This window comes from Parapedobacter lycopersici (assembly GCF_024643285.1).
GTDB classification, from domain to species: domain Bacteria; phylum Bacteroidota; class Bacteroidia; order Sphingobacteriales; family Sphingobacteriaceae; genus Parapedobacter; species Parapedobacter lycopersici.
Genome location: NZ_JAMSLW010000006.1, coordinates 1 through 230,686, shown reverse-complemented (window position 1 = coordinate 230,686; position 230,686 = coordinate 1). Strand labels below are relative to the sequence as shown.

Annotated in this window: 178 protein-coding genes, 2 tRNA genes and 1 riboswitch (1 of these 181 cut by a window edge); of the genes, 82 read left to right on the top strand and 98 right to left on the bottom strand. The window is 50.2% G+C overall.

Features of this window, described 5'->3' with window-relative positions:
- Nucleotides 1-1,374 carry the 5' portion of a replicative DNA helicase gene (gene dnaB, locus NEV57_RS13740; protein ID WP_257658905.1) on the bottom strand. The gene continues 204 nt to the left of window position 1, outside the view, so 1,374 of the gene's 1,578 nt are visible here — the first part of the coding sequence; it begins with the start codon at nucleotides 1,372-1,374; its stop codon lies off the left edge, out of view.
- A gap of 586 nt (nucleotides 1,375-1,960) precedes the next feature.
- On the opposite strand from dnaB, the gene NEV57_RS13735 reads away from it, so the two are divergent.
- Genes NEV57_RS13735 through NEV57_RS13715 form a run of 5 tightly spaced genes read left to right on the top strand, consistent with a single transcriptional unit; the run spans nucleotide 1,961 to nucleotide 4,942 of the window.
- A complete protein-coding gene (locus NEV57_RS13735; RefSeq protein ID WP_257658904.1) occupies nucleotides 1,961-2,110 on the top strand; it encodes a hypothetical protein in 150 nt (49 codons plus the stop codon).
- 25 nt (nucleotides 2,111-2,135) lie between these two features.
- Entirely contained in the window at nucleotides 2,136-2,873 is a 738-nt protein-coding gene (ubiE, locus tag NEV57_RS13730) for a bifunctional demethylmenaquinone methyltransferase/2-methoxy-6-polyprenyl-1,4-benzoquinol methylase UbiE (RefSeq protein WP_257658903.1), read from the top strand.
- Nucleotides 2,870-3,637: a type IX secretion/gliding motility protein PorT/SprT gene (porT, locus tag NEV57_RS13725; RefSeq protein ID WP_257658902.1), complete on the top strand. Its 768-nt coding sequence runs from the start codon at nucleotides 2,870-2,872 to the stop codon at nucleotides 3,635-3,637. The genes ubiE and porT overlap by 4 nt, the downstream gene beginning before the upstream one ends.
- 36 nt (nucleotides 3,638-3,673) lie before the next feature.
- Nucleotides 3,674-4,447, top strand: coding sequence for an SDR family oxidoreductase (locus NEV57_RS13720; RefSeq protein WP_257658901.1), 774 nt, complete (start codon nucleotides 3,674-3,676; stop codon nucleotides 4,445-4,447).
- 45 nt (nucleotides 4,448-4,492) lie between these two features.
- A complete protein-coding gene (locus tag NEV57_RS13715; RefSeq protein ID WP_257658900.1) occupies nucleotides 4,493-4,942 on the top strand; it encodes a GatB/YqeY domain-containing protein in 450 nt (149 codons plus the stop codon).
- Here the strand turns inward: NEV57_RS13715 and glsB are convergent.
- Complete coding sequence (gene glsB, locus NEV57_RS13710; RefSeq protein WP_257658899.1) at nucleotides 4,939-5,904, bottom strand: glycine N(alpha)-acyltransferase GlsB; 966 nt, start codon at nucleotides 5,902-5,904, stop codon at nucleotides 4,939-4,941. The two genes, NEV57_RS13715 and glsB, sit on opposite strands and share 4 nt — an antisense overlap.
- Nucleotides 5,889-6,734, bottom strand: coding sequence for a lyso-glycine lipid O-acyltransferase GlsA (gene glsA / locus NEV57_RS13705; protein WP_257658898.1), 846 nt, complete (start codon nucleotides 6,732-6,734; stop codon nucleotides 5,889-5,891). The genes glsB and glsA overlap by 16 nt, the downstream gene beginning before the upstream one ends.
- Nucleotides 6,735-6,969: 235 nt before the next feature.
- On the opposite strand from glsA, the gene NEV57_RS13700 reads away from it, so the two are divergent.
- The 9 genes from NEV57_RS13700 to NEV57_RS13660 all read left to right on the top strand — a co-directional run bounded on the left by NEV57_RS13700 (nucleotide 6,970) and on the right by NEV57_RS13660 (nucleotide 16,530).
- On the top strand, nucleotides 6,970-7,632 hold the full coding sequence (locus NEV57_RS13700; RefSeq protein WP_257658897.1) for a CBS domain-containing protein: 663 nt from the start codon (nucleotides 6,970-6,972) through the stop codon (nucleotides 7,630-7,632).
- Nucleotides 7,633-7,682: 50 nt separating this feature from the next.
- Nucleotides 7,683-8,567, top strand: a complete 885-nt coding sequence (locus tag NEV57_RS13695; protein WP_257658896.1) for an NAD kinase — start codon at nucleotides 7,683-7,685, stop codon at nucleotides 8,565-8,567.
- A gap of 38 nt (nucleotides 8,568-8,605) precedes the next feature.
- Nucleotides 8,606-9,448, top strand: a complete 843-nt coding sequence (gene porG, locus NEV57_RS13690) for a type IX secretion system protein PorG (RefSeq protein ID WP_257658895.1) — start codon at nucleotides 8,606-8,608, stop codon at nucleotides 9,446-9,448.
- A 26-nt stretch (nucleotides 9,449-9,474) separates the two neighbouring features.
- Nucleotides 9,475-10,224, top strand: a complete 750-nt coding sequence (gene uppS / locus NEV57_RS13685; RefSeq protein WP_307876451.1) for an undecaprenyl pyrophosphate synthase — start codon at nucleotides 9,475-9,477, stop codon at nucleotides 10,222-10,224.
- Between the two features lie 140 nt (nucleotides 10,225-10,364).
- Nucleotides 10,365-12,920: an outer membrane protein assembly factor BamA gene (gene bamA / locus NEV57_RS13680; RefSeq protein ID WP_257658894.1), complete on the top strand. Its 2,556-nt coding sequence runs from the start codon at nucleotides 10,365-10,367 to the stop codon at nucleotides 12,918-12,920.
- Nucleotides 12,921-12,995: 75 nt separating this feature from the next.
- Nucleotides 12,996-13,547 carry an OmpH/Skp family outer membrane protein gene (locus NEV57_RS13675; protein ID WP_372340081.1) on the top strand — a complete coding sequence of 184 codons (552 nt, stop codon included), beginning with the start codon at nucleotides 12,996-12,998 and terminating at the stop codon, nucleotides 13,545-13,547.
- A gap of 107 nt (nucleotides 13,548-13,654) precedes the next feature.
- Nucleotides 13,655-14,212 carry an OmpH/Skp family outer membrane protein gene (locus NEV57_RS13670; RefSeq protein WP_257658893.1) on the top strand — a complete coding sequence of 186 codons (558 nt, stop codon included), beginning with the start codon at nucleotides 13,655-13,657 and terminating at the stop codon, nucleotides 14,210-14,212.
- Nucleotides 14,213-14,452: 240 nt separating this feature from the next.
- Nucleotides 14,453-15,736 (top strand): 4Fe-4S dicluster domain-containing protein, encoded by a 1,284-nt coding sequence (locus NEV57_RS13665; protein WP_257659011.1) that lies wholly within the window; start codon nucleotides 14,453-14,455, stop codon nucleotides 15,734-15,736.
- Nucleotides 15,737-15,738: 2 nt separating this feature from the next.
- A complete protein-coding gene (locus tag NEV57_RS13660; RefSeq protein ID WP_257659010.1) occupies nucleotides 15,739-16,530 on the top strand; it encodes a (Fe-S)-binding protein in 792 nt (263 codons plus the stop codon).
- Nucleotides 16,531-16,533: 3 nt separating this feature from the next.
- Here NEV57_RS13660 and NEV57_RS13655 read toward each other — a convergent pair whose 3' ends face one another.
- Complete coding sequence (locus NEV57_RS13655) at nucleotides 16,534-17,556, bottom strand: LacI family DNA-binding transcriptional regulator (RefSeq protein WP_257658892.1); 1,023 nt, start codon at nucleotides 17,554-17,556, stop codon at nucleotides 16,534-16,536.
- Between the two features lie 273 nt (nucleotides 17,557-17,829).
- Between NEV57_RS13655 and NEV57_RS13650 the strand changes: the two genes are divergently transcribed.
- The 3 genes from NEV57_RS13650 to NEV57_RS13640 are packed head-to-tail and all read left to right on the top strand — an operon-like array spanning nucleotide 17,830 to nucleotide 21,432.
- Nucleotides 17,830-19,332 carry a xylulokinase gene (locus NEV57_RS13650; protein WP_257658891.1) on the top strand — a complete coding sequence of 501 codons (1,503 nt, stop codon included), beginning with the start codon at nucleotides 17,830-17,832 and terminating at the stop codon, nucleotides 19,330-19,332.
- Between the two features lie 45 nt (nucleotides 19,333-19,377).
- Complete coding sequence (gene xylA, locus NEV57_RS13645) at nucleotides 19,378-20,709, top strand: xylose isomerase (protein WP_257658890.1); 1,332 nt, start codon at nucleotides 19,378-19,380, stop codon at nucleotides 20,707-20,709.
- Between the two features lie 39 nt (nucleotides 20,710-20,748).
- Nucleotides 20,749-21,432 (top strand): HEAT-like fold family protein, encoded by a 684-nt coding sequence (locus NEV57_RS13640; RefSeq protein ID WP_257658889.1) that lies wholly within the window; start codon nucleotides 20,749-20,751, stop codon nucleotides 21,430-21,432.
- On the opposite strand, the gene NEV57_RS13635 is transcribed toward NEV57_RS13640, so the two are convergent.
- From NEV57_RS13635 to NEV57_RS13610, 6 genes are all read right to left on the bottom strand, one after another.
- Nucleotides 21,416-22,153 (bottom strand): hypothetical protein, encoded by a 738-nt coding sequence (locus tag NEV57_RS13635; RefSeq protein WP_257658888.1) that lies wholly within the window; start codon nucleotides 22,151-22,153, stop codon nucleotides 21,416-21,418. The two genes, NEV57_RS13640 and NEV57_RS13635, sit on opposite strands and share 17 nt — an antisense overlap.
- A gap of 22 nt (nucleotides 22,154-22,175) precedes the next feature.
- The gene (gene ruvB, locus NEV57_RS13630; protein WP_257658887.1) at nucleotides 22,176-23,198 is read right to left on the bottom strand and encodes a Holliday junction branch migration DNA helicase RuvB; all 1,023 of its coding nucleotides are present in this window, start codon (nucleotides 23,196-23,198) and stop codon (nucleotides 22,176-22,178) included.
- 210 nt (nucleotides 23,199-23,408) lie between these two features.
- A complete protein-coding gene (locus NEV57_RS13625) occupies nucleotides 23,409-24,140 on the bottom strand; it encodes a polyprenol monophosphomannose synthase (RefSeq protein WP_257658886.1) in 732 nt (243 codons plus the stop codon).
- A gap of 40 nt (nucleotides 24,141-24,180) precedes the next feature.
- On the bottom strand, nucleotides 24,181-25,785 hold the full coding sequence (locus NEV57_RS13620) for a peptide MFS transporter (RefSeq protein WP_257658885.1): 1,605 nt from the start codon (nucleotides 25,783-25,785) through the stop codon (nucleotides 24,181-24,183).
- Between the two features lie 182 nt (nucleotides 25,786-25,967).
- Nucleotides 25,968-26,867, bottom strand: a complete 900-nt coding sequence (locus tag NEV57_RS13615) for a hypothetical protein (RefSeq protein ID WP_257658884.1) — start codon at nucleotides 26,865-26,867, stop codon at nucleotides 25,968-25,970.
- 126 nt (nucleotides 26,868-26,993) lie between these two features.
- Complete coding sequence (locus NEV57_RS13610; RefSeq protein ID WP_257658883.1) at nucleotides 26,994-28,181, bottom strand: acetyl-CoA C-acyltransferase; 1,188 nt, start codon at nucleotides 28,179-28,181, stop codon at nucleotides 26,994-26,996.
- A gap of 275 nt (nucleotides 28,182-28,456) precedes the next feature.
- Here NEV57_RS13610 and NEV57_RS13605 point away from each other — a divergent pair, with 275 nt between their 5' ends.
- The 4 genes from NEV57_RS13605 to NEV57_RS13590 all read left to right on the top strand — a co-directional run bounded on the left by NEV57_RS13605 (nucleotide 28,457) and on the right by NEV57_RS13590 (nucleotide 32,731).
- Nucleotides 28,457-29,386 carry a metal ABC transporter solute-binding protein, Zn/Mn family gene (locus tag NEV57_RS13605; protein WP_257658882.1) on the top strand — a complete coding sequence of 310 codons (930 nt, stop codon included), beginning with the start codon at nucleotides 28,457-28,459 and terminating at the stop codon, nucleotides 29,384-29,386.
- Between the two features lie 117 nt (nucleotides 29,387-29,503).
- The gene (locus NEV57_RS13600) at nucleotides 29,504-30,292 is read left to right on the top strand and encodes a metal ABC transporter ATP-binding protein (RefSeq protein ID WP_257658881.1); all 789 of its coding nucleotides are present in this window, start codon (nucleotides 29,504-29,506) and stop codon (nucleotides 30,290-30,292) included.
- A gap of 4 nt (nucleotides 30,293-30,296) precedes the next feature.
- Nucleotides 30,297-31,586 carry a metal ABC transporter permease gene (locus NEV57_RS13595; RefSeq protein WP_257658880.1) on the top strand — a complete coding sequence of 430 codons (1,290 nt, stop codon included), beginning with the start codon at nucleotides 30,297-30,299 and terminating at the stop codon, nucleotides 31,584-31,586.
- 275 nt (nucleotides 31,587-31,861) lie between these two features.
- Nucleotides 31,862-32,731: a metal ABC transporter permease gene (locus NEV57_RS13590; RefSeq protein WP_257658879.1), complete on the top strand. Its 870-nt coding sequence runs from the start codon at nucleotides 31,862-31,864 to the stop codon at nucleotides 32,729-32,731.
- A 27-nt stretch (nucleotides 32,732-32,758) separates the two neighbouring features.
- Here the strand turns inward: NEV57_RS13590 and NEV57_RS13585 are convergent, their stop codons facing one another.
- From NEV57_RS13585 to NEV57_RS13570, 4 genes are all read right to left on the bottom strand, one after another.
- On the bottom strand, nucleotides 32,759-33,829 hold the full coding sequence (locus NEV57_RS13585) for a phytase (RefSeq protein WP_257658878.1): 1,071 nt from the start codon (nucleotides 33,827-33,829) through the stop codon (nucleotides 32,759-32,761).
- A 20-nt stretch (nucleotides 33,830-33,849) separates the two neighbouring features.
- Nucleotides 33,850-36,702 carry a TonB-dependent receptor gene (locus NEV57_RS13580; protein ID WP_257658877.1) on the bottom strand — a complete coding sequence of 951 codons (2,853 nt, stop codon included), beginning with the start codon at nucleotides 36,700-36,702 and terminating at the stop codon, nucleotides 33,850-33,852.
- A gap of 115 nt (nucleotides 36,703-36,817) precedes the next feature.
- A complete protein-coding gene (locus NEV57_RS13575; protein WP_257658876.1) occupies nucleotides 36,818-39,214 on the bottom strand; it encodes a glycoside hydrolase family 95 protein in 2,397 nt (798 codons plus the stop codon).
- Nucleotides 39,215-39,343: 129 nt separating this feature from the next.
- Nucleotides 39,344-40,006 carry a Pr6Pr family membrane protein gene (locus NEV57_RS13570; protein ID WP_257658875.1) on the bottom strand — a complete coding sequence of 221 codons (663 nt, stop codon included), beginning with the start codon at nucleotides 40,004-40,006 and terminating at the stop codon, nucleotides 39,344-39,346.
- A gap of 227 nt (nucleotides 40,007-40,233) precedes the next feature.
- On the opposite strand from NEV57_RS13570, the gene NEV57_RS13565 reads away from it, so the two are divergent.
- A complete protein-coding gene (locus tag NEV57_RS13565; RefSeq protein ID WP_257658874.1) occupies nucleotides 40,234-41,970 on the top strand; it encodes an amidohydrolase in 1,737 nt (578 codons plus the stop codon).
- A gap of 318 nt (nucleotides 41,971-42,288) precedes the next feature.
- On the opposite strand, the gene msrB is transcribed toward NEV57_RS13565, so the two are convergent.
- On the bottom strand, nucleotides 42,289-43,464 hold the full coding sequence (gene msrB / locus NEV57_RS15855; RefSeq protein ID WP_307876450.1) for a peptide-methionine (R)-S-oxide reductase MsrB: 1,176 nt from the start codon (nucleotides 43,462-43,464) through the stop codon (nucleotides 42,289-42,291).
- A gap of 320 nt (nucleotides 43,465-43,784) precedes the next feature.
- Between msrB and NEV57_RS13550 the strand changes: the two genes are divergently transcribed.
- On the top strand, nucleotides 43,785-44,486 hold the full coding sequence (locus NEV57_RS13550) for a hypothetical protein (protein WP_257658873.1): 702 nt from the start codon (nucleotides 43,785-43,787) through the stop codon (nucleotides 44,484-44,486).
- Between the two features lie 340 nt (nucleotides 44,487-44,826).
- The gene (locus NEV57_RS13545; RefSeq protein WP_257658872.1) at nucleotides 44,827-45,405 is read left to right on the top strand and encodes a YdeI/OmpD-associated family protein; all 579 of its coding nucleotides are present in this window, start codon (nucleotides 44,827-44,829) and stop codon (nucleotides 45,403-45,405) included.
- Between the two features lie 112 nt (nucleotides 45,406-45,517).
- On the opposite strand, the gene NEV57_RS13540 is transcribed toward NEV57_RS13545, so the two are convergent.
- From NEV57_RS13540 to NEV57_RS13530, 3 genes are all read right to left on the bottom strand, one after another.
- Entirely contained in the window at nucleotides 45,518-46,027 is a 510-nt protein-coding gene (locus NEV57_RS13540) for a transposase (RefSeq protein WP_257658871.1), read from the bottom strand.
- Between the two features lies 1 nt (nucleotide 46,028).
- Complete coding sequence (locus tag NEV57_RS13535; protein WP_257658870.1) at nucleotides 46,029-46,505, bottom strand: MarR family winged helix-turn-helix transcriptional regulator; 477 nt, start codon at nucleotides 46,503-46,505, stop codon at nucleotides 46,029-46,031.
- Nucleotides 46,506-46,733: 228 nt separating this feature from the next.
- The gene (locus tag NEV57_RS13530; RefSeq protein WP_257658869.1) at nucleotides 46,734-47,156 is read right to left on the bottom strand and encodes a VOC family protein; all 423 of its coding nucleotides are present in this window, start codon (nucleotides 47,154-47,156) and stop codon (nucleotides 46,734-46,736) included.
- 254 nt (nucleotides 47,157-47,410) lie between these two features.
- Here NEV57_RS13530 and NEV57_RS13525 point away from each other — a divergent pair.
- Nucleotides 47,411-47,492, top strand: a tRNA-Leu gene (locus NEV57_RS13525).
- Between the two features lie 159 nt (nucleotides 47,493-47,651).
- On the opposite strand, the gene NEV57_RS13520 is transcribed toward NEV57_RS13525, so the two are convergent.
- Nucleotides 47,652-48,032, bottom strand: a complete 381-nt coding sequence (locus tag NEV57_RS13520; protein ID WP_257658868.1) for a hypothetical protein — start codon at nucleotides 48,030-48,032, stop codon at nucleotides 47,652-47,654.
- Between the two features lie 412 nt (nucleotides 48,033-48,444).
- On the opposite strand from NEV57_RS13520, the gene NEV57_RS13515 reads away from it, so the two are divergent.
- Nucleotides 48,445-48,918: an Lrp/AsnC ligand binding domain-containing protein gene (locus tag NEV57_RS13515; RefSeq protein WP_257658867.1), complete on the top strand. Its 474-nt coding sequence runs from the start codon at nucleotides 48,445-48,447 to the stop codon at nucleotides 48,916-48,918.
- Nucleotides 48,919-48,927: 9 nt separating this feature from the next.
- Here the strand turns inward: NEV57_RS13515 and NEV57_RS13510 are convergent, their stop codons facing one another.
- A complete protein-coding gene (locus tag NEV57_RS13510) occupies nucleotides 48,928-50,256 on the bottom strand; it encodes an FAD-dependent oxidoreductase (RefSeq protein ID WP_257658866.1) in 1,329 nt (442 codons plus the stop codon).
- A gap of 104 nt (nucleotides 50,257-50,360) precedes the next feature.
- Between NEV57_RS13510 and NEV57_RS13505 the strand changes: the two genes are divergently transcribed.
- Nucleotides 50,361-52,031 (top strand): glutamine--tRNA ligase/YqeY domain fusion protein, encoded by a 1,671-nt coding sequence (locus tag NEV57_RS13505; RefSeq protein WP_257658865.1) that lies wholly within the window; start codon nucleotides 50,361-50,363, stop codon nucleotides 52,029-52,031.
- Nucleotides 52,032-52,040: 9 nt separating this feature from the next.
- Here the strand turns inward: NEV57_RS13505 and metF are convergent, their stop codons facing one another.
- The 4 genes from metF to era all read right to left on the bottom strand — a co-directional run bounded on the left by metF (nucleotide 52,041) and on the right by era (nucleotide 55,400).
- Nucleotides 52,041-52,997, bottom strand: a complete 957-nt coding sequence (gene metF, locus NEV57_RS13500; protein ID WP_257658864.1) for a methylenetetrahydrofolate reductase [NAD(P)H] — start codon at nucleotides 52,995-52,997, stop codon at nucleotides 52,041-52,043.
- 78 nt (nucleotides 52,998-53,075) lie between these two features.
- Nucleotides 53,076-53,183: riboswitch (SAM riboswitch) on the bottom strand.
- 63 nt (nucleotides 53,184-53,246) lie between these two features.
- Nucleotides 53,247-53,795 carry a ribosome maturation factor RimM gene (gene rimM, locus NEV57_RS13495; protein WP_307876449.1) on the bottom strand — a complete coding sequence of 183 codons (549 nt, stop codon included), beginning with the start codon at nucleotides 53,793-53,795 and terminating at the stop codon, nucleotides 53,247-53,249.
- A gap of 63 nt (nucleotides 53,796-53,858) precedes the next feature.
- Nucleotides 53,859-54,440: a 30S ribosomal protein S16 gene (locus NEV57_RS13490; protein WP_257658863.1), complete on the bottom strand. Its 582-nt coding sequence runs from the start codon at nucleotides 54,438-54,440 to the stop codon at nucleotides 53,859-53,861.
- 81 nt (nucleotides 54,441-54,521) lie between these two features.
- Nucleotides 54,522-55,400 (bottom strand): GTPase Era, encoded by an 879-nt coding sequence (era, locus tag NEV57_RS13485; protein ID WP_257658862.1) that lies wholly within the window; start codon nucleotides 55,398-55,400, stop codon nucleotides 54,522-54,524.
- A gap of 110 nt (nucleotides 55,401-55,510) precedes the next feature.
- Here era and NEV57_RS13480 point away from each other — a divergent pair.
- A tRNA-Met gene (locus NEV57_RS13480) sits at nucleotides 55,511-55,583 on the top strand.
- A gap of 363 nt (nucleotides 55,584-55,946) precedes the next feature.
- Here NEV57_RS13480 and NEV57_RS13475 read toward each other — a convergent pair.
- The 9 genes from NEV57_RS13475 to NEV57_RS13440 all read right to left on the bottom strand — a co-directional run bounded on the left by NEV57_RS13475 (nucleotide 55,947) and on the right by NEV57_RS13440 (nucleotide 66,237).
- Nucleotides 55,947-56,846, bottom strand: coding sequence for an acyl-CoA desaturase (locus tag NEV57_RS13475; RefSeq protein ID WP_257658861.1), 900 nt, complete (start codon nucleotides 56,844-56,846; stop codon nucleotides 55,947-55,949).
- A 67-nt stretch (nucleotides 56,847-56,913) separates the two neighbouring features.
- Complete coding sequence (locus NEV57_RS13470; protein ID WP_257658860.1) at nucleotides 56,914-59,142, bottom strand: glycosyltransferase family 4 protein; 2,229 nt, start codon at nucleotides 59,140-59,142, stop codon at nucleotides 56,914-56,916.
- Between the two features lie 411 nt (nucleotides 59,143-59,553).
- A complete protein-coding gene (locus NEV57_RS13465; RefSeq protein WP_257658859.1) occupies nucleotides 59,554-60,414 on the bottom strand; it encodes a sigma-70 family RNA polymerase sigma factor in 861 nt (286 codons plus the stop codon).
- A gap of 304 nt (nucleotides 60,415-60,718) precedes the next feature.
- Nucleotides 60,719-60,910 carry a cold-shock protein gene (locus tag NEV57_RS13460; RefSeq protein ID WP_257658858.1) on the bottom strand — a complete coding sequence of 64 codons (192 nt, stop codon included), beginning with the start codon at nucleotides 60,908-60,910 and terminating at the stop codon, nucleotides 60,719-60,721.
- Between the two features lie 222 nt (nucleotides 60,911-61,132).
- A complete protein-coding gene (locus NEV57_RS13455) occupies nucleotides 61,133-62,221 on the bottom strand; it encodes a 3-oxoacyl-ACP synthase III family protein (protein WP_257658857.1) in 1,089 nt (362 codons plus the stop codon).
- A gap of 18 nt (nucleotides 62,222-62,239) precedes the next feature.
- Nucleotides 62,240-62,590, bottom strand: coding sequence for a fatty acid desaturase family protein (locus NEV57_RS15820; RefSeq protein ID WP_372340080.1), 351 nt, complete (start codon nucleotides 62,588-62,590; stop codon nucleotides 62,240-62,242).
- The gene (locus tag NEV57_RS13450; protein ID WP_257658856.1) at nucleotides 62,496-62,972 is read right to left on the bottom strand and encodes a fatty acid desaturase family protein; all 477 of its coding nucleotides are present in this window, start codon (nucleotides 62,970-62,972) and stop codon (nucleotides 62,496-62,498) included. The genes NEV57_RS15820 and NEV57_RS13450 overlap by 95 nt, the downstream gene beginning before the upstream one ends.
- A gap of 316 nt (nucleotides 62,973-63,288) precedes the next feature.
- On the bottom strand, nucleotides 63,289-63,633 hold the full coding sequence (locus NEV57_RS13445; protein WP_257658855.1) for a hypothetical protein: 345 nt from the start codon (nucleotides 63,631-63,633) through the stop codon (nucleotides 63,289-63,291).
- Between the two features lie 651 nt (nucleotides 63,634-64,284).
- Complete coding sequence (locus NEV57_RS13440; protein WP_257658854.1) at nucleotides 64,285-66,237, bottom strand: sensor histidine kinase; 1,953 nt, start codon at nucleotides 66,235-66,237, stop codon at nucleotides 64,285-64,287.
- A 437-nt stretch (nucleotides 66,238-66,674) separates the two neighbouring features.
- On the opposite strand from NEV57_RS13440, the gene NEV57_RS13435 reads away from it, so the two are divergent.
- The 3 genes from NEV57_RS13435 to NEV57_RS13425 all read left to right on the top strand — a co-directional run bounded on the left by NEV57_RS13435 (nucleotide 66,675) and on the right by NEV57_RS13425 (nucleotide 72,877).
- Nucleotides 66,675-67,865, top strand: a complete 1,191-nt coding sequence (locus NEV57_RS13435; RefSeq protein ID WP_257658853.1) for a beta-helix domain-containing protein — start codon at nucleotides 66,675-66,677, stop codon at nucleotides 67,863-67,865.
- A gap of 352 nt (nucleotides 67,866-68,217) precedes the next feature.
- Nucleotides 68,218-70,719 carry a cation-translocating P-type ATPase gene (locus tag NEV57_RS13430; protein ID WP_257658852.1) on the top strand — a complete coding sequence of 834 codons (2,502 nt, stop codon included), beginning with the start codon at nucleotides 68,218-68,220 and terminating at the stop codon, nucleotides 70,717-70,719.
- A gap of 112 nt (nucleotides 70,720-70,831) precedes the next feature.
- Nucleotides 70,832-72,877, top strand: coding sequence for a tetratricopeptide repeat-containing sensor histidine kinase (locus NEV57_RS13425; protein WP_257658851.1), 2,046 nt, complete (start codon nucleotides 70,832-70,834; stop codon nucleotides 72,875-72,877).
- Here NEV57_RS13425 and NEV57_RS13420 read toward each other — a convergent pair.
- Nucleotides 72,840-73,469: a response regulator gene (locus NEV57_RS13420; protein ID WP_257658850.1), complete on the bottom strand. Its 630-nt coding sequence runs from the start codon at nucleotides 73,467-73,469 to the stop codon at nucleotides 72,840-72,842. The genes NEV57_RS13425 and NEV57_RS13420 overlap by 38 nt on opposite strands.
- 4 nt (nucleotides 73,470-73,473) lie before the next feature.
- Nucleotides 73,474-74,703 carry an RsiV family protein gene (locus NEV57_RS13415; RefSeq protein ID WP_257658849.1) on the bottom strand — a complete coding sequence of 410 codons (1,230 nt, stop codon included), beginning with the start codon at nucleotides 74,701-74,703 and terminating at the stop codon, nucleotides 73,474-73,476.
- A gap of 434 nt (nucleotides 74,704-75,137) precedes the next feature.
- On the opposite strand from NEV57_RS13415, the gene NEV57_RS13410 reads away from it, so the two are divergent.
- A complete protein-coding gene (locus NEV57_RS13410) occupies nucleotides 75,138-77,357 on the top strand; it encodes a sensor histidine kinase (RefSeq protein WP_257658848.1) in 2,220 nt (739 codons plus the stop codon).
- A 75-nt stretch (nucleotides 77,358-77,432) separates the two neighbouring features.
- Here the strand turns inward: NEV57_RS13410 and NEV57_RS13405 are convergent, their stop codons facing one another.
- The 6 genes from NEV57_RS13405 to NEV57_RS13380 form a co-directional block, all read right to left on the bottom strand.
- On the bottom strand, nucleotides 77,433-77,894 hold the full coding sequence (locus tag NEV57_RS13405) for an LIC11966 family surface protein (protein ID WP_257658847.1): 462 nt from the start codon (nucleotides 77,892-77,894) through the stop codon (nucleotides 77,433-77,435).
- Nucleotides 77,895-78,055: 161 nt separating this feature from the next.
- Nucleotides 78,056-78,952: a hypothetical protein gene (locus tag NEV57_RS13400; RefSeq protein WP_257658846.1), complete on the bottom strand. Its 897-nt coding sequence runs from the start codon at nucleotides 78,950-78,952 to the stop codon at nucleotides 78,056-78,058.
- 156 nt (nucleotides 78,953-79,108) lie between these two features.
- Nucleotides 79,109-79,594: a hypothetical protein gene (locus tag NEV57_RS13395; protein ID WP_257658845.1), complete on the bottom strand. Its 486-nt coding sequence runs from the start codon at nucleotides 79,592-79,594 to the stop codon at nucleotides 79,109-79,111.
- Nucleotides 79,595-79,801: 207 nt separating this feature from the next.
- Nucleotides 79,802-80,872, bottom strand: a complete 1,071-nt coding sequence (locus NEV57_RS13390) for a hypothetical protein (protein WP_257658844.1) — start codon at nucleotides 80,870-80,872, stop codon at nucleotides 79,802-79,804.
- 60 nt (nucleotides 80,873-80,932) lie between these two features.
- Nucleotides 80,933-81,664, bottom strand: a complete 732-nt coding sequence (locus NEV57_RS13385; RefSeq protein WP_257658843.1) for a LytR/AlgR family response regulator transcription factor — start codon at nucleotides 81,662-81,664, stop codon at nucleotides 80,933-80,935.
- Nucleotides 81,665-81,676: 12 nt separating this feature from the next.
- The gene (locus tag NEV57_RS13380; RefSeq protein ID WP_257658842.1) at nucleotides 81,677-84,901 is read right to left on the bottom strand and encodes a sensor histidine kinase; all 3,225 of its coding nucleotides are present in this window, start codon (nucleotides 84,899-84,901) and stop codon (nucleotides 81,677-81,679) included.
- 286 nt (nucleotides 84,902-85,187) lie between these two features.
- Between NEV57_RS13380 and NEV57_RS13375 the strand changes: the two genes are divergently transcribed.
- Nucleotides 85,188-87,227, top strand: coding sequence for a tetratricopeptide repeat-containing sensor histidine kinase (locus NEV57_RS13375; protein ID WP_257658841.1), 2,040 nt, complete (start codon nucleotides 85,188-85,190; stop codon nucleotides 87,225-87,227).
- A gap of 191 nt (nucleotides 87,228-87,418) precedes the next feature.
- On the opposite strand, the gene NEV57_RS13370 is transcribed toward NEV57_RS13375, so the two are convergent.
- The 7 genes from NEV57_RS13370 to NEV57_RS13340 all read right to left on the bottom strand — a co-directional run bounded on the left by NEV57_RS13370 (nucleotide 87,419) and on the right by NEV57_RS13340 (nucleotide 102,600).
- Nucleotides 87,419-89,431: a fibronectin type III domain-containing protein gene (locus tag NEV57_RS13370; protein WP_257658840.1), complete on the bottom strand. Its 2,013-nt coding sequence runs from the start codon at nucleotides 89,429-89,431 to the stop codon at nucleotides 87,419-87,421.
- Nucleotides 89,432-89,441: 10 nt separating this feature from the next.
- Nucleotides 89,442-97,490 (bottom strand): hypothetical protein, encoded by an 8,049-nt coding sequence (locus NEV57_RS13365; RefSeq protein WP_257658839.1) that lies wholly within the window; start codon nucleotides 97,488-97,490, stop codon nucleotides 89,442-89,444.
- Between the two features lie 14 nt (nucleotides 97,491-97,504).
- Complete coding sequence (locus tag NEV57_RS13360; protein WP_257658838.1) at nucleotides 97,505-99,214, bottom strand: hypothetical protein; 1,710 nt, start codon at nucleotides 99,212-99,214, stop codon at nucleotides 97,505-97,507.
- A gap of 17 nt (nucleotides 99,215-99,231) precedes the next feature.
- On the bottom strand, nucleotides 99,232-99,957 hold the full coding sequence (locus tag NEV57_RS13355) for a collagen-like domain-containing protein (RefSeq protein WP_257659016.1): 726 nt from the start codon (nucleotides 99,955-99,957) through the stop codon (nucleotides 99,232-99,234).
- A gap of 176 nt (nucleotides 99,958-100,133) precedes the next feature.
- Nucleotides 100,134-101,108, bottom strand: a complete 975-nt coding sequence (locus NEV57_RS13350; RefSeq protein ID WP_257658837.1) for a hypothetical protein — start codon at nucleotides 101,106-101,108, stop codon at nucleotides 100,134-100,136.
- A 199-nt stretch (nucleotides 101,109-101,307) separates the two neighbouring features.
- A complete protein-coding gene (locus NEV57_RS13345) occupies nucleotides 101,308-102,030 on the bottom strand; it encodes a hypothetical protein (RefSeq protein WP_257658836.1) in 723 nt (240 codons plus the stop codon).
- The gene (locus NEV57_RS13340; protein ID WP_257658835.1) at nucleotides 102,031-102,600 is read right to left on the bottom strand and encodes an RNA polymerase sigma factor; all 570 of its coding nucleotides are present in this window, start codon (nucleotides 102,598-102,600) and stop codon (nucleotides 102,031-102,033) included.
- A gap of 80 nt (nucleotides 102,601-102,680) precedes the next feature.
- Between NEV57_RS13340 and NEV57_RS15745 the strand changes: the two genes are divergently transcribed.
- Both NEV57_RS15745 and NEV57_RS13330 read left to right on the top strand, forming a co-directional pair.
- The gene (locus NEV57_RS15745; protein ID WP_307876448.1) at nucleotides 102,681-104,684 is read left to right on the top strand and encodes a DUF7849 domain-containing protein; all 2,004 of its coding nucleotides are present in this window, start codon (nucleotides 102,681-102,683) and stop codon (nucleotides 104,682-104,684) included.
- An 11-nt stretch (nucleotides 104,685-104,695) separates the two neighbouring features.
- A complete protein-coding gene (locus tag NEV57_RS13330; RefSeq protein WP_257658834.1) occupies nucleotides 104,696-107,317 on the top strand; it encodes a CHAT domain-containing protein in 2,622 nt (873 codons plus the stop codon).
- A gap of 215 nt (nucleotides 107,318-107,532) precedes the next feature.
- Here NEV57_RS13330 and NEV57_RS13325 read toward each other — a convergent pair whose 3' ends face one another.
- On the bottom strand, nucleotides 107,533-109,323 hold the full coding sequence (locus tag NEV57_RS13325) for an OmpA family protein (RefSeq protein ID WP_257658833.1): 1,791 nt from the start codon (nucleotides 109,321-109,323) through the stop codon (nucleotides 107,533-107,535).
- Between the two features lie 149 nt (nucleotides 109,324-109,472).
- On the opposite strand from NEV57_RS13325, the gene NEV57_RS13320 reads away from it, so the two are divergent.
- Nucleotides 109,473-110,543, top strand: coding sequence for a branched-chain amino acid aminotransferase (locus tag NEV57_RS13320; RefSeq protein ID WP_257658832.1), 1,071 nt, complete (start codon nucleotides 109,473-109,475; stop codon nucleotides 110,541-110,543).
- A gap of 41 nt (nucleotides 110,544-110,584) precedes the next feature.
- On the opposite strand, the gene miaA is transcribed toward NEV57_RS13320, so the two are convergent.
- The 4 genes from miaA to pdxA all read right to left on the bottom strand — a co-directional run bounded on the left by miaA (nucleotide 110,585) and on the right by pdxA (nucleotide 114,629).
- On the bottom strand, nucleotides 110,585-111,490 hold the full coding sequence (gene miaA, locus NEV57_RS13315; protein WP_257658831.1) for a tRNA (adenosine(37)-N6)-dimethylallyltransferase MiaA: 906 nt from the start codon (nucleotides 111,488-111,490) through the stop codon (nucleotides 110,585-110,587).
- Between the two features lie 7 nt (nucleotides 111,491-111,497).
- Nucleotides 111,498-112,091 (bottom strand): IS1096 element passenger TnpR family protein, encoded by a 594-nt coding sequence (locus tag NEV57_RS13310; protein ID WP_257658830.1) that lies wholly within the window; start codon nucleotides 112,089-112,091, stop codon nucleotides 111,498-111,500.
- Nucleotides 112,092-112,157: 66 nt separating this feature from the next.
- Nucleotides 112,158-113,564 carry a CCA tRNA nucleotidyltransferase gene (locus tag NEV57_RS13305; protein WP_257658829.1) on the bottom strand — a complete coding sequence of 469 codons (1,407 nt, stop codon included), beginning with the start codon at nucleotides 113,562-113,564 and terminating at the stop codon, nucleotides 112,158-112,160.
- 9 nt (nucleotides 113,565-113,573) lie between these two features.
- Complete coding sequence (pdxA, locus tag NEV57_RS13300; protein ID WP_257658828.1) at nucleotides 113,574-114,629, bottom strand: 4-hydroxythreonine-4-phosphate dehydrogenase PdxA; 1,056 nt, start codon at nucleotides 114,627-114,629, stop codon at nucleotides 113,574-113,576.
- Between the two features lie 394 nt (nucleotides 114,630-115,023).
- Here pdxA and rsmA point away from each other — a divergent pair, with 394 nt between their 5' ends.
- Both rsmA and NEV57_RS13290 read left to right on the top strand, forming a co-directional pair.
- Complete coding sequence (gene rsmA, locus NEV57_RS13295; RefSeq protein ID WP_257658827.1) at nucleotides 115,024-115,803, top strand: 16S rRNA (adenine(1518)-N(6)/adenine(1519)-N(6))-dimethyltransferase RsmA; 780 nt, start codon at nucleotides 115,024-115,026, stop codon at nucleotides 115,801-115,803.
- Nucleotides 115,800-116,738: an NAD(P)-dependent oxidoreductase gene (locus tag NEV57_RS13290; RefSeq protein WP_257658826.1), complete on the top strand. Its 939-nt coding sequence runs from the start codon at nucleotides 115,800-115,802 to the stop codon at nucleotides 116,736-116,738. The genes rsmA and NEV57_RS13290 overlap by 4 nt, the downstream gene beginning before the upstream one ends.
- 27 nt (nucleotides 116,739-116,765) lie before the next feature.
- Here the strand turns inward: NEV57_RS13290 and NEV57_RS13285 are convergent, their stop codons facing one another.
- Nucleotides 116,766-117,632: a UbiA family prenyltransferase gene (locus NEV57_RS13285; protein WP_257658825.1), complete on the bottom strand. Its 867-nt coding sequence runs from the start codon at nucleotides 117,630-117,632 to the stop codon at nucleotides 116,766-116,768.
- 209 nt (nucleotides 117,633-117,841) lie between these two features.
- Between NEV57_RS13285 and acs the strand changes: the two genes are divergently transcribed.
- Entirely contained in the window at nucleotides 117,842-119,761 is a 1,920-nt protein-coding gene (gene acs, locus NEV57_RS13280) for an acetate--CoA ligase (protein WP_257658824.1), read from the top strand.
- Nucleotides 119,762-119,894: 133 nt separating this feature from the next.
- Here acs and NEV57_RS13275 read toward each other — a convergent pair whose 3' ends face one another.
- The 7 genes from NEV57_RS13275 to NEV57_RS13245 all read right to left on the bottom strand — a co-directional run bounded on the left by NEV57_RS13275 (nucleotide 119,895) and on the right by NEV57_RS13245 (nucleotide 127,090).
- Nucleotides 119,895-120,983, bottom strand: coding sequence for a metallophosphoesterase (locus NEV57_RS13275; RefSeq protein WP_257658823.1), 1,089 nt, complete (start codon nucleotides 120,981-120,983; stop codon nucleotides 119,895-119,897).
- Nucleotides 120,984-121,099: 116 nt separating this feature from the next.
- Nucleotides 121,100-121,570: a RidA family protein gene (locus NEV57_RS13270; protein ID WP_257658822.1), complete on the bottom strand. Its 471-nt coding sequence runs from the start codon at nucleotides 121,568-121,570 to the stop codon at nucleotides 121,100-121,102.
- Between the two features lie 389 nt (nucleotides 121,571-121,959).
- Nucleotides 121,960-123,225: an MFS transporter gene (locus NEV57_RS13265; RefSeq protein WP_257658821.1), complete on the bottom strand. Its 1,266-nt coding sequence runs from the start codon at nucleotides 123,223-123,225 to the stop codon at nucleotides 121,960-121,962.
- Between the two features lie 32 nt (nucleotides 123,226-123,257).
- Entirely contained in the window at nucleotides 123,258-123,644 is a 387-nt protein-coding gene (locus NEV57_RS13260) for a nuclear transport factor 2 family protein (RefSeq protein WP_257658820.1), read from the bottom strand.
- 227 nt (nucleotides 123,645-123,871) lie between these two features.
- Entirely contained in the window at nucleotides 123,872-125,185 is a 1,314-nt protein-coding gene (locus NEV57_RS13255; RefSeq protein ID WP_257658819.1) for an amidohydrolase/deacetylase family metallohydrolase, read from the bottom strand.
- Between the two features lie 56 nt (nucleotides 125,186-125,241).
- Nucleotides 125,242-126,468, bottom strand: a complete 1,227-nt coding sequence (locus NEV57_RS13250; RefSeq protein WP_257658818.1) for an aminotransferase class V-fold PLP-dependent enzyme — start codon at nucleotides 126,466-126,468, stop codon at nucleotides 125,242-125,244.
- A 109-nt stretch (nucleotides 126,469-126,577) separates the two neighbouring features.
- Nucleotides 126,578-127,090 (bottom strand): STN domain-containing protein, encoded by a 513-nt coding sequence (locus tag NEV57_RS13245; RefSeq protein ID WP_257658817.1) that lies wholly within the window; start codon nucleotides 127,088-127,090, stop codon nucleotides 126,578-126,580.
- Between the two features lie 846 nt (nucleotides 127,091-127,936).
- Between NEV57_RS13245 and NEV57_RS13240 the strand changes: the two genes are divergently transcribed.
- From NEV57_RS13240 to NEV57_RS13225, 4 genes are all read left to right on the top strand, one after another.
- Nucleotides 127,937-130,954: a SusC/RagA family TonB-linked outer membrane protein gene (locus NEV57_RS13240; RefSeq protein ID WP_257658816.1), complete on the top strand. Its 3,018-nt coding sequence runs from the start codon at nucleotides 127,937-127,939 to the stop codon at nucleotides 130,952-130,954.
- Nucleotides 130,955-131,006: 52 nt separating this feature from the next.
- The gene (locus NEV57_RS13235) at nucleotides 131,007-132,578 is read left to right on the top strand and encodes a SusD/RagB family nutrient-binding outer membrane lipoprotein (RefSeq protein ID WP_257658815.1); all 1,572 of its coding nucleotides are present in this window, start codon (nucleotides 131,007-131,009) and stop codon (nucleotides 132,576-132,578) included.
- A gap of 924 nt (nucleotides 132,579-133,502) precedes the next feature.
- The gene (locus NEV57_RS13230) at nucleotides 133,503-136,550 is read left to right on the top strand and encodes a SusC/RagA family TonB-linked outer membrane protein (RefSeq protein WP_257658814.1); all 3,048 of its coding nucleotides are present in this window, start codon (nucleotides 133,503-133,505) and stop codon (nucleotides 136,548-136,550) included.
- 102 nt (nucleotides 136,551-136,652) lie between these two features.
- Entirely contained in the window at nucleotides 136,653-138,281 is a 1,629-nt protein-coding gene (locus tag NEV57_RS13225; protein ID WP_257658813.1) for a SusD/RagB family nutrient-binding outer membrane lipoprotein, read from the top strand.
- Nucleotides 138,282-138,369: 88 nt separating this feature from the next.
- Here NEV57_RS13225 and NEV57_RS13220 read toward each other — a convergent pair whose 3' ends face one another.
- Nucleotides 138,370-139,347 (bottom strand): glycosyl hydrolase family 18 protein, encoded by a 978-nt coding sequence (locus tag NEV57_RS13220; protein WP_257658812.1) that lies wholly within the window; start codon nucleotides 139,345-139,347, stop codon nucleotides 138,370-138,372.
- Nucleotides 139,348-139,565: 218 nt separating this feature from the next.
- Between NEV57_RS13220 and NEV57_RS13215 the strand changes: the two genes are divergently transcribed.
- On the top strand, nucleotides 139,566-142,313 hold the full coding sequence (locus NEV57_RS13215; RefSeq protein WP_257658811.1) for an outer membrane beta-barrel protein: 2,748 nt from the start codon (nucleotides 139,566-139,568) through the stop codon (nucleotides 142,311-142,313).
- 88 nt (nucleotides 142,314-142,401) lie between these two features.
- On the opposite strand, the gene NEV57_RS13210 is transcribed toward NEV57_RS13215, so the two are convergent.
- From NEV57_RS13210 to NEV57_RS13180, 7 genes are all read right to left on the bottom strand, one after another.
- Entirely contained in the window at nucleotides 142,402-143,082 is a 681-nt protein-coding gene (locus NEV57_RS13210) for a response regulator transcription factor (RefSeq protein WP_257658810.1), read from the bottom strand.
- A 10-nt stretch (nucleotides 143,083-143,092) separates the two neighbouring features.
- Nucleotides 143,093-144,418, bottom strand: coding sequence for a sensor histidine kinase (locus tag NEV57_RS13205; protein ID WP_257658809.1), 1,326 nt, complete (start codon nucleotides 144,416-144,418; stop codon nucleotides 143,093-143,095).
- 127 nt (nucleotides 144,419-144,545) lie between these two features.
- Nucleotides 144,546-145,682, bottom strand: a complete 1,137-nt coding sequence (locus NEV57_RS13200; RefSeq protein ID WP_257658808.1) for an efflux RND transporter periplasmic adaptor subunit — start codon at nucleotides 145,680-145,682, stop codon at nucleotides 144,546-144,548.
- On the bottom strand, nucleotides 145,682-150,016 hold the full coding sequence (locus NEV57_RS13195; RefSeq protein WP_257658807.1) for a CusA/CzcA family heavy metal efflux RND transporter: 4,335 nt from the start codon (nucleotides 150,014-150,016) through the stop codon (nucleotides 145,682-145,684). Before NEV57_RS13195 ends, NEV57_RS13200 begins: the two co-directional genes overlap by 1 nt.
- A gap of 79 nt (nucleotides 150,017-150,095) precedes the next feature.
- Nucleotides 150,096-150,476: a hypothetical protein gene (locus NEV57_RS13190; protein ID WP_257658806.1), complete on the bottom strand. Its 381-nt coding sequence runs from the start codon at nucleotides 150,474-150,476 to the stop codon at nucleotides 150,096-150,098.
- Between the two features lie 219 nt (nucleotides 150,477-150,695).
- Nucleotides 150,696-152,372 (bottom strand): serine hydrolase domain-containing protein, encoded by a 1,677-nt coding sequence (locus NEV57_RS13185; RefSeq protein WP_257658805.1) that lies wholly within the window; start codon nucleotides 152,370-152,372, stop codon nucleotides 150,696-150,698.
- Between the two features lie 137 nt (nucleotides 152,373-152,509).
- Entirely contained in the window at nucleotides 152,510-153,022 is a 513-nt protein-coding gene (locus tag NEV57_RS13180; RefSeq protein ID WP_257658804.1) for an anthrone oxygenase family protein, read from the bottom strand.
- 218 nt (nucleotides 153,023-153,240) lie between these two features.
- On the opposite strand from NEV57_RS13180, the gene NEV57_RS13175 reads away from it, so the two are divergent.
- The 4 genes from NEV57_RS13175 (at nucleotide 153,241) to NEV57_RS13160 (ending at nucleotide 157,164) form a co-directional block, all read left to right on the top strand.
- The gene (locus tag NEV57_RS13175) at nucleotides 153,241-155,238 is read left to right on the top strand and encodes a tetratricopeptide repeat-containing sensor histidine kinase (protein ID WP_257658803.1); all 1,998 of its coding nucleotides are present in this window, start codon (nucleotides 153,241-153,243) and stop codon (nucleotides 155,236-155,238) included.
- On the top strand, nucleotides 155,231-155,860 hold the full coding sequence (locus NEV57_RS13170; RefSeq protein WP_257658802.1) for a response regulator transcription factor: 630 nt from the start codon (nucleotides 155,231-155,233) through the stop codon (nucleotides 155,858-155,860). The genes NEV57_RS13175 and NEV57_RS13170 overlap by 8 nt, the downstream gene beginning before the upstream one ends.
- A gap of 118 nt (nucleotides 155,861-155,978) precedes the next feature.
- Nucleotides 155,979-156,476 carry a hypothetical protein gene (locus NEV57_RS13165; RefSeq protein ID WP_257658801.1) on the top strand — a complete coding sequence of 166 codons (498 nt, stop codon included), beginning with the start codon at nucleotides 155,979-155,981 and terminating at the stop codon, nucleotides 156,474-156,476.
- A gap of 10 nt (nucleotides 156,477-156,486) precedes the next feature.
- Nucleotides 156,487-157,164 (top strand): hypothetical protein, encoded by a 678-nt coding sequence (locus NEV57_RS13160; RefSeq protein WP_257658800.1) that lies wholly within the window; start codon nucleotides 156,487-156,489, stop codon nucleotides 157,162-157,164.
- Nucleotides 157,165-157,215: 51 nt separating this feature from the next.
- Here the strand turns inward: NEV57_RS13160 and NEV57_RS13155 are convergent, their stop codons facing one another.
- The 3 genes from NEV57_RS13155 to NEV57_RS13145 form a co-directional block, all read right to left on the bottom strand.
- On the bottom strand, nucleotides 157,216-157,680 hold the full coding sequence (locus NEV57_RS13155; RefSeq protein WP_257658799.1) for a hypothetical protein: 465 nt from the start codon (nucleotides 157,678-157,680) through the stop codon (nucleotides 157,216-157,218).
- Nucleotides 157,681-157,796: 116 nt separating this feature from the next.
- On the bottom strand, nucleotides 157,797-158,687 hold the full coding sequence (locus NEV57_RS13150; RefSeq protein WP_257658798.1) for a PorP/SprF family type IX secretion system membrane protein: 891 nt from the start codon (nucleotides 158,685-158,687) through the stop codon (nucleotides 157,797-157,799).
- Between the two features lie 267 nt (nucleotides 158,688-158,954).
- Nucleotides 158,955-166,094: an Ig-like domain-containing protein gene (locus NEV57_RS13145; protein WP_257658797.1), complete on the bottom strand. Its 7,140-nt coding sequence runs from the start codon at nucleotides 166,092-166,094 to the stop codon at nucleotides 158,955-158,957.
- 464 nt (nucleotides 166,095-166,558) lie between these two features.
- On the opposite strand from NEV57_RS13145, the gene NEV57_RS13140 reads away from it, so the two are divergent.
- The 4 genes from NEV57_RS13140 (at nucleotide 166,559) to NEV57_RS13125 (ending at nucleotide 169,443) form a co-directional block, all read left to right on the top strand.
- Nucleotides 166,559-166,948: a hypothetical protein gene (locus NEV57_RS13140; RefSeq protein ID WP_257658796.1), complete on the top strand. Its 390-nt coding sequence runs from the start codon at nucleotides 166,559-166,561 to the stop codon at nucleotides 166,946-166,948.
- Nucleotides 166,949-167,058: 110 nt separating this feature from the next.
- Entirely contained in the window at nucleotides 167,059-167,661 is a 603-nt protein-coding gene (locus NEV57_RS13135; RefSeq protein WP_257658795.1) for a TlpA family protein disulfide reductase, read from the top strand.
- Nucleotides 167,662-167,684: 23 nt separating this feature from the next.
- Nucleotides 167,685-168,803, top strand: a complete 1,119-nt coding sequence (locus NEV57_RS13130; RefSeq protein ID WP_257658794.1) for a TlpA disulfide reductase family protein — start codon at nucleotides 167,685-167,687, stop codon at nucleotides 168,801-168,803.
- A 166-nt stretch (nucleotides 168,804-168,969) separates the two neighbouring features.
- Nucleotides 168,970-169,443, top strand: a complete 474-nt coding sequence (locus NEV57_RS13125; protein WP_257658793.1) for a DoxX family protein — start codon at nucleotides 168,970-168,972, stop codon at nucleotides 169,441-169,443.
- A gap of 46 nt (nucleotides 169,444-169,489) precedes the next feature.
- Here the strand turns inward: NEV57_RS13125 and NEV57_RS13120 are convergent, their stop codons facing one another.
- Nucleotides 169,490-170,503, bottom strand: a complete 1,014-nt coding sequence (locus tag NEV57_RS13120) for a GlxA family transcriptional regulator (protein ID WP_257658792.1) — start codon at nucleotides 170,501-170,503, stop codon at nucleotides 169,490-169,492.
- Between the two features lie 135 nt (nucleotides 170,504-170,638).
- Between NEV57_RS13120 and NEV57_RS13115 the strand changes: the two genes are divergently transcribed.
- Nucleotides 170,639-171,565 (top strand): SRPBCC family protein, encoded by a 927-nt coding sequence (locus tag NEV57_RS13115; RefSeq protein ID WP_257658791.1) that lies wholly within the window; start codon nucleotides 170,639-170,641, stop codon nucleotides 171,563-171,565.
- Nucleotides 171,566-171,792: 227 nt separating this feature from the next.
- Nucleotides 171,793-172,590 carry a helix-turn-helix transcriptional regulator gene (locus NEV57_RS13110; protein ID WP_257658790.1) on the top strand — a complete coding sequence of 266 codons (798 nt, stop codon included), beginning with the start codon at nucleotides 171,793-171,795 and terminating at the stop codon, nucleotides 172,588-172,590.
- Nucleotides 172,591-172,908: 318 nt separating this feature from the next.
- On the opposite strand, the gene NEV57_RS13105 is transcribed toward NEV57_RS13110, so the two are convergent.
- From NEV57_RS13105 to NEV57_RS13080, 6 genes are all read right to left on the bottom strand, one after another.
- Entirely contained in the window at nucleotides 172,909-173,118 is a 210-nt protein-coding gene (locus tag NEV57_RS13105; protein ID WP_257658789.1) for a hypothetical protein, read from the bottom strand.
- Between the two features lie 160 nt (nucleotides 173,119-173,278).
- On the bottom strand, nucleotides 173,279-173,467 hold the full coding sequence (locus NEV57_RS13100; RefSeq protein ID WP_257658788.1) for a hypothetical protein: 189 nt from the start codon (nucleotides 173,465-173,467) through the stop codon (nucleotides 173,279-173,281).
- Between the two features lie 33 nt (nucleotides 173,468-173,500).
- Nucleotides 173,501-175,492 (bottom strand): OmpA family protein, encoded by a 1,992-nt coding sequence (locus NEV57_RS13095; protein ID WP_257658787.1) that lies wholly within the window; start codon nucleotides 175,490-175,492, stop codon nucleotides 173,501-173,503.
- 47 nt (nucleotides 175,493-175,539) lie between these two features.
- Nucleotides 175,540-176,550: a PorP/SprF family type IX secretion system membrane protein gene (locus tag NEV57_RS13090; protein WP_257658786.1), complete on the bottom strand. Its 1,011-nt coding sequence runs from the start codon at nucleotides 176,548-176,550 to the stop codon at nucleotides 175,540-175,542.
- A gap of 31 nt (nucleotides 176,551-176,581) precedes the next feature.
- Nucleotides 176,582-181,336 (bottom strand): CLIPPER-2 domain-containing protein, encoded by a 4,755-nt coding sequence (locus tag NEV57_RS13085; RefSeq protein ID WP_257658785.1) that lies wholly within the window; start codon nucleotides 181,334-181,336, stop codon nucleotides 176,582-176,584.
- Nucleotides 181,337-181,347: 11 nt separating this feature from the next.
- Nucleotides 181,348-181,770, bottom strand: coding sequence for a hypothetical protein (locus NEV57_RS13080; RefSeq protein ID WP_257658784.1), 423 nt, complete (start codon nucleotides 181,768-181,770; stop codon nucleotides 181,348-181,350).
- A gap of 561 nt (nucleotides 181,771-182,331) precedes the next feature.
- On the opposite strand from NEV57_RS13080, the gene NEV57_RS13075 reads away from it, so the two are divergent.
- From NEV57_RS13075 to NEV57_RS13050, 6 genes are all read left to right on the top strand, one after another.
- Nucleotides 182,332-182,964: a response regulator transcription factor gene (locus tag NEV57_RS13075; protein ID WP_257658783.1), complete on the top strand. Its 633-nt coding sequence runs from the start codon at nucleotides 182,332-182,334 to the stop codon at nucleotides 182,962-182,964.
- Nucleotides 182,965-182,995: 31 nt separating this feature from the next.
- Nucleotides 182,996-184,951: a sensor histidine kinase gene (locus NEV57_RS13070; protein WP_257658782.1), complete on the top strand. Its 1,956-nt coding sequence runs from the start codon at nucleotides 182,996-182,998 to the stop codon at nucleotides 184,949-184,951.
- Between the two features lie 163 nt (nucleotides 184,952-185,114).
- Nucleotides 185,115-187,046, top strand: a complete 1,932-nt coding sequence (locus NEV57_RS13065) for a sensor histidine kinase (protein ID WP_257658781.1) — start codon at nucleotides 185,115-185,117, stop codon at nucleotides 187,044-187,046.
- A gap of 107 nt (nucleotides 187,047-187,153) precedes the next feature.
- Nucleotides 187,154-187,561, top strand: coding sequence for a hypothetical protein (locus tag NEV57_RS13060; RefSeq protein ID WP_257658780.1), 408 nt, complete (start codon nucleotides 187,154-187,156; stop codon nucleotides 187,559-187,561).
- Nucleotides 187,562-187,699: 138 nt separating this feature from the next.
- Nucleotides 187,700-187,981 (top strand): nucleotidyltransferase family protein, encoded by a 282-nt coding sequence (locus NEV57_RS13055; RefSeq protein ID WP_257658779.1) that lies wholly within the window; start codon nucleotides 187,700-187,702, stop codon nucleotides 187,979-187,981.
- Complete coding sequence (locus NEV57_RS13050) at nucleotides 187,981-188,325, top strand: HepT-like ribonuclease domain-containing protein (protein WP_257658778.1); 345 nt, start codon at nucleotides 187,981-187,983, stop codon at nucleotides 188,323-188,325. The genes NEV57_RS13055 and NEV57_RS13050 overlap by 1 nt, the downstream gene beginning before the upstream one ends.
- A 15-nt stretch (nucleotides 188,326-188,340) precedes the next feature.
- Here NEV57_RS13050 and NEV57_RS13045 read toward each other — a convergent pair whose 3' ends face one another.
- The 6 genes from NEV57_RS13045 to NEV57_RS13020 all read right to left on the bottom strand — a co-directional run bounded on the left by NEV57_RS13045 (nucleotide 188,341) and on the right by NEV57_RS13020 (nucleotide 191,162).
- Entirely contained in the window at nucleotides 188,341-188,742 is a 402-nt protein-coding gene (locus NEV57_RS13045) for a cupin domain-containing protein (RefSeq protein ID WP_257658777.1), read from the bottom strand.
- Between the two features lie 6 nt (nucleotides 188,743-188,748).
- Nucleotides 188,749-188,928, bottom strand: a complete 180-nt coding sequence (locus NEV57_RS13040; protein ID WP_257658776.1) for a DUF6496 domain-containing protein — start codon at nucleotides 188,926-188,928, stop codon at nucleotides 188,749-188,751.
- A 160-nt stretch (nucleotides 188,929-189,088) separates the two neighbouring features.
- Entirely contained in the window at nucleotides 189,089-189,730 is a 642-nt protein-coding gene (locus tag NEV57_RS13035) for a hypothetical protein (protein ID WP_257658775.1), read from the bottom strand.
- Between the two features lie 226 nt (nucleotides 189,731-189,956).
- Nucleotides 189,957-190,136, bottom strand: a complete 180-nt coding sequence (locus NEV57_RS13030) for a hypothetical protein (protein ID WP_257658774.1) — start codon at nucleotides 190,134-190,136, stop codon at nucleotides 189,957-189,959.
- Between the two features lies 1 nt (nucleotide 190,137).
- Complete coding sequence (locus NEV57_RS13025) at nucleotides 190,138-190,341, bottom strand: hypothetical protein (protein WP_257658773.1); 204 nt, start codon at nucleotides 190,339-190,341, stop codon at nucleotides 190,138-190,140.
- A 17-nt stretch (nucleotides 190,342-190,358) separates the two neighbouring features.
- On the bottom strand, nucleotides 190,359-191,162 hold the full coding sequence (locus NEV57_RS13020; RefSeq protein ID WP_257658772.1) for a hypothetical protein: 804 nt from the start codon (nucleotides 191,160-191,162) through the stop codon (nucleotides 190,359-190,361).
- 224 nt (nucleotides 191,163-191,386) lie between these two features.
- On the opposite strand from NEV57_RS13020, the gene NEV57_RS13015 reads away from it, so the two are divergent.
- A complete protein-coding gene (locus NEV57_RS13015; RefSeq protein ID WP_257658771.1) occupies nucleotides 191,387-192,295 on the top strand; it encodes a DUF6528 family protein in 909 nt (302 codons plus the stop codon).
- Nucleotides 192,296-192,384: 89 nt separating this feature from the next.
- Here NEV57_RS13015 and NEV57_RS13010 read toward each other — a convergent pair whose 3' ends face one another.
- On the bottom strand, nucleotides 192,385-193,209 hold the full coding sequence (locus tag NEV57_RS13010; RefSeq protein WP_257658770.1) for a PepSY-like domain-containing protein: 825 nt from the start codon (nucleotides 193,207-193,209) through the stop codon (nucleotides 192,385-192,387).
- 127 nt (nucleotides 193,210-193,336) lie between these two features.
- Complete coding sequence (locus NEV57_RS13005) at nucleotides 193,337-194,668, bottom strand: PepSY-associated TM helix domain-containing protein (protein WP_257658769.1); 1,332 nt, start codon at nucleotides 194,666-194,668, stop codon at nucleotides 193,337-193,339.
- A gap of 130 nt (nucleotides 194,669-194,798) precedes the next feature.
- Here NEV57_RS13005 and NEV57_RS13000 point away from each other — a divergent pair, with 130 nt between their 5' ends.
- Both NEV57_RS13000 and NEV57_RS12995 read left to right on the top strand, forming a co-directional pair.
- On the top strand, nucleotides 194,799-197,225 hold the full coding sequence (locus NEV57_RS13000) for a TonB-dependent receptor (RefSeq protein ID WP_257658768.1): 2,427 nt from the start codon (nucleotides 194,799-194,801) through the stop codon (nucleotides 197,223-197,225).
- 19 nt (nucleotides 197,226-197,244) lie between these two features.
- A complete protein-coding gene (locus tag NEV57_RS12995; RefSeq protein WP_257658767.1) occupies nucleotides 197,245-198,612 on the top strand; it encodes a DUF4374 domain-containing protein in 1,368 nt (455 codons plus the stop codon).
- A 100-nt stretch (nucleotides 198,613-198,712) separates the two neighbouring features.
- Here the strand turns inward: NEV57_RS12995 and NEV57_RS12990 are convergent, their stop codons facing one another.
- The 3 genes from NEV57_RS12990 to NEV57_RS15740 all read right to left on the bottom strand — a co-directional run bounded on the left by NEV57_RS12990 (nucleotide 198,713) and on the right by NEV57_RS15740 (nucleotide 203,208).
- Complete coding sequence (locus NEV57_RS12990) at nucleotides 198,713-199,606, bottom strand: PorP/SprF family type IX secretion system membrane protein (protein ID WP_257658766.1); 894 nt, start codon at nucleotides 199,604-199,606, stop codon at nucleotides 198,713-198,715.
- Nucleotides 199,607-199,702: 96 nt separating this feature from the next.
- Nucleotides 199,703-201,787 (bottom strand): T9SS type B sorting domain-containing protein, encoded by a 2,085-nt coding sequence (locus NEV57_RS12985; RefSeq protein ID WP_257658765.1) that lies wholly within the window; start codon nucleotides 201,785-201,787, stop codon nucleotides 199,703-199,705.
- A gap of 11 nt (nucleotides 201,788-201,798) precedes the next feature.
- Nucleotides 201,799-203,208, bottom strand: coding sequence for an exosporium glycoprotein BclB-related protein (locus NEV57_RS15740; RefSeq protein WP_307876447.1), 1,410 nt, complete (start codon nucleotides 203,206-203,208; stop codon nucleotides 201,799-201,801).
- Nucleotides 203,209-203,511: 303 nt separating this feature from the next.
- Between NEV57_RS15740 and NEV57_RS12975 the strand changes: the two genes are divergently transcribed.
- From NEV57_RS12975 to NEV57_RS12960, 5 genes are all read left to right on the top strand, one after another.
- Nucleotides 203,512-204,000: an META domain-containing protein gene (locus tag NEV57_RS12975; protein WP_257658764.1), complete on the top strand. Its 489-nt coding sequence runs from the start codon at nucleotides 203,512-203,514 to the stop codon at nucleotides 203,998-204,000.
- Nucleotides 204,001-204,274: 274 nt separating this feature from the next.
- Complete coding sequence (locus NEV57_RS12970) at nucleotides 204,275-204,595, top strand: ArsR/SmtB family transcription factor (RefSeq protein ID WP_257658763.1); 321 nt, start codon at nucleotides 204,275-204,277, stop codon at nucleotides 204,593-204,595.
- Between the two features lie 3 nt (nucleotides 204,596-204,598).
- Nucleotides 204,599-204,748, top strand: coding sequence for an SRPBCC family protein (locus NEV57_RS15815; protein ID WP_372340079.1), 150 nt, complete (start codon nucleotides 204,599-204,601; stop codon nucleotides 204,746-204,748).
- The gene (locus tag NEV57_RS12965; protein WP_257658762.1) at nucleotides 204,745-205,251 is read left to right on the top strand and encodes an SRPBCC family protein; all 507 of its coding nucleotides are present in this window, start codon (nucleotides 204,745-204,747) and stop codon (nucleotides 205,249-205,251) included. Before NEV57_RS15815 ends, NEV57_RS12965 begins: the two co-directional genes overlap by 4 nt.
- Before the next feature lies 1 nt (nucleotide 205,252).
- Nucleotides 205,253-205,756: an SRPBCC family protein gene (locus tag NEV57_RS12960; RefSeq protein WP_257658761.1), complete on the top strand. Its 504-nt coding sequence runs from the start codon at nucleotides 205,253-205,255 to the stop codon at nucleotides 205,754-205,756.
- Nucleotides 205,757-205,802: 46 nt separating this feature from the next.
- Here the strand turns inward: NEV57_RS12960 and NEV57_RS12955 are convergent, their stop codons facing one another.
- From NEV57_RS12955 to NEV57_RS12945, 3 genes are all read right to left on the bottom strand, one after another.
- Nucleotides 205,803-206,495, bottom strand: coding sequence for a hypothetical protein (locus NEV57_RS12955; RefSeq protein ID WP_257658760.1), 693 nt, complete (start codon nucleotides 206,493-206,495; stop codon nucleotides 205,803-205,805).
- A gap of 78 nt (nucleotides 206,496-206,573) precedes the next feature.
- Nucleotides 206,574-207,686, bottom strand: coding sequence for a helix-turn-helix domain-containing protein (locus NEV57_RS12950; RefSeq protein ID WP_257658759.1), 1,113 nt, complete (start codon nucleotides 207,684-207,686; stop codon nucleotides 206,574-206,576).
- A gap of 84 nt (nucleotides 207,687-207,770) precedes the next feature.
- Complete coding sequence (locus NEV57_RS12945) at nucleotides 207,771-208,628, bottom strand: hypothetical protein (protein WP_257658758.1); 858 nt, start codon at nucleotides 208,626-208,628, stop codon at nucleotides 207,771-207,773.
- 269 nt (nucleotides 208,629-208,897) lie between these two features.
- Between NEV57_RS12945 and NEV57_RS12940 the strand changes: the two genes are divergently transcribed.
- Nucleotides 208,898-209,380, top strand: a complete 483-nt coding sequence (locus NEV57_RS12940; RefSeq protein ID WP_257658757.1) for a MauE/DoxX family redox-associated membrane protein — start codon at nucleotides 208,898-208,900, stop codon at nucleotides 209,378-209,380.
- A 160-nt stretch (nucleotides 209,381-209,540) separates the two neighbouring features.
- Nucleotides 209,541-209,804 (top strand): hypothetical protein, encoded by a 264-nt coding sequence (locus tag NEV57_RS12935; protein WP_257658756.1) that lies wholly within the window; start codon nucleotides 209,541-209,543, stop codon nucleotides 209,802-209,804.
- Nucleotides 209,805-209,859: 55 nt separating this feature from the next.
- Here the strand turns inward: NEV57_RS12935 and NEV57_RS12930 are convergent, their stop codons facing one another.
- Genes NEV57_RS12930 through NEV57_RS12920 form a run of 3 tightly spaced genes read right to left on the bottom strand, consistent with a single transcriptional unit; the run spans nucleotide 209,860 to nucleotide 215,633 of the window.
- Nucleotides 209,860-211,197: a TlpA family protein disulfide reductase gene (locus tag NEV57_RS12930; protein WP_257658755.1), complete on the bottom strand. Its 1,338-nt coding sequence runs from the start codon at nucleotides 211,195-211,197 to the stop codon at nucleotides 209,860-209,862.
- A gap of 10 nt (nucleotides 211,198-211,207) precedes the next feature.
- Nucleotides 211,208-212,596 carry a RagB/SusD family nutrient uptake outer membrane protein gene (locus NEV57_RS12925; RefSeq protein ID WP_257658754.1) on the bottom strand — a complete coding sequence of 463 codons (1,389 nt, stop codon included), beginning with the start codon at nucleotides 212,594-212,596 and terminating at the stop codon, nucleotides 211,208-211,210.
- A gap of 34 nt (nucleotides 212,597-212,630) precedes the next feature.
- A complete protein-coding gene (locus NEV57_RS12920; protein WP_257658753.1) occupies nucleotides 212,631-215,633 on the bottom strand; it encodes a SusC/RagA family TonB-linked outer membrane protein in 3,003 nt (1,000 codons plus the stop codon).
- A gap of 966 nt (nucleotides 215,634-216,599) precedes the next feature.
- Between NEV57_RS12920 and NEV57_RS12915 the strand changes: the two genes are divergently transcribed.
- Nucleotides 216,600-217,076 carry a hypothetical protein gene (locus NEV57_RS12915; protein ID WP_257658752.1) on the top strand — a complete coding sequence of 159 codons (477 nt, stop codon included), beginning with the start codon at nucleotides 216,600-216,602 and terminating at the stop codon, nucleotides 217,074-217,076.
- Between the two features lie 63 nt (nucleotides 217,077-217,139).
- Here NEV57_RS12915 and NEV57_RS12910 read toward each other — a convergent pair whose 3' ends face one another.
- Both NEV57_RS12910 and NEV57_RS12905 read right to left on the bottom strand, forming a co-directional pair.
- The gene (locus NEV57_RS12910) at nucleotides 217,140-218,393 is read right to left on the bottom strand and encodes a Shedu anti-phage system protein SduA domain-containing protein (protein WP_257658751.1); all 1,254 of its coding nucleotides are present in this window, start codon (nucleotides 218,391-218,393) and stop codon (nucleotides 217,140-217,142) included.
- 47 nt (nucleotides 218,394-218,440) lie between these two features.
- Entirely contained in the window at nucleotides 218,441-219,856 is a 1,416-nt protein-coding gene (locus tag NEV57_RS12905; protein WP_257658750.1) for a YopA family protein, read from the bottom strand.
- 103 nt (nucleotides 219,857-219,959) lie between these two features.
- On the opposite strand from NEV57_RS12905, the gene NEV57_RS12900 reads away from it, so the two are divergent.
- The 11 genes from NEV57_RS12900 to NEV57_RS12850 all read left to right on the top strand — a co-directional run.
- Nucleotides 219,960-220,613 (top strand): hypothetical protein, encoded by a 654-nt coding sequence (locus NEV57_RS12900; RefSeq protein ID WP_257658749.1) that lies wholly within the window; start codon nucleotides 219,960-219,962, stop codon nucleotides 220,611-220,613.
- A 688-nt stretch (nucleotides 220,614-221,301) separates the two neighbouring features.
- The gene (locus NEV57_RS12895; RefSeq protein WP_257658748.1) at nucleotides 221,302-221,703 is read left to right on the top strand and encodes a hypothetical protein; all 402 of its coding nucleotides are present in this window, start codon (nucleotides 221,302-221,304) and stop codon (nucleotides 221,701-221,703) included.
- Between the two features lie 608 nt (nucleotides 221,704-222,311).
- Entirely contained in the window at nucleotides 222,312-225,560 is a 3,249-nt protein-coding gene (locus NEV57_RS12890; RefSeq protein ID WP_257658747.1) for a RagB/SusD family nutrient uptake outer membrane protein, read from the top strand.
- A gap of 188 nt (nucleotides 225,561-225,748) precedes the next feature.
- Nucleotides 225,749-226,246, top strand: coding sequence for a DUF695 domain-containing protein (locus NEV57_RS12885; protein ID WP_257658746.1), 498 nt, complete (start codon nucleotides 225,749-225,751; stop codon nucleotides 226,244-226,246).
- A 36-nt stretch (nucleotides 226,247-226,282) separates the two neighbouring features.
- A complete protein-coding gene (locus tag NEV57_RS12880; RefSeq protein WP_257658745.1) occupies nucleotides 226,283-226,690 on the top strand; it encodes a hypothetical protein in 408 nt (135 codons plus the stop codon).
- 24 nt (nucleotides 226,691-226,714) lie between these two features.
- A complete protein-coding gene (locus NEV57_RS12875; RefSeq protein WP_257658744.1) occupies nucleotides 226,715-227,737 on the top strand; it encodes a hypothetical protein in 1,023 nt (340 codons plus the stop codon).
- Between the two features lie 89 nt (nucleotides 227,738-227,826).
- Complete coding sequence (locus tag NEV57_RS12870; protein WP_257658743.1) at nucleotides 227,827-228,144, top strand: low molecular weight protein tyrosine phosphatase family protein; 318 nt, start codon at nucleotides 227,827-227,829, stop codon at nucleotides 228,142-228,144.
- Between the two features lie 123 nt (nucleotides 228,145-228,267).
- Nucleotides 228,268-228,804 carry a hypothetical protein gene (locus tag NEV57_RS12865; protein WP_257658742.1) on the top strand — a complete coding sequence of 179 codons (537 nt, stop codon included), beginning with the start codon at nucleotides 228,268-228,270 and terminating at the stop codon, nucleotides 228,802-228,804.
- Between the two features lie 135 nt (nucleotides 228,805-228,939).
- A complete protein-coding gene (locus tag NEV57_RS12860; protein ID WP_257658741.1) occupies nucleotides 228,940-229,461 on the top strand; it encodes a hypothetical protein in 522 nt (173 codons plus the stop codon).
- A 54-nt stretch (nucleotides 229,462-229,515) separates the two neighbouring features.
- Complete coding sequence (locus tag NEV57_RS12855; RefSeq protein WP_257658740.1) at nucleotides 229,516-230,271, top strand: hypothetical protein; 756 nt, start codon at nucleotides 229,516-229,518, stop codon at nucleotides 230,269-230,271.
- Nucleotides 230,272-230,367: 96 nt separating this feature from the next.
- The coding region (locus NEV57_RS12850) for an ASCH domain-containing protein (protein ID WP_257658739.1) at nucleotides 230,368-230,686 on the top strand (319 nt) is incomplete at its 3' end.

Below are 230,686 nucleotides of genomic sequence, written 5' to 3'. Positions count from 1 at the left end.
ACCGTTCCGGTGCTTGGCGATGATGACCTCTCCCACACCGGCCGTAGACTGGCCGGCTTCGTCTTCCGTGAGGCCATAATATTCGGGACGGTAAAGGAACAGCACCATATCAGCATCCTGTTCGATAGATCCCGATTCACGTAAATCCGACAGCATGGGGCGCTTGCTTCCGCCCGGGCGGCTTTCCACCGCACGACTCAACTGCGAAAGTGCAATCACGGGAATGTTCAACTCCTTGGCCACCGATTTAAGCGACCGCGATATACTGCCGATCTCCTGTTCGCGGTTTCCGCCTTTACCATCGTTCTTGCCATGCATGAGCTGCAGGTAATCCACAATCACCATCTGGATATCGTACTGGGCTTTCAGTCGCCGGCATTTCGCGCGGAACTCAAAGATATTGAGCGCGGGGGTGTCATCGATCAGCAGGGGTGCCTGGGTAAGCCGGCCGATACGCGAGTGGAGTTGTGTCCATTCATGATCGGCCAGGTTGCCTTTGCGCAGCTTCTCCTGCTCGATTTCGGTTTCGCCCGCGATAAGCCGGTTAACCAGCTGCACGGACGACATTTCCAGCGAAAACACCGCCACCGGCTTTCCGTGATCAACCGCCGCATTGCGGGCACAGCTTAAAACGAAAGCCGTTTTACCCATGGCGGGGCGCGCAGCCACAATCACCAGGTCGGAAGGTTGCCAGCCCGAGGTCATCCGGTCCAGCTCGGTAAAACCCGAAGGGACTCCTGTCAGGCCATCGGTACGGTCGCGCAGTGTTTCCAGCGCTTCCACCGCCTCGCGCATGATGTCGTCCATCTTGCGTGTATCACGCCTCAGGTTGTTCTGGGCAATGTCAAACAGGCTCTTTTCCGCATGGTCCAGCAAATCAAAAATATCCGTGGTATCTTCATATGCGTTGTTGATGATTTCGGTGGATACCTTAATCAGTTCACGCTGGATGTATTTCTGCGAAACGATACGCGCATGGTATTCAATGTTGGCGGCAGATACCACGCGGTCGGTCAGCTGGGTAATGTAATATGCCCCCCCTACCAGCTCCAGGGCACCCATCTTCCGCAACTCGGCGGTTACGGTGAGCAGGTCAATGGGAGAAGTTTTCTGGAACAGGTTATAAATTGCCTCAAAAATTTTCTGGTGGGCCTCGGTGTAAAACGTTTCCGGCTTCAGGATGTCAATAACCTCGCTTAGCGCATTCTTTTCCAGCATCAATGCACCCAGCACCGCCTCTTCCAGATCCACCGCCTGCGGAGGGAGCTTGCCCAGCCCGCTGACCAGGTTATTCAACCGTGTACGCCGTTCCGCAAATGTTCCGCGCGAGGGGTTACTGGTCTGTTGGGAGGTGTATTCGTTCTCTTGGCTCATTGTACTTACTAATACGGTAAAAGGATCTGCTAATCGTTAATGGTTACTAACCGGTAGCTGTATTTAAAACAGCCAAACAAATGTATACATTTTGGCACCCATATTTCCGGCAAGTTCTGAACAACCTCTTCACAGCACCCACCGTGTGAAAAATGTTACCGCTTGAAACTGGCTTAGTTAGCCCGCCGGAACGCAAAGGGCCAAATGTTAAAAACATGTGCAAAACAGCAAAAATAAACTGTTTATCAACGAGTTACGTGACGTTAATAATTTACCTTCCTGTGGATTGCTTTAATTTAGAACACAAAAACCGCGCCCTTTTAGGCAAAAATCCGGAACATAATTTCTACGCATTGATAATCAATTTAAAGCAGATCAGTAACCGCCGATGACGGCGGTAACGGGCTGTCATTTTTTCCTGCCCTTTCTTCCGCAGTGTCCCGTAAGCTTCCGTCGGGATGAGGGTCCGGGACGGGGATGCATATGGACCGGGTATTTGTCGGGGCCGGCTTGACGTGAGTCCAGGGTGAGTCCAGGGTGAGTCCATAGTGAGTCCAGGGTGAGTCCACCTTTTTCCGTAAAAAACATGGACGCACCCCGCACGCAGTACCGCCGCAATACGGTTGGGCTACGTATCAGGGCAGACGCACATGCGGTGCGGAACCGACCTATGCGCGATGCCGGGCAACCGTCACGCGGAATCTACGTAAAATCGGCTACGATACACCTGCCGTAGCTATAAAATTGTATCTTTGCGTACCATGGCAACATCCGATACGATAAAGCCTTACCAGGACGACCAAGTAAGCAAAAAACAGCAGGTAGCCGATATGTTCAACAACATTTCGGGCACGTATGATTTCCTCAACCATTTTATGTCGCTTGGCATCGACATCATCTGGCGCAAAAAGGCCATCCGTCTGTTAAAGCCTTCCGCCCCCGGGCACCTGCTGGATGTCGCGACCGGCACCGGCGATTTTGCATTGGAAGCACTCCGCCAGTTAAAGTCCGCAAAAATAATCGGGGTCGACATTTCCCAGGGCATGCTGGATGTAGCCAGGGAAAAAATAGCCAAAAAAGGACTTGGCGACCGGTTTGAAGTGCAGCTGGGCGATTCGGAACACCTGCATTTTGACGATGCCACTTTCGATGCCGTAACAGTGGCTTTCGGCGTACGCAACTTTGAAAACCTCGAAAAGGGGCTCACCGATATCTGCCGGGTGCTTAAACCCGGAGGAAAAGCGATCATTTTGGAATTTTCCAAACCGCGGGTGTTCCCCGTAAAACAACTGTATCGCTTTTATTTTAACCACGTTACCCCGTTCATCGGCCGTTTTTTTTCCAAAGACAAACGCGCATACGGCTACCTTCCCGAATCGGTTGCCGCATTTCCGGACGGGCGGGCGTTCACTGAACTGCTGCAGCGTGTCGGTTTCAGGGAAACACGGTGCCTGCCCCAGACGTTTGGCATCTGTACCATCTACGTAGGCACCAAATGAAACCGGCTTTTTTCGCATATACCTTCATACTGGCATTGCTGGTATCCGCTACCGCAACTGCCCAGCAGCAACGGCGCCCGCAGCGCTGGGGCGGCGGGGTAGATGACGAACGGCTCCATTTTGGCTTTAGCTTCCACTACCTCAGCGCCGATTATAAAATCACGCTGAAACCCGACTGGCAACAACCGTATGAGGAGGGTGGCGTACCGGTGGCCGACTCGCTGTACGGTGTCCGTGCACCTTTCCAGCAGGGCTTGGGCCTGGGGCTGCTGGCCGACCTGAAGCTCTCCGAAAATGCCAACCTCCGGTTTACCCCCAATCTCGTATTCTCCAACAAAACGGTGGATTATCGGTATACACCTAATACCATCGTTAATAGTCACGAGCGCGACCTGTCGGCGCTGGTGCGCGCGACCTATATTGACCTGCCGTTGCTGTTCAAGTTCAAATCGGACCGCAAGGGCAACTACCGGGGCTACCTCATCGGCGGCGGCAAATATTCCCTCAACGTGGTTTCGGGCAAACGGTACAACGATCGCGATAAGGTGCCGCTCGAGAAGCTCTTAAAAACCAAACCGGGATACTTTTCCTATGAAGCCGGTATCGGGTTCGACCTGTACTTCGATTACTTTAAAATGTCGCCTGAAATCCGGTGGGTACAAAGCGTGGGCAACCTGCTTGATGCCCGTGAACCTAATATGTACAATCACCCGATTGAGCGGCTTATGCTGCGCAATTTTCAGGTCAGTTTGTTTTTTGAATAACGCATAACACCAATTTTAACTGTTAAATTCAATTATATGTCATCCACATCCAATAAAATAGCGTTTATCACCGGCGCGAGTGCCGGCATCGGAGCGGCCTGCGCCGAAGTATTTGCCCGCGAGGGGTATAACCTGCTGCTTGCTGCCCGGCGCGTAGATCGCATCGAGGAATTGGCTGCCCGGCTCCACGCCGCATACGGGATAGACACCCACCTGCTTTCACTTGACGTCCGCGATGCCGACGCCGTTTTCTCATCAGTTGAAAACCTGCCGGCCGCCTGGAAAAAAATCGACGTACTGGTTAATAATGCAGGCCTCAGCCAGGGGCTGGATCCAATCCACGAAGGGGATATCGGTGACTGGGACCGCATGATCGACACCAATATCAAAGGGCTGCTGTATGTTACCCGCGCCGTGTCACCCGGTATGGCGGCGCGCCAGAGCGGGCACATCATCAATGTTGGCTCCATTGCCGGCAAACAGGTGTATGCCAACGGCGGTGTGTATTGCGCCACTAAATTTGCGGTGGATGCCCTCAGCCAGGGCATGCGCATCGATTTGCTGGACAAAGGCATTAAGGTTACCGCTATCCATCCGGGCATGGTGGAAACGGAGTTCTCAGAGGTACGCTTCAAAGGCGATAAAACGCGGGCGAAATCCGTTTACCTCAACCTGGAGCCGCTAGTGGCCGAAGATATTGCCGAAGCCGTATGGTTTACCGCCTCCCGGCCGAAGCATGTTAACATCAACGATATGCTGATCATGCCCACCGCCCAGGCCAACGCCACCACGGTGGTCCGCAACAAATAAGAAGCATCGGGGTTTGAAATTACATGTTTACCAAAAAATAACGAAATGGCATTACAGGAACAGATCGACCAGGAAATAAAAACCGCTATGCTGGCCAAGGACAATGCCCGGCTGCGGGGACTGCGGGCCATCAAGGCAGCCATCTTACTGGCCAAAACCGAAAAGGGACCTGCAGAGGCGCTTACCGCGGAAACCGAGATCAAGGTATTGCAGAAACTCGCCAAGCAACGGCGGGAATCGGCCGAAATCTACGAACAGCAGCACCGTAGCGACCTATACCAGATTGAGATGGAGGAGCTGACCGTAATCGAAAGCTTCCTGCCCAAGCAGCTCAGCCAGGCAGAAATCGAACAGGCTGTCCGGCAAATCATCGCCGACACAGGTGCCTCCAGCATGAAAGACATGGGAAAAGTGATGGCCGCCGCCAATCAGCAGCTGGCCGGAAAAGCAGATGGAAAGACCGTCTCGGCGGTCGTAAAGGCACTGCTCGGCTAATCCTCCCGGCCCACTCTCCGGAGGTGTGCATCCCGATCGCGTTCGTAGGTGGAGATATGGCGTTCCTTTTTACTCTCGAAGATATCATCAATAGTAATCAGGATTCCGGTCTCCTCCACCTCGCCGAATTCATCGTTAATGGCCGTACCGAAGGTCTTCATTGTTGATGACAGGTTCATGTAGGTATTGATCAGCGGCGGAATATTCTCTCCCAGTGCCCGCACCCGGCTGTTGAGCACTTTATAACCCTCTTTATAGGGTAATCCCTCAAACAGGCCGTGGAACGTTTCGGTATCGCTATGATAGCCAAGTGGCCGGATAGGCCATACCAGCCGTTCCATATCGGGGAAATAATAATTCATAAAATACAGCAGCAGATCCCGCGCCTCCTTATTGTAATGCGGATACATGGTGACCTTGCCGAACAGGTATTTGACATCGGGGTTGAGTTTCACGACAGCCCCAAGGCCATCCCACAGGTTATCAAGCGAAAACAATCCTTTGCGGTTATCCTTTGCCGGCTGGTAGCGGGGCTGCACAAATGACCGCCCGAGCTCAATGGTATACGGCAGGTAGGCCGTTTTGAATTTTTCGGAAAAATGAAAATAATGCGCGGTAGACAGGTTGATCTCCCCGTGGCTGTTGGCGCCTACATCCCGGCATTTGATCAGCCGGTATCCGGCAATGATCTCTTCGTCTTCCGGATTCCAGGCGATCAGCTGGTCATAAGCGTCCTCACCCATATCGTTGTCATCCACATCGTAGGGCAGGCCCGTTCCGCCGCCCGCTGCCCGGAACGTGACTTCCCTTAACCGGCCGATTTCCAGCACAGTATGGGGTGCACTCCGGTGGTTTACCAGGTAAACCTCATTATTGCCGTTATTGGTATAACGCACAAATGTTTCTTCCGTAAGCTCCTTTTTTATCAGATTCTTATCAACAGGGGCTATAATTTCTTGCATATAGTTTCGTTTTCCGGAGCTAAATTGTAAACCAGTTGTTTGACCGCCGCCGCCCATTCCTTCTCGCTTTTGGAGTCGTCAAAATCGGCATAGGGGATTGTTTTTCCTACGCATATCGTCACCGTCTTGTTTTTCTGTGCAAACATCTCGTCGGGCAGATAAAACATCTCCAGGTTGGCTTTAATGCCCAGTAGTTCCCTGCAACGAGCAAAATTATAAAAAAAGCTTGAATTTTCGCCCTGGATATAAACGGGTACAATATCTTTCTGATATTTTTTTGCTTTGTTGATGAAACTTTTTTTCCATTCCAGGTCTGCCACCCGTCCCTGCCGTTTGCGCGATACCAGGCCGGCGGGAAACACGAGCAGGGCATGGTCCGCTGCATATGCCGCCTCAATCTGTTCCATTCCTTTCCGCCCCTGCGTGCCGTGCTTATTTACGCCCACGAACAGGGGTTCAAGGTTTTTGATGTTCAGCAGGATGTCATTCACAATGAATTTAATGTCTTTACGGTATTTACCAAGTGCGTGCATAAAGGCCACCCCATCGAGCCCGCCCAGCGGATGATTGGAAGCGAAGATGACACCGCCCGAGGGTGGTATATGCTCCGCTCCCCGCAGCTCGACGTTAACGCCCAGCTCGCCGATCAGGGCATCCACGAAAGCCAGTCCGTGCAGGTGCCCGATCCGGGACATGATCCCGTTGATGTCGTCTTCGTGGACCACCCGCTCAATATACCGGAGCACAAACCGGGGGAGCCAACGCAGCAGGGCCGGGTTCTTCCGCCCGATGACATCCCGGATGACAATGTATTTATTTTTATCTTCCAAAACAGTAGCTTAGCCGTTCCTTCTTTTGGCATGGCGCCGCATTTCGGAAACCGTAGCCAAAAGTAACAAAACTTATGGTTGCTCGTGCAAATGAATCGGGAATATCACATTTTTCCCTGATGTGTAAAAAAAACACAAAATAATCGTTCATCTCATCAAAACCCAGTAATTTTGAACAGCAGATTAAACGATTGGCTTTTCGGACTGTTTAATAAGTAGAAGGGAGATCAACGCTATGAACATCGGCCAAATCATCACTGAACAGGACTACGCGGTAGACCCCGCAGACCGGATCGCATCCGTACTGGATAAAATGGCGGAGTTTCGCCTTATCCGGCTGCCCGTGGTAAAAGACGGGATTTTTCTCGGACTGGTATCGGACGAGGCACTGACCGAATACCCGCAGGCCGACCATAGCCTGCAACAGGCCTCCCTCTCCTACCAGCAGGTATATGTCTATGGCACGCAGCACATTTATGATGGCGTGCTCTTTTTCCACATCCACCCCATCTCCCTGATGCCGGTAATTGATAACCAGCACGGTTACCTGGGCGCGGTAACACCACTGCAGTTAGCGGATGCACTGAGCCGGACCATGTCGCTGCAACAGCCGGGCGCAATCATTGTGCTGGAAATGGGACAGCGCGATAATGCCCTTTCACATATTGCGCACATCGTAGAGTCGGACAACGCACAGATACTCAATTCTTATGTACAGTCCTTTTCCGATTCCTCCAGGCTGGAAGTCACCATCAAGGTCAATAAGCTGGAAATATCGTCCATCGTGGCTACGCTGCTGCGGTATGACTACCAGGTAAAGGCGACGTACAATGATGAAAACAGCCGCGACAATACGCACGACCGCTACGAACAGCTGATGAATTACATCAATATGTAATGCGGTATGAAGCCCATGGAGACGAACAGATCATCACCAGCTAACCAACTATGAAAATTGCAATTTACGGTAGGGAGTTCCACCCGTCCGTCATTCCGTATGTCCGGCAGTTGCTGGACCATTTAATATCCAGGCAGGCCGAATTATGGATTTATGACAGTTTCCATCGTTTTCTGACGGAGCAGATTACCTGTCCGCACCAGTTCCGCACGTACCATTCCAGGGAGCAGCTGCCGGAAGATACCGGATTCATGTTAAGTCTGGGTGGCGACGGCACGATGCTGGCGGCAGTGTCTATTGTGGGGCCTTCGGGCATTCCCGTAGCCGGGATCAACTTTGGGCGCCTCGGGTTTCTGGCCAGCATCAATAAGGGGGAGATCGAAGATGCGCTGGATGCGATCCTGGATGGTGCCTATGATATTCAGCAGCGGGCACTGCTTTCCGTGGTGGCAGGTGACACGCCCCTTTTTGACGGTAACCCGTTTGCCCTTAACGACATTACCATTTTCAAATACGACAGTTCGGCCATGATTACGGTACAGGCCCACCTCAACGGTGAGCTGCTCAATGCGTACTGGGCCGACGGCATTATCGTGGCCACCCCTACCGGCTCGACCGCCTATTCGCTGAGTTGCGGCGGACCCATCATTATGCCGGGCAGCGGAAATTTTGTCATTACCCCGATATCACCCCACAACCTTAACGTGCGGCCCGTGGTTATTTCAAACGATTTTGAACTCGACCTGGAAATCGAAAGCCGCACCGGAAAATTTCTCCTTTCGTGTGACTCGAAAACGGAAACGGTTTCCACCGATACACGGCTGAAAATCAAGCGGGCTGCGTTTGACATCAACCTCATCCGGCTGAAGAACCACAGCTTTTTCGCCACCCTGCGCAACAAACTGCTCTGGGGAATCGATGCACGCAATTATTAAACACGATAATTGCGTGATTTCTATTATATTTACCCCCTTTGGAAAAACCAGTAACCATTGTGCATAAGGGTATCGCCGTATTAATTGTCCTGCTGGGCCTGATGGCTAATTCCGCGCGCGCGCAGGAATTCGAAGTGGGTATACAGGGTGGCGCATCGGGTTATATGGGCGACCTGAACCCGGAGAATCCCGTGGCGTATAACGACTGGGCGGCTGGCTTTATGGTTAAATACAATTTCGATCATACCTGGGGGATACGGGCCAATTTTACCTATGCCAATATCTGGGCTGCCGACGGCAACTCGCGTGTGGCGCAACGGCGGGAGCGCGACCTGGACTTCTTCGGAAACATTAAGGAGGCCTCGCTGGTGGCTGATTTCAATTTCTTCAGGTGGTTGCCGCAGCGCGGTCGGGTGGTCTATACCCCATATATCTTCGCCGGTATTGCGGGGATGCAGTTCGAACCGAAAAATTACCTGCCTTCCTCCGGCGAAAAGGTAAAACTTCGGGAAATGCAGACCGAGGTTGATACACTGTTTAACCAAACCGGGTACGGAAAATATGCGCTGGCCATCCCATTTGGGGTGGGCTTCAAATATAACCTGCGCGGCCCGTGGTCCGTGGGGGTGGAGGTCGGCTACCGATTGGCATTGACGGACTACCTCGATGATGTAAGCGGGGTTTATCCAAACCGGGTACCCCCCAGTGATCTGCCATCGGGAGCATCGGCTGTCGACTGGTTTAACCTGACGTACCGCCATACACCTAACGCGGTTCCCGGCAGCCAGCGCGGCGATGGACGACCATACGATTCGTACATGACCGCAGGGATCACCCTATCATACACGATCTTCAAGGGCGGATGCCCGGAATGGCGATAATTTTTTTCTGTTATCTTTGCAGCAAAATGACAATAGATAGTAAAGACACGATAGACCCGTTGCGGTTGCCACAGCATGTGGCCATCATTATGGATGGAAATGGCCGGTGGGCAAAGGAAAAAGGCAAACTGCGCGTATTCGGTCACAAAAACGGAGTAAAGGCGGTGCGTGATACCGTGGAGGGTGCCGTCGAAATCGGCGTTAAGTACCTCACCCTGTACGCTTTTTCAACTGAAAACTGGAACCGTCCCAAACTGGAAGTGTCTGCATTGATGGAGCTGCTGGTCAGCACCCTCAGCAAAGAAACCAAAACGCTTATGAAAAACGGTGTCAGGCTTCAGGCCATCGGTGATCTGGCGCAGCTGCCCGGCAGGTGTTACAAAGGCCTCCAGGAAGTCATTGCACAAACCGGGAACAACACCAACAGCACACTCACACTGGCGTTGAGCTACAGCGCCCGCTGGGAAATTACTGAGGCGGCAAAACAGCTGGCGAAAGCGGCGCTGGAAGGGTCTATCCAACCGGATGAAATTGACGAGAAACTGTTTAGCCAATACCTGTCGACCAGGGACATGCCCGATCCGGAACTGCTGATCCGTACCAGCGGTGAGCAGCGCATCAGCAATTACCTCCTGTGGCAACTGGCCTATTCCGAGTTGTATTTTACGCCCAAAATGTGGCCCGAATTCCGGAAAGCCGACCTATTTGAGGCCATTGCGGCGTACCAGAAACGGGAGCGCCGGTTCGGCATGACCAGCGAGCAACTGAATTCGTAACAGCACAGCCGAGCCATGCACAATCCCTGCAATTTCCGGGCAGCATCCATCAGGCCAAACAGGTGTAATCCGACAAAAAAATGCCTTTTAACAAAAATTAACAACTGTTTAATGTACTTTAGCAGCGATAAACAATATAGATGAAGCGGATAGTATTTATTGCACTTATAACGATATTGGCAGCAGGTGCCGCCCGGGCCCAGCAACGGGGACTCCCCATCGGTGAATCCGATGAGTTCAGTTACCTGAATCCCAAGAATTTTATCATCGGCGGAATTACCGTAAGCGGCACCGAATACCTGGATAACGACGTGCTGATCACCATTTCCAAGCTGGTGGTGGGTACCCGGATCGAGGTACCCAGCGATGCAACGTCCAATGTAGTCAAAAACTTAATGGACCAGGGGCTGTTTGACGATGTGAAGCTATATGCCGATGCCGTAAGGGGTGATTCGATCTTCTTCAACATCCATGTGGTGGAACGCCCCCGGCTTACCCGCATTGACATTGAGGGGCTGAGCAAAACACAGACCGAGGAGGTACGTAAGCAGCTGAATGAAAACACGGGTAAAATCGTCAACGAAAACCTGATGAACACCACGCGCAATACCATTACGCGTTACCTACGGGAAAAGAGCTACCTGTATCCGGAAATCACCATGGCCGCCGTCAAGGATTCCAGCCAGGCGAACAACCAGATTCTGGTTGTTAACGTCGACCGCAATCGGAAGGTCCGGGCCCACCGCATCAACTTCACAGGCAACGAAGCGTTTTCACAGCGTCAGCTCCGCAAATTCTTCAAGGGTGTACGGCAGCGTACCTGGTGGCGGATTACCGGACCGGGAAAATTCAAAGACGAAAAATACAAAGAGGCCAAAGATAACCTCGTTGCCAAGATGCGCGACCGGGGTTACCGCGATGCCACCATCCTGAACGACACGGTGTATAAGTATAACGACCGGAATGTCATTATTGATGTCGATCTTTACGAGGGACCCAAATACTATTTCGGTAACATCACGTGGCAGGGAAATGCCAAATACCCCGACTCGATCCTTAACGTGATTCTGGGTATCGGAAAAGGTGAGGTATTCAGCGAGGAAAAGCTGAACACCAAACTGATGGGGCCAACACGCAACAGCGATGATATTTCTTCCCTTTACCTGAACGACGGGTATCTGACATTCACCGTGGACCCGGTACAGACCCGTATTTACAACGATACGGTCGATCTCGATCTGCGGATTTACGAAGGCGCCCAGTTCACGATTAACAACATCATCCTGAAGGGGAATGACGTTACCAATGACCGGGTGCTGCTGCGGTCGATCTACACCAAGCCCGGACAGAAATTCTCGAAGGACCTGATCATGCGGAGTACGCGTGAAATTGCCCAGCTGGGTAACTTTGATGAGCAAAAGACCAACCCGATACCGACAAACCTGAACCATTCCGAAGGTACCGTGGATATTGAATACAACGTAGCGGAAAAACCCTCTGACCAGGTCGAGCTTTCGGGCGGATTCGGTGCGGGGCAGGTAATCGGCACATTGGGGTTGTCGTTCAACAACTTCTCAACAAGGAACCTTTTTGACAAAAATGCCTGGAAACCCCTCCCCCGCGGCGACGGCCAAAAGCTGAGTATCCGCGGACAGACAAGCGGCAAGCGTTACCAGTCGTATAGCTTTTCGTTCTCCGAACCGTGGCTCGGGGGCAAGAAGCCAATCTATTTTGGTGTAAGTGCCTTTACTTCCTCTTCATCATACGGCGGCTTCGATTACTGGACCGGCCGGCAGACGGTTTCGGACGATAAGCTGAACCGGATCTGGATGAATGGTGTTACGGTGAGCCTGGGTAAACGGCTGCAATGGCCCGACAACTATTTCCAGCTTAATTATTCATTGGGTGTGCAGCAGTACAAACTGCAGAATTACCCCGGCTTCCTGTTCGAGAACGGTACGTCATACAACATCAACCTGACCCAGGAAATTAGCCGTAACTCCGTAGATGCCCCGATTTATCCGACGTCAGGGTCGCACATCCGGTTTACCGTCCAGGTGACACCGCCGTACTCATTAATGAACAACATCAATTACCCGACCGCACCTGATAATGTGCGGTATAAATGGACCGAATACCATAAATGGAAATTTGATTCACAGTGGTTTACCCGGATTACCGGAAAACTGGTACTCAAAGCCCAGGCTCAATTCGGTTTCCTCGGCACATACAGCAACGTAACCGGCCAATCGGCATTTGAACGGTTTAAGCTCGGTGGCGACGGGATGATGGGCTTCGACTTCCTGCAGGGCTCGGAAATTATTGCCATGCGGGGCTACGCCAATGGCATGGTGATTCCTGACGGGGCCAATGTCAATATTGCCCGCAATTCAGGCAGCCCGATTTATAACAAGTATCAGCTGGAGCTGCGGCACCCTGTGATGCTCAACGATCAGGCAACGGTGTTTGTGCTGGCTTTTGCCGAGGGTGGTAATACATGGAACAATTTCCGCGATTTCAATCCATTCAAAGTACGCCGTTCAGTGGGTGTGGGTGCACGGATCTTCCTGCCGATCTTCGGTCTGCTGGGAATCGACTATGGCCATGCGTTCGATCCGATACCCGGGGTACCGAGCAGCCAATGGCGTCAGAACTTCACCTTCAGCATCATGCAACAGATGGGTGGGTTCAATTAGCGTGGAAAAAATGGAATTACTTTTGCAGTACATTTGACAAATAACAGATTTGGAAATATTAACAGTTTTTGAATTATGAAAATCAACAGATATATGGGTTATGCCGGCGTGGTGACGCTGCTCGTCATGACTACCACTACTGCATTTGCGCAACGGTTTGCCTATGTGGATACGGAATATATCCTGAAACATATTCCAGAGTACCTGTCAGCACAGAAACAGCTGGATGCGTTATCGGTACAATGGCAGGAAGAAGTGGACAACCGGTTCGCTGAAATTGAAAAACTCTATCAGTCGTACCAGGAAGACCAGGTGCTGCTCAGCGAAGCCATGCGCCGAAAAAGGGAAGATGAGATTGTCAATAAGGAGCAGGAAGCCCGCGAATTCCAACGGCAAAAATTCGGGTTCGAAGGGGACCTGTTTCAGGAACGGGTAAAGCTGGTTAAACCTATCCAGGATAAGGTAGCTGCCGCCATACAGCGCATTGCAAAGGATCAGGGTCTGGATATTGTACTGGACAAAGGCAGTGAGGTGACTTTCCTCTATGCCAATCCCAATCTGGATAAAAGTGATGCCATAATTACCCAGCTGGGTTATAAACCTGATCCATCACTTGCGGAAAATTAATCCGTTTCGTATCATTGCGAAATTTAAACGATAAACAATAACAAATAACGAAAACAAGGGCATTGCATCTGCATTGCCGCAAACAACAAGAAAACTAAATGGATCGCATGAAAAATTTGTTTAAAGGGATAGGGATAGTAGCGCTACTGTTTTTATCAACCGTAACCGTAAGTGCTCAACAGAAGATCGGCCACATCAATTCAAATGAAATTATACAGGCCATGTCGGAATTCAAAACGGCAAACGCAGAATTTGAAACCCTGCAGAAAGGCAAAGAAGCGGAATTGCAGCAGATGGGTGCTGAATATCAGAAAAAAATAACAACAGCCCAGGATTTGCAACGGAACCGTAGCGCAGCCAATAGTGATTCTACCGATGTTAAATTACAGTCACTTGGCGTAGAAATCCAGGAAATTGAACGGAGAATCCAGGAAGTACAGCAACTGGCGCAGGATGAGCTGGGTAAAAAACAAGAAGAGTTATTTGCTCCTATTTTCCAGAAAGCCAATACAGCTGTACAAGCTGTAGCCAAAGAACAGGGCTATGCTTATGTATTCGATATTGCCAACTCAGCCATTCCGTATTTTCAGGGTGGTGACGACCTGACAGCTGCGGTGAAAACCAAGCTGGGCATTTCGGCTACTGCAGCACCGGCGAATCCGTAACCGGACCGGTAACGAAATTAGCGACGCGGAGTGTATGAAAATACATTCCGCGTTTTTTATTTCTCCGAATATACCGTTCGCAGGGCACCGGCTTGGAGAATCATCGAAATTCCTTAACTTCGTACAATGGCCCCTTCGCCGCAGCTTGCTGCGCACGGAGTGCCCGCAGCTGCTCCGGTGTATCGCAGCCGGTATCGGATTCGCCGCATGGGAGCCATTGGATCGTTAACCCACTATCGGATGATAAGCCAGCTTATTTTTGGTATACTTTTACTGGTCGCCGTCACGTTAGCCGCCTACAATGCCCGGCGCATCATCCGGAACATCCGGATGGGCCGCCCGGAACGTCGGACTGATCAGCCTGCCCGACGGTTCCGGACCATGCTGCTGGTGGCCTTCGGTCAGCGGAAAATGTTTAAAAGGCCATTCGCTGCATTACTGCACGGATTCGTATACCTGGGTTTTTTCATCATTAACATCGAGCTGCTGGAAATCACAATCGATGGGCTGTTTGGCACTCACCGTGCATTTGGTGGGTTGGGGAGTACCTATAATGTACTGATTGCCATATTGGAGTGGATGGCGTTTGCCGTACTCATCGGGTGTGTCATTTTCCTGGCCCGGCGCAACATTGCACACCTTCGCCGTTTTTCCGGCAGGGAAATGACGGCCTGGCCCAAAACGGACGCCAACCTGATTCTGTTTGCTGAAATTTTGCTGATGATCGCTTTCCTTACACTGAATGCAGCCGATCACCAGTTGCAGTTACTGGGTGCAGCCCCTTATTCCACAGCGGGTTCATTCCCCGTCAGCGTATGGATACAGCCGCTGCTACCGGAAAGCATTCCGGCGCTGATCTTCGTGGAGCGTTTCGCGTGGTGGTTCCACATTGCCGGTGTACTGGCTTTTATGAATTACCTCCCCTATTCCAAGCACCTGCATATCGTACTGGCATTTCCAAATACCTACTTTTCAAACCTGGACAGCCCCGGCCGTTTTGCCAATATGTCCCAGGTTACCCGGGAGGTAAAAGCCATGCTCGACCCGGCCGCTGTTTCTGAATCATCGGATGAGGCGCTCCGCTTCGGTGCAAAAGACGTGACTGACCTTACCTGGAAAAACCTGCTCGACGCCTACACCTGCACGGAGTGTGGACGATGCACCGCGGTTTGTCCTGCAAACCTGACGGGCAAACGCCTGTCGCCGCGAAAGATCATGATGGATACGCGCGACCGTATGGTGGAGGCCGGGAACCGCGGTAAGCATACCGAAGCCGGCGATGAGAAATCGCTGCTCGACGACTACATCACCCGCGAAGAACTCTGGGCGTGCACTACCTGCAATGCCTGCGTCGAAGCCTGTCCGGTGCTGATCAATCCATTAGACATCATCATGGCGCTGCGACAATATACCGTTATGGAAGAATCGCAGGCACCGGCTACCTTAAATACGATGTTCAGCAATATTGAAAACAACGGCGCCCCGTGGAAATATGCGCAGGCGGACCGCGCGAATTGGAGGTAAAAATGACCGAACAACACATTCCCACCATGGCCGAACTGGCTGCCCGAAACGAGGTTCCCGATATTCTCTTCTGGGTAGGCTGTGCCGGCAGTTTCGATGCGCGTGCACAACGGATTACACGGGCTATCTGCCGGATACTGCACCATGTCGACCTGCGGTTCGCCATACTGGGCACCGAAGAAGGCTGTACGGGTGACCCGGCCAAACGTGCCGGCAACGAGTTCCTCTTCCAGCTCCAGGCCATCGCCAATATCGATACACTCAATGGGTATGGTATCCGTAAGATCGTTACCGGATGCCCGCACTGCTTCAATACGCTGAAAAATGAGTATCCGGACCTGGGCGGTCATTATGAGGTCATCCACCATACCCAGCTGATCCAACAGCTGATTGACGCGGGCAAGCTCGTTGCTGCCAACGGCGAATCGTTCAGGGGCAAACGCATTACCTACCATGACCCCTGCTATCTGGGCCGCGGAAATGGGGTTTATGAGGCACCGCGTAAAGTACTGGAGCACCTCGATGCGCAGCTGGTCGAAATGAGGCGCTGCCGCAGCAACGGGCTCTGCTGTGGTGCAGGGGGCGCCCAGCTGTTCAAGGAGCCCGAGGCCGGCAATAAGGAAATCAATGTCGAACGTGTCGACGAAGCGCTTGAAACCCGACCGCAGGTTATTGCTGCCGCCTGCCCGTTCTGCATGCTGATGCTGCGCGACGGGATAAAAGCGAGGGAAAAAGAAACGGAAGTGGAAGTGCTGGACATTGCCGAAGTAACGGCACGTGCCAATGGCTTATAACCCTTAAACCCTCCGGTCGGAACTCGCGCGGATGAGCAGTCGGGGCTGCAGCACCAGTTTCTCGGGCTTATGGTGGTAATAATCACCTTGCTTAAGCAGTCGCAGAAACAGCCGGGCAACCGCTTCCCCCATTTCCACCGTCCGCTGGTCTACCGTAGAGATCGCGGGACTAACCAGGCTGGTAAATGCCTCATTTGCAAAACCGACCACACCCACTTCATCGGGTATACGCTTTCCGGCGTGCTGCAGTTCCTGCACCACACCCATGGCTGTAAAATCCTCCAGTGTGAAAACCGCATCGAAAGTCACCCCTTCGGCCAGCAGGTCGCGGACACATTGCCGCCCGAAATCCAGGGAAAAGTCGCCTTTGATGATCAGCCGTTCGTCAACCGGCAATCCATACTGCTTCAGTGCATCGAGGTAACCCCGCAACCGTTCATTAAAGATGTTGATGTCCCGATACTGGCTGATGTGCACAATGTGGCGGTAACCGGCCCGGATCAGGTGTTCGGTGGCCATAAACCCACCACGGTAATCGTCTATCGTTACGGAAGGTACATCCAGCTGCTCCAGTACCCGATCAAAGAAGGCCAGCGGTGTGTTCCGTGCCTTGACTTCCTCGTAACCGGCAGCGATTTCCGTCTCCAGCGAAATGGATGCAATAATGCCATCTACCCGCGACCGCAAAAAGGTTTCGATGCCTTTCTGTTCGTGCCGGACCGATTCCTGCGATTGGTAAAGGAGAATAGCATACCCCTGCTCATTCATTACGCTTTCAATGCCATGTACCACGGAACTGAAAAAACTGACATCCAACCGCGGCACAAGCACCCCGATAATCTTCGTTCGCCCCGAGCGCAGCGAAGATGCCAGCTTGTTAGGCTGATACCCCAGTCGATCGGCGGTTTCGCGCACCGACTGCTTCGTTGCAGCGCTGATCGCGGGATGGTCATTGAGTGCACGGGCTACCGTCGAAAACGTAATACCGAGTTCCTTTGCAATATCTAATATGGTTACTTTTTTCATCTGAATCACGTATTTACCGATGTGCTTCCTGTATTCAGTGACATCGCCAGGATCGCCTCGTTGCGTTTAAAGGCAATGAAACTGGTATAGCCACTGTGTTATCTGTCGGCTTGTAGCGGCAGTTCAAGCAGGTTTCAACTGATCAGGCTTTCTCCATATGCCAATGCCTACGGCGAAAAAACTGTTTCAAAAGTAATGATACGTTTTGAAAAAGGAAAGGAATGCGCTACCTTTATGCCAACGTTAGCATAACGACACTGTACGGAATTAACCATGTTATTACTAGGCATTGATATAGGTACTTCCTCCATCAAAGTTTCCGTGGTCGATGCGGATACCCGACGCTGTATTGCCGCGGTACGTTACCCCGATCACCGGGAGAATGACATCCTCGCCCCCTTTCCGGGCTGGGCAGAGCAATCCCCCGATCTTTGGTGGGAACAGGTCCGGCTGGCCATCCGCCAGCTCACCGCCCCCGGCTCGTTTGACGCGCAGGCTATTGCGGCCATCGGCATCGCCTACCAGATGCATGGGCTGGTTGTGGTCGACCGGAACGGAAATGCGCTCCGCGATTCGATCATCTGGTGCGACAGCCGTGCCGTCGCCATCGGCGAACAGGCGTTTTCAGCCATCGGCAAACAGCACGCATTGGCTCATTTACTAAACTCACCCGGCAATTTCACGGCCGCCAAATGGGCTTGGGTAAAAGCCAATGAACCCGATATTTACCGGAAGGCGCATCACATTATGCTTCCGGGTGATTATATCGCACTGCAATTAACGGGCAGTGCAACCACCACTATTTCCGCCCTTTCCGAAGGCATATTCTGGGATTTTAAAGCAAACAGCATCTCGCCGGACATCGTCAGCCACTTCGGGTTTGACGAGGCGGTATTTCCGGATATTGTGCCCGTATTTGGCGTTCATGGCATGCTTCGACATGACGTCGCCGCTGAACTGGGACTGCCACCGGATATCCCGGTTAGCTATAAGGCGGGTGACCAACCCAATAATGCGTTGTCGCTCCATGTGCTGCGGGCGGGCGAAGTGGCCGCCACGGCAGGTACATCGGGTGTGATCTACGCAGTGAGCGACCAGCTGGTTTACGATCCGGAATCCCGCGTCAACACCTTTGCACATGTGAATTATACACCCGAAGACCCGCGAACCGGCATCCTGCTCTGCATCAACGGAACGGGCATCCTGAACCGCTGGGTGAAATCACAGCTGGGTGCCGGACTGGACTACAACCGGATGAATGCGCTGGCCAGCACGATAGACCCGGGAAGCAATGGCCTGCATATCCTTCCTTTTGGCAATGGTGCTGAACGGATGCTTCACAACCGGATACCGGGTGCAGCATTTCTCGGAATCGATCTTAATACACATGGTCAGGCCCACGTATTCCGGGCAGCTCAGGAGGGCATTGCCTATGCGTTCCGCTATGGCCTGGATGTACTCCGTGAAAACGGGTTAGCGCCCGCGGTAATCCGGGCAGGCAGGTCCAACCTGTTCCTCAGCGATCTGCTGACCACCATTTTCGTCGACGTCACGCAAACCGCTGTGGAATTATATGACAATGACGGCAGTGTAGGGGCCGCACTTGGTGCCGGCATTGGAGCAGGTATCTTTACCTCCCCAGACGATGCATTCGAGGGAATCAAACCGCTGAAAACGGTGGAACCGACACAGGACAGGACGTATGAGTCGCTATACCAGGAATGGAAACAGCTCCTGGACGACCGGCTCAGCAACTTATCAATCCCAACCTCATAAATCCAATTGGCAAAATAATTTACTCATTACATACATCAAATAGCTATGGCAAGCACGTTGATCGGAAACCAGGAATACTTCAAAGGAATTGAAAAAATAGTTTACGAAGGGCCCGAATCGGACAATCCCCTATCGTATCGCTGGTATGATGCCCGGAAAGTGGTGGCAGGAAAAACACTGGAAGAGCACCTGCGGTTCGCCGTCGCCTACTGGCATTCGTTCAATGGCAACGGCAGTGACCCGTTTGGTGGGCCCTCGCTGTATTTCCCGTGGGACGAACATACCGACGTCATCCAACGGGCGAAGGACAAGATGGATGCGGCTTTTGAATTCATCACCAAAATGGGCCTGCCCTACTACTGCTTCCACGATGTGGATCTCGTTGATTATGGCGACAACGTAGCCGAGAACGAACGCAGGCTGCAGACTTTGGTAGCATATGCCGGGGAAAAGCAGGCGGCGAGCGGCGTCAAGCTGCTCTGGGGAACCGCCAACCTGTTCTCCCATCGACGCTACATGAACGGCGCGGCAACCAATCCTGATTTCGCTGTGGTAGCTCATGCCGGTGCGCAGATTAAGGCAGCCCTGGATGCCACCATCGCGCTTGGCGGTGAGAACTACGTCTTCTGGGGCGGGCGCGAAGGCTATATGACGCTGCTTAACACCAACATGAAGCGCGAACAGGAACATCTTGCGCGGATGCTGCACGTGGCCAGGGATTATGCGCGGGCACAGGGATTTACCGGCACCTTCCTGATTGAGCCCAAGCCATGCGAACCCACCAAACACCAGTACGATTACGATGCAGCGACCGTCATCGGCTTCTTACGGCAATACGACCTGCTCGATGATTTCAAGCTGAACCTTGAAGTAAACCATGCGACGCTGGCAGGGCACACGTTCCAGCATGAGTTACAGGTTGCGGCTGACGCTGGATTACTCGGTTCCATGGATGCCAACCGGGGGGATTATCAGAACGGCTGGGATACAGACCAGTTTCCGACAAACATCAATGAACTGACTGAATGCATGCTCATTATTCTCGAAACTGGCGGATTTGCCGGTGGGGGTATCAATTTCGACGCCAAAGTACGTCGGAATTCCACGGACCGGGCCGATCTGTTCCATGCGCATATCGGTGGTGTGGATACATTTGCCCGGGCACTCATCACGGCTGACCGCATCCTGCAGGAATCCGACTACTTAAAAATCCGCACCGAACGCTATGCTTCATTTGATGGAGGCCGTGGAAAGGCTTTCGAACAGGGCGAACTTCGCCTCACCGACCTCCGTGACCTGGCAGCAGCTTCGGGGGAACCGGAAACGATCAGCGGTAAGCAGGAGTTGCTCGAAAACCTGATCAACCGCTTCATTTAGCCGTAAAACCACTATTGGGCATACCTTTCATATAGCCCCATGGATGGATTCTTTTTTATCCGGAATACCATCCATGGGGCATTGTTTTATCCGTATTTTTGTTTGGCGGTAAAACCGGGCCGTCACCGGCTATTTGAGCCTTCGAAAAGCATGGAAGAAAACGAACTTATCAAACGATTATCGGGCGTAATTACTAAACACTACCTTCCGGAACTGGTAGCGTTGGGGGAAACCGGCACCCTTTCCGTTACCACCCTACACCGGTTGTGTTATACCCCGGAGCGCAGTCCGGTGGCTTTCCGAGCAGCCTGGGTACTGGAATACATCGCCACACGTGCTCCCCAACGGTTTCTTCCCGTTTTTGCTGCGTTTATGACTCGATTACCAGACCAGCGAAATCCCAGCTGCCAGCGCCATTTTACCAAGATACTGATGGTTATTACCGGACCAAAAGCACCTCCAGCCTATCAGGATGCTTATGCGACAACCGATAAGGAGCAATTGGTAGAAACCGTTTTCGGATGGCTGATTAATCCGCAGACCCCCGTGGCCGTGCAGGTCAATTGCATGGATATCCTTTTTAACCTCACTGCTGAATTCGGATGGATCGGCGAAGAGTTGCAAAACCAGGTGGAGTTTTTGCTGCGCGACGGATCAGCGGCATTGCAAAGCCGGGGCAGGAAAATAATCGGGAAGCTGAAGAAACTTAAAACCGCAGGTTAATACCCAGAGACAGGAATCCATAGGTGTCGTTCTTGGTATTATTAGCCGGGGATTCACCGCTATAGCCATCCAGTTCGTCATCAAACGCAAAATTCAGCTGCGCATTAACCACCAGGTTCCACACGTACGAATCGAGCAGATTGGGTTTTAAGTTATGGAGCGGTAATTCAATCCCCACGTTGGCATTGGCCAGGTAACTCAGCCCATGGTTTTTGCCGGAGAATTCCGGAAACGCCCGGCCATCTACATCCTGGACCCGCCGCACGTTCCATTGCAAACTATATAGTGCCCCGATACCTGCCCCGATATAAGCGCTGCTCAGCGCGCGCTTTCCCCATGAGTCACGGTATTCAATGCGGCGCAGGTGGTCGTCCTGTAAAAATTTGATCGGCTGGAACTGGAAGCCCAGCGTTGCCGCATGGTAAAAATTGAGGCTCCGGCGCGTCAGTCCCCGCTCCGCCCCATCATCAACTCCGCGCAACAATCCCTCCTGCAGCTCCAGTCCGACACTCAGTCCATGCCGAAGGAAATAATTCCCCCGTAAGTATCCGCCTGGACCAACCTGTGCCTGATCCAGGTCGCTGTACAGTTGGGTAGCGCCGATCCCGGCAGTTACCGAATAACGAAAATAAGGGATAGGTGATTCCTGCTCGGATTGGGCCATTAGCGACACCGGTATTAACAACGCCAGCATCAGCCCTGGTAAATAACGTCTTTGCATACGAATATGATGTATTTTCTGACTAAAACAGTGTATTTCCCTTGGTATAATTGTTTTTTCCCAGATGCCGGTACGCCAATTCGGTACATTCCCTCCCGCGCGATGTCCGCATCAAATAGCCCTCCTGGATGAGGAACGGCTCGTAAACTTCTTCGATGGTACCCTCATCCTCACCCACCGCGGTAGCGATGGTCTTCAGTCCAACCGGCCCGCCCTTAAATTTATCGATAATTGTCAGCAATATCCGGTTGTCCATCTCATCCAGGCCATGCTCGTCTACATTCAAAGCATTCAATGCGTATTGGGCAATGGCCGTATCAATGTTGCCATTCCCCTTAATCTGGGCAAAATCACGCGTCCGGCGAAGCAGCGCATTTGCAATACGTGGCGTTCCCCGGCTGCGGCGGGCAATTTCAAAGGCGCCGTCATCGGTAATTGGCGTACGGAGGATATCGGCGGACCGGAGCACGATGGTGGTAAGCAGTTTCGCGTCGTAATACTGCAGCCGTGCATTGATGCCGAATCGGGCCCTGAGCGGTGCCGTGAGCAAGCCGGAACGGGTGGTGGCCCCCACCAGGGTAAACGGGTTCAGCGTAATCTGTACCGACCGTGCATTAGGCCCCGTTTCCAGCATGATGTCGATCTTAAAGTCCTCCATCGCCGAATAGAGGTATTCCTCGACCAGCGGGCTCAGCCGGTGGATCTCGTCTATAAACAGGATATCACCCTCCTCCAGGTTCGTGAGGAGTCCGGCCAGATCACCGGGCTTGTCCAGCACAGGGCCCGACGTAATTTTGATGCCCACGCCCATTTCGTTGGCAATGATGTGCGAAAGCGTAGTTTTCCCCAGTCCAGGCGGGCCATGCAACAGCACATGATCCAATGCTTCGCCGCGTAACTTTGCCGCCTGCACAAACACCCTGAGGTTATCCAGGATTTTCTGTTGCCCCGTAAAATCGGCAAAAGCCTGCGGGCGCAATACTTTTTCCAGCTCCCGCTCGGTATTTGACATTCTATTCGGATCCGGATCTAAATGCTCGTTCATTTTTTAGTTATCAGTTACCGGGCCTTTAGCAATTACCAGGCCATCAACATGATACGATTTATGCTTATGTTACGCTGCGCGACCAGCTATTGGCACCCATGGCCGCCCCCCGTTTCATTAACCCTACTTTTGTCCTGTCATCATCCGTCTGCCGGCGTTACCCTTCTACGGGCCAATTATTACCGATCAGCCTCGGACCAACGGTAGGCCTTACTGTTCACGCTGGTATTTTCTGAACCAGCTGCTTATTTTCATCTGGATGACCCCAAAAAAGGCTTCCCGGAAAATATGGGTGCTCATTTTAGAGGTTCCCTCCGTCCGGTCGGTGAAAATAATTGGTATCTCCACTACCCGGAAGCCATATTTAACGGCAGTAAATTTCATCTCGATCTGAAACGCATAGCCAACAAACCGGATCTTATCCAAAGGAACGGTTTCCAGCACCTGCCGTCGGTAGCCCACGAAGCCCGCCGTCGTATCTTGCACACCTATTCCGGTAATCCAACGGACATAAGCCGAAGCAAAGTACGACATCAGCACCCGACTCATCGGCCAATTGACCACGTTAACTCCCTTGATGTAGCGCGACCCGATAGCCATATCGGCCGTCAGGCAGGCTTCCCGCAGGCGGGGTAAGTCTTCCGGATTGTGGGAAAAGTCGGCGTCCATTTCAAAAATGTAGGCATAAGGGCGGGCAATGCACCATTGAAAGCCATAGATATACGCCGTTCCCAGTCCCGATTTCCCTGCACGTTCCTCTAGAAACAGGCGGTCAGCAAATTCCGTCTGTAATCGCTTGACAATGGCGCCCGTACCATCAGGGGAGCTGTCGTCAACCACCAGCACATGAAAAGGAACCGCAAGTGAAAACACTTTCCGGATAATCTTTTCGATATTTTCCTTTTCGTTGTATGTAGGGATAATGACGATGCTATCTGACACTGACTGGCAAAATTTATCTGGTAAAGGTAAGGAATATTACTTAATGAATACCATGCATCATCCGCTTCAGCAGCGGTGAAAATGCAATCAATATCAGTCCCGCAATTCCGGGCAATACCGCAAAAATCAGGAAGAATGCCGACATCGAATACGTTTCGCTGATCCGGTCGATTAAACTGCCGGACATGCCGGCCAGCCAATTGGCGATCGCCGAACAGAGGAACCAAAATCCAAAAATCAGCCCGACGAACTTCTTGGGCGATAGTTTGCTCATGTAGGAGAGTCCCACCGGCGAAACACACAGCTCGCCGGATGTATGGAAGAAATACGCCAGCACCAGCCAGATCATGCTTACCTGTGCCGTGGCGGCACCCTGGGGAATATTCCGGCTGCCATAGGCCAGTGCGGCAAAACCGATACCGAGGAGAATAAGTCCCAGCGCAAACTTAATGGGGCCGCTGGGATTGAACACCCGCTCCCAGATCCGGCTGAAGAGCGAGGCCAGGGTGATAATAAAAAAGGAATTGAGAATCTGAAACCAGGAAGCGGCTACCTCTGTTTCCAGTGCCGAAAACTCACGGTTGATCTTCCAGATGCCCAGTCCCCAGATGATCAGGAAACTAAGCGCCGTAAAAAAAATAGACACCGGGTATTCCCTGAAAATCTTCCGTGCCAATGAAACCAGCACCCACGATACAATGACCAGCGGGAAGAGGGTCAGTATCGCATCCACCCATTTAAAAGTAGTGGCAGCATTGCCTTCCAATATCCGCTGGGTATAGTCGCGAGCAAAAATACTCATCGATCCGCCCGCCTGTTCGAAAGCCATCCAAAAGAAAATACTGGAAAGGGAGAGCACTACAATGACTATAATACGGTCACGCACCACGTGCGACGATTTTTCCTCCTCTGCAACGTCCGAAGACGACTGTTTCGTGCGGTCCGTTGCCCCCTCACGCAGCCGTGTCTCTTTCGGTGATTCTCCCAATACCCCAAAAACGCGCTGCGCAAAGTAGAACTGCAGCATACCAAAAAACATGAACACGCCCGCCAGGCCAAAGCCGTAATGCCAGCCGATCCTTTCTCCGATATAACCGCAGAGCAGCATCCCGAGGAATGCTCCCGCGTTGATGCCCATATAAAAAATCGTGTAGGCAGAGTCTTTTTTCTTGCTATTGTCGGGGTACAATTGGCCCACTATGGATGAGATATTCGGTTTAAACAGGCCATTGCCCAGAATCATCAGACCCAAGCCAAGGTAAAAAAAGTTGCTGCCCGCACCCTCAAGGGCCATCGCTGCATGGCCAAGGGTCATAATTAATGCACCCCAGATTACGGCCTTGCGATAGCCCATGATCCGGTCGGCGATCATGCCTCCGATCAGCGGGGTGAGATATACCAGTCCGGTATACCAGCCGTACAACTGCATGGCGTCTTCGCGTGACCAGGCCCAGCCACCGTCCAGCAATTCGGTAACCAGAAAGAGAGTGAGCAGGGCACGCATGCCGTAGTAGCTGAACCGCTCCCACATTTCGGTAAAAAAAAGCACAAATAATCCTACCGGGTGCTGAAACACCGTTTTTGTATTCACCTCATATTTAACCAGGTGATCTTTTAGTTGTTGATCTTCTTGTGATACTTGCATATCCGCTTTGTTGCGTGAAAGAATACGGGTTGATTATGTTTTATCTTCATAAACCATTCAAAATCAGACAAAAAACCGATACTGCATAACGTCTGATCGTTGGGTCGGTAGTTGCAAATAAAATAAACTTTTTGGGAATTTTCCGAAAGTTAGCTAAAATAATTACCCTACCGGGCCGGTATTCATTTTTCCGGAAAACCGCTTTTTGGGTGGGTCGAAGGCTTCATTGGATCGTTGTAAAACGCGTCATTTCCGTCCGGTGCATTGGTGAATTCCACGTCCGGAGACAATACCAGCCGCCCATTGTTCAGCTCCCAGGCATCGTAGGTCATATCCGGTCCGTATTGTGCATAATTATCCGGATCCCGTGGATCTGCCGGCGCGAGGTGATCCAGCACGATGCGCTGCTGCGCAGGCTGGTAGTCCAGGTACATACTGGCCTGCCGGTTATACCGGTAGATTATGCGGGTGTGCCGGTCGCCTTCGCCGCCACTGAAAACCGTGCCGCCCAGTTGCGCACCGCTATCCGAAAACCGGAGCACTTCCATCACCTTCTGGGTAACCTCCGGTGTATACCCCTTCCATCCCAACAGCACGTAGTCGCCACCCAGGGGGATGATCCGGTAATATTGCGCACCATACCAGTCTGCCGCCGAAGTAACCGCTGTTTCCGGTGTGTCAATCTCATAGGTTTTATCCAGGAGCGGAATCATCCGAAGGTTGCCATCGGGGGTATTCAGCTGAATGGTGCCGTAATAGAGGTAAGACCCGTCGTTCAGCGGAAGGTGCCAGGTAAATATGCGGAACCGGTCGTCCGGCGACCGCAACAGCGACACCATATTCAGCGAATCAAACGCAAAGTCATACGAATGTGGGGTTTGCAGTGCCGAAACGAGAGTTTTAATAAAAGTAAAATTAGCCTGTAACCGTTCCGGTTCACTGGGGTTGTTATACATGGTCCGGCCAAGTCCCGCCAGGCTGTCCTGCAGCGCAAGGATCCGGCTGTGGTCGTTTGACTGGGCATAGATTAGCGACCATCCCAATCCGGCCCAGGCAATAAAAAAAAAGAAAAATTTTGTCATTTTTATCCGTTATTGGCTATCAGCCGTGAGGCACTGGCTTTCCTGCTCCTGGCCATCAGTCATCAACGATTTGGTTTTTATTATGGCGCTTCACCGGTCCCCTTCTCGCGAATCACCTACCACCCTTTACAGCGCACCCGCCATCCGTTCCACCACCAGCGCGCTTGCTCCCCCGCCCCCGTTGCAGATGCCTGCTACGCCGATACGCCCATCATATTCAGCCAGTACCGAAAGTAACGTCACCACAATACGCGCACCCGAAGCGCCCAGTGGATGACCCATCGATACTGCGCCGCCATGCACGTTTACCCGGTCGGGAGAAAGATCCAGCAATTGGTTGTTGGCGATTGAAACAACTGAAAACGCCTCGTTGATTTCATAGAAATCCACGGTATCTGCTTCGATCCCGGCCCGCTGCAGCGCACGCGGGATTGCTTTTGCCGGTGCAGTTGTAAACCGTTCGGGTTCCTGCTGACTGTCAGCATAACCCAGAATGCATGCCAAGGGTGTCAGTCCCAACGCCCTGACCCTGGATTCACTGACCAGCACCAACGCCGCCGCACCATCATTGAGTGTTGAAGCATTGGCCGCTGTTACGGTCCCTCCGGACTGGAAAACCGGCTTCAGATCGGGGATTTTTTCAAAATTAACCGCAGCTACTTCTTCATCGTCCTCCACCAGTCGTTCGTCGCCCTTTCGGCCCTTCACCAAAACGGGTACTATCTCCCGTCTGAATTTCCCTGATTGCTGGGCAGCCTGCGCACGCCGGTAGGATGCTATTGCATAGGCATCCTGTTCTTCCCGGCTGATGTTGCATTCCACGGCGCAGTGTTCGGCGGCGATGCCCATATGGAAGTCATTGTACACATCCCACAGCCCATCCTTCACCAGGCCATCGATCACCTCACCATGTCCCAACCGGTACCCCTGCCGCGCGTGGCCGAGGTAGTACGGCACGTTGCTCATGCTTTCCATGCCGCCCGCTACCACAATGTCATTCAGCCCCAGGGCTATGCTCTGCGCGGCCAGCATGATGGCTTTGGCACCCGATGCGCAGACCTTGTTTATTGTGGTTCCCGGAATATCAGGCAATCCAGCCAATTTGGCCGCCTGCGTGGCCGGCGCCTGGCCCAGGTTGGCCGACAACACATTACCCATATATACCTCTTCTACCTTATCGGCCGAAAGGCCCGCCCGTTTTACCGCTTCCGCAATCACAGTTCCACCCAACTGCGTGGCCGTTAGGGATGAAAGTGCACCCCCGAAACTCCCAATGGGTGTCCGTACGGCCGAGACAATGTATACTTTTTCCATGGCACAATGTTCCTTAGCGTTCCAACAAAGCTACGAAAAATCACGGAATGCCTACATCCGGCAGCCACTCGTACAATGGCCATCACCACTTGTCATTAATCGCCTTATACAGCATCGATTTACGGAAAAACGTAAAGCTGTAAAACAACTATTTTCAATGGCTGGGCAACGTTATGCATTTTCTTAAAGCCACAGCACCCACTCCTTAAGCAGTGATAAAAATAACAAAACAAAAAATGTTAGGTTAATCTAATTTTTCATACTTTTGCATTGGTATGCGTCCTATTTTTCATATGCTGCTTTCCCTGGGCATCCTGTTTGGTTGCCTATCCTGTACATCGTCCGGGAATCCCAAAGGCTTCCCTGGGCATCCCCACATCCTGGCCACCACCGGCATGGTTGCTGATATGGTGCAGCATATTGTAGGTGATTCTGCCACCGTGGAGGCACTGATGCGTCCCGGGGTCGACCCACACCTGTATAAAGCAAGCCAGGGGGATCTACGGAAAATTATTGATGCCGATTACCTGTTTTATAACGGCGTGCACCTGGAGGGCAAACTGGCCGGCATCTTTGCCAAGCAGGAGCGGGTGAAACCTGTCTTTCCGGTTGGCGACGGGCTCCCGGGCCTGATCCGCCTTAATGAACACACGTACGATCCCCACATCTGGTTTGATGTCCGACTATGGAAAGCGGCCACCACCAATGCTACGCGGGAGTTAAGCCGGCTGGATACCGCCAACGCATCCTACTACCAGGCAAATGCCGCACGTTACCAGGCACAGCTCGACACCCTGGATCAATGGATTCAGGCCCAGATCAACACGCTTCCACCGTCGAAACGCGTACTGATTACGGCCCACGATGCATTCAGCTATTTCGGTCGGGCGTACGGTGTCGAGGTCAGGGGCCTGCAGGGCATATCCACCATGTCCGAATTTGGGTTACGCGACGTATCCGACCTGGTGACATACATTACGGCGCACCGGATACCGGCGGTATTCGTGGAAAGCTCGGTGTCCGACAAGTCGCTGAAGGCTGTGCTGGCCGGCGTCCGCGAGCGCGGCGGCCATGTACGCATCGGGGGCAACCTATATTCCGATGCCATGGGAGAAGCCGGAACACCGGAGGGCACCTATATCGGTATGGTGAAACATAATGTGCGGACGATTGTCGAAGCATTGGGGGCGGTCAGTGAACAGTGACCGGTCGCCTGTGAACGGGGAAGCGGAATAAAAAATGAGGGCAACAGCGATCGCTGAACTTAAACACTAGCGTTAAGGACTAAGGGCTAATGCGGGTAGCTCACAATTAATAAAGAAATGATTATACAAACACCGGATCCTGTACTGGAGGTTCACGACCTGACGGTAAGCTATGCAAGAAAACCCGTGCTTTGGGGTATCGATTTTACGTTACCCGCGGGTAGCATCACAGGCATCGTTGGTCCGAACGGTGCAGGTAAATCCACATTGCTGAAAGCCATTATGGGGCTCATCCCACTTTCAAGCGGGTATGTGAAACTCTTTGGCGAACCCCTGGATACCGTCAGGAACCGCATCAGTTACGTACCGCAGCGCGAATCCGTCGACTGGGACTTCCCGGTTTCGGTACTGGATGTCGTGCTGATGGGCCGCTATGGAAAAATGGGGCTGCTGGGAAATCCGGGTCGTCACGACCGTGACATGGCACTTCATTGCCTAGAAAAGGTGGGTATGTCGGCCTTTGCGAAGCGGCAGATCTCCCAGCTTTCGGGCGGGCAGCAGCAACGGGTTTTCCTTGCCCGGGCACTGGCACAGGAAGCCGATTTTTATTTTATGGATGAACCCTTTGCGGGTGTGGATGCCGCTACCGAACAGGCCATCATCGACCTGCTCAAGGATATGGCAGCAGCGCATAAAACCATTGTGGTGGTACATCACGACCTCCAGTCGGCCCGCACGTATTTCGATTGGATAGTATTGCTCAACATGCGGCTGGTAGCCGCTGGCCCTACCGAACAGGTTTTTACCGAAGTCCTTGTACAACAGGCATACGGCGGCCGGCTCAATCTGCTGTCGCAGGTGGGCGACCTGATGGAAAAACGGGAATTTCCCGCACGCGAAAATTGATATTATGGAAAACTTCCTCACTTTCTTTTCGTTTTCCGATCCTAACGTACGGTATGTTGTGCTGGGCACCATCCTGCTTTCGGCCAGCGCAGCGATGGTCGGGTCGTTTATCCTGCTGCAGAAGAAAGCACTGGTAGGTGATGCCGTGGCCCATTCCGTATTACCCGGCATCTGTGCAGCTTTCCTGTTCTCGGGCACCAAGAGCATCCCGCTGATGCTGCTGGGGGCATTCACTACCGGATGGCTGGCGCTGGTGGCTATTGATTACCTTACCGCACATTCCAAAATCAAAAAAGACGCAGCCATCGGGCTGGTCCTGTCTGTTTTTTTCGGCACGGGCATCGTGATGATGACCTATATCCAGCAATCAGGCAACGCCGCACAAAGCGGTCTGGATCACTTTATCTTTGGCAAGGCCGCTGCACTGGTTGGCAGCGACCTGCTGGTGTTCAGCATCCTTGCCATGGTCATTTTAATCACCGTCAGCCTGTTTTTCAAGACCTTCGCACTCATTGCATTCGACCGTGCTTTTGCACAAGCGCTTGGGTATCCGGTACGCCGGCTGGACCTGCTGCTTACCAGTCTTACAGTACTGGCTGTGGTCACCGGCATTACTGCAGTAGGTGTTGTTCTCATGGCTGCCATGCTCATTACGCCACCCGCCGCCGCGCGGTACTGGACAGACAACATCCGGCGTATGGTACTGATTGCTGTCCTGTTCGGCACTTTTGCCGGGTTGGCCGGTGCCTATATTTCCTATGTTGCTCCCGCCATGCCCACGGGTCCATGGATGGTGGTAGTTTCCTCCCTCATTGCCTTTTTCTCCTTTTTCTTTGCCCCCAGGCGGGGCATCGTACCCAAGCTTTACCGGCAGCGCAAAAACCAGCGGGTCATTGCCGAGGAAAATGCGATGAAAGTCTTCTATCACCTGGGTGAGCAGGGTGGAAACTTCACGGGCCAACATAATCTTCAGGCTTTGATGGGTCAGCGCGATATGGGTGCGGCTAATCTCCGGGCGGCACTGCACCGGCTGCAGGCCAAGGGATGGGTTACCGTGCAACATGGCCAGTGGAGCCTTACTGACGACGGTGTCGGTAAGGCTGCTAAGGTTGTCCGGCTACACCGTCTTTGGGAATTGTACCTCACCCAGTACATGGCCATCGCCGCCGATCATGTGCACGACGATGCGGAAACCATTGAACATATCCTCACTCCCGAGCTGGAACGGGAACTCGAACACCAGCTGGGCTATCCGGATAAGGATCCGCATGACACTGAAATACCAAAAGGTTAATAAACAGACAGTAAAGGAAGTTATATAATTAATAACATGAGATCAAACGACAGGTATTTGGACTATTAGTAAATAGTAAAAAATTGATTATCATATTATTGTGTTTGCATATAAACACAGTTAATGAAGTTATATTACACAATTACCTCATAAATAATAATAAATAGAAATATCCGGTCATTAACTAATACCGGGAGCCCATGGTCAACGGGAAGTAACCGGTGAACATGCAGCCAGTAAAAACAAAAAAGAACGGCTAATAGCTAATTAAAAATATGATTGCATTCTGGATTATATTAACAGGGGCCCTGGTGGCCATTACATGCGGACTGCTGGGCTGTTTCCTTGTGCTCCGCAAGATGAGCATGGTGGGTGATGCCATCAGTCACGCCGTACTGCCCGGTATTGTTATTGCCTTTCTGCTGAGCGGCAGCCGCGAACCGCTGCCCATGTTGCTGGGAGCGGGCGCTACGGGGTTAGTAGCCACGTTTCTCATTGCGTATTTCCACCGGCGAGCCAAATTGCAAACCGATGCTGCTATCGGCGTCACGTTTACTTTTCTGTTTGCCATCGGCATCATCCTCATCAGCGCATTCGCCGGCCAGGTAGATATCGACCAGGACTGTGTACTCTATGGAGAGATCGCCTACGTACCGATTGACCTGTGGATCACGGCAAGCGGCACGCATCTGGGACCACGCCCGGTATACATTCTTTCTAGTGTATTACTACTGGTAATACTATTTATTACACTGGGATACAAACAACTAAAACTAACTTCATTCGATCCGGAGTTTGCTGCTGCAATCGGTATTTCCACAAGTCTCTGGCATTACCTGCTTATGGGAGCCGTATCACTCACCACGGTCAGCTCTTTTGAGTCAGTCGGCGCCATCCTCGTTATCGCCTTTCTTATCGGGCCGCCAGCCACGGCCTACCTGCTCACCCGGGATCTCCGTCAGATGCTGTGGATTACCACCGGACTGGGTGTGTTCATCGCTTTTACCGGCTACTGGCTGGCCTATTGGCTCAACGCATCCATAGCCGGATGCATGGCTATGGTCGTTGGCGTTTGCTTTTTAGCGGCGTTCGTCCGTTACCGGGTTACAACGGGTGCAAAAACAGTGTTGACGTCCGCCGCATAGCGGCCATCGGCAGCACCTGCTGGCGCCTTACCGGTTGCTTTTATCGATCCACTGCTGGAATACCGCCCAGTCGTAATAATGGAAGACCATACCGTTGCTCATGGCCACAAACACGCCCTCCGGAAATTGGGGACCCAGGTTTACGGCCGTTACATCCGCGCCATCACACTCCACCGTCGACACCGGAATATCGGCCAGCTGCGTATGTTCATGTGGCTTACCGGCAGCACCCTCGCGCGGATATACCATAAACGTATTAGCCTGCTGGTTGGATACCAGCAGATAGCCCGTGCTGTCGCTGCTTTTATAGATGGCTATTCCCTCGTGGTCGTCGGCAAAGCCAGTCAGTGCAAACAGCGCCAACTCCCCGTTATCATTGCGTTCAGGGTCCGCCTGGTATTTGCGCACCCCCACCCCTTCGTCTGAATAATACACATAGCCCAACTCATTGTCCACCGCGATTGCCTCGATTTCCTTTTCACCGCTGTAAGTACCGAATTTCCGTACCAGCTTTGCGTCAACCCGACCGGAAGTGCCCTCCAGGCGATACTGCCAGAGGTAACCCTCCTTTGGACCCGATTTGCGCCCTACGATGGCAAAGATAGCCGAATCAGCAGCACGAGTATACAACGCAATCCCCATGGGAGCGCGCTCCGCCTCATCCACAAATACCGGAATTCCACCGGCGTCTACCGGCGCCAGGTCGGGCAGCCGGAATACGCGCAGCTTATTCGTTTCGCGCTCCGTCAGCACGGCAATATCAATCACCGTATCCCCATAGGCTAATCCGTAGGCCACATCCACATTATTCGGCCGCTGCAGGCCCGTGACCTTGTTTACGATCCGGCCTTCCAGGTCATAGGCATACAACCCGCCGTCCGAATCCTTATCCGTTCCGATGATCAGGCTCTTCGAACTGTCGGCAGCGTTGATCCAGATGGCCGGGTCATCGGTGTCGTGTGGTGTGGGCTCGGTGATCACCGCAGGTGTCAGCGCGTCTTCCCTTACGGGGGCGAGCCCCTCCTGGCAGGCAACGAGCGACAGCGCCGCAAGGGCTGCACCCGTCCACCCGGTTATGGTCTGTTTTACATTCATCATTATACTGTTAGTGGTTAAAATTACAAATCCAGTTTCACGCCCAGGTTATACCGCGGCTGGTAATATTCCATCTGCATGGTCCGCGACGCAAGGCCCTGATAATACCGCAGCGGCTGGTTGGTCAGGTTGTTCGCTTCGGCAAACACCCGCAACCCCTTGGTAATGCGGTAAGCCGCATTCGCATCCAGGAATGTCTGCTGATCGTAGTAGCGGTCCTCAAAATCATTTCCGCCCAGCTCATCGAGGTATGCGGCCGCATAATTCAGCGACAGCCTCGCGCTGAAGCGTGTATTCTCCCACGAAAGCGAAGCGTTAAACATGTGCGGCGCAGTACCCGGCAGGCTCAAGCCTGTCCGCACTTCGCCGTCTTCGTTGGTGATGCCCTTGGCTTCCGACTCGGTAAAAGTATAGTTGACATACACACCAAAGCCTTTCAGGAAATTGCTGGTAAAGAAATCCAATTGCCGCTGTACGGCCACTTCAAAACCATATACCTGCACATTATCGCCGTTCTGTGCCTGCACAAATGTCCAGTTTTCACCTGTCGGTATCGGGTTACTGAGGTTGCCGAAATCCCGAGCAAATTTAGCTGTGGTGTATTGCTCGTCGCGTTGGCTGTAGATGAAATCATTGATGCTTTTGTAGAATGCGCCACCGGATATCAGGCCCACCGACTGGAAGTAATACTCACCCATGAGGTCAAAATTCCAGGCATAGGAGGCCGACAGGTTAGGGTTCCCGGCAAACAGCTCGCCATCGGACGGGCGCGAATCCACGTAGGGCGCCAATGCATAATAATTCGGGCGGGCAATGCCTGTGGTAAATGCGGCGTGCAGCACCAGATCGGATGTCGCGTTGTATTTGAAGCTCAGGTTCGGCAATACATTGACGTAACTGTTTTCCACCTCGCGCGTACCATCCAGTTCTTCCTCATCCTGCAGGATATTACCGGTGTAGCTGATGCCCGTGCGTTCCACGCGGGCACCGACGATCATCGACAGCCGGGTACTCAGATCCTGGTCCCAGCGTAAGTATCCTGCCACAATCCGCTCCTTCGCATGATAGTTTGCCGCCAGGAACTCAGCCGGGTCCGCTTCCTGCTCAAACTGGCTGGCATCGGACAGCGGAAGCCCACCCACGAAGTCGCGCGAGGGCAGGATGCCAATGGCGTATTTATCGCTTGGGTTCCAGTGCATGCCCCTCAGGTCGTTTACCGCAATCTGGTCGAGCCCGAAGTTGATGCCGCCGATAGGCGTATATTCATAAAACACATTATTGCGGTCCTTGGATTTCAGCCGGAGCCGCGCGCCAAAGCGTAGCCGTCCTTTCTGTCCGGACACCACACTGAGCGGCACCCGGAAATTCAGCTTCGCACCAAACTCCTCTTCCACCGTTTTTTCATGCTGTTCCGTTACCTTGTCAAAATCATAGTCGGCCAGGCCAGGCGTGTTGACGAACGTCAGCAGCGGCTGGCGGGAAGGCCCAAAATCGCGGTTGAAGGCCACACCCGGTTCATCGGGTTCATCCGCATCATAGGGAATCTCATATTCAATATACCGTTCATGCGGGCGATATTCACTGGCACGGGCAAAGTTGGCCGACCAGTCCATATCCACTGCGGCTCCGAACAGGTGATTACCGCCGATGCTGTAATTCTGTACCCGCTGCTCTTCGAGGCGGCGCTGCTTCACGCGATTGTTATCAATACCACCTTTGGTTTCCAGCGACATCGCCCCCTGGTAGCCCGTGATGTTATTATTGCCATCATACAGCGGCTCAATGTCCTTGGCGTTCCAGCGGAAGCGGTTCTCCCAGTCGTCGCGCCAGTTATACATGCCATTGAGATAGAGCGAGTGGCTCGGGCTCAGCTGGAAATCGAATGCTGCCGCGATGCTCCGCCGTGCCCGGCGCACGTCATATTTACGGATATCCTGCTCTTCAATGTAAACATTGCCGAAATCGTCTTTCGCCCATACCGCTTCCACGTTGTCCGATCCGTAATCATTATCGTTATACGAGCCGCTCAGCACCATGCCAATGCGATCGCTGGCAAACCGGTTGCCGTATACAAACGCACCGGTATAAGCCGCTTTGCCGCGGATGGGATTATATCCGCCGCCCAGTGTGGCCGATATCCGCTGGCCGTGCGGTGTCGCGCGGGTAATCAGGTTGACGGAACCACCGATGGCATCGGCATCCATATCCGGCGTCAGCGTTTTGTTAACCACAATGGTCTGGATCATATCCGCAGGGATCAGGTCCATCTGCACGTTGCGGTTATCGCCCTCAGCAGATGGGATCCGGTCGCCGTTCAATGTGACCGAGTTCAGCGACGGTGCCAGTCCGCGCACGATAATATTGCGTGCCTCCCCCTGGTCGTTCTGCATGGTAATGCCCGGCACCCGCTTCAACGCATCCCCGATATTGGCATCCGGAAAGCGGCCAACCTGGTCGGAACTGATCACATTGGTAATATTTGCATTGTTCTTCTGCTGGTTCAGCGCACTGGCCTGCCCACGGAGGCGGTCGCCCATCACCACGACTTCGCCCAGTTCAGTACCTCCGGCCTCCAGCGAAAAATCCAGTACGGCATTCTCGCCGGCAGTTAAGGTTACCGTTTTCGTCTGCGGCCCGTAGCCGAGGTAATTAATGGACACTTCGTAGCGGCCCGCAGGCACATTCAGGAATTCAAATTCGCCCGTCTGGGTAGAAACCGTATAGCGGTTGCCCGTATTAAACCGGAGTGTAGCCCCGGGGAGCGAAAGCTGTGTGGATGCATCCACCACCTTGCCGGAGATTACGCCATTTTGCTGGGCAAATGCGCTGGCCGACATGAACGTTAACAACAGGAAAGAGTAAAAGTATTGCTTCATGCGTTTATTTTTTTGCAATACTATTACATGGATATTGCCTTACCGTTAAGTCAGTATGAACAAATGTATCGGTAAACCAACAAAGACGGGGTACACGGAACTATCGGCGACAGCATTAAGCCGCATGCAGGTTCTCACCCAGCACAATGGGCCGGTTTGCCTGCAATACCACCTGTCTTTCCTCGCCGTTAATGATCATAGTCAGTGTTTGGGCGATAGGGCTTTCCAGCCGGACGGCTACTGCCCGGCCATTTTCCCAGCGGATATCAACGGTAATATTACCGCGTGCTTTCAGGCCTTTTACCGTGCCGGCTTTCCATGCTGCGGGCAATGCCGGCAGAATACGGACCACCCGGTTTTCATGCGATTGAATCAGCATCTCAGCCACCCCGGCGGTGTATCCGAAGTTGCCGTCAATCTGAAAGGGCGGATGCAGGTCAAACAAATTGGGACCAATGGATTTCTGAAACAGCAGCTGAATGTTCTCATGTGCCAGTTCGCCGTCGAGCAGGCGGGCCTGGAGGTTTATTAACCATGCCCGGCTCCAGCCGGTATGGCCGCCGCCATGTTCCATCCGGTAATCCATTGATTTCCGTACGGCATCAATCAGCTCCGGCGTTTCATACTGCGTAATTGCGTTACCGGGATGGAATGCATACAAATGCGACATGTGCCGGTGTCCCGGCTCCGGTTCCCGGTAGGCCTTATCCCACTCCAGTATCCGCCCGTCTGCACCGAGCTGGATACCCAACCGCAATCGCGGAAGCTGTGCAGCGATGGTGGCCGTCCACGTATTCGCTACCGACAGCAGTTCAGCAGCCCGGAGGTAGTTCGTAAACAGTTCATGGATCACCTGCTGGTCCTTGGCGCTGCCCAGGCACAGGGCAACCGTATCGCCCTTTTCGTTAATGAACCGGTTTTCGGGGGATGATGAAGGTGCCGAAACCAGCTTGCCGGTATGGGGGTTTTCAATAATCCAACTGCTGTAAAACTTAGCCACCTCCTGCATGGCAGGGAATGCACGGTCTCTCAGGAAAGCCTCATCCTGCGTAAACAGGTAATGATTCCAATAATGCTGCATCATCCAGCCGCCCGCACCAAACGATGCACCCCAGTAGGCCGTGCGCGAACGTAAAAACGACGTTGCCCAAATATCCGTGGCATGGGGCAGGAAACTCCCTTCGCCGCCATAATTCTGTTTTGCGGCCACTTTCCCGTTTTCAACCAGCCGGTCGATGTAATCAAACATCGATTCGTTCAGTTCATCCAGCTGGGTGACATTCGCCAGCCAGTAATTCATCTGCAGGTTGATATTCAGGTGGTAATCGGCATTCCAGGGGGCCTCAATCTGGTTATTCCACAGTCCCTGCAGATTGGCTGGAAGGCTCCCCTTCCGCGATGAGCTGATCAGCAGGTATCGGCCGTAATCAAACAGCAACGTTTCCAGGCCGGCATCCACGGCACCATTTTTCACCCGCTCCAGCCGCTCATCTGTCGGCAGGCTGACCGGCTCATGGTCGATATCCAGCTGCACCCTTGAATAAAGCGCCTGGTAATCCCGTATATGTGCATCACGCAGCGTTTCCGTGTCTTTTCGGACAACCGCTTCCAGTTGTGCCCTGCTTCTTTGCGCATAATCGCGGTGATAAAATGAGGTGTTCACCACCAGGAATACGGTAAATGCCTTTACCCCTGTCAGTTCGATTGTATGCGGGGTATATTCAACCGTACCGCCGGTATGCCTGACTTTCACCCGTGCATCAAATTTCACCCCCGAGGTAATCGGGTCTTTCCCGCCTTTAAACACCGCGTTATACTGCGTCACCTCGCCCTGCATAACCAGGCAGTCCCGTTCGGTAAACCAGCGGGCTGTTTCATGACCCGCATCCATCGGCCGGCCGATCGAAATCGACGCCGTTAATCCCGCTTCGCTTTCCGTCGTATAAGTAATGACTAACGCATCGTCCGGATACGACGCAAATACCTGTTGCTTCACCCTGCTGCCTTGCTCATCTTCAAAGGAGGCGGTGGCCAAGGCATTCCGCAGATCCAGCGTACGGCGGTAGCCGGTATACGTCACGTCCCCGAAATCAATCCACAGGTCGCCCAGTGTCTGGTGCGACCGGATGATGTCCTTAGTCAGGAATTTTTGTTCAAACAGCGCGTCCGCCTTCCGGTTCTCACCGGCAATCAGCAGTTCACGGATAACCTGCAGGTCGGCCGCATTACCCTCGGCCAGGTCCCAGCCATTCTCATCCGGCCACAGGCTATCTTCATTCAGTTGGATATGTTCCTTTTGCGGATTCCCGAACACCATGGCCCCCAGCCTGCCGTTACCCACCGGCAGGGCTTCAAGCCATGTTTCTGCCGGCTGATTAAACATCAGTATATGTGCTCCATCTTCCGGTGGGATGCCGGATGGGAAGTCCTGGAATGCATTGGCGCCACCACCTAACATCACGCTGAAAACTGCTACCAGGAGCAGTCTGCGATTAATCGTGTCCGTTTTCATGTTACGATTTATTGGATCTGGTCCGAAATACGTCTGAAGGTCTATTTCAGGCTGTCCTTTGGGCAAGCCAACACAATTATAGGGAATTCTGCCTGAAATATCGATCGGTCCGGCCCGCTTTATTGCCTTTCAGGCCGATAAAGACTGGCTGGGATCGGATTCGTGGTTCCGGCTTCTGATATTCGAAAAAAGGATGATCAGCAGGGACAGCATGACAAATACACCGGCAATGAGCCCGCTATTTACGATGACCCGGGGCCATCCCAGTTCCGTTACATCGATAAACGGATAGGGATAAAATCCCGAGTATGTACCCCGGATTAGGGTAAATAGGAAATAACCCAGTGGATAAAGCAACCAAAGAAACACATTGTGCCAGCGGAGACGGGTTTTTGGGGCGACAGCAAGCCAGAATACGACGTAGTAAAGCGGGATGAACGTATGCAGTAATTCATCAACCAGTACCTGAACGCCGGTAGGTGTCCATAACGCGCGCAACAGGAGATTGTAAACACTGCCTACAACAATAATATACACCGTGGTGGCCGCAAGGACACCTGGATTATTCAAAAAACTGCGTTGAGTCGATGTACGCCTAACCGCCACTGCCGTAAAACAGCAGGCCACCAGGATATTGGTAAGAATGGTATAATAGCTGAAAAACTGGACAACAACTTCAGGGACGGGACGTATACGATGTTGAAGGCTAAGGCTAAACTGCAAAATTACCGCAGTCCACGTGAGCAGGGCACCGATGATTGCGATAACGCGAGCCGTTCTGTGTTGATCCATTTATCAAATATACAATAAAATCCGGTCTGGTAATGGCCCCACATATGTCCATAAGCAACTATTATCCAGCAATTTAGGATAGCATAAAAACAGGTGAACCGCCGTCCGATTTGGCGGTAAAATCACGTTAAAGCGGAAAAACATGCTGGAAGAAGCCGGTCTGGCATACAAATTCCCATATACCAAAACAAATGACACCCCAACGTGTTTTAAGACAAACCTTTAATATGACACGCATAATCCGTTACCTGTTGCCGGCCGTCCTCCTTGGCAGCCACGGTTGTGCCAACCGTGAAACCGCCGACATTATTTATTCCGGAGGCACCATTTTGACCATGGAGGCGGAGACTCCCGTTGTGCAGGCGGTAGCGGTAGGCGGTGGAAAAATCCTATTTGCCGGCGACAGTTCCGACGCAGCGGCGTATATAGGCGAGAGTACCGTAAGGCACAACCTGGGTGGGAAAACCATGCTGCCGGGCTTCATCGATGCCCACGGCCATCTGACTTCCAGGGCAGGAATGATGCAGGCGGTGGATCTTTCTCCCGAACCCTATGGTACGGTCAACACCATAAGCGACCTGCAACGGGCATTAGCAGCTTATATTGCGGCACATCAGCTTCCCGAAACACTTCCTGTTATCGGGAATGGGTACGATGACGCCATCATGGCGGAACACCGTCACCCTACGAGGGCCGAGCTGGATGTAGTCAGCCAGGTCCGGCCGATCATTGTCATTCATGCTTCCGGTCATGCCAGCGTGGCAAACTCGGCCATGCTCCGCCTTCTCGGGATTGATGAAACAACCCCCGAACCCGAAGGGGGCCATTTCGGCCGCGACAGCTCAACTGGCAGGCTCAACGGAAAACTGGAGGAAAATGCCAGCTTCGGAGCACTGGTAGCCCTGACCGAGCGAATGGCAGGCGAACAAACTGCAGGAGCTAAGCCCGCCGCGGAAACGGCATTGGAAAACCTACTAAAAGCCCAGGAAGAATGGTTAAGCTACGGGCAAACCACCATCTGTGATGGCAGAACCATGGGCGGGAGCGTTGCCCTCCTGAAAGAAGCCGCGGATAAACGGCTATTAAAGGCGGATGTCGTTTATTTTCCCGACTACGAGTACTTCAAAGACAGCCTGGAAGTTTTCCGGCCCGCGTACATGAAATATCATAATCACCTCAAGCTGGGCGGCTTTAAATTCTCGGACGACGGTTCCCCGCAGGGAAAGACCGCCTGGCTTACCGAACCTTACCTTATCCCACCGGAAGGCCAGGGGTCGGACTATAAGGGCTTTCCTATTTTTACGGACTCGGCCCTGTACACCGACCTCAAAACGTTGTTCGAGCATGGCATTGCGGCACAGCTGCACGTAAATGGCGATGCAGCCATCGACCAGGCCATCCGGGTGATTGGCAGACTGAAAGACGAAGGCTACTATAAACCCGAGCTACGGGCCACATTGATCCATGTGCAGAACAGCCGGCCGGACCACATTGCGAAGATCAAGGAAATCGGGGTCATCCCCTCCTATTTTTCCACGCATACCTACCTGTGGGGCGATTGGCATTACGCTAGTGTTTTTGGTCCGGAACGGGCCGCGTTTATCAGTCCCGCCCATTCCGCCTTAACGGCAGGTATCCTGTTTACCATTCACCACGATTCCCCCGTAACACCCCCGGACCTGCTTACTGCCGTATATGCTGCGGTTAACAGGCGCACGCGTTCGGGCCGCATACTGGGCCCGGATGAGCGGATTCCGCCGCTGGAGGCCCTTAAAGCCATTACCATTAATGCTGCCTACCAATACCATGAAGAAGACCGCAAAGGATCGATCAGGGAAGGCAAGCTTGCGGACCTCGTTATTCTGGATCAGGACCCACTGTCGGTAGCACCTGATAAACTAAAGGACATCACTGTGTTGGAAACGATAAAAGCAGGTGTATCCGTATACAAAAGGCCGGAATAGTCAGGAACTGGGTTTTACGGAACACGGTAAGACATGACCAACATATGGAGCGATGAAACCCGTTACACACATACCGCAAAAAATGAGCGATGAAAGTGTTGTTATTTTAAAATTACACCAATGAAAACAATTGCAATCGTCCTGCTGCTGTTCCTATCGCAGATAGGTGTCAATTTTTTGATCCCGGCGGCACATTGACAACCCCACCCCCTTAGCGAGTGCGGTTTATTATGACATTCTTAAACGCAACAGCCGCCCGTTGATGCCTAGTTGTGCAATAACGTGCGGCTGCTGTGTATACCGGCAATGACACCGGTTCTATTTATGGCTGGCCAGGGCGGAATCGCTGGGTTTTACCAATGCCAGGTACCGGCCGTATCCCTCCTGTTCCATCTCTTCTTTGGGAATAAAACGCAATGAAGCGCTGTTGATGCAGTATCGGAGACCGCCCCGGTCTTTGGGGCCGTCGTTAAACACGTGCCCGAGGTGGGCGTCACCGGCCTTGCTGCGGACTTCCGTACGCCGCATACCGAAGGAATTATCACTTTTTTCGTCGATCAATGCTTCATCGATGGGTTTGGAGAAACTGGGCCAGCCGCATCCTGACTCAAATTTATCGGTAGATACAAACAGCGGTTCGCCCGTCGTTACATCCACATAAATCCCCTCGCGGAATTCATTCCAATATTCATTCTCGAATGGCTTTTCCGTTGCATTTTGCTGTGTTACCGCATATTGTTCGCGGGAAAGCACTTTACGCAGCGTAGCATCATCCGGTTTTTCATAGGCTGTTGTTTCCGCCTGCTTTTTCGCTTCGTTCGCCTTTCGGGCGAATTCAAACAGCGCTGGACTGATGTGGCAATATCCGTTCGGGTTCTTCACCAGGTAATCCTGGTGGTATTCTTCCGCGGTGTAGAAATTCTTCAATGGCAGCACCTCCACCACGACGGGTTTATCGTAATAACCCGACACCGTTTTGACGGCAGCCTGTATCCAGGGCAGCTGGTCTTCGTGGGTATAGTAAACGCCTGTGCGGTACTGCGTACCGATATCGTTTCCCTGCCGGTTCAGGCTCGTCGGATCAATCGCCTTAAAATACAGGTCGAGCAGCAGGTTCAGGTCCACCTGCCGGGGATCATATGTAACCTTGACGGTTTCGGCAAAACCGGTGTTATGGCGCACAACCTCTTCATAGGTCGGGTTTTTGGTATTCCCGTTAGCATACCCCACTTCCGTGGCCGAAACACCGCGGACCTGCTGGAAGAAATATTCCGTGCCCCAGAAACACCCCCCCGCAAAATAGATGACGTCTGAAGACCGGCTGATCGGCGGCAGGTTGGCCGTATTGCTATTGGCGGTTAAATCGATGTTGCCCATTGGTTGATTCGCTTCCGTTTCCATAACCTCTTTTTTGTTTAATGTATGATAAAGCACACTGCCCATTACGGCCATGCCCAATACCAATAAGATCGATGTGCTGACTGTTTTTTTCATGGTGTTGCTGTTTAATTAACTCGTTTTACTCCATGCAAAGCCAACTACCGGCCGGTGCCCGGAAGCGGTGGCTTCATATACAAATTTAGGGTATTATCCGCGTAATTCCACAAACAAACACCAAACGGGATATAAGGTGACAAAAAAATGGCCTTCCGGCCTGCCCGGACATGGACGGATGCGACATACCAAAAAGAAAAAATAAATCCATTGAAAAAAAGTTGCTGGAATAAAAACTTAAATGCATCTTTGTGGCATTAATCAAATGCAACTAAGATGCAATATTAAATCCATAAACTATAAATTAAATGTAAATGACAATGAAAAAACGAAACAGACTTGCGGTACTTTCCTTATTTACAATCACGCTTTTTGCGTTGGCATCCTGCAACAAGGATGACGATGGCAGCCCCATTCCCGAAGGTATCCAACGGGCGGAATTAACGTTCACTGAGGTGAGTGGCGAAGCGGTTGAAGCGCATGGCGATCATTTCCATGGCCTGGATGGAGGTACCGAGGGTGAATCCATCCGCATTACATTCGACGAACAGGGAAATGCCACTTCCAATGGCCACCTGCACCTCGAAGCAGACGCCGTTTACAAGATCGGGCTAAAAGCTTGGGATTACGACGGCCGGGAAGTCCAGCCGGATTTTCTAACCGATAAGGCAACGGCCGACCAGTATAAAGCCTTCCTCATTGGCGGAGACTTCACATTGAATCCTGATTCGGATGATGAGAGCGGCGCTATTTTCCAACCCCGTGAACAGACCTATGGAAACGGCACGGCCGTGGACGGGAAATATGAAACAACGGGCATCCTGAGTTACTTCGTCATTGGCCACGACAATAAAGGCGGCACCAAAGCGGTGACGTATGTGCTGCGCAAGCTGGATCCGGGAGTAAAGGGAACGATCGAACGGACCGACTGGAACCGCGGCGATTACGCTGAAACATTCGCCGGCAACAATGTGCTGGAACTGAAATTCGAGATTCATGCCGAGCACGGGCATGAACATTAACGTAGTGTTAGTTGTGTTTGTTTGGATTCCGGGCAGTGGGCATGTATGGCCTGCTGCCCTTCCTGTGTTCGAGCGTTCTTCGAGTGTTGTTCGAGTGTTGTTCGAGTCCGCTTCGGGACTTGTTCGACCCTTGTTCGAGTCGGGTTCGACTCCGCTTCGACCGCGCTTCGGGGCTGCTCGGTGTGCAATGCATTGCGTTCCGAAGACCTTCGAACCAATCCCCGAAGAATGGCCGAGGCGGTCCCGAAGCAGGGCCGGATAAATCCCGAAGCCAGCCCGAAGCGGCACCGTATTAAAAAGAATATGCTATATTAGATGAAATAAATCGATAACAGAACAAATGAACCCAAAGGTTAACTGGTTTTTCGACGAAGACACGGTATGGCAGGAAGCCTTCCAGAAGCTGCGAACGATCGTCCTGGATTGCGGCCTGTCCGAAGAATTGAAATGGGGGCAGCCTTGCTACACCCTCCAAAACCGCAACATTGTGCTTATTCATGGATTTAAGGCATATTGTGCGTTACTCTTTTTTAAGGGTGCCCTGTTAACCGACGAGCAGGGTATACTCATCCGGCAATCGGCCAATGTCCAAGCAGCCCGCCAGATCCGGTTCACCAGTGTAGCCGAGATCATTGCGCAGGAACGCACGCTGAAGGCTTATATTCATGAAGCGATTGAAGTGGAAAAAGCCGGATTGAAAGTGGTGTTGAAGAAAACATCGGATTTCATCATTCCGGAAGAATTTCAGGAAAAACTGGATGAAATACCCGCATTGAAAAAAGCCTTTGAGCACCTGACCCCGGGTAGGCAACGCGCTTATATTTTTCACTTTTCGCAAGCCAAACAGGCTAAAACCCGGATGTCAAGGGTGGAAAAGTGCCTGCCGAAAATCTTAGCCGGGAAAGGGTTGGATGACTGACACCCGCTGTTTCTGCCTGCCGCATCGTATAGTAGGTCTCCGGGGCACAACCTCCTGATTCTCCAACAGTGCCAACCGGGTTTACCGGTCGTATCACGCCTGTTCAATACCGTTAACCGGTCCGCATATTCAACAACTTAATGCACAACGGGACCAACCCCAGGGAAACAGCAACAAAAATAGCTACACGGATATAGTTCAGGTTCCGCCACCATGTGGCACGGCTAAGCAGATCCATCCCATCCGGAACAGTCCCCAGGTTCGCTATCTTCCGGAAGGCCATGATATTGGGAGCGAAGTATGCCAGCGTCCATATACGCACAGCCATATGAATGGCAAACAGGAGCAATAACGGATACCGGATGTCCAGTTTCCAGCAGAAAATGATCGCCATAATAAACGTGATCTCATGCAGTGAATGGATGACGATCCAGAAGGTTTTGAGATCGAGGCCAAATTTACCACGGAAATAATGCAATGATTCGGGTGGTGCGGCCGACCATTTGGGAACAAGCGTTGCCGTTTCGAACAATTGGGCTCCATTCATGAAAAAATAAGCCAGTGTGGTGACGCAAAGCCAGATTTCGGCCCGCGTGAGGTAGTTCGCAGAAATGTCATTCATACTATTGGTTATTTAATTTACGGGTAATCTGATTCATGATCCCGACGGAGGCAGTTAGGTACCGTTCAATTGCCCGGATTTCTTCGGCATTGAAGGTAGCGATCAGGCGGGCCACCTGTTCCCGCAGGTCTAGGTGGGAGTTTTCAAACAGTCTGTCTGCGTTCTCCCGCAGGGGTAAGATCCATACCTTTCGCCGGTCACGCTGATCCAACTCACGCCTCACCAGCTCCTTCTTCTCCAACCGGTCGATCAGGCCGGTAACGGCACCCGTGGTCAGCCCTGTCTGTCTGGCCAGTTCACCTGCGGTAATCCGCTCGCTTTCCAGCACGATACGCAGGTATTTGTGGTCCGTTCCTGTTAAGCCTGCATTGCGGGCAATGGCCTGGTGCATGAAAATTGTCGCGTCAGAAATCTGCCGGCCCAACCGGGTGAGTGAAGCCACAGATGAAGGTGCCGCTTCTTTGGATTTATCCGTCATAATATCTTTTCAATTAATTATCTTATTTGCAAAGATAATAAAATAATTAAAGGGACAGGACAGCAACCGTTTATTTTAACAATCGGCCTTATCCATATTTATCAGGCGCATGTGGAATGCACCCGGGGGGACAGTATTTCCGCTGGAATAGGTAAGTAAGGTGACACAGCCCCGGCGACAGGATCGCAGAAGTCCAGCCGTTACGACTTGCAACGGCTGGATTTGGCTTTACGGTGTATTGGTATTGAAATTGATCATCCAGCAGACACCGAACCGGTCCTGAAAAGATCCGAAATAATCGCCCCAGAACATATCCGCCATCGGCATTTCGACCTTGCCCCCGGCAGAGAGGCCGTTGAATAGCCGGTCGGCTTCCTCGCGGCTATCGGGCATAATGGAAATGTAATTGTTATTTCCCACCTGGAGCACCTGTCCCATGGACGGCACACAGTCCGATGCCATCAGGAATTGTCCGTTGCCAATAGGGATGGCTACGTGCATCGCCCGGTTCTTTTCGGCTTCGGAAAGGTTTTCGGAACCGGGAGCCTCCCCCATCTTCTGAACAAATAATTCGCCGCCGAATACGGACTGGTAAAAGCGGAAAGCTTCTTCCGCATTACCGTCAAAGTTTAAATAAGGATTGAGTGTCATGAGTTATGGTATTTAATTGCTGTCAAACATATACGTCGGGTATCACCGGGTGAATCCGTATTTACCTCAACAAAGGTAACGGAGTCCGCCGCGAACCACAACGGGAAAACAGGTCAACATACAGGGGGAACTGCGCCAAGTTTCCGTCCGGTAGCCCGAAACCAGCGGTGTGAAATTTATCAAAATATTTTGCGGATAACGGATTAATAAATACATTTGCAGCCCCAAGCGGGAATCGTACTTTACAATAACAAGCCCAGGTGGCGGAATTGGTAGACGCGCTGGTCTCAAACACCAGTGGGGCGACCCATGCCGGTTCGATCCCGGCCCTGGGTACGAAAGAAAGCCGTTATTACACTTGCTGTAGTAACGGCTTTTTTGATGTAAGCACCTAAATTCAGTACAATTCCGTACAGAAAACCAAATGGCATGTCCTGAAAATGAAAAAGGGAAGTCATCGCATAACTTCCCTTTTTATCGCATCAGTCCCGCCAACTACCGTTCGCAGTCGGCCGTCCATGTACCTTCGTCATTGGTAACCAGCATATTCAGGTTACTTGCACTGATCGTAATACCGGTCAGGCCTTCGCCTATGCTGATGTAGGTGCCGTCATCACTTTCCTGGAATTTGACACCGGTAATATTCGGTATACCAGTACCAAAGGCAAATGTGTACGTGTCTCCCACTTTAGCTACCGTAACCCGGCCATCAGCATCGCTGATATTCTCTTCACCGTCGGTGTACGAAATTGACCCGCGGTAGGTACCCACAAATAAATCGGTCTCCGAAGGATCGGTATCCTTACTGCAGGAAACCATAAACATTAATGAAACGATCATCAATGCCCCTAATACATTAATTCTACTTTTTCTCATGATCGATAATTTTGTTTTCAGGGTAATAAAGGCAAAGCCTGTGCCAAAGCAAACCTATTCCTGTCGCCGTCTTCCATAGAAATTATTAAATTTTCATTTGCAAATGAAAATAAGTGCCTATTTTTGAAAAATTTTTAACAAAGCATCAGCTAATCACCAAAATTTTAAAACAGAAAATACGTTAAACGGAAGAAGCTCCTTTGGGAGAGGAGCTTCTACACTAAAACCAATTATAAACCTATATTAAATTGAGGGAGGGCAAAACAAAAATCAATTTTACATACTTTTTCGCGTTTCGTTAATACAAATTTAATAAAATAAATCATTTAGTATAATTTTTTATAACAAAAAAGTGAATTTTTTCATTTTTTATATTTAATTTCAACATAAATTGAAAAAAATTTGATTTTACATGGAAAAAAAATATGAAAATTTAGATCTTGATAACTTAGATATCCAAATATTATCCATTTTAATGAATGATGCATCCATTCCGTACACTGAAATAGCAAAAAAACTAATTGTTTCAGGCGGAACTATTCATGTTCGAATGAAAAAAATGGAAGAAATGGGAATAATAAGGGGATCAAACCTAATAATTAACCCCCAAAAGGTTGGATTCGATATTACTGCGTTCCTGGGAATCTATTTAGAGAAAGGATCACAGTACAATAATGCCGTTGAACAGCTAAAACAGGTAAAGGAAGTGGTGGAATTACACTATTGCACCGGCTCATACAGCATGTTTGCGAAAATTATCTGCCACGATACGACTCATCTGCGCAAGGTTTTGAACGAAGATATCCAGGCCGTAAAGGGAATCCAGCGAACCGAAACCATTATTTCACTGGAAGAGAGTATCAAACGGCAGATTACGCTTACATAGGCCCGGCACTTACCGCTGGATCACACCGTTTAGTCCCACGCTTACGTCAAAGGGCTTGCAGTAAGCGTCCAGCAATACAGCAAACAACCTGCGTGTGACAGGCAGCGTACCATCGTATTCGCCTTCAAAATGAAAGGTTCGTGACCATCCCCGTGTTACCTGTCTTTCCAGCTCATCTCCGCGCTGGCCGATGTACTTAACCAGGGAAAAAAGATCAGCCAGCTGTATCGTATCTATATCGGCGTGGTCTATAAACCAGATCTGGCTCCTCGAAAAAAGCTGGTTTAATACCGGTTTTATTTCCGCTGCCGATACCGGGGCGTCTGGATTAAACAGGAACTGTCCGGAAGTCTCACCCGCAGCACCCTTCAGCAGGCCGGTCGCGCCGATCCGCTGGATCGCCGCAAAGTTCTTATCCGCTATCCGTACGTCCGTGAACGGCATTAAACGGCTGCCGTACTGCAGGAGCTCCCCCTGTATCACCCGCACGTCCAGCTTATCGGATGTTGTCTTGAAAAAGGCCGTATACGCCGCTGCGGCACCCACCGCCTGCCCAACATGCATCAGCAGCGGAATATCCTCCGGAGTGCCGGCAAGCAGGGCCTGCAATACAGGGACTGTCCGCGTCAGAAACAGGTTGCTGTCGTCCGCCGGCACCAATGCGGCCAGGGGTAATGTAAATGGATACGCGCCGGAGTGACCTACAGCTACCCCGGTACGCGAACGTTCATCGTACGGCCCGGGTTGAAAGTAACCACTGTCTACCATGGAACGGGTCCGGATGCTATCTGTATTCCCGAATGCCAGCCGGTAAAGACGGGCATCACCCGACGCGTCAACCACGGCGGGGATCCGGTAACGTTCACCGTTGGTAAGGGCAACCTGCCAATATTTCCCTTTTCTTTTGGCTGCAGCCGGATCCGTATTACGGATAACGGTCAGGTTGCTGGTCGCGTCCAGGACGCTGTCGATGACATTCCGGGCAATCTGGGGATTGATCCGCTTTTTGGCAATCGCCGACAAGGAATCGCTTCGTTGCTCGTGCTTCAGGGTTCCCGCGAGGAAATCGGCCCACAGGCCCGCATCCAGGTCGATGCCGGAGGTCAGTGTTACCGGCTGTGCCGTTAACCCGGGTGCAACCTGATCGCCTTCCAGCACCCATATGGTATTCAGATTGGACTTGGCTGACTGCAGGGCCGCGGCATAGGCATCCACCCCGCTGCCGTACACGAGTACCTGCGGACGCTTGCTGCGCTGGGACCATCCGAGAAATGGCAGCAGCAAACACACCAGAAACAATAAATATCGTTTGTTTAATAACAGCTGTCGTCTATTCATGGTATTGTTTAGTAAAGGACGTAAATTTAGACATAATTGTGTCAGTATGGTTTATTTTGTCAGGTTTTAGAAATTGACACCGGTTAAATAATTACCTTTGCGGTATGGCAAACGAAGAAAAACCAGTCAATTTTATCGCCGAGATTATCGAAGCGGATATCCGGTCGGGCAAACATGGCGGACGCGTACTGACGCGCTTCCCGCCGGAACCTAACGGCTACCTGCACATTGGGCATGCGAAATCCATTGTGCTCAACTTCGGACTGGCCCAGCGTTATCATGGTAAAACGAACCTGCGGTTTGACGACACGAACCCGACCACCGAGGAAACGGCCTATGTGGAAAGCATTAAGAACGACATCAAATGGCTGGGATTCGAGTGGGCGGAGGAACTGTATACTTCGGATTATTTTGAAACGCTGTATGAGTTTGCGACAAAGCTGATCCGAAACGGATTGGCCTATGTAGATGACAGCACGGCAGCGGAAATTGCTGCGTCAAAGGGCACCCCTACAGAACCGGGAAAACCAACGCCTTTCCGGGATCGGTCCGTGGAGGAAAACCTCAGTCTGTTTGCCGAGATGCGGGAAGGTAAATACCCCGATGGGGCTAAAGTGCTGCGGGCAAAGATTGACCTGGCAAACCCGAACATGCATCTGCGCGACCCGTTGCTGTATCGCATCAAGCATGCACACCACCACCGTACCGGTGACAGCTGGTGCATTTACCCGATGTACGACTTTGCCCACGGCCAAAGCGATGCCATTGAGGAAATCACCCATTCGGTATGTACCCTGGAATTTGTTCCACACCGGCCACTGTACAACTGGCTGATTGAGCAATTGGAAATTTACCCATCCAAACAATATGAGTTTGCCCGCCTTAACCTCAATTATACAGTGATGAGCAAGCGGAAGCTACTCCAACTGGTTAATAATAATTATGTAACGGGCTGGGATGACCCGCGGATGCCTACCATCAGTGGACTGCGCCGGCGGGGCTATACCGCGACAAGCATCCGCAATTTCTGTGAGCGCATCGGGGTGGCCAAGCGGGAAAACGTGATTGACGTGGGGCTGCTCGAATTCTGTATCCGGGAAGACCTCAACAAGACCGCGTGGCGCCGTATGGCGGTGCTCGACCCGGTAAAACTGGTGATCACCAACTATCCCGAGGGAAAAACGGAGCACCTGTCCGGTGAAAACAATCCGGAGGTGGAAGGCGGTGAGGGCGAGCGCCCGATTCCCTTCAGCCGGGAACTCTGGATTGAACGGGAAGATTTCATGGAGGAAGCGCCGAAAAAATTCTTCCGGCTGGCACCGGGCTTAATGGTACGACTTAAACACGCCTATGTCGTTCAGTGCACGGATTTTGTGAAAGATGCGGATGGCCGTGTGACGGAAATCCGGTGTACGTATATCCCGGAATCAAAAAGCGGCGAAGATACCAGCGGGCTTAAGGTGAAGGGAACGATCCACTGGGTCAGTGTCCCCCATGCCAAAACCGTGACCGTACGGCTCTACGACCGACTGTTCAACGCAGAAAATCCGGCGGCGGATGAAGATTTTACAGCATCCATCAATCCCGACAGCTTACAGGTCATTGAAAAGGCTTATGTCGAACCCGACCTGCTTCATGCCGAGCCGGGAAAAGGTTATCAGTTTATCCGAAAGGGATATTTTACCCTGGACACCGGCTCAACGCCGGACAATCCCGTATTTAACCGGACGGTTACGCTGCGCGACACCTGGGCGAAAGAAGCACAGAAGCAATAGTCCGTACGGCTAAAATACAGCCTGGATGATCCGCTTTGTGGGTTTGGGATTCCCCATGGTATAAAAATGCAGCACGGGGGCACCCATCTCTTTCAGTTCCTTGCATTGCTGGATCATCCATTCCACTCCCACTTCACGCACCTGCTGCTCGGATGTGCACGCCTGCACGGCCTGGCTAAGCTCGAAAGGAATATCCAGGTGAAAGACCTTGGGCAGGCTCACCAGCTGTTTACTGTTGGTAAGCGGCTTGAGTCCGGGGATAATAGGGATGTGGATATCGTTAGCCCGGCAACGGTCGACAAATGCTTTATATTTACTGTTATCAAAAAACATCTGGGTAACGATAAAATCGGCTCCCAGATCCACTTTCTGCTTCAGGTATTTAAAATCAGTATCCAGGTTGGGTGCCTCAAAATGTTTTTCCGGATACGCAGCCACACCAATGCAGAAATCCGTCTTCTCGGAATTCTCCATATCCTCATGCAGGTACCGGCCACTGTTCATATTGACTACGTGCTGCAGCAATTCGGAGGCATAGGCATGGCCGCCGGGCGTGGGGATGAATGCATTGTCGCTTTTGCGGGCATCACCGCGCAATACCAGCACGTTATCGATTCCTAAAAATTGCAGGTCGATCAGTGCATTTTCCGTTTCTTCTTTGGTAAATCCGCCGCAGATGAGGTGTGGCACCGCATCCACTTTGTATTTGTTGATGATGGCAGCGCAGGTAGCCACAGTACTGGGCCGCTTACGATAAGCTACTTTTTCCAGCAACCCAGTCGGGTGCTGTTTGTAAATATAATCTTCGCGCAGATAAGTAACATCAATGAAGGGGGGATTGAACTCCATCAGCGGATCAATGGCATCAAAAATAGCCTGGATGCTCTGTCCCTTTACGGGGGGCAGTATCTCAAATGAATAAAGGGTCTGCCCTTTTGCGTTCTTAATGTGTTCGGTGATCTTCATATCAGTGCCTAAGCCTATTGCAATCCTGTAATTTCATACGCGTGCTTAGCTTGAGAACGGACAGGGGAATACCGCTGTGGCTTATCTTTCCCGGAAGCGTGGCTCGCCGGGTAGAATGTAGCACCTTGTTAGCACAGGTTGCTAAGGCTTCGCTGGGTCTAATCCCTCGGCCTTTCTCAATAAGCAGTCGGCAAATATCGATAAAGTTTGTTGAATTACAAACTTGAATTGGCAGTCTGTCGGTCCGGTTTAGGTATATACATCGATAAGCCCATCGGGCAGGGCCACTTCCAGCAGCTGTTTTTCCCGGTCAATGGCGCGGATAATTTCATCATTGAGTGGAAACATCAGCTCGTTGAACCGGTAAGGCACCACGGCGATGTATTGCTGGGGATACTCATGGATCTCGATGATTTCGCCAAGTTCGCCATGCAGCTGATCGTGCACAGTGAAGCCCTTAAGGTCCGTGATCCGGAAATCATCGGGGTGCCGTTCCGGACGCTTGCTTTCGGGGAGGTATACCTGCTTATGGACCAACGGTTGGGCCTGGTCAATATGGTCAACGTCTTCCAGGAATACGTAAGCGGTACGGTTGGACTGCAGTTTGCACTGGGTAACGAAAAAAGGCACCAGCTTTCGGTCTATTGCCAGAAAAAGCACATCCAGCTCCAGTGCCCGGTAGTCGTCAAATTCGAAAAATAACTGCAGCTCACCTTTGAGTCCCCGGGTTTTGCTGAGGTAACCGATATAAAAATTCCCTTCAAATGCCATGGCGCGGTAATGTGTACTGGATCCCAAACAAAAAAGCCGTTCCAGGTAGATTGCTCTCCGGATCGGCTTTTTGCTACGGGATGTAAAAAATTATTCTTCCGTTTTTTCTTCTCCTTCTGCGGCATCAGCTGATGCTTCTTCTACGACATCCGTTGCTTCAGCAACAGGTGCTTCGGCTTCAGTCGCTTCTTCCTCAGCCACTTCTTCTGCAGGAGGGGTATTTTTTGCTTCAACAGCAGCAGCGATCTCTGCCTTTTTCTTAGCTTCTGCTACTAATGCTGCTTTTTTCGATTCTTCTTTCGTTTGTGCCAATCCATCTTTTTTACCCTGGATTTGGGCTTCTTTGCCTTTCAGCCACTCTTCAAACTTAACCTCGGCTGCGGCTTCGTCGAATGCTCCCTTTTTCACACCACCCTGCAGGTGTTTTTTATACAGCACCCCTTTATAGGACAGGATTGCCCGTGTGGTATCTGTCGGCTGGGCGCCTTTATTTAACCAATCAAGCGCCTTATCGAAATTCAAGTCGATGGTGGCGGGGTTGGTGTTGGGATTGTAGGAACCGATGCGCTCAATAAATTTACCATCACGTGGTGCACGCGAATCTGCTACTACTACGTGGTAAAAAGGCTTGCCTTTTTTACCGTGTCTTTGCAATCTGATTTTAGTTGCCATTCTTTTGTTTTAAATAAATTATGTATCCAACATAGCCCCGGTAGCGTCCGCTGCGGGGCTGCAAAGATAGTTATTTATTTTTTAATGTTCATAACCAAAGCGTTTCAGGTAATTATCTTTTTTACGCCAGTCAGGAATGACTTTTACGAAAAGCTCCAGGAAGACCTTTTGCTGCAGGAATTCCTCAATATCCTGCCGGGCGTAGGTTCCCACTTTTTTGATCATGCTGCCCGCCTTTCCGATCAGGATGTTTTTCTGGGAATCCCGCTCCACGATGATCTCCGCGCTGATGCGGGTGATTGTCTGTTCTTCCTTAAAGGAGGTAATCACCACTTCGGTGCTGTATGGTATTTCCTTTTCATAAAGTTTGAATACTTTCTCACGGATAATTTCAGAAACGAAAAACCGCTCGGATTTATCCGTCAACGCATCCTTTTCATAATACGGCGGATGCTCGGGCAGGTGATCCAAGATAAACTGCATGACGGCCTGTATGTTGTGCCCATGCAATGCCGATACGGCAAAAATCGCCTGGGGGTGTATCGTGTCCTCCCAGTACCGCATTTTATTTTTCACCTCTGCTTCGTCCGACTGGTCGATCTTATTGATAAGTACCGCCACGGGTGAAGCCGTTTTCTGCAGTTTCGCAATAACGTCTGATTCATCATACTTCTCATGAATATCCGTTACCAGCAAAATAATATCCGCGTCAATAAGCGAGCCCTGTACGAAATTCATCATGGAGGCCTGGAGCGTATAGTTTGGCTTGATGACACCCGGCGTATCCGAGAATACGATCTGGTAATCCGGTTCGTTTACGATTCCGATAATCCGGTGCCTGGTGGTTTGGGCCTTGGGTGTAACAATTGACATCTTCTCTCCCACCAATGCGTTCATCAGGGTAGACTTCCCCGCATTTGGTTTACCAATAATACTCACGAATCCAGCGTTATGCGACATTTTTGTGTTTTTGATTTGTTTTGCAAAGAAACAAATTATATCTTTGCAGTCCAATTCGGAAGAGAATTAACAATATTCCGCCAGCGATTGACGGAATTTTTAAAATACATTGCGGGGTGGAGCAGTTGGTAGCTCGTCGGGCTCATAACCCGAAGGTCATTGGTTCGAGTCCAATCCCCGCTACATAGGGAAACACCATACCATGGTAGTTTCCCTTTTTTATGCCAATAAAATCCTGTTGCCCAAACTATTACAAGTCGGCCAAAGCCAGTTCGACAATCACTACAACGCTTCTTATACTTTTATCCCTATCAGTCTAAAAAATAATATTATCAATGACCTGATGATGTTTTTAGGGAGCTCGACATCTCCTTTGGGATATAGGTTTCTTGTACAGCCTCTCTCTTTCCGTAATTCTTTGCTACTAGATAGAGAAAATCCAAGATGACGCCGGCTTATCTTTTCTATCGGCTGAGCCACTCGGTTGCGGTCGCAAGGGGGATCCCGCATTTCATTCGAGGACTGGATGACGGTACCCTTTCTTTATTATTCAACGTGATTTGATGGTTTTTCCTGACGAACTTCGAGGGCCGACATGCTTGCTTTCGGGAAGTTGATAATCCGTAGCCACTTCAATAAGAGGACAACAGGGTATACCGGATCGATTTCGTGCCAGCGCCTACCGAAGTTAACCGAAGAAGGGTGTTTATGATGGTTGTTGTGATAAGACTCGCCGAGCATCAGTACGTCAACCACCAGTAGGTTTCGTGAAGTGTTTTTAAGTCTGAAATTGATGTAACCGTATTTATGCGCAAACCAATTGATCACAGCCCCATGAAAGGCACCCATGGTAACGACGATGGGAAGCAGCAGGAACCACCAGAAGCTGCTGGCAAACACGAGAAAAAAGGCTATATAAGCGGCTGCCCACAGCACTCTCGAAAGCGGCGTATTGCCCCACCGGTCAAGCCGCTCCCAGTTTGGTAGGTTTTTTGTAAATCGCTCCTCCACCTGCATACGCCTCCTGTCAATGTCGAGGTAGATGTTCCGTGTACGCCACATCATGGCAAAGATATTTGATGAGAAGTTAGGCGAATGGGGATCCCTTTCGGTATCGGTATACGCGTGATGCATGCGGTGCATGATGGCGTAGGCCCGTGGGCTCATGTAGGAAGAGCCCTGCGTAATATATGAAAACACGAAGAAAAAACGTTCCCAGAACCGGCTCATCGTAAATGAGCCATGCGCTGCATACCGATGCTGGAAAAAGGTCTGCGAAAACAACGAGAGATACCATATCCCTATGAAAAAAAACAAAATGACCATGATAATGGGCTTTAAAATGTAAACGATGGATGCAGAGATCGAATAGTAAAGCCCACTTTGGCTGCGGTAGGAGGAAAGTGGTAACCCGGAGACGTGTATCTGTATCTTATTAATTATCATAAAGGTAGGTTATTTAGTTGGAAAAACACCAAACTAATGCCTGTATTTATTTTCTGATCGCGCCCAGTCATGATACGATGCTGCCGTAGGGCTTTTCAAAGGTATGTTGCAGCGCCAGATACGAAATAAGATACGCCAGCGTGCTTTCTGCACCCTGGTTACGATTTACGCCGTCGCGTTGCAATCCATCGCAGCAACCTTGGGTGTCAAAATCATACATACTCACGCGGAGATCGTTCTCGCCCAAGAACCACATGAATGACGTATACAGCCGGCTGAGGTAACGGGGATCTCCCGCATAGCTGTAGGCCTGGAAGTAAAGCAGCACCATAGCCATGGCATCAATGGGCTGTTGGGCAAAAGGTGAGGGAGCGCCGGTTTGCCTGTACCAATTCTCATTGCCGATGAGGCTCAGATGTCCTTTGGAAAGCGTATGCGATTCCAGGAATTGCAGACTTTCAAATGCCACGTCCCTGAACGATGCATTGTTTGTCATCTCGGCGGCACACAGCATGGCCATGGGCAGCAGCCCATTGTCGTAGGCCAAAAGCGATTCATACCAATGCCAGGTGTCTGTCCGGTGTAGTTGATAGGCATCATAAAGACGTTGGGCCAGCTTCCGCGTTAGTTCGGACATCTCTTCGTTTGACGGATTGTCTTTCAAATAATAATAGAGGCCGATAAGCGTATTGGCAATGCTCCGGATGGACTTCAGGTGTTCAAAATGGGGTGCTGCATTGGAGAACAGCCGTTGCACGACCTGATAATAGGCATCCATCGGCGAATAGGCAATGGCATAGCCGAGCGCCCAGATAGCCCTTCCAAAGGCATCCTCCGAGCTCACATCATCGAGGAAACTCCGATTGAACCCCATAAAGTTCCGGAAGGTGCCATCCGTGTTCTGCGCATAATTCAGGTAGCCAAGGTAAACAGCGATATATTTGAGCGCCTGCTCGCTGTTGGTCCTCCTATAAGCCATCAGCATCATGAGCAGTGCCCGTGCATTGTCATCAAGGCAATACCCTTCGTTGTAATTCGGAATCCCGAAGTTGGCATGCTGGAATATGCCCACACGATCCGTGAGCCGTTCGATGTGGTCGAAGCGCAATGGAGGCAGTATGCTGCGGTCCAATGCCGGATCCTTTTTGAGGATCGCTTTAGGGACGTTGGCCATGAGATCTCTGGTAAGTTCATGGTATCTTGCGCCCGTTTTCGGCCAGGTGATGGTTTTTCCGTATTCTCCCGCCTTATCCCGCAAAGCTTCTAATTTATCAGGATGTGCAAGTAAATCTACCAATAGGTTGGTCAGTTGCTCCTCATCAGCAAAGTTAAATAACTCTCCCCGTCCTTCGGCCAACAGCTCGGCCGCGTGCCAATAGGGAGTGGATACGACGGCTGAACCGACACCGACTGCATAGGACAGGGTACCGCTGGTAATCTGCGCCTCATTGAGGTAGGGTGTGAGGTAAATGTCGGAAGCGGCGAGGTATTTGAACAAATCGTCTTCCGACGCGTACTGGTTGAGGAATACCACGTGGTCTTCGAGGCCCAGTTTCTTGACCAACCGGTGCAAAAACAACCGGTATTCTTCGCCCGCGTGCTTGACCACATTGGGATGTGTTTTTCCAAGTACAACGTACACTACGTCGGGGTATTTCGCTACGACCCTCGGCAAAGCGCATATAGCGGTTTCGATCCCTTTGTTTCGGCCAAGAAAACCAAATGTCAGCAATACCCTTTTCGTCTCCAGCCCCAACTCCAGCCGGGCTGCCGTCCGATCGTACCGGATGGGCGGCACACCATGGGGCACCAGTTCGATTTTTTCTGCCGGTACCCCATACGTTTGCCGTAGTATCTCCGCTGCCTTGTGGGCCATGACGATTAATTTGCTGGCTACCCTGGTGATTTCTTTCATCACCGCCAGTTGATTGTAGGATGGCTTATTGAGCACGGTGTGGAACGTAGCCATCACAGGAACCTCCAGACTATGCAGCAACGTCAGGATGAATATGCCGTTCTGCCCGCCGAAAATTCCAAATTCGTGCTGGACAATACATACATCCACCTGGTTTTGGTTAATGAACTCAGCCGCCTTGAGGTACGTGCCATGTTCGTCCTGGTCGATGATAAATTTCACTTCCGGAGGATACATATAAGTACTGCCGGGATCATTGATGGCGACGACAAAATTGCCTGATGTCCCGGAACCGTCGCCGGTAGATTGGAAGAGGTGCTGTGTAAATGACCCGATACCGCATTGGCGGGGGGCGTAAGTGCCTATAAAAGCGATTTTCATCTGATTAAATTATTTATGAGTGTAGGTTTTCACCGTTTGTTTGCTTTCAACCGCACTCAAGCGATTGCTTTAATTTATTGCCTTTTATTTATGGCAATTTATACACGTCTCTTGGGTGTAATTATTTAACGGTCGAAAACGCTAGCATGAATTGTTCCCTGGATGTGATGACTGGATTGGTACGGAAGCGGGGAAGAACCGGTCGATCAATACGAAGTTGTTAAATGTAGTCATTTTTGGCTACATATCTGGTATTTCATTTAAATACCTTATCTTACAAGAAATAAACTATACGATCATGACAAAAGATAAAGGATCAAAGAAAGAAGGCGGCAAAAAGGCCGCTGTAAAGAGCTTGAAGGAAAAACGGGCAGACAAGAAGGAAAAACAGGCAGAGAAGCGCAGGAAAGATTAACTCCTGAAGTGGAACAGCTTTCTCCCTTCCGTAGAATGCTGCAACCAAGCCAATGCCTTGGTTTTGATCTGCCTCACACGTTCGGTAGTCAATCCCAATTGACGGCTGATTTCTCCAAGGTTTTTCGGTTCAGCCCCGCCGAGTCCGAAAAATAGTTTCAGCACCAGTTGCTCCCGTTGGGGAAGCCTGCATATCGCATCTCCGACAACAATTTCCAATGAGTCGCTCATCGCCCGATGGTCCGTCGGCACCCCGCCGTCCGGCAACGAATCCAATAAGCTCATTTCGTGCGAGTGAAGGGAGGGAGCATCTACCGAAACCTGCTTGTTGCCGTTTAACAATATGCGGCCCAACCGCTCAGACGAAACGCCAAGCACCTCGGCCAGCTCCTCCACGGTGGGTTCACGCTCCAACTGCTGCTCCAGCTCGGATTGCGACCGCTTCACTTTGACCAAATCAGCAATCTGGTTTAATGGCAGACGGACCGTGCGCGACTGCACGGAAATGGCCGACATAATGCTCTGCCTGATCCACCAGACGGCATAGGATATAAATTTGAAACCGCGTGTCTCGTCAAACCGTTTCGCCGCTGTGACCAGCCCAAGGTTTCCCTCGTTGATCAGATCCTCAAGCACCACGCCTTGATGCTGGAATTGCTTGGCCACCGAAATCACAAACCTAAGGTTGCCATTGACCAACCGGTTCAGCGCAGCAGTATCTCCCGTACGTATCCGGACGGCCAGCGCGACTTCTTCCTCGCCGGTAAGCATGTCATATTTACTTATATCATGCAAATAGCTGTTCAGGGATCGATTTTCGCGGTTGGTAATCGATTCGGATATTTTCAGTTGTCTCATGTGCTGCTTTCGTGTGAAGGTATGCTGTAAATGTAGGCAATTAAGTCGGACAAATTGGAGAAACCCCGATAATACGCTACCGTTGCGCCATCCCTTCTGAATACCCGTGCTCAACCAGGTGTGAGTGCTGTCGTGTGCTAACACTTATAAACAAGTCATCGCAAGTTACATCATTCAATGACTGTAAATAGTCAATAACTAAGAACTCGTACACTTTGCGTCCTGTAAGCGCGGTGTGGAAGGAATAAAAAAACCACCAGGGTTAATGCCCGGTGGTCTTCATACAATATCTGAAAAATAGAAATTAATTCAATTTTACGTTTACTGCGTTGAGGCCCTTTTGGCCCTGCTCGACTTCAAATGAAACATCATCATTTTCGCGGATCTGGTCTTTCAACCCGGAAGAGTGAACAAATATCTCTCGTCCACCGTCTTTGGGGGTGATGAAACCGAAACCCTTAGTCTCATTGAAAAATTTTACTACGCCTTCTTGCATGGCTTTTGAATAAAAAATTAATTGAATTATTAATTGGCTTAAAGGTAAGAATAAAATATTGTAATTCAGCGTTTTTTATTTCGGTCGAGCGAGATCCTATGCTCCCAAGTATACCGCGGAAGTTGATGGATGCTGCAAGACACCATATTTTGATATAGTAAAAATATGCAACACCTTTTGCACAAGCGGAAACCTGCGCGACACTGATAATGGAGCAGGCGGTTAAGCGGTAGGTATTTTATACGCCACGGCATTCATATTCACGCCGGCGCCCATGGAGGCAAATACAACCACGCTTCCTTTCTGCAGGGCTTGATCAATTAATTTCCCTTTATGCATCAAGTCGTATAAAGTGGGTAATGTTGCCACAGAACTGTTCCCGAGCCATGAAATCGTCATGGGCATCATGTCTTTTGGCGAGCTATTCAGGCCATATAGTTCCAATAGGTTCCTCAGGATCGCCTCGTCCATTTTTTCATTTGCCTGATGGATCAGCACTTTATTGACTTCTGAGACTGATAGACCCGCTTGGTCAAGACACTCCTTCATGGTTTGTGGCACGGCCTTTAACGCATACTCGTATAGCTTCCTACCATTCATTTTGAGAAACAGGTGATCATGGCGGTATTCAGGATTGGAAGATTTGCCCATGCGTAATACATAGGCCAGTTCGTCGGCGTAAGACTTAGTGGCATGGCTCAGAACGCCCACCGGTGTGTTACTCTGCCTGGCTTCCAAGACGACAGCCCCGGCTCCATCAGCGTAGATCATACTATCCCGGTCGTGCGGATCGGAGATCCGCGACAGTGTTTCCGTTCCGATAACCAATACCCGTTTGGCACTGCTGTTGCGGATGTAAGTATCTGCTTGGATCACACCTTGTAACCAGCCAGCACAACCGAAAGGCAAATCATAGGCGATGGTTGACGGGTTTTTGATAGTTAAACGATGCTTAACCCGGGATGCCAATGCCGGCACGAATTCGCTTCTGCGGTTATCTGCCCTGATGTCGCCAAAGTTATGGGCAACGATGATATAATCCAGCGTTTCCCCGTCTATCCCGCTGGACACCAGCGCGTCCTGTCCGGCGAATGCGGCAATGTCAGAGGCTACCAGATCATCGGTCACGTACCTTCTTTCCTGGATACCGGTAATCCGGCCAAATTGCCCGATGATCTCCGCATTCATTTTTTTCAGCTTGGTACCATCCTGATCATAAAAGGCATGTTCAAGGAAATCTCCGTTTCGTATTCTTCTGGTCGGAATATAACTGCCGCTTCCAACAATAACGGCATAAGTCGGATGATCCATTGCGTTGTGATATTTGAATTATTCCTTTCCAAGGAGCTGTAGCATTTTTGCATGCAGAAGCAGGGCTTTCATAAATGTTTCCTGCTCGTGATAAGGCAGCCCGAATGCTAATGCTGTTGATTTGACAATCGGTGCAATTTTGGGATAATGAACATGACAGATTCCCGTAAAAAGGTGGTGTTCGATCTGAAAATTGAGGCCCCCAATAAACCAGGATAATATTCGGTTCTTCGGTGCAAAGTTAGTCGTATTGCCTAATTCATGTATTACCCAACTATCTTCCATGTGCATCTTTCCTTCCGATTTGATAGGTGCTGCAAAGGCGGATGCCTGCAGGTAGTCCTTTGCCGTCATCCAGAAAAGGGTCATGTTCATATAAAAAAACCAGGCGTAAAAGATATTGGTAACGATGGAACCAATACCAAAGCTGCCGTGGAGAAAAGCGCAGCAATTTGATGCTACTGATGTCATCATCTAAACCTTCAATGTTGGTGTAGGTATGATGTAATAGATTGTGCTGGATTTTCCATGTTGCCGAATAACTACCCACGATCTCCAGGATGCGTCCGATCAGACTGTTCACTTTTTTATTGGGCGAGTAGGTTCCATGATTGGCGTCACGCATGACTGCCGTGCCTATGCCTACCATTCCCCACCCCATCAGGAACCAAAGCGCGAAATACAGCCAATAATTACCAGCTGTCTGGCCCGTAACCATCAGGACATAGGGCACCACGTAAAGCAGTAACATGAAGTATGTTTTTATCCACATGGTCGTATTTGCATAAGGTGAAAGCTGATTCTTTTCAAAATAAGCTCAAACTTTTTCCGTCACAGCTTCATAGAAGCTATCTGCGCCTCTGGGTGCGAAACGCACAATGGGTAGCTTTATAATTTGCAGATCGGATTATTTGCCCGTTAAAGAAAACAAACTTGCAAAAGTATTGTTTAGCAAAAATTAAATCGACAGGATTTCGATTTTAGTTAGGGCTTATGCTGCTGACAACGCCGAAAACGTTTTGCGCGAGTTGGCGCCGTCCAAGAAGTAAGTTTACTGGGTGGATACGTTAACCCATTCCAAGGATTTGTAAAACACGTTTATAGCATCGGTAGTAAACTTCACGGATTTTCGTTTGCACCGCACGCTTATCGCGAATGCCTTCCCCTTCTATCCAGCAACACATACTGCCAGATCGGGCCGCAGCTTTCTGCATAGAGAAGTCGTCAAAAAAAAGCGACTTCCCATCTATGGAAAAAAACAATGCCTCGCCGCCAAAAAGGATTTTAAGTCGGCACACGACGCCTTCGGTTTCAACCACATGCACCTTCGCCTCCGGACCGTTCAGCCGCCCCGCCAGCTCGACTTTACCTACCCTGCTCATGCGTCTGTTTCTCGTCTCCAATGTATCCATTAGCGTGTTTCCACCATTGTTGTATCAATATGTGTATCGAAACTCCCAAAAGGTAAAAACCCGATGGATGGAAGACCAAACCCTTTCTCTTCCGATAAGCTGAACAAAACGTAATATACCATACACATCCAACACGATACTTTCGGGAAAGCAGGTATTTTTATTCAATTAAAACACTAAGCATGGAAAAAGTAATATTGGTACCAACGGATTTCCCGCCCAACACGGTAAAGGCAACCAATATGCCCTAAAGATGGGTGAGGCGATTACCGTGGAAGTTATAGAGGGTTATGGAAGAAGGTAAATCCGCCGAACACTTCCTCAATATCATCCGGAAATGAGATTACTTAATTAGGCTTTTCGCGCAGAGGACTGCTTCGTAGTCGGCTAAAAAGTTCGACATTTGTAAACTTGCCCCTACTAAAGAGGAAAAAGAGGCAAAATCCAGACAAAGTTTTGGTATGCCTCTTTTCTTTTTTGTTATTTTTTGGGTTCAACTTTCGTCTCTTTGGGCCGCATTTCTTTCTAGGGACTATAAGGTCACTTCAGATTCCGATACGCATTCGGGGCAGCGTATGACCTAACTGATTTTTAAACAATCAACCAATCATTGTACGCAGCCTAAAAGATGATAAAAGGAACTACTATTGATTACAATGGAATCAATGGGATAGATACAATGATCTCTGTTCCTTCTGTACTTGAATGAATGTTAGTTTTACCATTCAAATATTGAACTCGACGACGGATAGACGCCAGACCGATAGTTGTTTTTTTGTCTGCAAATTTCTTTTTGTCTAACCCTACGCCATCGTCACTGATCGTCAATATCAGGCTGGCTTCGTCCTGATACACTAGGATGTCTATATTCTTCGCCCTGGCATGCTTAATTATATTTGTGATTGCCTCTTGGATGATACGGAATAAGGCAATTTTAGTATCTGTATTCACATTGGCCAGTGAATTGTCGTCAATGTGAATAGTTTTATTGTATCGGTTATCGGGCAAGGCATTGTCTGTAAGTAGCCTGATCTGTTTTTCAAACGAAACCTCTTGTTCATCAGCCTCGTTGAACCATTTATGGCTTTTTCTCCGGGCAACTTCATAGACGTTTGCCGTTTCTGATTGCAATCTGCCCAATTTGCTTCTCAAAACAATGTCCTCGGTATCCATTGATAGTAACTCCAACTGATTCCTGATGGCCGCAATAGACGAAGAAAGGCCGTCATGAAGGTCCTGTCCGAGCCGTTTTTGTTCATCCCTGACTGCCTGGTGCTTGGCTTCTTCCATCGCAATGATCTGGATATTAGCTGCCTCATTCAGGGCCGCTATCTGCGCTTTCGCTTTCCTGCTGCGATGGAGCATGGTGAGATAAATGGCCAGCACGATTAGCACCGAAGCAAATGAAATAACCATCAGCCAACTGGTCCGCTGCCGTTTGACTGCTTCCGATTGCTGAAGGTCGATTTTCGTGTTTTCAGCCTCGGTATAGGCATACAGCAAATCGGTCATCTCTGCCATCAATTTGGCCTGTGCCTTTCGCTCGTCTGCCAGGGCGAGAGACAGCCATTTGTTGCTTCCATGCAGATCACCTTGCAAGGCCCGTAGCATGGCTTTATACTCATTAACCTTGGCTTGTTGGTTTTTAACAAAAAGGGGGGATGTCTCGTACTTTTTGATGTATACACCGGCACTGTCTGTATTTTTTATAGCCAGGTAATGATCTATTCGCCAAGGAAAAAGATTTTGATTGATAAAGCCTGTTGCCTGGTCATGATAAGCCGTTTTCAATGCTGCAAGGCTATCCAATACACCCCCTACTTTATCCTGCTCACCTTCAAACAGCGCAATATAATATTTCGTTACAAGCATAAAAAAGTCATTGAAAAGCATGTATTGCCTGTTGACAGGACGTTTGAGTTTAATCGCATTGCCAATCTCATTGATCAATTGAGCCGTTTGGTAGACAGCCGCCGTATCCCCGGTCTTGATATAGGAGTCAATAACTCCTGCTGACAGGATGGTAAGTGCTTCCGTTCCTGTTGGAATATCGATCTCGTTTTTCAGCAGCAACTTCGGAAGGGTTTCCAGGTAGGGTTTTTCCTTTATATATTGGGCAATTACTTTATCATACAATTCTTCTTCCATATAGATCTGGCTTTTTGTTGAAGCTTCAATCAATGGGGACTTCTCACCGTTTCTTTTATATTCCTGATTTACTTTCTCGGCGTAATACATAGCTGCACCGGTTTCTTCAAACATACTGGCATTGTTAAGAAAAATGACATAGTAGTTTTTCCGGTAGTGGCCGTATGCTTTCTCGCTCCAGGCGATTTCTTTGAACAGGCTAAGGACATCAGCCAATTCCTGGGTCTTAAAATGGATTCCTTCCGACAGGTGTTGATCGGTCAGCCTGTTGACGCTGTCCAGATACTTATCCGCTGAGATACGATCTGCATAGTAGGCCTGATCGAGTTGTTCAAACTCCTCCTGTGCCTGGGTTACAGATTGTCCGGCTGCGATCTGGTTTTGAATGGCCAGGAGTAGAAAGAACACAATAAAGAAATAGAAACTCCTTTGTGGCAGACGGGATTTGGCTTTCATGGAAGTTGTTCTAAAAGGTCGCAAATTGGCTTAAAGTAGTTCCGACCCGATTCTGACAATAATAATCAATCATCCGGGCAATCGAAATCGACGCAAAATATGGAAAATCCCCAGTCTCCCGAAGTTTAATTGTCCTATTTTATCGGGAATAAAACGTTATCAACGATTCCGTTCCGGAATTACAACTGGATTTTATACCTGATAACAGCTCGAATATAAAACCGGTTATTCAACTATTAGGGCCTCCCCTGATTTCCCCTCCGCAACACCTTACTGGTCACGGTCGTTCCATATTATTCTTCCACAAAAACCCCCTTTGGGGGGTAGCGGGTGGGACCCCGCTGTTATACTTTTGCTTTTACCAAATGAAAAGGCAGTGGCAATACACTCTGCAAATCTTCATTCCCATAAAAATATAAACCATAGAAGTAAAAGAAATGAAAACAACAATCCGAAAAACATTAATCATGTTTTTGGCGGGAGCTACCCTGGCAAGCTGCGCCAAGAACGATGACATCAACGACGGCATCAATGTCGACGAAGATACAGGGTGTGCACTGGTCGAAGAATTTGTCAATACGGCCGTCCGAATCACAGAACCCACCACTTGGACAGCCGATAGAGTATATTTGTTTAAAGGTATTACCAGCGTAGAAATCGAATCCGAACTAACCATTGAACCCGGCACGGTTATGAAATTCGACAGCGGTTCTTCGATGGTGGTTCGTCCGGGCAAAAACGGCCGGATCATTGCCAACGGCACAGCGAATAAGCGTATTGTGTTTACTTCGTATACGGATCGTACACATTGCGGAAACATGCAGGCAGAGGGAGCTGACACCCAGCCGGCCAGAGGCGACTGGGGGGGCATTACGATCGATGGTGGAAACAACCATAGTTTTACTTACGCAGATTTTCTATACGCCGGAGGTAGAGCAGGTGATGGGACTTCTTCGGCGGTTTGGTTTGACAATGACGCGGGCGGTGCCTTTACTTTTGATCATTGTGTATTTGCGCATACTCTTGGCGAGGACAAAAAATATTTGAATCCGGGGAGCCCTGGTATTTCTGCTACTTTCGAGGCAGTCTTTATACAACGTCTACCCAATCCGGAAGCAATCCAATTTACCAACAACATATTCTACGATAACGATGTTCCGATGGTGATCAATTCCTATTTTCCTGTGGATGCAAGCAATAAATTTCATAATCCTGATAATCCGGCAGAGCAGAATGATCGGAACATCATCCATATGTTCGGCATGGAGCATCAGGAAGCTGATGTAACCTGGGGGCATACCGAAGTGCCGTATGTGTATACCGGGGGGAATTCCCATATAGCAAAAACCCCGCATACCATAACGATCGGACCCAATGTTGTCGTTAAATTTCCAGGTGTCAGTGCCGGTATCAACGGGTGGGATGATATCCGCATCATCAACCTGCATCCCACAGCTACGCTCACTTCTTTTCACGACGACGCACATGGGGGCGACAGTAACGGCAATGGGACGGCGACTTCGCCCAGCATCGGCGATTGGGATGGCTTTGTTACCCGGGCGTCCTCCGGAAGGCGGGATGATGTATGGGCAGCAGGCGATAATATCTTGTATGCAGATCGCCCGTAGTAGTTTGGGCGTTTGTTCACGCCCTTAATTTTAGTTCTGGATAATGACACAATAAACTTAACAACTTGCCGCTACTACGAAAGAATGGTTATCAATGAGGTAACCATTCTTTTTTGACACCAATTTAACCTGACCCATGTCTTTTCTGTCTCCGTGTCACCTGCCGAAAAGCTTGATAAATCGGTATTGGCTATTTATCCAATCCAGAAGACAGGCTGAAATCCCACAATGTGTTGGCAAAAAAAGGATGGACGTTCACAATCGCGCCAACATCCGCCAAAAACTTAAGCATTTGACGGCTTTAATCTTACAAATAATCCGTAGCTTTAATCTGTCAGAACACACCCGGCCTATGTCCTATCACATTCCCGGCCACCTGAAAGGCCTCACCGACAACGAAGTAGCTGCTTCCCGAAAGCAATATGGTTATAATCAGCTAGATGCGGTTCGCAAAAGCTCCTGGTTGTCGCTGCTCATCAACATCCTGAAAGAACCGATGCTCATCCTGCTTATCGTCATTTCGTTGATCTACGTTGTGGTTGGCGACTATGGCGAGGCAGCGTTTATGTTTGTAGCTATCGTTGCGATCTCCGCCATTTCCTTTTATCAGGATAACCGCAGCAAAAAAGCATTGGAAGCGCTGGAAAAACTCAACGAGCCGCTGAGTCGGGTAATCCGGAATTCAACCGTTGTGGAAATCCCCACCCATGAGATTGCGGTGAGCGATCTCTGCATTACTGAGGAGGGAAAAATAATCAACGCCGATGGGCGCATTGTACACAGCAACGATTTCTCCGTGAACGAAGCTTCGCTTACCGGCGAGAGCTTCTCCGTATTCAAGGATAGCCAGTCGGAAGACAATCAAGTGTACAGCGGCACGCTCACGGTTTCAGGACTGGCCATTTTCGAGGTTACGAAAATCGGGAAGGAGACCCGTATCGGCAAGATTGGCGAATCCCTGCTGACCATAAAAGCAGCGCCTTCTCCCCTACAGCTCCAGATCACCAGATTCGTAAAAACGATGGCCATTGTCGGTATTGTCATTTTCCTGATGGTCTGTCTTTTCAGGTATCATCAGACCGGAGACTTCATTGCCAGCCTACTCAGTGGGCTTACATTGGCGATGTCTGTTCTGCCGGAAGAGATCCCGGTCGCTTTCACCACCTTCATGGCGCTCGGTGCCTGGAAGCTCATGCAGCAGGGCATCATCATCAAGCGAAGCAGCATCGTGGAAACGCTGGGCAGTACTACGGTTATCTGCACCGACAAAACGGGTACGATTACCGAAAATTCGATGCAGCTGATCAACCTGTATGTTTTCCAGACCGACAAGACATACGATACCTCATCCTTCAACGACCCGGCGTTGTCTACCCTGATCAGCTACGCGATGTGGAGCAGCGAACCGGCCCCATTTGACCCCATGGAGAAGACGCTGCACGGCGTATATGAGCAAACACAGTCCGACGACCTGCGGGGTGACTACCATATGTTCCATGAATATCCCCTCGAAGGGAAACCACCGATGATGACACATCTCTTCGAGGACACCCACAAAAACCGGATCATAGCTGCCAAAGGCGCTCCGGAGGCCATACTTAACGTATCCCGGCTTTCGGCCGATGAAAAGGAGCGGGTGAGAAACCGGATAAAAGCATTCGCAGCGCAGGGATACCGTATACTGGGTGTAGCCAGGTCGCTGTTTGAAGGAACCGGATTCCCCGAAAAACAGCAGGATTTTCCATTTGAATTTCTGGGACTGACGGTCTTCTATGATCCACCCAAGAAAGGCATCAAAGATGTGTTCCAACGGATTTACGAAGCCGGGATCGCCGTCAAGGTTATTACCGGTGATAATGCAGACACCACAAACGCCATTGCCGCTCAAGCGGGTATCGTTAGCGATACCCCGCCTGTAAACGGCGGCGAGCTCATCAATCATTCAGAAGAAGAACTCATGCAGCTCTCGGCACGCACCACGCTGTTTACACGAATGTTTCCCGAAGCCAAGCTGGCCGTAGTAAATGCACTGAAAAAACGGGGCGAAGTGGTGGCTATGCTGGGCGATGGGGTAAACGATGGCCCGGCTCTGAAAGCGGCCCACATTGGGGTGGCCATGGGCAACAAAGGGACGGAAATTGCCAAATCAGCCGCTGCCCTGGTGATTACCAACGATGACCTCGGCAAGTTGATCACCGGTATAGCTGCCGGAAGGCGGATATATACCAACATCAAAAAAGCCGTTCAATACATTATCTCCATCCACATACCCATTATCCTGACGGTGTCCCTGCCCCTGTTTCTGGGCTGGATATTCCCGCAGATCTTTACGCCGGTCCATGTAATCTTTCTGGAACTGGTGATGGGGCCCACCTGTTCCATTGTCTATGAGAACGAACCGATGGAAAGGAATGCCATGCAGCGGCCGCCCAGGACCATGACCGACACGTTTTTGAATGGACACGAGTTGATCATCAGTGTTGTACAGGGACTTGTGATTACTGCAGGGGTGTTGTTTGCCTACCAAAAAAGTGTTCAAAACGGCGGAAGCGAGGAACAGACGAGGGCGATGGTATTTACCACGCTTATTTTTGCGAACATCCTGCTGAGCTTTGCCAATCGCTCGTTCTTTTACAGTATTTTCGAGCGTCTCAGAAGCCGTAATCCCTTGCTCACGGGCATTACGGCGCTGGTTTTGATCATGCTCTTCGCCATCCTATATGTGGAACCGCTGTCCCGATTCTTTAACGTGACACCGCTGCGTGCAACGGAATTGGGGGCTTGCTTTGCCATTGCGGTGGTTTCCGTGCTGTGGATTGAGGTTTATAAACTATTCCGCAGAATGCGTTCTTGACCAGTTCATCCTTCTGCTGACGAAAATCGCGGTTTAGAGGCCATGCGAGTGGGCAGCAAGACCATTACCTGATTATATTTATTATTTTGCGGCCCATTAAACGGGAAGGCCCATGAATAATTTTGGCATTCATTGCTGGCTGGCCATTGTGTCTGCTGTATATCTCCTTGGAATCGGTACCGCGAAAGCCACGCTGTTCCAAACAGACAGCCTCGCGCAGGAATTCAGAAAAGCAACCACGGACTCCGCCAAAATCGCCATCCTGACAGAAATGGCCCGCCGCGTGCCGCACAATGATTCGGCCAGCGCGTTATCGTTGTGGAAACAGGTGCTTGAGCTGTCCAGCGAGAGCCGGGATCCACTCAGTAAGGCAAAGACCTACCTCAATATCGGTTCCTGGCATTATGATCATTACCGTACGGAAAAAGCTGACCGCTATAATCACCTCGTGCAGGAACTTATCGAACAGGACACTTCACGAAATGCACGCGTGCTATTCTCCAAAAGCCGCATCAACGCCGCCAATATCGCGTGGCAACGTAATCATATTGATGAAGCATTGAGCGGGTACCTGGAGGTACTCCCTTTGCTTAACCAGCTTGATGACACCGAATCCCTTGCCCTGGTAAACACCAACATCGGCATCCTGTTCAACAACCAGCAGCAATACATTAAATCAGCGCATTATTTTCTGGCCGCAGTCGACCAGTACAACCAGTTAAAACCAATCCCGCACGGCGACATTGCCGACACCTACATTATCCTCGCAGGACATGGCTTCCGTGCAGACACATTGTTTGATGCGCGGGGAGTCGCCTACCTGGACAGTGCCTACCAGCACCTGAAGCACCTGGATGCCGCGCATCGCAAATGGGCAGACTACTACAACATGAAAGGGCGGTTCGACCTGGCAGCCGGTGAACTGGCGGCTGCGGAACAAGCCTTCCGGCGGGGACTACCCCTCGCCCGCCGATACAACGACACGTATACATCCTGCGACATCCTGTTGCATCTTTCGGAGCTGTATGAGCGGCAAAATGAGTTCGCCAAAACCCGGCCTTTGCTGGATGAACTGCTGGAGATCAGTCAGACCAACCAGGTGGGCACTTATCAATTAAAAGCACTTAGGGCCTTATCGCGCATGGAACACCGCCTGCAGCAGCCGGAGCGGGCGTACCAATTCCTGAACCAATACATCGAACTCGCCGATAGCCTGCAATATGCCGAAACAACAAGAAACCTTCACGAGATGGAGGAAAAATATAAACTGGCCGAAGCGGAAAAGAACCTGCTCGTGCTGCAACGCGAGAATGAACGGAAAGATTTTGCCATCGAACGCAACCGCTGGTATATCGGATTACTGCTTGGGATATCCTTCCCCCTGTTGGCCAGCTGTATCCTGATTTTCATGCTTTACCGCAATAAACGTAAACTATTGGTCCAGCAGCAGCGCATGCACACCATGGATGTGGAACACATGGAACAGGCGCACCGAAACTCGTTACTATCGGCCCTGCTGGAAGGTCAGGAAAAGGAGCGCGAGCGGCTGGCGCGCGACCTGCACGACGGGCTGGGAGGCCTGCTTTCCAGCATTAAGATGGACCTGTCCCGGATTACCGGTGCTTTGCCCAAAGATGATATCCAGCGCCCGCATTTAGCTTCCGTGACCCGCAATGTTGATGGGGCCGTGGAAGAGCTCCGCGGCATCGCCCATAGCATGATGCCATCCATGTTAGTTAACTATGGCTTAGCGGAGGCATTACGGGAATATTGCGACAAATTGAAAAGCTCGGGTGTTCCCGTCTTTTATCAGGTCTTTCGTTACAGCCAACCGTTGACGGAATCACGGGAAATGACACTCTACCGTGTCGCCCAGGAACTGATCAACAACTGTGCTAAATATGCGGAGGCAACGGAAATACTGGTGCAGCTGCAGCAAACAGACACCACTGTCACGCTCGTGGTGGAAGATAACGGGAAAGGATTTGATACCGAATATGCTGTAACGGGTGCAGGACTCCGTAATGCAGCGATGCGCGCCACCCTATTGGAAGGTACATTCGATATCCGTTCTGACAAAGGTGTGGGCACTACGTTTACCGTCGAATGTCCGATATCGGTTACGTATGTATCAGCCCATACTCCGTCGCAAGCTTAATGGCAGATGCCAGGTTCTTAACCTCAAACTTCTCCATCAGGTTTTTGCGATGGCTTTCGACTGTATGGGGACTAATAAATAGCACTCCGGCAATCTCCTGCGTGGTAAGTCCCTTGGCCGCCTGATGGAGGATCTCTTTTTCCCTCCGGGTAATCTTGGGTACACTTTTCAACCCTTCCGTGGTCTTCCGCTTCATGATCTCAGCCGACTGTGAACACAGGAACCGCCGGCCATTGACAACGGCACGGATTCCCTCCACGATTTCCTCTCCGATCGCATTCTTCTGGATATAGCCATCGGCGCCCTCCTGGAACATGCTGTTGATCACCGCATATTCATTGTGCACGCTGAGTGCAATAATGCGCGTGGCGGGCGACAGGGTTTTCACTTTTTTAACCAGGTCAATGCCGTTGATATCCGGCAGGTTGATGTCGAGCAGCAACACCGCAGGGGGTGTTGATTCAATAGCTTCCAATGTTGTTGCCGCATTGGCAAAGCAGCCCGCAACCGTCAGGTTATCAGCCTCGGAGAGTACGTTTTTCAATCCTTCCAGTACCATCGGATGATCGTCCGTAATGAAAATGGATACCATAAATTCAAAAATTCACTGTATAAAACTTGTCGTATTTTCCCGGATCAACCGGATTGTACTGAAAAACAGCCGGTTTTCGGGAGGCTCGCACCGGGACGGATACCGAATCGTAACGGAATCCGGCGCGCAGCACCGCCCTTAGCTTTTCATACGGCACAAATAAACTGAAGTATCCGTAAGCGTAGGGTGTCAGCTCGTATAACCCATAATGAAACGTGATGCCCTGTTTAGAAAGAATGAAGTTCGAAGAATAGTGTATCGAATCGGCAATGAAAATCCCCTGTTTGTCATCGCTGAGCTTCACGTCCGGTGCGATGCCATACTGTTTGCGCAACTCGGCATCCAGCACTGCGTTAATCACTGCCTCCTGGCTGACATCAAGTATATCTTCCAATTGAAGCCATCTTTTGTCGCCCTTACGATAGGTGTAGAAGCGTTGTGAAGATATTCCATGCGCACCGCCAGTATAACTAAAAGTATTGTAACCCATAATCAGGTAATCGGTCGTGTTGAGCATCGGGTAAACTGAATACGCATACTCATAGTGTAGGGTATAGCTGAACTGTTCATCAATTTCTTCCAGCAGCTCCGCCATCTCTGCCTGATACCCCTCCTCGAACAGTCCGATCTGCTCCTCGGCGAGCACACCGAAATCGGTAAAGGCACCGCCTGTGATGAAGGATGTAAACGCCTCAGCCAGCCGCCCGTCATCGGGCAGGAATCCACGGAACTGCATGGTTCCCTCGAGGGGTTCCTTCAGGCTGTCTGACCCGACAGTGACGATGCGATGCCGCTCAAAAGGAGTAAATCGCTCAACCCCGCCTTTATCCGATAGCAGGAAATCGAAAGCAATGGTGTCTTTTCCCATGGCCAGCTTACCGCGATACGAACGGTCCTCGAAATTACCGGTAAATACCTGGTTGTCGCCCTCGTCCGACCAGGTACTGAGCACCAGGGATGCTGTCCGGGCATTTTTATAGGAAAACACACCTGTATCGTCCGCGTCAGTGCTGCGATACAGTGCTATCGGCAGATACTCATCGAGGAAATAATAATACGCCGATACCGGTGGTATCTCCTCGGGCAACCTGTCATGCTGTACCGGATAAACAGCAATTTCCATGCAGGCGGCACGGCTGCCTATTTTCCCTTCAAGCAGGTAATAGCCGGGAGATTGTGCAAAGAGCCCTGTTGCCAAGCACAGTAAAAGACAGCATAAAGGTAATCGTTTCATTTGTTATCACTGGAGCACAAAAGTACCGACAAAAAAAATCTACGTCATCACGGAAATCAGGGATTTTCGGTAATACCCCTGATTTCCACTATTTTTTCCCCAGCCGGCCCACGCTAACTTTGCACCATGCAAAATGGTAATGTGCACATGATTACCCTGGTGCTGGCCGTTGCACTTAATACAACGGCCGGCACCTGTATTTCAGCTGTTGCACCGTCACCCCCGCGAACAACGTGCCGATACGATGGACTATTTCCTCTATTTAGCGGCCGACGGCCGATATGGTTATGTCGACAAGCACCTGAATATGGTCATCTCACCCACATTCCGCTCGACCATGTCCGGTTTTATGTGGATTGGGAGACCCAACAGGAATACCGGGAACAAAGCAACTAAACACAGAAACGGCCCTATGTGGGCGATTACCGGAAGCAATGAATAGAATAGCCATATTGATCTGCTCGTTCGCGTGTTGCCTGGCCACGTTGACCGGCCATGCACAGGAAGCATTGGACGTACTGGCGGGGGCATACCACCAAGCCAGTTATGAAAACGGCGATAAATTTTTCCAGGCCGGCCCCTACGTCCGCGCACTGTTTTTTAACGAACGCCAGCAGGAAGCGATTGCGGTACTGGAAGAAAACATCCAGCTGGCTAGAAAAAGACAGGACGGCAAATACGCCGCCTACCTATATGGACTCCGTGCACTCAACACCTTTATACTGGGTGATTCTGCCCAAGCTGGCAGATACATCGACAGTGCATTGGTTTTCTCTTCCCGGACCCCTGATCGGAAAATCAGGGGTTATGTTTACTATTGCCAGGGATGGATGCTGGCACGTGAAGGTCGCGAGGTGGACGCCGTAAATGCGTTTGTGGAAGGACTTCGCCTGTTGGAAAATACCGATGGCTACACGTATCAAAGCTCGATTTATAGCGAACTGTATGGGATATATGCGAATTGGCGGGCAACCGACCTTCAGGCAAAGTATGCTTTCCTTAACCTGGACCTGGCCAACAAACGGAATAATCCGTCGCTCCTGTTCGATGCACACATGCGTATGGGACACCTGTATGAAACACGTATGGCACAAGCCGCCGGAAACCAGTCGTTTGTTGACAGCGCGACATATTATTACCGAAAGGCGATAACCATCTTTGAGCGCAATCCGTCAAAGATGGGTGCTTCGCCCACCAACCTGGCACATGCCGCCATCAATCTGGCAAATCTCTACCTCAGCATGGATAACCCTTTGTACCGGGAAGAGGCAGAAAAATACGCATTGATGGCCATTGATATTGCCAGGCAATACGACCATAGCCAATTTATCGCATCGGGCTATGGTATTTTGTCCACCCTCGCCCGTTACCGGGGGAATACTGAAAACGCGAAGAACTACCTGCTTGGTGCATTGGCAGCCGCATCGGCGGAAAAAACCATGAATATGGAGACGCTTCCGCATATTTTCAGGAACTTGGCAGAGCTTTCCGAAGAACAGGCAGATCCTGCCGGGGCGCTGCATTATTACAAGCAATACGTGACTGCCGTCTACGATGTATTCGATTCGGAAAAGCTGGAACTGGCGACCCGTTTGGAAGCACAGTACGAAAAGGAGAAACAAGAACAGCTGCTCACCCACTTACGCCTGGAATCGGAAAAAAAAGCACAACAAATCAAGCTGATGGACGCATTGTCGGCGGAACAGCGCCAGGCACTTGAGGTCATGAAGCTCAACGAAGAGAACCAGCACCAGCAACTGGCATTCGCCAGGCTCCAAAACCAGCAGAAAGGACAGGAACTCGAATCGGCACAACGCGAAGTGGTGCTTAAATCCCGTATCAACCGCATCTACATCGTCCTCTTCGCCGTTGCGCTGTTCGTGGTGGTATTGCTACTCTATGCTTACCGGCAACGCTCGAAGACATTGGCCCAGCAAACAGACTTACATCGACTGGAAATGGGACAGGTTCAGCAACAAAACGAAATATCCAACCTGACCGCTATGCTCGATGGGCAGGAACAGGAACGGTCGCGGTTGGCACGGGACCTGCACGATGGGCTGGGCGGACTGCTTTCCGGGACCAAGATTGAGCTTTCCGGCGTGTTTCCACGTTTAGCTGACCCAGTGGCCATGCAAAAGGTCACACGGTCGCTGAACCAGCTGGACGCGGCTGTCAATGAACTCCGTCGCGTGGCACACAACCTTATGCCTGAATTGCTGCTGAAATATGGACTGACCGAAGCCATCCGTGAATACTGCAACCGGATGTCGCACAGCGGACTGGAAGTGGCCACCGAAATCGTCAATTATACTGACAGCCTCGACACCAATCGCCAGGTGGTCGTATACCGCATTATTCAGGAGCTGGTGAATAACGCCGTGAAGCATGCGCAGGCCACATACATTTTGGTTCAATTGGCGCAGACCGATGATACGCTTTACCTTACGGTGGAAGATGATGGCAAGGGGTTCGACACCGCCGCGCTGGATGGCCGCAAATCGGCCGGTATACACAATGTGCAATCGCGCCTGGATTACCTGAAAGGACACCTTAATCTCATCAGTGAGCCGGGTATGGGTACAACCGTGGAGATTGATTTTCCTGTAGCAAACAATCCGGAAAGTGTTGGTATTGAGGCTACAGGTGGTTAGCCGCGAATGGAAGGGGTGTTTATTTTACCGTCACCGATATATCTATCGGTGACGGTAATGCAGCTGTTAATCAGCTTAGTTTTCCAATTGTTGCTTCTCAAACGCTGCTCCGGCTTCATTCACCGTATTGGCTGCCTTTTCAAAAGCGTCATTGATGTTATTTAACGCGGTGGTCTCCGCGGCTGGGTCGTCCGCACCGGTGCTCCGGATCTCGATTAATTTCGGATAATCATCCTTGACAATCTTTTCATACGCCTTTAATCCTTGCAATACGGCCTGCTGCAGTGTATTATCTCCATTGAAACTACCTATTTCTCCTACTTTTTCAATTTGTTTCTCCAGGTTGGTTTCCCACGCTGTACGCACTTCGGATGCCTTCGTGTAATCAGCGGCATTCATCGCGGCATTCATGTCGGTAATGTGTTTCTCATTTTCGTTGATGGTCAACATCAACTCATTGTTGTACGCCGCCGGATCCTGGGCACCACCGCAGGCTACAGCTACTGACACCACAAACAACACTGCACTACTTTTCATCCATTTTTTCATATCTATTTTCTTTTTAATTAATAATTACTGCCAAAGCAGCCCTGTTAAACCGAAACAAAAGTAATGGCCTGATGAACAGTGGTAAATAGCGGTTTCCAGTGATTTATTGGCTGTTTCATAGTCGTGAGAACACCCTTTAGCATCAGGGATCAGGGTTCCCACCGGTAGCCGGCAATCACTCCTGAAAGCCGGGGTGCCACCAGCGCATGGAAGATGTAAGAAGGGGCACTGCGCAGTTTATCAATGCTCGAAGTGATCATCGTATCCTGGTCGGTATATCTTGAGAATTCCCGGTAAGGGAATTCCAGGTACGCCCAGTTTAGTGCAAGCCGCGTACTGTCGATCTGCAATCGATGGTTGACGCGCAGGCTATCCCAAAGGGGTGTGATAACCGAATCTGTACTGTTCACCGTGAACGACGACGAAATCGGTCCCGCCGCCTGGAGCATCGACGAAATCAACTCAGCTGTCTCACTGATCTCGCCTGATGTGTTGTCCAGGCCCAGGGAATAGGAAGAAGTGGGGAGCGGCTGCTTCAGCCGGTAGTCCAGGTACGAGATGGCCGCGCCGCTCGCAAGTGGACCGGTCATATACGTCTGCTTTTCTTCGTAAGTCCATTGGGCAGAAGCGTAATCAATTTCCAATGGGTAGCCATTTACACTGTCGAGCTGGAGTAATTCAACGATCTCCGGGTCATTATCGGTATAAAACAGCGTGAGTGCGGCAGGAGACCAGGTAGATGGGTGGCCGATAAGGGTATCAAGTAGTTCACCGAAGACGGTTTTATGGACAGCGGTTAATTCCGGCCGGATGATCAGCCGGAGCGTGTCCGGATTTCCGGTAGCCGTAATGGTGAATGACCGATTTGGTGATTCCGGCCCGGCGGTGAGCGAGAGCATCCCCTTTAATTCATCAACGATACGCAAGGTATCTACAGGGTTCCCATTAGTCGTAAGCGACAACGTTGTTTTCGGCTGTTCAGGCGTGCTGCAAGACGCCATAATAAGCATCGTAGCGGCCAGAGGCAAAATAGCAGTTAGTTTCATGGCGTAAAATTAGGATACGCCCGATGTGCATGCAATACCTGAAAACAGGGGTTTCCCGTAACGGCATCCAGTATAAACCTGCAAACTGCAGATCACAAGTCAACCTACTGGATGCCATTACGGGGCTCCTAGTTTCATCGGTTACGGACCCTGATATCAAAGTCCTATCTTAAAATGCCTGAACAGGTATCCGCCACCGATTCCTATGGAAACAGCGGGGTAGCCTTTATTAAACGGCATCATATAGTCGTATCCCACTTTACAATTGAACAGAAAAAATTCCGTATACAAATGCGGCGTAAACCGGAACTGGTTATTAAACTGTTTATTGAAATCAAACAGGTAACCGGCATTCAGGCCGAGGGCGAGTAAAAACAGCTTTTCATCGTCTATGATAAAGTACAGGGCCGTTGCCTGTGCCTGCAGGCCTGACGGCACCATGGCATTAGGTGAGGTGTAATCCACACCATAACTTATATCAAAAGGTCGGGTATTATCAAAGATCAAAGGAACATTGATGCCGGCCTGGAACATGATTCGCTCTTCGTATTTTATCCCCACATTAACAACCTGTGCATGTGTCGTGTTAAAAACAGGAATACCAAGTACAACAAAGACAATGAATTTATTAACGATGCCCATACACCCTTATTTTTGCTTAGCATCGAAATAAGCACTTTGTCAACTGTTTTAAAGACGGATTAGCCTTTTTTCCAGCGCCGATAGGCAATGCACTTATTGAACAGGTGCTAAGCTATCCAACCCTCCAAAGTTAAACACTTCCTGCTTCCGGAAATATCCCTGATATCCGGTAAAAAGGGGCCTTAACAACCGCCGTTTACGCCCTTGCTACCAGACGTACCGGATACCGCCCATAAGCCCCCCATGCATCGAACGGACATCGTGGTCGCCCCGATGCCGGTACCATACCCAGCCGGGTGCATCCATGGAGACCACATCGTCGTCTGCATAGCTTACGTTGGCTGTGGGACCCCCGAAAATCTCCACGTGGTTTCCGAGCCTGAAGGCTGGCAGTATTTTCAGGGAAGCCATGTGGGTGTACGTATCAAAATCGGTAGTCGTGCGCTGCACTGCTTCGACGTTTAGCGAAAACCGGTTTTTATGAATCAGACGGGCACCCAGTCCACCCTCCAACGCATAGTTATATCCATCATTTCCGAAACGATAGCCAATGCCCAGCACACCATACAGTACACGGCCCCCTGACCGGAAAACCAGGCTGGCGGTACCGGTTTCATCGACTTCAACTGCCATACTTTTCTGACCATTCCGGACCAGGTTAATCAGGCCAATGGGGTAATCGCTGCTATCGGCAATATTCAGCAATCCGGCAAGCTGTACCCCTTTTACATTTTTCCCGACATTAACCACCCCGGCGATCTGTGATCCGGTTTCTCCGCGTGCGATATTAACCACCCCCGCAAACTGGGCACCCTGAACCGAGCGGGCAACGTTAACTACCCCGGCAAACTGGGCCCCATGCACCTCCCCGGCCTGGTTTGCTGCACCGGCGAGCTGGATCCCGGACATGGAACTGGCTATCTGATTGATAACACCGGCAGCCTGAACCCCGTAAAGTGTATTTCCAACCCGGTTGAACACCCCGGCAAGCTGGACGTTGCGCACATCGGACCGGTTAATATTAAATACGCCGCCAAGTTCCAACCCGGCTACTCCTCCTGTGTATCCACCGATGATATTAAGGGAGAACCGGCTCACGGCCTGCGCGCTTTCGTTACCCAATATACTGAGTCCGGGCACAAAGGAAATCTGGACGGGATGGATGGTGTCCCGCCCATCGGCGGACTGGGCCTGTATTGGTTTTACCTGGATTAAAATGGCCGATAGAATAATGAAGAATGCGCTTCGGCTTGTACCTAGAATGTTAGTTGTCGTCATATGCTTTTTCCATATATGACAACGACGTGGCGTTACCCCCTTACTGCAGCATAAAATAAATCAGGACGGGTCAAACAGCAACGCCATCAACTCGTCTTTTTTTTGCGGCGAAACCTCGATTTCCATACCATCGGCCATTTCCAGCGTTCCGCCGTTCCCTTTACGGTAACGGGTAATGAAATTAATATTGATCATCGAGGAACGATTGACACGGATAAAGGTATCCCCGGCCAGTTGTGCCTCGTATTCCTTCAGGGTCTTGGAAACCACAATCTTTTTATTCCCGGTGAGGTGGAAGGTGCAATAATTACTCATGGCCTCAATCCGGATAATGTGGGTCTTTTCAATGAGGTAAATCCCTTCCGCGGTAGCCAGTGATAGCCGCTTGCGGGAAAACCGGTCGGGTGTGTTCAGTGCTTGTACATTTTTCCGTTCCATTCTTTTTTTCAGCCTACCGATCGCTTGCCGCAGGTCATCTTCCCCGATTGGCTTCAGCAAATAGTCCACCACACTAAGCCGCAGCGCATCGAGCGTATAAGCGTCATAGGCAGTCGTGAAAATGACCTCGAACTGGAATCCCGCCAGCCGTTCCAGAAACTGGAATCCGTTCATGCCCGGCATTTCGACATCCAGGAACAAAACATCCGGTTGATACCGGCCGATTTCTTTTAATGCGGTAAAGGGGTCATTAAAAACAGTGAGCAGCTCTATGTCGGCAGCGAAAAGCTGCAATTTATGGCTTAGTAGTCTGCCGCCCCGCGGTTCGTCATCTAGGATAATTGCTTTGAGCATGATATGGTCGTTTTAGGTGATTATCGGATAAGTGGATGATGCGACAATTGGAATGTAAAGTGTCGCTTTTGTACCTCTTCTCCCCTGTTCGCCAAGGTCCTGAAGATCCAGCATGGCGACGGATTCCGGCCCGTGCTGTTTAATCAGGGAAATACGTTCCCTGATCGTAGCCAATCCAACCGATGTTTTCTTATAGGGATTATCCCGTTGGACAATGCCATTTTTTATACCTACACCGTTATCGATAATGGTAAAACAGACGTAGCTATTCTCCATGCGTCTGACCATTACTTCCAGTTTACCCCGGTATCCGAGATTTTGCCGGATACCGTGATGAATGGCATTTTCAACCAGGGGTTGCACCAGCATCGGCGGAATAAGTATGTCTTTCATGTCGAAATCATTACCTGTGGAAAACACATAATCAAACTCCTGGTTGAACCGGATGGCCTCCAATTCCACATATAATTTCAGCGCGGTCCATTCACGGTCCACACTGACATAACTATAGGTTGAGTTTTCCAGTACCAGGCGGCTCAGCCGGGCAAACTTCTGAACTAACTGGCTGGCCGTTTTTGCATTTTGATCCAAAATATATGATTCAATGGAGTTGAGCACGTTAAAGATGAAATGTGGGTTCATCTGGGCGCGGATGGCCTTAAGCTCACTTTCTGAAATCCGGCGACGGTATTGGGATTCCAGCCGTTCCTTCTGTTCGACCTCCAGCATAATCAATTGCCGCTGAATTTCTTCCGACTGCCTGGCCAGCTGTTCCTGCAATTTACTATTGAATGCCAGCTGCATCCCGTTGATTTTCCGGGATTGGTTTAACCGATACCGGAAAAAGGCATACGTAAGCAAAAAAATGCCCCCGACAATGGTGGCATAAAACCAACGGCTCTGCCAGTAGGGTGTTTGAATACGGAACGGAAGTTGGGCGATGTTATCCGCCCAGTTACCCAGCTCATCCCCCACCCGCACTACCAGTGTGTAGTCGCCACCCCTGACATCCGTGTAAGACACGTCCGAGCGGCCATAGGCAGTCGTTCGCCAGGTGGGGTCAATGCCCTGCAATTGATAGGAAAAACGGACGCGTTCGATATTTTCATAACCCGGGGCTGCCAATGAAAAGGTCAGAAAATTCTGGTCGTCACGCAGGTTGATGTCACCCGCCTTCAGCAGGTGGCTGTAGTCTTCGTCATTGACCTGCAATTTGCTGATAACGGCAGGTTGCAATGCTGGTCTTCGGATCGCATCGCTGGCGTTACCCACGATAAATCCACCTGCGGTAGCCAGTATAATGCGGCCATCGTCGGTGGGGGCAAAGGTCGTCACTTCCGGTTCCCCGGCAGGCATAATGCCCATACCAGGCAGCAGCTGAATGTGTTGCCTTGTTTTGACGTCGAACAACACGGTGCCGTCGTCTGTGTAAATCCAAAAATTTCCGTTTGCGTCCTGTTTCAGGTGATGCCTGGACTGCCACACCATGGGATTTCGGTCAGGCATATTCGCAAAAGCAATACCGGCCGTATTGTGGATTTCCGTAACACCCTGGTAACCGGAAAGCATCCAGACCTGCCCATCTGCTGCCTTGGAGAAGGCACGGATGTAGTTGGAAGGAATACTATTCGGATCCTTGGGGTTATGGGTGTATTGCTGGAAACTTACCGGTTCCTTGCCGGTCGTACGCAGCAGGCCATACCCATCCATCCCGATCCAGATATTGCCTTTTCCATCTTTGGCGAGGTTGACCACTTTCCGGTCGGGCAGTCCATTCGTGGTATCGTATCGCACCAACCGGTGCGTAAGTTGATTATACAGGTACAGTCCGGCATTCCATGCGCCGATCCAGAGGTGTGGTACCCCACCGATGGTATCAGCCAATACCGCATTGCAATCGGCTTCTCTGAAACCATAAGTAGATCCGGAAATCGGCAGTGGCATGGGGCGTTGTCCTTCCCCGAGGGTCCACACGCCCTGATCATAAGTGGAAATGTAATTCTGGCCATTGATCCGGGCCACCTGGCTAACCCAGAGACCGGCCAATGGCAACAAAGCTTCCGTGACTGCCCGTTCGGGATTATATTTACCCAACCCGGTCTCGGTCAGGTACCACCAATAGCCGTCGGCGGCAATCAGCTGAAGAATTTTAGCGGAGGTTTCCACGGGGTACCGGGTATGGAACCGGTTTTGATAGTTGCTGTAACGGATCAATCCTTTCCGCTTTGTTCCGATCCAGACGTTGTCGACGCTATCGACATAAATGGCCGAAATAGCGTCGGATGTCGTGTCCGCAGGTGTGATGCTCGCCCAGCCGATCCGATCGTGCCTGCCGGTATGGGTATCGTAAACGTATAGGCCGTTTCGGTCGTGACCCGCCCATATGGTGCCGTCTTTCCGCATAGCTGCGCACAGGATATTATTATCATAAAACCGGGTATTTCTGCCCAGTGCCAGCAAATCCATATTCCATTTACCGGTGCGGACATCCAACCGGCTGAATCCGCTGTCATAATAATTTAGCCAGTGCATCCCCCCCGTTTCCAGGTATACCTGCCCGCCGTTCTCGATTTCCCACGGCGCAGTGCCAGGGTGCCGGTTAAACTGGCTGGCCTTACCGGTTTGTGGATCAAATTTGAAAAAACCGTGATGCCTCGTTCCGATCCAGAGCATCCCCTCACCGTCTTTAAAGAAATTAAAAACCGTTACCGGACTTTCGGCTGTTAATTTCACGCGTGATATGGTGCGTGTCTTACCATCCATGCGAAGTAAATCTGTTTCCTGGCCGCCAAACCAAATATTGCCGGCATCGTCTTCAATAACACTGTTCAATGCGTGTATGGGAATTACGTTTCCACGCTCCTCAAAAAAGGAAAAATTGGTAAACGCTTCTGCAGCAGGCAGATCGGGACGGTAGCAACTAAGCCCTTTTGTATAGGTCGTCATCCACAGCCAACCCCTGCTATCGCGATACAGATCAGATAAGTCATTATCGGCAACGGACCTGGCATTTTCGGGATCGTGCACCAAAAAAGTGGCCGTGTGCTGATCAAATTTACAAAGTCCTTTATCGGTAGCCAGCCAGAGTATCCCCTGATTGTCGCTGACGATCTTTTTCACTCGGAGGGCCGGCAGCACCCCCTTAGCCGCATAATGTTCGAAATGGTAAAGATGAGTCTGCCCGTGCCCCTGGAGTACGGCAAAACAAACGACCAATATCCCCAGACGCAAGCTCATTTCATTAGGCACCAGGTAATTAACAGATTATTTATGTCTTTGTAAATATCACGATGTTTCTTTATAATCACAAACCTATCCGCATTGATCGCGATTGGCAATATTCCTGCCGACAACAAATTTCCACTTTTTTTAAGCTGAATCTGGGCTAATGCGTAAATCGTGATGTTGGATGAGCGAAGTGCTGAAATGGTTTAGCGAATAAATAGTGACAATTGCTGGCAAGAATTATTTTTTTTCTATTTTAGTCTAACAATTAGTTGGTTAGCAACCATATCCATTTACCATGTCTCACGCATCAATCAGCAGGTCCGTTTGTGTCATTTTAGGTGTGCTTGGCTATGTATTATCAGGCCTCTGCCAACCGGGACAGCCGCTGGACTCCCTGCTTTCCGAGCTGCAGGCACACCCCCAAAAAGATGACCGGCGCGCCGAATTGCTCAATGGCCTGGCTTACCTGCTGCATACTTCTGACCCGCAGCGGTCCATCGCGTACGCCACGGAAGTTATTGGATTTGCCAATCAGTTGAAAGACAGGAAAAACCTGGCAAATGCCTATACGCAACAGGCGATTGCGCGTATTGTGACGTCCGACCTGGATTCGGCTAAAATATGGGGCACACGGTCGCTTGAGTTGCAGCGGGAACTTGGCCATAAAGAGGGGATAGCGGCGAGTATCAGCAATCTCGGCCTCATTTATTACCGACTGAATAACTACCAACAGGCACTCGCTTATTTTCAGGAGGCTGCACAATTATTTAATGAGGTGGGCAGTCCAACTGCGGTGATGATTTACCTGAACATGTCGGCCATATACGCGGAAATCAAAAATTTCAGAAAAGCGGAAGAATACATCTTCTTAGCCCGTAAAAAAAACGGGGAAACCGGCGACAAACGCATAGAAGCCTATGCCCTGCTCAATCTCGGCACACTGTATACGGATGAGGGGGATTACGAAAAGGGCCGTCAGTATCTCGATAGTGCGTTATACGCCAATCAGGTGGTAAACGACCAGGCAAATATCGCTAAAGTTTATGGCAACCTGGGTTCCAACTACTCGCGGATGAAAGATTACAGACGCTCCAATGGGTACTACAAACAGGCATTGGCCATTAATCATACGCTCGACAACGCACGAAGCATCGCAGCTAATAGCACCGGCATAGGGGAAAACTACATCATGCTGGACAGCCTGTCCCTGGCCTATAGCTACTTGTCGCGTGGACTATCACTCGGAAAATCAGCACAGGCCATCGACGTACAACGTGATGCATCCGGAAATTTAAGCCGCTATTTTGAGCAGATCGGACGATACGACAGCGCACTCTATTACAACAGGCAACATGCCCTGCTAAAGGACAGCCTGTACAACGAGTCCAGCCAAAAAGAGCTCACCCGACTGGAGTTGCAGTATGACTTCGACCTTAAGGAACAGGGATACATCCAACAACAGGCCATAGACAAACTGCAAATCAAACAATTGTGGCTCTACGGGGCACTGGCCATTGTGTTGGTCGGCGGCGTTACCGGTTACTTTCTCAACCGTTCGCGTTTACGCGGCATCCGGATGCGCACCGAGATGCGCGAACAAGAGCTCACGCTGCAGGCCGAAACATTACTCTTCCAGCAGCAGCTCTCCGAAAGCGAACTGAAGGCCATCCGTGCGCAGATGAACCCGCATTTCATATTCAATGTGCTCAACTCCCTTGAATGTTATATCCTGGAGAACGATTCACGGTCGGCCAGTAAGCTGGTTCAACAGTTTGCACAGCTTACGCGGATCATTCTCGAAAACTCTACCCAGTCGATGGTAACAGCCGAACGCGAGTGGCTGGCCGTGCAACTGTATGTCGAATTGGAAGATGTGCGGTTTGACCATACATTTGACTATCTGTTTGAGGCAGACCCTTCCCTCGACCTCACCAAGGTCATATTACCTCCCATGCTCATCCAGCCACTGGTAGAAAACGCCATTCTGCACGGTTTGCGTCATATACCAGATTACCGCGGCCAACTGGAGGTCCGTATGACGCAAACCGACGGACATATACTGATTACGGTAGTGGATAACGGTATTGGCCTGGCCACCGCAGCTAAGGCGGCAACGGCACCTTACAAAGAGAAATCCATCGGCATTCGCGGTATCAACGAACGACTGGATTTGCTGCGGCTGCATCATCCTGAAAGCTGTCCCAGCCTAACGATCGACGAAATCCATGAAAACGGGAAAACGGGTACGCGGGTATGCCTGCGACTTCCATTGGTTTATGCTAACTTTCAATCGATGAATCCCGATGAAAAGGTTCAGGTAAAAGAAGGTATCTGATGGTGCATCAACTGGGCTATGCATAATTAACCCCGACATCCTTAACCTCGTTTCGGATGCATACTTGCAGGACGGCTCCAACATCGATGCCCAACTTATGCTGATTGATCGAGAAGCTATTGGCCGGCAGGGAATAGCAGCCTGTTTGACATTGCCACTGATTACCCGCGAACAGCTGCCTGATACAGCCGTTAAGGTATCGTAGCAGATACTTCTTCACTCCACTCACTTTCGACACCATATCGATCAACCGCAGTGACATAGTAGTAATAACGGGTTCCGCTTTCGACATTCGTATCTACATAACCGGCCTGTTCACCTGATGAATCCACCGTTGCAATCTGCTCGGCATCACCCTGGGCCGATGCCCGGTAAAGCCGGTAGCCGTGAATCTTGTCCGAGCCGCCATCCGTATCCCAGGCGACCGTCATTCCGTCTTCTACCGGAACCAGCCGTACACTGCCCGGCGGTAATGGCTTTTGGTATTGTGATGTAAGCTCCACTACCGGGCTTGCCGGACTAAGGTTGCCTGCAGCATCAACAGCACGGATGGCATACCAGTACTGTTGTCCATGCCCCAGGGTGTCTATAAATTCATTCATAACGGTCTCCAGTACCGGTTGGTCACCGAATGCGGTATCCGCGTTTTCCTTTCGGTACACCCGATAAGCTACCACATTTTCCGAACGGATATGCAAATCCAGCCAAGTGAGCGAAACCGTCGTGTCGGTAAGCCATAACGGCCGCAGTTCCCGGGGTGCCTCTACCGGTACCGATTCGCGGCTTCCTGCTCTTAATACTTCGATGATGCCGGAGGGTGGACTCAGCGACTGGGTGGTTGACACGGCAGCGACCATGTAATATGCATGGCCTCCCGACCCCTGTTGTGTGCTATCAACGTAAGAATTTAAACCTGTTGCGGGCGGCAACAGTCCGCTCACCTGTTCCAATGGTGATGTAATGGACCAGGTACGGTATACATAAAATCCCCGCAGGTTGGTTGTATCAGGATAGTACCACGACAACCGTCCGCCTTCAGGTGTATCCTTGCCTTCCAGGTTTTGGGGGGGTAATAGTTTTACGATTCCCTGATAAATTCCGGAAATCCGCGGGGAAGCCTGCGAGAAATTCGCCTCACCCTGTATCAGCAGCTGGTAGTAATAGTTCTTTCCCCCTAACACATCCGGATCGATGTAGGCCGTATCCGTCACCGGTACCGTCGCGATGGTTTCGTATCCGCCGTCGTACACTGCACTCCGTAGGATAACGATATTCTGCAACGCATAGCGTTGTTCCAGTGGCGCCCAATACAACCGTATCCCATTATCTACTGCCTGCGTTTGGACATTGAAGGCCGCTTCGACATTCCGGCGTCCACCTACCTGCAGCGTAACGGTGTCCGAGGGATTACCGGGATTACCAAAAACATCCCGGCCCGAGAGGTAATAGTCGTACCGCACGCCCGAAAGTGCCGTGGTATCGGTGATCAGGTACGTCAGCGAATCCCCCTTGGCATTAACTACTATACCCGAAGGCGTGAACAGCTTTTCGAAATCGGCAGACGAACCGCTTATCCTCCGCCATACGTCAAATTGCATCGCCCCGTTCCCTTGTTCAGACTGCCATTCCAGGTGCGGCCGACTTTCCCCGGGGTCGACAACGGTATTCTTCATCGGCGAAAATGAAGGCAATGTCCGTTCATAAATCACCTGCTCTGACTCAAAACGGGTGCCATCTGTATCGTTGACGAATTGATAAGCATACGTCTGGCCGGTTACCACACCGGTATCCAAAAAGCCTAATCCCAATGCCAAATGGATAATCGGACTACGGGCACCCAACAAAGAAGCGGCATCCTCACCATTCCACACCTGCCATAACGAATCTGTAAGCTCCATAGCGGGTAAACTGTATCCCGGAAACAAGTCAACTGCCTCGCTCATCCGCCGGTGAAAATCAGCACTGCTGGTCGGCTGGGCCGTTTTTCCGACAGGAACATAGTCGGCATCCGCTTTGCCTTTCCGCATAATAGTCAGTCCCGCGCGAGCCACCGCTACCTCGTTGAACTCCATATAGAGTCCAGGAGCCGTTCCGGTGAAATAGGCTTGATCGTCCGCCTTATGCTGTTGAGCCCGACTGCTCATAATGCCGACTAGACCAGTCACCATAAGCATCCACACACATTTCATTAAAACAGGTTTCATAATTATCGCATTAATAATCAAAATCATTGTTTTCACTGCAGCTTTCGTCGGAGAGCCGGGCGTTGAAGTTCACGGTCTTCGTGCATTCTGCGCCGACGCAAAGGTCAAGCAGCGCCAGGAATCCGATACTTACCGATTTCTTGGCCACCAGCATGCACGAAATCTCCGCATTCATATTGATGGAACCACACGCCTTGGCGTTGAACGTAACCCCCGCCGGACTGTTTGTAAAGACTGCCTTCACCCCTACTTCTGCTTTTACTTCGCCCGATATCCCACACCCCATCAATAACTGGGAAACCGGCGACATCCGCGCGTAGGCACGCCCGAACGCCATGGCTCCGATGCCCAGCTCTTGCTCACTACCGCCGAAATTAGCATAGATACGGGCATCCAGGCCTGCCATAGCCCCCACCTCAAGACCAATCCCCGGCACCTCAAATTTCACTTCCTCAATCAGATCTTTCCGCCCAGTCAGGAAGAATCCCTGAATACCATTGGTTTTATATGTATTCGGCAGTCGCTTCACGTACGACACTTCGGTAATCCGTGCTTCCAGTGCCGGCGAAATTTCGGGATAGGAACCTACACACATCCCTACACCCAGCGGGAAAATCAGTGGCACCCCACGTACATTGACATTGGCTCCGGTATAAAAATACCAGCCTTTGGTGTCAAACAGCATTTCAATACCGAGTTTGGTCAGCGTTACTGCCCCTGCTTCCAGTTTGGGCATGCTGAGCGATCCGAATACACGGCCATTGGCAAAGTCAAAATCAAATTTCATATTCGAGAAACCGCCATTGCCCCCGGCTGCACCATCCGCGATTTTTTGTACGGGTATTTCGTCCTGTATTCCTTTCAGCGCTTCCATAGCCACCATTTTGGCCGTCTGTTTGGCTTTATCGGCGATATCAATGCCCGAGAAACCCTTGATGATGCCATTGATCTGCATGGCAGCCCCGATGGGATTGTTGTCGATACCGTTGTTGATGATGTCCATCCCCTCGCCGATCAGCCGCCATTTGCCCGCAAGCTCCTGCATGGCCTGCTCAGCCGATCCGCCCATCTGAAGCAACTGGTTGTAAGTATCGTTTACGCCGCCCAAAGCTTCTTCGAGCGTACGGCGGGCTTCGGCCAGTGCGGGGTCATTTGCTACTTCATCCAACAGATTCGCGGCCATGCGCTCCGCCTCTTCCTGATAGGCCCCCAACACGATTTCCGTCTGCCGCCGTGCTTCATCGGCTACACCGTTGAGGCCGCCGGTAACCATGCTGACGAGGTTTGCTTTCAGCGTGCTGGTTTGTCCCGGCAATTTTACCGTACCCGCAATGCCGATACCCTTTTCGTAGAATAGCTGCGCGTTGTCCTGCTTCAGGGTCGTGAAGGTAGTGCCACCGCTGCCCGTAAAGGAAAATTCCAGCGGACTTACGACCAAACGATTCGTACCCTTGCCTTCCGGATAGTACGAGATGGTGGCCGACAGGTTGTCTGGCACATTGGGAATGTGCAGACTGGCCGAGCCTGAAATAACCAACCGGTCAAACGCGCTGTAGATGCTTTGCGGTTTGAATGACAGCTGGTTTTGAATGGCAATACCCTCCACATCCGTACTGAAACCGAACACTTCTTCGTTGTTGCTCAACAGCGACATATACTGGATCTCCAAACGGTCATTCGGATTGGTCATCCCGGGAAGCCCTTTCAGGTGTGCCGCTTTTCCGTCATCGCTCCGCAGCGTAAATTTGAAATGCCCCTGTCCGGGTATGCGGCCCACATCCGGATCGTAGACAAACACGATGTCTGCCCGTGGATTGACATGCAATTTGATATTCGCTTTGCCGCCAACAGTCAGGTTGTTGCGGAGGTTGGCTGCCTCCGCTCCGGTAGCGTTATGGAAAATAAGCTCGCCGGGGATAATGGAAATCTTGTTCAGCTTAATGTCGGCCTTCCCGGTATACAGGGTATTGTTGTTCAGCACAATACCCCCTGATGTATTGGACAGCGTCCACGACGAGCTGTGCACCTCCCATTCCTCCAATTTGAACCGCACCTCATTGTCGGTCACCACGGGCTCCATGCGGTCGTGCCGTACCACGGCTTTCCCTGCTTTGAGGTCGAGGTTTATGCCACCCTGTATGCGTGCAGTGAGGTTCATGAACAGGTTCACGCTATCGCCCATGACGAACGATTCCCGTTCGCCGGTTGTCTCCGTCTGCCCGTTGAAGCCGAGATACTTGAACCGGATCGGGTCACCCTGGCCCGCCGTAATCGAAAATTTCGTCAGCGGATAGGCCGCACCCGTGCGGAAGACGGGAATATTCAGCTTGTCTGGCCCGTTGGCAACACCATAATTACCCAGGAAAAAGTCTTCGCTACTGATCGTCATGTAGCTGGTGGGGAAGTTGAACGAATTATCGACGATGCGCACCTGCCCATTGAGTACCCCCGTAGTATCGGTCTGGCCTTTGGCCATCGTCAGGTTGCCACCGCCTTGTTCCGCCAGCTGTCCGTTGAAGACCTCGAACACTCGGATACGCAATTGCTTTTGTTCAAATTGGATTTCATCGGCCGTCGGCACAGCCAATGGGATTCCGTTGGCATTTTTGATGGTGGACGCCCTGACCTTTAGGTTTTCAAAGGCCAGCACTTTCGGTCCGGACGCCGATCGGAAGGCAAAATTCGGATTATCCTCCACATCGTACAGTTCACCGCTAACGATGTACCCGCCGTCCGTCGCCCGCAGGGTATTCAAACGGACCGGAAATCCATACAACTTACTGACATCGATATCATTCGCCTCGCGGATCACGAAATCAATGGAAGTGGGAGCCGATAGAGGTTCCTTCCCGCGCTTGGCCAACGACACCGTCTGTCCGATATAGGTTTTGCCCGGCGCCGAATAAGCTGCCGTAACCGCCTGTGGGGTACCCCCTGTATTGACACTCGGCAATAATCCGTTGCCCGGAGCAGCACCCGGTGCCGGGACAATCAGTTCGTAGGTGCCATCCGAGCGGGTTTCTGCCCGCATATCGGACTCGCTGCCCCGCCCCTGATCGACGTAGACCACGGCACCCCTTACCGGCAGGCTATCCGCGGCAAACACTACCCGACCGGTCATTACGGTGGCTGGCTGGACGACAACGGTGATCCGGCGTACCACGTTATCGTCATTGCTTTCAAAATTTTGCGTACGGGGCACGAAAAGCACGTTTTGTTGCGTTAAGCTACTGATATCGAGCTGTCCACTGCCTGTCCCGTTAGCATTACCTGTGTTACCGGCCGGCAGACGCAATCCACCGGATTGCTGCGACTGTCCACCTTTTGCCGGTGGTGTATCAGGCGTCGCTTCCCTCGGTTTGCCCGCTTGGGAACGTGGCCGCGTACCGTTACTCACCCGCACAGTAAAGTTATCGGTGGAATTATTCACATAGGTAAACGATGCAACCCCCATGCTGTTCGTTTTCCGGAAATTATCATCGTCCGCCCCTTCAATCTCCACACTTGCATTGGTGACCATACCTCCGGTGGTGGTTTTCACCAGAATCTCCACGCGGTGTTTCCTCCGCTGCAACTTGAAATCACCAAGGTAGGCCCCCGGCCCTTCCGGATTCACGGCTACCGTAACGCCGATGTAAGCGGGGTCATAGGGTAAGATCATAATCGAATCGGGCCTTGTCGGCAGGTCAATATCAAACCGCTGCAGGTCCGTCACCCGATTGAGCGCCGTGATACCTATCGAAGGATCCACCTGCATTTCCCTTACGGCGCCCGTCACCTGAATGTTGCTTCCCGGCTCTTCCGACCCAGCCATAGCGGCTTGGATAATGGGCGAAAAACTGGCAGCAGCATTTGCATTGAAGGTGGTCTGGGGGATATTGTTTACGAACTTGGTGACCAGCGTTCCGGCATTACCTAACGGCCGCGATGCCGATTGATTACCGTTTTGGCTGGCCTGTTGGATATTTGACTGTACCGCCGAAGCCAAAGAACTTGAATAATACCCATTGTACTCCATAAAGCTCTTTTCGGTTGCGGGTGCGTCCCGTTTTCCTGTATAAGCGTAGGTATCTACCCAGCGGCCACGATCCTTGATCTTCACCCGGGCAGTGACACCGGTATTGGGATTTTCGGCATCCACCACGTAGCCAAAAGCGTTCCGGCCAAGCGGCTTTAGTGCCGTGGTATAATCTTCACGCTGACCGGTAACTCCCGGAGCGATCTGCACGCTGAACGGATCAGCGGGTACCTCGTACCCCGGCGCCGAAACGACGCGCACGTTGAGGTAGCCGATTTTGCCGGTCTTTTCTTCCCCATCATTGCCCGCGTTGATTAGGAAATCCTTGATTTTCGACGAAAAATCGTAGTAGCCATCGGCATTCGTTTCCGTGAATTCAGAAAGGTAGTACACGTTGTTGTTTACTCCGAAGCTAATACTCACGTGGAGTTTGACTCCCTTGATTCCCAATGTGGTAAAATCATCCGTGATCCGTCCGCGTACCTCGGTAGGTTTGGCAAGTACACGGAACGCAACAGGCTGCGTTGCGCTTGGATCAAACTCGCTATTGAAAACAATGTTGTACTGATCCATACGGATAACCCCCTTATTTTCCGATTCAATTGCGGGATTTTCCACTTCCTGCCGCGTTGGGATGTTCTTAGTGGCCGGAAATTCGAGGTAGGCAGTTTCTAACGCGGCTTCGGTAAGCCGGTCGCGGCCATCGGCCTCCAGCATGATCATATCCTGGGTGACTGCCAGCGACTTGGGCACGTTCTCAAAGCGGATGTTTCCCTGTTCATCGCTTGCCCCCTGCCGATACAGCACGTAGGTTTGGAAGTTCGTCATCACATAAGAAGACACTGAAGGTGACGCCGATTGCCATACGCCATACCGCGGCTGCAGTTGCATCGCATTGGAAACCGTATTTCCGGTATTTGATGTGCGGTTGGTAAGCGCAACGAGATTTCCTCCACTATAGGTTGCATTGTAGTTTGGCGTAAACTGTACCGTTTGGAATGCGGTATTTGACGCACCGGGATTACCTGCATTGCCTGTATTGGTTAAAACTCCGCTTGCCATCGTGGCCGTACCCGCCAACATCCCATTTGCGCCGCTATTGAACGGATTTACTTCCCTGTTGATATCGATTCCCTGTACCATTGGCCAATATTTCCGTGTAGCGCTATAGGCAGGCTTATACAGGTTCACCGGCACATTGGCAAACGCACCTAACACATCGGGTTTGTCAAGCGTATTGACTTTCTGCACATGCACATCGATATTGACCGTTTGCACATACGAGGTCAACGTACCGCAGTCGGCATCCTCCCAAGGCTGCACAATAATGTTCTCATCCGGCGCACAATAGTATCGTATATCGGGAACGATGCGATATACCCGTTTTACTTTTCCATATTCCCGTCTCCCGGTCTGGTCCGGTATCGGTGCCGCTACAGATCCCTCCAGCTCAGCTCCTGTGAATTCACCGTTGGGAAAATCAAAGGTGAAGCGGCCTTCCGCATCCGTATAAACCGTTTGCAAGACTTGCATATTGTCTTGAATGGTTTTGCCACCGATTTCGATGTCGTTGCCGAGCAACCGTTCATACTCACTGTCGCTTCCTGCCAGCACGCCGCTCCCCATTACGCCCTGCACAACGGAAGATCCGCTGATTGCGGCAGACCCCGTTACGGCGCTGATTCCCGGGATAAATGACTTGACACCGCTTATGCTCCCCGACGCACCAACCTGTGGGCTTATCAAATCCTGATTGGCATATTGCGCAGCGACCGTTGTAGAGAACGATGTCGTCATTTCGGCAACCCCTTTGCTGGCAATCCCTTGTAATGTTTGACTTTTACTGCTGCGGCCTGCATTGTTGTTCGTCGACGGTTCGTTTTCATCCATCAGGTAGAAGACCACCAACTTAACGGGCATATTCGCATAAGGGGTAGCGGGCACACTGCGATCAGTCTTATAGGCATACTGCAGTTTACCGGTTAGCTTGGTCCTTGGCGGTGTTACCAGGTTTTTATCCAGTGTCAGCCTCGCGGTATCCGGCATGTCATTGTATCGGTAACTCAGCCAGCTGTCGCGGTTTGAACTGGGTTTAGGTGCACCTTTCGGCAAGGCACCACGGTCCGGCTGTACGCCGGCCGCACCCTGTTTTGCGGGCTGCCCTGTTTTGGGATCGCCCGGCTTTTCCTGCGATGCGCCATTGGCGAAAAGCGCTGCGATACCTTTTGTATCGATGGTCTTACCGCCGGCCTGGCCCTGCGGTATTTCTTGCTTACCTATTGGAGAGCCACCCAGGGCCATTTGTATATGGTCCAATGAAGTTTCCATCAGGACCGCATTGCCATTTTCCAGGCTGACCCGGTACCGGTATGGCTCGGTATCCAAATTCTTGAATAACCGTTCAAAATTGACCCGGAACGCCTCCGGGTCGGTGGAACCCGATGGGGAGGGTGTTATCCGTTCAGCAATCAATACTTTATCCGCACCGGATGCAATGTTCAGTCCAGCGTCATCCAGCAAGTCGCCTTCATACTTCGGGATGCCAAGCCGCTCATTGTTCTTGTCAGCCGCATCCCGATAAATCCGGATCCGCGCACCCGCTACATAATCGCCCCGTAACTGATTAAATACCTCCTGCACATTCACACTCAGTGTAAAGCTATTCGCATCTACCACAACGTCCGCCAAATCGCGGGTACCACCGGGAGTAATAGCTAAGTATTCTTCATACGGTTTATAGTGCGGATTGGTCGTCACGAGCTGATACATTAACACCAGGTTTTCCGGTAGTTGCGCAAAATGTTCAAATCTGGGTAGCGGTGATTTTCCCGATGGTCCGCCGGTAAACCAATCCCGCTTTTCATCGGGAATCACACCCGCACTATCCAGCTTCGACATCAGGCAGGTAAGCGTGAAATTACCCTCCTCATCCGTTTCCACAGCCACACCGTCGAGCATAGCTGACTGGGCATCGATGGCCCAGGATTCACGGGATGACAGCGGTACAAGCCGGGCTACCCCGTCCTCATCCAATTCCTGGCGGGCAAACACCTTTTTCAGGTATACCCGTTCATTGGCAACAGGAAATGTGCGGCCCTCGGCATCGGCCGCAAATCGGTAACGGAGTCTTCCCCGGATACGCGTAGTATCCTTTTGCAGTGTGTCTCCCTGGTAAACGACGGCTGGGACCGGCGATTTCTCTTGCGTATTACCAAAAGCAAACTTGACTACCTCACTCATCCCTTGGTTACGGAAACTGGTCGTGCCGAAAGGATCAATAGCCTGCACCATTAACGCATATTGCCTACCTGGAGTAAGCAGCGGATGGCTCGGTCCGTATAGCAACGTATTGGTGCTTACTGTTTCTTCAAAAAATGGTGGTGTGGTGGCTGATTGCATTGCATCGTTTGGATTGCGCGGTACAATCATCTCCACTATTTTTACACGGTATTGTGTCAGCGGTGATGCACCCGGTGGGGTACTCCAGGTAATGGGAAATGCCTGTACACCGGTATTGACGAGCTCCTGCTCATTGAACGGCGTCAGGATGGTCGGTGGTTCCACACTGCTGATAATCAACTGCGTGCACCCGATCGGTTCTTCGGGACTTAATGGTTCATGTGTAGTATAATCCAATGCCTGGATACACAGCTGGTAAGTGCCTTCCGGCAACCCTGTTCCGCGGATGAAATCGGCACGGGAAATCCCCTGGTATTCAATTTGATTAAAATCAAACAGGAAATCGATATCATTGCCATTCAGGTTGATCACCTGGCCCGGAGCAAGCGCGATGGGCTGTGGACTCCGATAACCGGGTTTCACCCAAGCGCCCATCCCATTGTCTCCGGTGATGGATCCGGTTAGTTGCACCTGAACTGCTGATGCAGACGTGTTGGTTAAGGTAAGCAACATCAGATCAGGCCGCGAAGCATACGCCGTGACGCGGCTTTGATAAGGAGGCATAATGCGGACATTTACATTAACCTGGGCGATCGCCCCCTGAACGATCATGCACAGCAGAAAAATTAATATACGTGCCATATTCCGTGGGTTCTTCATAATCCGAAATTGATTTGGTAAGCCAACTCGCCCCGCGTTTCGGTGAAAGCCGGGCTCATGCCCGTAACGGCACTGCCGGGGTTATTGTTGGTCAGGAAAAAGGAAGCCCGGATTCCCTGCCAGTTGTTGATACGATAGTTGAGGTTAAGCGCGCCGTTTATGATCATGCTTTTACCCGACGGTGTGCGGCCCTGCATCAGACTGGCATTGAGGCCAGTCTGTAATTTCTGGCGGGCAAGACTATAGTTTCCACCCAGTGTTACTCCGCTGTAGCTCGTTTGGGTACCGGCACCGTCCATAGCCGTATGGCTGACGCTGGTAAAAAGACTCAACAGCCTAGCGGGAAAACTAATGTTATAATTAATCAGGTATTGGCTGGTATGGATGTCCCGGTTGGTTGCATCCTGCTCAAAATAACTGTTATAATCCTTCATACCGCTGAAATTGACGGAAAGCAGCAGGAGGTGCGTAATCTGGTTACCAATAATGGTATACCGGGGCATAATATTCAGCGTCTGGGTAGTCTGCACAATTTTCAGCGAATCAGCAAACCGCAGGGTATTAGGACGTTGGTTATTGGAGAAGTTACTGTAGTTAATATCAACTCCCAGCCTATCAGTTAACTCCGCACCAATCGTTCCGGAGCCGATAATGCGTTTGTTGGTGGCCTCCTTTTGCAGGTTTACGTTGTCCTGCTGTATTCCCAGGCTGGCATTGACCCTAAGCCTGCCGTTAGGCAGCGTAAAATTGGGGTTAATGGTAATGTTCTCCACGTCATTGGCAAAAAAGTAAGCTCCCATTGTTTTAAAATCCGGTTCAATACGCCGGTAATTCACTTTAATGCCGTAATTTTTTTCCCTATAGCCAATACCAGCATTGAATGCCAGAAACCATTCCGTCGAGCCATTGATTTCCATCAGCCCCCGCAGGCGCTTCAATATCGGGTCATCAATGGAGTCGAGTGAAATCGGTGAATTTAGATCGCGGGTATAAATGCTGGCGGCACCATCACTTTCGATGGAAAGCTTCTTAAACAGCAACAGCCTCATGCTGTAACCCACCACCGTATTGGCGGCAGCCAATACCCGCATGCTGTCCGGCAATAGCAGATCCGGTTTGGATGTGCTATCGTCTTTGGCGTGTAGGAAATTCAGGTCCACATAATTGGTTGCGGTACCAAAACCCAGTTTACCCGCCATTCCCTTGCGACTGAAAGAATACGGGACCAGTGACTGTGTGGTGGTATCAATGACGGTAGCCCGGTTAAGCCGACCGTACATGAAACCCGCCCGGAGTTTGCCGGGGTTAATCTCAAACCCTCCGCCCAGCATCGTATGCCCGGCAAGTGTATATGGTGAGAACGTGACATTCCGGTAGCCTGCATAGAGGGTAATCCACTTATATGTCGGGCTCATGCCAAACTGGTTAAAGGGTTGGCGAAAGCTACGTTCGTCTTTGCTGACAACGAAGCTGAATGGAATCTGCCATCCGTAAACGCTTATCGTCGGACTTCCACTAAGCAGGTAAGTGAATGGGTCGCGCCGGTTAGCAATGCCATTGGCGTTGTAAAAAATGCCCCGTAGTTCCAGTCCGCCATTAAAGCCAACAGGCTTCTGATTCTTTAAGTTTGAAAGATCCTGCGCTAGCAAGCGTTCGGTGAATACCATCAACAGGATGAGCGGGAATAAAAAACGGATTGCTGTCATAACCGGTTATTTTGCGGCTAATCCGCCAAATTGAAAGAGGATCTTACCGCATTGTAATCCTGCCAGTTGATCTGAATCTGTGCAGATACCCCACCTGGAATCAATATATACCGGAATTCACGTCCATTAATTGTCGTGTTCTGAGCAGCAATAACAATCGAACCCACCATTGCCCGATAACCGATTTTATATTCGTTGGTAAAAAGCGTCCCTTCTCCAATCTGCACAATTTCCATCGTCCCGTGGTTGTCATACTTCATGTACACGGCAATCTGTCCGCGGTCAAATAGTTCCTGTGTTAGTTTGGGTGCGGAAATCGTGAATGCATTGGCTGCCGGTGACTCAGGTACTTTAATCCAATCACTATACACCACGTTAGCCGATCCAGGAACACCCTGCGGGCCCCGGGGTCCAGCCGGACCTTGCTCACCTTGGGGACCACGGGGACCTATCGGGCCGGTATCGCCATCCTCGCCCCGCGTACCCTGGGCCCCGGTAGCACCCCGTGGACCTGTCGCTCCCTGGTCTCCCTTTTGACCCTGTGGTCCCTGAGCACCGGTGGCGCCCCGTGAACCCGCTTCACCCCGATCGCCTTTATCCCCCTTGTCTCCTTTTTCACCATCTACTCCCATTTCACCCGGTTCACCTCGGGGTCCGATAACGCCTTCTTTCGTACAGCCCAGTGTACAACAAATCATGCTAAACATCAGTAGGTTGATTTTAATCAAATGCAGTGTTTTCATAATGGTTCTGTTTACAACTGGATCGAAATACGTTATTCTTTTCCGTGCCGTTGAAGCAAATGAGTGAACACCTGATCCAAATGCGTAAAATCCATCAATGATTGAGTAAGCAAAAAAACAGGTTACAAAAAAAACCCGCCAAATGGCGGGCTCATACGCATCAATATTACCTTGGATTACAAGTTATTCAACCAGTTTATATCCTGTTGTGTAGCCAGTTGCGGGGTCATTGTATAGGTGGCATTCGCTACCACAGTAATGTTTTCCTGCTTTGAAAAATAGAGGTTATGCTGCGCATCCTTGGCAATCATTACTACGGCAATCTGTTCACCAATCGGAATATTGGGCGTTACGGAAAAGCTTTCGGTGCCAAACCGATTCATTGCCGGATCATAATTTAACCCGATAACGGCATTGATGTCTTCAAAAACCATTAACACCGCGACGTCCTGCAGGCCATTTGTTGACCCGGGTGTTAACTGAACATGTACAAAGGTCAGCTGGCTTGGCGGATAGTTCAGAAACTTGTCAACATTTATCCAACCAAATGCGGGAATAGTGAAGTCATAAGCGTACGGACCGACCATACTCTGCGGAGATTCATCAAAGACCAGCCAGGTAAAGGAATCGTCGCTCAGTACATTGCCGTCAAACCGGGGACCCTGGTTGAATAGGATCATCCCATTGGGATTAATTGCAGGATCACGCGGTAGTTTAACCTGAACAGGATTAGTACTCCATTGTCCGTTTACCGGATTCAGCAACAGCGTATCCCCCTGCTGGATTGCCTGGATGTATATTTCCCCACCCGACTCCAGCAGCTGGCCATTTGATTCTGTTGGGACACCAGCCAGCAACAGGTCCTTTTTCGTGAGGATTTCGATGATACCAATCTCCACATCACCGGTGACCACATCGCCGTTTGCATTTACAAAGGCTGCTGCGGGGAACGTGATCTCCGTGCCACCGGCACCCGTAATGGAGAATCCGGCTGTGGCATTTCCGGTAAACAATTGAAGTTGGGCCACATGCTCGTTTTCAAACACCGTGGCATTAATCAGCTGCGGTTGAAGGGACGTTTCTTTATGACAGGCATTGAATGCCAACATCAATAGTGCGAAACCCGTGGATAAGAATAAAGACTTTTTCATGATTGCTGTTTTAAAGTTAAACCATTCGGCCGGGGGCTGACCCGGCATTTGTTGTATTTATTCGTATATCCATACGGGAGGATAATTGTTACCCTCTATCCGTAGCTATTTTAAAAAATTGACCACAGGCTGCCCGGCAGGACAACTTTCATGAAAGGAGTATGGATGATTCAACCGGTTTTCGGCAGTGTATATCAGGCTATTGCAATTTACGCAGCAGTTTTTCCGCCTTTTCATAATAAGGGCTGGAAACCGTAACCTGTTTAGCGTAGTTTGCGGCCTGTTGTTCGTTTCCAATATGCCACAGTGCCACAGCCGTAAAATAACGGGCGTCATCAGCAAATACCGACGGACCATCGGCAATGGGCCGCAGCTGTGCCGCGGCGCGATGATAGTCCTGCTGCCCGATATGACTAAGCCCTAGGAAGAACCGGTAACGGATAACGGTTGTATCGCGCTGTACCAAAGCAGCCAACAACTCGGCACTGCTATCATAGTCCGCCGCATTAAATGCCCGGGCGGCTTCCTCGTAATCAGTGTCCGATGCATTACCCCGCGTTACCGCCAGCGACATTTCTGGCAGTTGGTTGAAGTCTGTGGTAAACCATCCGAAAAAGTTAAATGCAACGAGCAGGCAGGCTGCGGCAGCCATCGGAATCAGCCAGGTAATCATACGCCGTTTCTTTAGCGCAGGCCGGCCGGCAAAATGGTTGTCGCTCACCTGTCGCAGTGTTTCCTGTAACGCAGGGAGCCCTTCCGCAGCACGCTGGTGCTTACCGATAATTGCGTGAAGTTCTCGCTGATGATTGGTTTCCTCCCGCAGTGCCACATTCCGTTGTAGCTCCTGTTCGAAAACACGTCGCTCTTCCGGGGTTAGCAGTCCGTCCAAATAATCCTGAATATGTTCAAAATAATGCTCCATTTAACGTTCCTCCTGCTTAAATAACGGATGTGCCCGCACCAGTTTACCCAATTGGGCCATGCATTCGCTTTTTTTCTTTCGTAAGTACGCATAGGTTAACCCCAACTGCTCCGCTACCTGTTCCTGATGCTGCTTTCCCATACAGGCCCTGATGATCTCCCGGCATTTTTCACCCATGGTTTCCAGTACCTGCATCACAGTCGATTCGCGTTCGATCTGTTCGGCATATTGACGCGCTTCGGTCTCCTCATGCTGTTCAATAGTAAATCCGTCATCCAGTGATTTTGTTACGGGGCTTATTGATTTTTTTTTCAGCGCATTCAGCCATTTCCGCTTACATACCGTGATCAAAAATGCTTCGAACGGACAGGTTAATGTAAATTTCCCGTCGGCACTCAACCGGTAAATAGCTACCAGCGCTTCCTGCAGCACATCTGCCGCATCCGATTCATCGCCATTATTATGGCAAATCATCCGGGTAACCTTACCGGCAAATCGCTGGTAAATTTCCGTAATCCCCTTACGATCGTTTTGCTTTAGGTAGTTGATGTATCGTTGGTCCGGATGCATAGGTGCGGCTTGTATGAATTGAACGCCCGTAAAAATAAAAAAATTTATTACTTTCAGCCCTTAAAAGCAACCTGACAATTATGGGAATAAAACACTACCTGTTCTTTTTTTTTCCTTCCCTTCTCTTTTTTCAAGCGTACAGCCGGGAAGCCGACACTGTTGAAACGCAGATAGCTGTGCAGTTCATCCGTGAACAAGCCGTGTTTACAGCCGAATTACCGGTTTTACAGGGTATTCCCGGGGGCAGGCAGCCATTCTATACCTACCTTTGGGATTTTGGCGACGGACATTTCAGCACAGCGGAAGCGCCAACGCATGTATATACCAAGTCAGGCGATTACGATGTGACACTCTATACGGTGAGCAATTATGACAACGGCCCACGTCCGAAACGCCCCACACGGAAAGTCAGGGTAGAACCGGGCAATACCGGGCCGCAGAAAGTGGCTTCAACCGCGGAACAGCATTTCTTTTCGTCAAACGGCATTTTCCAGCTGACTAAAAATGCCAATGCACTGCCTGGCGAAGATATGGTCGTGGTTGCGGGAATAAAAACGAAAGAAAAAGGAAAAGTCTTCCTGCTTACCAATGAAAAAATTTTTGGTCCGCCGGGTTTTGTGTATACGGGTCAGTCGACTTACAACGGAGAACAGTTGCTGCAATTGGAAGATTCCAAAATGCTGCAGGGATTATGGGCAGCCGTACCCGGTGCAATGGTGACCCAAAGCGGAAGTCCGGATTACGGAATCCGGGAAGAACTTCAATTTACCGAAAAAGAGGCCATTTCCTATTTTTCAGATTTGTATGGCAGCTACAATACCGTTACTGCTTATGATGTTGATGCCGCGACGGACGCGCAATTTTCACTGATCAATTTAGCGATCACCCCTGAAATGCTGACCGACACCAATGCTACGGTAACCATCACGGGTGTGTTCCTCCCTGAAACGGGGCCAGCTACCGTGCATCGCCTTGATGTCCCCATCGTCACATCCCATGACCCCAACAAGATGTCGTTAAAGCAATCACGGCTCAGTTACCGTGCCTTATCCCGGCGCAAGGAACTCACCTACAAAGTGCAGTTCCAGAACGACGGAGAAGGTGATGCTAAGAATATCCGACTGGAAATTGAACTGCCGGAGGCATTGGACCCCGCAACATTCAAATTACTTAACCTATACCCGGTGCTTGATTCCTGCTCCACCGAAGGGCTGAGCTGCTATCAGTACCATATTAAAGGTGCGGACACACTGGTATTTCAATTTAACAACATTGCGCTGCCTGGCTCAAAAGCACCTGATGTGCACGATAAAGACAGCACACGGGGTTTTATACGCTTTACTGTTCAGCCCCGAAAGAAGCTGCCCAACCGTCCGTTCCGGGGGCAGACAAATATTTTCTTCGATAAAAATGAACCGATTATCACTAATTTCGCCACCGGGAGGTTCCGGAAAGGCTTTTCTCCGATCGTCTTCGCAGGCTATCACCATTTCCTGCAATCACCTGAACGGGAGGACATCGGAAATGCCGACAATCCGGTAAGGACAAATCTGAAGAACGGGGCATTATTGGGTATCGGACTGGCGCCCATCGCACCTTATCGCAAGCTGTATTGGCAGGTAGAACTTTATGCCAATACGTATTCATTTACTGAATCGCGCACCATTTTTGAATACGGCACGATTCAATACCAGATACCGGACAGTGATCGCATACAAACTGTTGAATATGAACGATACGATCGCCATACCCAGGCTAAGTACTTGCAATTGCGCATCGTTCCGCTGCATATACGCTATAATTTCAACAGCTGGTTCTCGGCCGGCGTCGGGGCCCTTGCTAATGTAACGTTCAATACATCGCATCGTGAGGAACGCACATACAACTTGATCTTAGCAAACGGAGAAACAACGGTACAACAACCCCAGAAAGTAGACCGGCTACCCGCAAGCAGATTAGGTCTCCAACCCTTTGCCGATTTTAATTTCGGTCGGACTTATCTCGGACCCGTACTGGGCCTGCGGTACGTGTATGGGGGCAATCAAGGACAGTTTGGGCAATTGTATGCGGCCTGGCGACTTTAACGCATTTGCCCATGCTTGGTCTGTTCCCATCGGTTACTTATCTGCTGCTCATCGGTTTCATGCTGATGTCCTGTGTTGCCTGCCGGCAACCGGATAGCATCCCTGAGGAAGCGTTGCAAGTTGCGGTTGACACCACTGATACCTCTTTGGTTCTACTGAAACTGGAAGAACTGGGCAACATCGCCTACGACCATCCCGAGCAGTTTATTCACCGCCCAGATTCATTTTTGCAGCTATTGCCGGCGATGCCTACCACACTGGAAGGAAAAGAAATGTATGCCTGGCTATTGCTAAACGTGGGTTATGCATTACGCGAACACGGCAATCTGCAGGAAAGTGCCCGTTATTATGAGCAAGCGATGGATTATTGCCAGGCAGAGCAGCTGACTGAACCGGACTTTGTATTGTATATCGCAAAACCGCTTGGTAACCTATATACGCAAATCGGCGATCTGCAAAAGGCATTGCATATCCATCAGCAGGCTATATCCCGGATTAACAAAACCAGCAATACCGTTGATCTTCCCGCCTTATATGGCAATCTGGCGATCGTATATGAACAGATTGGCCAACCGGACAGCCTATTGCAGGCATGCCGTTCGGGCCTGGCTTACCTTGCGCCGGAAAGTACGCAGGCCGCATTACTATATAATAATATGGCCCGGTGTTATTACGGACAAGGTGCTATTGACAGTACTGCATATTACAACCGTCGTGCAATTGACATTTTTTCACAACGGGATCTCCGCGGCGATACGTTGGTTTGGTATGCCTCAGCGCTGCACCAGCGGAGTTTACTTGAGTTGCAGCAGCAATGGCCCGAAAGGGCACTCCGCTCCATTAACCAGGCAATTAGCCTGGCTGAACAGCATTTTCCGACCAGCAAACAGCGCGACAAAGCCAAATACTATTATGCCCGTGGCAATCTCCAGCTATTCTTCAGGCAACCACAGGCAGCACAGCGGGACTTCAAGAAAACGCTATCGCTTTTTGCTCCTTTGACGGAATCCGCTCATAATTTCCCGGATTATACATTTACCGAGGCACTGTGGGGGCTGGCGCGGACACACACTGTACAGCAAAGCGATTCGGCCGATTATTATTATGCCAAGGCCGTTGAAAACGCATACTATACACAGCAGTTGATCGTCAGCAGCGAGAGTCAGTATCAAAATTCGGCCTGGAGCCGCCAGTTGCTGAGCGAAGCAATGGCCTATTTATGGCAATCGTACAGTAGCGCCCCTGCAGCCAGGCGACAGCCCATTGCCGAAACGATGTTGTGGATAACTGAGCTTTCCAAGGGCCGGCAACTGCTGCAGGAAATCAACCGCACGGCACAATGGGCCCAGGACAGCACCGACCAATCACTGCATCGGCACCAGTTGCAGCACCTGTATCAAACCCTGGCCGCAGAAACCGATGCGACCACGAAACAGCAGCTTACCGCAGCCGCCGAGCAGCTGGCTTTTCAATTCCAGCTTTCCGAGAATCACTTCGCCCAGCAGTTCACGCCACCGGATTTTACTTCCTTCATGAAACGCATGCGATCGATTTCCGATTCGATTACCACCTTGAGTTATTTTATCGACGGAAGCGGCAATGGCTATATCCTTTCTCTTGCCAGCGAACATGCAACCGCCCACCAGTTGTCGTCGACAGCAATCAAGGCCTTGCAGGTGCCCGAATTTATCAGCACCTACTTCGGGGCTACGCCGGATGCTTACGACAACAACCCGGACCGGTACCGGGAGCGGGCTACCCAGCTTGCCAATGCCTGGTTACCCATACCGGAAAAAGCCAAAGAACGACTGATTCTATCACCGGACGGCATATTGCATGCACTTCCATTTGATGCGCTGATTGCCGGCAATCGTTTCATTGCCGAAACCCACGCGGTTAATTATACTTACACCTTCCTGCTCAACACGGCAACGGCACAGCTACCAACCTACAACGCATCGGTTACATTGGTAGCCAAACAGCATTATCCCGGTGAAGACCTCCGTGATCTGTTTTATGTAAAAGCCGAAGCCGATTACCTGGCCGATCATTTTACTACGACGGCATATCGGGACAAGGCTGCGACAGACGATGCATTTTTTGCCTCCCTGATGGAAGGTTCAGTCGTTCATCTCTCGGCGCACGCCGTTGCAGATGGGCAAACGGCTCCCTACATCGTACTGAATCAACGGATCACACTGGATAAACTGAAGTATTCGGCGGCCAAAACCCCGCTCATCTTTTTATCCGCCTGCCAGACGGCTACCGGACAGCTGCTCCCCGGAGAAGGCGTTGAGAGTCTGAATAAAGCATTCCTGAGCAAAGGAATTAGTGGCGTGGTAGCAGCACATTGGCCGGTGGACGATGAAACCATGCCGGTAATGACCCGGTTTTTCTACGAATACCTGTCGCAGACCGGATCACCACCGCATGCCCTAGCGCTGGCCAAGCGCGCTTACCTGACATCGGAAAAACGCGCCGCACAAAATCCGTGGTATTGGGCGTCACTTAACTACACTGGTATGGATACCCAAATCTACCTTACCAAAAAAAGCAACACCCTGGCCTGGACGGCGGTGTTGCTGGTGTTGGTGTTTGTCGGCGGAATATGGCGACTAGCTAGGCACAGGTAACGGGTTACGGGTTACGGTCTGAATACCCAGCGTACGGCAAATATCAGGAAGCCCATGAAATGCCGGCACCCGAACCTGGCCATCCCCCAGTACGATAATTCCCTGCATTTTTCACTCCATCTGTGTTTCATTGCTTTGCTTTTTGCTGTTTACCGGAGCAACTAAACCAGCTGCTCCGGTAAATCAGTAGTTAAATGCGGTGCACGGAAGACCAATTAATACCTCAGGACCTTGATTTCAGTCCGGCGATTCTCCTGATGCGCCTCGTCACTGCAGGTTACGCCGTTCGTGCATGTGTTAATCAATTGTGTTTCGCCATAGCCCTTCGCCTCCACCCGGTTGCGGTTGATTCCCTGTTTTACCAGGTAATTAACAGCAGCCTCGGCCCTGCGCTGTGATAACCGCAGGTTGTAAGCATCATCACCCCTGCTATCGGTGTGGGAAGACAGTTCAATACGCAGCGTAGGATTCTGCTGCATGATGTTAACCACATTATCAAGCACAGGGGCTGCGTCGGGACGGATATCGCTTTTATCAAAATCATACAGGATATTTTTCACCACCCAGTTCGCACCGGCTTCCAGGGCACACACACCAAGTTTCAGGGTTACATACAGGGTTTTGCTACGGTCCAGTCCCGCGGTACTTACACGCTCGGTCTGTGAGTATTTTCCCGCCTGGCTAGCCACGATGTTATACGTTGCCTGCTGTTCCAATTGATAGATAAATTTACCCTCGGTGTCCGACGTCTGGCTCATGTTACGATCAGTAGTCGCGTTGGTGAGCATCGTATTGATTCCCGAAAGGCGTTGTTCTGTATCGCATTCCACCGTTTCACCTACGAGCGTAAAGCGGGGATCATCATGCTGTAGTTCGCGATAAATCAATCCACCCACTGCGCTAAAATCTTCAGCGGCTATTGCAGCTTCCGTTGCCCGGATTCCGTTTTTTTTCCCGGTAATCTGATAATTCCCCTTCGCTATGGCGGTCAGTCGTTCCGTTTCGCCACTTGCATTCGTTAGTAGCACGTACGCTCCCTCCGCCCCGGTAACAACCACTTTCACACCACTCAATGGCAGGCCGGTCTGTTTGTCTTTAACCACTACCACAAGGTCCTGTGTTACCTGTGCGGGTGCTGCTTCCTTCCAGGTAACCGGAGGCACAGGCAATTCCGTCGCGGGTGCTGCTTTCGGTTCTTTTTTACGGCCAAATGTATATTTAATACCACCTACGATATTTATAGCCTGTGTAAATGTACTGCGGGTTACAGCCTTGTCTGCGTAATACAGATTCACGTCTTCCACAAAGGTGCTGCTCGTTAGCGGAACAAGCGACTCATGCTCCATGATGATAAAATCATTGGATTCCCCTTTGAATTTCGGACCGATCAACGTAAAATAATCACCTTGGATAAATGCACTCAGGTGCTGCGTGATTTCGTAATTAAAGCGCAGGCCACCGACACCCATCCATGCAAAATGCCTATTCGACTGGTTGATGGTTTTACGGATTACCTGGCTATGGGTAACCGGCGGACTCATAACACCGCCACCGGTGGTATACGTGATGGTACGCTGATAATTCGGGAATTGCCGGACATACAAGCCGCCTTTTACAAAAGCCTCGGCCGAAAACTTCGATACCGAAAACCGATATGTAGGGCCGATGGCCAGACCGCCGTACTGGAACCGTTTGCTTTTGTTAAATGAAGTGGCAATATGCCCATTGCTGAAAAACACACTGTCGGCTCCCCATAATGGATGCCGGATCGCGCGCATATCAACACCTACTCCGAAATTACCTTCAGCAAAATAATAATCGGCGAATACCCCACCCACATACCCGAGGTTTGCCTGTGCGGTATCGCCGTGGTAATTGCCCAATGTTGGGCTCACACCGCCAAAAACCCCAACCTGCCATGGACCGCGGTCCTGTGCCTTCAGGTGAAGCAGGAAAAAAAATATGCCGATGATAACCAGGGAAACAATGTGTAGAATCTTTTTCATGACATTACAATTTTTAAGGTGATACTTATTACTGTTGTTTTAATGTATATCACGCAGCCGAAGCATTTGTTACCCTGCAGCCGAAAAAGAAATGCATTTTTTGCAATCCGCTTTTTTTCCTAACTTGCACACCTAAGAATTATTCAGTTATGAGTGCGGTAGATACCCCGGCGATTCAGTTAGCGCGTACGCCAAAATCCAGGCTTTCACAGGTAGATTTTAATAACCTTCAATTCGGGCAGATCCTGTCAGACCACATGCTGGTGGCCGAATATGCAGACGGGCAATGGAAAGAGGTGAGTATTGTCCCTTACGGCGATATCAGTATCAGTCCGTCCACCTCGGCACTGCATTACGGGCAGTCCATCTTTGAAGGAATCAAGGCCTACAAATTCGCCGACGGCACCGTCAGTATCTTCCGGCCGGATAAAAATCACGAACGTTTTAATAAATCGGCCGTGCGCCTGAACATGCCCGAAGTACCCGAGGAAATTTTCATGGGCGGGCTGAAAGCACTGATCAACCTGGACCGCGACTGGGTGCCAGCTACACCGGGGGCGTCCCTGTACATCCGCCCGTTTATGTTCGGCACGGAAGCTGCCTTGGGCGTGCACCCTTCCCTGTCGTATAAGTTCATCATCATTACCGGACCGGTTGGCGCCTATTACAACAAACCCCTCCGATTAAAAGTGGAAACCCAATATACCCGTGCTGCCGAAGGCGGAGTCGGTTTTTCAAAGAATGCGGGCAACTATGCACTGTCATTGTATCCCACCCGCCTCGCACAGGAAGAAGGATTTGATCAGCTGATGTGGACGGATGCACAGGAACATAAATACATTGAAGAGGCCGGCACGGCTAACCTGATGTTCCGCGTCGGTGACACCATCATCACACCCTCGGGAGACACCATATTGCACGGCGTAACACGCCGGAGCATTGTCGAAGTAGCACGCCATTGGGGTTATCAGGCGGAAGAACGTAAAGTCTCCGTTAAAGAATTGATTGATGGCATAAAAGACGGCACCGTTACTGAAGCGTTTGCTGCGGGAACTGCGGCTACGTTGACCCCGATTACCGAAATTGGCTTTGAAGGTGAAATTTATACGTTACCCGACCCGGCGTCACGTGAATTCTCCAACAAGATACTGCAATACCTCAACGACATGCGGTACGGCCGCATTGCCGATGAATTCGGATGGAATTTCATTGTGGACTGATCGGTTACAGTAACGCACCTGCCGGTTGTGATTTGTTCTGCCTAACCAGCAGGTAACTGTTTCAGGTAGGTGATGATCTCCTGTACAGCCGTCGGTTCAAACCAACGGGTATCCGTATCGCGCCTAAACCAGGTGAGCTGCCGTTTGGCATAGTGCCGTGTATGTTGTTTTATTTTGTCAACTGCGGTTTCCAGCGTGTATTTCCCGTCAAGGTAATCGAATAGTTCCGCATATCCAACAGTGAGCAAAGGCGGCTTATTCCGAAAGGAGAGCAATGACCTGGCCTCATCCAGCAATCCATTAGCCATCATCGCATCCACACGCCCATTAATTCGCTCATACAGGTGTTCCCTGTCGGTCGTTAATCCGATTTTCACAACCGAAAACGGACGTTTCAGCTGGTTTTGCAACCGGAAATCTGAAAATGGCCTTCCCGTACTTTCGTAGACTTCGAGCGCGCGGATTACGCGCTGTGGATTGTGAATGTCCGCTGCCGTGTAATAGTCCGGATCAACACGTTTCAGCTCTTCCTGCAGGTACGCCAATCCTTTTTCACGGTGCAGCGCATTCAGTCGTTCACGTATCCCGGCAGCCGGTGTAGGCAGATCATCCAGTCCCCGGCACACAGCCTCCACGAATAAACCGGACCCACCGACGAGAAGGACCCGATTGTGTTTTGTAAAAAGCCGCTCCAGTAGTTCAAGCGCATCCCGTTCAAAATCTCCTGCCGAATAAGGCTCCGTTACGTTGAGGGTATCGATAAAATAATGGGGTACAGCGGTCAATTCATCGGATGTGGGCTTGGCCGTACCGATATTCATTTCCCGGTAAAACTGGCGCGAATCCGCCGATAAGATCACCGTATCAAATGCGTTAGCCACTGCGATGGCCAAGGCCGTTTTACCAATCGCAGTGGGACCAACAATACAGACTAAGGTCTTTGTCACGTGTCACTTAATATTCTTCCTCATACCCCTCGTTCCCCCCTTCTTCGTTATCGGTATTGCTCTTTCCGCCTTCATCTTCGGTGTCGTCGAGCATATCCAGATCCTCCGCTTCATCAATTCCATATTCAGTTTCATTCAGGAAATCGTACTCGTCTTCTTTTTTCGCCGACTCACCAGGAACAACGACAGCTCCGGGCAGTTTGGGTACCTGTCCGATACTCCTGAACAGTGCAGGGTATACTTTACCCTCTTCCTCTTTGAGTATTTTGATCAGCTGTACATGGAAATCAAACGGACGGTCAAAATTGTACACGTAGTAAAACTTCTGGTGCGGATCATCAATAAACCGGTTAAGGCGCGAGTTCTCCATCAGGGTAACCCCACGCTCCACTTTCCGCGCATTCGGCAGGTAAGCGATCTCATCCCCCTTCTTCCATTGGTCGTTACTGACATAAAAGGACGAAGATACCTCGGAATTGTAACCGGTAGCCGTATGCAACGCCCGGTGCAGATCCAGAAAAGTCTGTTTGGGCGATATGTCGATCTCCCGTAACACATCATCATAATCCTCAAAAGAAATCCTAAACCGATAAATAGCCATAATATCTCGAAGTGTCTGTTTTTGTAATAAATGCGAATATCAGAAAATAATAGGAATTTTGAAATCCTAACCTTTTGATGTTAGTCCCAGCGATTCTCCTTTTGCGATGATAAACCGGAATGCATCCTCTCGGTTATTGGCTATCTCACCTTCTAAAATGGCTTCCCGGAGTGCGTTCTTAATGACGCCAACAATCCGCCCCGGCTTCAGTCCGAACGCATCCATAATATCCTCCCCCGTTACCGGCGGCTGCCAATTCCGGATCTGGTCGCGTTCCTCCACATCGCGGAGTTTCTGTTTAACCAATTCAAAGTTCTGCCGGTATTTTTTCTTTTTATAGTCGTTCTTGGTCGTTACGTCGGCATGACAGAGCATCATCAGGCTGTCAATATCATCGCCGGCTTCAAACAGCAGCCGCCGCACCGCAGAGTCAGTAACAACATCCTGTGCCAGTACAATAGGCCGCAGGTGGAGCAGGACCAGCTTCTGCACGAATTTCATCTTTTCATTCAGCGGAAGTTTGAGCTCGGCAAACAACTTCGGCACCATCCGCGCGCCCCGGTCTTCGTGTCCGTGGAATGTCCAGCCATGCTGTTGGTCAAAGCGTTTGGTTGCCGGTTTGGCAATGTCGTGCATGATAGCTGCCCAGCGGAGCCAGAGATCGCCACTCAGTTCCGTCACATTGTCCAGCACTTCCAGCGTGTGGTAAAAATTATCTTTGTGCCCTTTTCCGTTGACTACTTCCACGCCATGCAAATTGGCCATCGCCGGAAAAATCAGCTGCAGAAGCCCTGTATCAAAAAGGTAATTGAATCCGATTGATGGCTTATCCGCCAATATGATTTTATTCAATTCATCAATAACACGTTCACGTGAAATGATTTTTATCCGCTCCTTGTTAGCTGCGATTGCCTGGATGGCCGCGATATCTATTTTAAAATTAAGCTGAGTAGCGAAACGAATCGCCCGCATCATGCGCAGGGGATCATCAGAAAACGTTTCATTTGGATCAAGCGGGGTACGAATCACCCGGCGCTGAATATCGGCTACTCCATCAAAAGGATCAAGCAGTCGGCCAAAGTCCGACTTATTTAACGACAGCGCCATGGCATTGATGGTAAAATCACGCCGGTTCTGGTCATCCTCCAGGGTGCCGTCCTCCACCAACGGCTTACGTGAATCCGCCCGGTACGATTCCCGGCGGGCACCCACAAACTCAATCTGGAGATCGCCGTAACCCAGCATGGCCGTACCAAAGTTCTTATACACGTTAACCTTGGTGTCCAACGCTTTACCTACCCGCTGCGCAAATTCAATACCGCTACCCACCACAACAATATCAATATCATTCGCTACGGCACGGTTCATCAGCCGGTCGCGCACAAAGCCGCCGATCACGTAGCATTCCATGCCGCTTTCCGCGGCAACCGTACTTAACAGGGAAAAAATGGGATGTGCCAGCCAATCACTCATACATGCACATTAATCCCGGTCGCGTGCCAGGCGCCGCGCCACCAATGGGTTTTCCAACAACACTTCCTGTTCCCTCCTCCGCTGTACGATATGGATGGCAGCAAATATAGCCTCCCGGAATGAAGCCTCAGATGCCACATTCTTGCCTGCAATATCGTATCCGGTACCGTGATCAGGTGACGTACGGACAACCGGAAGCCCAGCGGTATAGTTCACTCCGCTCCGCGAAGCGATATGTTTAAACGGGATCAATCCCTGATCGTGATACATAGCCAGTACCGCGTCGAATTTCGTGTAGGTATCCTCGGCAAAAAAACCGTCAGCCGCATACGGTCCGAAGCAGAATACACCCTCCTGCTTTGCCTTTTCTACGGCTGGCGCCACAATCTCCCCATCTTCTGTACCAATCAGTCCGTGATCGCCGGCATGGGGATTCAATCCCAACACAGCAATTTTCGGCTTTTCAACCCAGAAATCCTTTTTGAGGCTCTCGTTCATCAATTTCAGTTTGGCGACAATACCTGCCTCGGTGATGCCAGCGGCAATATCCTTTACCGGCACATGTCCGGTAACTACGCCCACACGGAGGTCGTCGCTTACCATGAACATCAGCACGTCTCCCGACTGCGTACGGGATTGCAGGTATTCGGTATGCCCCGGAAATGAGAATCCTTCCTGCTGGATATTATGTTTGTTGATGGGGGCTGTTACCAGCGCATCCAGCTTGCCTTCCAGCAGGTCGTCGGTAGCGTGTTTCAGCGAAAGAAAAGCATACTTCCCCCCTATTTCATTTTCCTCGCCCAGGTTAATCTGTACATCTTCCTGCCAGCAATTAATTAAATTGGGACGTTTGTCATTTGCCTGTTCCGGTGTATCGATCACCTGAAAACTGAAATCGTTTATCCCTAATGCCTTGCGGTGAAAGGAGGTAACTTTGGTGTTCCCATAAACAATCGGGGTAAAATATTCCAGTATTCTACTGTCCATCAATGTTTTAATGATCACTTCCAGTCCGATTCCATTTACATCGCCGATGGAAATACCGATCTTTAGTCTGTCGCTCATATCCGTTTTGTGCTTTGGCTACCAAAAATAGAAAAAATTGACTGATCGGCAATCTAAAACATTTTCCGGATGGAACGGATCAACGGTGTACGGTACGGCGCAGCATAGGACGGGAAGCTGACCTCGGACCGGCTAGGGGTTGGCTTCGGAGGTCGTTCGGTACTTGTTCGAAGCTCCGTCGGTGCTTGTTCGAAGCTTGGTCGACATTTTCCCAATAACCGCCCGAACAAGTACCGACCAAGGTAGCATGCAGCTCCGAGGCCAACCCCTAGCCGGTCCGGAGCTGTCCCGGAAAAAAACAGCAGGCTGCAACAATCAGAGACGAGCAACAGATACGCCATAATCAGTCGCCGTTAATCCGGAAAATCCTATCTTTGCGCATAAATATACTGCCATGACTACCGTCCGCGCAAAGAAGCACCTTGGCCAACATTTTCTAACGGACCGAAATACTGCTGCTAAAATCGTTGGGGCCCTTCGCCCCGAACTGGGTTACCATACGGTATTGGAAGTGGGGCCCGGCATGGGAATTCTTTCGGACATACTGCTGGACAGCGGGGATTATCAGACCTGGCTGATCGATGTCGATGAAGAGTCCATCCAGTTTCTACGCAACAAATACCCTTCCGTGGGCAGCAGGTTGATCCATGGCGACTTCCTGGCCCTGGATTTTTCAGCACACTTTTCCGATAAGCTAGCCGTTATCGGCAACTTTCCGTACAACATTTCCTCGCAGATTCTCTTTAAAATACTCGAAGAGCGGCACCGGGTGGTGGAGGCGGTCGGGATGTTCCAAAAGGAAGTAGCCGAACGGTGCACGGCACAGCCCGGCAGTAAAGCATACGGTATCCTAAGTGTGTTTATCCAGGCGTACTACGAGGTATCCTACCTATTTACCGTAAAAGCCGGCGCGTTTCATCCGCCGCCAAAAGTACTTTCCGGTGTCATCCGGCTCACGAGAAATGAAACGAAGGCACTCGACTGTGATGAAAAGCTTTTCTGGCAAGTCGTGAAAGCAGCCTTCAACCAGCGCCGGAAAACGTTGCGCAACGCCCTATCCGCGCTGTTGCCAAAAGATAGAATGGGTGAAAGCCCGTTATATGAACTTCGCGCCGAACGACTCTCCGTAGCCGATTTCGTGCAGCTTACCAATCAACTTGCTTCGGTTATATGAAACACCCCCATAAGCTATTGATCGTCGATGATATTCATCCGATTTTCCAACAGAAACTCCAGAAGGCAGGCCTTTTCTTTGATTACCTGCCAGCTGCTGACCGGGAGGAAGCCTTGCGCCGCATACCGGACTATACAGGACTGGTTATCCGCTCCAAATTCCGTGTTGATGCCGCATTTATGGACGCTGCTCCGGCCCTCACATTTATCGCAAGGGGCGGCGCGGGAATGGATAATATTGACGATGTGCACGCCGCAGCCCGCGGCATTACCCTGCTGAATGCTCCCGAAGGAAACCGTGACGCCGTGGGTGAGCACATGGTAGGCATGCTGCTGGCACTCATGAACAACCTCCACCGGGCCGACAGGCAAATCCGGAATCGGCAATGGCTGCGCGAGGAAAACCGGGGGGTGGAGCTGGGTGGCCGTACGGTTGCGCTGATCGGTTACGGCAACAATGGTCAGGCCATGGCCCGAAAACTTTCCGGATTCGGCGTGACAGTTATTGCGTATGATAAATATAAGACCGGCTTCAGCGATGCTTATGCCACCGAAGTAAGCATGGAAGAAGTGGTGAAGCGTGCAGATGTGCTGAGCCTCCATATTCCTTTGACGCGCGAAACCCGATCGCTGGTAGATGAAGAATACCTGTACCATTTCCGCAAGCCGATTTTCTTCCTGAATGGTGCCCGGGGCGAAGTGGTGGATATTCCCGCGGTTTTAAAGGCTATTGATACGGGGAAAATTCTCGGCGCCGCATTCGATGTACTGCCCATTGAGAAATTCCCGGCACTGGAAGCCGCCCCCTGGTTTACCGAAATTATGCAGCAGGAACGGATCATTTTTAGTCCGCATGTTGCCGGTTGGAGTGTAGAAAGCTATTTCAAAATTGCCGATACGCTCGCCGATAAAGTCGTGTACTTCTGCACCGCATAAGACGGAGTCAGAACAACGAAGACGATATTAGGCGAAGAGCACGATCATCAGGAATTGCAGGATCAGCATCCCGTCGAGCACAAAGAAATAATAATAGGTGCCCTTTTCCTTTTTCGGAAGCAGGATGGCTCCAGCGCACAGCAGGGAAACACCTGCCAGCGCCAGTCGCACTTCCAGCGTATAACCGCTCATCAGCACCCATCCGGTGTGTATAGCCAACAATATGCCGCATAACGCATGGGCTGCACGAACCCCCAGCAATACCGGAATGGTCTTTAAGCCGTAATGACGATCCTGGTAAATGTCGCGGATATCAAAAGGAATAGTAATGGCCACAATGAATAAAAACACCCAGCACATCAGCTGCATAACGGGGAGCCACTGCATCGGCCAGCCATTGTGGTGCGCTTCGGCGACGGGTAGCAGCACGCAACTCATTGCCCATACCAACCCAATATAAAACAACTTAAGTCCGGGAATCTGCCGTAGACCAAACCGCCTTCCGTCGGCATCCTGAAGGAACGGCACATTATAAGCCAACCCCATGGCGCCCACGGCCAGCAACAATAAAAGCGATTCACTATGGAACTGAAAAGAAAGCCCGGCAGCAATTAATAATGCCACACCCGTCCACATCCAGAGCGATCGCTCGTGCCGGAATATCCAACGGACCCGTCGATAAGGAGACGCTTCAGGATGGGCTGGTTTGGCAAGGATCATACTGAAATTATACAGCGCCAGCGTGGCGCAGCCCAAAATCGTAAGCACCTTATTGTTTACCGGGATTGCAAGTAGCCGATAGGTTAGCGCACCCTGTGCCACCGCACAGCAGGCGATCAGTACATTACTGAAGATCATCAAATCAAGTAGCTCCCTGAAAATTTTCAACGTCATCTATTTAGTCGTGTAATTTACGCCATTTGGTATGTATCAATAACACATAACATTTGGCAGATAATTCTCTTTTTTCCAAAAAGTACGTAAATTAGCCAGCACAAAAACCAAGATAAGCCGCTTCATTTGTATTGCGGAGCTATCAGGATTATAAATTTATATGGCGTTTTCATTAACTAACAAAGTAAAGCAAAAAGACTAACTAAATCATGGATTTACAGATCAAATCGTTTGCCGATTATCAAAAGACCTACCAATATAGCGTGGAGAAACCCGAAGAGTTTTGGGCAGGGGTCGCCGATCATTTTTACTGGCGTCGTAAATGGAACAAGGTGTTGGACTGGAATTTTAAAGATCCAAAAATCAAATGGTTTGAGGGTGGCCGGCTCAACATTACCGAGAATTGCCTGGACCGGCACATCTATAAACTGGGAGATAAACCCGCGATTATCTGGGAACCCAACGATCCGAATGAAGCGCACCGTGTACTGACTTATAAGCAATTGCTTGAAAAAGTAGAGCAGTTTGCCAATGTGCTTAAAAACAATGGTATCCGGAAGGGCGACCGGGTATGTATTTACCTGCCCATGGTACCCGAATTGGCCATTGCAGTATTGGCCTGCGCCCGCATAGGTGCAATACACTCCGTTGTATTCGGCGGATTTTCCGCACAGTCCATTGCCGACCGTATCAACGATGCGGATTGCCGGCTGGTCATCACTTCGGACGGTAGCTTCCGGGGTACCAAAACCATCGAGCTCAAAAGCATTGTGGATGATGCACTGGTACAGTGCAAGTCAGTCGAGCGGGTTATCGTGCTTACCCGTACACGTACGCCGGTATCCATGATCAAGGGACGCGATGTGTGGTGGGAAGATGAGATCACGAAAGTAGAAACGCAGGGGAACCCGGCGTGCCCGGCTGAAGAAATGGATGCCGAAGACATGCTCTTCATCCTGTATACTTCCGGATCGACCGGTAAACCCAAAGGTGTGGTACATACCTGCGGCGGATACATGGTTTATACCGGCTATACGTTTGCCAATGTGTTCCAGTATCAACCCAGTGAGGTTTATTTTTGCACGGCGGATATTGGCTGGATCACCGGGCACTCTTACATTGTGTACGGCCCGCTATCCCAAGGTGCAACGTCACTCATGTTCGAAGGCGTTCCCACCTGGCCGGATGCAGGCCGCCTTTGGGATATTGTCGAAAAACATAAGGTAAATATTCTCTATACCGCACCTACTGCCATCCGCTCATTGATGGCTGCGGGCGATAGCTTTGTTGACAACAAGGACCTTAGCAGTATTACCAAATTGGGTTCCGTTGGTGAGCCAATTAATGAAGAAGCCTGGCACTGGTATGACGAGAAGATCGGAAAAGGCAATGCCCCTATTGCAGACACCTGGTGGCAAACGGAAAACGGGGGCATTCTCATCTCGCCGATCGCCGGTATTACACCGACCATTCCGGGTTATGCCATGTTGCCGTTACCCGGCATACAGCCCGCCTTGTTTGACGAACAGGGCAACGAGATTGAAGGCAACGGCGTCAGTGGAAACCTTTGCATGAAATTCCCCTGGCCGGGCATGCTGCGTACTACTTATGGCGATCATGAGCGGTGCCGGCAAACGTACTTCGCGACGTATGAAAATATGTATTTTACCGGCGACGGTTGTTTACGCGACGAAAACGGCTATTACCGCATTACCGGGCGCGTAGACGATGTGCTTAACGTATCGGGACACCGGATCGGCACGGCCGAAGTGGAAAATGCGATCAATATGCACAGCGATGTCGTTGAGTCTGCGGTCGTTGGTTACCCACATGCCGTAAAAGGACAGGGGATCTATGCATTCGTTATCGCCGGTAATCACCATACCGACGAAAACCTTACCCGGCAGGATATCAATAAAACCGTAAGCCGTATTATTGGTGCGATCGCCAAACCGGACAAGATCCAGTTTGTATCCGGACTTCCAAAAACGCGTTCCGGAAAAATCATGCGGCGCATTCTCCGCAAAATTGCCGAAGGGGAAGTATCCAATTTAGGTGACACGACCACCCTGCTTGATCCTGCCGTGGTTGAAGAAATCAAGGCCGGCGCCGAGCAATTGAGGGGCTAGTGAAATGCGCATTGGACGTTGCCAAGGCAGCTTAACGTCCATGCAAGTATAAAAAAGGCGTGAAGCAAATCGTTAGTGTATTATTTACCCTGGATTTGTTTCACGCCTTTTCACGTACTGGCCAAACAGCCCGTTAATCAAGCGTAAATGTAAACGTGTCGTATGCCGCTGTACGCCAGGCCAGGTAGCGCGTAGCAGGTGACAACGCAAATAGCGGGGAAAATGTATTCACCTTTACGGTTTTGCCATCCGGCAGGAATTCCAGGTAACGTAACCAACCATCACCACCATTGCCATGCCAGCCTCCACCCAATGCCTGCGCGTTAAATACCATTTGCTGCACTTTTTTACCCGCCGCATTGGTATCGGTCCGGAACCCGATATGCCCCAGTACATCGTCCGGCTTGCCAATGTGCCCCGAAAAAACCAACTGGATGTTTTTGGAAGGCTTTACCAGTTTTTCCCATATGGCTGCGCCGTAATTACCATCGGTTATCGGATAGTTCTCCTTTATAATGTGCTCACTTTCCGAGTTCAGGTAGGAATGTGTCAGCAGGATCACCGTATGATCGGCATATTGCAGCTGATTGACCGTTTGCAGCGCCCAGTTTAGTACCGTATCCCGGGGTGCGAACTCGAGCACCATCACCAGGAATTTCCGTCCGTGCGGCGAGGTAAATTCATACGTTGCATTGGTAAGCGAGGGGTAACCGTCGCCGTCGATACCCACATCGCGTAATAATCGTTGTGACAACGGGTTTTTATCAACAGGGAAATACTGATTATAATTCGTCCGGCGATATTCGATGTTTTTGATCCCATAATCATGATTACCGGTTGCAGCCACGTACGGCACTTTGCCGTCAAGCCGGTTGAATGCCCGTGCTACGGCTTCCCATTGTTGTTTTCCCGGTTGGTTACCCTGTGTTCCGTTCGGGTTCAGCCAATCGTTATGTTCCACCAAATCACCCGTACAGAGCACCATGCCAATCTGCAACGGTTCAATGTTTTCGGCAATCCAGCCCATCATGAGTTCGAGCGCGCCCTGGTTCCGTTCAAATTTCACATAACTCTGCGGATCGGGCAGCAATACCAGCGACCAGGACTGGGGGTTACTAAGCTGTGGTGGTGCGTATGGCTGATCCTGTTGCGCGTGGACAGGTTGCGAAGTCATGCCGATGAAAAGAAGAAGCACGCCGAGCAGATATAACTTATTATTCATAACATGAGGTTTATACAAACAAATATAGGCATTACTGCTGCAAAAGAAACATGCAGCAATAATGCCTATTACGTCCGGACAATCCGTTTACCGCTTATAGCGGACGGGTGCCATTATTAAACGTAAGCAATGCAGTCGATTTCCACGAGGGAATCACCCGGTACACCACCGTATGTAGCCACGGTCGTACGTACAGGAGGTTTGTTGCCAAAGCGACCTTTGTAGGCCTCATTCATTTTGGTATAGTCTGCCAAATCCGCCAGGTATACGTTTACTTTCAACACTTTTTCCATAGAAGAACCTGCTTTTTCAAGCTCTTTTTGCACTTCATCCAGCACGTGATTGGTGTGTGCGGTAATATCTCCGTCAAAGTGAGCGCCTTTTCCGGCGATGAACACCAGATTACCGTGTTTGGTATGTCCGGAAAATAACGGTGCATTTTGTTGATAGGTAATGCTTCCTGCTTCTTTTTCAGGAGCAGCTGCTTTTGCTTCAGCTTTTGCAAGGAAGCCTAAACCGACAACTCCGGCCGCTGATGCAAAAATTTTCCGCAATGCGGAACGGCGTTCATTATTTTTCATTTCCATGAGGTAAAAATTAAAAGTTAATAGTTAATGTTAAATTAAATTCCAGTTCCATCGCATTTTCCTGCATCCATCCGAATCATGACCAAATCTACAAAATCCACCTTTGTTATCCTATTATCGCGCTGCTTCTTCGTGGTAAAATTTACAAAACAATCCCGCTAAATATCCCACTTTCCCCACAGAACACAAACAATCCGCCGAAAATAATAACCCGCTGTATATTTGGATCATGTAGAAGCGACAGCGGAACTCAGGTTTATTAATATGAATTGGTTTACAATCAATCGCCTGCTGCGAGATGAATAAGCCATCCCGACAAGTCGGGATGGCTTATTAAAGCAATTAATGCCCGTATTTATCGCGATTACCGATAAACATCATTGTTGTATTTATTGAGCCTGAGCCGCAATCTGCTTGGGCGACTTCACCACAACGATGGTTAGAATGGCCGAGGCAAGCAGGGAAACGGCCATCAGGATATACGATGCACCGAAGCCCCCAGTAGAGCCATTCAAAAAGCCCACGATGTAAGCGCCGCCGAACGAACCGAGCGCCCCCATACTGTTAATCAGTCCGATCGCACCTCCCGAAACGTTACGCGGCAGAATCTCTGTAATTACAGCAAAGAACGGACCGTACGGGGCGTACATAGCTCCACCTGCGATAACCAGTAATGCAAAAGACAACCAGAAATGGTTCTCGCCAATCAGGTACGACAGGTAAAACGCGATAGCACCAACCAACAGAAAAGGCCAGATGAATACCTTCCGGTTCATTGTCTTATCCGAAAAGTAAGAAGCTGCCAACATACCGATGATTGCCAGAATATAAGGCACCGCGGATAACCAGCCGGTGATCACGATATCCATGTTCGGAGCCGACTTAATAATCGACGGCAGCCACATGACAAAGCCATACACGCCTACACTCCACAACATGTATTGTGCACACAGCAGAATAACGGCCCGCGACTTGAATGCTTCGGCATAATTCTTAACCGGCTTAATTCCCTGTTGCTCCTTGTAAAGCGCTTCTTCCAGATCTGCCTTTTCCCCTTCGGTCATCCAGTTTGCATCTTTTGGCTTCTCATCCACCAATTTCCACCAGATAAATGCCCAAAGAATCCCTGGCACACCCTGGATAATGAACATCTCCCGCCAGCCTAACGCATCGATCAGGTATCCGGAGACCACCGACATCCACAATACTGTGGCTGGGTTCCCCAGGATCAAAAACGTGTTGGCGCGCGACCGCTCCTCTTTAGTGAACCAATTACTTAATAAAATAAGCATCGAAGGCATCACCGCACTTTCCACTACACCGAGCAGAAAGCGGATTGCGATCAACATATTGACGTCGTGCACCATACCTGTGGCTGCAGCAAGTGCACTCCACAGGATAAGTGACCAGAAAATCAGTTTTTTGGCACTTTTCGTCGCAGCATAGTGTGATCCCGGAATCTGGAAAAAGAAGTATCCCAGAAAGAACAGCGAACCCAGCAGCGACGACATACCCGGCGTAATCCCCAGGTCCTCCGCCATGCCGCCGGCAGCGGCAAAACCGAAGTTCGACCGGTCCAGATAAGCGAGACTATACGTAATAAACGCAATGGGTATCAGCCGATACCAACGCGACCGTGCTAATATTTTTTCCATTCTATGATGTGATTAGTATTAACCGATCTGCCTTATTGCGCTACCTTAACCGCCTGCCGGGCAATTAACTTCAGCTGGCCATCAATCTTTTCCCATACCAACAGCACGTGCAGTGAAACCGTACCCGGATCTTTCCCCTGGTCGGCCGTGTGTGCAAACAGCGAATGCCGGACAACCGCTGTATTTCCAATAACCGCAATCGTGATATCCGAAAAGTCCAGGCTGGTAAATACGAACTTTTTAGATACCATGGAATTGATAAAGGTTGCCTGGTCTTCGATCAAGCCCCCGGAATGCCCATAAGTAAGTTCTTTAGCTGTTAAATTGGTTAATGCTGCCTCATCTGCTGCAACCAATGCCTGCCGGAATGATTCGACGGTGGCTTCCACTTCTGCAACGTCCAACGTGTCTTTAGTCATTTGCTGATTGTTTTGCTCTTGATTATTGCCCGCGCCCGGCGCACAGCTGATGCATACCCCAATTACGGCCAATAGTGTTAATAATTTGGTTATTTTACTCATCATTGTTGTTTTTATGCCTCCCATTACCAAATGATGCAAAAGGAATGGCTGTTTATTAAGTTTATTATAATAGGCTCCAATGATACAAATATATCCGCATAAAAACCGACATAAATTGCCTTTTTTTAGTGCGGCCGGGTTCCACCGTTGCCGGTCTGCCTGCGGATATTCTCCTGACGGAGATAGCTCCGGTAATCGACGTTCAACGGTGTTGCTCTTCCGTTCAGGTCGTATACAATACCACCGTCCCTAACGGTCAATTCACATTCCAGCCGTTGGTCGGCTTCCAACCGGGTACCTACGTAGTCAAAAAAGCCGAAATCGCCTTTGCGGATTCCCAGGATGGCAACGTCAGCAGGCGCGCCCACTGACAGGTTGCCGAGTTCTTCCCGTTTGATCATCTGTGCCGGATTCCAGGTAGAAGCTTTAATTACTTCATTAAACGGCATCCCCATCACAATAAACTTATCCATTACAGTCAGCATGTCCTTCATAGCGGCGTTCATGCTGCCAATGTGGATATCGGTACTGATGGAGTTCGGGTAAAACCCTTCCTTTATTGCAGGGATAGCCTGCGAAAATGCAAAGCTGATTCCGCCGTAACCGACATCGAAATTAATTCCGCGTTTGCGGGCCTCATATACAAAAGGCTTTACTTTCTGCGTCTCCAGGTCAACGATATATTCCCGGCTGCCCAACTGGCCGAAAGCGTGGGTAAAAATATCGCCCGGGTTCAGTTTTTCCAGGAATAGCTCGCGGATGGACAATGGCGGGTTGCTGCCACCAAAGTCGATCATTGTTGGTAGTCCGCCAGCCAGTTCACCTGCCTTTACCGCATTTTCTACCGGAGTCCAGTCCGGTCCCTCAAAGTGGGCCACTTTAAACCCAACGATGTAGTCACGGTACCGACGTGCAGTAAGTGCCGCCATCCTCGGGTCCATATCGTCGGTATTCTGCTCATAAACCCCACCGCGCATGCCTTCACCTACAATGTTCAGGAAAGCGAGTACCCGGGTCTTCGAAAAATCGATGGTTTGCTTTTTATAATCCGCAAATGTACGCCATCCCGGACTTCCTGCATCCACTACGGTGGTTACTCCGTTGCGGAATGTAAAACCGTCCGGCGGAAATGCATTCGGTCCGTTCATATACTGCTGGTCCATGTTAGTCCCCCAATAATGGTGGGTATGGATATCGATCAGTCCCGGAACCACATAAAGGCCCTTCGCATCAACCACCTGCAACGCATCTGCGCCGTCAATATTTTTGGCCACGAGCGCAATGGTATCGCCGGCTATCGCCACATCCATTACCTCATCAATATTGTTTTTCGGGTCGATGACATGCCCGTTCTTGATCACCAACCGATAACTTTGGGCATTAACACTTGCCAATCCTGCCACGCAGCACCATAGTGCTGCCACTAGTTTTAACTTCATATACTTAGTTTAATCCAATAATAACTGTTTATTTCATGTGTGTACTGTACTGTGTATTAGGAAACCCGGGCCTTGGTAAGCTCCTCGTGAATCCGCTTCGCCACGATCTTCTCCTCACCCTCTTGCATCATCCATACCGTCAGCCATACTTTATTTTCCCGTCCGCCAACGATCTCAATCGAGGGGCTGCCATTCCGCAGGCGCTCCGCTAATTCGTTTCCATTGACCGGAATCTTGGCCGCATCCCAGGAAATATGCAGGTTCGGCGTCACGTTGCCCAATTCCGGCACGGTAACTTCCGTAGTCACGCCGTCCACCCGTTTCACCTGGTCGGCAACCACAGCTGTACGGCTTTCCCAACTCCTCCATACCTTATCGTGGTCTTCATTGATGAATTTTTCCAGGGCGATATACATCCCGAAAATTTCCTCTTTATTCACTTTCATGCCACGGCCCACGTTAAAACCGCGGGGGAACATGCTCAGTCGGGCGCCATCGATAAAACGCTTACGTCCCAACAGGAGGCCTGCGCTTTGCGGGCCACGCATGGCTTTGCCTCCGGATACGCAGACCAGGTCAAATCCCATGTCATTAAACCGCCAGAGGTTTTCTACCGGCGGCACATCGGCTGCCATATCGATCAGCGTAGGCACATTGTGTTCCTGGGCAATCTTAAGCCATTCTTCGTGACCAATCTGACCACGATCCGCATTAATATTCAGGAAAAATAGTAACGCCGTCTTTTCGTTAATCGCGTTGCGGAGCTCTTCCGCTGTGTCGATCATCACAATCTTACATCCCGTATTCAGGAACGCATGATTATAAGCGATATCGTGTCTCCGTTGGCAAATTACTTCCGATTTCATACCAGTACCTTCCAAGTGGGGCAGCTGCCGCACTTTCTGTTCGTCTGTACCTGTAAGCACACCCGCCAGTCCCAGTGTCAGCGCAGAAAAAGCGCCGGAAGTAACTACAGCAGATTCAGAATGGCACAACTCTGCGATTTTGGCGCCTACCTTGTCCTGTAATTCATCGATCATGCAAAAGTTCCTGGAAGTTGCCTTAATGGCATCCAGCACTTCATCATGCATCAGCGATCCGGACATGGCTGTGATCGTACCGCGACCGTTAATAAACGTGCGGATACCGAACTCTTTAAACAAATCTCTTCCTGCCGCGCCATAAGCCTGTGTTTTGGCCGGACTGGCTGTCAGTTTACTTCCAACCGCACCGCCTACCAAAGGCGCTACTGAAATAAACTTTAATAAATCTCTACGTTGCATGATGATTTTATAATTTAAATTTAACTGATCTGCCGCGACGGGATAGTTTCGTGCACGGCATTAGTATTAAAAAGTAGTTAGTTTAGTCTGGCATTAGGTTTAGGTTGCGTTAGCTACCGCCCGGCTCTTCGGCGAGCGGTGTATGATTAAGGTAACGGTCGGGTTGCTTTGGCACCACCTTCTCCATCCGGTCAGCAGGCATCAGGCCTACAGTCTTCCGGAACGGCGGCAGTAACTCATCCATATCCTCCCCGTCTGCATTGGAAACAATGATCTGCTGGGAAAGCACCGGATGGGGATCCATCCGGTCCAGCTGGCTGGCCATATTAATAATGATAGTACCTGCAATCACTTTATACTTCATGGACTGCCCGTGCATAAGTTCGTTAAGGAGGTCAAGCACGTCGACGTCTTTCACCGAAATACTCACCGGTGTAGCTTTACGCGCCACTTCATCGCTATAGAAAAAACGGTAATCGGTCTGTTTGCTTATTTCTGTAAATACCTGTTCGATTTTCGCATTTTTAAACGAAAGTGTCACTTTTTTTACCGCGCTTCCTGCATAGACCATGGACACAGAAAGCACCAGGAGAAACAGGACCATACCGATACCCCGTTGCATAAAGCCTGTTAGCCTTTTTTGGCCGGTGACCGGTTTATTATGGCATAAAAAAACTTGCATTTCCTTACAGAAAATAAGAATGAATTTTAAGCGTTTAATTCGAGTTATAGTAAGTTAGCGGTCGCCATTGGCTACCAACAGCGTATGGTTTTTTCCATCGGCATGTATGCGCACCGACTACCCGCCCCCAATTAACTACAATACCGTTAAGGGATGAGGCAAATATCCACAATACTGTCTATTGTAAAGACACCTAACTGTATTAATTAGGTGACAAGAAAAATAAAATAGTTCAAATTCCGGATGGCGACGCAGCAAACCGGCATGGTACGGCACGCGTTCTATAGCCATAGTCAATCGGTTGCGTTACAAAAATCACCGTGTCCGTACACATAACCGCGCTTCTTGCGTATTCCATTTGCCCATTATTCGAAACATTTTTTTTACAAAATAAATCGAAGTTTATTTGCAAATGCAGTTGCGCTTTTCTACTTTAGTCGAAATATTAAATGCAAAATCCTGCAATCCATATGAGGTATTATATGGAGCGCGAAAAAATTGCTGACGCGAAAAAACCACACCAAATAGACCGGGTGATAATATGAAGAGAGCATGCGGGTCAGCAAGCAACAAACAAGTTTGATTACGTTATAATCGTTAAAATCGTTTTTTCTGAATGATGCAATGACTGTGGTCTTTGGATTGCATCTGATTTAGTAATTGCACACATTTCTGTGCACGCCTGTTGGCGTGAAAGTAAATTGGCAAACCCCGATTGTAACCCCTAACGTAAACACAGTACAATACCTTTTATAGCTTATTTTTTAACCCTAAATAGTAACAATTATGAAAAAATGGCAACTTTTTCTTTTAATGTGTCTTTTTCTGAGCAGTAGCAGTTATGTTATGGCTCAGGATATCACAGTCACCGGCCGGGTTTCCGGGTCGGATGGTACACCACTATCGAATGTTTCGATATTCGTAACGGGCACCAATCAGGGAACAAGCACCAACGATCAGGGCAATTATTCAATCCATGCGCCCGGCAATGCATCGCTGACGTTCACCTACATCGGACATGTCAGCCAGACCGTAGCAATTAACAACCGTACTTCCATTAATGTGACCCTCGAAGAAGATGCGACGTCATTAGATGAAGTGGTGGTAACGGCACTGGGTATTGAACGTTCATCCAAGAGTTTGACGTATAATACGACCAAAGTATCTTCCGAGGAGTTGAACGCAGTGAAAAGCCCCAACGTACTGAATAACCTGGCCGGACGGGCCGCGGGTGTATTCGTAACACAGGGTGACGGTGGTCCGGGTGCGGCACCTCGTATTGTGCTCCGGGGAAACAAATCGATTACCGGTAACAACCAGCCGCTGTATGTGGTTGACGGTATTCCAGTAGGCGGTTTCGCTGACTTCAACCAGGAAGACATCGAAAGCCTGCAGGTATTGCAGGGTGCTTCTGCAGCAGCGCTTTATGGTAGCCAGGCAGCTAACGGTGTAATTTTGATCACCACCAAAAAAGGAAAGTTAGGCAGCACGGAAGTCAATGTAGCCTCTTCAGCAATGTTTGACAACCCCATGTTATTACCCGAAATCCAGACTACCTACGGACAGGGACTGGATGGAGAACCTGGGACCGGGACCAACGACAGTTGGGGTCCGAAAATCACCAACGGCAGTGATGCGCACATCAAGGATTTCTTCCGCACGGGCGAAAACTACATCAACAGTGTCTCCATCAGCAGCGGCAATGACAAAAGCCGGATGTATGCATCTTATGCAAATACCACGGCTAAGGCAATGATTCCGGGCTATGACTATAGCCGGCATAACTTTACGGTACGCGGTAGCACACCCATTTTCCGCGATAAAGTACAACTGGATGCAAGCATCAACTACATCAAAGGCGTGACTGAAAACCGTAACTTTTCCGGCTGGTACAACAGTCCGATGTTTGGTCTGTATCTGTTCCCAATGGGCGATGACATGGGTAAATACATGCCCAATGGTGGCGCGGTGTGGAACGAGGCACGGTTAATGTATACCCAAAACTGGCCGTATATCCGTAACGAGCACAGCTCCAACCAGAATCCCTACTGGATTATCAATCAGATTCAGCGTGACCAGAACTTTAGCCGCACCAATTTCATGACTTCAGCGAAATGGGATATTGCGGATTGGTTAACAGCTACGGGTCGTACCACACTGAACATTTATAGCAGAGATGAAGAAGAGCGCTTTGGTGCATCTTCCGATCCCACATCGGTAGGTGCAAACGGTTCATACAACAAAGAGATCAGCGGTGGCCAGGAATGGTTTTCTGACTTCATTGTCAATGCAAACAAAACCTTTGGCGACATTTCACTGAATGCTTTCGTAGGAACCAGCCAGACGATCTGGAATTTCCATAATCTCGAGAATGGAACCAATGGCGCCCAAAACACCTTGATTTTCCCTAATTATTTCTCCGCTTACGCCTTGCAAGGAAATTTTATTCGCAGAGAAAGCAAAACAAAGGAAATCAATCGTGCAGTAATGGGTGCGGCTACATTGGGATGGCAAGACAAACTATTCCTCGACGTGACCGCCCGCAACGAGTGGTCATCCACGGTGGATGATGCGTTCTTCTATCCATCTGTCGGCCTTTCGTATGTACTGAGCGAAGACTTACCGCAAAACGATGTGGTATCTCACGTTAAACTGCGGGGATCATACGCCGAAGTTGGTAATAGTCTGCCGTTCGGCGCCTCGGAACGCGCACCAAACTATACCCTTGACGTAAACGGAAACATTGTGGGTCGTGGCGCCTTGCCTTTCTTCAGCGGTACGGACACCATCAGCTTACAACCCGAACGTACGAAGTCCTTGGAATTCGGTGTCGATTTAGGCTTTTTCAACAACAGCCTGAATTTGAATGTCACCTACTACAACGCGACTACCGAAGATCAGGTATTCCAGATTACTGCCCCTGCAGGATCCGGTGCATCTAACTTCTGGATCAATGGTGGCACCATTCAAAACATGGGTATTGAGGCCGGGTTGAGCTATCGGAAACAATTCGGACAAGTGACCTGGAGCCCCAGTGTAAACTTTACCCGTAACACCAACCGGATTAAGCAATTGAGCGATCTCCTTTCTGCTGACCGTTTTGTATTGAATTCCGGCAACCGGTTAACCAACATGTACCTGCTCCGCCCGGGCAGCGATCTGTTAAATGGCCGTAAATACGGTGCTTACCACGACTTGTTTGGCAAGAGCTACCAATACGACGAAAATGGCAACCAGTTATTTGACGAAGAAACCGGCTTACCCTTATTATCTGCCGTAGACGATCAGTTTATCGGTAATGCAAACCCCGATTTCCTGCTTAACTGGAATAACCAATTTACGTATAAAAACTTTACGTTGTCATTCTTGTTAGATAGCCGGTGGGGTGGCTTGGTAGCCTCTTCGACCGAACAGTGGCTGGATTACAAGGGCTTATCTAAGCGGAGTGGTGAAGCACGGGATGCCGGTGGCGTGGTGCTAAACGGCCGGACGATCGATGCGCAGACGTACTACTACTATATTTCTGCAGCGGCCGACTACAACGCCGCTTCTCAGGAGTATATATTTGACTCCACCAATATCCGCTTACGTGAATTTGCATTGGGTTATACCTTACCGAAATTTACGGACCGGATTCGGAGCATCAATGTATCGTTAATTGCCCGTAACCTCTTCTTCCTGTACAAAAAAGCGCCCTTCGATCCGGAATTGGCTTATGGCACTACCAATGGCAGTCAAGGGTTTGAAAACTTCCAAACGCCTTCGGCCCGCTCTATCGGTCTGTCATTACGGGTAGGATTGTAATAAAGGAAATAACATAAGAGTCGGAATTAACACATTTAAGTAAAGAAAGATCATGAATCAAAAAATAAAATCCAAAGCGTTGTGGTTGGCCCTGGCGGTGTTGGCCACACAGGCCTGTACCGAAGATTTTGAGGGGTTGAACAAAAACCAAAAACACATCTCCGATCAGGGCCTGTCTTACGACGCCAATGAGGGGGGCTTCCTGCTTCCTTCGATGATGAATAACATCGTTAGTATCACTACCTCCGTACAAACCCAGCAAAACCTGCAGGCGGAATCGTACGCGGGCTATTTAGAGCCCCCCGGAGAATTTACCGGCAATGTGAATACGCTAACGTATAACACTAGGGGTCGATGGCCGGGGTCCTGGACCGTTACCACAAATAGTGTAATGAACAACTGGGTGGCGATGTATAAAAATAATATCCAGGAGAAATATCCCGATTTGTATGCCATTGCGCTCATCGCTAAGGTATTCGGCGGACATCGCTTAGTCGACACGTTCGGACCTTATCCGTATGAAGAATACGGATTAACGGCGGAACCAAAATTTAACACACCGGAAGAGTGTTATGCATTGTTTTTTAAGGATTTGGATTGGGCAGTAGCCGCGCTCCAGGCAGCCGAAGCAGCGAATCCCGATGCAGACGTCACTCGTTTTAAACGGTGGGATAATTCCACACTCAAGGGCGAGTATACGAGCTGGATTAAGGCCGCCAATACCCTGCGGCTCCGGTTGGCCATCCGTATTTCTGCTGTCGACGCCGCACAAGCGAAGACAGAAGCTGAAAAAGCGATCGATCCAGCAAACGGTGGACTGCTGGATGAAACAGTTGGTTCTTTTGGTGTCACCAACCCTGCAGGAAATGCCTATGTAACCATGCGTGATGCCTGGAGTGATACCCGGATGTCCGCTGCTATTATTAGCTACATGGACGGCTTTGGTGATCCCCGTTTACCGGCTTATGCGCGTCCCGCTACAGATCCGGCATTGAATGGCGAATACCGCGGCATCCGACCGGGAGGTAAACACCCGGCAAAGGATACTTATGTAAACTTCTCGCTACCCAACTTTCAGTTAACAGATCCTGTTACCGTTATGGATGTTGCCGAAAGTTATTTCCTTCGTGCCGAAGGCGCGTTAAGGGGATTCAATATGGGCGGCACCGCTCAAGAGTTTTATGAACAGGGAATCCGGGTATCCATCGAAGAAAATGGTGTATCCGGCGCGGACCAATACCTACAAAGTACTAGTACCATGCTTCCATATGTTGATCCGAAAACGGCCAATTATAGCGCTCCAGTCTTATCAAACGTAACGGTAAAATGGGACGAAGGAGCGGGTTTCGAGACCAAACTGGAGAAAATCATCACGCAGAAATGGATCGCCATGTGGCCTGAGGGAACCGAAGGATGGAGTGAAATCCGTCGTACCGGATATCCGAAGCAATACCACATCATGGACCCGCAGAACCCATTATTGCCTTTGGGTACGTTTATTAAACGTTTAACTTATCCGGTAGTACAGGTTGTAAATGCAACACCTGCCGGGTATGCGCAAGCCGTGCAATACCTTGGTCGTGATGACGAGGATGTTACTTTCTATTGGATGAAAGATAATTAATATCTATCTATCCAGAATCACTAAAGCCCCCATGTCTATGATGTGGGGGCTTTTTATTTGCAACCTCACCGCTGGATACAAGAGAACCTTGCGGCCGGCATCGGACACTCTTCGAGGTTTGAATGACTTCCCTTCGAGATTCCGTCGGCATTTCTTCGGGGACGCTTCGAAGCTCTTCGAAATGCAAACGGTTGCACTCGGAGCGGCCCCGAAGCCGAGTCGAACGAATCCCGAGCAAGTCCCGAAGCACACTCGAAGACTACTCGAACAGCAGCCGAACAATACTCGAACAATACTCGAACAACTTAATACGAAATCATGCCGTTGCTTAATCGTACATATTACATTAAATCACCTATTGTCATTTGCTAATCAGCACCAATAAAAATTAACCCACTCTTAATCAACACCTAATGTCTTGCAACAAAAACGTTGCTTAAAAATTCCAATGACTTTGTTTGCAAATACAAATAGCCTTTCCTACATTAGCCCCGCTAATCAACATAGCACGGCGCACACATGAAAAACAGGGGAAATGCACGTCCCCTAACCGGTTTGCTAAATCGAAAATAGCAAACCAACACACGCCGATGGATAAGTAAACAACAACTAACACAAGTGGTAAACGCACACATGATGAATTATTACGTATTTTCCGAGGCGAAATTCCGATTTAAAGAACGAGGCAAAATTGGCCCGACATCATCTTAACAGGGAAGCAAATTACTTCCAGATACTATACTCCCTAATCATTTCTTATATCAAAACAGCTGCTGTACAGCATTAACTGCTGTTACAAGTTGTTAAGGTTTAGCCATAAACCCATGTGGTTTATTGTTGTCCGGCGGCTGCCATAATTGGTGGTTGTGTGGAAATGATTCTTGTACTGCTTATTTTTTTAACCCCTAAATAACTATTAACAACATGAAAAAAAGGCAATTTTTTCTATTAATGTGTCTGCTTCTGAGCAGTACGTACTACGTGCTGGCCCAGGGCATCACCGTAACCGGGCACGTTTCGGGCCAGGACGACGCGCCACTGCCGAACGTATCGGTAATGGTAGCCGGAACCGGCCAGGGAACAGCCACCAACGAGGAGGGAAACTTCTCCATTAATGCGCCCGGTAACGGATCATTGACATTTACCAACATTGGCTACGTAAGCCAGACAGTGCCGATTAACGGCCAGACTTCCATCAACGTAACGCTTGAGGAAGACGCCACTAATCTGGATGAAGTCGTGGTAACGGCATTGGGTATCGAGCGGAAATCAAAAAGCCTCACGTACTCTACACAAGTGGTAAAAGGCGACGAGTTAACGCGTGTAAAAGATGCCAACCCGATGAATAACCTGACCGGCAAGGTATCTGGTCTGCAGATCAACCGGAGTTCCTCCGGTGTCGGTGGATCCGTAAACATTGTCCTGCGTGGTTTCAAATCCAATCGCAACAACCAACCGCTGTACGTGATTGACGGATTGCCCATCACTAACACAAGTGGCAGTGGTACTTCCGGCGCCTTTGGCGGGGACACTGACCGCGGTGACATCCTCAGCACACTGAACCCGGAAGATATCGCCAGCATCAACGTACTGAAAGGTGCTTCAGCTTCGGCGTTATACGGAAGTCAGGGTGCCAATGGGGCCATCATGATCACCACCAAGAAAGGTGCAGCCGGCCGTACACGCATCGATATCTCCAGCGGCGTATCCATCGATCAGGCCTTCTATCTACCTGAATTGCAGTTCAGCTATGGGCAGACTACTCCCGGCGCCGAAGATAGCTGGGGTGCAAAAGGATCATTTAACGATCACGTGGCCGATTTCTTTGACCTCGGAACAACCCTGATGAACTCCGTTAGCCTGAGCGGGGGTACCGACAAAATGCAGAACTATTTCTCGTACGGAAATACGACTAACAAAGGGATCCTCCCTACGAGTAAATTCGGACAGCATTCTGCCACATTCCGTAACTCTACCAAGTTCTTCGACGACCGCTTGTCTTTCGACGGAAGCCTGATGTATTCTAATCAAAAAGTCCACAACCGGCCTTCTTCGGGCTTGTACTTCGGTCCGTTAACCGGCCTGTATATGTTCCCACGCGGACTGGACTTCAATGAATTCAGGGATAACTTCGAATATTTCTCCGGAAGCCGGAACCTGAATCTCCAGAACTGGTATAACATCAACTACGACAATCAACTGACGGGCAACCACAACACCCAGAATCCGTACTGGATCCTGAATCGGAACCCGAACGATCAGACCCGTAATAACATCATTGGCCAGGCACAACTGAGCTTCAAACTGACTGACTGGCTGACGGCAAGTGCCCGAGGTACCCTGAATAAACGCTGGGATACGTGGGAGCGCCGCTCCTATGCCGGAACGCAGGGAGTTGTCGGTGGACGGCCCATCGACGGCGTATTGAATGACAACGGTCGTTACCAACGTAACGCCGGGGAAAGCACCGCTATGTACGGGGATTTCCTCCTAAGCGGTAACCGCCAGTGGAATGACTGGGAATTAAACTTTACCGCAGGAACATCTATCAATGACGAGCGTTCCGAAAGCTGGAACCTTGATGCACGGCGTCTTGTAGTAGCCAATAAATTCCTTTTGAGCAACCTTTACCGTGACCAGCCGCTGGACAACCTGACAGAGACCATTAACAGACGCCAGATCCAATCCCTATTTGCTTCGGCCAACATCGGTTTCCAAGGCAAAGTATATATTGATGCAACCGCACGTAACGACTGGGCATCCACACTGGCATTCACTCCTGCATCAGACAAAGGATATTTCTACTGGTCAGCGGGTGTTACCGGCGTGCTGTCTGAAATCATGGACCTGCCTGATTTCGTAACCTACAGTAAGCTGCGGTTCTCCTTTGCTCAAGTGGGAAATGACGTAGGCATCTACGCTACGAATCCAATTAACGGACTAGCCACCGGTATCCTAACGCCAAATGTTTCCGGTCCGTATTTAGGGTTACCGTTGAAACCGGAAATCCAGCAGAGCTATGAACTGGGCTACGAGGGTCGTTTCTGGAATGACCGGATTAACCTGGATGTGGCGTTATACAAAACCAACACCAGAGACCAGTACTTTGAATATCAGGGACCGGTCGGTGTAGTAAATACCACCGTGTTCCTGAACGCGGGTAATGTGGAGAACAAAGGACTTGAAGTGGCTTTGGGAGCCGATATCTTCCGCGGTGAGAAATTCACCTGGAATACCGGCGCCAACTTTACCATGAACCGCAACAAGATCGTCGAATTAGCCCCCAACCTAGGTGAACGCTACGACATCGGTGGCAACTATAACGTCCTGCGCGTCGGCGGTTCATTCGGCGATTTCTGGGCGGCTACCTTCCTGCGTGACGAAAACGGAACCATCATCGTCGATGAAAACGGAGCACCCCAGAATGGCGGCCCCGGCTACATTGGCAACAATAACCCGAAATCACTTATCGGCTGGAATAACACGTTTAGCTATGGCGACCTGTCGCTTAGCATGACGATTGACGGCCGTTTCGGCGGACAGGTGATCAGTGTAACCGAAGGTTTCCTGAACTCTTTTGGTTACAGCCAGCGGAGTGCTGATGCCCGCGATGCAGGTGGTTTGAATATTCCGGCTGTATTGGCTGACGGAACTCCTTGGCAAGGGCTGTTGCCGACACAGGAATACTATCAGGGTGTAGGTAACCGTGAGGGTATCATCGAAGGCCAGGTATACAATGCCACCAATATCAGGCTGCGTGAGGTTGCGCTGAGCTACCGCCTGCCAATTCAGTGGGACGGTATCCAACAGGCACGCGTATCACTTACCGGACGTAACCTGTTCTTCTTCCGGAACGATGCACCATATGATCCGGAGTTAAACACCACAACCGGTGTTGGCGGACAAGGACTCGATGCCTTCGGTTTACCGACTACCCGGCAGTTTGGTTTAACATTGAACGTATCCTTCTAATTGCTTAAGACGATGAAACTTGCACGAGTAACCACTCAAAAAGAACATATACTCATGCGGGCTTCATTGCCAATATAGAATAATTATCAGATGAAAAAATATATGAGAATCAAGGGATCCAAATGGTTCCCGACTATGGCGGTAGCGGCACTGCTTATCGGTGCTGCCGGCTGTACAAAAAACTTCGAAGACCTGAACACCAACCCGGGAGGGGTAACGGATGAGGAAGCCAACGCGGATTATACCCTGATCCGGTCATTCCTGGCACAGGCACAGCGGAACGTCATTTACGAGGCGACAGGTAATTACCAGCTGGCCAACAACCTGGCCAGTGATGCTTATGCCGGCTATTTAGCCATAGAGGCTCAATTTGAGGGAAATTCAAACAACCTCACGTATCGGATCGTTCCGGTATGGACCGACGCTGTCTGGGACAATCATTACATTTTAAACATGAGCCCGCTGGAGCGTGTATCGCAAAGTACGCGGAGTAACGAATCGCTGCAGGACATCTTTGCGTTTTCCAAACTGCTACGGGTAGCGTCCATGCACCGGGTAAGTGACAAGCTCGGCCCGATCATCTATACCCAGTACAATAAGCCCAACGAAACCGGCGGTGTGGCATACGATGCCCAGCCGGAGCTGTTCAATGCGTATTTTGCGGACCTGGATACGGCGATGAATATTTTTAAGGAACTGAAGCAGGAAGACACGCCGGTATCTACGGCCATGTCACTGTCCGATATCGGTTATACCGGCGACAATTACACGCACCTGCTCAAGGTAACTAACACCCTCCGGCTTCGACTGGCGATGCGCTTATCGAAAGTAGATCCCGAACTCGCCCGCACACAGGGAGAAAAAGCGCTGGATCCTGCCAACGGTGGATTACTGGAAGATGTAGCGGATAATTGGAGTGTAGCACTGAGTGGTGACCATCCGCTCACCACCATTACGGATTCGTGGAGCGACACCCGGATGGCAGCGGAACTTGAGTCCCACCTGGTGGGATATGATGATCCCCGTCTACCGAAATTATTCCGGCCAGCTACTGATCCGGTTGTTGCAGGCCAATACAAAGGTATCCGCGGTGGCATCCAGATCGATGAGAAAAGCCGGTATGATAATTACTCCAAAATGCAACCCCTCTCGAAGCGTATGCAGCTGATGGTTGCTTCGGAGGCCTGGTTCCTGAAAGCTGAAGCGGCACTGCGCGGCTGGGCCAACGCAGGCGACGCCAAGACAAACTACGAAACCGGAATTGCCAAGTCCTTCGAGATGTACGGCGTTAGTGGAGAACTAACCGCTTACCTCAATGATGACACCAAAACCCCGGCAGCGTACGTCGATCCCAAGGCGATCGAGCCCGGAGAAAACGACGTTCCGGAAGGCTCTCCTTACCTGAGCACGGTAACCATCAAGTGGGACGAAGCAGCTTCAAACGATGAAAAGCTGGAACGCATCATTACCCAGAAATGGCTCGCTATTTTCCCCGACGGTGATGAGGCCTGGGCTGAACAGCGGCGCACAGGATACCCCATCCAGTTCCCTGTGGTGCTCAACTACAGCAACGGACAGATCGATACCGAAATCGGTATCCGCCGGATGAAATACTCCCAGCGTGAATACAATAGCAACAGTGCTGCTGTCAACGCAGCGGTTGATCTGCTCGGCGGTCCTGACAATGGCGGTACTCGTCTGTGGTGGGATGTGGAAGACAAAAGCTTTTAGTACGACTCACTAAACACCAGCAGGGGCCGCCTAAAAAGGCGGCCCCTTTTTTTGATCAGGATGTCACTCCATCAGGATTACTTTTCTACTACCTCCCATATGCTTCCTCATTAATTGCATGAAGCAACGAATTTTTCCCGGGCGCATCCTGCAATAACTGCCAGATCATTACACCCGACGCGCGCGCTTTCGCCAGGTTGGTTTTACGTTTAATGGTAGGGATGCCATTGTAATAGAGTGTGGCACCGTCGGATAGTTTCTGTTCGTCCAGCAATTCCGATCCGGGAAACTGGGCCTGAATATCGCGGAATACCATTGTTTTAGCGGGCGAATTGAGTTCCGGTCCAAAGCCATATCCATAAAACCCGACACCAAGCACCATCTTTTCTTTGGGTATATGCCGTTCATTTAAAAAGTAATCCAGATCGGCAACGGCATGTTCATACGTGGAATGCGGTCCGGGCTTTTCCGGCGTCCATGGTCCGGTATGATCGTAGCTCATCAGGTTCACAAAATCGTATTGTGCCAGTGCATGGTCGGTGAACTGATCTTTGTAAAACACGGCAATTGCGGCGGTCACCAGCTTACCACGCGGCTTTAGTACACTCGCCAGCCCTACTACAAATTTTTCATAGTTCTCGTCGATATCACTGCCTTCGATATCCACATCAATGCCATCCAGGTCGTATTTCAGGGCGATCAGCAGCAGGTCGTTGATAAACCGTGCCCGGTTATCGTCACGTAGCAGCGCATGGTAATATTCATGCCGGCCGCCGCCGGCAATGGAAGCCAGTACTTTAACTCCCTTGGCGTGTGCCGCCCGGATAAAAGGCAACAGCGGTGAGAGGTCCTGCGTGAAATTCCCCAACGTATCGGGATTGAGAAATGACAAGTTGATATGGGTGACCCGATCGAAAGGTACTGTCTTTGGGTCCGCTGTCATTGCGGAGCGCAGCGGGTAATAACCCACGATCCGGAAATCGGATTTTGAATGTGTCTGCCGCGCCGTAACGGCACCGGAAAGCAATACCCCGGCGAGCAGCGCTAAAAATAGTCGTGTTTTCATAATTGTCAGTTGATAAGGGCTATCTGTTTATTCAGGTGAAGATAATAATAATTTCGATTCAGGTGTTGTATTGACAGCCGGTTACGCTCCTATTCCCTTCCTAACTTAACAAGCTGTTAACATTTTTAACATTCCATTAAGTCCCCTTAACGTTTGCTTCGCCCTACCCTGCCAAAATTTTTACTTATTTTGTATTGATACTAAAACACTTCCGTTACATGAAACGCTTTATCTGTGCACTTTTTTTCTTTCTCTGCCTTAACCAGGTCTTTTCACAACAGTATAGCATCAATGGTACCATTCATGACAATGTCGAAGACCATGCATTTCCCAATGTCACCGTTTTATTGCTGAATGAACCGGATTCCCTGCTGATGCAGGAAACCATCACCAGTGCCGACGGTAGCTTCTATTTCGAAGACATCCCATCCGGCAGCTATTTGATCCGCATACAGTATCTGGGATATGAGCCCATGGACCACGCCGTTGCGCTGACCCAAAATACCGACGTTGGCATACTGTATTTAATGGAATCCGCTACCGCACTTGACGAGGTGACCATCAATATCCGCCCGCCGATGGGCGAGCAAAAGGGTGACACCATGCAATTCAATGCCGGTGCGTTCCAGACGATGAAAGATGCCAGTGCACAGAACCTGATTGAAAAAATGCCGGGTATCGGTTCAGAGGACGGCAATCTGCAAGCCCAGGGTGAGCAAATTGTACAGATTCTGGTCGACGGCAAGCCATTTTTTGGTACCGACGTAAAAGCTGCCCTGCAGAACTTACCCGCCGAGGTAATTCAGAGCATCCAGATTTACGACAAACTCAGCGACAAGGCGGAACTCAGCGGGTTCGACGACGGTGAGCGGGAAAAAACCATCAATATCATTACCAAGCCCAACAGTCGAAAAGGCCTGTTCGGAAAAACGACCGTAGGTTATGGCAATGACGACCGCTACATGGCTGGTGCCAGTGTCAATGCATTCAACGAAGACCAGCGGATCACGGTTACCGGGTTGAGCAACAACATCAACGCTACCGATTACTCAGCAGACCCCAACAGCCGGAGCGAAAGCCGCCCGCAGAATGGCATCATCAATACCAACCGGATCGGGATTAATTTCAGTGACGACTGGGGTAAAAAAGTTGAAATCAATGCCAGTTACCTGTTCAACCACCGGAAAAACTTCGGCGAAGAATCGCTTGTCCGTGACTACATTCTTCCCGATGCCGACGGACAGGTCTATTCCGAGTCGAGCAACAACACCCGCCGGAACATGGATCACCGGTTCAACATGCGTTTTGAATATAACATCGACAGCAACAACCGGATCCTGTTCCGGCCGAATATCTCAGCGGAGTCCGACCGGGAGAATTCCTTTTTTACCGGCAATACGGTAACCGCCAGCGGTCCGCTTAACCAGACCGAAAACCGGCTTTTTGCCAACAACACGGAATTTGACATCAACAACAGGCTCTTTTACAGCCGTAAGTTCAGTAAAAAGGGGCGAAGCCTGACCGTGGGACTCCATACGGGCAACTACCGGAATGAGGACGACGAGGATCGCGAGGCCGAGAATATTTACTATAACGAAACCGACCGGACGGAAATCCTCAATCAGAATAACCTGCGCAGCCATCGGGGATTTTCCTGGGAAGCCAACGCCTCCTATACCGAACCGGTCGGAAAACACAGCATGATGGAGTTTGAATACGAAATCGGCAATGATATCGATGATTCCGATAAACGCACTTACAACATCGACGATGCGGGGGAAATGGTGGCGGGTATCAGGCGCCTCGATACTGCACTGAGCAACGTCTTTAACAGCAGGTACCTGTCGCAGGAAGCAGAAATCGGCTACCAGTACGCGCGGGAACGGTTCCGGATGCAGGCCGAGGCCGAGTTTCAGCACGCCAAGCTTAAGAATGACCAGGAATTTCCCAGTCCGTTTATGCTGGAGCGCGCTTTCAAAAGCATCCTGCCTTCCGTGCGGATCGACTACAAGTTCAGCGACACCAAAAACCTGGAATTTGACTATGATGCGCGCACCAATGCCCCATCCGTGGAAGACCTGCAGGGGGTAATTGACAACTCCAACCCACTGCAGCTTGAGACCGGAAACCCCAACCTGCAGCAATCGTACAGCAATCGGTTCCGACTGCGTTACCGCAGCTACAATCCGAAAACCGAACGCAGTTTTTTTGGCATGGTGATGTCGTCCCTTACTGACAACAATGTGGTAACCAGCACCCTCATCGCCGAAGAGCCTATCGAGATAGCCGACGGCATTATTCTCGAGCGCGGCTCACAGCTTTCACGGCCGGTCAACCTCGACGGGTACTGGGACCTGCGCTCTTATTTCAACTGGGGCAAACCGTTGCATGTTATCTCCTCCAATTTCAACGTCCATGGCGGCATCAGCTATACCCACAGCCCGGGAATGATTAATGAGGAGGTCAACTTCGTTAACACTACGCGATACAGCGGCGGTCTGTCGCTGAGCAGCAATATCAGCGATCGTATCGATTTTAACCTGTGGACCCGGTCCGCCTATAACACCGTGGAGAATTCACTGCGGCCGGCACTTAGCAACAATTACTTTAACCAGACTACCCGCCTCAATTATAACTGGATCATGTGGCAGAATCTCGTGTATCGGCTGGACATCAACCACCAGTTTAATACCGGCCTGTCTGAAGGGTATGACAACAGCATATTTCTCGTGAACATGGCCCTGGGTAAAAAAATCCTGAAAAACGAACGGGGTGAAATTAGTGTTAACGTTTACGACCTGTTTGCGCAGAATAATAATATCCAGCGGGACATCACTGAAACCTATATCGAAGATTCCCGCTCCAATGTATTGCAACGGTACGTGATGCTATCTTTCACTTATAACATCCGGCATTTCTCACGTGGCACAACCATGAAGGACTATGAGGAACTGTATAATAATTAAGGATCGATTCACCGTCATGCCGTTATATTGATTTCCATCATGGGGATTCACAGCATGAAAATAGTGAACCAAAAAGTCTGCTACTCTATCAATCTTCCAGAATATAGCCCTTGCCGTGCACATTGGTAAGTAATACCTTCGCATCCAATGCAAGGTATTTACGCAATTTTGCCATGTGCACATCCATGCTGCGGCGGTTGAAATAATCGACCTTTCCCCAAAGCTCCAACAGGGCCACCTTGCGGTCGAGTAATTGGTTTTTCTTTTCACAGAGCATACGCAACAGTTCTGCCTCCTTCTCGGTAAGTACTACGCTGTCTGTTTCCGAGAGTAACCTTCGGCTATTCAGGTCGAACTGCAACGTTCCGATGGTATATGTTGCCATCCGTTGCGGTGATGGATGCGCGCGACGCAGGATTGCCCGGATCCGCGCAATCAGTTCCTCTTCATCCACCGGTTTCACAATGTAATCATCCGCACCTTTCTGGAAACCCTGCAATTTATCAATCTTCATGGTCCGGGCTGTTAAAAACACCATAGGCATGTCCGGATTTATTTTCTTGATTTCTTCCGCAAGGGTGAATCCATCCATTTCCGGCATCATCACATCCAGTATGCAAATATCGAACGACTGGCTGAGAAACGCTGTTTTCCCTTTTACCCCATCCGGCTCCAGGGTTACGCGGAAATGATGCATCTCCAAGTAAGTTTTCAATGCGTAACCCAGCGTCTGGTTATCTTCTACCAACAATATTCTCGGTGCGTTCATTGTTTTGGTGTTATTGGTGATGGAGCGGCAGCGTGATCATAAATATACTGCCTGCCCCCGGCCTGCTTTCCAGCGTTATTTTCCCATTGTGCAGATCCACCACCGATTTCACATAACTGAGTCCCAGTCCAAAACCTTTTGTCTGATGCAGGTTTCCATGGCTTACGCGGTAAAATTTTTCAAACACCGCGTTCAGTTCATTATTTCCGATGCCCATTCCCCTGTCGCTGATCTTCAGTACCAGTGTGTCATCCACATTAACTGTCGATATCCGAACATCAAGCTGCTTGTCCGAATACTTGATCGCATTATCCAGTAGGTTATCCAGGATATTGCCAATATGCATCGTGTCGCCCATGATGGTCGTGTGTTTTGCCTGCAAATCGTAACTGATGCGCCCGCCTTTCTCCTCGACAAGTACCTGGTACATGGACGATTTCTGGTGGACAACCTCATGTACGTCGAGTGCACGGAGATCCAGCTTGGGGGTCTCACTTTCCAGCACGGTTAGCTCCAGTACCTTATCTACTTTATTTTTAAGCTGGTTATTTTCTTTTTCGAGCAGCTTCAGGTGATAACTCAGCTCATCATTACTGAACTGCCCCATTTTTTCATTGATGATTTTAAAGATCACCGATGATGCGAAAATCGGTGTTTTCAGCTCATGGGTCAGGTTGTTAATGAAATCGTTTTTAAGCTGCGCCAGCTGTTTCTGGCGCTTCAGCAGCAGCAGGGTGCTGAAAAAACTGCCCACCAGAATCAACAGAAAAAAGGCGATGATAATCAGGATGGAATAGACCTGAAAAATGACAAACAGGAATTTGTTGTGAAACAATAGCCCAAAACGGAACATGCCTTTGCCCAATGCCTCCTTGATCCGCCAGCCGGCACGTGCCGAGTATCGCTGGTAATCGGGTTGATGGGGAAACACCTGGGAGCTGATCACAATGGTGTCTTCGTAACGCTGGTAAAACCCCACATCATAGTCGAGGTACGACATGTTATTAGCCAGCAACAGGCTGTCGGTAAATTTTTTCACTTCGCTGATCACACTGTCGGCAATCTCTCCGCGTTCCACCGTGTCCGGTATGGCGTTCGCCATCAACCGGATCAGTTGTCCGCTCAATAGGGAGTCATCCTCAATATAATTGTGCATATCGTGCAGCACCTCATCAATCTCTTTGTCAAATGCACGCTGCTGGAGATCAATTTCCAGCGAGACAAGACTAAACTGCACGAACAGCAACCCAATCAGCGATACCGAGATCAGCAGGGTAATGATATAGGTGTGATCCCGGAGAAAATCAATCCATTTGTTTATCCATCGGTTGATCATAGCAAGAAAACAGACAGACGATAATACGCATTAAAATTGGATTCCATTCCGGAATTAACATTTCGCTAACACATTTAACATTCGCTTAGCGTCCGTTGAAATGTATCAGCGAAACGTTATCAGACGCTTATTCTTCCGCCTGATTTTTGACTCCCATCAGTACTGTGTATGCACCTTCACCTAAAAACGTCTTCCCCCGCAGCCTTTCACCGTCCACGATTTCCACAAAACCCTCATCCGCGATCCCGGTCTGCACAACAAGCAGGTTAAACGTATTACTATCCAGCACTTCTACGGCATAGGACGTACCTTCGAAAGACACTAGAGCCTCTTCCGGCAGCGTATATACCTCATTATTAATCGTTTCCAACACGGCATTTACATACATACCCGGTGCGATATTCGCCTGATCCGGATTGCGCAGCCGAGCATGTATTGTAGCGGTACCATCGCTGTTGATATGACTGCCACGTGCCACTACTTCGCCGGTCAGCACCTGATCCGGACGTTCATTGGTGTATGCGGTGAGCTCCTGTCCTATTGCGATGTGCGGCCAGTCTTTTTCAAACACCCTCAGGTCCAGCAGCACTTCACTGGGATTAATCAATTCAAACAGCACATCGGAAGGCGACACATATTTTCCCTGATTAACCAGCACATTGCCCACCACACCATCAAAAGGTGCATAAATGCGGACCTGTCGGGTAATATTGGCTGCCGTCAGCTTGTTGGGATCGATACCGATCAGCCGCAGCTTTTCCTGCAGGGCACTCAAGGTAATGCGCAACGTTTCATACTCTGCCGTTGCAGCCTGAAAATTCTTGTCGCTCGATGCTTTATTTTCATTCAGCATGCGCTGCCGTTCGTAGTTCAGTCCTGCCCGCTCAAGTTCGGCCGCTGCAATCAGGTAATCTTGCTGCAGTTGAATATACTGGTTGTCTTCCAGTACGGCCAGCACTTGCCCTTTGCGAAAAGGTTTACCCGGTAACAGGTGGATGCTCCGGACATAACCGCCCAATGCATGCGATACCGACACCCGGTTTTGCGGAGGCACGTCGGCATTGCCATTCAGGCGGACGGTGCGCCGCACGTTTTTCCGCGCAAGCCGTACTTCATTTCGTTTGAAAGATGCCAGCTGCGCATCCGAAAGGTGAATGGCCCCGGCATTGTTTTCAGGTTTCGTGGGGTTATTAGACTCCTGTTTCTGTGAACTTCCGCAGCCTGCCCACAACAGGACAGCAAACAGTAAGGGTATTGTTCTCATCAGTTATTTGACGTAAGGTAATTCAATTGAATAATGGATTCGTTGAGTAAGCGCAAGGCTTCGGCGTAGTCGCGTTGCACCTGAATAGCCTGGTTTGTGAGCATCACCCACCCCAGGTAGTCAATTTCCCCGGCGGCAAATTGCTGTGCAGCAGTTTCAACGATACGCTCGGCGTTGGGTAATTGCTTTTGCTCGTAACGGTCGACAACGGCCAGCTGTGTCCGGTACTGCGTCTGCATCTGCCGGTATTCCGTTGTTAGCTGCGCCGTTTCCCGTGCATATTCGTTTTCCGATATCGCCAGCTGTGTCGTGCTGGCCCGGATCTGCGCTTTCTGCGCCCGCATAAACACCGGAATACCGACACCCACCTCCGCAATATCGAACCATTGCGGCCGGATATCCCGCAGGCTCTGCCGGTAATACCCGAGTGTAATGCTGGGTAATAAGCGCGATTTTTCCAGCTTTAATTCCGCCTTTGCAGTGCCGATACGTTGTTCGGCATATTTTGCTGCAGGGTGTAATCGGACATCCGGAATAGCCGGCAGCTCATGTACCGTTGCCTTGAGCGACTCTGCCTGAGGTTCATAAGGTATTTGGGTATTCAGCATCAGCTGCAATTGCAGTGCGGTAATATCAATTTCATTCTGCAACTGGTTACGCTGCACCGCGAATTGCTCCCGCTGGATCTCAGCCGTAGCCTTTTCCATCGCATTGGATTCGCCTGCCTCCAACCGAAGACCGGCCATATTCAGGAAACCAGCATACAGGCTATCCGCCTGCAGCAACAGCCGTTCCTGTTCACGAAGTACGAGGATGTGGTAAAAAATTGCGGTCACCGTCCGGCGCACGGTCACTTCATCCAAATCGCGCTGTAAAACGGCCTCCTCCCATCGGGCATTGCCTACTTTTCGATACCGTCCATAAACTGTAGGAAAGACCAGGGTTTGCGATACCCCGATACGGGCATCCCGTAAGGGCCCATTCAGCTGGCCGATTTCCGCCGATACATTGGTTTGCGGCACTTCGGCATACCCCGTCCGCCGTTGCTCATGATACGTGGCCAGCAGGGTGCTGTGCTTTAATTGGAAATTGTTTTCCAGCGCCGTATCAATTGCCTGCGCCAGGGTAATAGGTGTCTGAGCAAGCGCTCCACTGCCCAGCAGAAGGAAACCCGCCGTAATGATCAGTTGCTTGTTCATGCGGTATTTCCGTTTGGGCAGTTTTATCTTTTCGAATAGGATATAGAGGATTGGCAAAAGGAATAGCGTTAGGAAGGTAGCCAGCATCAAACCACCGATGACCACCGTAGCCAAAGGCCGCTGGACCTCTGCCCCCGACCCTGTACTGATGGCCATGGGCAAAAAGCCCAGCGATGCCACAAAAGCGGTCATCAGCACCGGACGTAACCGGGTCCGGCTGCCGATCAGTGCAATCCGAGTGGTGTTGACCATACCGTGCGCTTTCAACCGGTTAAACTCGGCAATCAATACAATGCCATTGAGTACCGCCACGCCAAACAGCGCGATAAACCCTACTCCTGCACTGATACTGAACGGCATATCCCGCAGTGCCAGAAAATAAATACCACCGATAGCCGAAAGCGGGATTGCAGTATAAATCAATAGGCTGTGTTTTACCGAGCGAAAGGCAAAGAACAGCAGCAGAAAGATCAGTGCCAGCGAAACCGGCACAGCAATCCCGAGCCGCGCCTTGGCTTCCTCCAGGTTTTCAAATGTACCCCCATACGTAACATAATAGCCCGGCGGCAGACCCATTTCGGCACGCTCGCGTCGGCGAAGCTCCTCCACAATGCTTTGTACATCGCGGCCACGCACATTAAAGCCCACCACGATCCGCCGCTTGGCATCTTCACGCTGTATCTGATTCGGACTGTTTTTAAAGTCGACGGTGGCCAGCTGGTGTAACGGAATCTGTACACCCGCAGGTGTGGGAATCAACAGGTTGCGGATATCTTCCAGGTCAGACCGCTTGGTATCATCCAGGCGTACCACCAGGCCGAACCGCCGCTCTCCTTCAAATACTAATCCCGCGCGCTGTCCGGCAAAGGCCATATTCACCACCCGGTTTATGGCGGCAATATCCAGCCTGTTCCGGGCGATTGCCGCACGGTTATATTCGATGACCACCTGTGGCATACCGGTTACCTGTTCTACATACAGATCGGCCGTACCTTCCACCTGTTCAATGAGTGCGCCCAGCCGCTGGGCATAACGGGCGAGCGTATCCAAGTCTTCACCAAAAATTTTGCAGACTACATCCTGCCGGGCCCCTGTCATCAGTTCATTGAACCGCATTTGCACCGGAAACTGGAACCCAGCTGTTACCCCTGGCAATACCGACAGGGCAGTACTCATTTTTTCAGAAAGTGCTGGAAATGTCTCGGCCGATGTCCACTCCTTCTTCGGCTTTAATACCACAATCATATCACCCGCATCCATCGGCATGGGTTCCGTCGGGATTTCGCCGCTGCCAATTTTTGTCACCACCTTTTCCACTTCCGGAAACTGCGTCTTTAAAATGTGGGCAGCTTTATTGGTGTATTCAATGGTCGTATTGATATTACTGCCTGGAAGAATACGTGTTTCTACAGCAAAATCGCCTTCCTCCAATGAGGGGATGAATTCGCCTCCCATCCTGGAGAGGGTAAACACGGCCCCCACAAACAGCACCACTACCACGGCAATGATAGTCTTTGGCATCCGCAACGCCCTGATCAGGTACCGTTGATGCACCTGCTCTATGCGGGCCATCATCCGGTCGGAAAAGTTAGGTCCTTTATTTTTCCGCTTACCCAGTACAAGAGCACTCATCATCGGAATGTAGGTGAGTGAAAGAATAAATGCACCAATCAGTGCAAACGCCACGGTCTGTGCCATCGGCTTAAACATCTTTCCCTCGATACCTTCCAGGGTAAAAATGGGCAGGTATACAATAAGGATAATGATCTGTCCGAATACCGCACTGTTTACCATCTTGGAGGCCGAACGGCTAACCTGAATGTCCATCTCATGTGGTGGAATCCGATGGTGCACTCCGAGTTTTTTATGATGCGCCAGCTGATGCATGACCGCCTCGACGATGATGACGGCGCCATCCACGATCAGTCCGAAATCCAGCGCGCCGAGGCTCATCAGGTTGCCCCCCACGCCGAAAATATTCATCAGAATAATGGCAAACAGCATCGAAAGCGGAATGACTGATGCCACCAGGAACCCTGCCCGGAAGTTACCGAGAAAAAGTACGAGGATGAACACTACGATCAGCGCGCCCTCCATTAAGTTGGTCTTCACCGTACTGATGGTATTGTTAACCATTTTGGTCCGGTCCAGAAATGGTTCAATGACTACACCCTCAGGCAGTGTTTGCTGAATGGTTTCGATGCGCTCTTTGACATTTTTGATCACCTCGTTACTGTTCGCCCCCTTCAGCATCATCACAATTGCACCGGATACCTCCCCTTCATCGTTGTAAGTCATGGCGCCATACCGGGTGGCATAGCCGATGGTTACTTCGGCTACATCCCTGATCAATATCGGTGTCCCGCTGCCCGTAAATGAAACGGCCACATTTTCAATATCCGCCACGTTTCCGATCAGCCCTTCGCTGCGGATAAACAATACTGCCGGTCCCCGTTCAATGTATGCACCCCCTGTATTCTGGTTGTTGTTTTCCAGCGCTTCAAATACATCGTTGATGGTAAGGTCGTAGGCTTGCAGCCGATTGGGGTTGACCGCGATCTCGTACTGCTTCAGTTTACCGCCAAAGCTGCTCACATCCGCCACCCCTTTTACACCGAGCAGCTGGCGCCGGACAATCCAGTCCTGAATGGTGCGCAATTCCGTTTCGTCGTACCGGTCTTCATAGCCCTTTTCGGGCCGAACCACATACTGGTAGATTTCTCCGAGGCCGGTCGAAATCGGTCCCAGTTCAGGTGTGCCGATTTCTTCGGGGATGACGCTTTGCAACTGTTGCAGCCGTTCGGCTACCTGTTGCCTGGCCCAGTACACATCGGTATCATCGTCAAAAACGATTGTCACCAGCGAAAGGCCAAACCGCGAAAAGCTGCGGATCTCCTCAATCCCGCTGATATTGCTGTTCGCCTGTTCAATGGGAAAAGTAACCAGCCGCTCGATATCGGCAGCACCAAAGGAAGGAGCCACCGTAATCACTTGCACTTGGTTGGTCGTGATATCGGGCTGCGCGTCAATGGGCAGCCGAGTGGCTTCGTATGTTCCAAATATAATCAGGGCTAATGTAAATAGCCCGATGATGAGTTTATTCCTTACGGAAAACTCAATAATCGAATTAAGCATGTTAACGTTAGTTAGTCAGTCAGTTACATGAAAAATATGCCCAGCCCCTGTGGGGTTTCGGCTTAATATGGGAAACTGATTAACTGTGTCTCGGCGGTTGCCAGATGGAACGGAGGTAAGCGGACACGAGGTCGTCGTCCTGATGGGTGAATAAGGGTTTGCCATGTGGCAAAACCAGGTGTGAAAAGTGGAAATGGACGAAATTCGGCGTCAGGCTCGCTGAAAGCGCCAATCCGTCCGTCAGCTGCATAAACGGCAGCTTCATATCGGTCGCATAGTCTGCATCAGGTTCATGTCCACCATAATGATGGATCAGATACCCCAAAAAAGACATGCCGTGATCCTGTTCCTGATGTTCTACGAAATGTTCAATCAATATGGGCAATTTCAACAACTGAAATAGCTCTGTCGTTGACAAGAGGTAAGTAGACAAGAAAAAAATCGCCAGCGTTTTTTTCATCGTGCCAAAAATAGTAAGATTTAACAGGATCATTTGCAAACGACCCTGTTAAATCTCCTATTTGTTACATTTCACCGCGACTATCCATCTATTTGAGTGGCTACCAAGGGATTCCACACAACCAGACTATCAGCATCCCGGCCAACGGTGGAAACTAACCCCTGTTAATATGAGATACCACGCACCTTGTCAAGCAGATGGGAAGATCGGATGGTTCAGCTAATTAATCCGGAGGGTATCTACTTTTTCAAACCGCAGTCCCTTTGCCCGGCTGTTATTGATGTCAAAACCAACAATCGCATGGCCGGTATCCCGCCGGAACTGCACCTGCTTGAGCCACCAATATCCGCTTGCAAACTCATCGCCTGCTACTTGCTTCAACGGGATAAACGTATTACGCGGTTGTATTAACCCAATCCGGTTGCCGCGAAGCACCAGTGCATACCTTACACCAAGATCATCGCAGCGATATGTGCCCAGGTATTCCTCAAAAGCGCTCAAGTCTATATCGGTCAACTGCTGTATCGGTACAGGTTCGCTATTCCCCTTCTGCCAGGCAATTATGTCTTCGTTGCCCTGCTTTTGATAGTAAAGTGTTACGGCCTGTTCGGTGTTTATGAATTTATCCTTTCCCTGAGGAAACAACTGGAACCCGTCGGCTCCCGCAAACCGTGCGTAAATGTTGTGATCAATCACAAATACTTCCAGCTGTTGTCCGGCGGGCAATACATACTGCCCTTCAATCGCTTCTTCGACCGAAACAGGTGCAATATTCTTCTGCGTTGCGGGTACTGTGGGACTCGATGCATCCAGCTGATCGGCCAGTACAGCGTCGGCTACCTGCATAGCCATATTTTTGGGATCTATCCGTTCCTGATTACCCAGCACGATGATCGCGGTATGTTGATCCGGAAACCGCCCCACATATGAACGGTATCCCGCGTCCGATCCATCGTGCCAGATCAGTTTCTCCCCACGGTATTGCGTGATGGCCTGACCAAACCCGTAGAACAGTTGGAGGCTGTCGGTCTTTCCACTCATGCTCGGCACCTGTTCAATCAGCTCACGCATGCGGTTATCCAGCCGACCTGCGTCATTGAGGAAAACTGTCCAGGCCACCAGATCGTCCAGCGTTGCATGCAGCCCATTGGGTCCGTTTGTGGTCGACTGGATTGGGCTACGCGCGAAACCTGTCTCTGTAACGGTATACGATTCGGCCCGGTTAGCGATCAACTGCCGGAAATCGGTGATGAAAAATGCATGGTCCATCTTTGCCGGCAGGAAAATATGTTCCCGGCACCAGGATGCAAAGGGCTGGTGGGTGATCCGCTCGATGATCAATGCCAGTAAGGTATAGCCTGAATTGCTGTATTGGTAGGCCGTTCCTGGTTCAAAATTGAGTGATTGCTGTCGATAAATCAACTCCAGCGCATCGGCATTACTGATCACGTCTTCGGGTTTCCAGCCAGCCAGGTAAAGTAAATCATATTGGTCTTTCAGTCCACTGGTGTGTGTCAGCAGGTTGAAGATGGTAATCGGATGCCCATAGTCGGGCAGTTCGGGAATATACTGATGTACTTCATCCTCCAGCCCCAGCCGTTCCTGGATGACCAGTTGTGCAATGGCATAGGCAGTAAACTGTTTTGAAATGGAGGCTACCGTAAATACAGTATTGGCCGTTATGGGTATTTTGTACTCCAGATTTGCCATTCCGGCTGTTTTCTTCAGCAGCACTTTTCCATCACGGACCACTGCCACCGCCAAACCCGGCATATCCGGGTGGTCCCATTCCATCAACAAGCTATCGACCCGGGCAGCAGCATTGTCACGCAGTTGGGCGACGACGCTACACGATGCGAACAAAGCAATCAGAAACGTCAATATCATTCGAATCATCTTCCTGTTTTTGGATATCAAATAAGCAAAGACGTGCCAAAGTAAAAAACCGGCTTGCTATTATCCAAGAAGGTATTTATCAAAACCTGACTGTCCGGAAGCGGACAGTTACTGTGCGGTTGTGGTATCCCGTCGTGCTATTTTCCGGCAGCGGTACTTTCAGGTCGATATATGCATGCCACCACGGCAAGTACCAGCGACACAATTGCAGCAACCGTCCGAATGGTATTCAACCTATTCCATGGCAACTCGAAGCCGGTCCGCCAGGCCGCCATATCCGCCGCAGAAGCTGTGTGTAGGTCAAATTTATCCAAAGCTTCGTTCAACGGTACATTCCCGAATATAGTAACACCAAACACCCCTATTGCGTAGGTTACAGCGGCGGCCAAAAGCAGGTGTGCGATCAGTGATATACCTGTACGATACTGCAGCCAGGCACTAATTGGCAGCAAAATGAGTGTTCCCATAAAACTGGCAAAAAACACCGGATTCAATATTGAGCGATTAATGGATTGCATCGCTCCAAGATAATGTTGGTCGGAAAGCTTCCCCAGTCCCGGGTTCACGGAGCACGCATAAGAATAAAAAAGGCCTGCACTCAATGCCGTAGCGATTAAAGTGATGGTCAGTATGAAGTCTTCTGTGGTCATTGTTTGTTTAATTGGCAAAACAGCGACAGGATCTGGACCAGTGGCATTTAACAATAGCTAAAATCGTGCTTCTTTTTCATTTTTCCTAATTTTGGATAGCTGCACAAACACCGTTATCATGGGCATTCTCCCCATATCGTAAAAACCTCCTAATTATAGGTATTTATGATTCAGGATTAATTGGAGATATTTGGCTCTCCACATTTACTTTGGTATTTATGAAGAAATTGGTCTTCTTATTATTTTTTCAGCTTTTCTTTATCGCTACTAACGCCCAGCTCATCATCAAACTGGGCAACGACAGTACCTATAAAAAAAATCTGGATCAGGAATTTGCTAATGCCACCACTGATAGTGCCGCAGCCTATTCGGCGTTAAAGCTGTCCCAGCTCTATAAACGCGTCGGTGATACCAAAAAAATGCAGTATTACCTTAGTGAGGGTACCGCACGCGCCAAAGGGAATGCGTTTATGGAAGCCGCCGTTCATTATTACACCGCATTTTCACTGCTCGGTGGAACGGATATGACGACCATCGAATCGCATTTACATACCGGGGATTCGCTACTCCAGCGGTTCAATGATCCAGAGGCGTATAGAATCCGGGGCAATAGCTGGCTGGTGCTGGGTACGCTTGCGCAGAGGCAAGGGGATGAACAAGGCGGATTGGACGCCTACCTCAACCATGCACTGCCGCTTGCCGAGCGGTCGGGTGACCGTTTTCTGATCGCTAATGCCAACAAATTTATCGGCATCGTATTTCTGAATGCCAATGAACGGAAAAAAGCCGAAGGCTACCTAGTACGAGCCCTGGCCGCTTTTGAGCAAACATCCCATGAGGCACAACCTAATAAACCGGAAGCCATCGTAGAGGTTACGATTATCCTCGCGGAAAACAGCGTCCACCTCAACCAACTGGATCGCGCAAAGGTTTATCTTGATAAGGCAAAACAGCTGCTCGACCCTTATCCGCAATCCAATGCATACCTGTTTTATTATTTTCCCGAAGGCGTATATTTTGAACGGATGGGGCAATATAAACAAGCCATACAAAGTTTCGACAAGGGAATTTCAATGGGGGGTGGAAACCTCGAAAATTACTATGTAAACCGGATGAAATACGGCAAGTTCGAGACCCTGCTGAAAATCAGGGATTACCCGGCCGCCATCCGGGTAATGGAAGATCTGCTGAAAAGCCCGATCCTGCTTCCATTGGACAAACGGGTATACATGGAGAAACTGGCCGATGCGTATGCCCAAACTGGAAATATACGGGCGGCATATAATTGGATGCAGAAAAACGCGGCCTTCCGCGATAGTATTTACGGTGCCAATTACCAAACCAGTCTCATCGAGCTGGAAAAGAAGTATGAGATGGCCCAGAAAGAAAACGAAATCATTACACTTGAAGCCGAAAAGCGTGCCAGCGATTACGCTGCAAAGACTGCCCGGTTCAACAGCTTTTCGTGGGCCATTGGCTGTGCCCTGCTACTGGCTGCGGTTGGCTTTCTGGTTTATTTCCTGCGCAACAGCAGCAAACTGGCCGCACAAAAGGAACTCAACCATGAACAACAGGTCAGGGAACTGGAACAGCAGCAAGAATTGGCGGTAACACGGGCAATGCTTGAGGGCGAAGAACGAGAACGCCAACGTATCGCCCGGGATTTACATGATGGACTTGGCGGTGCACTTTCTGGTATTAAGATCAAGCTCTCGGGACAACGGGAAACCCCTGTAACACCGGTTGTTGAAGAAGTAATCGGCCAACTGGAGCATTCGATTGGTGAACTCCGGCGTATTGCCCGGAACATGATGCCTGAATCACTTGTACGGTCGGGACTGGAAGTGGCCTTACGCGACCTCTGTGTTTCGCTTGCTAATGCAGCAACAGATATCGAATTCCAGGCAAACGGCATCCGGCGCACGCTTTCCATCGCCATCCAGATAAATATTTACCGCATCGTACAGGAGCTTCTCTCCAATGCAATCCGTCACAGCCAGGCTACCCGCGTCATCGTGCAATGCCTGCAGGAAGATGATCATTTCCTGATTACCGTAGAAGATAACGGACGCGGGTTCGATACCGCAGCAGCAAAGCAGGCCCAGGGTATTGGATTAAACAATATTCATAACCGTGTAGACTATCTGAAGGGTAGTATGGAGATCGATTCGGCAGCCGGGCAGGGTACTACCATAAACATTGAATTGCATGTCTGAAAACAATAAAATAATAGCGGTAGTGGATGATCATCCCATCGTGATCGAAGGGTTGAAAGCATTATTCAGTACATCGTCTGGTGATGACATCCTATCGTTTACTACTGCTGCTGACTTCCGGTCATTCGTCGAGCAGCATCAGGTTGATGCAGTATTGCTGGATATTGCGCTGCCGGACGGCAATGGCGTAGACCTTTGTAAAGAAATCAAACGGATAAGCCCACAAACCGTTGTCGTGGGATTAAGTAACCAAGCCGAGCAGAGTACTATTTTACAGCTGCTGCAAAACGGGGCCTCGGGTTTTTTACTTAAAAGCGCGCCGGCATCGGACATACTGAGTGGTATTGATGCCGCCATGCGGGGTGAGGTGGTTATGAGCAACGACGTACGGCAAATCGTCTTTTCTGTCGCCGCCACACAGCGGCAACTGCCGTCCCTTACCAAGCGTGAGAAGCAATTGCTCCAGCTTCTGGCACAGGGCAAAACCACGATCGAAATCGCCGATGAATTATTTCTCAGCCGGTTTACGGTAGATACCTACCGAAAAAATCTCCTGCAGAAATTTGAAGTCAAAAACGCAACGGAGCTGGTAACACTTTTGCTGCAAAAAAACATGCTGTAAGTCAACCTTCCTACGAATACCCTAAGATTAGGAGGTACAAAACCCCGAATATTCGGTATTGTGATACGTATCTGGCCAAACTAACTTTGCGCCATTCACAACATCATTCAACAAACTTATGAAAAGATTTATTCTACCCTTACTGCTTTTGGCTGTTACTTTTTCAGCCAGTGCCCAAGATTACAAAAACTCCATCGGTATCCGGCTGGGAAGTGGTTATTACGACTTATTTTCGGCATCATTTAAAACGTTTATCAGCGAACCTGCAGCCCTGGAATTCAACCTGGGGTTTGATTCCGATAAAGTACTGGGCACCGGCTTTACCAACGTTTCGTTTGCCGGTACGTACCAGCACCATTTCCCCATTGGCGATGTCGCCGGTTTCAAATGGTTTGTCGGCGGCGGTGCGGTATTGTCCAATACTTTTTCCGATATCGAGGCTGTCAAGGGTTTCAACGTGGGTATCTATCCTACGGGAGGACTTGATTACAAGCTGCAGAAAGCCCCTTTTGCTTTCTCAGCAGATGTCCGTCCAACCATCCATATTGTAAATTCAGCAGGATATTATAATGGCTTTTATGCCAACCTGGGTCTCACGGCACGTTACGTATTTTAAATCAAGAACCATGAAGACGCGGATTTCCAACCACCTATTCCTACTCTTTCTACTTACACTGGGTCTGACATTAAGTTCCTGCTCAAAAGACAAGGATGAGCCAATACCCGATGAGGTTGCCGGACAGATTCCCGGTCTCGGGGAGGCCGAAGGTGAGCCCCAGGGAGCACCTTTTACGTTGCCTGATGGCGTGCGGCTGGAGAGCGATATTCTTGGAGAATCCTGTGATACTACGCTGAGCCGTGGCAGTGGATACTATGTTACGGTTTGTGTGGGACTGGTAAATGAAACCAACGAAGATATCACTTTGGTGCTGCCCGCGGGATTGGTTCTTATTGCCCAGGATAAAGATTATCAAAGCGGCATGCTGCTGCAGGGCACCACGATTGTACTCAGGAAAAAGGCAGTTACCCGCTGTACATTGTTTACGTTCTGCGCCAATAATCACCGTTCGTCGTCATCACGGAATTGTGTCTACACACTGGGGCCCGTTACCAATAGCAGGTTAGTCGGTGAACTTATCGGGTTGCTTCAGGGCAAACGCATCAACGCCGAGGATTATGGAGATGATGAAACAGGGTACATGACTACGGTAAGCACCGTGCAAAGTGCCCTTTGGAGCATTACCGATGGTTACGGTTTAGATGAATATTATAAAATGGCCCTTACTGAAATACCAAATAAGTAGGTACCCAGGGGATATTTATAGGGGACAGGGCGGACAATATGTCCGCCCTGTTTAGTTAATCGCTTTTTTCATCCGCTTCACCAGCGTTTTCATCGCTGCCTTTCCAAAGTTATAGCCGATCATTCCTTTTTCACCAACCTGAAATGGCTCGCATCGCCAGCGCTCCTGCTTTGAAGCATCGTGCAGCACAGCTTCTACCACGGCTGCCCTGCGGTTGAAGACACTAAAGGAAGTCATCATCCCCTCTTTGACGTAGTCGACATACACATCAAGTGTCAGCTCAGCCTCTTCCGGACTGGTAGCAATGGTAAAATATCCCCAGTCCTCCAGCCCTTCCTTCAACGCTTCGCGCAGGTCGGGCACGCTGTCTTTCAGCTGCGAATCCGAATGCTGCACAATATATAGCGAAGTACCACGTGGGATTTCAACGGACTGTGCATAAATCGGAAATGCAAAAAAGCTTAATGCTGCGTATAAGCACCATAGTGGGAGATAGTGGCTTTTCGTATATAACATGGCTTTACATTTAAGGGTATGCAAGCAAAGTTATTGTATAGCCATGGGTAGCACAATCCCCGAAACCCAGTATTTTTCAGGGGATTCAATGAATTTGATTGCTGCTTGGAATGGTTTTATAATAGTCCACCTGTTCCCCCGAATCGGTATTGCAGCCCGATCTCATGGGTACTGTTGTTCATCCGCCGGTTCAGCGGCTCATTGCCCGGGTTGAACTGGTAACTGTAACCCAGCCCGAACCCCCCGAAACGGAACTCCGCAAGACCCGCTACGTCACCGTAGCTCCGCACATTGACTCCAAGACCGAATACCTCCCGGACAAAGAACATCGCCTGCACATCCGCCTGAGGACGCAGGTTCTCCGCATACGTAACCAGCAGCGACGGACGGAATCCGAAGTCAGCCCCGAGCGCGAAAAGCGCACCCGCAGTCAGGTGGTACTGGTTGCGGAAGTCATAGCGGCTCCCTTCACCCACACCAAGCGTCCCCAGCATCAGACGCGGAAGTGATAGTCCGACATAATACCGGCCCGGACGGTAAACAACAACACCGAAGCCAACCAGTGCATCCGTCTCCCTGACATCCTCACGGAATGCCGGATCTCCCGGGTCAAGCTGTGAGAAACGCCCATCCATGTAACTGAAGCCCGCATTCAGCGAAAGACCAACATACTCACTCTCCGAGATACGGATACCCTTGGCAAAGAAAACGCCCGCCTCCGTCAGCTTCTCAACCGCCAACCGCTCGTGCCGGAGCGTCAATCCGCCCGTGGCCCCCGTAGTCCCGAAACCCATATGGCCGCTGCCCCAGAAGGCCGTCGGCGCACCCTCGATCCCGACCCACTGCCGGCGGCCCAGGAACGATACCTCTCCCTCCGGGTGGAGCAGGCTCAGTGCCGGGTTCACGACCGTACGCTGATGGCCGTATTGCGTGTGGGTAAGCGGCTGCTGCGCCTGCGCAGTCGTGGCTGCAGCAGATAGGATTAACAGGGTCAATAGCTTTTTCATTTCTATTCTTTTTCTTTTCTTTCCGCCCATGGCCGCGGAAGGGGCCTGATACTTTTTTTCCCGCAAAAAGTATCCAAAAACCCGTCGCCCGGAGCTTTTGCTGCAGCGAAAGTGCATCCCGCTGCTTACCGCAGAACATCCATGCAACATTTCCAGCCGAACGGGGGGCTCCTGCGAACCACCCTACACCGCCTGCTGCGGTCAAATACCGGTCACAGACCACACACCACCGGTCACCGTCTACAGATCACCAATCGCCGTCCACCACTAATACCTGAGCACAAAGTAACCTTTCCGGTATTCCCAGCGGCCGTCAACCCGCACCTCCACAATGTAGAAGTATGTGCCGGGGGTCAGCTGCAGACCACCTGCCCCGGTGCCCCGGAATACCGTATTCGAATTATCGTACCCCTCCGCTTCCCATACGATGGTGCCGTTCCGGCTGAACAGGGTCACCTTGTTCTCCGGAAAATCCTTTATTCCCTCAATCATCAGGAACTCGTTGATCCCGTCGCCGTTCGGCGATACCGCAGGATGGATCCGTACCGCAAAATCAGCCGACGGATCCACCACACGGATGGTAACCGTCACCGGTTCGGCCGGTCCGTGGTTGGCGTCACCTGCCTGCACAGCCGTGACCCTCACCGTGCCCAGCCGGAGGATGGAAAGCGTGCTGCCATCCAGGGTGGCCACCTGTTCGTCATCCAGGCTTAATGTCACCGGTAGGCCGCTGTTGCTGCTCACTTCCAGCCCGATGCTGCCCGCATCGCGGTTCACCTCCGCAGGGGCATTGAACGTGATGGCCTGAGCCGCTTTCCCGACCGTCAGTACCTGTGTAGCTTCGGGCCTGTTACTATAGTTGCCGTTTTCAGGCACCGTGGCCGTGATCGTGGCTGTACCTACCCCCGTGATCTGGATTTGTCCATTATGGATCTCGGCTACTGTGGCATCGCTGCTGGTATAACTTACCTCCTCGCCGGTACTGGCTGTTGCCCCGATGTTAAAGTCTGCATCACCGTAAGTTTTTGCCGGTATCGCTGGGAAGTCCAGCGTCCGTTCCGCCGGCGCAATGGTCAATGTGGCCGTCAGCTCCAGGTCATCGTAATTATCACCGCTGACCGTGGCCGTTACTTCCTGTGAACCCGCGTCCGTACGGCTGTTATTGGCGTAACTCACTGACGTACCCGGAGGCAGATCACCCGTGATGGCGAGCGACTTGGCCGTGCCGTCATAGACGAAGCTGCCGTCTTCCAGCGTGATGCCGGTGATTGAGGTCACAGTGATGGTCAGATCAGCCGTCAGGACCAGGTCCTCGTAATTGTCACCACTGACGGTAGCCGTCACTTCTTGTGTGCCCACGTCCGTACGGCTGTTGTTGGCGTAACTTACCGATGTACCTGGAGGCAGGTCGCCTGTAATGGCGAGCGACTTGGCCGTGCCATCATACACGAAGCTATTGTCTTCCAGCGTAATGTCGGTGATTAGTTCGTCGAACTGAACACCTAATGTGTTAGATACGTTGTTACCGTTTCCGGCGATATTCACAACCATATCCGCAGCCATGGAAAGGGTTACGGCTCCACCGTCCAGCGGCGTTACCAAGAAGGAATATGAAATATTGTCGGTTGTCTGCAAATCGCTCAGTGTGGCATTGGTGGCGGTTATATCATCAATGGCAAAACCCGTCACTGCCTCGCTGAATGTTGCGGTTACCGTAAACGGTGCATTCACTATCGACCCCGCTCCTGTAGCGAGTATCACACTCGGGTGGATTGTATTGACCAACACATTTGCCGTGGATCCCACGCTGTTGAGTGCAGGGAGGACATCATTGCCCGCCGCATCAAGGAGGGTGCCGCCGCCCGGCACGATCGCGTTCCCCAATACAACCCCGTCCATATCCAGGTTACCCGCTTGAACCGTATAGGTAAAGACCAGTTCGTCATTATTCGGTCCGGCCGAATAGAATGCCTCCACGGTTGCCGTACCAATCGCAAGCTCCAGATATGGAGTGCCACCACTGGCATTCACGACTACGTCATCATCCACATGTGCGGTAAAAGTCAACACATCTCCCTCCCGGTAATAGCCATCGGCTGGCACGTCTACGGCAGTCACAACGGGTGCCACCCCATCGACGATAATGGCGTGCTGCCCCGCTATTGAACCGGCCCCGCCAACAGCAGGCAATGTCAACTCCGCATCATCGCCGGCAGCGCTCCGGATGGTTGCACCATTAAGCGTTAACGCTGCGGTCGATTGGTAATCCAGGTCGGCTGTCTCATCGCCTGCCTGCACCGTATAGCTAAATACCAGCGTATTGGATCCTGAGCCCGATACGTAATCGGCTTCGCGGTCAGTGCTGCCAGTTTCCAACAACAGGGTGGGTGAACCACCCGTTTCACCCACGGTCACTAATTGATCGAACGTCACCGTCAAGGTGATGATGTCAGTCATTTTATATATGCCGTCCGGGCTCGTCGTATTCACACTGGTGACTTCCGGATTGATTTCGTTGACGGTAATGTCGACTACGTCGGTATCCGTTTGGTCGCCACCAGCACCGGTCAGTCCAAGATCGTTGGTGACGATCTGGAGACTAGCTGCACCACTGTAACCACTTGTCGGCATCATCGTCAATCCCTCCAGTGCTGCATTGATGTCGGTTATCGTTCCGCTGAAGGTCATGGTGGCATCGCCTGCACCACTGCCTACAGCGAAGGTCAATCCCGTGGTACCCGCCAAGGTCAGTAATCCGTTCGACGCCGTTAGCGTAACCTGTATGGTGCCACCCCCCGCGTCCACATCGGCGACAGAAATGATGTTACCGTTGCCTGTGCTGAACACCAACGGTTCATCCTGATTAATGGTCTGGTCTGCGGGAACCGTGTTTACCGGCGCATCGTTTTGGGCGGTCACGGCTATCGTCACCGTTGTTGTAGCTGCCTCCGAATCATCCGTACCCGAGTTACCCGGGTCGGCTCCCGTATTTCCTCCGTCGTCGATATCTACCGTGAGCGTTACATCACTCGTCGCATGAAGCGATGTGGTGAAACCCACGTTGCCAGCTGCGATAAATGCGTTGAGGTCGGTAATCGGCCCTACTAACGTCAGAGTCGTCGTTTCCGATCCGTTGACAGTTACCCCACCTCCTGAAGTGGCAGCGAGCGTGCCGCTGCCTACTGAAAAAGTTACTGTGACATCCGCACCGCCTGCGTCCACATCGGCAAAGCTAATACCCGTAAGATCCGTCAGCACGTCTTCATCCGCTGCTAGGGTAGCGGGTGCCGTAATCACAGGGGCGTCGTTGATGGCGCCGATGGTAAAGCGTACCCAGGCCGTGTCACACAGGGAAGGCGTTCCGTTATCACACACTTGGTATTCCAAGCTATCCAGTCCATTATAGTTGCTATTCGGCGTGTACGTAAAGCTGCCATCTGCATTCAATACCACCGTGCCGTTAACGGGCGCGGTAACCAAGGACGCCGTCAGTGCGTTGCCCTCCACATCCGAGTCGTTCGTTAATGCATTTCCGGTTGCCGGTATATCTTCATTTACCGTCACCGGGTCATCCACAGCAACCGGCGCCGTATTTACCGCCACCACATTCATATCTTTTGTAGCCGGCGCGCTATCAGCTGTCCCGTCATTGACTTCATAACTGACCGTACGCGTGGTGGTATTTGGATGCTGTGAGTTATTGCTGTAGGCTACTGCACGCAGGGCCGCTTGCCATTCCGCCAACGTAGCGGTGCCGCCCAAAGAGGTAAGCATAAGCGTACCTGTCGCTTCGTCATAGCTGCCATCAATATTGCCCATCGTGCTGCCATCGTTTTCAAAGGCGAGCATATCTTCTCCAGCCTGGAAACTACTGCTGGTTATACTTATTGTGGCTGAAGCCAGCGTGGCATTGTCGGGATCAGTCACCGTCAGCCCCGGATCAACCGCTTCCGGTACCGGGTCGCCGTCTTCCGGCTCGGTAAAGGTCGTAGAGCCGCCGCTTGTGGTCACAATGGGCGCATCGTTTACCGCTGTAATATTTACCGTGAGGTCACTGGGCGAGCTCGTCGCACCGTCTCCGTCATTCAGCGTGATGCGGATGGTCCGCGGATCCACTGACGGATTAGTGGTGTTGCTATTACTATACGTCAAGTTCCTGATCAAGGCCTGTGTAGCGGCCGGGGTTGCAGTTGGAAGGAACGTCACCACAAGATCGACCCCGCCCGTACCTCCGGTCAGCAAACCGATAGGGGTTCCACCGTAATGCACATCTCCGCCTACCCCACCGATTTCGCCTGCGGCCATCCCTTCATCGCGGATGGCCAACCCGTCTTCCCCTGCGTCACCACCAACAACAATGGATACCGTCAGGTTGCCCCCATTGAAATCAGGGCTATCCGAATCGCTGACCGTGGCATCTCCGCCAGCGTCGAGCAGTACCGCCGGACCATCCTCTGTAAACGTGATAGCATCCCCATCCAAATTGGTGATGATCGGTGCGTTGTTGACCGCGGTAATCGATACGATCTTTGTAGCATCCACACTGTTATCAATTCCGTCGTTAACCACGAATGTAATGGTACGATTTGCTGTATTCGGACCCGTGGAGCTGTTGCTGTAGGTAACGGCACGTAAGGCAGTCTGCCATTCCGCCAGCGTGGCTGTAGCGCCCGCCGAAGTGAGTGTCAGTACGCCTGTGGCTGTATTGTAGCTACCACCGATATCACCCATGGTACTGCCATCGTTCTCAAAGGCCAGCACATCTTGATCGCTTTGGAAATTACCCGAAATACGCACGGTTGCCAAAGCAAGGGTTGTATTGTCCGGATCAGTCACCGTCAATGTCGGATCGATTGCTACCGGTACCGGAGCACCGTCCATAGACTCAGTAAAGGCAGTCAATCCACCACTGGTTGTAATCTGCGGCAGGTAATTGACCGCCTTGGTTACACTGTTTGTAGCTGGGTTTCCTTCGTTGCCCGCCGCGTCAGAGAGCGTAACGCTCAAGGTGAGCGTACCGTTTGGCAAAGCGGACACATTGATGCCAGAGACCTGTTGGTTGGCGGAGTTTATGGTTCCACTCCCCGTAACTGGCGCGCCGCCACCGTCGCTCGTGATCTCATAGTCAAAAGTAGCACCCATTTCTGCTCCAATGAAGGTAAAGCTTAGGGAGATATGGTTGGCCCATGTGATGGTGGTCTGGTCGATGGATACCGCGTACCCCGATGGCGGTGTAATATCGGCCGTGGTAAATGCCCATGTGGTATTGTTGTTAATGCCTGCATAAGCATTGCCAGCCAAGTCATGGATTGCGTCATTCTCAATGTGTACGTAGTAATCGGTCAATTCCAGCAGGTCAGCGGTCGGATTGATGGTCAATACATCATCGGTGATGCTAAGCTGCCCACCGTGGCTTGCCACGTCAATGGTAGCTATTGGTGTAGCTGCATCATCGTATATAATGATGTTGCCTGTGCCCAAGGCAACAGCCTCACTGAATGTAATCAACAGGTTATCGCTGGGTTCCATATCGCTGGATCCATTTGCCGGGCTGAATGCGGACACGGTCGGTGCCACGCCATCTACCAGTATCCCATTGGTGTTACCGATAGCATTCAGGATAAGCGCAGCGGAGTTCCCGGCCACATCTTGTAAGGTACTGCCGTTGAGTTCAATAGCGGTGCCGACCGCGATGCCATCGCTATCATTATCACCGGCCGCTACCGTGTAGGCAAACTCCAAGGCGGAGGATGCCGAACCAGACTGATATGCTGCATAGCGGGTATCGGTTCCGATGGTCAGCGGAAAACGAGGGGTACCGCCGCCGGTATTCACGGTGACAGCTTCATCAAAATTAACCGTAAAATTAAGCGGTTCACCAATAACATACGTATCATCCGAGGGTACATCCACACTGGTTACCGACGGTGCTACGCCGTCTACCAATACGCCTGTGGTATTGCCTATGTTGTTGAGGGTAAGCGTGAGTGGTAAGTCCGCATTGTCAGTGATGGTAGCACCATTTAAGTCTATGGCTGTTTCTAATTCAATGCCATCAGCATCAACCTCACCAGCTTGTATGGTATAGCGGAATAGCAAGGCCGTTGTGGTAGAACCGCCTGCATTGTAGGTGGCATTGACCGATGCGGTTCCGATGGTCAATGACAGCTGGGGTGTACCGGTCACGGTTACACTTTCCGATACGTTTACCGTGAAATCGAGGTTCTGCCCGGCAATATAGGTTGCGTTTGCCGGTACATTTACGCTACCGACCGTTGGTGGCACGTCATCTACCACCGTAATTGCAAAGGCTTTTTGATATATGCCACCGTTGTTATCTTCTGTTTGGATGCGAACACTATAGTTATTGGCAGCAAGCCCAGCCGCATTATTGGCGCGCAAGGTGTTGCCGCTGATATTGAAACTGGCATTGTGGGTGCTTCCGGTTCCCGATATCAGGCTGTAGCTATGCGTATCGCCCCCATCGGCATCGGTGGAACTGAGCGTACCAACTACCGCGTTAACACCCGCGCTCTGATTTACAGATGCATTGCTGAGGGCAATGTCGGTTGGCGGGTTATTTGGCAGAGCGATATTAACGATTGGCGTAGGAGCCGAGGTAATTGGATTTGACGGATTACCGTCTATATCGCTCCCCCCCCAGTTGGCAATATCGGTGATACGGGCTAGCCAGGTATTCCTATCGGCTGTTGTGGTTGGTCCAGTGTACTGAACATTGTCTTCTTGATTGGTTGCTGTGCGTAAACCGATGGCATTGGCTCCGTTGGTCAGGCCATTTTGGCTACCGGTACCGTTAGGAAGGTAAGAATCCCTCAATAAAACAAAAGTAACGGAAACTTCATAATTATTATTCCAATTCGTGGCATCCACCGGGCCAGCGGAATTATTCAACCCAAAAATGAAAAAGGGATTAGTATCTGCACCTTGGTAAATGAAAATCTGATCTCCGGTACCGATCATCGCATCATGTACTGTATAAGTCGAAGTGATTATATCACTAGTTAAACTGGCTGATGTTGTCAAATTGGTTAATGCCTCCCCGTACTGATCGCTCGGATCATCCTCGTCATCGGCCCCTCCTAAAAACAACTCCAACACCGTCCCGGCAGGTACCGCATTGGATAATGTCCAGGTAACAATGCCATCGCCCGTGAAAGATGATGTAAATGCATTTGTACTCCCATCCCACCCCCTATCCGTGATTTTAATCACCGTACCAGCCGGAATATCCACCAAGGTGACGATGTGCACCTCATCCGCAAGCGCATTCCATCCGATGACCGCCAAATCGCCCTGATTGAGTGTCTGGGCCTTTATACCGGTAAAACATAGCAGTAATGCAGCCAAACAGCATAATGCGGTTTTCAGTTGATTAATAAGATACATACCTATAGGTATTAGTGTTTCATATGTAGTTAGTTAACTAATAAACACACACAGGATCTGCGATTAGGAAACGTGATTGGGGTTTAGTAGATCGGTTTACCGTTCAGGCCCATGTTTATTTGCGTTAGTTTTGCAGACCGTGTCGCAATTTGCTACCCACCATACCCTTTCCATGCCCGCCGGCATCATCACGCAATCAAACAAATGGCATCCGTCCTTTGGTACGCTATCCGTGTTTCAGCAATATGATTATGGTATTGGATGGTAAATCTGTAACACGCATCTGCGTAATAAAATGCCACCATGGACGTTTGTAAAGTTGGTAGACATTACGAAAGTCTAAATTATTTGCGAAAAAACCGCAGGAAATTTGAATTTTTTTGAAAAAAGGGTACTAGCCCATCCTCCAACAGTCTCAAAAATTTCCTTACTTTTGTAATAACAGTATAACGAAGGGATCAGGTATGCGCAGACAACACACGGCATTTTTCCATCAAACGGGGCTACTCGCCCTATTCGCCGTGCTGTGTTTTGCCCTGGTTGCTTCATGTCCGGTAAAACGCCTCATTTTTGATCTTCCATCCACGGGCAGCGGCGGGGCACACCAGCCCGTGCACATGATACATGCCGGTCATGTTACGCCCTGTGCCACGAATAATACCGTTGCGCATGTTTCCCGGCTGGATCTTCGGCAACATGGTTTTAACACGCTTACCGGCCTGCTGTTTCTCGCGATTCCCTGCCTTCGCTGGAATCCAGCTGTACCGCTGTTCAGCGTTCTTTTCTACCGATACCGGAACCGCCCCGCTCCCGGGATTCCGCTGTTCCTGAAAAACAGCATGCTTCTCTTATAGCTTCGCGTACCCGCAGTGGACCGCTCACATAAGTCCCGACGGTCCGGTCACCCCTTTTTGTCCGGTAGTTTTTACAATGCCGGCATCCTTACGCTTTTGCAGCTATGATCATGAATATCAAAAAACATTTCACGGTATCCAATGCCATCAGCGCCTTAATGGTTCTCTTTATACTGGCCATGGTCGCTTTTCCCTCATTCAAAGGAACGGTAATGCAGCAACTTCTGAAAACCGGTCTTTTTTCACCCGACGTCTCCGGCAGCGATGGTGGAAAACCACTCACCGGGTTTCTACCGGCCGAAACCGCATCCATCCAGTTTAAGGATCCGCAGGGTCGTATTGTTTCCTTAGGCGACCAGCGGGGCAAGGTGGTATTTCTTAATTTCTGGGCTACCTGGTGCCCGCCCTGCATCGCGGAAATGCCTTCTATCCAGCAATTTTACGACCGGTTTAACGATGACGGACAGGTTGTATTCCTACTGGTGGATGTGGACAACCAGCGCGCCAAGGCCGACAAGTTCATGCACAAGCATGATTTTACCCTGCCTGTCTACACTCCCGCCGGACCAATACCCGACACGTATATGGGCGGATCCATTCCCACCACACTGGTACTCAATAAATACGGCCAGGTGGTCTTTAAACACGAGGGTATGGGCGACTATTCCAATGCGGAATTCCACACCTTCATTACCCAATTAATTAACGAATAACGACCCGATTAACTATGCAAATCATGAAACAGTCTTTTTTTATCTCCGCCATTATCGTACTATTTATTAGCCTGTCCTGTTCCAGTACGGACGGGCAAACCCAGGCCCCGTTCCGCCTTACGGGTGAAATTATACATCCTGCTAACGACCGGACCGTCCAGCTATACGAAGGGGAATCCCTGGTGGACTCTACGATACTGGACAGCAAAAACAGCTTTGCCTTTGAACGGAAAGTTGACGAACCTACACTCTTTACCCTGCTGATCGGTCCCCAGTCATATACCCTGCTGTTACAGAACGGCGATGAATTGACATTCCGGGCCGATCTGGCCGAGGACGGCACCTACGAAGTATCCGGTTCGGAAGTCAACACCAAGCTGCAGACGCTGACCCGCATCAGCACAGCGCTTGAGGAAGAACAGCAGGCCATTATGGACGAGTTTGAAAACCGGGTAGGGGCTGGTGAAGACATACAGGCAGTCCGCACGGAACTAACAACCAAAAGCCAGCAGTCGCTGGATGCCCGGGCCCGTGAAATCTATGATTTTTCAAATGAAAACCGGGAAAACCTCGCCGGATTGTATGGCATGCTCCTGCTGTTCAACGTGGATGCTGAGGGATACGAGTCCGAACTATTCGATTACGCCGAAGAGGCCGGAACACGTTTTCCCGAAAACACCATGGCACAGAATTTTTCCGAACACCTGGGCAGCATGAAAAGGCTGGCCGTCGGTCAGCCGGCACCGGATTTTTCCTCCACCACTCCAGAAGGGAAAACCGTACGCCTGTCTGACTTCCGCGGTAAGTACGTGCTGCTTGATTTTTGGGCTGCCTGGTGTACGCCCTGCCGCATCGAGAACCCGAATATCGTGACCCAGTACCACGCATTCAAGGACAAGGGTTTTACAGTACTCGGCGTGTCGCTTGACCGGACCCGGGAGGCCTGGGTAAGCGCCATCGGGGAAGACAAGCTGGAATGGACACAGGTTTCCGACCTGAAAGAATGGAACGGCGAGGTTGCCCGGCTGTATAACATCAACGCCATTCCGGCCTCTTTCCTTGTCGGGCCGGATGGCAAGCTGGTAGCCAAAAACCTTCGGGGTCCGGATTTAGCCCGTTTCCTTAGCGAAACGCTGGATTAACGCTTGTCACACCCGCTCCGCCGCACGTTTACGGCGGGGCGGTCCATGGCCGGATCCATAGCATATAGCGGAGGTTACCCCGGGCAGCCGGCTCAGTGGAACGCTGAGTTTTCAACAATTATTTTACATACCGGGTATGTACTTATGCGGTATATTTGGTACATGTATGGGAGAAGCACAACGCTTTCCTGTCATCAACAACAATTATATCCTAAAAAACATGAATTTACTCCGCATTGAACTACCCTCCCGCTTGCATGACTACGGCTTGCTGGTATTCCGCTTGGCCTTTGGGTTCTGCATCCTGAACGGACATGGTCTCCGTAAGCTCGGCCGGTTATTCGGCTCCGAAGAAATCCAGTTTGCCGACCCTTTCGGATTTGGCGCCGCCGCTTCGCTCGGACTGGCCACTTTTGCAGAAGTAATCTGTGCTATACTGCTAATGCTGGGACTGTTTACCCGGCTCGCGCTGATTCCGCTGATCATCGTCGTTAGCACGGCGTTTTTTACCGTTCATTTTGATCAGACATTCGGTCAGCAGGAAACCGTGATTCTGTTTGGATGTGCTTTCATCGCCCTGCTCCTTACCGGACCCGGACGTTTTTCGCTGGATGCCCTCTTTTTCACAAAAGCCCGCTAACTTCTTTCCACCAGTATCTTGGGAAATCCGCCGCAGGCGCGGTCTTTTATTCATTGGAAACCGACCTACCCGTAGCGGCTGTTTCCCGATTGTACCTATTCCGGTATTCAAGGGGCGACATGCCCGTCAGCTTTCTGAACACCTCCCGGAAGGCCTTTTCATCGGCATAGCCCGCCTCGTACATCACCTCGTTGATCGTTTTCCGGGTCGTTTCAAATGCTTTCTTTGCCGATTCGACCTTTATCCGCTGCAGGTATTCCGCGGGCGTATTCCCTGTAGCCTTTATAAACCGCCGGTCAAAGTTCCGCCTCCCCACGGCGAACCGTTGTGAGAGGTCGCCCATGGATATTTTCTCCGGGAAATGCATTTCCATGTATTGCTGCGCCTTTCTGACCATTTCATCACCATGTGTCTTCTGACCGGTAAAAATAGCAAAGACCGACTGCGTCTGCCGGTCTATTTCTACCTGAAAAATCTTCGCACAGTAAATCGCCGTTTCCCGGTCGTAATACTTTTCAACCAGGTACAGCAACAGGTTTAAGAACGAATAACCACCTCCGTTTGTGTAAATGCCATGCTCATCGGTAATTACCTGTTCCGTTTTCAACTGCACATTTGGGAATAGTGTCCGGAAATGGTCCGCTGAATTCCAATGGATGGAACAGCTCCGTTTCTCGAGCAGGCCACTTGATGCCAACATAAATGCGCCGGTACACATACTGGCCACTTCCGCACCATTTTCATACTGTTCGCGAAGCCAGTCAATCAACACCCTGTTGCCCTGCTTCGCCTGTGTAAACTCCGGTGTCAGCGAAGGGATCAGGATCAGGTCCGTTTTTCGCAGCGAAGTGATGTTTACCTGCGGCTTTATGGTGAGCAGCCCGTTAATGAATGCCGCCTCGCCGGCAACCCCGGCCGTTTCGATCCGGAACAGTGCCTGCTTTCCCTGTTTTTGCCAATAGTCATTGGCGCCGGTAAATAGCTGATAGGCTCCCACAATGCAGGCCACCGTGCTGTTCGCCGTCTGTACATCCGGCACAAGGATAGTGAGGTGTTTCATATTTACAAACTTACGATGTTAAGCTGTCTAAATCAACCCGCCAGAATGTCTATTTTACCCCCGGTTCCCCTGCATTTCTATTCCTACTTTTGAATTGTAAACGGATATATCATTTTATAATCAACGATTTAGCTCATGGAAAATCAACATTTCAACACGGAAATTACCTTCAACGCTACTCCCCAACAGGTATTCCAAGCCGTGAATCAGGTGCGTCAGTGGTGGTCCGAAAACATCACTGGCGATACCGACAGGTTACACGGCGAATTCTCGTACCGCTATCAGGATGTACACCATTGCCGGATCCGCATCACCGAATGGGTTCCCAATGAAAAAGTAGTGTGGCATGTAGTTGACAACTATTTTAATTTTACCGGCGATCCCCGCGAATGGACCGGCACCAATATCATTTTCGAGCTTTCCGAAAAAGACGGAAAAACCCATCTCCAATTTACGCACCAGGGACTGGTGCCATCGTACGAATGTTTCCAGGTCTGCCACGATGCGTGGACGCATTATATACAGGGCAGCTTGGCGGCACTGGTCCGGACGGGCCAGGGCAGTCCTACACCCAAAGCCGCTGAAGCCACGCCTTCGGAGGCCCTGTCCGCAAATCCGGCACCGGCCGAACACGCAACCACAAGCATCTGGCACCGGCTGCTCATTGAAACCCCGGTCGAAACCATCTATAACGCATTGACCACGCAAGAGGGCCTGGCAGGCTGGTGGACGCCCACAACCCACGCCGAACCCGTGGTTGGCAGTACGTCCAGGTTTACCTTTGCGGACTATGTGAAAGAAATGAAAGTCGAGGAGCTTATACCATACAGCCACGTAAAATGGCGCTGTATCACCGGATTTGCCGACTGGATAGGCACCACCATAACGTTTACGCTGGAACCCCGTTCCAATGGCTCCTTATTATTTCTCCGGCACGAAGGGTGGGCAGCCTACACACCGGACCTTGCATCCTGCACCTATGACTGGGGCATGTTCCTGAGAAGCCTAAAATTCCTTTGTGAAACCGGAAAAGGCCTGCCCTATCCGCATCAGTATGAATAAGGCTGCTTACTGTGTATGCAGCAACTGTCCCGAAGTGCTTCATATAATCAGATTTAAATAAATCACATTCCAATAGCGCAAACCTGCGGAGCCTTTTTCAATTCGCTTCGCAGGCATCGCTATTTTTTTTGCAACATCCTTTCTGATTATTTTCTATATTTGCTTGGCCCGGCGGCCAATAACGCAATTAAACCACCGCCTTCACTTCTCATCCTAACTTAACTAAAATGGCGGGCCAACCTGAAGATTCTGCTTTGCTGATCCAGATCGGCAAAAAACTACGGCAAGTGTATGTTCCAGGAGGCAACTGGCGGATTCCTGACGATGTTACCCCGCAGCTGGAGATGCTCGACCGGCTTGCCTGGCAAAGCAACCGGATGTATTCCCTGTTTGATTTCTCGAAACCCGATTACCTATATTACAGCAGCAACCTTTCAGTCCTCATTGGCCTGGAGGTCAGCGCTGACGGTCCCCTGAAATGGGACTCACAGTATCTCAGCGTCGTCCAGAACCGGAAAAGCATTTCGGATTTTATCACCATTCGCCAACAGCTGCTTCAATCGGTTCCGGCACGCACGGGTGCTTTACCCCTTTCGTCGGTATGCGGTGGTACCATCGTCAATCTACGCAACCAGCGGATGCGTCTGCACTACCGTTGTAAACCGCTGGTTATGGACGATACAGGAAACGTGATGCTCAGCTTCGATTACCTGGAGGATATTACCCCCCTGATGACATCCACTGAGGGTTACTGGATGCGTTTTCTCATTGGCGAGCATACTGTCCACTGGCACTCCAGTACCCGCCGGATTGTTCATAAAGACATCATTTCACCCCGGGAAAAAAACCTGATCTCCCTCTGGCGTCACGGGCACTCCGTTGCCGAAATCGCTGAAATCGCCTGTGTAAATCCACAGACCGCCAAAAACCAGTTAAACACGGTTCGGAATCGCCTTTTTGCCCGTGACAACACTTCGCTTGCCCAACTATGCACCCTCACCAGTCTACTTGAGCCCGCGTTCTGATTATTTTTGGTATGGTATACTATTGTTTCCATCGGTTTAAACCGATAGTATTGTACGGCTTTTCCGATCCACATACAAACGATAATACATACGCACTTATTTCCAACCTGATCTGTAAATGTTCTTATTTGTTGTGTCCCCCCACTACAGGTCATTACCGGCAGCCTACCATCCAATGCGCAATTCAATCGCTTGGCACCCGCTGCCGGTTCTTTATTTCACAAAACCACCCAGCGCATCATGTTAAAAATACCGGTAGCAGGCCACAGCATCCTATCCGTCCCGGCTAATGCCCCCTACCACCGGGTGTTAATACTGTTATATCGTTAAAACGATATCCTGGAACCGGCGGATGCGAACCTCTCCCCTAAATCCATCGTCGAAATATTCACTTACTTTCAGCCTTACACCCTCCCGTATTTCATTGATGTCTTCGCCAAAGACAACCATTCCGATATTACCTTCCACGGCAACAAGGGAGTTATCGTCTCCATCCAACACAACAAATATAAGCTCGTCTGTTTTCATGCTTAACATTTTAAGATGACTGCATCCTGGGTAATCCGCACCAGGTTGTACGCTGTGCTGTAATATTGCCATGTCCTAGGCGTTAATGTTACTGTCGTATGCGGTCATCGGTCTGTTTATCCGACGCGATACCGCGAAAATGATAACTCTCATTGGTTGCTTATACGTGAATAAAACGGATGTCACCTTTATATTCACCGTCGTAATATTCATCTACCTTAAGCACCACGCCGTCCCGTATTTCGTTGATGTCCTCGCCAAAAACCACCAGTCCGATGTTATCTTCAACGGCCATGAGGGAATTGTTCTCCCCCTCCAGCACCACAAATATGAGTTCGTCTGTTTTCATGCATAAAATTCTAAGATGACTTCGCATCCCGGCCTAATACGCCAATACGGTCACCTCCGTCCGCCTGTTGGCCTGGTGGGCTTCACGGGAGCAGGCAACCCCGTTGCCGCAATCGTTCACCAGCCTGGTTTCACCGTATCCTTTCGCTTCCATGCGCTCACGCGCAATGCCCCGACTTACCAGGTAATCCACCGCAGCCTGGGCTCTTCGCTGGGATAACGCCATATTATAAGCGTCACTGCCCCGGCTGTCCGTATGGCTCGACAGTTCGATCTTCAATGTCGGATTGTCGCGCATCGTACGTACCAGTTCATCCAGTATTGCAGCAGCATCCGGCCGGATGTTATGCTTGTCGAAGTCGTAGTAAATGTTCTCCAATTCAAATGTATCCCCCACCTTAAATACCGGTTCCAGCAGCAACGCAGCCTCCAGCGTGTCCGATTTCGAAATACCTATTGTACTTACGCTGGCCGAGTCGGCGTGGTAACCCTCCTTTTGTCCGAGCACCGTGTAGGTCTGGTTGCGGTCCAGTACAAATTCAAAAGTCCCCGAACCGTCGCTGCTTTTCCGGGCGACAATTTCCCGCTTTCCGTCAAACAGCGTCACAGCTGCCGCCGCGATGCGGTCGCCCGTCTGTTTGTCCGAAGTGGTACCGCGTAAGATGATGATGATCTTCGGCTTTTCGTAGCTAAACGAATAGATGTCGTCATTGCCCTGTCCCCCTTTGCGGTTGGAGGATAAATAGCCCGCCAGACTTTCTTCCCCATCCAGTGTAAGGACATAAGCAAAATCATCACCTGATGAATTAACCGGATACCGCAGGTTCCGCGGTTCCGTCCACTGCCCCCGGCTGCCGGTCGACCGGAACACATCCAGGCCGCCCATGCCTGCAAAGCCATCGCTTGAATAATACAGCGTATGGTCAGGACCGATGTTCGGGAACAGTTCGTTACCACTGCTATTAATCCGTTCTCCCGCATTTACCGGTTCACCCCAGCTTCCATCTGTCTGTTTTTCGCTGAACCAGATGTCCGTACCACCCTGCCCCCCTGGCATATCACTGACATAATAGAGGGTATTGCCGTCTTGGCTCAATGCCGCATGCCCCAGTGAATATTCCTGCACATTGTTATAAGCAAATGGCTCAGCCGACCACGTGCCATCATTATTGCGTGTGTAACAGTACAGTTCCAAATTACGCGTCAGGAATTTCTGCCGGTCTTCCCGGGTCCGCTCTCCTTCCCTGCCTGGGTAGGTCCGGGTAATAAAAAGCGTGTTGCCCGTGGCGTCGGCGGCAACCGGACCCAAGTGATAGGATGCATCATTGATTTCCCCTACCGCCAGGGCCGGATTCGTCAGCGTATTATCGTCGGAGCGGTCCGCCGTATAAATCCGAAGAAACGAATTTCCCGTCCAGCCATATGTGCCCTTGCGTTGCACTACGCCTTCCGGTTCACCGGCATAATATACCCTGCCATCCATGGGAAAAACCGCAAATTCACCCTGCGGGGTATTCACCCCTTCGTTGCGCAGTCTATGCGCGGTTGGATCCGCCATCCACACCAGTGCCGAATCACAGCCTGCAAGCTGCACGGTAACCCGGTCGCTATCACCTGTTTCGGAAGCATAGGCCTCCAGCTGATTACGCGCTTCGGCGTATTTGCCATTGGCCTTCAGCACCTCGCCATAAACAATCCTGTTTTCGGCAGGGCTCTCCTCGTGGGCAACCACACGCGCATACCAGTTTTCGGCCGACTCGTAATCGTTAAGTTTCAGGTAGCTGTCCGCAAGGCGCTCCAGGTCGTTCAGCCTCGGCCGCTTAGTATCCACCAGTTTCGTATACAGCGGTATCGCATTTGCATATTCATATTGCCTGTAAAGCTGCTCGGCACGATCGCGGAGGCTGGGCTGTTCCTGCGCGCAGGCTCTTGAAAGCATCAACATGACCAGTGTCAGCAGCGTGACTAATCCAAGGGCAACCATCGAATAGATTTTTACCCATGTCCCTGATCTCCTATCTTTCATTTGGATGTAATTATTCATTCCCATTATATTTCAGTAGGCGCTATTTGTCAAAAAAACCGCGGACTCAGCAGCCGGTTACTCCGCTGTCCGAAAGTGATACCCAGTGTTATTTCGTGTGAGCCATTCTGTACACCGCTCAGCTGGCTCAGGATGTAGTCGTAAGAATAGCCGATCCGGAACGACTCGGTAGCATACAATTGGGCAATGGCCGAAACCGAGTTCAATCCATTCAGGTTATTTCCACTGAACCGGTTGTATTCCCGCTCGAACACGGCAACACCTGTACGCCATCCGCCGCCGATCCAGAACCGGTCGCCGAAAATAAACATGGCATTCAGGTCGAGGCTCGTCGGCCCCTCAAAGTCTTCCTTCACCAGCAGGCTCGGCCGCAGTTTCAGGCCTTCCGACAGGTCAAACAAAGCCCCACCGATAAAATAGAAATGCCGTTTGCGGCGCAGGTTGTCGGTGGTGGTATTGTCCCAGCGGAAAATGTTATTGCTCTGGTCGCCCGAAAGCAGGTCCATCACCGATACACCGGCATACCAGCGGGGATTGTAGTAATAGACGCCAAACCGCACATCCGGGATGAAGCTGTTAATCTTCCCCGAAGGGAGCAACTGATCGTTCCCGTCATTCGGACGCAGCATGCCGCCATCCAGTCCATACTGCGTTACACCGGCACCGACCCCAAAGCTCAACCGCTGCGTATCCTCGTCATTCAGCCGTAACCGGAATGCGTAGTTCAGGTATGCCGAAGAGGCCGCCTGCGGACCCAGCCGATCGGCTGTCAGCTGCAGGCCTACCCCATGCCGCTTGTTGACGGGGTCCACTACCCCGTCAACGGACAGTGCCGCCGTCTGCGGGGCACCCTCAATACCCACCCACTGGCTGCGCAACCCCAATTGACCAAACCATTCCTCCTTATATCCGGTGTAAGCCGGGTTCACGCTCATCGAATTAAAAATGTACTGCGTAAACTGGATGTTTTGCTGGGCATTGGCCGTTAGGGCCGGGCCAACCGCAAATAACCATATCGTTGCTTTTATTAGTCTTCTCATATTCTTCGAATTCATGCTTGCCAATCCGCTGTTATTTCCGTTTTACCAATACCCAGCCTTTGTGCACCGTTTCTTTCCCGTTCTTCTTCAGGGTAATCAGGTAATAGTACGTACCCTCATTCAGTCCCTGGCCATCCCAGTCCTGCCGATAATTAGCACTCCGGTACACCTGGTTACCCCAGCGGTTGAAGATGGTTACCTCCGCATTATCATAGTCTTCCAGGCCAACGATGACAAACCGGTCGTTCCGTCCGTCACCGTTCGGCGTAATCACGTTCGGAATCTGGAATCCGGAAGTCGTGATTTCCACCGCAGCCACATTCGTCCAATTCCCATTCGCATCCCGGACGCGATACGTGAACCGGTCACTTCCGGTATAATACTGGTTCGGCGTATAGGTTACCGTACCGTCTGGATTTATGACTACCGTACCAAACTGCGGCTGGTCGACTATTTCGATGGCTGTCAGATCGAAGGGGGCACCATCGGCCACATCATTATCCAATATTGGAACCTTGACCGGCGTATTGAAGGTCGTTTCCACGCGGTCATCCACTGCCTCGGGCTCGCTCCTTATTACGGTAACGGTGATTGCTGCCGGATCGGACTGCAGCCCGTTCGTATCACTTACCACATACTGGATGCCGCTCTCGCCGAAGAACCCATCTACCGGCGTAAATACAATAGTGCCATCGGGTTGTACTGTATATGTACCTTCATTTGGAATGGTCACCTCTTTCACCTGTCCGCCAGTTTCCGGATCAATCACATATACTGTCGACGGATCGAGCGGACTGCTGCCCTCCCGGTCGTTGTCCAGTACCGGAATTGAAACCGGTGTTTGCTGTGGCGTGTTAATTGCGTCATTTACCGCCACTGGTCCTTCCGCTACCGGCACCGTTGTCGGCGTGTCGTTGTCTATACCTGTACCCGACACATCGGTTACCGTTTCCCCATTCGGCGTTTCCGCTCCGATGGTTGCCGTATTCACAATCTCCCCGGCCGCGATATCAGCCGCCGTCACGATATAAGCCGCCTCATAGGTCAGGCTATTACCCGGCAGCAGCGTACCACTGACCGGTACATTTACCAAGCCGAGCTTGGCATCCGTCAGCCGGAAGTTCGTGAGCGACACATTGCCGGTATTGTGAATGGTGAATGTAAACATCATCTCGTCGCCGATAATAAACCGCCCATCCCGGCCCGTACCGCTGTTGGACACCGCCTTAACCAACGCAACCGATGGCGACATGTTGACCGGTGTTACCGTACAATCCGGACAGGCGGGATCCACTGGTGCATCCGGGTCTTGCGGATCCGGGTCATGCGAGTCCTGATCGATGGGATCACCTTCGGGTGTTTTTCCGGTTACTTTCGCCGAATTGTATACGTATCCAGCATCCACATCTGCCTGGGTAATGGTATGCCTGGCCGTTACGTCAACCGTTGCACCGGGTGCCAATGTCGCAATCGTTGCCGGTGTAACACTACCCGCATCGGCGTTAGCATCCGTTATCACAATGTCGCGGAGCGTTACATTTCCGGTATTGCGTACGGTTATATCGTAGGTAATTACATCGCCTACCTGTGCATAGTTACCTTCCCGTGCCGATTTAATCACGTCGATTTCCGCGCGTTGGGGAACATCTACCACGGTCGGCACCCCTGGATTACCCGGCGTGCCCGGATTATCCGGATCCGGTGTAGACGGGACAGGCGTTATCGGTGTAGCAGGATTGCCCGGATCGGTCGTCGGAGGCGTACCCGTTACCGAGGCCTGGTTCTCCACATTGCCCGCATCCTTATCGGCCTGTGTCAATGCGTATGTTGCCGCGTAAGTGGCTACTTCGGCAGGCACAAGCGTGCCAGCCGGACTACCATTGCTGTTGGAAACAAACGCCGGAACCGGTGCCGTACCTGTACCGCTGAAGCCGGTTTCAGCCAGCGTAATACCCGTCATGGTTACGTTGCCGGTATTAGTTACCGTGAACGTATAAGTAATTGTATTGCCATCGGTAGCCAGCACGCCCGTTTTTGCAAATGATAACGATGGGGTCTGGACCACATCCGTATCCGTCGGGTCGTTCGGGTCAGGCGTGCCCGGATCATCCGAGTCATCCGTCACCGGATCCCCGTTCGGGTCATCGCCCGCAGCCGTGGCCTGGTTGCTCACGCTGCCGTTGTTCAGGTCAGTCAGGGTGACCTCATGGGTAACCGTGATGGTCACGCTCTCCGTTGGATCCAGCGTGCCGATGTTCTCCTCGCCCGCAGGGATATCCGCATTGGCGTCCGTCAGCACGATGTTATCGATCGTCACGTTGCCCGTGTTCGTCACAACAATATCGTAGGTGATTATGTCGCCGACCGCATTATAAGGGCCAGCGCTTGTAATGGTCTTGGTTACCGTCAGCTCCGGGGTCTGCACCACGTCCGTGTCCGTCGGGTCGTTGGGAACACCCGGTGTGCCCGGATCATCCGAGTCATCCGTCACCGGATCCCCGTTCGGGTCATCGCCCGCGGCCGTGGCCTGGTTGCTTACGCTGCCGTTGTTCAGGTCCGTCAGGGTAACCTCATGCGTAACCGTGATGGTCACGCTTTCCGTCGGGTCAAGCGTGCCGATGCTCTCCTCACCCGCAGGGATATCCGCATTGGCATCCGTCAGCACGATGTTGTCGATCGTTACGTTGCCCGTATTGGTCACAACAATATCGTAGGTGATTATGTCGCCCACTGCGTTGTAAGGACCCGCGCTTGTAATCGTTTTCGTGACTGTCAGCTCCGGGGTCTGTACCACGTCCGTGTCCGTCGGGTCGTTGGGAACACCCGGTGTACCCGGGTCATCCGAATCCTCCGTCACCGGGTCACCGTTCGGGTCATCGCCCGCAGCCGTGGCCTGGTTGCTCACGCTGCCGTTGTTCAGGTCCGTCAGGGTAACCTCATGGGTAACCGTGATGGTTACGCTTTCCGTCGGGTCAAGCGTGCCGATATTCTCCTCGCCAGCCGGGATATCCGCATTGGCATCCGTCAGTACGATGTTATCGATCGTTACGTTGCCCGTGTTCGTCACAACAATATCGTAGGTGATCTCCTGGCCCACCGCATTGTACGGACCCGCACTCGTGATGATCTTGGTTACCGTCAGCTCCGGGGTCTGCGTACCCGGCGTAGTTACCTCGCCGTCATTCGGATCCTCCGGATTGACGGGATCACCGTCCGGATCATCACCCGTAGCCGTAACCGTATTCACTACCGAACCCGTATTCAGGTCGGACTGCTGTATCGTATAGGTTGTTGTGAAAACCTCTGTATCCAACGAGGCCAGGGAGGTAATCGTCTCTGAAAGTCCTGTAAGCGGGTCGGTAACGATAATATCCGTCAGCTCCACATTGCCGGTATTGGTTACCGTAATCGTGTAATTGATCTTATCGCCAACCGCTTCAAACGTACCTCCGGCACGCACAACATTGGCGGCATCCGTCACCGATGTAACCGTTTTAACCAGTGTAAACGACGGGTTTGGCGGACTCGGCGTTACCGAGGCCTCATCAAAATTATCCGTCTGGTCAGCGTCCACCGCATCCAGCGCCTGGATATTGACCAGATTTCGATAATCACCGGTTGCATTGACGGTTGCCTGGATCGCCAGTTCCTCTTCGGCACCAATCGGCATCGTGCCGATATCCCATAAACCCGTCACGGGGTCGTAGGTTCCCTGCGAAGGCGTAGCCGACACAAACGTATACCCTGATGGCAGTAAATCCCTTACTTCCGCCTGCGTCACTTCGTTCCCTTCGGGAATATTTTTATTTATTGCCTTGATGTTGAACGTCACGGTACCACCCACTATCGGTGTGGCGTTGTCCACTGTCTTTTCAACCGACAAATCTGTTTCCCGTAATCCGATGATTTGGTGTAATAAGACACCAGAATCGTAGGATGGATCCCCCACATCCGCAATGGCCACCTTAAATCGGTAGGTAGCGCCGGGCGTCAGCCCGGCAATATCCCGCGTGATTGCCTTGGTGACCCCATTATATTCAATATGAACCGGGAATGGCCCTGGCTGCGGATTTGTATTTGTCTGCCCATCATTCCGGTGACCGTTGTTGATATAAAACTCGGTTTGCCCTAGGTTGACCGCAGTACCATCTGAAGACGCACCCAATACCCCGCCATTGACCGAATTCACCGCAATGACGTCATTATTGGAGGGTAAAAGCGCAAAATTCTGCGGTGTCGTACCGTTACCAATACCCGGTCCAGACACGAAGAAACCAAACAGGTCATTATAGACACTGCCCACATAGTCGGGGTATTCTTCGGAGCCAAACTGGAACACAATCCGAATTCCGGTTACTTCCGGCTCAAGCGTGATGTCAAAGGAATACGAGACCGTGTTATATGCTGCCTGCGAATTGATTGCAATTAGATTTGCATCCGTTCCAGAACTTCCGGGGTCATTTGACGTAACAGCACGTGTATTTCTGGTGGTTAGATCACTTCCTGCATTCCCTGTGGAAAACAGCACACCCTGATCCATCCCAAAGCCGGCTCCGGAATTTCCATTAGTGAAAGTAGCAATCTGGGAAGTTCGATTTCCACGTTCCAACGACGGGCTTGTAATGCCGATACCCGAGCCGGTCAACGCATTGATAATGGCAGCATCAGCCGGGTTTGTCGAAAAACTTGCCTGTCCGAATGCACTGGGCATTACCATTAAGCAAAGGGCAACAAGACCTAATACATAGCTTTTTATCCGCATGGAGTTCGCGTAAAATTTATTCATAGATAGCAGGCTTAGTTTTTTTCATTAATTCCGAACCAACGATTTATCAGGCCCAGGTCAATCAACCGCAGGTAGACATCTTCTCCCAGCAATTCCCGCAGTTTTCGGGCACTCGCCTGCATGTTTAATTCCCAGCGCGGACCGGTAGCTTCATGCTGTTCGAGGTATTGATATTTCCCTAAAAACATATTATACACATAGTCTTCCTGCAATTTTGAAAGCTGTGCACTTTCCTTCAGGGTCGCCAGGTCGCGGGTCGCCAGCTGCGCAGCCGTTGATTCGTCGTTATTTCCTGCCGGGTGGCTCTGTGCCCATGAAGAAGGTACGGCACATAGCAGGATTAGGAAGGTAATCACACACGATACCATGAAATTGATTTTCATCCTTGTTCTCCCAGTGGGAGTCGGTGTCAGCAATTGGCTTAAATTGTTCATTTGATAGTGCAGAATTGACTAAGTTGGTGGTTATTCGCTCGGCATCGGTTGTCCGCTTCACGAATCAAAATCGCCCATAGCGCTGGTTCTTCGGTATTTGAAGACCAATCTGTGTAACCGTTCCGTGGATGCCAAAAAACCTTGGCATATAAATTGATCACGGTATTCTGAAGATATCAGCGTTAAAACAGGCCTAAGTTTCTTTTACTAAATTTCAATTTTCTTTGATAGAATATTTTTCACAAAGAAATGGAGATAAGTCTATTATATCACTACACTACATACACAATAACATTTTTTGGCTATTATGATTTTATAAAATAACCTATTTATGTCATTTTATATCCGTAAGCTGATCCGAGCAAAAAAAAGGCTACTGTCATGTAAATGAACCTTTAATTAATTGATTTAGCCGGTATTATCAAGAAGTACAGATAACAAAAACATGTTATTGAACCATGCTTATACCACATTAATTAGTCACTAAAATCAATCGATACCCAAACAGGCCTAATGCATCATAAATCAAAATCAATACTTTTGCTACATTGGCACTGACCTATGGAGCGAACTAATACCACAGCTATCGTCTTTGACGACCACCGCCTGTTTGCGGATTCCTTTTCGGCACTGATCGAAAGGCTGGAAATTTTTCACGCTGTGCATGCTTTTAACGAGGAACGGGAACTGACCCAGTTCCTGATCAAGCATTCCCAGTTGCCGATCTGCCTGTTCCTGGACTATTACCTGAAGAATAAAAACGCCCTTCCGCTCATCAATGAGGTCAAGCGCCTGAACCGTAAGGTGACGGTCATTGTCATCAGCTCGGTCGTTAACCCCACTACCGTGGCCAACATCATGGCGTACAATCCCAAAGGACTGATTAGCAAGTCGTCTGGCTTTGACACCATTCTTGAATGTTTAGCGACCATAGATCGCGGCGAACAGTACGTTTGTCCGGTAATCAGTAAAATTCTGGAAGACCTGAACCAAACCATCGAAATTCCTTTTACCGTTCGTGAATTGGAAATTTTACAGTATTTTGCACAAGGGCTATCCATTGCACAAACGGCCGATCAGACACACCTGAGCAAGCATACAATTGTCGCGCATCGGCGTAAGATGATGGCTAAGGCGCACGTAAATTCCATTACGGAATTGCTGGCGTATGCCCGTACACAGGAATTAATCTGATCACGAACCACCACTTCAGTGCGTATTACTTATGACTATCAACTTCTACCTACCGGCAAGGAAATTTATTTTCCTTGCCATTTTATTTTTTCTCCTGGCGAGTATCGGTCAGATTGCCAGCGCGCAACCGGCATCCCGCGCACAGCAGGAATTTGACAAGCTGGCCAACGCTTATCATTCCAATAGCATATCCGCAGACCAATACCTGGCTAAAGCCGATTCGCTGACACACCGCCTGTTCTCGGAGGGAAAACACTTTGAAACCAGGGAACTGGTAGACCTGCTCGAGCTGTATGAGGACATTGCCTGGAATAAAGTCGCACACAGCCGTGGCCGCATCAGCTATTATTTCCTCTTTTTTAACAACGCGCGCATGTTTAAAAAGCGGGGGGCATCCATGTACTACGCCGAAAAAATTACGGAGGAATATAAAAAGGCCGGCGAGGAGCATCCACTGGTCGAACAACTGCAAAAAACCAGGATCTATCAGGAGTTGCGGTTGTACGATAGCGTCCTCTCGGTCTATGAACCGGAGCGCAGCTACCTGGTTAGCCTGCCCGAGCGCCTCCGCTCAGGTCAGGTTGACCTTTCCGTGGGCCTGAACGCCATGTACATTTTATCACCCGTACTATCGGGATATATCAAGATGAATGACACCGCAGCGGTCTACCAAACCGCAGACCTCAGCAGGCAGATTGGCCATGCCCTCCAACAAAAAGATTCGATTACCCGGAGCCAGCTGCTGTACAATGACCTGTTACTGATCGACACGGACCACTCCATAGCTAAATTTGAGCACCGCTATGATAGCGTAGCCACCATCCTGAATCGCATGGAGGCACTGAAGACCACCTACAGTGACCAAGTGACAAACTTTATCGATTTCAACCTGGTCCGTCTGCGTTTAGAAAACTACCGCGATCGACAGCAGGTAGACAGCCTTCGGCGCTATCTCGAAAAATACAAGTCTTCGCCTGTTTTCGGCGACAGTCAACAGGCAGACGTTGCTGAATTTACAGGCCAGCTACAGGCCATGCAGGGCAATTACCGCGATGCCTATGCGTCGCTTACTGACGCACTCAATCATGAACGCGACCTGCAAATGGCCCTAATGTCGGAAGCGAGCGACCTGCTATATGCCTATACCCAAGCTGAGCACAGCGAAATTTCCCTTCGCCGGGCAGAGCACGTGAAAGAGCGACGGACCGTTTGGCTGGTGATCATTTCGGCCGTAGCATCGGCAGTGGTACTGGCCATATACCTGCTTATGCTCCGCCGGAGCCGGAAAGCGAAAGAACAGGTAGAAGCCCTTAACCACGTAGCCAACATGCAGGTCATCGCCATGGAAGAAGCGAAACACCAGGCAATCAGGGACGAACAGCAACGGCTGGGCCAGGACCTCCACGATAACCTGTCGGCTTCCATCGCGGGCATCAAGCACCAGCTGGAAGTGTTAATGATGTCAACCGAAGAGTTGCCGCTGAAGACTAAACTAGGCACCCTGCAAACCAGTTTAACGTACGCGTATGATGCGGCCCGCAACAAAAGCCACGAATGGTTCTACGCCGCGGAAGGACAGCAGGAACAATCACTGGAAACCCAGATTAACCTATTGGCAGACAGCGCGCTGCCAGATAACCGATACCGCAAGCATATTGAGATTGATAATGGTGCTTTGCGCCAGGTCAATATCGACACCCGGATTGCGCTGCTCCGCATCATCCAGGAAGCCATTACCAACATCATCAAACACGCCAAAGCCACGGCGGTGGATATTTTAATCTATGCGGAAACGGATAGCCTTGTCCTGACGATCAAAGACGACGGAAAGGGTTCGGACAGCATGAAGCTGGACGACAGCAAATCAAAAATGGGCCTGCAATCTATCCGCCGCCGCGTGCAGTACCTGAATGGCGACATGACCCTGCATTCCGACACGACCGGCACCGAAATCATGGTATCCATCCCGCTGAATTTGCCGCAGTAATACCGGTATGCCTATGAATGCCATTTGATTTAGGTAGCTTTGCTCCCTCGCGTGCGATTTACTTTTCAGTGTTCCGACGTCAACGCATTGTTACCCGTCTGACGCCCGTTTATTGTTATATTTACAGGTATCAGGTTTATTATCACACCCTAAACTGCAACACATGCACATACAATCGATCTGTACCGCCATCATGGTGCTATACGTAACTACCGCCACCGCATTTGCTAAGCAGGAAGGCACTAACACGCCGGACATCAGCAGCCTTAAACGGCAACTGGACAATAATAAACTGGACACCAAACATTACCTGGATGCCGTGGACGACTGGATCACTATCCAATTTGCCTCCGGCATGCACTATGATCGGGATACGCTGATGCACCGGCTAATGCATTACCGAAGGCTGGCGTGGAGTGCCGATTCCCTGAATGCCTACCGGATCAACTACTACATCAGCCTGAGCAATAATGCCAATTACGGAAACCGGGAAGGGGAAAGCGTCTACTTTCTGGAAAAAGCCGAACAGGAAATCCTGGCTGCGTACGGCGAGAAACCCCTATTGGTTGCAGGTCGCAAAAGCAACACCTATATCGATAAACGGAACTACGACAACGTAATCCGAACATACGAAAAAGAACGGGCTTATATCGAGCAATTTCCGGAATTGCTCCGAAAGAAGTCCATCAACTTAAATATTGCCATCAGCTTTATCAACGTGCTGGATCCCGCCATCCACGCATACGCCGCTAAAAACGATACCGCCAACGTCGCAAAAACACTCGCCCTGGCCGAGGCGATCTACGCCCCCTTGGTTGAGCAAATCAAACCCACCTCGGCCAACGCGTTTATCACGGCGTTCTATATGAAAGAGCTTTATTATTACAAATACGCTACTTTACTGAAAGACCGGGAGCAAACTGCCCACGCCCTGGCGGATATGGAACAGGCGCTGTATGGCGACACTACCCGGCCTGCCCCGCTGATCGGCATGCTCGAGCCAGTGCTGGTTACCAAACAGGTAGAATACCACCTAACCTACAAAAACAACGACAGCGCCGCCCACTACCTGGCCAAACTGAAATCAATGCCGGGTGTCTTTACCGATCATGATTTCACGCTGCACCGTTTTGAAGCCGAATTGCTGGCCAACCAGGGGCTGTACCAAACCGCCTATGAACGCGCCAAAGCCGCTACGCAGTCCATCGATTCCATCCAATCCATTCTGGTCAACGATATTGACACGCTGCTGTATGCCCATACCGACGCCGAATACAGCCGGCTGGCATTGCAGGAATCAGAACACGTCAAAAACCAGCGCAAGTGGTGGCTGATCGGCATTATTTTACTTTCCATCGGCGGGATCGTTGGCATTTCCTTCTTACTGGCCCGGAAAAGCAAACAGGCCAAAAAGCTGATCGACAAACTCAATAACGCCGCCAACCTCCAGGTAGCGGCCATGGAGGAGATTACCGCCCAAGCGGTACGCCAGGAGCAACAGCGGCTGGGGCGCGACCTGCATGACGGCCTGTCGGCTACCCTGGCAGCCATAAAACACCAGATTGAATTGCTGACGATTGACAACCCCAATGAAGATATTAACACCAAGCTGGTCGAAATCAGCGAATATGTGGAACAGGCGCATGCCATTGCGCGCGGAAAAAGCCATCAATGGTACCGGGACGGGGAGGCCTTCCGCGAATCTGATTTTCAGAACCACATCCAAACCCTGCTCGACAGCGCGCTGCCGGACAGCCGGTATGCAAAAGCGGTACACGTGGATGACGCCGTCCTTTCCGATGTTACCCTGGAAACCCGCATCGAACTGCTGCGTATTATTCAGGAAGGCGTTACAAATATTATCCGGCACGCCCGGGCAACCAAAGTGAATGTATTAATCTACAACGAGGCGAATCGCTTGGTCTTAAGTATAGCAGACAATGGCCGGGGGCTCAGCATACGGCCGCACGCCAACGGACAGGGTTTGGGGCTGCCATCGATTGAACACCGGGTGGCGGCGTTGGGAGGCTCCCTGGCGGTAAACAACGGCGGGTCGGGTGTGGAGCTGATTGCGTATATCCCCCAACCGGCTTAACGGCGGATGCGGATTACCCGGGTTGTTTTTAAGCGCAGGCAGGCATTGTATCTCCTGGTGAATTTACCTATGTTTGTTTTAACGATTCCACCTTTCATTTGCATATTATGGAAAAGGTACAAATGCCCCCCAAACAGAAAAGTCCGTTCCGGAAGTTCATGTATATTGCCGGGTTCGGTCTACTCGTCATTGCGGCCGCCCTCATCTGGTGGAAGTATTACTATGTATTCGGCGAAGGGGTAAAATCAGGCCAGCTCAACTACGTCGTCAAAAAAGGCAATATCTTTAAGACCTACGAAGGCAAACTGATACAGGTAGGGCTGCGTTCGGCTAATGCAGGCACTATCCAGTCCAACGAATTTGAGTTTTCAGTGGAAGACGACAGCATCGCCAACGTACTGATGCTCAATAGCGGCAAAACGTTTGACCTGCATTACAAAGAATACAAAAAAGCCATTCCCTGGCGCGGGTTCAGTGTTTTCATTGTGGATAGCATTATTGATATGCGTCCGTAACACAGCGTAATCTATCTCCTGAGTAATTGGCAATCTGTGTAGTTGTCACGTGATACTCCTGATCTGTTAGAAAGTAACGTATTGCAAATAACCTCTTTAATAAGGAATTATGTATATTTGCATATCAGCATTTGCATTATGATCGATTTGCGGCTACAAGAGATTATCAAAGAAACCACGGCGAAATACCAGCCTTCGCTGATTGGTGTTTTTGGTTCATACGCAAGAGGAGAACAAAACAACCGTAGCGATCTTGACATCCTGATTGATTTTAATCATCGGGTGAATCTATTAGAATTGATCCATCTTGAAGCCGAATTATCTAAACGATTAGGTATCAAAGTGGATTTAGTAACCGCCAAATCCCTGCATCAGCATTTAAAGCCGCTGATTGAGCGGGATCTCATCCGGATTACCTAATGGATAAATCGCCATCCATCTATCTTTTACATATTCAGGATTGTATATCCCGCATCCGCGCCTACACAAAAAACATTGATGAGCAAGCATTTCTCCGGGATTTTCTCATCCAGGATGCCGTGATAAGGAATTTTGAAGTCATCGGCGAGGCCGTTAAAAAAATTAATCCTGCTATTCGAAAAAAATACCCCGAAATTCCCTGGAAAAACATAGCTGGTATGCGCGACAAATTAATTCATGATTACATGGGGGTGGATGCAAGTGCCGTTTGGGGCGTCATTGAAGATGTATTACCCGATTTCGAGCAACGGATAAAGCATATAATCGGCGAAATAGCTAATTAAAACCTACCCCTACTTTCAGGACAGCATCACCGTCAGTAGGCAGAGCGTTTCCTCCGCCTGCGCCGTTATTGCAAACTCCAGGTGTTCGTGGATCACAATGAGCTGCCCTGTCACAAGTTCATCCAGCCGTCCGAGCGTTTCCACACTCACAGCCCCCTGCAGCACCTGCACGCTCAACACACCGGCAACGTCCATACTGCCCGGCTCAATTACCGCACCGTGGTGCAGTGCCAGCAGCGTAACGGTCAATGCCGTTGTTTTAAACAGCGTCATCGCATTCCGGTCGTTCTGCTGCCAGCTGTCCTCCCGAAGCAGGCGTGCAGTGTATTCCGGAATATCAATCGGCACCACGCGGTCGTCAAGCACCCGTTCCCCCTCGGGGCGTTTGTGGGTGGGGTTATTCTTCCTGAAATCCATACACGGCTATGATTTCTTTTTCTTTGGCACCTTCGCCCCCGCTTCCCGCGCTTCCGAAAGCCCGATGGCCACAGCCTGTTTTTTCGATGTTACTTTCTTTCCACTGCCCGATTTCAGTTTACCTTCCTTCATTTCGTGCACGGCCTTTTCGACCTTCTCGCCCGCTTTTTTTGAATACTTTGCCATGGTGTTGTTAGTTATGTTTACGAAAATGCATGCGGCTCCGGTTCTTAACCATCCGCAGGCAAACGGTAAACAACTAAAAGCAGTTTAGGTTTTAGCCACCCGGCCCATGGCAGTCCGCCCGAGGTTCTCCGCTGGATAAAAGCCGTAGTAACAGCCTTCGTCAGTTACGGGCTACCTGGCGCTGGTCCAGCGCCTCGATGGATGCAATGCTGATTCCTGCAAAGCAATCGTCCATGCAGTTTTCCGCAACACCCCCCGCCACGGAAATCAAGCCATTGTTGGCCGCTTCGAAAGACATCGTACGGACGTCCTCCGGGTTTTTCAGCCACTCGCGGACTTCGTCATAGATTTCATCCAGCGTACGCAATGCCGCGGCGGGCGAATGCGTATGCGCCCCGGCACCCAACTGACTGTCCCGCTCCGTCCATTGCAATACCTCCAGAAAGGAAATCCCCTCCCGTTCGGCAAATTTATCGGCGGTTGTATTCAGTGCTGACAGTATCTCGTCCGCTTCAGCTGACGTCCATCCCGTCTCCGGCATCCATACGTTGTTAAAGCGGGCAAACTGAAAATCGCGCGCGGTCACGACGCCATTTTCGACGGTGATGGTCGTCTCCCACCGCGAACCCGCCCAGGACATGCCCGTTACGACATACCGGTAACTGTCGGCGGAAGACGCCTTGAATTCCAGCCATTTCTCATGGCTTCGGTTAAATGCATTTTCGTATTCGAAATTTTCTTTCTCACAGGCCGAAAAAACAGTGGCGGTAATCAGGAGGAGCAGGATAAGGTTTGTATTCATGGTTTGGCTTTTACAGGTTAACGTAACCGGGGCTGAAATTGCTACAGCGCCGCCCAACCCTGCGTTTCCTGCTAGGATCGCAAACAAATCGGCATGGTAGCAGCCGGCTATGCGGGGTGTTTCCGCCAGCTGTTGTTTTATTGCGAAAGTATTGGGTTAGCGTGCCCGGCGTATTCGCTTAGCGATGTAAGCTGCTGTGGACGGGTATTGCCGGGTTACCTGATGATCAGCGCTGCTCGATCTCCTTAACGGAAAGCTTGGTATACTTGGCGATCTGTGCCACAGGGATTCCGCCCTTCTTCATTTCTTGCGCGATTGCAATGACTTCCTCTCGTTTCCCTTCCAGCTTGCCCTCCAGCTTACCTTCTCGCCTTTCCTGCCGTTTTACGGTTTCGATAATTCCCATGTCAGAGCTTTTCAATTTCCTTGATGGTAAGCTTGGTAAACTTAACAATCTGTGCCACAGGGATTCCGTCCTTCTTCATTTCTCGCGCGATTGCAATGGCTTCCTCTCGTCTCCCTTCCAGCTTACCCTCCAACTTACCTTCCAGCTTGCCTTCCAACTTACCTTCTCGCCTTTCCTGCCGTTTTACAGTCTCGATAATTCCCATGTTGATTGTTCCTCCTGTTAATTCTTCCACTTGTTGATCAAACTTAGAAAAGTTTGCCCGACTAAGCAAGCTTTTCGATCTCTCATCGGCCTATAAAAAGCAGCTTGACCGATGAAATTACGATTAATTTCAGCACTCCCGACAAAAACAAAGTTCTTTAAGAACACCAAAAAACTCAAAATCCGGTCGTGGTGATAGTCATGCGCCAATAACGCCTTTGCGATCATCAGCCGCTCCCGCCCAAGCACCTCATCGGAAACCTTTCCTTCCAGCAGTGCCTTCTGGCAGGCAAGCACCACCAGTGCAAATGGATTGTCCATGGCCATCAGTTCATCTTCCGGATGGTCAAAAATATGATATGTGCGGTAACGGAAACTCACCGTGGTATCCAGTACCTGGCTCCAGTATTCCCCCGGCCGCCGTTGGTTCCGGTCTCCGATGAACACCGCAATCGTAGCCACGGGAATCGCGTATCGGTCCCAAATGCGGTAATTATACTGGTAAATGCGCCGCGCAAACGTTTCTCTGCTTCCGGCCTCTATTTCGGTATTGAGTAAAATATACTTTTCTTCCCCGCTTTTGAGGTAAATTTTAACCAGCAGATCCGCCACCCGTTTATCCCTGGACCGCTCGCGACTGGGGATAATGGCATGAAGCTCCTTGTCCATAAACACAAGGTCGCGGCCAAAATCAAACAGCTCATCCGCATTGTGGTACAGGAAACGCAGAAAATCCACAAAATGCTCCTCAAAAGCACCCTTAAGCAATTCATCATTTTTCCTCCGGGGAGGTTTCCGGACCGGGTTAGGTTTATTAGGCATGAGGCAAACATACCAAACAAAAACTAAATATACTAATTTTTTTAGCTAATTTATACTTACCTGGGTGTAGTATGGAACGTGAATGTCACTTGAATGGTCATGCCAACAAACCGGACAGTAGGAGCACCGACTTAACGGTTATTTAACCCCATTCCCTTGCAAGAGCGCACGATAAATACTAATCTTGTATAAACTCCCGGACGGGAGCCGTTAAGGAATACCCGATGAAAATACGCTTTACACTTTTAACCGCATGCCTGCTGCTGATGCAGGCTACCCTGGTTGCCACCGTTACGGATACGCCTGTCCTCAGCCGGGGCGACCTGGTGGTGTGCGGCGACGACAAGATCCATGTCTACGACGGTGATGCGGCACGTGCCGGCGAAGCCAGGCTCACCTGGTCGTGGCAGGCCAGCGAGGCCAGGGGCCAGCTGCCCGAAGCTTATTTCGACATGCTCCGCTCGCTGGACGACTGTAAGCCCGTACAGGGCAACACCCAGCTGCTCGTCACCTCCTCATCCGGTGCCACGCTGCTGCTGGATATTGCCACCAAACGGGTGCTGTTTTATGCCCGTACGCCGATGGCCCACTCGGCCGATCTACTGCCGGGAGGTTTCATCGCCGTGGCCAACTCCACGCACGCCGCGGGCAACAGCCTGGAGCTCTATGATGCACGTACGCCCGAAAAAGTAGTTTATAAAGATACACTGTATTCCGGCCACGGGGCCGTATGGGTGGCCGATCGCAAGGAATTTTTCGCTCTCGGTTTCGACAGCCTGCTGGTGTACCGGCAAAGTGTGGATGATCCGGACCCCGCACTGAAGAAAGTACGTGCCTATCCCCTGCCCGATGACGGCGGGCATGAGCTATCACCTACCGCATCCGGCCAGCTGCTGGTCAGCACCCACCACCACGTGTGGCTGGCCGATATGGAGACCGGCCGGTTTACCCCGTTTGAGCCACTGAAAGACCGCGAAAACATCAAATCGGCCAATTACGACGCCACCACCGGCGCACTGATCTATACCGTTGCCGAGGAAAGCTGGTGGACACACCACGTGTATGGCGTAAACCCCGATTTCCGCATCGAGGTGCCCGATATGAAAGCGTATAAAGTCCGCGTAGTGCAGTAACCGTACGCCGGTGCCGGGCCTATTGTCTTGGCATCCTAACAAAAAAACCCCGCCAACAGCGGGGTTTATCTTTTCCGAATCGGGTGATATTAATTCACCGGTTCAATATTGCCGGCCTCATCAATGGTGATTTCAACATCTCCATTGCGTGATTCCAGTTCGAAATGGTAATAATTACCATCGGGCGTTTCCACAAAGTCAATGTCATCAACCGTGTAAGCGCCATATTCAGAGGTTGCCAGTGCATCCAATACCGCATCAGGCACCTCATTGAGCCGGACATCCGTTTCCGTGCGAACCCAGGTGCCATCATTGGCAAAATCAGCGTCCCGCCGGATATTACCATCCAGCAGTTCCACCGTGATGCGGTTATCGTCGGTTTCCACGTCAATGATCCGATGCTCGGGGTACCGTTCGTTCAGCAGCTGCGTTACCGCGTCAGGCAGCACCACCGGCAGGTAGTCGTTGTCGTTATTATTGTCCGGAAACGCTTTCACGAGTGTGCCGTCCGCCAGGTAATAAAGGTCATACTCGGCATTGCCGCGCTCCACCTCCAGTACATAAAGCGACTCCCGGCCGTTGCGTTCCACAAAATCAACATCGTCTACCGTCCATGCGGCAAAATCACCACCTTCATGCGCCGTGCGCACGGCTTCGGGAAGATCCGCATAGGCCAGTTCCGTCTCGGTGAGCTGCCATGCACCCGCCCGGTCAAACCACGCCTCCTTCTCCATGCCGCCATCGCGGAACTCCGCCACCCGGTACTCCCCTTCGGCTTCCCATTCCACATCCGTTGCATCAGGGTACAGCTGCGCGAAAACCTGGTCGGGCTGTTGGGTCGGCTCCACGGTATCGTCATTGCAACCGGTTAGCAAGGCCCCCACCAATGCAGGAACCACTAAAATACGTTTCATTGTTACCATAATCTCTCCTTTCAATTTATGCCTTTATTTCAGCAAAATTGAAGCCAAAATCGCATCGGCGCATCCCACATGAATACCTGCGGGTCCGTTTTAGCGCTATCGGCCAAAAGGATTACGGCTACACCTGCGGTTCCAGTACCCGTTTACGGCGCCCGTCTTTGGCCGGCTTTTTCTTCTTCATCTTATTCAGCCAGATCAGCGTGCCCGTAATGGGCAGTGAGGTAGCCACGAGGCAGGCAAAGAAGTAGAGCAGTTTGGTAAATTGCCCGTATACGTCGCCGATGTGGAGCGCCTTAATGGAACCGGCCACCCGTTCGTTGAACGGCTTATCCCGGAACCGGGTCACCTCCTGCACCGATGCCGTTGCGATATCCAGCTTCAGCTGGTCGCCCGCAGCCGGGGCAAAAAAACCAGTCCGGTTCTTGCTCAAGCTTAACTCCTTACTATCCCCTGCCGGCAGGGTTACCCGGTAGTCGCCGCTATACGGCAACGCCTGATCGGCCGCAGCCAGGTAGGTTTCCAGCGAAAGCCTTGGAACCGCTTCCACCACCGCCTCCTGAGCCTCCGGCGCCTGCTGCCGGTCCGCACCCGGTGCGCCCGCCCCGCGCTCACGTCCACCGCCGGCCTGCGGCCCGTTTCCGCCGCGACCGCCCCCGCCTGGGGCTTCCTTATACGTGCCCAGCGACTTCTGCAGTCCTTCCCGGTACCACGGAAACGACCATTGCGGGCCGGTAACCCCCATCAGGAACAGGAAAATCAGCGAGTAGAACGCCAGCGTATTATGCAGGTCGTGGTTAATACGTTTCCATCCGCCGGACCATTTGATTTTCAGGCCGTGGCGCCACGAACGCAGTTTCTGCGGAAACCAGATCACCATCCCCGTAATCACCCCCAGGGTAAACAGGATGGTAGCCGCTCCCGTAATGTAGCTTCCCAGTTTCCGGTTCGGCAGTTCGCCGAAAATCGGCTCCTCAATCTTATCCAGCAGCAGCCAGCGGTGCAGGCTGAAGAGAAATCCCATAAACTTGGCCGTACCGGTTTCCTCCTTGGAGGTGCCCAGTATCGCGCCCGTATAGGGGTTCAGGTAGTAAACGGTCCCGAACCGGCTGTTATCACCCTCGGTACGCACGCTGTACTGAAACGAACGCTTCGGGTTTGCCGGAATCACCACCGCGCTCACGGTGCCTTCCGAAACCTGCGCCACCATGCCGGCCAGCGAGTCGGCCGGCAGGCGCTGCCCGCCATCGGGCACATCTACCCGGTGCAGGTGCGAAGCCGCCATTTCGCGCAGTTCGGTATTGTATGTATAGATCGTACCGCTGAGGCACACCACCACTACTACGATGCCGCTGGCCAGGCCCAGCCACAGGTGCACGTCATTAAATGCTTTCCGGATTTTTTGCCAGGTTCCCGGGCGGCGTTTACGGCCCGCAGTACTCGATGATCCCATACGTTCAGCTAAATTTTAAGTTTTTTACTATTCCTATTGATTTATTTTTACTTTTGCTGCGAAAATAAGAATTTAGACTAATTCTTAATAGTAAAAGGAATAAAAAAATTTAATTCCCCGCATTTGATCGATGAAACACTACTACGTTCTCCTGTTATTATGCTGCAGCGCTTCGCTCTCCCTCGCCCAAACCGGCACACTTTCCGGCACCGTCCGTCTCGCTGACGGCACCCCCGTGGAGGCCGCCTCCGTCTACGTAGAACAGCTTGGCAAAGGGGCCGTTACCGATGCGCGGGGGGGTTACCGGCTAAGCGGCCTGCCGCAGGGCACTTACCGCGTGGTGGTATCGTCACTGGAGATTCGGGAGACCGTCGTGCGTGTCCGTATCCGGGATGCGGCCGAAACCCTCAACATCACCGCCGAAGCCACCGACCAGACCCAGCTCGACGAAGTGTCCGTTGCCACAAAGACCGTCAAACGGGAGATTGAGACCGAAGGGTTTGCCGTCAACGTGATCGAAACCGAAGAAGCTTCGCTGCGCAACCTGCAGACCAACGAACTCCTCGACCGGACGGTAGGCGTGCGGGTCCGCCAGAGCGGCGGCCTGGGTTCCGAAGTGCAATACAACCTCAACGGGATGACCGGCAGGTCGGTCGGCATATTCATCGACGGGATCGAGATTTCAACGTACGGCTCCTCGTTCAACCTGAACAACATCCCGCCGGCGATGATCGACCGCATCGAAGTATACAAGGGCGTACTGCCCGCCCACCTCTCCGGCGACCTGCTGGGCGGGGCCATCAACATCGTGCTGAAAAAAGGAAATATCCAAAACAACATCACCGCTTCGGTTTCCTATGGCTCATTCAACACGCTGCAATCGGACCTCAGCGCCAATTACCGTCAGGCCAAAAACGGATTTACCGTAAAAGCCTCCGGTTTTTACACCTCCACCGACAACGATTACGAGCAGTGGGGCAAATTCTCCAAATACATCCAGCCCAATGGCATCGTCACGCGGAACTACCGGACCACCCGTTTTTTTGATGGGTACAACACCCTCGGCGGGCGTGTCGAACTCGGCTTTACCAACGTCAACTGGGCGGATGCCTTCCTGGTCGGGTACAACATATCCGATTCCTACAAGGAAATCCAGCACGGGCAAACCATGGGCACGCCGTACATGGGCCGCACCTCCGAAGCCCAGGCCCATGTGCTGAGCCTGAACTACAGCAAAAAGGACCTGTTCACCCCCGGCCTGAACCTCACGGTCAACGGCGTGCACAGTTACCGGAACACCTATATCCAGGATACCGTTCCCTGGGCTTACAACTGGGACGGCAACATCCGGATGGACCTGAACGGCAATCCCATACGCCGGTTGGGCAACGCGCAGCAGGGGTCGAGGCCAACCATGACGGATATCGACCGGCAGATCACCAACATCCGGTCCAACATCAGCTATGACATCGTTGCCGGGCACCGCCTATCCGTCAATCACATTTATTACACCATTGACCGGAAAGACGACGATTTGCTGAACCCCGTCGGCTCCGGAGCACTTAAGAATACCAATGACCTGTCCAAAAACGTGGTGTCATTTAACTACGAGGCACAGGTACTGGACAGTAAACTAAAAACCAACCTATTTGCCAAAATCTACCAACAGTCGTTAACTAGCACTACCTATAACGGATCGAGCGTAAACGGCGAAGTGGTAGTCAACAAAAACGTAGTGCGTGACAACCGGTCGAACACCGGCTTCGGCCTTGCCGCGGCATACTCGCTATTCCCCCGGATCGTCCTGATTACCTCGGCCGAACGGGCGATCCGCATGCCAGGCGACGACGAAATATTCGGCAGCCCCGACCAGAACATCCTGTCCAGCCCGTCGCTGAAACCCGAGCGGAGCGACAACTACAACGCGGGCTTCCGGCTGGGTACCTTCGAGTTCGACCAGCATAAATTCTCCGTGTCCACCAACGTATTCTGGCGCAACATCAAGGACCGGATCATGCCGCGCACCAACGAGCTGCTCAACAACCAGGAAATCGAAGAAACCCAGTACATCAACCTCGGCCTGGCCCAGTCACTGGGTTTCGAGGGCGAGCTGGCATACACCTACCGGAACAACCTGACGCTGATGGCCAACTTTTCCAAATTCAACTCCCTGTTCAAGCAGGAGTTTGACCCGGCTTCGGGCCAGCGGATGACCTACTACAACACCCAGATTCCCAATGAGCCGTTCTTTACCATCAACGGAAGCGTGCACTACCGGCTTAACAACCTCATCCAGCAGGCATCCGAGTTAAACCTGTTTTACACGCTGGGCTATGTCCACCCCTTCCGCACCGTATGGCCGGAGTCCGAGTGGTTTATTACCCCGGCCCAGTACGCGCAGAACATCGGGGCCAGCTACACCTTCCCCCAGCGGCGGATCGTTACCAGCCTCGATGTTAAAAACGTATTCAATGCCGAAATCTATGACAACTTCGGCGTGCAGAAACCCGGGCGGGCCTTTTACCTGAAACTTACGTATCTCATCAATAATTTCTAAATGTAAATACTTAATTAACATGAAAGTACATCCGATCAAAACCGCTTTACTGGGCGTCGCAGTAACGTCCCTCACACTGGCTGGCTGCAGCAAAAATGACGGCCCGGGCACCACGCCCCCCGATAACGAAGGCCGGTGGATCACCGTATCCGGTGCACTGATGGACGAAGAGGCCGGCGACGGCAACGGCGGCACCATGGTATACAGCGTAACCACCGCACAAGCCAAGGACCCGAACGTGTCCATCAATGTTTTTGACCAAGGGATGCACATCAAATCACAGCGTACCGCACGTTTGCAGGCTTCCGCCGACGGAAATTTCCTGTATAACATCCAGTACGTGGGCGATGACGGCGGTATTTTCAACAAATACAGCGTACACGGGAAAAAAGATTTCCGTCCGGACGGCCCTGAAGTGGAAACCGCTACCTACGTCAGCACCTCGCCCCGCTGGCTGAAAGCCGCCGAAGGCATCGGTGTAGCCGTGCGGGCAACCGCCAACGATGCCGTGTACCAAGGCACCAACCCGAATTTCGTCTTCCAGCACATCACCGCTAAGACAGATGCCATTACCCTCGACCTCAACGACCCGAAAATCACGCAGACTGCGTCCTTTGAACTTGCACTTTCCGCCGAGGAACAAGCGGCCGGATACTACGTATCCCGCATTGACGTACCGGTAATCAACAAAGCCGGCAACAAGGTATTCATCGGCGCGGCCATCAGCAAGGTCGATCCGGCCCGTTTCACCCTCGAAGACGGCAAACCCGTTTTCGCTACCGACAGAACGAGCCCCAAAGCCTGGGCAAAAACCCTGGTACTGGATTACCCTTCGCTGACCAACCCGCAGCTTATCACCTCTACCCAAACCCGCGCCAACACCAACGGCTACCGCAGCACCATGCAATACGTGGGCACGGACGGCCACGTATACCAGGCCACTTCGGGTGAAGCCGTAGGCGACGGTGGTTCCAAGATCCTTCGGATCAGCTCCGCAACCAACGATTACGACAACAGCTACGTATTTAGCCTGGATCAGGCACTGGGGCTGACCAACACGTACATTGAAACCTGGAAATATGCCGGTAACGGTATCGGTTTTGTGGTTTACAGCCTGGTGAATGCTGCCGGCGAACGCACCGGCGGTTACATTGCCCGGGTAGACCTCAATGCCAAAACAGCAACCAAATACGACCTTCCGAACGAAGCTAACCTGAACTTCCGCCAGATTCAGAACCTGACCATCGAAGGCGACGAAGTTTACGTGGCAGTGGCCCCTGTCGGCCAGGACGGTAACATTTACATTTTCGACAGCAAAACCGGCGAAATGACCGTAGGTGCCAAACTGGTTAACAAAACCGGCAACCAATACATCGGCGTTTATTAGCAGACCGCCGTCACTACATAAAAAAGGCCGCCCCGGATTAAGGGCGGCCTTTTTTATGTCCACCTGCATGGCGTAAACCCCGTGCAGTGGTTATCCGTACCTACAATAGTCCGCCCACCCCGCCGAAGCGGTAATTCAGGCCAAGCTCATGGGTTGTGTTGCCCACCCTTCGGTTCTGTGGCTCGTTGCCCGGGTTAAACTGGTAGCTATAACCCACCCCGAAGCCGCCGAAATGGAACTCCGCCATGCCCGCAAGGTCACCGTAAGTCCGTACGTTCATTCCGAGGCCGAATATCTCTTTCACGAAGAACATGGCCTGCACGTCTGCCTGCGGACGGAGGTTCCCCGCATACGTCACCAGCAGTGCCGGGCGGAAGTTAAAGTCGGCACCCAGGCCGAAAAGCGCACCCGCCGATAGGTGATACTGGTTGCGGAAGTTGTAACGGCTGTCGCCCGTAACACCCAGGTTGCCCAGCATCAGCCGCGGAAGAGACAGCCCCACGTAGTACCGGCTCGGCCGGTAAAGCATCACACCGAAACCGACCAACGCATCCGTCTCGGTGATGTCCTCCCGGAAGGCCGGGTCCGCCGGGTCCAGCTGGGAGAACCGACCATCGTGGTAGGCAATCCCCGCATTCAGCGACAGCCCAACGTACTCGCTCTCCGAGATTCTGATCCCCTTGGCGAAGAATGCGCTGGCCTCCGTCAGTTTCTCCACCGCCAGCCGCTCGTGGCGGATATTGACACCCGCCGTAGCGCCGAAACTTCCAAAGCCCATATGTCCGCTTCCCCAGAATGCCGTTGGCGCCCCGTCAATGCCTACCCACTGCCGCCGGCCGACAACCGCCACTTCCCCCTCCATGTGCAGCAGGCTTGCCGCAGGGTTCAGTGACGTGCGCAGCTGCCCGTGCTGTGTGTAAGTGAGGGGCTGCTGTGCGTGCAGGGTTAAGACCGAAGCGGCCGCCAATACCGTGGTCAATAAAAAATTTTTCATTCTTTGTTATATCGAATCAATAGCTCTTTTCTTTTTCCGCTTGGGCCCGTGCAAGGCATGCCTCACTAAACCGAGCCAATCCGTTACCGTTTACCGTCAATACCGCAGCACGAAATAGCCCTTCCGGTGTGCCCAGCGGCCGTTTATCTTCACTTCCACGATGTAGAAGTACGTACCCGCCGGTGCGTTATGCCCGCCCGTGAAGGTGCCCCTGAACGCGACGTCGCCGTTGTCGTAGCCACTAGCCTCCCATACGATGGTACCGTTTCGGTTAATGAGCGTCACGCGGTTCTCGGGGAAATCCTTTATTCCCTCAATCATCAGGAACTCGTTTATGCCATCCCCGTTCGGCGATACCGCAGGGTGCACCCGCACCACAAAGCCCGACGACGGGTCAACCACCCGGATCGTTACCGTAACCGGTTCCGCCGCTTCGTAATTGCCGTCGCCCGCCTGCGTGGCCGTAATCCGGACGGTGCCCATCCGGTGAATGTTGAGCGTGCTGCCGTCCAGCGTTGCCACCTGTTCATCGTCCAGCGCCAGGCTGACCGGCAAGCCGCTGGAAGCCAATACATCCAACTGGATGCTGCCTGCATCGCGGTTCACCTCCGCCGGGGCGTTGAAGCTGATCGACTGTACAGCTTTGCTTACCACCAGCGTGCGGGCAGCTTCCGGCCTGTTGCTGAAGTTGCCGTTCGCCGGCACCGTGGCCGTGATCGTTGTTTCACCCGCGCCCGTAAGCGTAATCAGTCCGTCTCCGGTGATGTCCGCCACCGCCGGGTTGCTGCTGGTGTAGGTCACCTCTTCCCCGCTGCTCGACGTGGCTCCCGCACGGAAATCATCGTCCCCGAAAACCTTGTTGCTAATGGCCGGGAAATCCAGCGTACGGACCGCTGGGGCAATCACCAGGCGTGCATTAAGCGTCAGGTCGTCATATCCTTCCAGTTCAATGCGTGCGGTTACCGTGTATGTACCGGCATCAGCCGCCGTATTGCCCGCCATTGGTTCACCGCCATCACGCTGAATGGTATAGCGCACCCTTGCCGAAGCCGGCAGGTGCTGCACCGCCAGTGCATGTGGCTGGCCATCGTAAGTTACCGTAGTAGGCGCCAACGTTACGCCGGCCAATGACCCTTGCTCCACCGTCACCGCGATGGATGCCCGGATGTTATCCGGATTGGACGTGCCATCCTCCGGCACCACCGTTCCCGTAAACGAATACGTTGCCGGCACTGTGGCGTTATATACCGGTGCGCCAGCGTCCCAGTTAACGGTCCACGACCGGGCATCGCCATTTTCCAGGAAAACCGTTGCAGTTTCGGGCAAGGGCAGGTTGGCCAGCGGCGTGCCATAGTCGACGGTAATGGGTTCAAACGGACCGATACGGTCCAGCTTCCAGTATTCCGTCTGTGCCGTTCCTGCTGGGGATACCTGTGTACCGCCCGCCGCATCCACGGCCACCAGCCGGAAATGGTATGGCGTACCCGCCTCCAGTCCATCGAGGGTTACCGAAGTCTGCTCACCTACCACAAGAGGATCCATTCCCGGCACCAGTGCCGTGAAATCGGCCGTGGTGGCTACTTCAATGTGATAGGCTGCCGCACCGGCAACCGGCGGCCACGTTAGCGTAAATCCCTGCTGGGTAATCGCGGACACGTCGGGTGTTTCCGGCGCCATAATGTAGCCCACCGTAGTAGGATCTGCCAGCGTGATTGCATGCAGCGGCTGGTTATCCAGTGTCGCCTGCACGAACCGCTCGTCTATATCGCGTACGCTGGCAACCGGCCGGAACGGTGCGTCGGCCGCCGGTTGCACGAAAACCCAGAGGTTTGCTTCTTCATGGCCGATTGCGTCCGTCTGGCGGTACCGGATGCGGATGGTTCCCGAAAAAGGAACAGGCGCAGCAAACCGGTATACCTGCGGCAAAGAGGTGCCCGGCCCGATGGTTACCGCCGTGGCACTTCGCGACAGGCGGTTCTGTACCACCGGCAGGGGATTCCCCGCGGCCGGCCGGAAAGCCAGGCCCTCCGAAGAGAACCATTCGTTGGGTCGTATGGATAGGCCTTCATTTCCTGCACTGACCTGTGCCAATGCTTCCGGCGGGGCCAGCCAAACGAGCAGCGCGACCGCGGCAAGAGCCCACAGTCGTCGGTGCAGTGTCCGGAGTCGATTATTCATCATCGCGCCCTCCGTTAGTCAATCGCTACACCAGCACTGGCATAACCTTGTAAGGTGTTCACCAGCGAAAGGCCAGCAGCCGTGGCTGAGTACACCAGCAACAGCCGCGACCCGGCAGTGACGGGGATGGATAGGCCTGTGGTTATGCCGTCGGCTGTAGTCCCCATGGCTAAAACTCCGGTAAAGGCAGGCGCCAATGTCACCACAGCACCCGGCACCGGATAAAACATATTATCTGGCGTCGAGCTTTGGTACAGTTGCGCCGTCACCGTAACAGTACTGCCAATGAGCGATTGCGCCAATGTCGTGCTAAAGAAGGCCGACAGCGAGGTGATGGTCCCGTCCCGTGGTACGGAAAAGGCCATGTTCAGGTTTGTCCCACTCGCACCGGTCAAATCGATACCTCCGCCGAAATTCTGTATACCCGATGCGGAATTTCCGAAACCGAGCGCGGCGGATGTGCCAGAAAGCCCTCCCAATATGGTCGTCATCGTGACGGGGACACCCGAGGCAAACGGGATGATGGCTCCACCCCCTGCAGTGCCCGCAGGCCCCACAGGCCCGGTATCACCTTTGGCAGCCACCAATGCATAATCCGGACTGGTGCCCGGAATGCCGGTAGGCGCGGCAACACTCACCGTATAAGTCGATCCATTGTACGAAACAGGTTGCCCTTCAAGATAGGTTGGCGCAGTTCCCGCATCGAAAACCACCAGGTTGAATAAGCCCCCCTGTGGCCCAACGGGGCCCGCTGGGCCGGCTGGACCCACGGGACCTGGATCACCCTGAAGTCCTTGAATGCCGGGGTCTCCCTGTACTCCCTGTGGGCCGATGGGACCGACCGGGCCCTGCAAACCGGGGTCACCCTGTAATCCCTGGAGACCGGCTGGACCAACGGGGCCAACCGGGCCCGGTAGTCCGGTGCTGCCCGGTGCTCCCTGCGGACCGACGGGGCCTGCCGGACCCACGGGACCGGCCACACCCTGCAAACCCTGTGCAGCGATCAGGGTATATGACGCGCTGCTGCCGGGCGTTCCCGCAGGTGCGTCAGCGTTAACAATGTATGTCGACCCGTCGTGCGTCACCACCTGCCCCGCTTCGTAGCCTGCCGCCTCGCCGGCGTCAAATACAACCGTGTTGGTGAATGGATTTTCGCCGGTTCCGAGCCGTTGCCAAGTACCACCGGAAAAATAATAAAACCCCGGTGCGGCATCGGTTTGATAGATCAGCAGACCCTCCGCCGGCGACGCGGGCCGATTGGCTTCCGTCATCCGGGGGATCAATAGCCCCTTACTGTCTGAACGTATTTCCAGTTGGGCGGATTCGTGCGGTATCTCGACACCGACACCTACTTGCGCCTGTAAAGTTAATGGAGCGCTGAATGCACACAGGCCCAGCAGCATTAATAGTAACTGTTTATTCATATTGGCAGATGATAAATGGTAATTAAGGTTAAATCATTAGGCCGATTAAAGTGCGAATATAGATAATGTTGTTAATTTACACTAAAGCCGGTTGGATATTTTCTATTTCACTATTTTCACCAACTATTCACATAACTCATAATCAGACAATTATAATTAATCGTCCGCAGCCGGCCGCCATTCATTTCATTCACCGCAAACATCACGGCAATAATGGGCTTCTGCCGCTAACCGCCAATAGCTTAATACTAACCAACCCGCAAAAATTTAACTAGCTTTGTAACACATATAAAAAACAAGACTATGAAAGCCCTTCTGTTCACTCCCCTCATCAGCGCGGTTATCCTGTTCAGTGCCTGCCACACCAAAAAAGCGGCTACCGCGGAAACCGACAGCATCACCGGCAAGAAATGGCAACTCATCGAACTTGGCGGCAAGCCGGTTGCGGCAACCATCAACGGTAAAGTACCCTTTATCCAGTTTGACGAAGCCGACCAGCGTTACTCCGCTTCGGCGGGCTGCAACGGGCTCGGTGGCACCTTTACGCTATCCGGCAACGGGCAACTCAAATTTACGCAGGGCATGTCCACCATGATGGCGTGCGACCATATGGAAATCGAAAACGGGTTTAAAAGCATGCTGGAGGAAGTGGATAACTATACCATCAGCGGCAATACACTATCGTTGAACAAGGCCCGCATGGCACCCCTGGCACGCTTTGAACTGGTGGCCGACGAATCAGCCGACCTTAACGACGCCCAGGAGGTGGATTATATCCCGCGCCGCTTTTGACGAGCCGGTATCAAAAAAATTCCAGACCTCCTTGGCTCATCCATTCACTTAGCAACCTGCTGTAAACAAGGCCTTTCAAACATACTATCTGATTTACTCATTGTATTGAGTAAACAAAAAACCAGCTTATTTAGACGCAACCGTATCCACCAGGGTACCTTTTGGAACGCAATGGGCCAAAAGACTGGAACACAAGAACCCAACACAAAAAAACTCAAAAAAATTTTGTGAAACCAAATAGTTGCACTTATATTTGCAACCACATGTTTGCACTATGGAAATAAGACGAGATATCTTTCAGGCGATTGCAGACCCCACGAGGCGGGGCATTATTGCCCTGATTGCCTTACAGGCCATGACACCCAATTCACTTGCGGCACATTTTGATACCACCCGGCAAGCAGTATCAAAACACCTGCGCATTCTGACCGAGTGCGAACTGGTCACTCAAAAACAAAAAGGCAGGGAAATCTATTATCAACTTGAATTAAACAAAATGAAAGAAATAGATAACTGGCTTGCGCAGTTCCGCAAAATTTGGGAAGACCGCTTCGATAACCTCGATCAACTATTGGCAAAAATGCAAAAGAAGTAACCGATGGAAAACACAGCTAACAGGGAACTGAAAATGACAAGAACGGTAAAAGCGCCGATCGATCTTGTTTGGAAAGCCTGGACGGAACCCGAATACATAGCGCAATGGTGGCCACTCATTGAAGGAATTTCTGGAAAAACAATAGCGTTATGAAAAAGCACCCACTCGTTGACTTTACCGTCGACACAGCAAACCGCACCATCCGCATCAAACGTGAATTTGATGCCGACCTTTCACTGGTTTGGCAGGCATGGACAACCGCGGAATTATTGGACCAATGGTGCGCTCCAAACCCGTACCGGACAGCAACAAAAACATTGGATTTCCGTGAAGGCGGCCGTTGGCATTACGCGATAGTAAGCCCCGAAGGGAAAAAACATTGGAGCAGGTACGATTACAAAAAAATAGAACCCCAAAAAAGCATTACGGAATTGCGGGCGTTCAGCGATGAAAACGGAAAGATCGATCCGGATTTCCCCCGCACCGAATGCACGCTGCTGTTCAGCGAAACGGACGGCAAAACATGCGTAACCATGACAGAGAAATACAGCAGCCCCGAAATGTTTGAAAAGATGGCTACAACCAGCCACCAAAAAGGGTTTTCATCACACCTTAAGAACCTGGACGGATTATTACTGACACTAAAAAACAACTGACATGAACAGCAATCTCCTATTCGATTTTACCATCGACAAAGCAAACAACACCATCCGCATCAAGCGCGAATTTAACGCCGACCTCTCATCGGTCTGGCAAGCATGGACAACCGCCGAATTATTAGACCAATGGTGGGGCCCCAAACCCTGGCGGGCAGAAACCAAGACCCTGGATTTCCGTGAAGGCGGCTATTGGCTCTATGCCATGGTAAGTCCCGAAGGGGAAAGGCATTACGCAAAAACCAATTTTCTATCCATCGTCACCGAAAAATCATTTGCTTCGCGGGGCGGGTCCAGCGATGAAAACGGCACCATGACGTCAATGCTCCCCCAGAATCTTTGGGAAAACAACTTTATCCCGCAGGAAACGAACGTGCTCGTTGACATGCTGCTCACCTACGATTCCCTGGCCGACCTCGAAAAGGAAATCGAAATGGGCTTTAAAGAAGGGATGACGATCGATTTCCAGCAACTGGACGACTTACTGGCCACCTTAAAAAAATAACGTAAAGCGGTACATCCCCGTTCCTCCCTTCCTGCGCGCTCTGCGGCTATTCAGTTCTGCGCCATACATCGGCCTCAAAACAGGTAACCTGCACGGCTTCGCCCTCGCGCAGCAGAAAAGTAAGCGGGAACGTACCTTCCGCATCCAGGAAAAAAGTATCCGACCGGGGCGTAAAGGCAATTTCTTTATCGTCCCACAGCTGTTTCAATATCAACCCGTTGGCTGACGGCCGGATCGCAATCTCAAAGCTATTGTCGTCTCTCGTTAAGCGATACGTCCCTTCAAACCCTTTGAGCTGTGCAGCCGATAGCGTTTTGACGGTATAGGGGTTAAACCCGACTTTTACCGTCAGGATATTTCCCAACAGCATCGCCTGTGTAAACCGGCCGGAACCGTCTTTCAGGAATTCCACCTCATGGCCCTCACTCTTCGTTTTAAAATGGGTTTCATCAACCCGGACAAGCTGATACTCTTTGTTCTGCCAATGGGCAAAAAGCGCATCGTCCTTTAGCTCAAATTGCACAAACGAGGCTTTGTCTGGCGCCTGGTAAAACCCCACGAACGTTTCCAGCGGTACCGCTGCCACGTGCTGGCCTGCTAAGGGTCCGGCAACACCTGCCCGGGCAGGCGTAAGCGCAAAACCGTTTGAAATAAGGACGCTGCCGAATAAAATGCCACCGATAACCCCTCGGATTCCGGTGGCAACTGCTGATTGGAATGCATTCATTGTGCTCATCATTTAATTTTTTTATGATGCAATGATAGCGCTCCGGCTACCGGAAACCGTCCGGATGGATACAACCGAACCACATGGCGGTCAATCCGCCCCGGTATTTGCCTGAATGTATTCCTTCGGCGTGAGGTTCGTTATTTTTTTAAAGGTCGTGTAAAAAGTCGTTTTGGAGTTGAAGCCCGCGCGGACTGCGATACCCAGCATATCCAACCGCCTGGCATCTTCCGATAATAGCAGTGATTTGGCTTCTTCCGTCCGCAGTTCGTTGATAAACTGATAAAAATTCTTCCCCACCCCGTTATTAAGCACATAAGACAGTTCATGCGTGCCAATGCCTATCCGCTCCGAAAGCACCGAAAGCGTCAGGCCTGGGTCCAGGTATAGCTTTTCATCGGTCGTCCTTCGCATCACGATGTTCTTCAGCTCTTCCACCTGTTCCAGGGTCAGCCGTTCATTCCGCACCTTTTTGGATGCCATTCCGTCCTTTTCCGCAACCCGGTAGGCTTCAATCGCATAAATTGATTTCTGCCTGAGCGTTGAATAGGCCAGCAGAATGATCCCCAGAAAATAGAGGAAGGGTGCATAATGCGTTACCTGCATGTTGGCCATGCTCAGCATACGGATCAGTATCAGGAACAACATCGAAATCAACAGGTACCTCAGCCACTCCAGGTCTATTTTATCGGTAAACGAAGCCACCTGTTTTATATTCCTTTGGTGCCGCCGAAGCAGCACGAAACAGGCGCCCCAATAATAAACCATCTGGACAAAGAAAAAATAGCGTACGATAAATGCCACCCACGAAGGTAAAACCGGCAGGTGGTCCCTTTTATTAAGCAGCACGGGCATTAAGTATACCAGCGAAAACAGCAGGAAAAGCAGCACAGGCACAAAATGGAGCGGCCAGCCCTTTTTAGGTAATGAAGGCGATGCGTAATGCCGTACCGCCATATACAGGCAGGGCAGCATGGCCCATGTGGGCAGTTCAAGCAGGTGCCGCAGCAATTCGCTGCCAACGTTAAACTCCTCCAGTGAAACCCGGGTAAACGTACAGGCTAAAATAAAATAAAATAGGCTAAGCCAGCGATCGGCACTTGCATTTACCCGGTTAATGCCGAGCAAAGACAGTGACCCAAGCAGCCATAAGGCCCCTCCGGAAAAAGCATAAAAAATAGCTACTGCGTTTATATCAGCCATTTGGTAAGTTGCGCTGTTCCCAAATGTACTACAATTGTCCGAAACTCCCGGCTTGCCGCCCGCCGACCGCTGCCGGGTAAAACCTTACCCCCGGCCCCACCACACGCTAAACTCGCGGGAATGCGATTTGCTGGTATAGAAAACACGGTCGTTATAGGGTGGTTTCAGCACAATGCGGTAATGCCGCTGCTCCGGGTGTACATGACCAATCGCCGCCCGGTTGATCACCACACCATGGCGGATATTGAAAAAATCATCCCCCTCCAGCGCCTGCGCAATTTCCCGGACCGTATCCACTTCTACGGTAGTGCCGCCATCCAGCCGGTATCCGATGGTCTGCTTATCTTCCGACACAAAGAAAGCAATGGTATCCGCCAGCTCCGTTATTGCCCGATCATACGCGGCGGTTTCCGGCCGGGATGCGTCAGTAGGCGCACCCGAAACCAATCCGCTGTCTGATACCGTCCTACCCTGCTGCCGCAGCCCCATTATCCATAACAGGTTAAATAATGCCACAAACAGCAGCATCAACGGAAATTTGTAATAAAAATAATTCGCAATCTGAGGGATGCAGTTTAAGCACGCCAAAAAAATCAGCTGCCAGCCCAGCGCCAGCATACCCGGAATCCCAATACCCAGCAACAGCTGGCAAAGCAGTCGCTGGTACCTCGGCCGGCGCCAGGGCAACGCCATATCCAGCCAGTGTGTAATCATGATTACAGCCAACATCAGCAGCCACGCGCAGCATACGCTGCTTACCAGTGACTTCCAGAATGTACTCAGCCCGATCAGTTTACTAAAGGCGATCCGCGTGTCATAGATAGGTATCAACAAGCCTACAAAAACGCCTGTTAAGCCAATAATCCACCATGCTACACTGCTGACTTTAGGAATTTTAGGTTGTTGCACACCCGGGTCCGCCGTATTTACCGGTTCTTCCATGTGCGTTACCAATTGGTTAATGGTAATCTAAGGTACGCATTCTGCGGATAATACCAAAGCTAAATCGATATCCCATGCAAAAAACAGGCCGTCGGACAGCCAGCAATGGCAACGCACCTGTCCCGGATATCCAGGCATCCGGCCGATAGTCGGGCAAATGTCCCAGCCATCCGGATTTTCGGCCAGGATATCCCGAAAGCCCTTGATTTACTTGCCTTTCGCTGATTCCCCTCCCTAACTTTATGCTTCACAAACAAAACATACTAACCATGAATACCTTACAACATTCAGGCAATCTTCCCCGCTCCCGGCGCCGGGTGGCATTGGAGGTCATCGTTTTCCTCTGCGTGCTGCTGTTCGTTTATGCGGCCGTAAGCAAGCTCATGATTTATGAATACACCACCGCGCAGCTCAAACTTGCCCCCTTAACGGCCCCGATTGCTGGGTTTGTCGCGTGGGCCGTACCCGCGTGCGAATTACTCATTGCTACCATGCTTTGCTTTTCCCGGTGGCGGCAGGCGGGGCTGTATGCATTCCTGGGATTGATGGCACTATTTACTATTTACATCGTGCAGACGCTGTTTTTCAGCGAGCGGTTGCCGTGTTCGTGTGGTGGGGTTATTGGCTTGCTTTCGTGGAGCGAGCACCTGTTGTTCAATATTGGATTTATGTTATTGGCCGTGGCTGGCATCTTGCTACAGCGTCGATTTAACTTTCATAGTACGGGAAAGGAGGTAACCGGCAACAAGTGATTTAGATCCGGTGGGCTACGCGCCTGCCAGCGGCAGACAGCTGCCTTGCAAACCGGGGCATGGCTTTACACCCCGCAGCAAATGAAGCCACCACAATAACGAAGCCCTCCGTGGCAAGACGGAAGGCTTCAATTTTACTAATCTTTATTTTTTCAAAAATATGAAAAAATCATTTTTTATTCCCCTGGTGGCAGCGATAGTCGCTGCAGCGGGAGCCCATGCAACCGCGGAAACGGGAATGCGGGTGGATGCTTTCGGCCGGAATGCATCAAACCAGTGTACCACCGGTGAATTGTTAGAGCCTGAACGTTGTTCTAACAATGAAACCGACGATCAATGCCAAGTGGAAATTGATGGACTGCCAAAACCCGCGTATTCCGATGCAAATTGCATGAATGAGATTTTCCGCCAGCCGGAAAACTAATCTCTGTCGGTATATTGTGCTGGATAAGGAGCCAATTAACATTGGCTCCTTTTTATTACTCGCTTACCACTAGCATATCCACTTCCCTGTATTTCACGTCAAACTGCAATCCATAAGGTTCGAGGTGCCGGTTCCAGTCCTTCCAGTCTTTTCGGTTGATCCCTTCCAGACGAATACCTGTTATCCGACCCTGATAACCCGTCTCGTCGATGATTGGCATTTCACCGTGCAGCAGCGGAAAATTTTCCAGCCAAAAAACGAACTCCGGCACGGAGGCATTTTCGATATTTACCGTTAGCTCATTCAAATTTTGCCATACCGGGGGATTCTCCCGTTGCTTTTCCCGCATCAGCAAGGCCGTGTCTGACGCAGTAAGTACCAAGCACTCAACGCGCCGCTTTTCCCATCGCGTCTGCCAGCCAAAATACTGCTTGAGGTCTTGCTGCAACACCTTCAGTAGTTCTCCCTGTGAGCGCTTTTCGGGGGCGCTAAGTTCGTACACAAAAACCGAATCCGTCAGCTTCAACTGCGCTGGCGGTAGTTCAAAAACAATCCGGTTGGGCTGCAGGCGGACAGCCAATCCATAGTTAAACGGATGTTCGGGATAACCGTATGCCACCCGATAGATAAATGCCAACGGTGAATTCTGGAGGATGATTTTGTTAGGTCGGACTGATACCGTAGATTGCAGCCTGAAATCGGCCTTCGCCAGTACCGAATGCCAAAGTATGTTTGAACCATCCCCACCGTTACCCGCTACAAACAAAGGTTTTTCGTAATTCCGTTCGGTCAAGTGGGTAACCGCCTGTCGGATTCCTTTTCTTGTACCTGCCAAAACCTGCTTTATATTTTCGGCATCAAGTTGAGAGCCGCTGGTGATCGAGGCAATGACCCCATGCTCATTCACCCAAACTACGTGAGGCACACCCACTCGTGGAAAATGATCGCTCAAGGCCGTATCCCCGAATGCAATCGGCAGTTTCATTTCAAAACCGGTCAGCTTCCTTCGCCGTTCCAACAGGTCGAGTACCGCCTTCCGGTCGCTCCATGGATTTACCAAAACGAGCTGTATTTGGTCATCAAACTCCTCTTGTAATTTCTGCAACTTCGGAAATCCGGCGATGCAGCTTACACAGCCCATGCTCCAAAACTCCAGGATCAACAGCTTGCCACGGAAATCGGACGTTCGCACATTTTCTCCCGGATAATTCACTAATGGATGCGCAAAGGTATAATCCGGCAGCGTATCCCCTACCTTCAATTCCTTTAAAGTGGATTTAACAGTTTCGGCTTCCGCCTCATGATAAACCACCCCGGCGTCATCCTGTGCCATAACTTGGGTAATCGCCATCACCAGGATGGTTATCACCGTTATTATTCTGTTGTAATTCATTCGTCCTGATTTAATTTTCATAATTGGGGTTTGGGTTTAGGTTTCCGTTTCGGTCCAGTTCAACTTTCGGTATGGGGTACAGCTGCTGATACGACTGCCAGTTCGGCTTTACCACACTTAGTACCGCATCCACCCTACCAGTGCGTTTCAAATCCAGCCAGCGGTGTCCCCACTCCCCGAACAGTTCGCGGAACCGTTCATTTTCAATCTCCGCAAGCAGCGCTTCCTTCCCCATACCATCGGGCAGCCCATCAAGACCCGCGCGGCCGCGCAGTGCATCCATATCCGCCTTTGCTTCCGCAAGCTGATCCTGTCGGGCCAGCGCCTCCGCGCGGATCAGGTATTGTTCCGCCAGGCGCAGCACCATTGTGTATTCATCCTGTGGCATGCTGTTATCCCACACCTTGTATTTATGAGGGTAGTAAAATTCCAGGTCGAGGTATGTACTCCGGCCTATCCATTCAGCAAGCCGTTGGTCATCCGGCTGGAAAAGCGCCAGCAAGCCATCGCTTAACGTCACGTACCTGGGCAAACTGTTTTCCGCAGGAATGTATGACCACCCTTCATTGGTATACGCATTCGGAGGGATCAGCTGCCAGATCGCCGCCTCACTGTTCTTCAGGAACACCGCATCCAACGGTGTCAGCCGGTACATATCCGTCCGGTCGATCACCGCCGAAGCCTGTTCCACAGCACCCGGCCAATCGCCCGTAAACAACAGCGCCCGTGCCAATAGGGCCTGCGCGGCAGCCCGGTTCGGGCGCACCCGCTCGCCACCCGTGTGGGCAAAGCCTTCCGGAAGCAATTCCACCGCTTCGCGCAGGTCGGCCATCAGCTGTGCGTAAACCGCCGCTACCGATGCACGCGTCAGCGCATTGTTCACCCGGTAGTCGCCGGTCAGCGCCAACGGCACCTCGCCAAATAGGTTTACGAGGTAGAAATAGCAGAACGCGCGGACAAACAACGCTTCCCCCTGCAACTGCCGCTTAACCGGGGACGAAAGCCCATCTGCGGCAGCCAGCCCCTCCAATGCCGTATTCGCATAGAAAACCTGCTGGTACAGGCTGTTCCATAACCCGGCTACACCCTGTATCTCACTATGTAACGCGTTTTCATTAAATGCCGCAATGTCCTGTGATGCGATGCTGGAGCCGTTGGCCACAAATCCGTCCGCCGACGCGCCGGCCAGCAGCGTAACACTGGCTGAGGAGCCGCTCGCAAAACCCGCTTTGACTAATTGCGTGTACATGCCGTTAAGCACCGAAGTAGCCGACGCATCGTCGGCAAACAGGTGATCACCCGACAGGCTGTCCGTCGGCGGATCGATCTCCACCAGTTCCGAGCACGACAGTACTGTCGACCCGATCAGCAAGTGAATAATGAAATATATCTTTTTCATTTTGGTATATAATTTTGAATAAAACTACCTGTGATTAGAACTGAACCCGCGCACCGAAGGTAATGGTACGCAACGGTGGCAGCACCCGGCTGTTTGCCGTCTCCGGGTCCAGGCCATCATAGCCCGTCCAGGTAAGCAGGTTCTGCCCCGTTACCGAAAAGGTAATATTCCCGGCACCCAGCCTGCGCACGACCGAAGCCGGCAGGCTATAGGATAATGCCACGTTTTTCAGGCGGATAAAAGAAGCGTCCACCAGTGTCCGGTCACTTTCACCGAACCGCCGGTATTCCGCACTACTGCCCCGCGTATAGCGCTGCACCAGCGTTCCTTCACCTTCCATAACCTGTACGGGCTGGTTACTATACAGGCTGCCCGGCGGTGCCGGGAAACTGGCAAACAACCCTTCCCCCCGCTTGTCCGTAAATTGCAGGAATACAGAAAGCGACAGCCGCCCATATTGAAAGTCATTTTGCAGTCCACCGTAGTAGCGGCTATCGGTATCAAAAAGCCTGCGCACCAGCGTGCCATTGGCGTCCTGTTCAAAGGCATAGGTGCCCGTTTCCGGATCGACCCCCAGCAGAATGTACCGGCGGGAGAGATTCAGGCTACGGCCAATTTCCAATGTATTACGATGCGATGATGATTCCAGGCCGGGATACGCGATCAATTTATTCCGGGGCAAGCTGATATTAAAATGCGTTTCCCACCGGAAACGACCGCGCTGCACATTTACCGTGCGCAGCAAAAACTCCCAGCCACTGTTCTGCACCGTGGCCGCCAGGTTCTGCTGTACGGATTGCATGCCTGTTACCGCCGAAAGCGGGTAACCCAGCAACTGGCTTGACGAGCGGTTGCGGTAAACACCTATTTCCAGTCCAATCCGGTCGCGGAATAACCCCAGTTCCAGCGCTGCTTCCAGCTTGTGGTTCGTTTCCCAGGAATAGTCGGGGTTGGCATGCCGGTCGGGCAGCATACCAATGGCACCCAAAAACGGCCGGTCCGTGGGCGAATAGGTGTGCATATACCCGTAATCGGCAATCTGGTCGTTACCCGTAACACCGTAACTGCCCCGCAGCTTACCAAAACTTAGAAACGGCAGGTGTTCCTTTATCGGCTGTTCCTCGCTGAATAACCAGGCGGCACCAACCGCACCGAAATTAGCGAACCGTTTATCCGGGCCAAACCGGCTGGAGCCATCCCGCCGCGCCGTAAGGTTTACAATGTACCGACCGTTATGCCGGTAGTTAACCCGGGCAAATGCCGCCGCGTATCGGTATTGGGAACCCGAAACATCGGCAACACGCAGATCAGGCGCAAAGGACATGTTATCCAGCATCCCTTCATTCGTAAAACCCGTTCCAACAAACGATTCTTGGTGATGCCGGGTCTGCTGGTAGCTACCGCCAAACAACACATTCAATTCACCCTGCGGAAACTGCCGGTCATAAAACACCTGCGGTTCCACCGTAAGTGTTCCGTTGTGCCCCCGGCCGTAGAATGCTTCACTGGTGGTAATGCCAAAACCGGGATTATACATCCGTGCCGGCCATTTCGTAATTTCATCCAACACGAGCCGATTGTACCCAACCGCCAGTTTGATGCGCAATCCTTCCATCAGGCGGTAGCCTAATTGCAACTGCGTATTCAGGTTTGTATTATCGGCGCGATACGATGTCGCCGCAATCGCCAATGGATTGGCCATGGCGTTGTAATGCTCCCAGCTTAATGAACCATCTTCCTTATAAACAGGCGGCGCCATCGGCGACATATCAATCGCGCTGCCCGTAAAATCAGTGGTGGGCAGTGTATTTGCGCTACCCACTGCATTAAACGAGAAACCGATCTCCAGCCGGTTATCTGCAGACGTATGGTGCATATTGAAAAGCGCACCATATTTCCGGTATTTATCAGCAGAAGGATATACCGATCCCTCATCCATGTAATTGCCCGAAAGCAGGAAGCTGGTACCACTGCCGCCACCGCTGATGGAGGCATGGAGCCTATTACTACGGGCCGTGCCACCGATCAGCACATCCTGCCAGTCCGTATACCTGGAACGGTCCCATTCCAGCAAGTCCGGCGCATTGGCTGCGGTAGGTTCCAGCCCGTCGTTCCAAAACGCCTGCTCGCGCATGGCCAGCCACTGCTCTGTATTAAGTAGCTCCAGCCGGTTCGCTACCTCCCCAAAACCCGTACTGAAACCGGCCTGGAGACGGGGTTTACCTATCCTACCCTTTTTGGTGGTAATCAACACCACCCCATTGGCGCCCCGGCTGCCATAGATCGCCGTGGCATCGGCATCCTTAAGCACTTCAATGCTCTCAATGTCCGATGGGTTGATCCCGTCCAACGGGCTGCCCCGCTCGGCGGTTGCGCCCATCAGGATAGTGGTGCCCATGGAATTGTTCACCGATTCGGCAGGGAAAGGCACGCCATCCACGATATACAGTGGGCGGTTCCCGCTGCTGATGCTGTTTCGCCCGCGGATCTGGATGCGGAAGCCGCCTCCCGGAACCCCGGTCCCCTGCTCAATGAATACACCCGGCATACGCCCAATCATGGCCTCCATCGGGTTTCGGATGGGTTGCTTTGCAATTTCTTTTGCCGTAATCCGGCTGATGCTCCCTGTACGTTCGCGGTCTTTTACGGTGTAGTAACCTGCGTTTACCTCTACCTCCTGCAATGCACTTTCGGCCGGTTCCAGGAAAGCATTCACTTCCCTCCTGCTGCGTACGGCTTCCTCGGCGGTCTCGTAGCCGATGGAAGTAAATACCAGTACGGCATCACTGGCTGCGGCAATGCGGTACAGGCCGCCGTCATCCGTTAGCGCACGGATGTTCGTATGCTGCACGGTTACGGTAACCCCTTGCAATGGCTCACCATTGATTGCGGATACGACCCGGCCGGTTACCTGCTGCTGAGCCGCCAATGGCTTGCACATAAACAGCAATACCGTTAATAAAACACCAAATGCGAGGCCCCGTCTGGGGTTGGTCAGGGGCCTGCGCAAATGGCTGCACACATGAAATCTTTGCAATGAATCAAACATTGCAAAGATTCCACGAGCACCATTGAAAATGGGCATGGGCGAGTGAACTACTAATTCCGTATTCACATATTTTGCGACAACCCTTCGACTCCGCTTCGAGGGTTCTTCGAGTGCTGTTCGACTGTTCTTCGAGACTTGTTCGACCCTTGTTCGAGTCGGCTTCGACTCCGCTTCGACCGCGCTTCGGGGCTGCTCGGAGTGCAATGCATTGCGTTCCGAAGACATTCGAGGGATTCCCGAAGCAGTCCCGAAGGAATCTCGAACAAATGTCGAAGCGACCTGCAATACTTGCCGAACGTTGGCCGACGATCGCTTGGAAATTCGGTTATGACTTATGTGCGGTATTATATCTCTAGAAAGGGCATACCCCTCCCCTTCAAGTAAATCTTGTTCCATTTGGGTGTATTTAGGTGTAAGGAATAATGTGGTTAGTGGTACCAGTATCGGCTTTCGCCGAAACACCTAAACAGGATTTTTGGGCTTTAACGGAAACAGCCGCTCGTATATGCTTAGGGCAGTATACGGCATTATCGCATCATTTTGGATGACGATAAATGTTTTACTTACATCATGCTGTTTCTTAGGTTGCATTGGCCAACACGCTTATGGCATTGAACTATGAACCTATATATGAAGGAAAGCTTACTCGAAAAGAGGTGGGCCTTACCCCGTTCTCTGCAGAAGGCCGTAGGAAGCCCACGAACGAAAACAAGAGTAAGAACCCATCTCTTTCCACAAAGGTAAGAGAATGGGTCTTGACTCCTGATCCTGCGTTCATTGAAAATTTCCTACGTTTTCTACAGCAAGATTCAGCGTCAATCGCCAATAAATTAAAGACAGATAAACACTTATATGTCTTTCAATGGGGCTAAGATAAATAGTAATAATCAAAAATGCAAATTTACATAACCCCTTTAGTTATTCAGAACAGTCGAGTCGTGATTAATATGCATCATGGCTGGAATCACATCATTATCGGTATATATCATAAACAGAGTAAAATATCGTCGCCTAGTAATAGGGTTAGCGTCGAAAGCTTTATCAAGGATATTAAATCATTCAGAAAGTTATATTGCATCAGTTGAGAGTGCTACAAATGATAACCAATATCCCGCTCACGAATACGCTGGTTTAGCCAAAGCCTTGAATTGGACAATCAAAGACCTACTCCCTCCTGACGATGCCCCGGTAAGCGATGGCACCAAGGTAGATAAAAAAGTGTTGAGCCTCTCCAACCCCCAGGATATGCGATTAGTTGTTGAAGGATTAACTGAGTACGGCTTTTTTGATAAGCCAAAGTCGCTTACGGATGTAGCGAAGCATTTGTATATCGACGGTAAGGAGGAAGAGAAGGTTTTGGGGTGGGTTTTGGAGCAGTTGTTAACGGAAAGGTTATTAAAAGGAAACGGGTCAGAATATACTAAAGCTTAGCTGGAATTAATAACGGCTTGGTCTGATAGATCCTTCTTTTTCCGTAGCGGAATTTCCAAGAACCTAATTGATTCCAAACCTTCTAATTCTATTAAATAAAAACTCGTGTTTCCGAATTAAGCTGTCATAAGTAATCAAGCGTACTTGGGTGGCTAAATTGGGGTAGAAATATTCCATTAGCTCTTGGAATTCAGGTTTATCATAGTCCCTTCCCATTAATAAAGTAAAATCGAAATCTTGATTTTCGATCGAATAGCCATGTTTTCTAAATCCCCTCTGTATCTCCTGAAAGTTTTTTGGATCACTAAAATACGAATGATATTGCAATCCGATTTGCTGAAAGTATTTTTTTGCAACCTTTAGGGGATTACGATTTCGCTTATAAAAAAAACGTTGATTAGGCAGTTTTACTTCAAATAGCTCTATATTTCCCAATGTATAAGTTTGAGTAACATTAATCAAATCCACTTCTTCATATCGACGACTATTTTGATGATAAAAATGGTGCTCGTAAATTGACCCAACAAACTTTTCACTTTTCAACAAATGCTCATTTTTTCTAAGAAAATCGTGTAAAGCCTTTTCATTTCTCAACGTGGGATTATTCTCACTTTTTTTTAATAAAGCTGTGAACTCATCGCCTACCGACTCGATAATATTCCCCTTATTTCCAATCCAGATATAGTCCATTTTACGGACATTTTGGACAAACTTTTCCGACAATATCTTTAGGCGATGGCTCTGGCGCAATATCATGCTCAAGTTGTCACCAAACCTGCCGGAAATTGGGTCAATTTCGACTGTATCGAGGTCTGATTGTAGCCTATCTAACCAAGTATCCAGATTGCTTGGCAATACTCCAAATCGAACTCCAAGTCGACCACCATCAGCGGGTTTTATAATACGACCTTCTAGCAAATTTTCAAGTCTATAAATTTTCTCTTCATCAATACGTCTTTGGGTTTCGTCAGTCAATAGTCTTTCTATCAGTTGATCCTTCCCCAGCTCATCTTTTTTGATTACAAAAATCGGAATAGCATTTAGCCGAAAATTATTGCTGGAATAAGTAGCTTCGGTTTGTCTAATCCACCCAGCCAGATCGAGAAATCTTGAATAAAAACGATCTGTTTCAATCTCCGCTACAATAAAATCAAGATGTTTCTGCTTAACAATTACAGTCCCGCGAAGAAATATAGTTAACGAATCAATATCGAAAAATGGCCATATATCTTCAGGAGATTCAATATAATCCTCTAAAAATATTTTTGCAATATCTTCTTTACTTTGTTGTTTTTCGGAGAGGTACAAAATTGTCACGACGTTTTAATTGTTGTGAAAAAGGCGAAATAATTTTAAAGTAAAAACTACTTTTCAACACTCTTATTCCAAGGTACTAAAACCTCATTGCCACCTCTGAATTTTTCCGTAGATATACGTTGAGCGATTTTTCCATCATAATTCAATAAGTAGAGTATAAGTAACTCGATATAATAGAGACCGCAAGTCAACATTGCATACAAGTAGTCACTTGGCAAATTGTTTATTTTTTCTCTTTTCTTGCGATTTGCGTGGACGTATGAATTTCTGATTTCAGTGAACAAAAAGGGGAAATCAATCAGGGATCGATCTTGTTTTATAAGATCTTCAAATTGTTTTTGATAATGCGTAGGCAATTCAGTGCTGCAATTGATTAAATAAAGAAGCATTCTTATTTTATCACTGGCACGAAGAGCATCCCCGCCATCAGGAGATATCATATTCTTTCGTTCGACAATGATCCATCTGAACAATAACTCAAAGGCATTCTGCAATAGGATGATAGATCCTTCTAATCCGCCTGAGCCTTTATTAGCAGACAAGTACCAATGAATGACCAAGTATAATGTATCAAGATCATAGTTATCTTGTGCAAGCTGATAAAATTCGGCCCAAATAGCACTGATTTTTTCATCAAATAGTTGCGGCAACCAAGAATGTTGGTACATATAAGGCTCCTGTCTGCGATTATTGTACTCGACCCAAAGTATTTCGTCTCCTCGTTTTCCAGTCATAAAAAACGGAGTCACCTTTCTTCCCGTAAGAAAAGACAAAAAAAGATCAAATTGATTCAGTATCTTGTAGGCTATATCTTGATCTATTTTCGCATTATCCTTTAATATAAGCTCTCCAACGTGAGTAAGCCCATATCCTCCATGTTTAGAGATTTCACCCCATTCGGTTTGGTTGTTTAGGATACAGTCTACAACAATATCAAAATGCTGTGCAGGAAAATGTAACCTAGCTAAACTACTGCTTTTTTGGTTTGCTTTGCGAACGGGGCTACCATGAATATTCACAAAATTAAATAGATGAAATACTATTTTGTCATATTTAGTTGTCCTGGTTGATAGTTTGTTATATTGTTGGACAGGGGGATTAATCAGACCACTAATAACATATTTATTATCGCTCTCGTTGGCATTCGTTGGCAATACTTGTCCAAATTCAAATCCGTCAATTAAAAATTGAACAGTTGACGAATCGACCATTTGACGCATAAACATATTTGATACTTCAGGACGGTCATCTTCTATAAAAAACTCCACACCTCTTCTTGGTTGCCATTTAAATAAGATTTCAATTGCACATTCAATCGATTTGCAGTCATATCTTATATTTGCCAAGCCTTTGTAAATACGAACTGGGGCATTAGGTATATTGATTTCGACGGTTGATTCTAATCTTATTGGCAGAGAAGCAAAATATGTATCAATTTTTTTCGTTAGGTCTTGATCGCTCATTGGTTTGATTTATTCGGTTAATAAACAAATATATCTTTTTAATATAGATAATGACCCCGTTGCTTATCGTTAAAATTATGATATTTAGAATTTAAGCCTAGCAATGGTTGCCTTCACTACTAAACATACCGAACGTAAACCCGCTGGTTCATTTTTGAATCTGTCGCGGATGGATTATGAAGTGGTTTGTCGTATTCTACGGTTGGTTCAGGAAATTGGTATGGACGACGAAGAGTTTTCGTTTCTGCTGGGTAAGCGCAATCAATACTTCTTTGACCTCATCGACCCACGTAAAAAGCAAAAACTGAAAACGGATCAACTTGATCCGCTGCCCGCGATTCTTGGGCGACCATATAGCGAGATTATCCCGCTGGACATTCAGCCTGGAGAGATGATTCAATTACACCACGTTACTAAGAAAGTTAACGAAGAAGATAATACGGTAACATATAGCCACATTGTTTATCCACACGAAGGTGGTGATGGTATGAAGGTGATTTGGCAAAAGACTTTTATGACGGGTGTACGACGGAAAGCGAATCCGGTGGTTCAGGAGTTTTTGGAGACGACGGTAGCTTCGAGTTATTTTGCTGAGCCTCGGCTGGCGCTGCCGCTTTATTTAGAGATGAAGCGGGTATTAGCAGATGGTTCTTTTTCTACAGCGGATCTGGAAAAAGGTTTAGCGGTTTTAATACGGAATGGTGGACCGTTGAAGAAAGTGAAGATTGATACACAATTGCATTATATTAGGTGTTAACCGGCACGCAATACCGGTAAACGGTGCGATTCAATTACGACATCAAAAAGAAACCCATTACCGCGGGAGTGATGGGAACTCCCCTTAAGGTGATCTAGGGTTTTTAATCTAAGACGAGTAAATTGACGTTACAAAGAAGCCGGCCAAAGCATAACATATCGATCAGCTATTTGGAAGTCGATTGTGGAATAAGGCTTTAAATTTTGGTATTTATCGGATTAGTCTTTACTTTTAGCTGAACAACGTGATCTAGGCCTGAAGCAAGCATATGATCTACCCCGGTATATTGTATTAGCTCTAAGCATCAGCGACGAATTTAATAGCCGACTATTGGAAAAATTTCCAGGAAAACCATCCTGAATATGCGGACGTGAAGCCGCTTACCTATCATTACTACGATGTGAACAGTTTTTATTTCACTAAATGTTAGGAGGTTCAAATTCAATCACCTATCTTTATTGTGACCAGTTCAACTTGGCCTAATTCAAGAAACATCGATTTTCATCGTGCAGAGGTGTTGGATATGCTTTTGAATGCTGCATAATGAAATATAAGATTAATCAAAAGCTATTAAAATTCTTTTATGATTAGGGATCGTATATGGAATGAGTTATGTGACGCAAAAAAATATGACTTCTATCTAGGTTGCTATCTTTCAAGTTTGAGATCGAAGAGAAAAAAGATAAACATGCTTAAAATCATCGCTTCGATCGGGGGTATAGCTGCTGAAAAATGGCTGTCGAATTCTTCATTAGTAGTATTAATGCTTTTAACATTTTCAGAGCTGCTTAAAGAAATAATACCCGCTCTGTCAATCGATGAAAAACTATTGGACAAATTACCGGAATACAGAATGTTATATGTGAATAAATTCGAGCAACTAGACCGATTGTTTATACAATTAGAAAACACAATATTAAGCGAAGCAGAAGCAACAGAAGAGTATTTTAAAATCAGGGAGATTAGCATAAGGATTGAGGACTTGGATAATTCAATCCATTTGCCGGAAAAAAAGAAGCTCTATGATAGAGCAATATCGAAATTCGATGTATTTATCCACAACATGTATGATTTAGAAGATGGCGACTAATTTTAAAAGAAATAAAACGTTTGGATAGTAACTAACATAAACGGAAAGCATAAAGCTGTTAAGCTACATTTAAAAGATATACATCGATATAGATATGTATTAGCCGAAAAACTAAGGTACACTGTCAAAAACGGTCAGATACCAATCAGCACGAACCCTAAACCACCAAGAAAGCGATAAATCCCAGTCCTCAAGCGCATCTTTAAATATTAACACACAAAATAAACAGTTATGGCAAAGCAAAATAACACCAAACGACCAAATCCTACTACAAAAACTGACAAAGGCGGGGACCGGTCACCGAAATCCGTACAACTTCCCACATCAAGAAACCCTCCACCACCTAAGCCAAAAAAATAAGCTATTGATATTACAGTTTGACGCACTGCTGGAGTGCGCAATATGCCTTTGCCACTGCCGACTATCCGGGGCCCTTCGGACATTATCAATTACTTGGCTAGGACTAAATCATCAATGTAATGGGTGTTAGGCTTTTGTAGCGTTAGAGTAACGCGACAAAAGTTACTGAAAAGTAAACGAAAAAAGACGAAGAAAAGAACGCTACGATAAAAATGTTCGAATTATTCTCGTAACTTATAAACATAATATTGGATATAAAAATAAACACGGAAAACCTGATTGACTCACCTTATTCCGAGTCAAAAAAATCAGCATTCGTTTTTGAGGATGACGAATTCTTAGAGCAAATTATACAGGAGCTCAAAAATGCCCATCCATCTGTTTTTTTGGTTTCGGGTTATCGAGGTGTTGGCAAGACGTCTTTCGTTGTCAGAGTGGCTGAACACCTTAAAGCAGATCACATATTTGCATCCATAAATGTTGCCAAATATGAGGGCTATCCTCACCTCGTAAAACGCCTAATTAGACAACTATACCTTTCTTTTGATGCTTATACAAAAAAGCAAAATGTTGATCAAGAGCTCATAGATGAGTTTGCTTTGTTATACGACCGCACATTTAACGATGTTGTCAATAACCAGTTAATTAGAGAACAAGAAGAAAATAAGCTTGAACATACCGCAGCATTAAATCTGAAGAAGCTATTTCTGCCGATTGCATTCGCATTAATAACTGTCATCAACCTTGGGCTCGATCTTATTCCTTCAAGACTAACCAATACCATTCTAGCTATTACCGGATTGATTTGGAGTACACTTACAACATGGAAATTAGCAATCAAAAAAACAGCAACGGAGACAAATACCAATGAATCATCTAGAAAAAGCTTATATGATGACGAGATTGCTGAACACTATCTTTTAGAGATTCTGAAAAAAATAAACGAGAACAAAACAAAAGTTCTCATTGCTTTTGATGAATTGGATAAGCACGACAATATTACAGACGTTATGCGAATCATAGATGATCTTAAGCCACTACTACTTTCTGGTAGAGCAAATTTCTTTGTTATTGCCGGACAGCAGCTTAGCTATCATTATGAAGAAGCAGCAATGAAAGAAAATGAAGTGATTTCGAGCATTTTTTCTAAAACCATCCATATTCCGTTTCTCAGTCAGGCAACGCTAAAGAGTTATTGCTTAAACCTGTTAATCGAAGAAAAAGATAAGAAAAATGAACTTGTATTAGATTTTTTAGATTCGATGATATTACATTCAAGGAGAATTCCTCGCATATTGGTTAACTTGATCAGATCGAATCTACAATGGCAAAATAACGAGGCGTATTTAGTACTGGATGAAATCAAAAGCAGCGAACACAGTAGAAACGCAAAATTATTGAGTAGCTTAAGCAAAGTTACCGACCAAACCCTTTCTAAAATTTCTATAACGCCGACTCAACTTGATTTTTTTACAGCACAAATACACATTTGGGCACGTAGGATGATAGAATATAGATCGGCTCATTTTCTTTTAAGTGAAGTTAAGGATATCAATTCCTATAAGGGAAAAGCTCCGGCACGCTACTATCTGCAACTAGATAATCTTGGGGAGTTATTGACTGACGAGCTATTGCAAAAAGAATTATTAGGCATCAGCCATAGCGACGATGAGGAAGAAGAAAGTCATTATTATTGGACCCGGTTTAATGAGAGCCCTATCGAATACAGGTTTTCTAATGACGAAACCGGTCTGTGGAGTCAGGCATCTCAACAAGGGATTAGCAGTGGAGATTTCATTACAGAATTTGCCGAATTTGAGCAGTTGACTAGACATATAAGTGGGGAAATCGGGATAAATCAAAAACAACCGGTTATGGCATTAGATACACTTCTTAGCACTCTTAAATCAAAAGGTGTAATAGGACAAAAACCTATCGATTCGGCGAAAGAAATAATAAAAGCAAGAAATCAAATTGTGCATGGGGAAAGAGTCGGTAATGAGGCTATTAAGCTTGTGGACGAATCCATTTTTAATCTTAGACGGCTGAAGGCTGAAATTTTGGAAGACTATGTGTTTTATATTGGCAAAGACACACTGCCAGACTATATTATACAAAGGGATAACCGCGGTAATTTCGATTTTGTTGCAGAAAGCAACAATAAAACAATTGCAGTCGATGTAAAATACCGAAAAAAAGCTTCAGCAAACACCTCAGACGTCATAAATGCATTTCGAAATTTCGAAAATTTCAAAAAAATCACTCCTCATAATACGAGATATGTATTATTCTATTTCGTCGCCGCCGAAAGCACCTATTCCAAGTTACAGGGGACTGTCCGTAGGCTTTTAGATAAAGATTTTTCAGCACTGAAAGACAGTGCTGAAATTGTCTATATTTCAGAAAATCCCGACGAATCATTCAAAAAAATCTTCACAGAAAAACTACAGGAGCTCGCGGCAAAGCCAGAAATCCAAGCCTATTCAGTTTCCCCCGGATTTAATCAATTTGAGGCCAAGGAAAATCTGACTAAAGAGTTTCTAAAATACATCCAAGATTACTTTCTGTTTGAAGCACTTTATAGCCATAGTATAGTGAATAATACAAATATTGAGCGCGATTTGCTATCCATTCAACAAAATGACATTTCGCCTAATCTTAACCATATATACTCCTTATGGCAATCATCGTATAAAATTCTTCGACATATAGAAACTTTAAAAAATAGGTCTGAATCAGACGAGCAAAACAATCTTGACTTGATTACTTCATATATTTATTACGTGATGATCGGGTTATGGGGAGATGTACCATTGTTATCAGAACTGAGCGGACATGATGTAAGCTTTGCTCCGCCAAGGGTCTCTGCGGTACAGGTTAGAGATACAAATATCTCTCAACTTAAGGATTTGTTACATAAAACTAAAGAAAACACATCTCATTATATTCAAGCGGCTTCGATTATAGCGAAATACTATTTGGAAACGAAAGACTATTATGCGGTGAGCGAGTACACAAAATCAATCATTAATGCTCCCAATTTTTCTCTAGCAGTAACCGATGAAATTTTCGATACTGAAAAGGAAGCCATAATGGGTCACAATCTTCGAGAACACAAAGACATACAAAACAGTGAGTATGTGGAATTATGCGGTAAGGGAAAGTACATTCATATTATAAGGAATACAGAAATCCTTTTAATGGCCGCTGAGGCAAGTTTTCATTTAGGAAATTATGATGATGCTACGAATTTCATTAATAAGCTTAAAAGAAGAAATAATAAGGAGGCAATAGACAAAATAAACGAAGACTTCATTACGATTCTGATTGATGAATGGCGAGAAAACCTTGGTGGAGAAGGTTCTTATTTCTTGGCACTGAAAAGAAATGAACTTGCAACAAGCGAACTACACATTGAAGAATATAAACTTCTCTTACCCATACCTCAACAGGAACTTGTATTAAATCCTAATATGATGCAAAACCCTGGGTATTAAATGAGATTTTAAAAGGTGATTATTAGATCAGTTAAAGTGGCTATTATACGTGAAACACCTAAACCAAAGTACTTTTTACTTAAACTATTATTTTGACTGGTTATCGCTCAATACATGATCTGGATGGTAGTCTTCACCATTCCAATTATAATACGTATAGGTGAAATAATGCCACAAAGATTTAACCAATGAAAAAACTGACTTTAGCTATGCTTATTATTTCAATCTTCGGGGCTGCCCGTAGCCAACAACTGATGATAAACGACACATGGTTTACTGGAGAAGGAGAAAATAACGGTAGACCAATAATCATCCGGGGTAGGCAACACTTGAAAAACCTGATGATGTCAGAGCGCTTCTCCAGTTTAGTGGAGGTAATTTGGAACTATAAACCTACTAATGACTCTGCATTGCCGACACCAGACGAAAATGTGAAAATGGGTGAGTTTGAAGACAAATTCGTCGAAGTTCTTGAAGCGGATTTACAGTCGGTATTGACACTGGTATATACCCATAATGGACAACGAACATGGATTTTATACACGCAATCTGCTGAAGAGTTTGAAAAGCGATTCAGTGATATACAAGAGAATCTCAAACTTTCACTTGCAATTGAAAAGGATACTGATCCTGACTGGACATTATATCGTGGGATATTAGAAAATTTCGGGTTGGAGCCTAAGTAAGATATTACAAGGAAAATATCGAATAAGTTTGATAAGATGAAAAAATCACATTTCACCAATAAGACAATATATTGGATAGTTATCGTGTTGATCAGCGGGCTGATGCTTTGGAACTTCTATGCGACTGTAATCACAGGACAATTGATTGGGCTATTGCCAATAACTATTCAAGGCGCGCTATTGTGGTTGATTTTTGATAACCATCAGTATGCTAAAATCGCTATAAAGGTTTGGGCAATTATATTTTTCTGTATTGCGTCAGGGCTACAATTTATCGGAAGATTACTGCAGGATTTTGTTGAGGGCTTCGTTAATATCGATAAAATGCACTACTTAAAAACAGGCGTGACGCTGCTTATTGGGGTTTTTATTATTATGGCAATCAATAAAAGTGTTAAGATTATTGAAATAGAGAGTGAATTGTCCGACGATAAAGTGGAATAACACACTAGAACCTCGCTATATACTATGAAAAAATTCGCTTTAGCAATAGCGTTAGTTTCTTTTATACTCGTCGCCTATGGGCAGCATGGGCCAGCGAAGGGAGATTACTTTTTATTATTAAAGAATCAACGGACAATTTCGGTTAACACATATAAAAATGATCAGTTAGTTGAACATACCACGCATACAATTAACAAGGATATGATTTACGCGACTGATGGAGCGTCGGCGGTAGCGTTATTGGATACAGCCAAAAATGACCTGTTGATTTTTGATATTAATACGTTAAATGAAATTAGGTTAACCGTACCGTATGCGCTGAAGACTAAAACGGTATTTTTAATCCAGGGGAGTGTTTTCATTGGCGGGGAAATGATAAGTGAAATGCTTGTTCAATATCATATTGCAAAGGATGAATGGTATGCTTTGGAAATACCAGAAGAAGTAAGTCTCCCAGGTAAGGCAATAGACGACATTGTCGTCAATGAAAACCTGCTTATCGCGATCGATAACCTTGTTATGCCAAAATACATCCTATGTTATAAGTTTAGTTCAACGGGTAGTTTAACACTGTCGCATTCCACGATGCTAAAATCAAATGGACCTTACGAAAGCATCTACCAAGGACGGATAACTAATAAATATTTTGGCCTTCGGTCTGGAACATACAGTGGTGACACCGGAGCGTCCGGGCACATTTCTATTTATGATGGAATTGACTTAAAAAGAAGTTTTGCTATTACCAGCGGAATGGATGATAAAGGTTATCATACATTCTCTGACTTTGTAATTGTAGAAGATAAAATAGTTGTCGCCAGCAAAGAAAAGGGGCTAGGCATTTTCGAGATTAAGCCCAACTATTTTAAGGATACCGACGATTATGGGATGGTCAAGTTTAATAACCAAGTAAGCGCATCAAGAATTAGATACCGCAAATTGAAGAATGGGAATATAAAAAAACTGGTAGTTATACCGGGTACAACTTCGGTGGTTCTAACCGTCGAAAATAATTGGGGCAGCATAAGACAGGAGATTATTCAAATTTAGTGTGTTGTTCACGTGGCGACGCGATTACTGTTATACACTTAACTTTGCAACGTTGAATAAGTCAAAAGCTGTTACTAGCAGATGTAACCATGAATATCCTCTTTGTTTGCAGCCGTAACCAGTGGCGTAGCCGGACCGCCGAAGACTTGTTTAAATACCAGCAGCATCAGGTCCGATCTGCTGGAACGGCGTCATCGGCACGAATAAAGATTTCAGAGAAAATAATACAGTGGGCCGACTTGATTTTGGTAATGGAGAAGCGGCATAAGGTGATCTTACAGGAAAAATTCGGCAACAGTCTGCAGAGAAGAAAAATGCTTGTACTCGACATTCCGGATGAATATGGCTATATGGAACCTGAACTGGTGGAAATACTTGAACAATATTGGAAGTCAATTGTGGGATAAGGCTTTAAATTTTGGAATTTATCGGATTAGTCTTTACTTTTAACTAAACCGATGTGACCTAGGCCTGAAGCGAGCGGAGTTTTGGTTTATATTGAATCGATAAGCGACAACTATTGATTTATCATGAAAAGCTTAGTAAAGGCCAAACCGTGGGTGGTTTTCTTATTGACGACTGTTAGTGGATGGTTTTCAAATTTCATCATCGTCGATTATCCGACTATGACTGCAATGATCCGGATATTGGGCCTGGCTATGTGGGCTGCTTATCCGCTCTCGCTTCAACAGGCAATTCAAGATTATGTGCCGCGCAAGGTCACGATCAACGAAAACTTTTATCTTTTTAATGGATTCACTTGGTTTGTCTCGTACGCCATAGTCATCATATTATTTACTAATGAAAGAATCACATTTACCAGCTGGCAATTGCTCCCCGCACTTTATGGTTTGTTTGCATACTTCTATTTTATGATGTACCCCGCTAAGGTATTATGGTGTGCACAAAGAAAGCGCGAGGCTCGTATAGGTGAATATTACGGCGATGCGTTGCTGCTGTTGATCCTTCCTATTGGAATATGGTTTTTGCAGCCCAAGGTAAAGCGCATTATGCAACGGGAGCTGGAAGGGGAATCTACAAATGGTTTTAAGGACAAGGAACAATAAACCAATGGGAATAAAAGCAAGCAATATCATACTATTTATCGCTATCTTATTGAGGCCATTGGGCTGACAAGAGTGGTGAAGGCATCGGTAAGTGACTTACTAACAGAAAAACAAGAACACACTAATCTTATAACGATGTTATTTTTAAAGGCAAAGGCTTGGGTCATCTTCTTCTTCTTGCTCTTGTTTCCGATATTGGGAACAATTGTGGTGGTTACGATTGGCAGGGTACTGGAAATACCGGGCATCATATCGATCGGCACCGTGATTGCTTGGCTACCTATCATTATTGTTTATGCCGGATGGCTGTGGAATGCCGGAATTTATCTTATTTGTGAGCCAAATAAGATGAAATGGTTTCGGAGGTTATATTGGGCGATATTCATCGTTGGTTTTTTGGTGGGCCCGCTGTTGAATGTGCTATTTAAAGACCATTTGCCTGTACTGATGGAGATCATCGGATTATTGAATTTCATTGGATTGCTCTATTGCATCAATCTAATTCGCAAGGGATTGCATCAGCGCGAAAACGAACTTGGACTAACGGGTTCATCAAGGCTTATTGACTTTTTCCTTATCTGGCTTTTGCCGGTTGGAATTTGGTTTACACAGCCACGGATCCAAAGAGCTTTGAAGTTGAGCGCTCCGGATAACTAAAATCCTTAAAAGAGTTACAATCCTCCAAAAGCAAATACTGAAACCCTAAACAAAATGAACACTGAGAAGCCACCAGAGCAACGCATCTATAACGACAAGGCCATTGGCATTGCTGCCTTTATTGGCGGTCCTTTGACTATAGGCTACGCGATTGCCCAAAACTTTAAGGTCTTTAACCAACCGAAGCAGGCAAGATGGGCCTGGATCATTGCTGTTTTGGCTACTGCATTGATATTCGGCAGCATAATACTGATCCCCGCCTTGGAAAATGTTCCAAACGCCCTGATTCCCATATTTTACACTTCCATAGGTTATGTATTGGCGCAGCATTATCAGGGGAAAAGCATTGAAGCCCACAAGGATGCGGGCGGGCTTTTTTACACCTGGAAAAGGGCAGTTGGCGTAGGGGTGATTGGCCTGGTGGTAACGATGGCGGCGGTGATAAGTATCGTCTGGTTGGTTGACCAGCAGACGAACGGCAAGACACTGCATAAGACCTACGGGACAATGCAGCATGAAATTAGTTACTACGAAAAGAACTTGACGGAAGCGGAAGTTGACCAGGTTGCTAACGGCCTGATCACGACAGGCTTTTTCGACCAGGCAATGACCAAGTACGTATTTGCGGAAAAGGTGGAAGGCAATTATGAACTGTTCATTCCAGTAGTGGGTGATATCGCGCAAGATGATCCGGCCCTGGCACTATTTATGCAATTGCGCGATGATGTACAGGAGCGTTTCCCGGATAATAAAGTGGTTGTTAATCTGATTGTGGAATACCTGGATAATGTGGTGAAACGATTGGAGTAGTAAAACAGCGGTTTAAGGTTCATTTATTGAGTAACATATTCCCTTCCCAGCATATAATCTACGTCAGTCTATTGTATTGGCCCTAAACGTGCAACGATGAATTTGATAGCCGACTATTGGAAAACTTTCCAGGAAAACCATCCTGAATATGCGGACGTGAAGCCGCTAACCTATCATTACTGCGATAACAAAAAGGATGCTGACGAATGCGCTGACCTGGTTGTAAAGAAAATCAAGCAAGCAACTTCGCCTTCAGTCTGGTGGTTTGAAAAGTATAAAGAAGAATTCCCAAAAATTGGCGACCTGGCCATCATTACCAATTGGGATGGAGAGCCTAAAGCTATCGTCAGAACCATAAAAACCGAAATTATAAAATTCAAGGATATTACCGCTGAATACGCCCGGATAGAAGGAG

What these genes read in the sequence shown, in the direction of transcription:
- NEV57_RS13100 (WP_257658788.1), bottom strand. Translation starts at nt 173,467, where the DNA reads ATGAAAACAGACGAACTCATATTTGTGGTGCTGGAGGGGGAGAACAAT.
- NEV57_RS12865 (WP_257658742.1), top strand. Translation starts at nt 228,268, where the DNA reads ATGAAAAGCTTAGTAAAGGCCAAACCGTGGGTGGTTTTCTTATTGACG.
- NEV57_RS13550 (WP_257658873.1), top strand. Translation starts at nt 43,785, where the DNA reads ATGAAAAAACGAAACAGACTTGCGGTACTTTCCTTATTTACAATCACG.
- NEV57_RS13095 (WP_257658787.1), bottom strand. Translation starts at nt 175,492, where the DNA reads ATGAAAGATAGGAGATCAGGGACATGGGTAAAAATCTATTCGATGGTT.
- NEV57_RS13540 (WP_257658871.1), bottom strand. Translation starts at nt 46,027, where the DNA reads ATGAATGACATTTCTGCGAACTACCTCACGCGGGCCGAAATCTGGCTT.
- NEV57_RS13250 (WP_257658818.1), bottom strand. Translation starts at nt 126,468, where the DNA reads ATGCAACGTAGAGATTTATTAAAGTTTATTTCAGTAGCGCCTTTGGTA.
- NEV57_RS12990 (WP_257658766.1), bottom strand. Translation starts at nt 199,606, where the DNA reads ATGAAAAATTTTTTATTGACCACGGTATTGGCGGCCGCTTCGGTCTTA.
- NEV57_RS13215 (WP_257658811.1), top strand. Translation starts at nt 139,566, where the DNA reads ATGAAACGCTTTATCTGTGCACTTTTTTTCTTTCTCTGCCTTAACCAG.
- NEV57_RS13000 (WP_257658768.1), top strand. Translation starts at nt 194,799, where the DNA reads ATGAAACACTACTACGTTCTCCTGTTATTATGCTGCAGCGCTTCGCTC.
- NEV57_RS13005 (WP_257658769.1), bottom strand. Translation starts at nt 194,668, where the DNA reads ATGGGATCATCGAGTACTGCGGGCCGTAAACGCCGCCCGGGAACCTGG.
- NEV57_RS13605 (WP_257658882.1), top strand. Translation starts at nt 28,457, where the DNA reads ATGCGTCCTATTTTTCATATGCTGCTTTCCCTGGGCATCCTGTTTGGT.
- NEV57_RS15820 (WP_372340080.1), bottom strand. Translation starts at nt 62,590, where the DNA reads ATGACCCTTTTCTGGATGACGGCAAAGGACTACCTGCAGGCATCCGCC.
- NEV57_RS13110 (WP_257658790.1), top strand. Translation starts at nt 171,793, where the DNA reads ATGGCGGGCCAACCTGAAGATTCTGCTTTGCTGATCCAGATCGGCAAA.
- NEV57_RS12925 (WP_257658754.1), bottom strand. Translation starts at nt 212,596, where the DNA reads ATGAAAAAGATATATTTCATTATTCACTTGCTGATCGGGTCGACAGTA.
- NEV57_RS13640 (WP_257658889.1), top strand. Translation starts at nt 20,749, where the DNA reads ATGGATGGATTCTTTTTTATCCGGAATACCATCCATGGGGCATTGTTT.
- NEV57_RS12880 (WP_257658745.1), top strand. Translation starts at nt 226,283, where the DNA reads ATGAAAAAATCACATTTCACCAATAAGACAATATATTGGATAGTTATC.
- NEV57_RS12860 (WP_257658741.1), top strand. Translation starts at nt 228,940, where the DNA reads ATGTTATTTTTAAAGGCAAAGGCTTGGGTCATCTTCTTCTTCTTGCTC.
- NEV57_RS13580 (WP_257658877.1), bottom strand. Translation starts at nt 36,702, where the DNA reads ATGAAGCAATACTTTTACTCTTTCCTGTTGTTAACGTTCATGTCGGCC.
- NEV57_RS13340 (WP_257658835.1), bottom strand. Translation starts at nt 102,600, where the DNA reads ATGCATCCGGACCAACGATACATCAACTACCTAAAGCAAAACGATCGT.
- NEV57_RS13520 (WP_257658868.1), bottom strand. Translation starts at nt 48,032, where the DNA reads ATGAGAAAAAGTAGAATTAATGTATTAGGGGCATTGATGATCGTTTCA.
- pdxA (WP_257658828.1), bottom strand. Translation starts at nt 114,629, where the DNA reads ATGAGCGACAGACTAAAGATCGGTATTTCCATCGGCGATGTAAATGGA.
- NEV57_RS13665 (WP_257659011.1), top strand. Translation starts at nt 14,453, where the DNA reads ATGATAAGCCAGCTTATTTTTGGTATACTTTTACTGGTCGCCGTCACG.
- NEV57_RS13735 (WP_257658904.1), top strand. Translation starts at nt 1,961, where the DNA reads ATGGACGCACCCCGCACGCAGTACCGCCGCAATACGGTTGGGCTACGT.
- NEV57_RS13715 (WP_257658900.1), top strand. Translation starts at nt 4,493, where the DNA reads ATGGCATTACAGGAACAGATCGACCAGGAAATAAAAACCGCTATGCTG.
- NEV57_RS13350 (WP_257658837.1), bottom strand. Translation starts at nt 101,108, where the DNA reads ATGAAAAAGTCTTTATTCTTATCCACGGGTTTCGCACTATTGATGTTG.
- NEV57_RS13465 (WP_257658859.1), bottom strand. Translation starts at nt 60,414, where the DNA reads ATGAGACAACTGAAAATATCCGAATCGATTACCAACCGCGAAAATCGA.
- NEV57_RS13635 (WP_257658888.1), bottom strand. Translation starts at nt 22,153, where the DNA reads ATGCAAAGACGTTATTTACCAGGGCTGATGCTGGCGTTGTTAATACCG.
- NEV57_RS12915 (WP_257658752.1), top strand. Translation starts at nt 216,600, where the DNA reads ATGGCTGGAATCACATCATTATCGGTATATATCATAAACAGAGTAAAA.
- NEV57_RS13175 (WP_257658803.1), top strand. Translation starts at nt 153,241, where the DNA reads ATGAAGAAATTGGTCTTCTTATTATTTTTTCAGCTTTTCTTTATCGCT.
- NEV57_RS12905 (WP_257658750.1), bottom strand. Translation starts at nt 219,856, where the DNA reads ATGAGCGATCAAGACCTAACGAAAAAAATTGATACATATTTTGCTTCT.
- bamA (WP_257658894.1), top strand. Translation starts at nt 10,365, where the DNA reads ATGAAGCGGATAGTATTTATTGCACTTATAACGATATTGGCAGCAGGT.
- NEV57_RS13020 (WP_257658772.1), bottom strand. Translation starts at nt 191,162, where the DNA reads ATGCCTAATAAACCTAACCCGGTCCGGAAACCTCCCCGGAGGAAAAAT.
- NEV57_RS13200 (WP_257658808.1), bottom strand. Translation starts at nt 145,682, where the DNA reads ATGAGAACAATACCCTTACTGTTTGCTGTCCTGTTGTGGGCAGGCTGC.
- NEV57_RS15740 (WP_307876447.1), bottom strand. Translation starts at nt 203,208, where the DNA reads ATGAATAAACAGTTACTATTAATGCTGCTGGGCCTGTGTGCATTCAGC.
- NEV57_RS13155 (WP_257658799.1), bottom strand. Translation starts at nt 157,680, where the DNA reads ATGTTATATACGAAAAGCCACTATCTCCCACTATGGTGCTTATACGCA.
- NEV57_RS13080 (WP_257658784.1), bottom strand. Translation starts at nt 181,770, where the DNA reads ATGAACAATTTAAGCCAATTGCTGACACCGACTCCCACTGGGAGAACA.
- NEV57_RS13025 (WP_257658773.1), bottom strand. Translation starts at nt 190,341, where the DNA reads ATGGGAATTATCGAGACTGTAAAACGGCAGGAAAGGCGAGAAGGTAAG.
- NEV57_RS13040 (WP_257658776.1), bottom strand. Translation starts at nt 188,928, where the DNA reads ATGGCAAAGTATTCAAAAAAAGCGGGCGAGAAGGTCGAAAAGGCCGTG.
- NEV57_RS13565 (WP_257658874.1), top strand. Translation starts at nt 40,234, where the DNA reads ATGACACGCATAATCCGTTACCTGTTGCCGGCCGTCCTCCTTGGCAGC.
- uppS (WP_307876451.1), top strand. Translation starts at nt 9,475, where the DNA reads ATGACAATAGATAGTAAAGACACGATAGACCCGTTGCGGTTGCCACAG.
- ruvB (WP_257658887.1), bottom strand. Translation starts at nt 23,198, where the DNA reads ATGAACGAGCATTTAGATCCGGATCCGAATAGAATGTCAAATACCGAG.
- NEV57_RS13035 (WP_257658775.1), bottom strand. Translation starts at nt 189,730, where the DNA reads ATGAATACAAACCTTATCCTGCTCCTCCTGATTACCGCCACTGTTTTT.
- NEV57_RS12940 (WP_257658757.1), top strand. Translation starts at nt 208,898, where the DNA reads ATGAATACCTTACAACATTCAGGCAATCTTCCCCGCTCCCGGCGCCGG.
- NEV57_RS13415 (WP_257658849.1), bottom strand. Translation starts at nt 74,703, where the DNA reads ATGAAACGATTACCTTTATGCTGTCTTTTACTGTGCTTGGCAACAGGG.
- NEV57_RS13720 (WP_257658901.1), top strand. Translation starts at nt 3,674, where the DNA reads ATGTCATCCACATCCAATAAAATAGCGTTTATCACCGGCGCGAGTGCC.
- NEV57_RS13365 (WP_257658839.1), bottom strand. Translation starts at nt 97,490, where the DNA reads ATGGCACGTATATTAATTTTTCTGCTGTGCATGATCGTTCAGGGGGCG.
- NEV57_RS13265 (WP_257658821.1), bottom strand. Translation starts at nt 123,225, where the DNA reads ATGGAAAAAATATTAGCACGGTCGCGTTGGTATCGGCTGATACCCATT.
- NEV57_RS13515 (WP_257658867.1), top strand. Translation starts at nt 48,445, where the DNA reads ATGGAAAAAAAATATGAAAATTTAGATCTTGATAACTTAGATATCCAA.
- NEV57_RS13430 (WP_257658852.1), top strand. Translation starts at nt 68,218, where the DNA reads ATGTCCTATCACATTCCCGGCCACCTGAAAGGCCTCACCGACAACGAA.
- NEV57_RS12995 (WP_257658767.1), top strand. Translation starts at nt 197,245, where the DNA reads ATGAAAGTACATCCGATCAAAACCGCTTTACTGGGCGTCGCAGTAACG.
- NEV57_RS13275 (WP_257658823.1), bottom strand. Translation starts at nt 120,983, where the DNA reads ATGAATAATAAGTTATATCTGCTCGGCGTGCTTCTTCTTTTCATCGGC.
- NEV57_RS13305 (WP_257658829.1), bottom strand. Translation starts at nt 113,564, where the DNA reads ATGAGTGATTGGCTGGCACATCCCATTTTTTCCCTGTTAAGTACGGTT.
- NEV57_RS13360 (WP_257658838.1), bottom strand. Translation starts at nt 99,214, where the DNA reads ATGACAGCAATCCGTTTTTTATTCCCGCTCATCCTGTTGATGGTATTC.
- NEV57_RS13190 (WP_257658806.1), bottom strand. Translation starts at nt 150,476, where the DNA reads ATGAAAAAAACGCTGGCGATTTTTTTCTTGTCTACTTACCTCTTGTCA.
- NEV57_RS13405 (WP_257658847.1), bottom strand. Translation starts at nt 77,894, where the DNA reads ATGAAAAGTAGTGCAGTGTTGTTTGTGGTGTCAGTAGCTGTAGCCTGC.
- NEV57_RS13075 (WP_257658783.1), top strand. Translation starts at nt 182,332, where the DNA reads ATGGAGCGAACTAATACCACAGCTATCGTCTTTGACGACCACCGCCTG.
- NEV57_RS13115 (WP_257658791.1), top strand. Translation starts at nt 170,639, where the DNA reads ATGGAAAATCAACATTTCAACACGGAAATTACCTTCAACGCTACTCCC.
- era (WP_257658862.1), bottom strand. Translation starts at nt 55,400, where the DNA reads ATGTCGCATAACGCTGGATTCGTGAGTATTATTGGTAAACCAAATGCG.
- NEV57_RS13390 (WP_257658844.1), bottom strand. Translation starts at nt 80,872, where the DNA reads ATGACGACAACTAACATTCTAGGTACAAGCCGAAGCGCATTCTTCATT.
- NEV57_RS12970 (WP_257658763.1), top strand. Translation starts at nt 204,275, where the DNA reads ATGGAAATAAGACGAGATATCTTTCAGGCGATTGCAGACCCCACGAGG.
- NEV57_RS13330 (WP_257658834.1), top strand. Translation starts at nt 104,696, where the DNA reads ATGCTTGGTCTGTTCCCATCGGTTACTTATCTGCTGCTCATCGGTTTC.
- NEV57_RS13045 (WP_257658777.1), bottom strand. Translation starts at nt 188,742, where the DNA reads ATGGATTTCAGGAAGAATAACCCCACCCACAAACGCCCCGAGGGGGAA.
- NEV57_RS13030 (WP_257658774.1), bottom strand. Translation starts at nt 190,136, where the DNA reads ATGGGAATTATCGAAACCGTAAAACGGCAGGAAAGGCGAGAAGGTAAG.
- NEV57_RS13160 (WP_257658800.1), top strand. Translation starts at nt 156,487, where the DNA reads ATGAAGACGCGGATTTCCAACCACCTATTCCTACTCTTTCTACTTACA.
- NEV57_RS13270 (WP_257658822.1), bottom strand. Translation starts at nt 121,570, where the DNA reads ATGGAAATGAAAAATAATGAACGCCGTTCCGCATTGCGGAAAATTTTT.
- NEV57_RS12965 (WP_257658762.1), top strand. Translation starts at nt 204,745, where the DNA reads ATGAAAAAGCACCCACTCGTTGACTTTACCGTCGACACAGCAAACCGC.
- NEV57_RS13205 (WP_257658809.1), bottom strand. Translation starts at nt 144,418, where the DNA reads ATGATCAACCGATGGATAAACAAATGGATTGATTTTCTCCGGGATCAC.
- NEV57_RS13510 (WP_257658866.1), bottom strand. Translation starts at nt 50,256, where the DNA reads ATGAATAGACGACAGCTGTTATTAAACAAACGATATTTATTGTTTCTG.
- NEV57_RS13575 (WP_257658876.1), bottom strand. Translation starts at nt 39,214, where the DNA reads ATGAAAACGGACACGATTAATCGCAGACTGCTCCTGGTAGCAGTTTTC.
- NEV57_RS13445 (WP_257658855.1), bottom strand. Translation starts at nt 63,633, where the DNA reads ATGGATACATTGGAGACGAGAAACAGACGCATGAGCAGGGTAGGTAAA.
- metF (WP_257658864.1), bottom strand. Translation starts at nt 52,997, where the DNA reads ATGAAGATCACCGAACACATTAAGAACGCAAAAGGGCAGACCCTTTAT.
- NEV57_RS12960 (WP_257658761.1), top strand. Translation starts at nt 205,253, where the DNA reads ATGAACAGCAATCTCCTATTCGATTTTACCATCGACAAAGCAAACAAC.
- NEV57_RS13195 (WP_257658807.1), bottom strand. Translation starts at nt 150,016, where the DNA reads ATGCTTAATTCGATTATTGAGTTTTCCGTAAGGAATAAACTCATCATC.
- NEV57_RS13410 (WP_257658848.1), top strand. Translation starts at nt 75,138, where the DNA reads ATGAATAGAATAGCCATATTGATCTGCTCGTTCGCGTGTTGCCTGGCC.
- NEV57_RS12930 (WP_257658755.1), bottom strand. Translation starts at nt 211,197, where the DNA reads ATGAATTACAACAGAATAATAACGGTGATAACCATCCTGGTGATGGCG.
- NEV57_RS13225 (WP_257658813.1), top strand. Translation starts at nt 136,653, where the DNA reads ATGAGAATCAAGGGATCCAAATGGTTCCCGACTATGGCGGTAGCGGCA.
- NEV57_RS13375 (WP_257658841.1), top strand. Translation starts at nt 85,188, where the DNA reads ATGTCTCACGCATCAATCAGCAGGTCCGTTTGTGTCATTTTAGGTGTG.
- NEV57_RS13185 (WP_257658805.1), bottom strand. Translation starts at nt 152,372, where the DNA reads ATGATTCGAATGATATTGACGTTTCTGATTGCTTTGTTCGCATCGTGT.
- NEV57_RS15745 (WP_307876448.1), top strand. Translation starts at nt 102,681, where the DNA reads ATGGGAATAAAACACTACCTGTTCTTTTTTTTTCCTTCCCTTCTCTTT.
- NEV57_RS13460 (WP_257658858.1), bottom strand. Translation starts at nt 60,910, where the DNA reads ATGCAAGAAGGCGTAGTAAAATTTTTCAATGAGACTAAGGGTTTCGGT.
- NEV57_RS12900 (WP_257658749.1), top strand. Translation starts at nt 219,960, where the DNA reads ATGGTTGCCTTCACTACTAAACATACCGAACGTAAACCCGCTGGTTCA.
- acs (WP_257658824.1), top strand. Translation starts at nt 117,842, where the DNA reads ATGGATTTACAGATCAAATCGTTTGCCGATTATCAAAAGACCTACCAA.
- NEV57_RS13105 (WP_257658789.1), bottom strand. Translation starts at nt 173,118, where the DNA reads ATGAAAACAGACGAGCTTATATTTGTTGTGTTGGATGGAGACGATAAC.
- NEV57_RS13180 (WP_257658804.1), bottom strand. Translation starts at nt 153,022, where the DNA reads ATGACCACAGAAGACTTCATACTGACCATCACTTTAATCGCTACGGCA.
- NEV57_RS13050 (WP_257658778.1), top strand. Translation starts at nt 187,981, where the DNA reads ATGGATAAATCGCCATCCATCTATCTTTTACATATTCAGGATTGTATA.
- NEV57_RS12945 (WP_257658758.1), bottom strand. Translation starts at nt 208,628, where the DNA reads ATGGAAGAACCGGTAAATACGGCGGACCCGGGTGTGCAACAACCTAAA.
- NEV57_RS13320 (WP_257658832.1), top strand. Translation starts at nt 109,473, where the DNA reads ATGAGTGCGGTAGATACCCCGGCGATTCAGTTAGCGCGTACGCCAAAA.
- NEV57_RS12935 (WP_257658756.1), top strand. Translation starts at nt 209,541, where the DNA reads ATGAAAAAATCATTTTTTATTCCCCTGGTGGCAGCGATAGTCGCTGCA.
- NEV57_RS13260 (WP_257658820.1), bottom strand. Translation starts at nt 123,644, where the DNA reads ATGACTAAAGACACGTTGGACGTTGCAGAAGTGGAAGCCACCGTCGAA.
- NEV57_RS13230 (WP_257658814.1), top strand. Translation starts at nt 133,503, where the DNA reads ATGAAAAAAAGGCAATTTTTTCTATTAATGTGTCTGCTTCTGAGCAGT.
- NEV57_RS13615 (WP_257658884.1), bottom strand. Translation starts at nt 26,867, where the DNA reads ATGACAAAATTTTTCTTTTTTTTTATTGCCTGGGCCGGATTGGGATGG.
- NEV57_RS13120 (WP_257658792.1), bottom strand. Translation starts at nt 170,503, where the DNA reads ATGAAACACCTCACTATCCTTGTGCCGGATGTACAGACGGCGAACAGC.
- ubiE (WP_257658903.1), top strand. Translation starts at nt 2,136, where the DNA reads ATGGCAACATCCGATACGATAAAGCCTTACCAGGACGACCAAGTAAGC.
- NEV57_RS13085 (WP_257658785.1), bottom strand. Translation starts at nt 181,336, where the DNA reads ATGAATAAATTTTACGCGAACTCCATGCGGATAAAAAGCTATGTATTA.
- NEV57_RS13135 (WP_257658795.1), top strand. Translation starts at nt 167,059, where the DNA reads ATGAATATCAAAAAACATTTCACGGTATCCAATGCCATCAGCGCCTTA.
- NEV57_RS13675 (WP_372340081.1), top strand. Translation starts at nt 12,996, where the DNA reads ATGAAAATCAACAGATATATGGGTTATGCCGGCGTGGTGACGCTGCTC.
- NEV57_RS13590 (WP_257658879.1), top strand. Translation starts at nt 31,862, where the DNA reads ATGATTGCATTCTGGATTATATTAACAGGGGCCCTGGTGGCCATTACA.
- NEV57_RS13140 (WP_257658796.1), top strand. Translation starts at nt 166,559, where the DNA reads ATGCGCAGACAACACACGGCATTTTTCCATCAAACGGGGCTACTCGCC.
- NEV57_RS13585 (WP_257658878.1), bottom strand. Translation starts at nt 33,829, where the DNA reads ATGATGAATGTAAAACAGACCATAACCGGGTGGACGGGTGCAGCCCTT.
- NEV57_RS13145 (WP_257658797.1), bottom strand. Translation starts at nt 166,094, where the DNA reads ATGTATCTTATTAATCAACTGAAAACCGCATTATGCTGTTTGGCTGCA.
- NEV57_RS13695 (WP_257658896.1), top strand. Translation starts at nt 7,683, where the DNA reads ATGAAAATTGCAATTTACGGTAGGGAGTTCCACCCGTCCGTCATTCCG.
- NEV57_RS13065 (WP_257658781.1), top strand. Translation starts at nt 185,115, where the DNA reads ATGCACATACAATCGATCTGTACCGCCATCATGGTGCTATACGTAACT.
- NEV57_RS13150 (WP_257658798.1), bottom strand. Translation starts at nt 158,687, where the DNA reads ATGAAAAAGCTATTGACCCTGTTAATCCTATCTGCTGCAGCCACGACT.
- NEV57_RS12955 (WP_257658760.1), bottom strand. Translation starts at nt 206,495, where the DNA reads ATGATGAGCACAATGAATGCATTCCAATCAGCAGTTGCCACCGGAATC.
- NEV57_RS15815 (WP_372340079.1), top strand. Translation starts at nt 204,599, where the DNA reads ATGGAAAACACAGCTAACAGGGAACTGAAAATGACAAGAACGGTAAAA.
- NEV57_RS13010 (WP_257658770.1), bottom strand. Translation starts at nt 193,209, where the DNA reads ATGAAACGTATTTTAGTGGTTCCTGCATTGGTGGGGGCCTTGCTAACC.
- NEV57_RS13170 (WP_257658802.1), top strand. Translation starts at nt 155,231, where the DNA reads ATGTCTGAAAACAATAAAATAATAGCGGTAGTGGATGATCATCCCATC.
- NEV57_RS13530 (WP_257658869.1), bottom strand. Translation starts at nt 47,156, where the DNA reads ATGACACTCAATCCTTATTTAAACTTTGACGGTAATGCGGAAGAAGCT.
- NEV57_RS13310 (WP_257658830.1), bottom strand. Translation starts at nt 112,091, where the DNA reads ATGGCTATTTATCGGTTTAGGATTTCTTTTGAGGATTATGATGATGTG.
- NEV57_RS13055 (WP_257658779.1), top strand. Translation starts at nt 187,700, where the DNA reads ATGATCGATTTGCGGCTACAAGAGATTATCAAAGAAACCACGGCGAAA.
- NEV57_RS13385 (WP_257658843.1), bottom strand. Translation starts at nt 81,664, where the DNA reads ATGCTCAAAGCAATTATCCTAGATGACGAACCGCGGGGCGGCAGACTA.
- NEV57_RS13240 (WP_257658816.1), top strand. Translation starts at nt 127,937, where the DNA reads ATGAAAAAATGGCAACTTTTTCTTTTAATGTGTCTTTTTCTGAGCAGT.
- NEV57_RS13070 (WP_257658782.1), top strand. Translation starts at nt 182,996, where the DNA reads ATGACTATCAACTTCTACCTACCGGCAAGGAAATTTATTTTCCTTGCC.
- NEV57_RS13395 (WP_257658845.1), bottom strand. Translation starts at nt 79,594, where the DNA reads ATGGGCATCGTTAATAAATTCATTGTCTTTGTTGTACTTGGTATTCCT.
- NEV57_RS13060 (WP_257658780.1), top strand. Translation starts at nt 187,154, where the DNA reads ATGGAAAAGGTACAAATGCCCCCCAAACAGAAAAGTCCGTTCCGGAAG.
- NEV57_RS13440 (WP_257658854.1), bottom strand. Translation starts at nt 66,237, where the DNA reads ATGAAAGCCAAATCCCGTCTGCCACAAAGGAGTTTCTATTTCTTTATT.
- NEV57_RS13125 (WP_257658793.1), top strand. Translation starts at nt 168,970, where the DNA reads ATGGGAGAAGCACAACGCTTTCCTGTCATCAACAACAATTATATCCTA.
- NEV57_RS13505 (WP_257658865.1), top strand. Translation starts at nt 50,361, where the DNA reads ATGGCAAACGAAGAAAAACCAGTCAATTTTATCGCCGAGATTATCGAA.
- NEV57_RS12985 (WP_257658765.1), bottom strand. Translation starts at nt 201,787, where the DNA reads ATGATGAATAATCGACTCCGGACACTGCACCGACGACTGTGGGCTCTT.
- NEV57_RS13400 (WP_257658846.1), bottom strand. Translation starts at nt 78,952, where the DNA reads ATGAAACTAACTGCTATTTTGCCTCTGGCCGCTACGATGCTTATTATG.
- NEV57_RS13220 (WP_257658812.1), bottom strand. Translation starts at nt 139,347, where the DNA reads ATGAAAACACGACTATTTTTAGCGCTGCTCGCCGGGGTATTGCTTTCC.
- NEV57_RS13355 (WP_257659016.1), bottom strand. Translation starts at nt 99,957, where the DNA reads ATGAAAACACTGCATTTGATTAAAATCAACCTACTGATGTTTAGCATG.
- NEV57_RS13700 (WP_257658897.1), top strand. Translation starts at nt 6,970, where the DNA reads ATGAACATCGGCCAAATCATCACTGAACAGGACTACGCGGTAGACCCC.
- NEV57_RS13660 (WP_257659010.1), top strand. Translation starts at nt 15,739, where the DNA reads ATGACCGAACAACACATTCCCACCATGGCCGAACTGGCTGCCCGAAAC.
- NEV57_RS13470 (WP_257658860.1), bottom strand. Translation starts at nt 59,142, where the DNA reads ATGAAAATCGCTTTTATAGGCACTTACGCCCCCCGCCAATGCGGTATC.
- NEV57_RS13535 (WP_257658870.1), bottom strand. Translation starts at nt 46,505, where the DNA reads ATGACGGATAAATCCAAAGAAGCGGCACCTTCATCTGTGGCTTCACTC.
- NEV57_RS13475 (WP_257658861.1), bottom strand. Translation starts at nt 56,846, where the DNA reads ATGATAATTAATAAGATACAGATACACGTCTCCGGGTTACCACTTTCC.
- NEV57_RS13420 (WP_257658850.1), bottom strand. Translation starts at nt 73,469, where the DNA reads ATGGTATCCATTTTCATTACGGACGATCATCCGATGGTACTGGAAGGA.
- porT (WP_257658902.1), top strand. Translation starts at nt 2,870, where the DNA reads ATGAAACCGGCTTTTTTCGCATATACCTTCATACTGGCATTGCTGGTA.
- NEV57_RS13165 (WP_257658801.1), top strand. Translation starts at nt 155,979, where the DNA reads ATGAAAAGATTTATTCTACCCTTACTGCTTTTGGCTGTTACTTTTTCA.
- NEV57_RS12950 (WP_257658759.1), bottom strand. Translation starts at nt 207,686, where the DNA reads ATGGCTGATATAAACGCAGTAGCTATTTTTTATGCTTTTTCCGGAGGG.
- NEV57_RS13380 (WP_257658842.1), bottom strand. Translation starts at nt 84,901, where the DNA reads ATGAGCTTGCGTCTGGGGATATTGGTCGTTTGTTTTGCCGTACTCCAG.
- NEV57_RS12875 (WP_257658744.1), top strand. Translation starts at nt 226,715, where the DNA reads ATGAAAAAATTCGCTTTAGCAATAGCGTTAGTTTCTTTTATACTCGTC.
- NEV57_RS13620 (WP_257658885.1), bottom strand. Translation starts at nt 25,785, where the DNA reads ATGCAAGTATCACAAGAAGATCAACAACTAAAAGATCACCTGGTTAAA.
- NEV57_RS13655 (WP_257658892.1), bottom strand. Translation starts at nt 17,556, where the DNA reads ATGAAAAAAGTAACCATATTAGATATTGCAAAGGAACTCGGTATTACG.
- NEV57_RS13130 (WP_257658794.1), top strand. Translation starts at nt 167,685, where the DNA reads ATGAAACAGTCTTTTTTTATCTCCGCCATTATCGTACTATTTATTAGC.
- NEV57_RS13435 (WP_257658853.1), top strand. Translation starts at nt 66,675, where the DNA reads ATGAAAACAACAATCCGAAAAACATTAATCATGTTTTTGGCGGGAGCT.
- NEV57_RS12975 (WP_257658764.1), top strand. Translation starts at nt 203,512, where the DNA reads ATGAAAGCCCTTCTGTTCACTCCCCTCATCAGCGCGGTTATCCTGTTC.
- NEV57_RS13325 (WP_257658833.1), bottom strand. Translation starts at nt 109,323, where the DNA reads ATGAAAAAGATTCTACACATTGTTTCCCTGGTTATCATCGGCATATTT.
- NEV57_RS13015 (WP_257658771.1), top strand. Translation starts at nt 191,387, where the DNA reads ATGAAAATACGCTTTACACTTTTAACCGCATGCCTGCTGCTGATGCAG.
- NEV57_RS13450 (WP_257658856.1), bottom strand. Translation starts at nt 62,972, where the DNA reads ATGTTACTGCTTTACGTGGTGCCCTATGTCCTGATGGTTACGGGCCAG.
- msrB (WP_307876450.1), bottom strand. Translation starts at nt 43,464, where the DNA reads ATGAAAAAAACAGTCAGCACATCGATCTTATTGGTATTGGGCATGGCC.
- xylA (WP_257658890.1), top strand. Translation starts at nt 19,378, where the DNA reads ATGGCAAGCACGTTGATCGGAAACCAGGAATACTTCAAAGGAATTGAA.
- glsB (WP_257658899.1), bottom strand. Translation starts at nt 5,904, where the DNA reads ATGCAAGAAATTATAGCCCCTGTTGATAAGAATCTGATAAAAAAGGAG.
- NEV57_RS13595 (WP_257658880.1), top strand. Translation starts at nt 30,297, where the DNA reads ATGGAAAACTTCCTCACTTTCTTTTCGTTTTCCGATCCTAACGTACGG.
- NEV57_RS13255 (WP_257658819.1), bottom strand. Translation starts at nt 125,185, where the DNA reads ATGAAGTTAAAACTAGTGGCAGCACTATGGTGCTGCGTGGCAGGATTG.
- NEV57_RS12870 (WP_257658743.1), top strand. Translation starts at nt 227,827, where the DNA reads ATGAATATCCTCTTTGTTTGCAGCCGTAACCAGTGGCGTAGCCGGACC.
- NEV57_RS13670 (WP_257658893.1), top strand. Translation starts at nt 13,655, where the DNA reads ATGAAAAATTTGTTTAAAGGGATAGGGATAGTAGCGCTACTGTTTTTA.
- NEV57_RS13235 (WP_257658815.1), top strand. Translation starts at nt 131,007, where the DNA reads ATGAATCAAAAAATAAAATCCAAAGCGTTGTGGTTGGCCCTGGCGGTG.
- NEV57_RS13425 (WP_257658851.1), top strand. Translation starts at nt 70,832, where the DNA reads ATGAATAATTTTGGCATTCATTGCTGGCTGGCCATTGTGTCTGCTGTA.
- NEV57_RS13650 (WP_257658891.1), top strand. Translation starts at nt 17,830, where the DNA reads ATGTTATTACTAGGCATTGATATAGGTACTTCCTCCATCAAAGTTTCC.
- NEV57_RS13345 (WP_257658836.1), bottom strand. Translation starts at nt 102,030, where the DNA reads ATGGAGCATTATTTTGAACATATTCAGGATTATTTGGACGGACTGCTA.
- NEV57_RS12855 (WP_257658740.1), top strand. Translation starts at nt 229,516, where the DNA reads ATGAACACTGAGAAGCCACCAGAGCAACGCATCTATAACGACAAGGCC.
- NEV57_RS13210 (WP_257658810.1), bottom strand. Translation starts at nt 143,082, where the DNA reads ATGAACGCACCGAGAATATTGTTGGTAGAAGATAACCAGACGCTGGGT.
- NEV57_RS13610 (WP_257658883.1), bottom strand. Translation starts at nt 28,181, where the DNA reads ATGGAAAAAGTATACATTGTCTCGGCCGTACGGACACCCATTGGGAGT.
- NEV57_RS13455 (WP_257658857.1), bottom strand. Translation starts at nt 62,221, where the DNA reads ATGGATCATCCGACTTATGCCGTTATTGTTGGAAGCGGCAGTTATATT.
- NEV57_RS13090 (WP_257658786.1), bottom strand. Translation starts at nt 176,550, where the DNA reads ATGAGAAGACTAATAAAAGCAACGATATGGTTATTTGCGGTTGGCCCG.
- NEV57_RS13600 (WP_257658881.1), top strand. Translation starts at nt 29,504, where the DNA reads ATGATTATACAAACACCGGATCCTGTACTGGAGGTTCACGACCTGACG.
- NEV57_RS13285 (WP_257658825.1), bottom strand. Translation starts at nt 117,632, where the DNA reads ATGACGTTGAAAATTTTCAGGGAGCTACTTGATTTGATGATCTTCAGT.
- NEV57_RS13545 (WP_257658872.1), top strand. Translation starts at nt 44,827, where the DNA reads ATGAACCCAAAGGTTAACTGGTTTTTCGACGAAGACACGGTATGGCAG.
- rsmA (WP_257658827.1), top strand. Translation starts at nt 115,024, where the DNA reads ATGACTACCGTCCGCGCAAAGAAGCACCTTGGCCAACATTTTCTAACG.
- NEV57_RS13370 (WP_257658840.1), bottom strand. Translation starts at nt 89,431, where the DNA reads ATGAAACCTGTTTTAATGAAATGTGTGTGGATGCTTATGGTGACTGGT.
- NEV57_RS12895 (WP_257658748.1), top strand. Translation starts at nt 221,302, where the DNA reads ATGCTTAAAATCATCGCTTCGATCGGGGGTATAGCTGCTGAAAAATGG.
- NEV57_RS13570 (WP_257658875.1), bottom strand. Translation starts at nt 40,006, where the DNA reads ATGGATCAACACAGAACGGCTCGCGTTATCGCAATCATCGGTGCCCTG.
- NEV57_RS13245 (WP_257658817.1), bottom strand. Translation starts at nt 127,090, where the DNA reads ATGCAACGGGGTATCGGTATGGTCCTGTTTCTCCTGGTGCTTTCTGTG.
- NEV57_RS12885 (WP_257658746.1), top strand. Translation starts at nt 225,749, where the DNA reads ATGAAAAAACTGACTTTAGCTATGCTTATTATTTCAATCTTCGGGGCT.
- NEV57_RS13290 (WP_257658826.1), top strand. Translation starts at nt 115,800, where the DNA reads ATGAAACACCCCCATAAGCTATTGATCGTCGATGATATTCATCCGATT.
- NEV57_RS13490 (WP_257658863.1), bottom strand. Translation starts at nt 54,440, where the DNA reads ATGGCAACTAAAATCAGATTGCAAAGACACGGTAAAAAAGGCAAGCCT.